Source organism: Mesorhizobium sp. M0983, from assembly GCF_040318975.1.
Lineage (GTDB): Bacteria > Pseudomonadota > Alphaproteobacteria > Rhizobiales > Rhizobiaceae > Mesorhizobium.
On sequence record NZ_JAMYNH010000001.1, the window covers coordinates 218,361 to 444,560 of the forward strand.

The 226,200-nt window shown below is 63.2% G+C and carries 209 protein-coding genes, 2 tRNA genes, 1 other RNA gene, 7 pseudogenes and 2 riboswitches (2 of these 221 running past the window's edge); of the genes and pseudogenes, 140 read left to right on the forward strand and 79 right to left on the reverse strand.

Features of this window, described 5'->3' with window-relative positions; genetic code table 11:
• On the reverse strand, positions 1-418 hold the 5' portion of the coding sequence (locus NKH71_RS01235; protein ID WP_023721179.1) for an SCO family protein. Its footprint begins 161 nt before the window's first position; only the first 418 of its 579 coding nucleotides appear in the window; the start codon lies at positions 416-418; its stop codon lies beyond the left edge, outside the window.
• Between the two features lie 207 nt (positions 419-625).
• Here NKH71_RS01235 and NKH71_RS01240 point away from each other — a divergent pair, with 207 nt between their 5' ends.
• From NKH71_RS01240 to NKH71_RS01250, 3 genes are all read left to right on the forward strand, one after another.
• The gene (locus NKH71_RS01240) at positions 626-1,114 is read left to right on the forward strand and encodes a CreA family protein (protein ID WP_023721178.1); all 489 of its coding nucleotides are present in this window, start codon (positions 626-628) and stop codon (positions 1,112-1,114) included.
• A gap of 96 nt (positions 1,115-1,210) precedes the next feature.
• A complete protein-coding gene (locus NKH71_RS01245) occupies positions 1,211-1,852 on the forward strand; it encodes a DapH/DapD/GlmU-related protein (RefSeq protein ID WP_023721177.1) in 642 nt (213 codons plus the stop codon).
• A gap of 87 nt (positions 1,853-1,939) precedes the next feature.
• Positions 1,940-2,371: a low affinity iron permease family protein gene (locus NKH71_RS01250; protein ID WP_031194582.1), complete on the forward strand. Its 432-nt coding sequence runs from the start codon at positions 1,940-1,942 to the stop codon at positions 2,369-2,371.
• Positions 2,372-2,411: 40 nt separating this feature from the next.
• Here the strand turns inward: NKH71_RS01250 and NKH71_RS01255 are convergent, their stop codons facing one another.
• Positions 2,412-3,275 (reverse strand): SDR family NAD(P)-dependent oxidoreductase, encoded by an 864-nt coding sequence (locus NKH71_RS01255; RefSeq protein ID WP_352481527.1) that lies wholly within the window; start codon positions 3,273-3,275, stop codon positions 2,412-2,414.
• 129 nt (positions 3,276-3,404) lie between these two features.
• On the opposite strand from NKH71_RS01255, the gene NKH71_RS01260 reads away from it, so the two are divergent.
• Complete coding sequence (locus tag NKH71_RS01260; protein ID WP_023721174.1) at positions 3,405-3,686, forward strand: hypothetical protein; 282 nt, start codon at positions 3,405-3,407, stop codon at positions 3,684-3,686.
• Between the two features lie 122 nt (positions 3,687-3,808).
• Here the strand turns inward: NKH71_RS01260 and NKH71_RS01265 are convergent, their stop codons facing one another.
• Positions 3,809-4,384: a TMEM175 family protein gene (locus NKH71_RS01265; RefSeq protein ID WP_023721173.1), complete on the reverse strand. Its 576-nt coding sequence runs from the start codon at positions 4,382-4,384 to the stop codon at positions 3,809-3,811.
• Between the two features lie 175 nt (positions 4,385-4,559).
• Here NKH71_RS01265 and NKH71_RS01270 point away from each other — a divergent pair, with 175 nt between their 5' ends.
• Complete coding sequence (locus NKH71_RS01270) at positions 4,560-5,747, forward strand: MFS transporter (protein WP_031194580.1); 1,188 nt, start codon at positions 4,560-4,562, stop codon at positions 5,745-5,747.
• A 9-nt stretch (positions 5,748-5,756) separates the two neighbouring features.
• Here the strand turns inward: NKH71_RS01270 and NKH71_RS01275 are convergent, their stop codons facing one another.
• Complete coding sequence (locus NKH71_RS01275) at positions 5,757-7,229, reverse strand: MATE family efflux transporter (protein ID WP_352639763.1); 1,473 nt, start codon at positions 7,227-7,229, stop codon at positions 5,757-5,759.
• A 199-nt stretch (positions 7,230-7,428) separates the two neighbouring features.
• On the opposite strand from NKH71_RS01275, the pseudogene NKH71_RS01280 reads away from it, so the two are divergent.
• A pseudogene (locus NKH71_RS01280) lies at positions 7,429-8,216 on the forward strand (L,D-transpeptidase).
• Between the two features lie 147 nt (positions 8,217-8,363).
• On the opposite strand, the pseudogene NKH71_RS01285 reads toward NKH71_RS01280, so the two are convergent.
• A pseudogene (locus tag NKH71_RS01285) lies at positions 8,364-9,841 on the reverse strand (esterase-like activity of phytase family protein).
• A 246-nt stretch (positions 9,842-10,087) separates the two neighbouring features.
• On the opposite strand from NKH71_RS01285, the gene NKH71_RS01290 reads away from it, so the two are divergent.
• The 6 genes from NKH71_RS01290 to NKH71_RS01315 are packed head-to-tail and all read left to right on the forward strand — an operon-like array spanning position 10,088 to position 16,575.
• Positions 10,088-11,077, forward strand: coding sequence for a TIM barrel protein (locus tag NKH71_RS01290; RefSeq protein ID WP_352788528.1), 990 nt, complete (start codon positions 10,088-10,090; stop codon positions 11,075-11,077).
• A 41-nt stretch (positions 11,078-11,118) separates the two neighbouring features.
• Entirely contained in the window at positions 11,119-12,177 is a 1,059-nt protein-coding gene (locus NKH71_RS01295; protein WP_352495132.1) for a sugar ABC transporter substrate-binding protein, read from the forward strand.
• 57 nt (positions 12,178-12,234) lie between these two features.
• On the forward strand, positions 12,235-13,761 hold the full coding sequence (locus NKH71_RS01300; RefSeq protein ID WP_352894173.1) for a sugar ABC transporter ATP-binding protein: 1,527 nt from the start codon (positions 12,235-12,237) through the stop codon (positions 13,759-13,761).
• Positions 13,762-13,777: 16 nt separating this feature from the next.
• Complete coding sequence (locus tag NKH71_RS01305; RefSeq protein ID WP_352788524.1) at positions 13,778-14,755, forward strand: ABC transporter permease; 978 nt, start codon at positions 13,778-13,780, stop codon at positions 14,753-14,755.
• A complete protein-coding gene (locus NKH71_RS01310) occupies positions 14,752-15,627 on the forward strand; it encodes a MurR/RpiR family transcriptional regulator (protein WP_023721163.1) in 876 nt (291 codons plus the stop codon). Before NKH71_RS01305 ends, NKH71_RS01310 begins: the two co-directional genes overlap by 4 nt.
• Before the next feature lie 30 nt (positions 15,628-15,657).
• On the forward strand, positions 15,658-16,575 hold the full coding sequence (locus NKH71_RS01315) for a ribokinase (RefSeq protein WP_352788522.1): 918 nt from the start codon (positions 15,658-15,660) through the stop codon (positions 16,573-16,575).
• Positions 16,576-16,584: 9 nt separating this feature from the next.
• Here the strand turns inward: NKH71_RS01315 and NKH71_RS01320 are convergent, their stop codons facing one another.
• Positions 16,585-17,610 (reverse strand): LacI family DNA-binding transcriptional regulator, encoded by a 1,026-nt coding sequence (locus tag NKH71_RS01320; RefSeq protein ID WP_352589918.1) that lies wholly within the window; start codon positions 17,608-17,610, stop codon positions 16,585-16,587.
• Between the two features lie 196 nt (positions 17,611-17,806).
• Between NKH71_RS01320 and NKH71_RS01325 the strand changes: the two genes are divergently transcribed.
• From NKH71_RS01325 to NKH71_RS01345, 5 genes are all read left to right on the forward strand, one after another.
• On the forward strand, positions 17,807-18,841 hold the full coding sequence (locus NKH71_RS01325) for a Gfo/Idh/MocA family protein (RefSeq protein ID WP_352495136.1): 1,035 nt from the start codon (positions 17,807-17,809) through the stop codon (positions 18,839-18,841).
• Entirely contained in the window at positions 18,841-19,746 is a 906-nt protein-coding gene (locus tag NKH71_RS01330; protein WP_502898982.1) for a sugar phosphate isomerase/epimerase family protein, read from the forward strand. Before NKH71_RS01325 ends, NKH71_RS01330 begins: the two co-directional genes overlap by 1 nt.
• 104 nt (positions 19,747-19,850) lie before the next feature.
• Complete coding sequence (locus NKH71_RS01335; RefSeq protein WP_352482909.1) at positions 19,851-20,858, forward strand: substrate-binding domain-containing protein; 1,008 nt, start codon at positions 19,851-19,853, stop codon at positions 20,856-20,858.
• Positions 20,859-20,923: 65 nt separating this feature from the next.
• The gene (locus tag NKH71_RS01340) at positions 20,924-21,715 is read left to right on the forward strand and encodes an ATP-binding cassette domain-containing protein (protein WP_352482911.1); all 792 of its coding nucleotides are present in this window, start codon (positions 20,924-20,926) and stop codon (positions 21,713-21,715) included.
• Complete coding sequence (locus tag NKH71_RS01345; protein WP_352482912.1) at positions 21,712-22,755, forward strand: ABC transporter permease; 1,044 nt, start codon at positions 21,712-21,714, stop codon at positions 22,753-22,755. Before NKH71_RS01340 ends, NKH71_RS01345 begins: the two co-directional genes overlap by 4 nt.
• A gap of 9 nt (positions 22,756-22,764) precedes the next feature.
• Here the strand turns inward: NKH71_RS01345 and NKH71_RS01350 are convergent, their stop codons facing one another.
• On the reverse strand, positions 22,765-25,572 hold the full coding sequence (locus NKH71_RS01350) for an ATP-dependent helicase (RefSeq protein WP_352894174.1): 2,808 nt from the start codon (positions 25,570-25,572) through the stop codon (positions 22,765-22,767).
• A 252-nt stretch (positions 25,573-25,824) separates the two neighbouring features.
• On the opposite strand from NKH71_RS01350, the gene NKH71_RS01355 reads away from it, so the two are divergent.
• The gene (locus NKH71_RS01355) at positions 25,825-28,137 is read left to right on the forward strand and encodes a glucose/quinate/shikimate family membrane-bound PQQ-dependent dehydrogenase (RefSeq protein WP_352788513.1); all 2,313 of its coding nucleotides are present in this window, start codon (positions 25,825-25,827) and stop codon (positions 28,135-28,137) included.
• Between the two features lie 217 nt (positions 28,138-28,354).
• A complete protein-coding gene (locus NKH71_RS01360) occupies positions 28,355-29,248 on the forward strand; it encodes a dienelactone hydrolase family protein (protein WP_352788511.1) in 894 nt (297 codons plus the stop codon).
• On the opposite strand, the gene NKH71_RS01365 is transcribed toward NKH71_RS01360, so the two are convergent.
• Entirely contained in the window at positions 29,249-30,157 is a 909-nt protein-coding gene (locus tag NKH71_RS01365; protein ID WP_352482917.1) for an EamA family transporter, read from the reverse strand.
• Between the two features lie 90 nt (positions 30,158-30,247).
• Here NKH71_RS01365 and NKH71_RS01370 point away from each other — a divergent pair, with 90 nt between their 5' ends.
• The gene (locus NKH71_RS01370) at positions 30,248-30,727 is read left to right on the forward strand and encodes an Lrp/AsnC family transcriptional regulator (protein ID WP_352483074.1); all 480 of its coding nucleotides are present in this window, start codon (positions 30,248-30,250) and stop codon (positions 30,725-30,727) included.
• An 8-nt stretch (positions 30,728-30,735) separates the two neighbouring features.
• Here NKH71_RS01370 and NKH71_RS01375 read toward each other — a convergent pair whose 3' ends face one another.
• Both NKH71_RS01375 and NKH71_RS01380 read right to left on the reverse strand, forming a co-directional pair.
• Positions 30,736-31,185, reverse strand: coding sequence for an RrF2 family transcriptional regulator (locus NKH71_RS01375; RefSeq protein ID WP_006202816.1), 450 nt, complete (start codon positions 31,183-31,185; stop codon positions 30,736-30,738).
• 250 nt (positions 31,186-31,435) lie between these two features.
• On the reverse strand, positions 31,436-32,422 hold the full coding sequence (locus tag NKH71_RS01380) for a sulfate ABC transporter substrate-binding protein (RefSeq protein ID WP_352482918.1): 987 nt from the start codon (positions 32,420-32,422) through the stop codon (positions 31,436-31,438).
• Positions 32,423-32,702: 280 nt separating this feature from the next.
• On the opposite strand from NKH71_RS01380, the gene NKH71_RS01385 reads away from it, so the two are divergent.
• Both NKH71_RS01385 and NKH71_RS01390 read left to right on the forward strand, forming a co-directional pair.
• On the forward strand, positions 32,703-32,975 hold the full coding sequence (locus NKH71_RS01385; RefSeq protein ID WP_352482919.1) for an antitoxin: 273 nt from the start codon (positions 32,703-32,705) through the stop codon (positions 32,973-32,975).
• The gene (locus tag NKH71_RS01390; RefSeq protein WP_502896288.1) at positions 32,975-33,373 is read left to right on the forward strand and encodes a type II toxin-antitoxin system VapC family toxin; all 399 of its coding nucleotides are present in this window, start codon (positions 32,975-32,977) and stop codon (positions 33,371-33,373) included. Before NKH71_RS01385 ends, NKH71_RS01390 begins: the two co-directional genes overlap by 1 nt.
• Positions 33,374-33,387: 14 nt before the next feature.
• Here NKH71_RS01390 and NKH71_RS01395 read toward each other — a convergent pair whose 3' ends face one another.
• From NKH71_RS01395 to NKH71_RS01425, 7 genes are all read right to left on the reverse strand, one after another.
• A complete protein-coding gene (locus NKH71_RS01395) occupies positions 33,388-34,428 on the reverse strand; it encodes a sulfate/molybdate ABC transporter ATP-binding protein (protein WP_352482922.1) in 1,041 nt (346 codons plus the stop codon).
• A gap of 72 nt (positions 34,429-34,500) precedes the next feature.
• Entirely contained in the window at positions 34,501-35,385 is an 885-nt protein-coding gene (cysW, locus tag NKH71_RS01400; RefSeq protein ID WP_023720881.1) for a sulfate ABC transporter permease subunit CysW, read from the reverse strand.
• Positions 35,378-36,229: a sulfate ABC transporter permease subunit CysT gene (gene cysT / locus NKH71_RS01405; protein WP_023720880.1), complete on the reverse strand. Its 852-nt coding sequence runs from the start codon at positions 36,227-36,229 to the stop codon at positions 35,378-35,380. Before cysT ends, cysW begins: the two co-directional genes overlap by 8 nt.
• Before the next feature lie 18 nt (positions 36,230-36,247).
• A complete protein-coding gene (locus NKH71_RS01410) occupies positions 36,248-37,276 on the reverse strand; it encodes a sulfate ABC transporter substrate-binding protein (protein ID WP_352788508.1) in 1,029 nt (342 codons plus the stop codon).
• Between the two features lie 219 nt (positions 37,277-37,495).
• Positions 37,496-38,182 (reverse strand): M15 family metallopeptidase, encoded by a 687-nt coding sequence (locus NKH71_RS01415; protein ID WP_352788506.1) that lies wholly within the window; start codon positions 38,180-38,182, stop codon positions 37,496-37,498.
• A gap of 54 nt (positions 38,183-38,236) precedes the next feature.
• Entirely contained in the window at positions 38,237-40,333 is a 2,097-nt protein-coding gene (pbpC, locus tag NKH71_RS01420; RefSeq protein ID WP_352788504.1) for a penicillin-binding protein 1C, read from the reverse strand.
• Between the two features lie 163 nt (positions 40,334-40,496).
• A complete protein-coding gene (locus NKH71_RS01425) occupies positions 40,497-45,977 on the reverse strand; it encodes an alpha-2-macroglobulin family protein (RefSeq protein ID WP_352788501.1) in 5,481 nt (1,826 codons plus the stop codon).
• Positions 45,978-46,250: 273 nt separating this feature from the next.
• On the opposite strand from NKH71_RS01425, the gene NKH71_RS01430 reads away from it, so the two are divergent.
• From NKH71_RS01430 to NKH71_RS01455, 6 genes are all read left to right on the forward strand, one after another.
• A complete protein-coding gene (locus tag NKH71_RS01430) occupies positions 46,251-48,179 on the forward strand; it encodes an autotransporter assembly complex protein TamA (protein ID WP_023720875.1) in 1,929 nt (642 codons plus the stop codon).
• Entirely contained in the window at positions 48,179-54,229 is a 6,051-nt protein-coding gene (locus NKH71_RS01435) for a translocation/assembly module TamB domain-containing protein (RefSeq protein ID WP_352894180.1), read from the forward strand. Before NKH71_RS01430 ends, NKH71_RS01435 begins: the two co-directional genes overlap by 1 nt.
• Before the next feature lie 260 nt (positions 54,230-54,489).
• A complete protein-coding gene (locus NKH71_RS01440) occupies positions 54,490-56,142 on the forward strand; it encodes an ABC transporter substrate-binding protein (protein ID WP_352495141.1) in 1,653 nt (550 codons plus the stop codon).
• A gap of 221 nt (positions 56,143-56,363) precedes the next feature.
• Complete coding sequence (locus NKH71_RS01445; protein WP_023720873.1) at positions 56,364-57,398, forward strand: ABC transporter permease; 1,035 nt, start codon at positions 56,364-56,366, stop codon at positions 57,396-57,398.
• Between the two features lie 12 nt (positions 57,399-57,410).
• Positions 57,411-58,568, forward strand: coding sequence for an ABC transporter permease (locus NKH71_RS01450; RefSeq protein ID WP_352482929.1), 1,158 nt, complete (start codon positions 57,411-57,413; stop codon positions 58,566-58,568).
• A 79-nt stretch (positions 58,569-58,647) separates the two neighbouring features.
• On the forward strand, positions 58,648-61,059 hold the full coding sequence (locus NKH71_RS01455; RefSeq protein WP_352788493.1) for a dipeptide ABC transporter ATP-binding protein: 2,412 nt from the start codon (positions 58,648-58,650) through the stop codon (positions 61,057-61,059).
• A 15-nt stretch (positions 61,060-61,074) separates the two neighbouring features.
• Here the strand turns inward: NKH71_RS01455 and NKH71_RS01460 are convergent, their stop codons facing one another.
• Entirely contained in the window at positions 61,075-61,665 is a 591-nt protein-coding gene (locus NKH71_RS01460) for a transglycosylase SLT domain-containing protein (RefSeq protein WP_352495143.1), read from the reverse strand.
• 218 nt (positions 61,666-61,883) lie between these two features.
• On the opposite strand from NKH71_RS01460, the gene NKH71_RS01465 reads away from it, so the two are divergent.
• Both NKH71_RS01465 and NKH71_RS01470 read left to right on the forward strand, forming a co-directional pair.
• A complete protein-coding gene (locus NKH71_RS01465; RefSeq protein WP_023720869.1) occupies positions 61,884-63,422 on the forward strand; it encodes a trimethylamine methyltransferase family protein in 1,539 nt (512 codons plus the stop codon).
• A gap of 79 nt (positions 63,423-63,501) precedes the next feature.
• The gene (locus tag NKH71_RS01470) at positions 63,502-65,943 is read left to right on the forward strand and encodes a GcvT family protein (protein WP_352894184.1); all 2,442 of its coding nucleotides are present in this window, start codon (positions 63,502-63,504) and stop codon (positions 65,941-65,943) included.
• 4 nt (positions 65,944-65,947) lie between these two features.
• Here NKH71_RS01470 and NKH71_RS01475 read toward each other — a convergent pair whose 3' ends face one another.
• Positions 65,948-66,340, reverse strand: coding sequence for a DoxX family protein (locus NKH71_RS01475; protein WP_023720867.1), 393 nt, complete (start codon positions 66,338-66,340; stop codon positions 65,948-65,950).
• A gap of 181 nt (positions 66,341-66,521) precedes the next feature.
• Between NKH71_RS01475 and NKH71_RS01480 the strand changes: the two genes are divergently transcribed.
• Positions 66,522-67,028, forward strand: coding sequence for a hypothetical protein (locus tag NKH71_RS01480; RefSeq protein ID WP_031194518.1), 507 nt, complete (start codon positions 66,522-66,524; stop codon positions 67,026-67,028).
• A 117-nt stretch (positions 67,029-67,145) separates the two neighbouring features.
• On the opposite strand, the gene NKH71_RS01485 is transcribed toward NKH71_RS01480, so the two are convergent.
• On the reverse strand, positions 67,146-67,922 hold the full coding sequence (locus tag NKH71_RS01485; protein WP_023720865.1) for a VOC family protein: 777 nt from the start codon (positions 67,920-67,922) through the stop codon (positions 67,146-67,148).
• Between the two features lie 412 nt (positions 67,923-68,334).
• On the opposite strand from NKH71_RS01485, the gene NKH71_RS01490 reads away from it, so the two are divergent.
• The 5 genes from NKH71_RS01490 (at position 68,335) to NKH71_RS01510 (ending at position 72,546) form a co-directional block, all read left to right on the forward strand.
• The gene (locus tag NKH71_RS01490; RefSeq protein ID WP_352894186.1) at positions 68,335-69,699 is read left to right on the forward strand and encodes an NAD(P)-dependent oxidoreductase; all 1,365 of its coding nucleotides are present in this window, start codon (positions 68,335-68,337) and stop codon (positions 69,697-69,699) included.
• A 2-nt stretch (positions 69,700-69,701) separates the two neighbouring features.
• A complete protein-coding gene (gene preA / locus NKH71_RS01495) occupies positions 69,702-71,015 on the forward strand; it encodes an NAD-dependent dihydropyrimidine dehydrogenase subunit PreA (protein ID WP_023720863.1) in 1,314 nt (437 codons plus the stop codon).
• 103 nt (positions 71,016-71,118) lie between these two features.
• On the forward strand, positions 71,119-71,637 hold the full coding sequence (locus NKH71_RS01500; RefSeq protein ID WP_023720862.1) for an RrF2 family transcriptional regulator: 519 nt from the start codon (positions 71,119-71,121) through the stop codon (positions 71,635-71,637).
• A 13-nt stretch (positions 71,638-71,650) separates the two neighbouring features.
• Positions 71,651-72,109, forward strand: coding sequence for a carboxymuconolactone decarboxylase family protein (locus NKH71_RS01505; protein WP_352547038.1), 459 nt, complete (start codon positions 71,651-71,653; stop codon positions 72,107-72,109).
• A 59-nt stretch (positions 72,110-72,168) separates the two neighbouring features.
• The gene (locus NKH71_RS01510; protein WP_023720860.1) at positions 72,169-72,546 is read left to right on the forward strand and encodes a DoxX family protein; all 378 of its coding nucleotides are present in this window, start codon (positions 72,169-72,171) and stop codon (positions 72,544-72,546) included.
• Between the two features lie 28 nt (positions 72,547-72,574).
• On the opposite strand, the gene NKH71_RS01515 is transcribed toward NKH71_RS01510, so the two are convergent.
• Entirely contained in the window at positions 72,575-73,297 is a 723-nt protein-coding gene (locus NKH71_RS01515) for an SDR family oxidoreductase (protein ID WP_023720859.1), read from the reverse strand.
• Positions 73,294-74,145, reverse strand: coding sequence for an SDR family NAD(P)-dependent oxidoreductase (locus NKH71_RS01520; RefSeq protein ID WP_352482942.1), 852 nt, complete (start codon positions 74,143-74,145; stop codon positions 73,294-73,296). The genes NKH71_RS01515 and NKH71_RS01520 overlap by 4 nt, the downstream gene beginning before the upstream one ends.
• Before the next feature lie 105 nt (positions 74,146-74,250).
• On the opposite strand from NKH71_RS01520, the gene NKH71_RS01525 reads away from it, so the two are divergent.
• Positions 74,251-75,123 carry a helix-turn-helix transcriptional regulator gene (locus NKH71_RS01525; protein WP_023720857.1) on the forward strand — a complete coding sequence of 291 codons (873 nt, stop codon included), beginning with the start codon at positions 74,251-74,253 and terminating at the stop codon, positions 75,121-75,123.
• A 10-nt stretch (positions 75,124-75,133) separates the two neighbouring features.
• Here the strand turns inward: NKH71_RS01525 and NKH71_RS01530 are convergent, their stop codons facing one another.
• The gene (locus NKH71_RS01530; protein ID WP_352639735.1) at positions 75,134-75,766 is read right to left on the reverse strand and encodes a TetR family transcriptional regulator C-terminal domain-containing protein; all 633 of its coding nucleotides are present in this window, start codon (positions 75,764-75,766) and stop codon (positions 75,134-75,136) included.
• Between the two features lie 252 nt (positions 75,767-76,018).
• On the opposite strand from NKH71_RS01530, the gene aptA reads away from it, so the two are divergent.
• The 4 genes from aptA to NKH71_RS01550 all read left to right on the forward strand — a co-directional run bounded on the left by aptA (position 76,019) and on the right by NKH71_RS01550 (position 80,550).
• Positions 76,019-77,347 carry an omega-aminotransferase AptA gene (gene aptA / locus NKH71_RS01535; RefSeq protein WP_023720855.1) on the forward strand — a complete coding sequence of 443 codons (1,329 nt, stop codon included), beginning with the start codon at positions 76,019-76,021 and terminating at the stop codon, positions 77,345-77,347.
• A gap of 68 nt (positions 77,348-77,415) precedes the next feature.
• A complete protein-coding gene (locus NKH71_RS01540; RefSeq protein WP_352639733.1) occupies positions 77,416-78,666 on the forward strand; it encodes a Zn-dependent hydrolase in 1,251 nt (416 codons plus the stop codon).
• Positions 78,667-78,730: 64 nt separating this feature from the next.
• Positions 78,731-80,182 carry a dihydropyrimidinase gene (gene hydA, locus NKH71_RS01545; RefSeq protein ID WP_023720852.1) on the forward strand — a complete coding sequence of 484 codons (1,452 nt, stop codon included), beginning with the start codon at positions 78,731-78,733 and terminating at the stop codon, positions 80,180-80,182.
• A 29-nt stretch (positions 80,183-80,211) separates the two neighbouring features.
• Positions 80,212-80,550 carry a hypothetical protein gene (locus tag NKH71_RS01550; protein WP_031194515.1) on the forward strand — a complete coding sequence of 113 codons (339 nt, stop codon included), beginning with the start codon at positions 80,212-80,214 and terminating at the stop codon, positions 80,548-80,550.
• A gap of 35 nt (positions 80,551-80,585) precedes the next feature.
• On the opposite strand, the gene NKH71_RS01555 is transcribed toward NKH71_RS01550, so the two are convergent.
• Entirely contained in the window at positions 80,586-80,990 is a 405-nt protein-coding gene (locus NKH71_RS01555) for a cupin domain-containing protein (protein WP_023720850.1), read from the reverse strand.
• 161 nt (positions 80,991-81,151) lie between these two features.
• Here NKH71_RS01555 and NKH71_RS01560 point away from each other — a divergent pair, with 161 nt between their 5' ends.
• The 6 genes from NKH71_RS01560 (at position 81,152) to NKH71_RS01585 (ending at position 86,083) form a co-directional block, all read left to right on the forward strand.
• A complete protein-coding gene (locus NKH71_RS01560; protein ID WP_023720849.1) occupies positions 81,152-81,943 on the forward strand; it encodes an ABC transporter ATP-binding protein in 792 nt (263 codons plus the stop codon).
• Positions 81,936-82,463, forward strand: a complete 528-nt coding sequence (locus tag NKH71_RS01565; RefSeq protein ID WP_023720848.1) for an endonuclease domain-containing protein — start codon at positions 81,936-81,938, stop codon at positions 82,461-82,463. The genes NKH71_RS01560 and NKH71_RS01565 overlap by 8 nt, the downstream gene beginning before the upstream one ends.
• Complete coding sequence (locus NKH71_RS01570; protein ID WP_352495156.1) at positions 82,464-83,342, forward strand: ABC transporter permease; 879 nt, start codon at positions 82,464-82,466, stop codon at positions 83,340-83,342.
• Entirely contained in the window at positions 83,339-84,475 is a 1,137-nt protein-coding gene (locus NKH71_RS01575) for an ABC transporter permease (RefSeq protein ID WP_031194513.1), read from the forward strand. Before NKH71_RS01570 ends, NKH71_RS01575 begins: the two co-directional genes overlap by 4 nt.
• Before the next feature lie 40 nt (positions 84,476-84,515).
• Positions 84,516-85,487 carry an ABC transporter substrate-binding protein gene (locus NKH71_RS01580; protein ID WP_023675876.1) on the forward strand — a complete coding sequence of 324 codons (972 nt, stop codon included), beginning with the start codon at positions 84,516-84,518 and terminating at the stop codon, positions 85,485-85,487.
• A 152-nt stretch (positions 85,488-85,639) separates the two neighbouring features.
• Entirely contained in the window at positions 85,640-86,083 is a 444-nt protein-coding gene (locus NKH71_RS01585; RefSeq protein WP_352495157.1) for a CHRD domain-containing protein, read from the forward strand.
• 40 nt (positions 86,084-86,123) lie between these two features.
• Here NKH71_RS01585 and NKH71_RS01590 read toward each other — a convergent pair whose 3' ends face one another.
• The 3 genes from NKH71_RS01590 to NKH71_RS01600 form a co-directional block, all read right to left on the reverse strand.
• Positions 86,124-87,773: a thiamine pyrophosphate-binding protein gene (locus tag NKH71_RS01590; RefSeq protein ID WP_023720843.1), complete on the reverse strand. Its 1,650-nt coding sequence runs from the start codon at positions 87,771-87,773 to the stop codon at positions 86,124-86,126.
• Positions 87,770-88,945: a CaiB/BaiF CoA transferase family protein gene (locus NKH71_RS01595; RefSeq protein ID WP_352495158.1), complete on the reverse strand. Its 1,176-nt coding sequence runs from the start codon at positions 88,943-88,945 to the stop codon at positions 87,770-87,772. Before NKH71_RS01595 ends, NKH71_RS01590 begins: the two co-directional genes overlap by 4 nt.
• Before the next feature lie 78 nt (positions 88,946-89,023).
• Entirely contained in the window at positions 89,024-89,959 is a 936-nt protein-coding gene (locus NKH71_RS01600; protein ID WP_352495159.1) for an alpha/beta fold hydrolase, read from the reverse strand.
• A 269-nt stretch (positions 89,960-90,228) separates the two neighbouring features.
• Here NKH71_RS01600 and NKH71_RS01605 point away from each other — a divergent pair, with 269 nt between their 5' ends.
• The 4 genes from NKH71_RS01605 to NKH71_RS01620 all read left to right on the forward strand — a co-directional run bounded on the left by NKH71_RS01605 (position 90,229) and on the right by NKH71_RS01620 (position 93,281).
• Positions 90,229-91,014, forward strand: a complete 786-nt coding sequence (locus NKH71_RS01605) for an alpha/beta fold hydrolase (protein ID WP_023720840.1) — start codon at positions 90,229-90,231, stop codon at positions 91,012-91,014.
• Positions 91,011-91,460, forward strand: a complete 450-nt coding sequence (locus tag NKH71_RS01610; protein ID WP_352482959.1) for a MarR family winged helix-turn-helix transcriptional regulator — start codon at positions 91,011-91,013, stop codon at positions 91,458-91,460. Before NKH71_RS01605 ends, NKH71_RS01610 begins: the two co-directional genes overlap by 4 nt.
• Before the next feature lie 118 nt (positions 91,461-91,578).
• Positions 91,579-92,592, forward strand: a complete 1,014-nt coding sequence (locus NKH71_RS01615; protein ID WP_352482960.1) for a ribonuclease T2 family protein — start codon at positions 91,579-91,581, stop codon at positions 92,590-92,592.
• Between the two features lie 74 nt (positions 92,593-92,666).
• On the forward strand, positions 92,667-93,281 hold the full coding sequence (locus NKH71_RS01620; protein ID WP_352482961.1) for a hypothetical protein: 615 nt from the start codon (positions 92,667-92,669) through the stop codon (positions 93,279-93,281).
• Between the two features lie 28 nt (positions 93,282-93,309).
• On the opposite strand, the gene NKH71_RS01625 is transcribed toward NKH71_RS01620, so the two are convergent.
• Positions 93,310-94,605, reverse strand: coding sequence for a GGDEF domain-containing protein (locus NKH71_RS01625; protein ID WP_352788478.1), 1,296 nt, complete (start codon positions 94,603-94,605; stop codon positions 93,310-93,312).
• 242 nt (positions 94,606-94,847) lie between these two features.
• Between NKH71_RS01625 and ettA the strand changes: the two genes are divergently transcribed.
• The 5 genes from ettA to NKH71_RS01650 all read left to right on the forward strand — a co-directional run bounded on the left by ettA (position 94,848) and on the right by NKH71_RS01650 (position 99,752).
• Positions 94,848-96,497: an energy-dependent translational throttle protein EttA gene (gene ettA, locus NKH71_RS01630; RefSeq protein ID WP_023720834.1), complete on the forward strand. Its 1,650-nt coding sequence runs from the start codon at positions 94,848-94,850 to the stop codon at positions 96,495-96,497.
• Positions 96,498-96,542: 45 nt separating this feature from the next.
• A complete protein-coding gene (gene tam, locus NKH71_RS01635) occupies positions 96,543-97,313 on the forward strand; it encodes a trans-aconitate 2-methyltransferase (RefSeq protein ID WP_352788476.1) in 771 nt (256 codons plus the stop codon).
• Positions 97,314-97,421: 108 nt separating this feature from the next.
• Complete coding sequence (locus NKH71_RS01640; RefSeq protein ID WP_352788474.1) at positions 97,422-97,757, forward strand: hypothetical protein; 336 nt, start codon at positions 97,422-97,424, stop codon at positions 97,755-97,757.
• A gap of 114 nt (positions 97,758-97,871) precedes the next feature.
• Positions 97,872-98,993 carry a beta-ketoacyl-ACP synthase III gene (locus NKH71_RS01645; RefSeq protein WP_352684681.1) on the forward strand — a complete coding sequence of 374 codons (1,122 nt, stop codon included), beginning with the start codon at positions 97,872-97,874 and terminating at the stop codon, positions 98,991-98,993.
• A 141-nt stretch (positions 98,994-99,134) separates the two neighbouring features.
• Positions 99,135-99,752 (forward strand): MOSC domain-containing protein, encoded by a 618-nt coding sequence (locus NKH71_RS01650; RefSeq protein WP_352495167.1) that lies wholly within the window; start codon positions 99,135-99,137, stop codon positions 99,750-99,752.
• Positions 99,753-99,978: 226 nt separating this feature from the next.
• On the opposite strand, the gene NKH71_RS01655 is transcribed toward NKH71_RS01650, so the two are convergent.
• Positions 99,979-100,176, reverse strand: coding sequence for a hypothetical protein (locus NKH71_RS01655; RefSeq protein ID WP_352788472.1), 198 nt, complete (start codon positions 100,174-100,176; stop codon positions 99,979-99,981).
• Between the two features lie 147 nt (positions 100,177-100,323).
• Positions 100,324-100,809, reverse strand: coding sequence for a thioesterase family protein (locus tag NKH71_RS01660; RefSeq protein WP_352894191.1), 486 nt, complete (start codon positions 100,807-100,809; stop codon positions 100,324-100,326).
• A gap of 119 nt (positions 100,810-100,928) precedes the next feature.
• On the opposite strand from NKH71_RS01660, the gene NKH71_RS01665 reads away from it, so the two are divergent.
• From NKH71_RS01665 to NKH71_RS01675, 3 genes and pseudogenes are all read left to right on the forward strand, one after another.
• A complete protein-coding gene (locus NKH71_RS01665) occupies positions 100,929-102,341 on the forward strand; it encodes an FAD-binding oxidoreductase (RefSeq protein WP_352788470.1) in 1,413 nt (470 codons plus the stop codon).
• A gap of 104 nt (positions 102,342-102,445) precedes the next feature.
• A pseudogene (locus tag NKH71_RS01670) lies at positions 102,446-102,969 on the forward strand (hypothetical protein).
• A 114-nt stretch (positions 102,970-103,083) separates the two neighbouring features.
• Positions 103,084-107,238, forward strand: coding sequence for an AsmA family protein (locus NKH71_RS01675; protein ID WP_352788467.1), 4,155 nt, complete (start codon positions 103,084-103,086; stop codon positions 107,236-107,238).
• Between the two features lie 11 nt (positions 107,239-107,249).
• On the opposite strand, the gene NKH71_RS01680 is transcribed toward NKH71_RS01675, so the two are convergent.
• Both NKH71_RS01680 and NKH71_RS01685 read right to left on the reverse strand, forming a co-directional pair.
• Positions 107,250-107,372 carry a hypothetical protein gene (locus NKH71_RS01680; protein ID WP_280940426.1) on the reverse strand — a complete coding sequence of 41 codons (123 nt, stop codon included), beginning with the start codon at positions 107,370-107,372 and terminating at the stop codon, positions 107,250-107,252.
• 12 nt (positions 107,373-107,384) lie between these two features.
• Positions 107,385-107,477, reverse strand: a pseudogene (locus tag NKH71_RS01685) (hypothetical protein); the annotation flags it as partial.
• Positions 107,478-107,527: 50 nt separating this feature from the next.
• Between NKH71_RS01685 and NKH71_RS01690 the strand changes: the two are divergent.
• Positions 107,528-107,650: a hypothetical protein gene (locus NKH71_RS01690; RefSeq protein ID WP_352894193.1), complete on the forward strand. Its 123-nt coding sequence runs from the start codon at positions 107,528-107,530 to the stop codon at positions 107,648-107,650.
• A 3-nt stretch (positions 107,651-107,653) separates the two neighbouring features.
• Here NKH71_RS01690 and NKH71_RS01695 read toward each other — a convergent pair whose 3' ends face one another.
• The 4 genes from NKH71_RS01695 to NKH71_RS01710 form a co-directional block, all read right to left on the reverse strand.
• Positions 107,654-107,875 carry a ribbon-helix-helix domain-containing protein gene (locus tag NKH71_RS01695; RefSeq protein WP_023720823.1) on the reverse strand — a complete coding sequence of 74 codons (222 nt, stop codon included), beginning with the start codon at positions 107,873-107,875 and terminating at the stop codon, positions 107,654-107,656.
• A gap of 20 nt (positions 107,876-107,895) precedes the next feature.
• A complete protein-coding gene (locus tag NKH71_RS01700; protein ID WP_352788464.1) occupies positions 107,896-108,099 on the reverse strand; it encodes a DUF4169 family protein in 204 nt (67 codons plus the stop codon).
• A gap of 18 nt (positions 108,100-108,117) precedes the next feature.
• A complete protein-coding gene (locus NKH71_RS01705) occupies positions 108,118-108,654 on the reverse strand; it encodes an SspB family protein (RefSeq protein ID WP_023676707.1) in 537 nt (178 codons plus the stop codon).
• A gap of 134 nt (positions 108,655-108,788) precedes the next feature.
• Complete coding sequence (locus tag NKH71_RS01710) at positions 108,789-109,472, reverse strand: TetR/AcrR family transcriptional regulator (protein WP_352495172.1); 684 nt, start codon at positions 109,470-109,472, stop codon at positions 108,789-108,791.
• 167 nt (positions 109,473-109,639) lie between these two features.
• Here NKH71_RS01710 and NKH71_RS01715 point away from each other — a divergent pair, with 167 nt between their 5' ends.
• Positions 109,640-110,845 (forward strand): multidrug effflux MFS transporter, encoded by a 1,206-nt coding sequence (locus tag NKH71_RS01715; protein WP_023676705.1) that lies wholly within the window; start codon positions 109,640-109,642, stop codon positions 110,843-110,845.
• Positions 110,846-110,946: 101 nt separating this feature from the next.
• Positions 110,947-111,768: pseudogene (locus tag NKH71_RS01720) on the forward strand (LysR family transcriptional regulator); the annotation flags it as partial.
• Positions 111,769-111,834: 66 nt separating this feature from the next.
• Here NKH71_RS01720 and NKH71_RS01725 read toward each other — a convergent pair.
• The gene (locus NKH71_RS01725) at positions 111,835-112,575 is read right to left on the reverse strand and encodes an SDR family oxidoreductase (protein WP_352482982.1); all 741 of its coding nucleotides are present in this window, start codon (positions 112,573-112,575) and stop codon (positions 111,835-111,837) included.
• Positions 112,576-112,585: 10 nt separating this feature from the next.
• The gene (locus tag NKH71_RS01730) at positions 112,586-112,792 is read right to left on the reverse strand and encodes a hypothetical protein (protein WP_352788462.1); all 207 of its coding nucleotides are present in this window, start codon (positions 112,790-112,792) and stop codon (positions 112,586-112,588) included.
• A gap of 188 nt (positions 112,793-112,980) precedes the next feature.
• On the opposite strand from NKH71_RS01730, the pseudogene NKH71_RS01735 reads away from it, so the two are divergent.
• Positions 112,981-114,766, forward strand: a pseudogene (locus NKH71_RS01735) (acetolactate synthase 3 large subunit).
• Positions 114,767-114,848: 82 nt separating this feature from the next.
• On the opposite strand, the gene ssrA reads toward NKH71_RS01735, so the two are convergent.
• Positions 114,849-115,204: a transfer-messenger RNA gene (ssrA, locus tag NKH71_RS01740) on the reverse strand.
• A 162-nt stretch (positions 115,205-115,366) separates the two neighbouring features.
• On the opposite strand from ssrA, the gene NKH71_RS01745 reads away from it, so the two are divergent.
• From NKH71_RS01745 to NKH71_RS01770, 6 genes are all read left to right on the forward strand, one after another.
• Complete coding sequence (locus NKH71_RS01745) at positions 115,367-115,678, forward strand: DUF2853 family protein (RefSeq protein WP_023676702.1); 312 nt, start codon at positions 115,367-115,369, stop codon at positions 115,676-115,678.
• A 113-nt stretch (positions 115,679-115,791) separates the two neighbouring features.
• Complete coding sequence (locus NKH71_RS01750; RefSeq protein ID WP_352482986.1) at positions 115,792-116,586, forward strand: thymidylate synthase; 795 nt, start codon at positions 115,792-115,794, stop codon at positions 116,584-116,586.
• A gap of 274 nt (positions 116,587-116,860) precedes the next feature.
• Complete coding sequence (modA, locus tag NKH71_RS01755) at positions 116,861-117,652, forward strand: molybdate ABC transporter substrate-binding protein (protein WP_031194508.1); 792 nt, start codon at positions 116,861-116,863, stop codon at positions 117,650-117,652.
• Between the two features lie 15 nt (positions 117,653-117,667).
• Positions 117,668-118,372, forward strand: a complete 705-nt coding sequence (gene modB / locus NKH71_RS01760) for a molybdate ABC transporter permease subunit (protein WP_352495174.1) — start codon at positions 117,668-117,670, stop codon at positions 118,370-118,372.
• The gene (gene modC / locus NKH71_RS01765; protein WP_352788459.1) at positions 118,369-119,493 is read left to right on the forward strand and encodes a molybdenum ABC transporter ATP-binding protein; all 1,125 of its coding nucleotides are present in this window, start codon (positions 118,369-118,371) and stop codon (positions 119,491-119,493) included. The genes modB and modC overlap by 4 nt, the downstream gene beginning before the upstream one ends.
• A gap of 70 nt (positions 119,494-119,563) precedes the next feature.
• Positions 119,564-119,905, forward strand: a complete 342-nt coding sequence (locus NKH71_RS01770; RefSeq protein WP_023676697.1) for a winged helix-turn-helix domain-containing protein — start codon at positions 119,564-119,566, stop codon at positions 119,903-119,905.
• A 33-nt stretch (positions 119,906-119,938) separates the two neighbouring features.
• Here the strand turns inward: NKH71_RS01770 and cobF are convergent, their stop codons facing one another.
• Positions 119,939-120,712 carry a precorrin-6A synthase (deacetylating) gene (cobF, locus tag NKH71_RS01775; protein WP_352639705.1) on the reverse strand — a complete coding sequence of 258 codons (774 nt, stop codon included), beginning with the start codon at positions 120,710-120,712 and terminating at the stop codon, positions 119,939-119,941.
• A gap of 141 nt (positions 120,713-120,853) precedes the next feature.
• On the opposite strand from cobF, the gene NKH71_RS01780 reads away from it, so the two are divergent.
• The 5 genes from NKH71_RS01780 to NKH71_RS01800 all read left to right on the forward strand — a co-directional run bounded on the left by NKH71_RS01780 (position 120,854) and on the right by NKH71_RS01800 (position 126,260).
• Complete coding sequence (locus NKH71_RS01780; protein WP_352788458.1) at positions 120,854-121,864, forward strand: DUF4424 domain-containing protein; 1,011 nt, start codon at positions 120,854-120,856, stop codon at positions 121,862-121,864.
• A complete protein-coding gene (locus NKH71_RS01785; protein WP_292664361.1) occupies positions 121,864-122,382 on the forward strand; it encodes a dihydrofolate reductase in 519 nt (172 codons plus the stop codon). The genes NKH71_RS01780 and NKH71_RS01785 overlap by 1 nt, the downstream gene beginning before the upstream one ends.
• 160 nt (positions 122,383-122,542) lie before the next feature.
• Positions 122,543-123,637 (forward strand): FtsH protease activity modulator HflK, encoded by a 1,095-nt coding sequence (gene hflK / locus NKH71_RS01790; protein WP_023720809.1) that lies wholly within the window; start codon positions 122,543-122,545, stop codon positions 123,635-123,637.
• On the forward strand, positions 123,637-124,599 hold the full coding sequence (gene hflC, locus NKH71_RS01795) for a protease modulator HflC (protein WP_023720808.1): 963 nt from the start codon (positions 123,637-123,639) through the stop codon (positions 124,597-124,599). Before hflK ends, hflC begins: the two co-directional genes overlap by 1 nt.
• 143 nt (positions 124,600-124,742) lie before the next feature.
• Entirely contained in the window at positions 124,743-126,260 is a 1,518-nt protein-coding gene (locus NKH71_RS01800; protein WP_023720807.1) for a DegQ family serine endoprotease, read from the forward strand.
• 42 nt (positions 126,261-126,302) lie between these two features.
• Here NKH71_RS01800 and NKH71_RS01805 read toward each other — a convergent pair.
• Positions 126,303-126,869: pseudogene (locus NKH71_RS01805) on the reverse strand (GNAT family N-acetyltransferase); the annotation flags it as partial.
• Complete coding sequence (gene serB, locus NKH71_RS01810) at positions 126,866-127,687, reverse strand: phosphoserine phosphatase SerB (RefSeq protein ID WP_352495198.1); 822 nt, start codon at positions 127,685-127,687, stop codon at positions 126,866-126,868. The gene serB and the pseudogene NKH71_RS01805, both read right to left, overlap by 4 nt.
• Positions 127,688-127,736: 49 nt before the next feature.
• Here serB and miaA point away from each other — a divergent pair, with 49 nt between their 5' ends.
• The 3 genes from miaA (at position 127,737) to NKH71_RS01825 (ending at position 130,123) form a co-directional block, all read left to right on the forward strand.
• Positions 127,737-128,708, forward strand: a complete 972-nt coding sequence (miaA, locus tag NKH71_RS01815) for a tRNA (adenosine(37)-N6)-dimethylallyltransferase MiaA (protein ID WP_352788455.1) — start codon at positions 127,737-127,739, stop codon at positions 128,706-128,708.
• A 104-nt stretch (positions 128,709-128,812) separates the two neighbouring features.
• Positions 128,813-129,607, forward strand: coding sequence for a GGDEF domain-containing protein (locus tag NKH71_RS01820; protein WP_023720804.1), 795 nt, complete (start codon positions 128,813-128,815; stop codon positions 129,605-129,607).
• Positions 129,608-129,736: 129 nt separating this feature from the next.
• Positions 129,737-130,123 carry an ester cyclase gene (locus NKH71_RS01825; protein ID WP_023720803.1) on the forward strand — a complete coding sequence of 129 codons (387 nt, stop codon included), beginning with the start codon at positions 129,737-129,739 and terminating at the stop codon, positions 130,121-130,123.
• A gap of 44 nt (positions 130,124-130,167) precedes the next feature.
• Here the strand turns inward: NKH71_RS01825 and NKH71_RS01830 are convergent, their stop codons facing one another.
• Positions 130,168-131,997 (reverse strand): ATP-binding protein, encoded by a 1,830-nt coding sequence (locus NKH71_RS01830; RefSeq protein WP_352788453.1) that lies wholly within the window; start codon positions 131,995-131,997, stop codon positions 130,168-130,170.
• Between the two features lie 151 nt (positions 131,998-132,148).
• Here NKH71_RS01830 and NKH71_RS01835 point away from each other — a divergent pair, with 151 nt between their 5' ends.
• The 12 genes from NKH71_RS01835 to NKH71_RS01890 all read left to right on the forward strand — a co-directional run bounded on the left by NKH71_RS01835 (position 132,149) and on the right by NKH71_RS01890 (position 144,461).
• Positions 132,149-132,715 (forward strand): helix-turn-helix domain-containing protein, encoded by a 567-nt coding sequence (locus NKH71_RS01835; RefSeq protein WP_352788450.1) that lies wholly within the window; start codon positions 132,149-132,151, stop codon positions 132,713-132,715.
• A gap of 4 nt (positions 132,716-132,719) precedes the next feature.
• Positions 132,720-133,028 carry a hypothetical protein gene (locus NKH71_RS01840; RefSeq protein ID WP_352547049.1) on the forward strand — a complete coding sequence of 103 codons (309 nt, stop codon included), beginning with the start codon at positions 132,720-132,722 and terminating at the stop codon, positions 133,026-133,028.
• A gap of 61 nt (positions 133,029-133,089) precedes the next feature.
• The gene (locus NKH71_RS01845; RefSeq protein ID WP_352788447.1) at positions 133,090-133,614 is read left to right on the forward strand and encodes a GNAT family N-acetyltransferase; all 525 of its coding nucleotides are present in this window, start codon (positions 133,090-133,092) and stop codon (positions 133,612-133,614) included.
• Between the two features lie 233 nt (positions 133,615-133,847).
• Positions 133,848-135,644, forward strand: a complete 1,797-nt coding sequence (locus tag NKH71_RS01850; RefSeq protein ID WP_352788446.1) for an acetolactate synthase 3 large subunit — start codon at positions 133,848-133,850, stop codon at positions 135,642-135,644.
• A 66-nt stretch (positions 135,645-135,710) separates the two neighbouring features.
• The gene (gene ilvN / locus NKH71_RS01855) at positions 135,711-136,283 is read left to right on the forward strand and encodes an acetolactate synthase small subunit (RefSeq protein ID WP_023676680.1); all 573 of its coding nucleotides are present in this window, start codon (positions 135,711-135,713) and stop codon (positions 136,281-136,283) included.
• A 60-nt stretch (positions 136,284-136,343) separates the two neighbouring features.
• Positions 136,344-136,940 carry a LysE family translocator gene (locus tag NKH71_RS01860; RefSeq protein ID WP_352788444.1) on the forward strand — a complete coding sequence of 199 codons (597 nt, stop codon included), beginning with the start codon at positions 136,344-136,346 and terminating at the stop codon, positions 136,938-136,940.
• A gap of 168 nt (positions 136,941-137,108) precedes the next feature.
• Entirely contained in the window at positions 137,109-138,362 is a 1,254-nt protein-coding gene (locus NKH71_RS01865; protein WP_352483005.1) for an efflux RND transporter periplasmic adaptor subunit, read from the forward strand.
• Positions 138,359-141,517, forward strand: a complete 3,159-nt coding sequence (locus NKH71_RS01870) for an efflux RND transporter permease subunit (protein ID WP_352894201.1) — start codon at positions 138,359-138,361, stop codon at positions 141,515-141,517. The genes NKH71_RS01865 and NKH71_RS01870 overlap by 4 nt, the downstream gene beginning before the upstream one ends.
• Positions 141,518-141,573: 56 nt before the next feature.
• Positions 141,574-142,179 carry a nitrile hydratase subunit alpha gene (gene nthA, locus NKH71_RS01875; protein WP_023720794.1) on the forward strand — a complete coding sequence of 202 codons (606 nt, stop codon included), beginning with the start codon at positions 141,574-141,576 and terminating at the stop codon, positions 142,177-142,179.
• Positions 142,176-142,835, forward strand: coding sequence for a nitrile hydratase subunit beta (gene nthB, locus NKH71_RS01880; protein WP_352483009.1), 660 nt, complete (start codon positions 142,176-142,178; stop codon positions 142,833-142,835). Before nthA ends, nthB begins: the two co-directional genes overlap by 4 nt.
• On the forward strand, positions 142,822-143,187 hold the full coding sequence (locus NKH71_RS01885; protein ID WP_352483010.1) for a nitrile hydratase accessory protein: 366 nt from the start codon (positions 142,822-142,824) through the stop codon (positions 143,185-143,187). The genes nthB and NKH71_RS01885 overlap by 14 nt, the downstream gene beginning before the upstream one ends.
• 146 nt (positions 143,188-143,333) lie before the next feature.
• A complete protein-coding gene (locus NKH71_RS01890) occupies positions 143,334-144,461 on the forward strand; it encodes an ATP-dependent DNA helicase (RefSeq protein ID WP_023720791.1) in 1,128 nt (375 codons plus the stop codon).
• A gap of 10 nt (positions 144,462-144,471) precedes the next feature.
• Here NKH71_RS01890 and NKH71_RS01895 read toward each other — a convergent pair whose 3' ends face one another.
• A complete protein-coding gene (locus NKH71_RS01895; protein ID WP_023720790.1) occupies positions 144,472-144,876 on the reverse strand; it encodes a SpoIIAA family protein in 405 nt (134 codons plus the stop codon).
• A gap of 114 nt (positions 144,877-144,990) precedes the next feature.
• Here NKH71_RS01895 and NKH71_RS01900 point away from each other — a divergent pair, with 114 nt between their 5' ends.
• The 3 genes from NKH71_RS01900 (at position 144,991) to NKH71_RS01910 (ending at position 149,819) form a co-directional block, all read left to right on the forward strand.
• Entirely contained in the window at positions 144,991-145,731 is a 741-nt protein-coding gene (locus tag NKH71_RS01900; RefSeq protein ID WP_023720789.1) for a pyridoxine 5'-phosphate synthase, read from the forward strand.
• Positions 145,732-145,827: 96 nt separating this feature from the next.
• On the forward strand, positions 145,828-147,741 hold the full coding sequence (locus NKH71_RS01905; RefSeq protein ID WP_352483011.1) for a potassium transporter Kup: 1,914 nt from the start codon (positions 145,828-145,830) through the stop codon (positions 147,739-147,741).
• Positions 147,742-147,899: 158 nt separating this feature from the next.
• Complete coding sequence (locus NKH71_RS01910) at positions 147,900-149,819, forward strand: potassium transporter Kup (RefSeq protein ID WP_352483013.1); 1,920 nt, start codon at positions 147,900-147,902, stop codon at positions 149,817-149,819.
• 41 nt (positions 149,820-149,860) lie between these two features.
• On the opposite strand, the gene NKH71_RS01915 is transcribed toward NKH71_RS01910, so the two are convergent.
• Positions 149,861-150,751 carry an SDR family oxidoreductase gene (locus NKH71_RS01915; protein ID WP_023720787.1) on the reverse strand — a complete coding sequence of 297 codons (891 nt, stop codon included), beginning with the start codon at positions 150,749-150,751 and terminating at the stop codon, positions 149,861-149,863.
• A gap of 136 nt (positions 150,752-150,887) precedes the next feature.
• Here NKH71_RS01915 and NKH71_RS01920 point away from each other — a divergent pair, with 136 nt between their 5' ends.
• A complete protein-coding gene (locus NKH71_RS01920) occupies positions 150,888-151,298 on the forward strand; it encodes a winged helix-turn-helix transcriptional regulator (protein ID WP_023720786.1) in 411 nt (136 codons plus the stop codon).
• A gap of 255 nt (positions 151,299-151,553) precedes the next feature.
• Here NKH71_RS01920 and NKH71_RS01925 read toward each other — a convergent pair whose 3' ends face one another.
• A complete protein-coding gene (locus tag NKH71_RS01925; RefSeq protein ID WP_036245317.1) occupies positions 151,554-152,279 on the reverse strand; it encodes a glutathione S-transferase family protein in 726 nt (241 codons plus the stop codon).
• 1 nt (position 152,280) lies between these two features.
• Positions 152,281-152,586 carry a Rieske (2Fe-2S) protein gene (locus NKH71_RS01930; RefSeq protein ID WP_023720784.1) on the reverse strand — a complete coding sequence of 102 codons (306 nt, stop codon included), beginning with the start codon at positions 152,584-152,586 and terminating at the stop codon, positions 152,281-152,283.
• A gap of 100 nt (positions 152,587-152,686) precedes the next feature.
• Here NKH71_RS01930 and NKH71_RS01935 point away from each other — a divergent pair, with 100 nt between their 5' ends.
• Positions 152,687-153,139, forward strand: coding sequence for a MarR family winged helix-turn-helix transcriptional regulator (locus tag NKH71_RS01935; protein ID WP_023720783.1), 453 nt, complete (start codon positions 152,687-152,689; stop codon positions 153,137-153,139).
• Positions 153,140-153,176: 37 nt separating this feature from the next.
• Here NKH71_RS01935 and NKH71_RS01940 read toward each other — a convergent pair whose 3' ends face one another.
• Positions 153,177-153,605: an anthrone oxygenase family protein gene (locus NKH71_RS01940; protein WP_023720782.1), complete on the reverse strand. Its 429-nt coding sequence runs from the start codon at positions 153,603-153,605 to the stop codon at positions 153,177-153,179.
• A 155-nt stretch (positions 153,606-153,760) separates the two neighbouring features.
• On the opposite strand from NKH71_RS01940, the gene NKH71_RS01945 reads away from it, so the two are divergent.
• From NKH71_RS01945 to NKH71_RS01965, 5 genes are all read left to right on the forward strand, one after another.
• On the forward strand, positions 153,761-154,414 hold the full coding sequence (locus NKH71_RS01945; RefSeq protein WP_023720781.1) for a TetR/AcrR family transcriptional regulator: 654 nt from the start codon (positions 153,761-153,763) through the stop codon (positions 154,412-154,414).
• 23 nt (positions 154,415-154,437) lie between these two features.
• Positions 154,438-155,457, forward strand: coding sequence for a ketol-acid reductoisomerase (gene ilvC / locus NKH71_RS01950; protein ID WP_352483016.1), 1,020 nt, complete (start codon positions 154,438-154,440; stop codon positions 155,455-155,457).
• 238 nt (positions 155,458-155,695) lie between these two features.
• On the forward strand, positions 155,696-156,673 hold the full coding sequence (locus tag NKH71_RS01955) for a DUF3592 domain-containing protein (protein WP_352483017.1): 978 nt from the start codon (positions 155,696-155,698) through the stop codon (positions 156,671-156,673).
• A 495-nt stretch (positions 156,674-157,168) separates the two neighbouring features.
• Positions 157,169-157,690: a hypothetical protein gene (locus NKH71_RS01960; RefSeq protein ID WP_352483018.1), complete on the forward strand. Its 522-nt coding sequence runs from the start codon at positions 157,169-157,171 to the stop codon at positions 157,688-157,690.
• Positions 157,683-158,306 (forward strand): hypothetical protein, encoded by a 624-nt coding sequence (locus tag NKH71_RS01965; RefSeq protein ID WP_352788440.1) that lies wholly within the window; start codon positions 157,683-157,685, stop codon positions 158,304-158,306. Before NKH71_RS01960 ends, NKH71_RS01965 begins: the two co-directional genes overlap by 8 nt.
• An 11-nt stretch (positions 158,307-158,317) precedes the next feature.
• Here the strand turns inward: NKH71_RS01965 and NKH71_RS01970 are convergent, their stop codons facing one another.
• Both NKH71_RS01970 and NKH71_RS01975 read right to left on the reverse strand, forming a co-directional pair.
• Entirely contained in the window at positions 158,318-158,602 is a 285-nt protein-coding gene (locus tag NKH71_RS01970) for a PilZ domain-containing protein (protein WP_352483022.1), read from the reverse strand.
• Positions 158,603-158,777: 175 nt separating this feature from the next.
• On the reverse strand, positions 158,778-159,365 hold the full coding sequence (locus NKH71_RS01975) for a BA14K family protein (protein ID WP_352483023.1): 588 nt from the start codon (positions 159,363-159,365) through the stop codon (positions 158,778-158,780).
• A 187-nt stretch (positions 159,366-159,552) separates the two neighbouring features.
• Here NKH71_RS01975 and NKH71_RS01980 point away from each other — a divergent pair, with 187 nt between their 5' ends.
• Together NKH71_RS01980 and NKH71_RS01985 are read left to right on the forward strand one after the other, a co-directional pair.
• Positions 159,553-160,665, forward strand: coding sequence for an endonuclease/exonuclease/phosphatase family protein (locus NKH71_RS01980; protein WP_023720773.1), 1,113 nt, complete (start codon positions 159,553-159,555; stop codon positions 160,663-160,665).
• Positions 160,666-160,672: 7 nt separating this feature from the next.
• Positions 160,673-161,401, forward strand: coding sequence for a hypothetical protein (locus NKH71_RS01985; protein WP_023720772.1), 729 nt, complete (start codon positions 160,673-160,675; stop codon positions 161,399-161,401).
• Here the strand turns inward: NKH71_RS01985 and NKH71_RS01990 are convergent.
• The 4 genes from NKH71_RS01990 to NKH71_RS02005 form a co-directional block, all read right to left on the reverse strand.
• On the reverse strand, positions 161,398-161,640 hold the full coding sequence (locus NKH71_RS01990; RefSeq protein WP_023720771.1) for a hypothetical protein: 243 nt from the start codon (positions 161,638-161,640) through the stop codon (positions 161,398-161,400). The genes NKH71_RS01985 and NKH71_RS01990 overlap by 4 nt on opposite strands.
• A gap of 113 nt (positions 161,641-161,753) precedes the next feature.
• A complete protein-coding gene (locus tag NKH71_RS01995; protein ID WP_352639668.1) occupies positions 161,754-162,971 on the reverse strand; it encodes an ABC transporter permease in 1,218 nt (405 codons plus the stop codon).
• Positions 162,972-162,973: 2 nt separating this feature from the next.
• Complete coding sequence (locus NKH71_RS02000) at positions 162,974-163,681, reverse strand: ABC transporter ATP-binding protein (protein ID WP_352495192.1); 708 nt, start codon at positions 163,679-163,681, stop codon at positions 162,974-162,976.
• A 2-nt stretch (positions 163,682-163,683) separates the two neighbouring features.
• On the reverse strand, positions 163,684-164,976 hold the full coding sequence (locus NKH71_RS02005) for an efflux RND transporter periplasmic adaptor subunit (RefSeq protein WP_352639666.1): 1,293 nt from the start codon (positions 164,974-164,976) through the stop codon (positions 163,684-163,686).
• A 111-nt stretch (positions 164,977-165,087) separates the two neighbouring features.
• Here NKH71_RS02005 and NKH71_RS02010 point away from each other — a divergent pair, with 111 nt between their 5' ends.
• Positions 165,088-165,993 (forward strand): PhzF family phenazine biosynthesis protein, encoded by a 906-nt coding sequence (locus tag NKH71_RS02010; RefSeq protein WP_352788435.1) that lies wholly within the window; start codon positions 165,088-165,090, stop codon positions 165,991-165,993.
• Positions 165,994-166,337: 344 nt separating this feature from the next.
• Positions 166,338-166,413: transfer RNA gene (locus NKH71_RS02015), tRNA-Lys, on the forward strand.
• A gap of 78 nt (positions 166,414-166,491) precedes the next feature.
• Here the strand turns inward: NKH71_RS02015 and NKH71_RS02020 are convergent.
• Genes NKH71_RS02020 through cbiE form a run of 8 tightly spaced genes read right to left on the reverse strand, consistent with a single transcriptional unit; the run spans position 166,492 to position 173,599 of the window.
• A complete protein-coding gene (locus NKH71_RS02020; protein WP_023720767.1) occupies positions 166,492-167,232 on the reverse strand; it encodes a hypothetical protein in 741 nt (246 codons plus the stop codon).
• Between the two features lie 26 nt (positions 167,233-167,258).
• A complete protein-coding gene (gene cobT / locus NKH71_RS02025) occupies positions 167,259-168,269 on the reverse strand; it encodes a nicotinate-nucleotide--dimethylbenzimidazole phosphoribosyltransferase (protein ID WP_352788433.1) in 1,011 nt (336 codons plus the stop codon).
• A 24-nt stretch (positions 168,270-168,293) separates the two neighbouring features.
• Positions 168,294-169,067 carry an adenosylcobinamide-GDP ribazoletransferase gene (locus NKH71_RS02030; RefSeq protein WP_352894207.1) on the reverse strand — a complete coding sequence of 258 codons (774 nt, stop codon included), beginning with the start codon at positions 169,065-169,067 and terminating at the stop codon, positions 168,294-168,296.
• A gap of 3 nt (positions 169,068-169,070) precedes the next feature.
• The gene (locus NKH71_RS02035; protein WP_352788431.1) at positions 169,071-170,420 is read right to left on the reverse strand and encodes a cobyrinic acid a,c-diamide synthase CobB; all 1,350 of its coding nucleotides are present in this window, start codon (positions 170,418-170,420) and stop codon (positions 169,071-169,073) included.
• Positions 170,417-171,223, reverse strand: coding sequence for a uroporphyrinogen-III C-methyltransferase (gene cobA / locus NKH71_RS02040; RefSeq protein ID WP_023720763.1), 807 nt, complete (start codon positions 171,221-171,223; stop codon positions 170,417-170,419). Before cobA ends, NKH71_RS02035 begins: the two co-directional genes overlap by 4 nt.
• Entirely contained in the window at positions 171,220-171,984 is a 765-nt protein-coding gene (cobM, locus tag NKH71_RS02045) for a precorrin-4 C(11)-methyltransferase (RefSeq protein WP_352496381.1), read from the reverse strand. Before cobM ends, cobA begins: the two co-directional genes overlap by 4 nt.
• Positions 171,981-172,361, reverse strand: a complete 381-nt coding sequence (locus NKH71_RS02050) for a cobalamin biosynthesis protein (protein WP_023720761.1) — start codon at positions 172,359-172,361, stop codon at positions 171,981-171,983. Before NKH71_RS02050 ends, cobM begins: the two co-directional genes overlap by 4 nt.
• Positions 172,358-173,599: a precorrin-6y C5,15-methyltransferase (decarboxylating) subunit CbiE gene (gene cbiE, locus NKH71_RS02055; protein ID WP_352483035.1), complete on the reverse strand. Its 1,242-nt coding sequence runs from the start codon at positions 173,597-173,599 to the stop codon at positions 172,358-172,360. The genes NKH71_RS02050 and cbiE overlap by 4 nt, the downstream gene beginning before the upstream one ends.
• Position 173,600: 1 nt before the next feature.
• Between cbiE and NKH71_RS02060 the strand changes: the two genes are divergently transcribed.
• Positions 173,601-174,383, forward strand: coding sequence for a cobalt-precorrin-6A reductase (locus NKH71_RS02060; protein ID WP_023720759.1), 783 nt, complete (start codon positions 173,601-173,603; stop codon positions 174,381-174,383).
• Here the strand turns inward: NKH71_RS02060 and NKH71_RS02065 are convergent.
• The 8 genes from NKH71_RS02065 to NKH71_RS02100 form a co-directional block, all read right to left on the reverse strand.
• Positions 174,347-175,111 carry a precorrin-3B C(17)-methyltransferase gene (locus NKH71_RS02065; RefSeq protein WP_352639635.1) on the reverse strand — a complete coding sequence of 255 codons (765 nt, stop codon included), beginning with the start codon at positions 175,109-175,111 and terminating at the stop codon, positions 174,347-174,349. The two genes, NKH71_RS02060 and NKH71_RS02065, sit on opposite strands and share 37 nt — an antisense overlap.
• A complete protein-coding gene (locus tag NKH71_RS02070) occupies positions 175,108-175,866 on the reverse strand; it encodes a precorrin-2 C(20)-methyltransferase (protein ID WP_352814660.1) in 759 nt (252 codons plus the stop codon). Before NKH71_RS02070 ends, NKH71_RS02065 begins: the two co-directional genes overlap by 4 nt.
• Entirely contained in the window at positions 175,863-176,516 is a 654-nt protein-coding gene (locus NKH71_RS02075; RefSeq protein WP_352483039.1) for a precorrin-8X methylmutase, read from the reverse strand. Before NKH71_RS02075 ends, NKH71_RS02070 begins: the two co-directional genes overlap by 4 nt.
• Positions 176,513-177,982, reverse strand: a complete 1,470-nt coding sequence (cobG, locus tag NKH71_RS02080; RefSeq protein WP_352791264.1) for a precorrin-3B synthase — start codon at positions 177,980-177,982, stop codon at positions 176,513-176,515. The genes NKH71_RS02075 and cobG overlap by 4 nt, the downstream gene beginning before the upstream one ends.
• A complete protein-coding gene (locus tag NKH71_RS02085; RefSeq protein ID WP_352590080.1) occupies positions 177,979-181,713 on the reverse strand; it encodes a cobaltochelatase subunit CobN in 3,735 nt (1,244 codons plus the stop codon). Before NKH71_RS02085 ends, cobG begins: the two co-directional genes overlap by 4 nt.
• An 18-nt stretch (positions 181,714-181,731) precedes the next feature.
• Positions 181,732-182,784 carry a cobalamin biosynthesis protein CobW gene (cobW, locus tag NKH71_RS02090; protein ID WP_023720753.1) on the reverse strand — a complete coding sequence of 351 codons (1,053 nt, stop codon included), beginning with the start codon at positions 182,782-182,784 and terminating at the stop codon, positions 181,732-181,734.
• Positions 182,781-183,215, reverse strand: coding sequence for a DUF1636 family protein (locus tag NKH71_RS02095; protein ID WP_023720752.1), 435 nt, complete (start codon positions 183,213-183,215; stop codon positions 182,781-182,783). Before NKH71_RS02095 ends, cobW begins: the two co-directional genes overlap by 4 nt.
• A gap of 38 nt (positions 183,216-183,253) precedes the next feature.
• Positions 183,254-183,457, reverse strand: a riboswitch (cobalamin riboswitch).
• Positions 183,458-183,486: 29 nt separating this feature from the next.
• Positions 183,487-184,686 carry a winged helix-turn-helix domain-containing protein gene (locus NKH71_RS02100; protein WP_352496385.1) on the reverse strand — a complete coding sequence of 400 codons (1,200 nt, stop codon included), beginning with the start codon at positions 184,684-184,686 and terminating at the stop codon, positions 183,487-183,489.
• Between the two features lie 336 nt (positions 184,687-185,022).
• Here NKH71_RS02100 and NKH71_RS02105 point away from each other — a divergent pair, with 336 nt between their 5' ends.
• From NKH71_RS02105 to NKH71_RS02215, 23 genes are all read left to right on the forward strand, one after another.
• Entirely contained in the window at positions 185,023-185,388 is a 366-nt protein-coding gene (locus tag NKH71_RS02105; RefSeq protein ID WP_023720750.1) for an NADH-quinone oxidoreductase subunit A, read from the forward strand.
• Positions 185,379-185,960, forward strand: a complete 582-nt coding sequence (locus NKH71_RS02110) for a NuoB/complex I 20 kDa subunit family protein (protein ID WP_023720749.1) — start codon at positions 185,379-185,381, stop codon at positions 185,958-185,960. The genes NKH71_RS02105 and NKH71_RS02110 overlap by 10 nt, the downstream gene beginning before the upstream one ends.
• Positions 185,961-185,965: 5 nt before the next feature.
• Positions 185,966-186,568 (forward strand): NADH-quinone oxidoreductase subunit C, encoded by a 603-nt coding sequence (locus NKH71_RS02115; RefSeq protein WP_023720748.1) that lies wholly within the window; start codon positions 185,966-185,968, stop codon positions 186,566-186,568.
• Positions 186,569-187,759 carry an NADH-quinone oxidoreductase subunit D gene (locus tag NKH71_RS02120; protein WP_023720747.1) on the forward strand — a complete coding sequence of 397 codons (1,191 nt, stop codon included), beginning with the start codon at positions 186,569-186,571 and terminating at the stop codon, positions 187,757-187,759.
• Positions 187,756-188,163, forward strand: a complete 408-nt coding sequence (locus NKH71_RS02125) for a hypothetical protein (RefSeq protein ID WP_352483044.1) — start codon at positions 187,756-187,758, stop codon at positions 188,161-188,163. The genes NKH71_RS02120 and NKH71_RS02125 overlap by 4 nt, the downstream gene beginning before the upstream one ends.
• 35 nt (positions 188,164-188,198) lie before the next feature.
• Positions 188,199-189,269 carry an NADH-quinone oxidoreductase subunit NuoE gene (nuoE, locus tag NKH71_RS02130; RefSeq protein WP_352496386.1) on the forward strand — a complete coding sequence of 357 codons (1,071 nt, stop codon included), beginning with the start codon at positions 188,199-188,201 and terminating at the stop codon, positions 189,267-189,269.
• Between the two features lie 10 nt (positions 189,270-189,279).
• Positions 189,280-190,584, forward strand: coding sequence for an NADH-quinone oxidoreductase subunit NuoF (nuoF, locus tag NKH71_RS02135; protein ID WP_352483047.1), 1,305 nt, complete (start codon positions 189,280-189,282; stop codon positions 190,582-190,584).
• Positions 190,585-190,662: 78 nt separating this feature from the next.
• Positions 190,663-191,358: a helix-hairpin-helix domain-containing protein gene (locus NKH71_RS02140; RefSeq protein WP_352894209.1), complete on the forward strand. Its 696-nt coding sequence runs from the start codon at positions 190,663-190,665 to the stop codon at positions 191,356-191,358.
• Between the two features lie 74 nt (positions 191,359-191,432).
• Complete coding sequence (nuoG, locus tag NKH71_RS02145) at positions 191,433-193,514, forward strand: NADH-quinone oxidoreductase subunit NuoG (protein WP_352483050.1); 2,082 nt, start codon at positions 191,433-191,435, stop codon at positions 193,512-193,514.
• A gap of 2 nt (positions 193,515-193,516) precedes the next feature.
• Positions 193,517-194,560, forward strand: coding sequence for an NADH-quinone oxidoreductase subunit NuoH (gene nuoH / locus NKH71_RS02150; protein WP_352894212.1), 1,044 nt, complete (start codon positions 193,517-193,519; stop codon positions 194,558-194,560).
• On the forward strand, positions 194,560-195,051 hold the full coding sequence (nuoI, locus tag NKH71_RS02155) for an NADH-quinone oxidoreductase subunit NuoI (protein ID WP_023676622.1): 492 nt from the start codon (positions 194,560-194,562) through the stop codon (positions 195,049-195,051). Before nuoH ends, nuoI begins: the two co-directional genes overlap by 1 nt.
• A gap of 118 nt (positions 195,052-195,169) precedes the next feature.
• Positions 195,170-195,790 carry an NADH-quinone oxidoreductase subunit J gene (locus NKH71_RS02160; protein ID WP_352466864.1) on the forward strand — a complete coding sequence of 207 codons (621 nt, stop codon included), beginning with the start codon at positions 195,170-195,172 and terminating at the stop codon, positions 195,788-195,790.
• Position 195,791: 1 nt separating this feature from the next.
• The gene (gene nuoK, locus NKH71_RS02165; RefSeq protein WP_023676620.1) at positions 195,792-196,100 is read left to right on the forward strand and encodes an NADH-quinone oxidoreductase subunit NuoK; all 309 of its coding nucleotides are present in this window, start codon (positions 195,792-195,794) and stop codon (positions 196,098-196,100) included.
• Between the two features lie 10 nt (positions 196,101-196,110).
• Positions 196,111-198,084, forward strand: a complete 1,974-nt coding sequence (gene nuoL, locus NKH71_RS02170; RefSeq protein WP_352894213.1) for an NADH-quinone oxidoreductase subunit L — start codon at positions 196,111-196,113, stop codon at positions 198,082-198,084.
• On the forward strand, positions 198,084-199,589 hold the full coding sequence (locus tag NKH71_RS02175; RefSeq protein WP_023720738.1) for an NADH-quinone oxidoreductase subunit M: 1,506 nt from the start codon (positions 198,084-198,086) through the stop codon (positions 199,587-199,589). The genes nuoL and NKH71_RS02175 overlap by 1 nt, the downstream gene beginning before the upstream one ends.
• 18 nt (positions 199,590-199,607) lie before the next feature.
• Positions 199,608-201,044 carry an NADH-quinone oxidoreductase subunit NuoN gene (gene nuoN, locus NKH71_RS02180; protein WP_352894214.1) on the forward strand — a complete coding sequence of 479 codons (1,437 nt, stop codon included), beginning with the start codon at positions 199,608-199,610 and terminating at the stop codon, positions 201,042-201,044.
• A gap of 4 nt (positions 201,045-201,048) precedes the next feature.
• The gene (locus NKH71_RS02185) at positions 201,049-201,870 is read left to right on the forward strand and encodes a biotin--[acetyl-CoA-carboxylase] ligase (protein ID WP_023720736.1); all 822 of its coding nucleotides are present in this window, start codon (positions 201,049-201,051) and stop codon (positions 201,868-201,870) included.
• Between the two features lie 84 nt (positions 201,871-201,954).
• Positions 201,955-203,625: a ribonuclease J gene (locus NKH71_RS02190; RefSeq protein ID WP_023720735.1), complete on the forward strand. Its 1,671-nt coding sequence runs from the start codon at positions 201,955-201,957 to the stop codon at positions 203,623-203,625.
• A 97-nt stretch (positions 203,626-203,722) separates the two neighbouring features.
• Complete coding sequence (mce, locus tag NKH71_RS02195; protein WP_352483057.1) at positions 203,723-204,127, forward strand: methylmalonyl-CoA epimerase; 405 nt, start codon at positions 203,723-203,725, stop codon at positions 204,125-204,127.
• A complete protein-coding gene (locus tag NKH71_RS02200; RefSeq protein WP_023720733.1) occupies positions 204,124-204,408 on the forward strand; it encodes a DUF1467 family protein in 285 nt (94 codons plus the stop codon). The genes mce and NKH71_RS02200 overlap by 4 nt, the downstream gene beginning before the upstream one ends.
• A gap of 561 nt (positions 204,409-204,969) precedes the next feature.
• Positions 204,970-206,298, forward strand: a complete 1,329-nt coding sequence (gene proS / locus NKH71_RS02205; protein WP_352483058.1) for a proline--tRNA ligase — start codon at positions 204,970-204,972, stop codon at positions 206,296-206,298.
• Positions 206,295-207,581: a lipoprotein-releasing ABC transporter permease subunit gene (locus NKH71_RS02210; protein ID WP_352483059.1), complete on the forward strand. Its 1,287-nt coding sequence runs from the start codon at positions 206,295-206,297 to the stop codon at positions 207,579-207,581. The genes proS and NKH71_RS02210 overlap by 4 nt, the downstream gene beginning before the upstream one ends.
• Positions 207,578-208,261 carry an ABC transporter ATP-binding protein gene (locus NKH71_RS02215; RefSeq protein WP_023720730.1) on the forward strand — a complete coding sequence of 228 codons (684 nt, stop codon included), beginning with the start codon at positions 207,578-207,580 and terminating at the stop codon, positions 208,259-208,261. The genes NKH71_RS02210 and NKH71_RS02215 overlap by 4 nt, the downstream gene beginning before the upstream one ends.
• Before the next feature lie 404 nt (positions 208,262-208,665).
• On the opposite strand, the gene lipB is transcribed toward NKH71_RS02215, so the two are convergent.
• A complete protein-coding gene (gene lipB / locus NKH71_RS02220) occupies positions 208,666-209,409 on the reverse strand; it encodes a lipoyl(octanoyl) transferase LipB (protein WP_352483062.1) in 744 nt (247 codons plus the stop codon).
• Between the two features lie 177 nt (positions 209,410-209,586).
• Between lipB and NKH71_RS02225 the strand changes: the two genes are divergently transcribed.
• A tRNA-Leu gene (locus NKH71_RS02225) sits at positions 209,587-209,671 on the forward strand.
• Positions 209,672-209,814: 143 nt separating this feature from the next.
• Here NKH71_RS02225 and NKH71_RS02230 read toward each other — a convergent pair.
• Entirely contained in the window at positions 209,815-210,636 is an 822-nt protein-coding gene (locus NKH71_RS02230; RefSeq protein ID WP_023720728.1) for a phosphatase PAP2 family protein, read from the reverse strand.
• 428 nt (positions 210,637-211,064) lie between these two features.
• Between NKH71_RS02230 and NKH71_RS02235 the strand changes: the two genes are divergently transcribed.
• Positions 211,065-211,382 (forward strand): ArsR/SmtB family transcription factor, encoded by a 318-nt coding sequence (locus NKH71_RS02235; RefSeq protein ID WP_023720727.1) that lies wholly within the window; start codon positions 211,065-211,067, stop codon positions 211,380-211,382.
• A complete protein-coding gene (locus NKH71_RS02240; RefSeq protein WP_031194498.1) occupies positions 211,379-211,861 on the forward strand; it encodes an SRPBCC family protein in 483 nt (160 codons plus the stop codon). Before NKH71_RS02235 ends, NKH71_RS02240 begins: the two co-directional genes overlap by 4 nt.
• 197 nt (positions 211,862-212,058) lie before the next feature.
• Here NKH71_RS02240 and NKH71_RS02245 read toward each other — a convergent pair whose 3' ends face one another.
• Positions 212,059-212,280 carry a hypothetical protein gene (locus NKH71_RS02245; protein WP_156948157.1) on the reverse strand — a complete coding sequence of 74 codons (222 nt, stop codon included), beginning with the start codon at positions 212,278-212,280 and terminating at the stop codon, positions 212,059-212,061.
• 277 nt (positions 212,281-212,557) lie between these two features.
• On the opposite strand from NKH71_RS02245, the gene mgtE reads away from it, so the two are divergent.
• Together mgtE and NKH71_RS02255 are read left to right on the forward strand one after the other, a co-directional pair.
• Positions 212,558-213,976, forward strand: coding sequence for a magnesium transporter (gene mgtE, locus NKH71_RS02250; RefSeq protein WP_023720724.1), 1,419 nt, complete (start codon positions 212,558-212,560; stop codon positions 213,974-213,976).
• A 139-nt stretch (positions 213,977-214,115) separates the two neighbouring features.
• Positions 214,116-214,502, forward strand: coding sequence for a MerR family transcriptional regulator (locus tag NKH71_RS02255; RefSeq protein WP_023676566.1), 387 nt, complete (start codon positions 214,116-214,118; stop codon positions 214,500-214,502).
• Positions 214,503-214,521: 19 nt separating this feature from the next.
• On the opposite strand, the gene NKH71_RS02260 is transcribed toward NKH71_RS02255, so the two are convergent.
• Positions 214,522-215,028: a methyltransferase family protein gene (locus NKH71_RS02260; protein WP_023720723.1), complete on the reverse strand. Its 507-nt coding sequence runs from the start codon at positions 215,026-215,028 to the stop codon at positions 214,522-214,524.
• 16 nt (positions 215,029-215,044) lie between these two features.
• Positions 215,045-216,043: a heparan-alpha-glucosaminide N-acetyltransferase gene (locus NKH71_RS02265; protein WP_352547084.1), complete on the reverse strand. Its 999-nt coding sequence runs from the start codon at positions 216,041-216,043 to the stop codon at positions 215,045-215,047.
• Between the two features lie 247 nt (positions 216,044-216,290).
• On the opposite strand from NKH71_RS02265, the gene NKH71_RS02270 reads away from it, so the two are divergent.
• Positions 216,291-217,490: an MFS transporter gene (locus NKH71_RS02270; RefSeq protein WP_023720721.1), complete on the forward strand. Its 1,200-nt coding sequence runs from the start codon at positions 216,291-216,293 to the stop codon at positions 217,488-217,490.
• On the opposite strand, the gene NKH71_RS02275 is transcribed toward NKH71_RS02270, so the two are convergent.
• Entirely contained in the window at positions 217,469-218,662 is a 1,194-nt protein-coding gene (locus NKH71_RS02275) for an aromatic ring-hydroxylating oxygenase subunit alpha (RefSeq protein ID WP_352894219.1), read from the reverse strand. The genes NKH71_RS02270 and NKH71_RS02275 overlap by 22 nt on opposite strands.
• A 139-nt stretch (positions 218,663-218,801) precedes the next feature.
• Positions 218,802-218,997, forward strand: a riboswitch (cobalamin riboswitch).
• Positions 218,998-219,033: 36 nt separating this feature from the next.
• On the opposite strand from NKH71_RS02275, the gene NKH71_RS02280 reads away from it, so the two are divergent.
• From NKH71_RS02280 to cobO, 4 genes are read left to right on the forward strand one after another with little or no spacing between them, the layout of a single operon-like run.
• Positions 219,034-219,213, forward strand: a complete 180-nt coding sequence (locus NKH71_RS02280; RefSeq protein ID WP_023720718.1) for a CbtB domain-containing protein — start codon at positions 219,034-219,036, stop codon at positions 219,211-219,213.
• A 15-nt stretch (positions 219,214-219,228) separates the two neighbouring features.
• On the forward strand, positions 219,229-220,005 hold the full coding sequence (locus NKH71_RS02285) for a CbtA family protein (RefSeq protein ID WP_352894221.1): 777 nt from the start codon (positions 219,229-219,231) through the stop codon (positions 220,003-220,005).
• Positions 219,998-220,519, forward strand: coding sequence for a bifunctional adenosylcobinamide kinase/adenosylcobinamide-phosphate guanylyltransferase (cobU, locus tag NKH71_RS02290; protein WP_352483069.1), 522 nt, complete (start codon positions 219,998-220,000; stop codon positions 220,517-220,519). The genes NKH71_RS02285 and cobU overlap by 8 nt, the downstream gene beginning before the upstream one ends.
• A gap of 1 nt (position 220,520) precedes the next feature.
• The gene (gene cobO / locus NKH71_RS02295; protein ID WP_352590121.1) at positions 220,521-221,144 is read left to right on the forward strand and encodes a cob(I)yrinic acid a,c-diamide adenosyltransferase; all 624 of its coding nucleotides are present in this window, start codon (positions 220,521-220,523) and stop codon (positions 221,142-221,144) included.
• Between the two features lie 440 nt (positions 221,145-221,584).
• Here cobO and cbiB read toward each other — a convergent pair whose 3' ends face one another.
• On the reverse strand, positions 221,585-222,556 hold the full coding sequence (gene cbiB, locus NKH71_RS02300) for an adenosylcobinamide-phosphate synthase CbiB (RefSeq protein ID WP_352590124.1): 972 nt from the start codon (positions 222,554-222,556) through the stop codon (positions 221,585-221,587).
• Here cbiB and cobD point away from each other — a divergent pair.
• On the forward strand, positions 222,555-223,613 hold the full coding sequence (gene cobD, locus NKH71_RS02305; RefSeq protein ID WP_352844392.1) for a threonine-phosphate decarboxylase CobD: 1,059 nt from the start codon (positions 222,555-222,557) through the stop codon (positions 223,611-223,613). The genes cbiB and cobD overlap by 2 nt on opposite strands.
• Positions 223,610-224,119 (forward strand): tyrosine phosphatase family protein, encoded by a 510-nt coding sequence (locus tag NKH71_RS02310; protein WP_023719902.1) that lies wholly within the window; start codon positions 223,610-223,612, stop codon positions 224,117-224,119. Before cobD ends, NKH71_RS02310 begins: the two co-directional genes overlap by 4 nt.
• On the opposite strand, the gene NKH71_RS02315 is transcribed toward NKH71_RS02310, so the two are convergent.
• Complete coding sequence (locus tag NKH71_RS02315) at positions 224,120-224,923, reverse strand: creatininase family protein (protein ID WP_023719903.1); 804 nt, start codon at positions 224,921-224,923, stop codon at positions 224,120-224,122.
• 108 nt (positions 224,924-225,031) lie between these two features.
• Positions 225,032-225,415 (reverse strand): RidA family protein, encoded by a 384-nt coding sequence (locus NKH71_RS02320; RefSeq protein ID WP_352640494.1) that lies wholly within the window; start codon positions 225,413-225,415, stop codon positions 225,032-225,034.
• A 276-nt stretch (positions 225,416-225,691) separates the two neighbouring features.
• Here NKH71_RS02320 and NKH71_RS02325 point away from each other — a divergent pair, with 276 nt between their 5' ends.
• Positions 225,692-226,200: the 5' portion of an ABC transporter substrate-binding protein gene (locus NKH71_RS02325; RefSeq protein ID WP_352791243.1), read on the forward strand. Its footprint extends 496 nt past the window's final position; 509 of the gene's 1,005 nt are visible here — the first part of the coding sequence; the start codon lies at positions 225,692-225,694; its stop codon lies off the right edge, out of view.

Consider the following 226,200-nt stretch of genomic DNA (forward strand, 5'->3'; position numbering starts at 1 on the left):
AGATACCGAAGGACTTGGCCATGGCGTGGACCTTGTCGGGATCGCCGGTGATGCCGAGGATGCGATCGGAGAAATTGCTGACATAGGTGTTCATGATTTCGGGCGTGTCGCGCTCCGGGTCGACCGTAACGAAATAGGCGCGCAGGTTCTTGCCGTCGTCGCCCATCGTCTTCAGCCAGCCGGCCAACTCGAAAAGCGTGGTCGGGCAGACTTCCGGACAATGCGTGAAGCCGAAGAAGACGACGCTGGGGTGGCCGCGAAAGGCGGCTTCGGTGACCGGCGCGCCCTTCTGGTCGACCAGCGTAAACGGCGCTCCGAACGGCTCGCCGCCATAATGTCCGCGGTACCAGTCGAAGGTGAGCCAGCCGATGCCTGCGGCCATCAAGAGCAGAATGCCGACCAGAATTGAACGCATCATCAGTGAAAGTCCGTCGTGATTTCCATCGGCCGCCATATTGGCGCCGTGAAGGCCCTGGCTTGGCGAACACTCTTAGCGGTTCGGTCGCGCCGACGCAAAGATGTCGCGTTGCCGCAACCGGCAATCCAGTGGGAAGGCGATCTGCTTGCAAAGCGCTGCCGTTCGTCCCACCTGAGGTCGGCAAAATTCGAACCGCAGGAGGCCTCTTTGCGAAAATTGATTGGCGGCGCGTTGGCCGCATGCCTGGTCATTGGTGCCGGCGCGGCCGTCGCCGAGGAAGTCGGCAAGGTCGGCGTCGATTGGCTCGGCAACGACATCATCGTCGAGGCGATCAAGGATCCGAAGGTCGAGGGCGTGACCTGCCACGTCTCCTATTTCGACCGTGGCATGATCGACCGCCTGCAGAAAGGCAACTGGTTCGAGGACCCGTCCGATTCTTCGATCTCCTGCCGCCAGACCGGGCCGATCACCATTGGCGATATCGACATGAGCGAGGCCGGCGAGGAGGTGTTCAAGCAAGGCATCAGCCTGATCTGGAAAAAGCAGGTGGTGAACCGGATCTACGACAAGGCCAACGAGACGCTGATCTACCTCTCGCATTCGCGCCAAGTGCAGGATGGCTCGGCAAAAATGTCGGTCACCACCGTGCCGCTCTACGGCCAGAACGTGGTGTGGACCAGCGGCAAGCCGAAATAGAGACTGAAGGTGCTACAGGGTCCTTGGCGCATCCAAACGGATGCGCGGCGCTGCACTCGGCTTGCGAGACTATGCGTGCCGGCGTAAAGCGCGCGCATGGACCGTCCCGAACACCTTGTCCTGAAAGATCCCGAGCCGCGCATCCATCCGACGGCGGAGCTGAAGGCTTGCAAGCTTGGACGCTATGCGTCGATCGGCGAGCGGGTCATCCTGCGCGAGGTGGTGGTCGGCGACTTCTCCTACTTCGAGCGCCACGCCGAGGCGATCTACACGACGATCGGCAAGTTCTGCTCGATCGCCGCCAACAGCCGCATCAATGCGCTGGAGCATCCGGTCGAGCGGCTGACGCAACACAAGATCAGCTACCGGCCCAACGAGTACTTCCGCTGGCTGGGTGTCGATCAGGCGTTCCGCGACCGGCGGCGGGCGAAAGCCGTCAGCATTGGCCATGATGTCTGGATCGGCCATGGCGCGGTGATCATGCCTGGCATAGTGATCGGCAATGGCGCGATCGTCGGTGCCAACGCGGTGGTGACGCGCGACGTGCCGGCCTATGCAATCGTCGCCGGCGTCCCGGCCAAGCCATTGTACCAGCGCTTCAGCGCGGAAACTGCGGCACGGATCGAACGTCTTGCCTGGTGGGACTGGCCGGTCGAGAAACTGGCCAGGGCAGTCCCCGACATGCAGGCCTTGCCTATCGAGGCTTTCCTCGACCGCTGGGAAAACGACGCCGCCTGATCGTTGCGAGCGCGGCGCGTGCGCTGTTTGACCGTGAATTCCTCCTCGCAGGGAACTCGAAGCAGTTGCCGATTGTTTCTCCCTGCCATGATCGAAAAGCTGTTCACCAGGATCGCCAACCATATCGCCCATCTTGCCGGTCTGCCGCCGACGTTTGCCGTCTGTTTCCTGATCATTGTGGTCTGGGCGGCAAGCGGTCCGGTCTTCGGCTTTTCCGACACGTGGCAGCTCGTCATCAATACCGGCACCACGATCGTCACCTTCCTGATGGTGTTTCTCATCCAGAACACCCAGAACCGCGACAGTGCAGCGATCCAGGCCAAGCTCGACGAGTTGATCCGCGTCAGCAAAGCCAAGAATACCTTTATCGGCATCGAGCACCTGACCGAATCCGAAGTCGAGGAAATCCGGGCCAAATGTGAACGCGCGGCGAAGCGGCACGACGAACAGGTTGCCGACATGGCCGCACCCAAAGCCGTGGCCAAGAAGCGCAACGCGAAGAAGCACGCTTCGGCGTGAGGGAGCCTGTTGTCCGGGTTCCTGCGCGACGTTCGCCGGATCATTTCATGAATGCTGCAAAGGCTTCCTTGTAGTCCGGGTGCCAGCGCGACAGGGCAGGGCGGTTCTCGATGATGTCGCCAATCGCCCAAGCCATGCGCTTTTCGTCCATGGACCGGGTCGCCTCGTTATCGGGACACAGGATGTAGAAATCGCCACGCAGCACCGAGGCCAGCATGAAGTCGATGACCTGCTCGCCGGTCCAGGCGCCGGCCGGCTTTTCGGTCGCACCTTCGGTCAGGCCGGTAAAGGTAAACCCGGGAATGAGCAAATGCGCCGCGACATTGGCGCCGGGCTCGTTGCGCAGCGCGTGTGCAAGGCCCTCGGTATAGGTCTTCACGCCAGCCTTGGAGACGTTGTAGGCGAGGTTGCCGGGCGGCGTGGTGATGCCTTGCTTGGAGCCGGTGTTGACGATCAGACCCGGCTTTCCCGCCGCCAGCATGCGCTGCGCAAAGGCCTCGACGCCATGGATGACACCCCAGAAATTGATGTCCAGCAACTGCTTCCAGGCCTCGCGGTTCTCCCAGGGCTTGCCGGGGTTGTTGCCGACGCCGGCATTGTTCATCAGCAGCGAGACGTCGCCGAAGGCGCCGAATGTCCGTTCGGCCAGTCGGTCGAGCTCGTCGGCTTTCGAGACGTCAGTTGCAACGGCAAGCACGGCGCTCTCGCCGGCGATGGCGGCGACGGCGTGTCGGGCCTCATCGAGGCGTGCGCCGCCGATGTCGGCCAGCACGATCTTCATGCCCATCGCCGCTAGTCGTTTGGCCGCGGCAAGGCCGATGCCGCTGGCCGCGCCGGTGATGACGGCGACATTACCGGAGGCAAGTGCGGGCAGGGCGGTCTGGATCTCGGCGTTGGTGGTCATGATTTTCTCCTGTTCTGGCCGCGGCGAACTTAGCGCGGAACGAGGCTCGCGCAAGCCGATGCCGGTATCTTCGGGTTGACCGCGTCGGCGGGCGCTGCGCATGCTGATATCGAAAAAGGAGACTGACGATTGACCGACTGGATCGAGATCCTGAAAGAACAGACCGCAACCGGCGACCAGATGAGCCGCGAAGTGCCGCAAATGCTTGCCAATCCCGACATCAGCGAAGCGCAAGTGAAAACGCTTTTTTCGGCGCTCGAAAAACAGGCGGAGTTCGTCGAAAAGCTGCGTATGGCGCTGGAAAAGTTCGGCCATGATTTTTCAGTGATCAAGGCGGCCGAGCGGCTGGAGGAGCGCTACGCCGACCTTGCCGCCTCGGTAGCGGAAAAGCTGAAGGAAATGCGAGGCTAGAGCCTGTTCCATCCCGATAAAATTCGGGATGGGCTCTATCTTCTCGTTGGACCATGATCTTTTCCGAAAACCGGCATCCACTTTTCGCTGACGCGGTCCTTCGGTTCGGGATCATGGTCTGTCTATTTCTCGATTAGCCGCTCGAAGCGCCTGTCCGGCACTAACCAGATCAGCGCTACCAGGACATAGATCGAGACACCGATCCAGTGATTGACGAAGGTCAGTGCGACGGCGGCGATATAGAGGGCCAGCGAGATCTTTCCCTTGAGGTCATTGCCCAATGCCCTGGCGAAAAGGGTTTCGCTGCTGTGCAGTCGATGCAGGGCCATGGTGAGGATGTTGAAGCCGATGGCGCAGAGCGCCAGGTCGACGCCATAGACGGCGACCGGCACGGGCGCGAAATGGTTCTCACCCATGAAGGCTGTCGTCGCCGGCATCAGCGATAGCCAGAACAGCAGGTTGAGGTTCGCCCACAGCACGCGGCCGTCAACCCGCTGCACGGTATGGAACATGTTGTGCAAATTGTTCCAGTAGATGCCGACATTGATAAAGGACAGCACATAGCTGAGGAATATCGGCCAGAGTGGTGCCAGCGCGGAAAAATCCTCGCCATGCGGCACCTTCAATTCCAGCACCATGATGGTGATGATGATGGCGACCACGCCATCGGTGAATGCCTCGACCCGTCCTTTGCCCATGAATCTCCCCTGACAATCCGCTGAGGTTAAAAGAGGATCTCGCTCAGCGCCATCGGCAAAGCTGCCAAACTTGTCAGGAGCAAGTCGGGAAGGGGGAACGGCTGACGCGAAAAAGGCGTTTGGTGTCAGATCCCGAACAGCAAAAGGTCGAAAAATGACAGCTCACGCTCAAGTCATGACGCGCGATCACGAACTCGGCGGCAGCGCCGCAGCGGCTGCCGTGGCTGCCATGATCGCGGCTCTTTTCGCCGGCAGCACGGCGCTGACGCCGCTTTACATCATCTACAAGCAGGTCTTCGGCTTCTCGCAGATCACTTTGACGCTGGTCTACGCCGTCTATGTCATCGGCAATCTGGCAGCGCTGCTGATGTTGGGCCGTGTGTCCGATGTTATCGGGCGCCGTCCGATGGCATTGGCCGGGATGGCGGTGGCCGTCGTCAGCGCGGTGTTTTTCCTGTTCGCAGAAAATGTCGCGTGGCTCGACATCGCCCGGATTTTGAGCGGATTGGGAATTGGCGTCGGCGCCGGGACTGGGACGGCCTGGCTCGCCGAATTGCTCTCGGCCAACGACAAGTCACAGGCGGCGACGATTGCCACCAGCACCAATTTTCTCGGCCTCGGCATTGGTGCGCTGGGGGCCGGGTTGCTCGCAGAATACGCACCTTGGCCGCTCAGGCTGATATTCGTCGTCCACCTGGCGATGCTAGCGATCGTAACCCTGCTGATCTGGCGTACGCAGGAAACCGTTTCGCGGCCGGGAAAACTGGCTGACGTCTCGATGCGGCCGCGGCTTTCCGTGCCTGATGACATCCGCGCAAATTTCGTTGCGCCGGCGGTGACCGGCTTTGGCGCGATGGCGCTCGTCGGCTTTTATGCGGCACTCGCGCCGAGCATCCTGGCGCAGCAACTGCAGGTAGCCAACCATGCGGTAGCCGGCGCTCTGTTCTTTGAATTGTCGATCGTGGCGGCCGTCACCATTGTGGCGACGACGCGTCTTTCGAGCCGGGCCGCGATGTTTGCGGCACTTGCGCTGATGATCCCCAGCGTCGCACTGATCGTTGCGGCGCAGGTCTTCGCCTCGATGGCCATCATGGTCGCCGCAAGTGCTCTGTGTGGCGTGTCGGCAGCGCTCGGCTATCGCGGCGGCTTGCAAGTGGTGAACGAGATCGCGCCGGCGGACCGGCGCGCCGAAGTGGTCTCGGCCTTCTTCATCTGCTGTTTTTGCGGCAACGCGCTGCCGGTCATCGGCATCGGCATCCTGTCGACCGTGGCAAGCGCGACCGTGGCGAGCCTGGCCTTTGCCGGCATGATTGTCGTCTTTTCCCTGGTGGCGCTCGGGTTTGGCGCGAAATACGCGCGCTGAGCCGGCCTTTCAGCCGTTCGGCGTCTCGGGCGAAAGATGCGCGCGCTGGCGCGGCACGCCGAGGCCGGTATCCGGCGGTTCGCCGGCAGCCGGCCGGCTCTCGATCATGTGCACGCTGCGCCAACGGCCGAAGCGATAATAGGCCGTGGCCAGCACGAGCGAGGTTATCGAGCCGGCCGGAAAGCTCCACCACAACGCTTCCTCACCGATCGCACTTCGAAAGAAATAGGCGAAGCTGGTGCGCACCAGAAGTACCGAGATCACCAGGATGATCAGCGGCGGCATCACCGCGCCCGTGGCACGCACAGTGGCGAAGAGCACGATGGTGATGCCGAACAGGATGAAGGACCAGGATGCGACCTTGTTGATGTGAGTGGCGATGTCGATCGCTGCACTGTCGCTGCTGAGGAAGAGGCTGAGCACCGCGCGATCGAATACGAACAGCAGCGCGACAAGCACGCCGGTAAGCACAAGGTTGAAGCCGACGCCGGACGCGGCGATGCGGCCGATCCGGTCCCAGCGCCCGGCGCCGACATTTTGCGCCGCCATGGACGAGACCGCGGCGCCGATGGCGAGCGCCGGCATCTGGATATAGGTCCAGAGCTGGGCGGCTATGCCGTAGGCAGCCGCGACCTGCGAGCCGTAGGCATTGACCATGCCCATCACAGTCAGCGCCGCGGACGAGACGACGATCATCTGCAGGCCCATCGGCACGCCCTTGAAGACGACAATGCGCAGCAGCGCCGGGTCCGGCCGCAGCAGAGCAAGATTGGCGCCGGCCAGCCGCAGCGGGTGCTTGCGCGCATAAAGCACGATCAGGATGGCAAGCACGCTTACCGTCTGGCCGATCAGCGTCGAGGTGGCCGAGCCGGCGATGCCGAGTTCGGGGAACGGGCCGATGCCGAGAATAAGCAACGGGTTCAAAATGACGTCGAGCACGACGGCCAGCGCCATGAATAGGAAAGGCGTGCGCGAATCGCCGGCGCCGCGCAGCACCGTCATGACGAAGGACAGCAGGTTCATCATCGGTACGGCGAGAAAAATGATACGCAGATAGGAGCGCGCCAGCGGCAACGCATCGGCCGGCGTGCCGAGCGCATTGAGGATTGTATCGACCCAGATCCAGCCGCAGACCGCGAACACCACCGAGACAAGGAAGAAGAAGGTGGCGCTGGTGCCGACGATGCGGCGGGCTTCGGGCAGATCGCGGGCGCCGACCGATTGCGCGACCAGGATGGTCGCCGCCATGCCGATGCCGAAGACGGTGCCGAGGATGAGAAACAGCACGAGGTTGGCATTGGACGTGGCGGTCAGCGCCGCTTCGCCGAGGAAACGACCGACCCAGACGGCATTGATTGAGCCGTTGAGCGACTGCAGAACATTGGAGCCGAGCACCGGCAGGGCGAACAGCAGCAATGTACGCGGGATAGGTCCACTGGTGAGGTCGCTGGTCCGCCGGCGTGCGGGCATCTTGTCGTCCATGGCAGGCAACTCGGCGAAGGCTTATCTTGAGTCCGGTCCGCAATGATTGCCGATTTAACGAGACAGGTCGACGCAGCGTTGCGAATTCCGCCTGGCGTGCCTTGATCCAATCATGTTCTCAAAGCTTCCGGAATCGTATATTGATCCTGCACGCGTGGGGCCGCATCTTTCCTGGATCTCATGGGCAAGCCGGGGGTTCATGTCCGATATTCCGCTGTTTTTTGAGCGCCTGAACCGGCGTGCGTTTCTTGGTGCATCCGCTTTGGGCGCGGCCTCCGTGGCTCTTTCGGGTGCACCACGACGGACGTAGCGGCGCCGCCAGTGACCGCGGCGCCAAGCGATCCGGCTTTCGGCGATGCCGCAAGTATGTATGCGGCGCGCGTCGACGAGGGCTATCAACTGCCGGCAATCCCGGTAGCCAAGGTCGATCCGAAATTCGTGCGCCAAATCGTGTCCGATCCGACCGGAGAAAAACCCGGCACGATCGTCGTCGATACCTCCGAGCACTTCCTCTATCTGGTGCGCGACGGCGGCAAGGCAATTCGCTATGGCGTCAGCCTCGGCAAGGCCGGTTTCGGATGGACCGGCAGCGCTGTGGTTCAGGCGAGGAAGAAGTGGCCGGTCTGGACGCCGCCGCCAGAGATGATCCAGCGCCGGCCGGAACTGGCGAAATACAAGGACGGCATGCCGCCCGGCCCGCACAGCCCGCTGGGCGCACGCGCGCTATATCTCTTCCGCGACGGCAAGGACACGATGTACCGGCTGCACGGCACGCCGGAGTGGGATTCCATCGGGAAGAACGCTTCCTCCGGCTGTGTGCGCTTCATGAATCAGGACATTATCGACCTCTACAGCCGCGTCGACGGCGTCGCGCCGGTCTTCGTGCGCCCGAACCTGTCGGCCGCCGGGAAGATCGCCGCCGTGTCGGACAGGACGGCCGAGCCGATCGATGCGGGCGTGCCAAAGGACGCGGAGATGTTGAGGTAAGTGCCTTCGACGGATCGTCAGTCTTAGGTTTTGCAAACCCACTAGAACACAATCCTTGTGCCGGCGAGCCGCAACTGAAGGGCCCGACCGTTCGATCGTGCCAGGCAGGCGGACGCGTTCGGCGCGTCCGCCTGCCTGGGGGTGTCGCTACTTCCCGGCGAGGCCTGGAAGCGTGACCTGATAGACCAGGAACATCGTGTCGACATCGGCGCCATCTTCGGCCTTGTAGGCCGCGCCGACCTGGAAGCCGTCCTGGGTGAGAAAGTCATTGTCGTTGGCGACGAACAGGAAATAGTCGTCGGGCCGTGTTGGATCGAGGACGCTCACCACCGACATCGCCTCCCACTTCTCCGAAAGGTTGTTGCGGTCATTGGGCGCGCCATTGTGCAGCCCGAAGCGGCCGAGCTCGGTCTTGTCGTTGATGTCGATGAACGGCGTCAGCTTGGCCGGCGTCACCGAGGGATCGAGCTCACCTTTGGGCGCAACCGGCTTGTCCTTGTCGAACTCGGTGCCGGCGATGTCGGTTGCCGCCGACACATCGACGACGCTGATCTCGCGATAGAGCGAGGTGTCGCCCTTCACCCCTGGCCGTTGCCGCTGTCGCGCGCCAGCATCAGGAAGGTCTTGTCCGACAGAGCCACGATTTCGCTCTGCGCGGCAATCTTGGTCTTGCCCTTGGCATCGGTGAACACCGGCAGCGGCACAACATATTCATGCGCAAGCTTGAGTTGGGCCGGATCCGAGGCATCGTAGACCAGCGCGCGCGTGTTCTGGCGCGTCGAAGCGGAATCGCCGCCATCCTGCCTGGGGGCCGATTGCAGCACCGCGATCAGGAACTTGCCGTCGGGCGTCAGTGCCATGCCTTCGAGGCCCTGGTTGTTCTGGCGGCCGGTTTCGGGATCCTTCGGATCTGGGTCTGCCGCGCCAGGTCCCGGATTGTTGGACGCGAAGTTCGGCGTTCCATGACGCATCGGGACAAGCGCCGCCGGTGGCTGCGTTGCCGACATCAGACGCCCATCGGCGGAGAAGTGGTAGATGTTCGGACCATATTCGTCCGAGATGAACATGGTGCCGTCGGGCAGCCGCACGATCGCCTCGTTATCGAGCGCGAGCTTGCCGTTGGCTTCGGGCAGGATCGGCATGTCGTCGGTCGCTGCGCGCACGCCGTTGAGCGGATCTAGGCCGGTTGCATCGATGCCCTTGTCGTCGGTCAAAAGCATGGTGTCGGCTAGCGTTGCCTTGAGGCCCGACTGTTCCTGGCCGGCGGCTGGCACTGCACCCGGCGCGATCGGGGCGAACTCGAGGGCGATCGTGTTGAGGCGCGGACGGTAATCGGTGGTGCCGACGACATTGTAGCCGCGGTCCGGCAGCAGCCATAGCGAGCCCTTGTAGCCATCGGCGCCATGCGTCCAGCCGGCAGCGTCAATCGCCATGCCCGAGCCGGAGCCAAATGTCTCGCCGAACCTGTCTTTCTGGCTGGCCGGGATGCGGCCGACGCCGACCAGGCCCTTGTTGACGAAGTTGGCGCCGCCGACGGTCGCGGCGTTTTCTGCCAAGGCCGGACTCAAGGCGGTGAACATCGCGAGCGCGACAGCGAGGGGCGCGGTTCGGTGCAGGTTTTTCATGGATATCCTCTTTGAGACAAAGCTGCCGGGATCTGAAAAGCGCCGCGTCGCATCGAGAATGCCGCGAAAGCCTTCGGAGAAGCGATCTAGGACGCGAACATGATACTTGCGTGACAGTGCTGCGCTTGCCTGGCCTCGTGTGGTCGCAACTGGCCTGTGCATGGCGAATCGTTGCTATCGAAAGAGCAATTAACAACTTTACAAATAACCATTCTTGGGTGAAGTTATGACAATGAAAGGTCACCGATGACAGTCTGTCGTTTCGCCACCCGCCTCAATTCCTTTGCCTCGCGGCCACAGGCCGAGTGGCCTGATCTTGTTGGTAAACCGTCCATGCTGCAAATGGCGGCGCGTGCGGCGAAGGTTGCGGAATTGACCGATCTCGACCTCAACTTCCCCGATCATGTCGATGAAAAACCTGCGGAAATGGCGCGCAAACTCAGCGATCTCGGGCTTTCCATCAATGGCTTCGCCATGCGCTACTACTCTAATCCGGCCTTCAAGCTCGGCGCCTTCACCAATCCGGATCCTTCCGTTCGCCGCGAGGCCATCGACCTGACCAAGGCCGGCATCGACGCCGCGCGCGAGGCCGGCGCCAGCCTGATGACATTGTGGCTCGGGCAGGATGGCTTCGACTACGCCTTCCAGGCTGACTACGCAACACTCTGGCAGCACGAAATCGATGGCATTCGTGAAGTAGCGGCGCATGATCCGGGCTGCCAGATCAGCCTTGAATACAAACCCAACGAGCCGCGCTCCTACAGCCTGATGCCCGATGCCGCGACGACCTTGCTGGCGATCCGCGAGATCGGCCTGCCCAATCTCGGCGTGACGCTCGATTTCGCCCATGTGCTCTATGCCGACGAGCAGCCGGCTTTCGCCGCCGCCCTCGTGGCACGGCACAGCAAGCTGCTCGGCGTGCACCTCAACGATGGCTACGCCAAGCGCGACGACGGCTTGATGGTCGGTGCCGTGCACACGCTGCAGACGATCGAGCTGCTCAGGCAGATCCGCCGCGACGGCTATGCCGGGGCCATCTACTTCGACACGTTCCCCGACATGACCGGGCTCGATCCCGTCCACGAATGCGAAGTCAACATCGCCACCGTCAAGCGCATGCTGCGCGTCGTCGAGCGGCTGGAAAAGGACAACCGCCTGTCAGCCGCCGTCGATCGTCAGGACGCGGTCGCGTCGCAGGCCATCATCCAGGAAGCCATGCTCGGGCCGGACAGCTGAGGCCGGCGCCATCACCGTTTTTCAACAAGGGAGGAAAGACCATGAAATGTCTGCTCGTCACCGCTACTGCTGCCCTGATGACGCTGTCCATCGGCTCGGTGTTTTCCGCGGATCTCGCGCCGCTCAATTCCGACACCGAGAAGGATCGCATCGACTGGTCGCAGCTCGAGGCCAAGTTCGGGGCTTTCCCCAAGCTGCCCGAGGGCACCAAAGCGGGTGCGGTCTCCAAGACGCTGACCAACGAATACTGGCGCTCGCTGGGTGAGGGCTACAAGTCGTTCGGCGACCGCATCGGCGTGCCCGTCGTCTACCAGGCGGCGCAGAGCGAGGGCGACCAACTCGGCCAGCTCACCATCGCCGAAGGCCTGGTCACGCAAGGCTACAACGTGCTGCTCGTCTCGCCGCAGACCGACTCCAATTTGCAGCCGATCATGGAACAGGCCAAGGCCGCCAACGTGCCGGTGGTCAACGTCAACGACGCGGTCATCCCGCAGGCCGAGTACTATGTCGGCAATGTCCAGCGCGACAATGGCGTGCGCGTCGCCAAATGGTTCATCAAAAACCGGCCGGATGGCGGCAAGGTTGCCATCGTCGAAGGCCAGGCCGGCGTCTACGCCGCCGTCCAGCGCACCGACGGCTTCAAGAGCACGATCACTGAAGCCGGCAAGTTCGAGGTCGTCGCCAGCGTGCCGGGCAACTGGGATCGCCAGACCTCCTACGACGCGGCCACCAATATCCTGCAGCAGCACCCCGACCTGATCGGCTTCTATGCCAACAATGACGGCATGGCGCTGGGCATCGTCGAAGCAGTCAAGGCGGCCGGTCTGCAGGACAAGGTGGCTGTCTTCGGCACCGACGGGATTTCCGACGCTTATGCCTCGATCCGAGCCGGCGAGCTGACCGGTACCGTCGACAGCTTTCCGGTGCTGACCGGCGAGGTGGCGCTGGAATCGGCGCTGCGGCTGGTGGCCGGGCAGAAGCTGCCGCGTGTCGTTGCCACGCCGCAGGCGCTGATCACCAAGGACAATGCCGACCGTTACTCGGGCGGCGGCGACGCCGTGCGCAAAGCGCTGCTCGAGGACGCGGCAGCGGGCCAATAGAGCAGGGGCGGCGGGTGCCGGCCTTGGGTCGGCACCCTTGCCTGGAGAACTGAAGCAATGTCAGCGCGGCTGCAATTCGAGGGCATTTCCAAGGTGTTTCCGGCCGTGCGGGCGCTGAGCGATGTGTCCTTTTCGGTCGGCGCCGGCGAAATCCATGGTCTGCTTGGCGAGAACGGCGCCGGCAAGTCGACCCTGCTGCGCATCCTGTCGGGCGTCTACCGGCCGACGGCGGGAAGCGTGCTCATCGACGGCAGGCCGGTGACGCTGAACAACCCGGTCCAGGCGCGGGCCGCGGGCGTCGCGATGATCCATCAGGAATTACAGCAGGTGCCACGTCTCAGCGTTGCCCAGAACATGTTCCTGGGCCATCCGCTGACGCGCGGCGGCGTCTTCGTCGCACGGCGCGAGCAGGAGCGCCGCGCTGCGGAAGCCCTGGCCGCCATCGACCCGACCATCGATCCGGCAGCCCCGCTTGGCTCGCTGAAGGTGGCGCAGCGGCAAATCGTCGAGATTGCCCGGGCGCTGCTCGACCGCGCCAGGATCGTGGCGATGGACGAGCCGACATCGAGCCTCACGCCGAGCGAGTTCGAACGGCTGGCCGAAGTGATTGCGGGCCTGGCGCGCGACGGTGTCACGGTCGTCTATGTCTCGCACAAGCTGGATGAGGTGTTCGGCATCTGCCAGCGCGCCACCATCATGCGCGACGGTGTCGTGGTCGAAACCGTTGATCTCGCGCAGGTGTCGGAAAAGGCCGTCGTTTCGATGATGGTCGGCCGCGAACTTGCGCAGGAACAGCACCGCTCGCATGCTTCCAGCGAGATCAGGCTGAGCGTGCGTGGCCTGGCCTCGGCGACCAAGGTCCATGACGTTTCGTTCGACCTGCATCGCGGCGAGGTGCTGGGCATTGCCGGCCTGGTCGGCTCGGGCCGCACCGAGCTGCTGCGATTGCTGGCCGGCACCGACCGGGCGTCATCAGGCACAATGGAGATCGACGGCAAGGCGATAAAACTTTCCAGTCCGCGCGGCGGCATCGCCGCCGGCATCGGCCTTGTGCCGGAGGAGCGCAAGCGCGAAGGCATCGTGCCGTTGCGGTCGATCTCCAGCAACATGGCGCTGGCGTCGATGGGCGTGTTCGCGCCGCGCGGCGTCATCGACCACCGCCGGCTGAAGCGCGTGGCAGCCGAGAAGATGAAACGCGTCAATCTCAGACCGTTCCTGCTCGACCGGCCGATCCGCCTATTCAGCGGCGGCAACCAGCAGAAGGCGATCATCGGCCGCTGGCTGGCGGCGGGAACGCGGATCCTTCTGTTCGACGAGCCGACGCGCGGCATCGATGTCGGCGCCAAGGCGGAGATCTACCACCTGATCGAGGAGCTCGCCGCCGAAGGCCATTCGGCAATCGTCGTTTCGTCCGAGTTGCCCGAGGTGATCCGGCTCGCCGACCGGGTGCTGGTCATGCGCGACGGCACGGTCGCCGCCGAACTGGGCCGCGCAAGTCTCAGCGAACAGGCGATCGCCGCGCACGCCATACCCCAAACGGAGATTGAGGCCGGCAAGGCGCAAGGCCGTCGGGCCGGTGCATAACGGACAGGACCAGCGGATGACCGATATAACCCAACACACAGCAGCGCGCCCAAGCGCAGATTTCCTGCACCGGTTTCCGGTGCGCGACGCTGGCACGCTGATCGGCCTGGTGGTGATCCTCGCTGTCTTCGGGGCGCTGGTCCCCGGCTTCTTTGCCGAGCGCAATTTGATCAACATCCTGCAGCAGTCGAGCATCAATGCCTGCCTGGCGTTGGGCATGACGCTGGTCATCATCTCGGGCGGCATCGATCTGTCCGTCGGGCCGACGGCAGCTCTTTCGGCAGTCATCTCGGCCTCGATGCTGGTTGCCGGCGTGCCGTTTCCGCTGGCCATCGCCGCCGGCTTCGCCATCGGCCTTGCCTGCGGCCTGCTCAACGGCGTGCTGGTCGCCTATGTCGGGCTGCAGCCCTTCATCGTCACGCTGGGAACGCTCAGCACCTACCGGGCGCTGGCGCTGATCTATACCGGCGGCAATCCGGTGCTCGGCCTGCCTGCCGGCTTCCGTGCCATCTTCAATGGCTCGCTGTTCGGATTGCCGTTGGCGGTCATTATCGTGGCCGTGGTCGCGCTGATTGCCTGGATCATCCTCAAGAAGACGCCGTTCGGCGAATATCTGCTCGCCGTCGGCGGCAATGAGGAAGCGGCCTATATAGCCGGCGTGCCGATCGCCCGCACCAAGATCGCCGCGTATATGATCTCGGGCCTGCTGGCGGCGCTTGCCGCACAGATCCTGATCGGCCGGTTGGGTGCGGCCGAACCCATTCTCGGCAATCTCTGGGAGCTCGACGCCATAGCAGCGGCGGCGATCGGCGGTGCCTCGCTGATGGGCGGCAAGGGCAGCGTCGTCGGCACAATCCTGGGTGCCGTCATCCTTGGCAGCATGCGCAATGGCCTGACGCTGATGAACGTGCAGTCCTTCTATCAGCTCCTGGCAACTGGCCTTATAATCCTCGCCGCGATGCTTATCGATCGCGTGACGAGGGGACGTGGATGACATTGACCGGGCTGGATCTGAAAGCAGTAGGGCCGCGCATCCGCATGATGATGCCGCATCTGACGCCGCTCGAGGCGAAGGTGGTGGAAACCGTCTTCGGCAGGCGCGGCTTCGACGAGACTATCCCGCTCAAGCAGATCGCAGAGGAGGCCGGCGTCTCAGAGGCGATGGTGGTCAAAATCGCGAAGAAGCTGGGTTTTTCCGGCTATCGCGATTTCCGCACGGCGGTCTATGAATACAGCCGCCTGCCGACCGCCGAGATGCATCAGGAGCTGTCGGTGGACGACAGCTCGGCCGAAATCGTGCAGAAGGTGTTCCGCACCTCCATCCAGGCGCTGGAGGAGACGCTCGCCATCCTCGACATGGACGATTTCGACCGCGCCGCCGATCTGCTTTACCGCGCCAGGAACCGCGATTTCTACGGCGTCGGCGGTTCGGCGCAGATCGCACGCGACGTCTCGCACAAATTCCTTCGGATCGGCATCCGCACCTCTGTCTACGACGATTCGCACATGATGCTGATGTCGGCCTCGTTGCTCGGCGCCGACGACATCGCCGTCGGCTTTTCGCATTCCGGCAACACCAGCGCCGTCATCGACGCTATACAGCTTGCGCGCAAAAGCGGCGCACGCACGCTGGCCATCACCAACTACGATAACTCGCCATTGGCAGCCGTCGCCGACATCGTGCTCTGCTCGACCGCGCAAGGCTCGCCGTTGATGGGTGAGAACGCCGCGGCGCGCATTGCCCAGCTCAACATCCTCGACGCGCTGTTCGTCGCGGTGGCGCAACGCGACTACCAGGCGGCGGAGCGCAATCTCGGCCGCACCATGTCCGCGGTGACGTCGAAACGGAAAGACAAGAACTCATGAAAGGCAGCGGCTCGTGAAAGTCAGGGGCACATGACGGCTTCCCCGCCGCTGGTCACCGTATTCGGCAGCCTGCATTACGACATCATGGTCGAAGCCCCCGATCGCCCACGCAAGGGCGAAACGGTGACCGGTCATGCCTGGCATCCAAAATGCGGTGGCAAGGGCGGCAACCAGGCGGTATCGGCAGCGCGGGCCGGCGTGCGTGCGGCAATGATCGGAGCTGTCGGCGATGACGATTTCGGCCGCACGCTTCTCGACAATCTCGATCGCTGGGGCGTTGACCGGCGCTCCGTGCGGGAGGCTTCCGGCGCCGGCTCGGGCATGAGCGTAGCGATTTTCGACGACAGCGGCGACTATGGCGCGGTGATCGTCTCGGGCAGCAACCTCACTCTCAGCGAAAAGGACATTGCGGAGGCGGCCGAGCTGATCGCGCAAACGGCGGTGCTGCTGCTGCAAAACGAGGTGCCGGAAGCCGCCAATATCGCCGCGGCGCGGGCGGTGAAGGCGCAAGGCGGCCGCGTCCTCCTCAACGCCGCACCCGCCCGGAAACTGTCCGCCGAGCTGATCGCGCTCACCGACATCGTCATCGTCAACGCCATCGAGGCGGAATTCCTGGCCGGTGTTCCGGTCGTCGACACACTCGAGGCTGCTGCGAAGGCGGCCGGTATGCTCGTCGGCTCCTACCCGGCTGCCATCGTCACCGCCGGCGGGGAGGGGGTCGCCTATCGCGACCGCGACGGCCAGGCGTTCGCCTTGCCTGCGATGCCGGTGAAGGTCATCAGCACCCACGGTGCCGGCGACGAATTCGTCGGCGCCTTCGCGGCGGGGCTTGCGCGTGGGCAGCCTGTCGAGGCGGCACTTGCCGCCGCCAATGCCGCAGCGGCCTTGCTGGTCGCAACGCCGGAGCGCGAGCGCGGCCGGCTTGATCAATCTGAGCCTGCTCAGTGACCGCCGCGCTCAATCGCTATCGCGCGCGATAAGCTCCAGCGGCCAGACTTCGCGGATGATGCGAGCGCCTTCGGTGCCGGCGAAGGCCGGAATCGATGCCAGCAGCATTTCGGCCAGCCGCTCGCCCATCGGCTCCAGCGCCGGGCGGAAGCCGGTCAGCGCCGGCGAAAAATAGCGGCAGAGCGGCGTGTCGACGATGACGATCACCGCGATGTCGTGGCCGGGCTTGATTCCCGCCTCGGCCAGAGCCTTGCAGCCGCCAAGCGCCATCGCGTCGTTGTTGAAGATGATGGCGCTCGGCGGGTCCTTGGAGCGCATGACCTTCGGTGTCACCGCGTAGCCGCCGGCCTCGTTGATGAAGCCGTCGGCGATCAACTCGGGGTCGAATTCGATGCCGTGCCGCCGCAACGCCTTGCGATAGCCGGCGAGGAACAGATAGCCGAAATTGAGGTCGAGCGACGGGCGGATGGCGGCGATGCGCCGGTGGCCGCGCGCGACGAGACGATCGACGGCGTCAGCTCCGGCTTTTTCGAAGTCGAGGTCGAGCGAGGGGTAGGCATCGCCGCCGGAACGGCTGCGGCCGAGCGTCGCGAACGGGAAACCGGCCTGGGTCAAATAGTCGATGCGCTCGTCTTCGCGCCGCGTCCAGGCCAGCACCACGGCATCGGCCCGGCGGGTCTCGACGACACGGCGCAGGCGCTCCTGCTGATAGTCGCCTGGCGCGCCCATCACCACGATCAGGTCGAGCCCGCTTTCGGCGAGCTTGGCCTGCAGCCCGGTCAGGAATGGAATGAAGAACGGCTCGCCATACTCCTGGTCGCCCGGATGCGGCTGCAGCATGAAGGCGATCGAATGGGTGGCGCCGCGCCGCAGGCTGCGGCCGGACTGGTTCGGTGAATAGTTCAGTTTCTTGGCCGCATCGAGCACGCGCTGGCGTGTGTCGGCATTGACGTCGGCGCGACCGTTGAGCGCGCGCGACACCGTGCCGATCGAAATGTTCAGGTGACGCGCAAGGTCGTGAATGCTGGACGCCAAAGGACAGTTCTCCCCCTTGCTTGGCTAGCACCGGCTGCTCTCCGGGCCAAGCCGACACCACGATTTTTCGCAACCGGCCAATTGACATTCTACGCCATCGGGTGTGTTCTCGTAAACGTTTACGGAAAAACATTCACGGCCCTGCCGTGAATGCCGTGAAGATCGGTCTGGAGGGGCCGAGAGGGAGGAACACTGGATGATCAATGTCGTCCTGGTCGGCTGCGGAGCGATGAGCAAGGCCTGGCTCGATGCGGCCAGGCAGATCGACGGGCTCGCCATTGTAGGCCTGGTTGATATCGACGCCGAAAGGGCGCGGGCGAGGGCGCGCGAATACGAGCTTTCCGGCGCTGTCATCGGAACCGACCTCGACGCCGTGCTCGACCAGACCAGGCCCGACGCGGTATTCGACGTGGTGGTTCCCGCCGCCCGCCGCGAGGTCGCGTTTTCCGCCTTTGCCCATCATTGCCACCTCTTGACCGAAAAGCCGCTGGCCGACAGCCCGGGCAATGCGCGTGCCATTGTCGAGGCCGCCCGCAGCGCCGGGCGCATCCATGCCGTCGTGCAGAACCGCCGCTATGTCGCCAATGTCAGGCGCATCCGGCGCTTTCTCGCTTCCGGCGTCATTGGTGCTGCGACCAGCATCCACGCCGATTTCTTCGTTGCGCCGCATTTCGGCGGTTTTCGCGAAGAGATGCGCCATGTGCTGCTGCTCGACATGGCGATCCACACATTCGACGCGGCCCGCTACATGGTGGCCGGCGAACCGACCGGTGTCTATTGCCAGGAGTGGGAGCCGGCCAATTCCTGGTATCGGCAAGGGTCGTCGGCAACCGCAAGCTTCGACCTCGGCGGCGGCAAGCTGTTCACCTATGCCGGCAGCTGGTGCGCGGCCGGCTTCCGTACCAGTTGGGACAGTACATGGCGTATTGTCGCCGAGCGCGGCAGCATTGTCTGGGACGGCGAGGACGGGCTGAAGGCGGAAATCGTGCAGCCGGTCCGTGAAGGCCTGTTCCACCGCACCGAACCGATAGCCGTGCCGCCGCTCGACCCGGCCGATCGCGTCGGCGGCCATCTCGGCATCATCCAGGATTTCGTCCGCGCCGTCGAAACCGGCACCGAGCCGGAGACGCGCGGCGCCGACAACATCAAGAGCCTGGCCATGGTTTTCGCTGCGATCGAGAGCGCCGAGACCGGGCGCCGGGTCGCCATCGCTGCACAGGAAGGATCATGATGCCAAACCCGCTGCTCGACATCAGGATCGGCACAATGGTGCGGGCCAATCTCGACGACCCGGCCGCCTATGTCAGGCAGATCCTGCCGCTCGGCTTCGAGAGCATCCAGCCGTTCTTCTGGCAGACGCTGGGCGGCAAGGACATTCCACGGCTGGCGGGCGAGATCCGCGAGGCGATCGGCGATGCCGATGTCGTCATCTCGTCGATCGGGGTGTTCGGCAATCCGCTGGAGAGCGGTGAAGTTGATCGCGGCGTGCTCCAGGCGTGGGAAACGATCATCGACAACGCGCATCTATTCGGCACCAACATGGTCAGCGGCTTCACCGGCCGCATTCGCGGCAAGCCGCTGCCAGACAGCCTGCCGCGTTTCCGCGAGGTATGGGGGAAGTTGGCAAAACGGGCTGCCGACAAGGGCGTGCGCATCGCCTTCGAGAACTGCGCCATGGACGGCAACTGGGCCAGCGGCGACTGGAACATCGCCCACAATCCAGACGCCTGGGAGCTGATGTTCAACGAACTGCCGGACGACAATCTCGGCCTGGAGTGGGAGCCCTGCCACCAGCTGGTCTACCTGATCGACCCGATCCCGCAGATCCGCAAATGGGCGCCGCGCATCTTCCACGTCCACGGCAAGGACGCGACGGTGCGCTGGGACGTGATCCGCGAACATGGCGTGTTCGGTCGCCTGCCGTTCGTGCAGATGCGCACGCCGGGGTTCGGCGACAGCGACTGGACGCGAGTGATCAGCGAGCTGCGGCTGGCCGGCTACAAAGGCGCCATCGACATCGAGGGCTGGCACGACCCGGTCTATCGCGGCGATCTCGAGATCACCGGCCAGGCGCGTGCGCTGGATTATCTCCAACAATGCCGGGGAGGCGCGAGCTACCTGCCGAACCCGGTGTGAGAACTCGGCCGGCGGGAGGTGCCGGCCAGCGAAAGATTGCGGCGCGTTGCCGAAGCGATCGTCAAAACCCCTCGGCTAGCGAGGGAACAAAGGGAGGAACGTGCATGAGCATTACGATGAGAAGGACAGTTCTGCGCTCGACCGTCGCGGCGGCCGCGATGGCGTTCGCCGCCGCACTCTCGACCTTGCCGGCGCAGGCGCTCGATGCCCAGTGGTGCAAGGATGTCCATATCCGTTTCTTCGCCGGCGGGGCGGAGGGCGATGCGTTCGGCACCATCGTCTATAATGGCGCCAAGCAGGCGGCCGCCGATCTCGGGCCCAAGGTCGACTATATCTTCTCTGGGTGGGACGTGGAGAAGATGGTCCAGCAATTGCGCGAGGCTGTTGCGGTCAAGCCCCAAGGCATCGCCATGATGGGCCACCCGGGCGACGCCGCCATCATGCCGCTGGCCGAACAGGCGCACAAGGACGGCATCAAGATGATGTACCAGAACGTGCCGGTGCCGACGGTCACGGCGGCGTTCGGCGGCGGCTATGTCGGCGCCCAGCAGGAGCAGCAGGGCCGGGCGCTCGGCGCCGAGGCGTTCAAGCTGGCCGGGCTGAAGGCCGGCGACAAGGCGATCATGATCGGCCCGTTCGAGAACGAGAGCCGCGGCGCGCGCGAACGCGGCACGGTCGCCGCACTGAAAGAGGCCGGCATCGACGTCGTTCAAATCAATTCTCAAACCGAGTGGGCAGCCGATCCCAATCTGGCCATTCCGGTGATCACGGCAGCACTGCTCAACAATCCCGACGTCAAGGCGGTCGGCTATCCCGGCGGGCAGCTGCTAGGCAATGTGCCGACTTACATGCAGGCGGCGGGCAGGAAGCCGGGCGACATCTTCAACTTCGGCTTCGACACCAGCCCGCAGATCGTCGAGGGCTTCAAGGGCGGCTGGGTGCAGCTGACGGCCGACCAGCAGCCGTTCATGCAAGGCTACCTACCAATCCTCAGCCTCTGCCAGCAGGTGGTGTTGGGTCTGGCGCCGATGAATGTCGACACCGGCGCCGGCTTCGTCACGCCGCAGAATTATGAGATCGTTTCCGAACTCGCCAAGCAGGCGTTGCGCTGATCGCCCGATCTGCCGGCCGGGTTGAATCCCGGCCGGCGACGACCGACAAACAAGCGAGGACCGCCATGGCCGAACGCCTCATCGAACTGCGTGAAATCAGCAAGTCCTACGGCCAGGTCTATGCGCTTGGCGGCGTCAATCTCAGCGTCGACCGCGGCGAGGTCGTCGGCCTGATCGGCGACAACGGCGCCGGCAAATCGACGCTGATCAAGATCCTTTCCGGCGTGGTCAAGCCGACCAGCGGCGAAATCCTCATTCGCGGCAAACCGGTGACCGGGTGGAGTGCTGCGCGCTCGCGCGACGCCGGCATCGAAACGGTGTTCCAGGACCGGGCGCTCGCCGTGCAGCAGACGATCGTGCGCAACATCTTCATGGGCCGCGAGCTCACCGGCTGGCTTGGATGGCTGAAGGTCAACAAGGAGATCGCCGAGGCGAGCCGGCTGATGCGCGAGATCGGCTTCACCTCGAAGGTGTTCACGCCGCAGTCGATCGTCGGCCAGCTGTCGGGCGGCGAACGCCAGGGCGTGGCGATCGCCCGCGCCATCTACAAGCAGGCCGACCTGATCATCCTCGACGAGCCGACGACGGCGCTGTCGCTGACCGAAACCGCGAAGGTTTTTCATTTCGTGCGCCAGGTGCGGGCGAGCGGCCGGTCGATCCTGTTCATCGGCCACAACATCCACCACGTCTTCGATATCGCCGACCGCTTCGTGGTGCTCGACCGCGGCAAGGTCGCGCTCAGCGCCGACCGCAGCGAGGTCAAGTCGGCCGAAGACCTCATCAATTTCATGGAAGACGTGGCACATCCCGGCGGATTGCCGGGACTTCGCGACGCCGGGGAGCAGATAGCGCGATGAGCAAGACCATGGATCCCGATCTGCAGACCCCTCTAGGCAGCAGCGATGCCGCCCGAAAGGCATGGAAACACCCGTCCGATAACTGGCTGCGCGGCTTTGTCCTCGACAACCGCGCCGCACTCGGCACGCTTGCCGTGTTCATCGTGATGATGGCGGTGTTCATGATCGCCAATCCGACGGTCTTCACCAGCTGGTATCTCTATAGTTCCGTGCTGACCACGCTGCCTGTGGCGCTGTTCGTGGTGGTGCCGCTCGTCTTCGTCGTCACCTGTGGCGAGATCGACCTGTCGTTTCCGGCGACGATGGGCTTCGCCTCGTGGGTCTTCGCGCTGGTCGTGCAGGCCGGCTACGACCCGTTCGTCGGCATCGCCGCCGCAATCGTCACCGGCATGCTGCTCGGCTTCCTGGTCGGCTCGCTGGTCGTCTATGGCGGGCTGTCGTCGCTGATCGCCACGCTCGGCATGAATTTCCTGCTGCGCGGCCTGATCCAGATCATCAACGAGGGCAGGTCGACCGCGCTGACCGGCCTTGCCGACAGCTGGGCCTACAAGATCTTCTCCAGCCAGCTTTACGGCATCCCGGTGCAGATATTCTGGGCCATCGCCTTCGTCGTGCTGTCGGCGCTGCTCTACAACCGCCATCGCTTCGGTGCCCAGGTCAAGGTGGTCGGCGACAATCCCGACAGCGCCCAGCAGATGGGCATCGATGTCAAGCGCGTCAGGGTGAAAGTGTTCGTCTTCGTCGGTATCGGCGCGGCGATCGCCGGCACGTTCTCGGTAATGATCAACTTCACCTGGTGGCCGACGGCGGGCGACGGATACCTGCTGCCGGTGCTGGCATCGGTGTTCGTCGGAGGCACGCCGACCTGGGGCGGCATCGGCACCGTCGTCGGCGGCGCGATCGGCGCGGTTACGGTGTCCTTCATCCAGACCGGCGTCGTCGCGGCGGGACTGAGCGGCTTCTACGTCCAGTTCTTCAACGGGCTGATCATCATCCTGTCGCTGCTCGGCCATAAGTGGAACCAAGCGCGGTATCGGTGACCGGCGGCCTCAAACCCCCGTGACAAACCCGTCCAGCACGCGTTTCTGGCCGGCCTTGTCGAAGTCGATGGTCAGCTTGTTGCCTTCGATGGCCGAGATGTTGCCGTTGCCGAATTTCTGGTGGAAGACGCGGTCGCCAACGCTGAAGGGGGAGGGCGTGTCGGCGACGGATTTGGCGACCAGCTCGCCGTCGATGGTGCGGCCCTTGATCGAGGTGCGGCCGGCACCGTAGCCCGAGTCGGTTTCGCCATAGCCGATGCGCTCGACCTGGTGGCCGGAGCGCGTGCCCCAATTGCGGTCGGTCGCTTCGGTGCGGTTGGCCTGAGCACGTTGCCAGCCCGGTGTCGCATAGGTGCTGGAGAAGGCGCCGGATTTCTCGGCGCCGTTGTTGCCACCGATGTTATCGAAGCGCGACGCCCCATAAGGATTCTGTCTTCCAGCCCCCTGGCCGCCACGACCGGGAGCGAACGAGCCGCCACCATAGGCATTGCCGTAGCCGCCATAGGAGTTGCCGCTCTCGGCGACCTCGACATGGGCTTCCGGCAGCTCGTCGAGGAAGCGCGACGGGATGGTCGATTGCCAGAGGCCGTGGATGCGGCGGTTGGAGACAAACCAGAGATGCAGGTTCTTCTTGGCGCGGGTCAGGCCGACATAGGCAAGGCGGCGCTCCTCCTCGAGCCCGGACCGGCCACCCTCGTCGAGGGAACGCTGGTGCGGGAACAGGCCTTCCTCCCAGCCGGGCAGGAACACGGTTTCGAATTCGAGGCCCTTGGCCGAATGCAGCGTCATGATGTTGACGGCGTCGAGCTCAGCGTTCTGCTCGGCGTCCATCACCAGCGCGACATGTTCGAGGAAGGAGCGCAGCGATTCATACTCCTCCATGGAGCGTATCAGCTCCTTTAGGTTCTCCAGCCGGCCGGGCGCTTCGACCGAGCGGTCGTTCTTCCACATGTCGGTGTAGCCGCTCTCCTCCAAAATGGTCTCGGCGAGTTCGGTGTGCGGGGTGGTTTCGAGAGCCTTTTGCCAGCGCTCGAAATTGGCTGATACCTCGCGAAGTGCGGCACGCGGCTTCGGCTTCAGCTCGTCGCTTTCGGCCAGTTTTGCCGCCGCCTCCAGCATCGGGATGCGCAGCGCGCGTGCGGTGTCGTGGACCTGGCGGATGGTGGCCTCGCCCAACCCGCGTTTCGGCACGTTGACGATGCGCTCGAAGGCGAGGTCGTCGGCGCCTTGTGCGACGACGCGGAAGAAGGCCAATGCGTCGCGAATCTCGAGCCGCTCATAGAAGCGCGGGCCGCCGATGACGCGGTAATTGAGCCCGAGCGTGACGAAGCGGTCCTCGAATTCGCGCATCTGGAAAGACGCGCGGACGAGAATCGCCATATCGTTCAAATTGTGCTTCTGGCGCTGGTAGGCCTCGATGGTCTCGCCGACGGCGCGGGCCTCCTCCTCGGAATCCCAGGCGGCGTGGACATGCACCTTCTCGTCGTCCTCGGCGATCTTCTCGGTAAACAGCGTCTTGCCGAAGCGGCCCTCATTGTGGGCGATGAGATGCGAGGCGGTGCCGAGGATGTGCGCGGTCGAGCGGTAGTTGCGCTCCAGCCGGATGATGGTGGCGCCGGGGAAATCCTTGTCGAAGCGCAGGATGTTGTCGACTTCGGCGCCGCGCCAGCCATAGATCGACTGGTCGTCGTCGCCGACGCAGCAGATGTTAACTTTGCTTTCGCTCACGGCCGCGCGCGAGCTTCGCTCGCTGGCCTCCGCGGGGGCGGCCTGGCCGGCCGACGCCCGGTCGGGCTTGCGGCCTTCGGCCGAAGAGCGCCCAATCTCCCCCCTCGTGGGGGAGATGTCGGCGGAGCCGACAGAGGGGGGCGCTGTCCCGCCAGCGTTTCCGCCAGGACCATTGGAAGCGTCGCGATCCTTCGCGCCCCCCTCTGTCCTGCCGGACATCTCCCCCGCGAGGGGGGAGATTGGCTTGCCTTGAGGCCGCTGGGCCAGCAGGCGCAGCCACATGTACTGTGCGGTGTTGGTGTCCTGGTACTCGTCGACGAGGATGTAGCGGAAGCGCTTGTGGTATTCCTTCAGCACGTCCGGATTGGCGCGGAAGATGCGGATCGGGTGACATAGGAGATCGCCGAAGTCACAGGCATTCAGCGTCTGCAGCCGCTCCTGATAGGCCTTGTAGAGTTCGCGGCCCTTGCCGTTGGCGAAGGCACGGGCATCGCCCTCGGGGATGTCGGCGGGACCGAGGCCCTTGTTCTTCCAGCCGTCGATCATCTGGGCGAACTGCTTGGCCGGCCAGCGCTTGTCGTCCAGCCCTTCCGCCTGGATGAGCTGTTTGATCAGCCGCACGACATCGTCGGTGTCGAGAATGGTGAAGTCGGATTTGAGCCTGGCCAGCTCGGCATGTCGGCGCAGCAGCTTCACGCCAATCGAGTGGAAGGTGCCGAGCCACGGCATGCCCTCGACATTGCCTTCGCCGATCAACAGGCCGATGCGCTGCTTCATCTCGCGCGCCGCCTTGTTGGTGAAGGTGACGGCGAGGATCTGCGAAGGGAAGGCCTTGCCGGTGGCAAGGATGTGGGCGATGCGGGTGGTCAAGACGCGCGTCTTGCCGGTGCCGGCGCCGGCCAGCACCAGCACCGGGCCTTCGGTGGTTTCCACCGCCAGCCGCTGCTCGGGGTTGAGGCCGTTGAGATAATCGGGCGCGTTGTTTTGATTGCTGCGGGCAGCGATGGCGCGCGCGGCGATGCCCGACGGGGCCACGGGCCGCGCGTTCGGTTCGTCAAAAAAGGGCATGTCTTCCGAAAAGCCGGACATCTCTCCCCGAATGTAGTGATTCGGCAGCGAAAGGCCAGAAGTGTCTCCGTTTTGTTCTCTGTCCAGTCGGTAGACTCACAATCTGAATGGGTCCGCTAACCAAAACGCCGAGCTTGCCGTGGGTCGACGCCGTAAAACGCCGAGCTTGCTTGACAGGGGAAGCGGGCCGGAGAAAGTTGCGTGGGGGCAGGCACGCAATGCGGGGTTGCCCATGGACGCGTCGCGGAGCGCACCAGTCGAAGGAGCACCGTCTTGGCTGTGGTCATCACCTCCCTGATCCTTTTCCTCATCGGCCTGGCGCTTGGCGGCGGCGGCATCTGGCTCGTGACGCTGGGCGGCAGCTGGTATTACGTCATCGCCGGCATAGCTTTCCTGATCGCTGCCTGGCTGCTCTACAGGCGCAGACCCACGGCGCTGTGGCTCTACGCGGCGATCGTGCTCGGCACGCTCGCCTGGGCTGTCTGGGAAACCGGCTTCGACTGGTGGGAGCTCGGCCCGCGCGGCGGCATCATCGTGCTTGTCGCGCTGTGGCTATTGACGCCATGGGCGCGGCGCGGGCTTACCGGTCCCGACGGACGAGCGCCGCTGATCCTCGCGGTGCTGGCATCGCTCGGCGTCGCCGGTTATTCGATGACGACGGACCCAAAGGATATTGCCGGCCAACTCAACACCGACAAGGTGACGCCGACGGCCGAACTCGGCGGCAATGTGCCGGCCGGCGAATGGCACTATTACGGTCGCACGCAATATGGCCAGCGCTATTCGCCGCTCGACCAGATCACCCCCGAAAACGTTGCCAATCTGCAGCCGGCCTGGACCTATCGCACCGGCGACGTGAAAGGGCCCGACGACATCGGCGAGACGACCTATCAGGTGACGCCGCTGAAAATCGCCGACACGCTCTACATCTGCACGCCGCATAATTTCGCCATCGCCATCGATGCCGCGAGCGGCAAGGAGAAATGGCGCTTCGATCCGCAGGTCAAGCTCAACAAGGACCGCCAGCACCAGACCTGCCGCGGCGTGGCTTACTATGCCGATGCCAAGATCGCCGCCGGCCAGCCCTGCGCCACGCGCATCTATCTGCCGACATCGGACGCCCGGCTGATCGCGCTCGACGCGGCGAATGGCCAGGTCTGTCCGACATTTGCCGAGGGCGGCACGCTGAACCTGCTCGCCAACATGCCATATCCGAAGCCGGGCTATTACTATTCGACTTCCGCGCCGCTGATCGTCGCCAACAAGATCATCGTCGGCGGCGCGGTCAACGACAATTATTCGACGCAGGAGCCGTCCGGGGTCATCCGTGCCTACGATGCCGACACCGGCGCGCTGTTATGGAATTGGGATTCCGGCAATCCGGACCAGACGACGCCGCTGCCGCCGGGCCAGACCTACACCAACAACTCGCCCAATATGTGGTCGACGGCGAGCGCCGACGAGAAGCTCGGCCTGCTCTATGTGCCGCTCGGCAACAAGACGCCGGACCAGCTCGGCGCCGGACGCAGCGCCAATGACGAGAAATTCTCTTCCTCGATCACCGCGCTCGATCTCAACACCGGACAATTGCGCTGGGTGCGGCAGACCGTGCATCACGATCTCTGGGACATGGACGTGCCGGCGCAGCCGACGCTGGTCGACATAACCACGGCCAGTGGTGTGGTGCCGGCGCTGGTCGGGCCGACCAAGCAGGGCGACCTCTATGTGCTCGACCGGCGCAGCGGCGAGCCGATCGTTCCGGTCAAGGAAGTGCCGGCGCCGGGCGGCGCGATCGAAGGCGACCATACCTCGCCGACGCAGCCGGTCTCGGACCTCAGCTTCAGTCCGAAGCCACTGACCGGCGCGGATATGTGGGGCATCACCATGTTCGACCAGCTGGCCTGCCGGATCGAGCTTCGGAAGCTGCGGTATGAGGGCCGCTATACGCCGCCGTCGCTGCAAGGCTCGCTGATCTATCCTGGCAATTTCGGCACCTTCAACTGGGGCGGCGTGGCAGTCGATCCGGTCCGGCAGGTGATGTTCGGCATGCCGACATACCTGGCGTTCATCTCCAAATTGGTGCCGCGCGCCGACGTGCCGCCGCCGGGCGATACCAAGGGCAGCGAACAAGGCCTGAACCGCAATGACGGTGCGCCTTACGCAGTGATATTGAAGCCATTCCTGTCGCCGCTCGGCATTCCCTGCCAGGCGCCTCCGTGGGGCTATGTGGCCGGCGCCGACCTTCGGACCGGCAAGATCGTCTACAAGCATCGCAACGGCACCGTCTACGACATGACGCCGCTGCCGCTGCCGTTCAAGGTCGGCGTGCCGGGCATTGGCGGGCCGATGATCACTGCCGGCGGCGTCGCCTTTCTCGGTGCGGCGGTCGACGACTATGTGCGCGCTTATGACCTGACGACCGGCAAACAGCTCTGGCAGGCGCGGCTGCCTGCCGGCGGGCAGTCGACACCGATGACCTACACGGTAGCCGACGGACGCCAGTTCGTCGTCATCGTTGCCGGCGGCCACGGCTCGGTCGGCACCAAGCCGGGCGATTATGTGATGGCCTATACGCTGCCGAAATAGAGAAGTTCCTCAGAGCCCGAGATGCCCTTTCAGGTCGGGTACCGATGCAAGTACCTCGTTGGTCAGCTGCGGGCCGGCGGCTGTCTCGGCCTGCTGGACCAACGCGGCATCAAGGCCATCGTGCAGAGACTTATGGCAGCCCTCACTCAGCCGTGACTGGACCAGCCAGGCTTCGACCCTATGTTGCTGCCGGGGGCCGAAGACCTAGGAGCGCGCCATGACAACACCTGCCGGCCCCGCCAAGCCTGTCATTACCCAGGCGATGATCGATGCCTATGATGAATACACGCATCTGACGCTCGACCGGCGGCGCTTCATGGAGCAGTTGACCAGGCTTGCCGGGTCGGGTGCGGCAGCGGCCGCGATCGCGCCGCTGCTGGCGGCGAATTCGGCCCAGGCGGCAATCGTCGCGGAAAACGATCCGCGCGTGAAAGGCGAGGACATCAGCTATCCAGGCAGCGGCGGCGAGATGAAGGGTTATCTGGTCAAGCCGGCGGGTCAGACCGGCAGGCTGGGCACGGTCATCGTCGTGCACGAAAACCGGGGGCTCAACCCGCATATTCGCGACGTGGCGCGGCGCGTGGCGCTGGAGGGGTTCGTGGCGCTTGCCCCGGACTTCATGACACCGCTCGGCGGCACGCCGGCCGATGAAAACAGGGCACGTGACCTGTTTTCCCAGCTCGATCCAGCACAGGTCGCCACCAATGCCGTCGCAACGGTCGCCTACCTCAAAGGCCACAAGGACGGCAACGGCAAGGTCGGCGCCGTCGGCTTCTGCTGGGGCGGCGGCACGGTGAACATGCTGGCCGTCAACGCGCCGGATCTTGCAGCCGCCGTTGCCTATTACGGCATGCAGCCGAAGGCCGAGGACGTGCCGAAGATCAAGGCGCCGCTCATGCTGCATTATGCCGGGCTCGACACCCGCACCAATGCCGGCATCGACGCCTTCAAGAAGGAACTCGACGCGGCCCATATCGAATATTCGGTCTATGTCTATGAAGGCGCCAACCATGCCTTCAACAACGACACATCGGCGGCCCGTTACGACAAGAAGGCGGCTGACCTCGCCTGGGGGCGGACGATCGCTTTCCTCAAGGAGAAGTTGGCCTGATCAGGCGGGCGCCAGCGCCGGTTTGTGAAGGGCGACGCCGGCCACCACCAGCGCGATGCCGAGGCAGTCAGTGAGGCTCGGCACCTGCCGCAGCACGATGACGCCGATAAACGTCGCGGTAACCGGAAGCAATGACAGCATCAGCGCGAAACTGGAGCGCGGCAGCCGCGACATGGCAAGCTGGTCGCAAATATAGGGAATGACCGACGAGCAGATGCCGACACCGACCGCCGCAAGCAGCAGCGGCGGCGTCGAGAACGCCGGCAGCGCATCGGCAAGACCGATCGGCAGAACGACGAGAAGGGCGACCGCCATGGCGGCACCCAGCCCGGCGATGCCATCGCCAGCGTCGGCGCGCGCGACGCGGTGGCCGAGCACGATATAGAAGACGAACAGCGCGCCATTGAGGAAGGCCCAGAACAGGCCGACAGGATCGCTCGACCATTTGACGTCGATGAGCAGCAAGGTGCCGGCGACGGCGATTGCAAGGGCGGCGAGATTGCGCGGGCTTCTGAGGCCGACAAGCGCGACGCCGATGGTGCCGACGAATTCGATCGCCGCTACCAGCGAGATCGGCAGCCGGTCGAGCGCCAGGTAAAACGAGCAATTCATCACCCCAAGGCAGACGCCGAAACCCACAAGCAACAACCGCGTCGAGCGATCGGCGCGGGCGAAGACCGCCCATGGTCGGGTCAGCGGGGCAAAGACCAGTGCCGCGGTGGCGATGCGCAGCCACGCCATGCCGAGCACGCCGACATGCGAGAAAAGCAGGACTGCGAAAGCGGGGCCGAGATAGTGGAACACGGCGCTGACGCCGAACCACAGATGGGGCGGCACCGAGCTTGCCAAGGTAAAAGCCGGGCCGGCGAGTGCCGGACTTGCTGCTGGGGCTTGCGTCCGATCTTCCATGGGGTCAGTATCGCAGGCGATTTTTGCCGTTGATATGGATGATGGCCGGGCATTGCGGCTATTCCCTTTTCGAAAGCAAGGAGTATTCCGCTGAAACGCCTTCGAAATGAAAATACCGATCTGGATCCGGCGGATCTAAAAATCCTGCGCCTGCTGGAGGAGGATGCGCGCACCAGTATTGCCGAACTGGCGCGCTCAGTCGGCCTGTCGGCGCCGAGCGTCGCCGAGCGCATCAAGCGGCTGCAGGAAAGCGGCGTGATCGAGGCCTATACGGTGCGGATTAATCCGGCCGCGCTCGGCATGAAGCTGTCGGCATGGCTGCGCATCAGGCCGGTGCCGGGGCAACTCGCCGTCGTGGCCGAAATCATCCGCGACCTGCCGGAAATCGCCCAATGCGACCGGGTCACCGGCGAAGACTGTTTCATCGCGCTGGCCCATGTCGGCTCGGTCGCCGAGCTCGAGCGGGTGATCGACCGGATCATTCCCCATGCGATGACCAATACGGCGATCATCCAGTCGACGCCGGTAGTGGCACGCTCGCCGCTAGGGGCGGTGAAGCGCCCGGCCTGATGCTAGATTTAAATCTGCGACGTCAGCTCGACCGGGAAATCGTCATTGTCGGCGTCGCGCATGGCGGCGAGGCTGCGGTTGTCCAGCACCTCTGCGATCGCCTGACGCACCTCCAGCATCATGTGCCGGACCTGGCAGGTCGCCTCGTCGCAATCCTCGCAGCGCTGGTATTGTGTGCGGCTGGCGCAAGGGATCGGCGCCAGCGGCCCGTCGAGGACACGCACGACATGGCCGATCTTGATTTCGGAAGCGGGACGGGCGAGGCGGTAACCGCCTTCCTTGCCCTTGCGGCTCTGGACGAAGCCGGCATTGCGCAACTCGCCCAGGATGGCATCCAGGAATTTCTTGGGGATGTTGTTGGCGACCGCAATGTCGTTGACGAATGCGAGCTGGCCGACCGGCAGGCCGGACAGATGCACGAGAGCCTTGAGGCCGTATTTGCCTTTTTTGGTAAGCATGCCCGAGTCAACCCATTAAGCCCCAACCACCCGCATCTGGCGGCTGTTTGTGTGCAAATAATGACGGTTTGGCCGTGCGATGCCGTTCGCGCAGACAGGCCGCCCGAAGACATATTGCGCGCAAACGCGTTGATTCTTCGTAACGTTTTGGAGGGCGGGCGTCCGGAACGGGCGGAGGCCACGTTTTCGGCGAGCAAATGAAGAAAGCCGGCAAACGCCCGCTTTCAATCAGTTCACGAGGTTGCAGACGTCAGCGGCTGCCGTAAGTCTGGTCGAGCAGGCCGCCAGCGGCGAAATGCTCGGCCTGGACCTTGGCCCAGCCGCCAAAGACATCCTGCACCGTCAATAGGCGGACATCGGGAAACTCAGCCTTGTACTTGGCGGCGACCGTCGCGTCGCGGGTCCGCAGGCCGTTGCGGGCGGCGATGTCCTGGCCCTCCAGCGTATAAAGGAAGTCGAGATAGGTCTTGGCGAGGTCGCGCGTGCCATGCTCGTCGGCGATCGTGTCGACGATCGCCACCGGAAACTCGGCCAAAAGGCTGACCGAGGGCGTCACCTGCTCGAATTTGTCCTCGCCATACTCCTTGCGGACGCCGCGCGTTTCCGACTCAAAGGTGATCAGCACGTCGCCGATCTCGCGCTGCACGAAAGTGGTGGTCGCGGCGCGTCCGCCGCTGTCGAAGATCGGTACGTTGTTGAACAGCTTGGTGACGAATTCCTTCACCTTGGCGTCGTCGCCCTTGAAGGCTTCCTTGGCGTAGGCGGTGGCCGCAAGGTAGGTGTACCGGGCATTGCCGGAGGTTTTCGGATTGGGGAAGATCACCTGGACGTCGTCGCGCACGAGATCGTTCCAATCCTTGATGTGCTTCGGATTGCCGGCGCGCACCAGGAAGGAGGGCAGCGAATAGAAGGGCGAGGCGTTGTCGGGAAAATCTTTCTGCCAATCCGCGGAGATGAGACCCTTCCTGACCAGGAAGTCGATGTCGAGGACCTGGTTGAAGGTGACCACATCGGCGCCGAGGCCCTCGGCGATGGCACGTGCCTGCGCAGACGTCCCGGCATGCGACTGATCGATGGTGACGCCTGGGTGGCCGGCGACGAACGCCTTGTTGACCTGCGCAAACAGCTCGCGGCCGACATCGTAAGAAGCGTTCAGCAATTTGTCGGCCGACCAGGCTTGGGAGGATGCGAGGAACAGGCCGGCCAATGTGGCGACGCCAAGCAAAAATCGCTTCATGAAAACAAGGCTCCAATGCGTGCGCTTATTGCCGGACCATAGCGGCAAGGCATTGTGCGCGACGAGGCAGGCAGAGCGGCCGCTCCACGTTGTCGATAGAAGAAATATTCCCGCTGTGGAGGATTTCTAGTTTTTTCTTTCAGGCAGAGTCTTCCGGGCAGCTTGGCAGCGGTGCCGATGCCGTCGGCGTGCACGATGGTTCCCGGCCGGCCAACGCGATGGCGATTGCATCGCCGCGCGGTCTGGCATATACAAATGGTATATACAAGGAGCTATCGTCATGCCTCAACGCCGCCATTCAACAACCCCGCCGAAAGAGGCGAAGCTGTTTCGTAACAATCGCAGTCAGGCGGTGCGCATTCCTGTCGAGTTCGAACTTCCCGGCGAAAAGGTCTTGATCAGTCGTGAAGGCGACCGCCTGATCATCGAGCCGGTTCGCAAACCCGGCCTCACGGCGCTGCTCGCGCAATGGGCGAAAGAGCCGCCCCCCGGTTCCGAGGAGGACTTTCCCGAAGTCGAGGATATGCCTGTCAAATCCGAGGATTTTTTTTGATGCGGTTCATGCTGGACACGAACATTATCAGCGACATGATCCGAAATCCGGCCGGGAAAGCCGCCGCCGCCGTCCTGCGCGTGGGAGACGCCGCCGTGTGTACCAGCATCGTGGTCGCCTCGGAACTGCGATATGGCTGCGCCAGGAAAGAGTCGGCCAAGTTGCTCAAGAAGGTCGAGGAATTGCTGGCTGAGATTCCTGTCTTGCCGCTCGATGTGCCGGTAGATGCCGAGTACGGCGCGATTCGCGCAGAGCTGGAAGGAAGGGGCCAGACCATCGGCCAAAACGACCTTTTTATTGCTGCCCACGCCTATGCACTGGGAACTACCCTGGTGATCGCCAACACCGGCGAGTTCAACCGGATCAAAGGCCTGAAGGTCGAGAACTGGCTGGTGTAGCGCCTAAAAGAGGATCAAGCAGCCGGAAAAAGCTTCCAGCGCCGCGGCCTGAAAGCCACCCGGCTTTTCTGCGCCGCCGGATGGTCGACTGGCAACTCGATCTCGACCCGCTGGCGTTCGCCGCCGATTTCGAGCTCGACCCGCCTGGTGCCGGCGACGCGGCGGCTGGCGACAACCGTGCCGGCGATGCAGCCGTTGCATTCTTCCACCAGATCGACGTCGTGCGGGCGGAAGAACAGCGTCGCTTCACCTTGCGGTGCGTGCGGCGCGGAAAGCCCGATCGGCCGGTCGGCGATCCAGACCTGGCCGTCCTCGACCTTGACCGGGATCGAGCTCGATTCGCCGATGAAGCCATAGACGAAGGGCGAGTTCGGCGTGTCGTAGATCTCGTCGGCGGTGCCAACCTGCTCGATGCGGCCCTGGCTCATCACCACGACGCGGTCGGCAAGCTCCAGCGCCTCTTCCTGGTCATGGGTGACGAAGACCGTGGTGTGGCCGGTGGCGTCGTGGATGTCGCGCAGCCAGCGGCGCAGTTCGCGGCGCACCTGGGCATCGAGCGCGCCGAACGGCTCGTCGAGCAAAAGCACGGCCGGTTCGATCGCCATCGCGCGGGCCAGCGCCACGCGCTGGCGCTGGCCGCCCGAAAGCTGCGCCGGATAGCGTTTTTCCAGACCGGAAAGCTGAACGAGGTTGAGGAGTTCCGAGGCGCGGCGGCGGATTTCCTTCGCCGACGGGCGTGACGGCCCGTGCCGGACCTTGAGTCCGAAGCCGATATTGTCGGCGACCGTCATATGGCGAAACAGCGCGTAATGCTGAAAGACGAAGCCGACATTGCGCTCCTGGATCGACTTTTGCGAGGCATCCTCTTCGCCGAAGAAGATCTTTCCGCGGGTCGGCCGCTCCAACCCGGCAATCAGCCTGAGCAGCGTCGTCTTGCCGGAACCGGATGGCCCCAGCAACGCGATCAACTCACCCGACTTGATGTCGAGCGAAACGTCGTGAAGGGCCGGAAACCGCTCAAACTCCTTGCGCACGTTGGCAACGCGAACTTCCATACAAATCCCTTTGTAGTTGATGCATGTCGTTATCCCAAAACCGGTTCCCACTTTTGGGCGACATGCATTTTGTCAGTGTCCGCGCGTCGCGGCGATCTCGGCGCCGTAGCGCATCTCGAGAAGTGTTTTCAAGACCAGTGTGACGAGCGCCAGGCCGGCAAGCAGCGAAGCGACGGCAAAGGCGGCGGCGGCATTGTACTCGTTATAAAGGATTTCGACATGCAGCGGCATGGTGTTGGTCAACCCGCGTATGTGGCCGGACACCACCGAGACCGCGCCGAACTCACCCATGGCGCGGGCATTGCACAACAGTACGCCGTAGAGCAATCCCCATTTGACGTTAGGCAACGTCACGTACCAGAACGCCTGCCAGCCATTGGCGCCGAGCGACAGGGCCGCCTCCTCGTCGCCATTGCCCTGCTCCTGCATCAGCGGGATCAATTCGCGGGCGACGAAGGGGAAGGTGACGAAGATGGTGGCCAGCACGATGCCCGGCACGGCAAACAGGATGACGATGCCATGCGCCTTGAGCCAAGCACCGAGCAGGCCTTGCGCGCCGAAGAGGAGTACATAGACCAGGCCGGAAATGACCGGGGAGACCGAAAACGGCAGGTCGATCAGCGTGGTCAGGAACGCCTTGCCCTTGAACTCGAACTTGGCAATCGCCCAGGCGGCGGAAATGCCGAAGACGACGTTGAGCGGCACCGAGATCGCCGCGACCAGAAGCGTCAGGCGGATCGCCGAGCGCGTATCCGGTTCCGACAGCGCCTGTGTGTAGGCCTCGATGCCTTTGGCGAAAGCTTCCTTGAAGACGATGATCAGCGGCAAGAGCAGGAAAATGCCGAGGAAGGCAAAGGTCACGATCATCAGCACGGTTCTCGCCGTGCGGCTTTCGGTCACCGCCGGCGACTGGCTTTCGTGGTGCGGCGCGTAGGATTTGATCTCCGGGTCAGCCATAGCGCTTGCGGCTCCACGTCTGCACCAGGTTGATGACCAGCAGCATCACGAAGGACAGCGCCAGCATGATCGCCGCGATCGCGGTCGCCGCAGCGTAATTATATTCCTCGAGCCTGATGACAATCAGAAGCGGTGCGATCTCGGATTTATAGGGCAGGTTGCCGGCGATGAAGATGACTGAGCCGTACTCGCCGACGCCGCGCGCGAAGGCCAGCGCGAAACCGGTGACGATGGCCGGCGCCAGTCCGGGAAGCAGGACGCGGCTGATGATCTGGAAGCGATTGGCGCCGAGCGTTGCGGCCACTTCCTCGACCTCCTTGTCGATCTCCTCCATGATCGGCTGCACGGTGCGCACGACGAAGGGCAGCCCGATGAAGATCAGCGCAATGACAATGCCGAGTGGCGTATAAGCGACTTTGATGCCGAGCGGCGTCAGCAGGCTGCCGATCCAGCCGTTCGGTGCGTAAAGCGTGGTCAGCGCGATGCCGGCAACCGCCGTCGGCAGCGCAAAGGGCAGGTCGACCATGGCATCGACGATGCGGCGGCCGGGAAAGCTGTAGCGCACCAGCACCCAGGCGACGATCGTGCCGAAGACGACGTTGACGGCGGCGGCAATGAAGGCGGTGCCGAAGCTGATTTCAAGCGCGTTGATGGTGCGGCGGTCGGTGACGATCGCCCAGAAGTCGGTCCAGCCGAGCGCCGCCGAGCGCCAGATCAACCCGGACAGGGGAATGAGGATGATGAGGGTGAGGTAGGCAAGCGAGAAGCCGAGCGTCAATCCGAAACCCGGAATGACGCTCGGCTGCCTGAACCGCCACCCCGCCTTGGCGGGTGCTGTGGTCATGTCGTCCTGATCTAAATGCTACTGGGCCGGCTTATAGATCTGGTCGAATATACCACCGTCGCCGAAATGATAAGGCTGTGCCTTCTTCCAGCCGCCAAAAAGTGGGTCGTCGATGGTGACCAGCTTGATCTCAGGCTGCTTGGCCAGGTCCTCCGCCGGCACCAGGTCGGGCTTCGAAGGGCGATAATGGTTCTTGGCGATGATCGTCTGGCCTTCCTTGGAATAGAGGTAGCTCAGATAGGCTTCGGCAACTTTGCGTGTGCCTTTGGCGTCGACATTGGCGTCGACCACTGCGACCGGCGGCTCGGCCAGGATCGAGGTCGGCGGGTAGACGATATCGAAATTGTCAGCGCCGAACTCGTCGAGCGCCAGATAGGCCTCGTTTTCCCAGGCGAGCAGCACGTCGCCTAGCCCTTTTTGCGCAAAGGTCACGGTGGCGCCGCGCGCACCGGTGTCGAGAACCGGGACATGCGCATAGAGATTGCCAACGAATCCCTTGGTCTTGGCCTCGTCGCCGCCATCCTTGGCGCTGGCATAGGCCCAGGCGGCAAGATAGTTCCAGCGCGCGCCGCCGGAGGTCTTCGGATTGGGCGTGATCACCTGGACGTCATCCTTGACCAGATCGCCCCAATCATGAATGCCCTTGGGGTTTCCCTTGCGGACGAGGAAGATGATGGTCGAGGTGTAAGGCGCCGAATTGTTTTCGAATTTCGTCCGCCAGTCGGGATTGATCTTCTTCGTTTTCGAGACAATGGCGTTGATATCGCCTTCGAGCGCCAGCGTCACCACGTCGGCGTCGAGCCCGTCGATCACGGCGCGCGCCTGGGCGCCGGATCCGCCATGCGACTGCTGGATGGTCACCGTCTCGCCTGTCTCGGTCTTCCAGTGGGCGACAAAGGCCTCATCGAATTGCTTGTAGAGCTCACGCGTCGGGTCATAGGACACGTTGAGAATGGTGGTGTCGGCAAACGCGAAACCGAGCGTGCCGAACTGGACCGATGTGGCGACCAGTGCGCCGAGCAGTTTCCTGAAATGAGGTTTGGTCATTTCCGCCTCCGTTGAACTCGCGCCAAATCTACCGAATTGATAGAATTTAGATGCATTCAATGTTGCCTTTTTTGGCCTATTGAAGCAATTTTTCGCCTACTTTCGGCGATGGGAGGAACTATTTTCCCTTGCACGGGACCTACGCTCCCGACGCGATTATCTAGAGACGGCTAGCTCTTCGGCAATGGCGGCGTCGCGTCCGAACGAGGTTTTGGCGGACTATTCGGCGGTGACGGGAAAGTTGAAGCGCTCTCTTGGAAACGGCTCGTTTTCCAGCGTGAAGTGCCACCATTCGCGTGCGTAATTCTTGAAGCCGCCGGCGCGCATCGCCTCGACAAGTTTTTTGCGGTTTGCCGCCGCTTCACTGGCGATCGGTCGGTGAGCCGTTTCGCTCGTCGGATCGAAACAGTCGAAACCGGTGCCGAAATCCAGCGTGTCGGCATCGGTCGCGCCGCAGGCCGGTTTCGGAGCGCTCTTGCGGTCCGCTCGCGTGATGGCGACATCGACCGTCGATCCGCGCGAATGGGTGGACAGTTCGCCGATATAGCCCTTGGCGATGAGATCCTTGCGCTTGACCTTTGGGTACCATTGCGGGTCCGGTGGTCCGCTCGTTTTTGTCCAGTCACCCATGTCGGAGACAGCACGCGCAGGGCGGTAGCAGTCGAACACGACCAGCGTCAGCCCTCCGGCAGCAATCGCTTTCTGCACTGCGGAAAGCGCTTGCGCCGCTTGGCTGGTGAGGACGCATACCGGCGCATCGTAACCGCTTACCTTGCGATGCAGGAAGTTTTCGAGGCCGGCATAGCGGATATCCTGCCGGATACTGGGATCGATGTCGGCCAGCCGAACAAAGCCGGCGGGGAGGGCGTCAGCAGAGGCCGAGGAAATACCGGCGGCCGAAAGCAAGGCGTAAAACCCAATCCGCTGAATCACCTGCCGGAAACTATTCAAGGGAAACTTTCACTCGACAAAAACCTTCACACTGGCCGCGCGCCCCGCCGCATCGATTACGGTCAGGGTGGAATAGCCGGCGCCGTCCGGCTGCCAGGTCGCGGTGCGCCGCCGGTCGATGCCGACCAGCGGCTTGCCGTTGGCCAGCCAGCGGAACGGTGCGCGGCCGCCTTGCAGCTTGAGCACCAGCGGCGAGGCGTCGGCCGAGGAAGTGCCGAGATCGACACGGGCGCCGTCAGGCGGAAAGACGATGGTTGGTGCAGGTTCGGTCGGCGTCGCCTGCACCAGCCCGTCGACGCCGGCGCCGAAGCGCGTCAGCGTCACCGGCAATTCTTCGCGCTTTGGCCGGCGGACGCCGGACGGTTGGCTTGGCAGCGGCACGGCGGCTAGGCTGGAACGGACAAAGCCTTCGAACAGAATGGGCGCGGCCGAGACATAGCCGGACAGACCGGGCACCGCGCCGGCATCGGGGCGGCCGACCCAGACGCCGAGCACATAACGGCCGTCGAAGCCGACCGACCAGGCGTCGCGATAGCCGTAGGAGGTGCCGGTCTTGTAGGCGATGCCGCGTTGGGCAGCACCCTGGGGCGGCTTGACGCCCGACAGGATGTCGGTGATCTGCCAATTCGCCTGACCATCGAGGATGGTGGTGGTCGAGCGTTCGGTGTTCGCCGGCTCGGTGCCGTCATGCAGCGTGTGTGCCTTGCCGCCATTGGCAAGGCCGGCATAGAGTTGGACGAGGTCGCGCAGCGTCACTCCGACGCCACCGAGGCCGATCGCCAGGCCAGGCGCTTCGTTGACGGGCAGGATCGGCATCACGCCTGCCTGGCGAAAGCGCGCCATCAGCCGGGCCGGGCCGACCGCGTCGAGCACGCGGATCGCCGGCACGTTGAGCGACAATTGCAGCGCCTGCCTGATGCTGACATCGCCCTGATAGCCCATGTCGAAGTTCTTCGGCCGGTAACCGGAGAAATCGGCCGGGCTGTCCTCGATCAGCATCTCCTGCGCCACCAGGCCTTGCTCGAAGGCGAGGCCGTAGATGAACGGCTTCAGCGTCGAGCCAGGCGAGCGAACGACCTTGGTCATGTCGATCCAGCCCGAACGGCTGGCATCGAAGAAATCGGCAGAGCCGACCTCGCCAAGAATATCGCCGGTGCGGGCATCGGCCAGCACCATGGCCACCGAGAGGCGAGGGCCGAGCTTGGCGGCGGCATCCTTGGCCACCTGCTCCAGCCCTTCCTGGACACTCTTGCGGATCGTCAGTTGCAGCTTCTGGCCGGGAATGGCCTTGGGCAGCATTGCATAGGCAGCATGAGCAGCGAGCGCCGGCAAGGTCCGCCGCAGCCCCGACACATCGTCGAGCGCGGCTCGCGCGGCCTCGCGTTCGCCGAGCAGGCCTGCCGACACCATGCGGGTCAGCACGCGGTCGCGGGCGGCATGAGCGACTTCGAGGTTGCGGTCAGGGCGTCGCTTTTCCGGCAATTGCGGCAAAGCGACGAGCAGGGCCGCCTCAGAGACCGTCAGCGGCTTCGGCTCCTTGCCGAAATAGGCGAGCGAAGCGGCGCGCACGCCTTCGAGATTGCCGCCATAGGGCGCCAGCGTCAGGTAGCGTTCGAGGATCTCGCGCTTGGACAGCCGCCGTTCTATCTGGACGGCGCGCAGCATCTGTTTGATCTTCGAGCCGAGGCTGCGGCTGTCGCGCGGTTCGATCAGCCGGGCGAGCTGCATCGAGAGCGTCGAACCACCGGAGACGATATGGCCGCTGGTCGCGAACTGGCCGGCCGCACGCGCCAGTGCCAGCACGTCGACGCCTTGATGATCCCAGAAGCGCTTGTCCTCATAGGTGACCAGCATGTCGACGAACTGGTTGTCAACCTGGTCCAGGTTGGTCGCAAGCCGCCAATAGCCGTCCGGCGTGGCGAAGGCCCGCAACAGCTGGCCGTCACGGTCCTGCACCTCGGTCGAGACCGTCAGCGCAGCCGGCAGCGGCGGCGGAAAAGCGCGGTCGAGCTGCCAGAGGGCGACAGCGGTGATTGCGGCGAAGGAAATGCCCGCAATGGCCGCTCGGCGGAGGAATCTTTTGGAGAGCACGGCGCCGCCCCTCATCCGCCTGCCGGCACCCTCTCCCCGTGGAGGACGGGGAGAAGGTGAATGGCCGCAACGCTGGCGACCCCCTGTCCTTCACGGGGAGAGGGTAAGGGTAAGGGTAAGGGGCGGCGCGGCGTCACGTCGTTAGCTACAGCCAACCAGTTTGCGTCCCTCTCCATCGTTACGGCGCCTTGACCTCCATCATGCCGGTGGCGGTGCGGGCCGAATATTGCGGCCGGTACATGTCTTCGATCGTTGCTGCCGGGTGGGCATAGGTGCCCGGCGTCACCGCGCGTACGACGTAGGCGAGCGTGATGTTGCGGTCGCCGTCGCCGTCGTTCGGATTGAAGGCCGCGACGAAACGGTCGTTGCGGAATTCGAGATGGGCAGCATCGGTCTGCGCCAGCCAGGAGAAGTTCGTCAATTGGGCGCTGGAGACCAGGCCCGGATTGTCGATCTCGAAGCCGGCCGGCAACAGGTCGGTGATCAGCAGCCGCGAAGGCCAGGTGTTCTGCTCGTAAACCTTGAGCACGACGACATAGCGTTCGTTCTGCTTGACCTCCGTCACGTTGGCCTCTGTGCCGTCGAGCTTGTAGTAGGTACGGCTGATGGTAAAGCCGTTGCCGCCGGCCGGCAGAGGCTGGATCGGCGAGGCCACGGTGGTGACGACCGCCTGCAGCGGATTTCTGCCGGTGTTGACGATGGTCAGCGGACTGTCGGCCAGTTCGCCACCGGCGATCTGGTCCGAATAGCCGCCGGCATGCGGTGCGCCGTTGACGGTCAGCGCGATCGAATCATTGCCGGCCTTCAGCGCGCGGGCCGCCAGCAGCATCCAGGACTCGTCCTGGGTGCTGGTCCACCTGGCGTCGGCGCGTTCCCTGGTCACCAGCTGGATCAGCGCCGGCACGATGGTCGGCACCGGCTTGCTTTCCGCGGCAAGCGCCAGGATCGCCGCACCGTCACGCAGCGGCGAGCCATAGTCGGACCGGTAATAGTCATATTCCGGCGTCGACTTGGCCAGTTGCAACGCGGCCTGGAAGGTTGCCTCCGAGCGCTGCGTGTCACCGTAGAGAGCGAGAGAGGCCGCCAGTTGGGCGACGGCCATCGGGCTGGTAAAGGCTTCGAGCTGGGTGTCGGCGTAATAACGCAGATCGCCGACCGAGGCCTTCTTGTTGCGGGCAAGCACATAGAGCGCATAAGCGATCTCACTGCCGCGATCCTGGACGTCCTGGTCGTAGCCGATCGCGTTCTGCAGATTGCTCAGCGCCTGGTTCATCGCCAGGGCCGGCACGTCGTATTTCTGCTCGCGCGCCCGGGTCAGGAAATCGGTGACATAGGCGTCGAGCCACAGATCGCCGGAACCCGGACCCCACAGGCCGAAGCTGCCGGCCGAGGCCTGGTAGCTCAGCACCTTGTAGATGGCGTCCTGGACGCGGCCATGCAGATCGGGGTCGCTGGCCATGCCGATGCCGGAAGCCATCTCGTTGACGTATAGAAGCGGCATGGCGCGGCTGGTGGTCTGCTCAGCGCAACCATAGGGATAGCGGTCGAGCGTCATCAGCAGCGACGGCACATCGAAGGCAGCTGACTGCGAAACGCCGACGCTCACCGAAGCGCCATCGAGCAGGCTTGCCGCCAACAGTTCCTTGTCGACGCGCAGCGCGCCGCCATTGCCCTTGAGGTCGACGACCATGCGGGTGGTCACCGGCAGTTGCGCCGGGCGCACCGGAACATAGAGCGTCTGCTCGACGGCGGTGCCATCGGCATGCGCAAGCTTGATGGTGATCGAGGCGTTGCCCGCGGTCTGCGCAATCAACGGCACGGTCAGCGTCTGCCGCTTGCCTTTGGCGAGCGTCAGCTTCTCAGGCAAGGCGGCACTGCCGGTAGACAGGTCGCCCGTCGTGTCGATGGTCAGCTTGTAGTCGCCAGCGGGGCCATCGGTGTCGGCGACGTCGAGCCGCATGACGGCGGAATCGTCGGGCGCCAGGAAGCGCGGCAGGCCGGCGGTGATCACCACCGGATCGCGCACGATGACGTCTGACTGGGCATGGCCGACCGCTTCCTTTGTCCAGGCGACGGCCATGACGCGCACGGTGCCGTTGAACTGCGGTATGTCGAAGTCGATCCGCGCCTTGCCGTCGGCGTCGAGCTGGACCGGGCCGGAGAAGAAGGCGACCAGCTTTTCGGTCGGCGGACTGCCTTGCGACTGCATGTTGGCGCCATCGCCGCCAGTGCGCAGCTTGCCGGTCGTGCCCAGCGAGCCGTCGATCAGCCGGCCATAGATGTCGCGAACCTCGAGACCGAGCATGCGCTGGCCGAAGAACCAGTTCTCCGGATCCGGTACCTTGTAGTTGGTCAGGTTGAGGATGCCGACGTCAACGGCCGCGACCATGACATAGGCGTTGGTGCCGGGCTGCACGCCGGCAACGGCGACCGGGATCGACAGCTGCTGGCGCGGCATGGTCTTGTCCGGCGGCGCCAAGCTGACGGCAAGCTTACGCGAGCCGGGATCGAGCTTCAGCCATTTGACGCCGATGGCGCGCGCCGGCATGCGCGTCTCTTGCGCATCGCCCGGCCTGAACAGCGTTGCCGTGACGTAGGCGCCGGCACCCCAATCGTCCCCGACCGTGATGTCGACAGTGCTGCCGCCGGCCGGCACGCTGGCCGTGACCGTCCTCAAGAGCTTGTCGGCGCCGATGGTGACGAGCAATTCGCCGGCAAAGTGCGGCGATACTTTGAGCTTGGCTACTTCGCCCGCCGCATAGGTTTCCTTGTCGAGGGCGATCTCGAGCCCGTCGGGCGTTTCGGTCGTGGTGGAACTGACATACCAGCCGGCGTCGAACTCGTAGCTGGTCGCCGGACCTTCCGGATCCGATGTCTCGATCTCGAGCCGGTAGCGGCCCCAGTCGACCGGCAGCGACATGGTAGCCTCGCCATCGGCGCTCAGGTCGACCCGGCCGTTGGCCACCGCCTTGGTGAAGATGACCGGCTCATAGTTCCAGGAATTGCTCGAGCGGTACCACTGGTAGCTGCGCTCGACCTTGACCAGCGACCACTGCGCGCCCTTCAGCGCTTCACGCTTGCCGTCTGGGTCGACGGCGATCAGGCTGAACTTGGCCGTGCCGCCTTGCGGCACCTCGTCGCCGTCGAAATCCGGGCGGATGCCGATCATGTGACCCTGCGGGCGGATGCCGATATTCAGCGAGCGCTCGATCGCACGGCCGCCGGTCTCGCGCATCCGGACCGTGACCTTGGCGTCGACCAGCTTGGTGGTGGATGGCAATTGATCGACGGAAACCGGGAAGGTCGCCTTGCCGTCGTCGCCGACCACCGGCAGGCCGGTGAAGGGCATCACCGTTGGTTCGGCCGACTGTTCGTCGGCCAGACCGAAGGAATAGCCTTTGAAGCGGTCCCAGTCGCGGCCAGTCGACAGCGTCAATTCGCCTTCGAGCGCGAGGCCCGCGGCCGGCGCGCCATAGAGAAAGCGGCCGTCGACGGTGATGTTGGCGGTCTCGCCCTGGGCGATCTCCTGCTTGTCGGCGGACAGGTCGAACTCGATGCGATCCGGGACGAAGTCCTCGACCAGGAACATCTGGCTGGCGACCGCCGCCTGCTTGGGATCGGTGTGGATCGCCACTGTCCAGGTGCCGCGCATGGCGTTGGGTTCCAGCGGCAGGTCGACGGCGTGGCCGCCGGCCGATGCTCCGTCGCTGACGATGCGGCGGTCCTCGACGCCGTCGGGCCGCGAGAAGATGAAGGTGAGCGGCAGGTTCTCGACCGCCTTGGCGGCACTGTCGCGGGCAAGAGCCGAGACATGGACGTCCTCGCCGGCGCGGTAGATGCCGCGCTCGGTCCAGGCATAGACGTCGAGCGCGCCCGGCGCCGCACGTCCGGCGACGCCGCGGTCGGACAGGTCGAACCCGGCGCGGCCCATATCGAGGAAGACGAAGTCGTCGTCGCCCTGCTTGGCCATCAGCACCGCCGGTGCCATGCCGCTGTCGCCGCGCGTCAGGCCGGGATTGAACACCGCCCGCCCTTCCGCGTCGGTGGTCGCGGTGCCAAGGATCTCGTTGTTCCTGGCCAGCAGCGTCAGCTCGGCGCGGGCAATCGGCTTGGCGGTTGCGAGCGAACGGGCAAAGACGTTCAGCCCATCCTGTCCGGTATAGGTCGACAGGCCGATGTCGGAGACGACGAACCATTGCGTGGCGTGCGAATCATAGTCGTCGCTGCGATCGTTGACGGCTTGTGCGGTCAGCACATAGACGCCGGGCTTGCGCTTCGGCAACGCCTCGTCGATGGGGAAGGAGGTGGTGACTTCCTTGTTGAGGTCGTTGGCGATGTCGAGCTGGCCTTGCCAGACCGGCTCGCCCATCTGTTCGGAGATGTTCGAAATGTCGTAGCCGTCAAGTTGGCGCAGGAACTGATACCCCGACAGAAGCTGGGCCAGCGAGCGGTCGCCGATGCGGAAGAGCTTCATTTCGGCGGCATTCATGTTGACGGTGACGACCGGTATGCCGCGGCGTGCGCCGGCGGGCAGCACGAAGCTGTCGCCGGTGAAGCGGGCCGAAGGCGCGCGGTCCTGCACGTAGATCGACAGTACCACCGGTGCCGCGGTGACCTCGCCAATGGCGGCCGGCAGGCCGGCGCGGAAGGTCACGTCATAATGCTGGCCGTGCTCGAGCCCTTCGACGCAGATCTGCTTGTCCTTGGCTTCGACGCCCTTGGGAGCGGCGTTGTCGACGGTGACGAACTGGGAATAATCGACGCCGGTCTTGACCAACTCCTCGGAGAACTGCGCGCAGATACGCGGCGCGCTGGTGTCGGCATCGACGGTATGATCGATGACGCGGAAGCCCTTGCGGGCCTTGAGATCCTGATAAGCGGCCCTGACCGCCGGCGAATTGACCAAAGCGAGGCTCGCCTCGTAGGCCTGCAGGGCCGGCCTGTAGAGGTCGCGGCGGTCAAGGCCGTCGCCGAGCAGCGCCAGCACGTCGGCGCGCGTCTTGGTGGTGCGCAGCAATTTGTAGGCGTTGAAGGCGGCGGAAGTGGCGTTCGCCGGTAGGGTCGACGGCTCCGAACTGTTGGCGGTCGGATGGACGGCAAGCGTTTCGCGCGCCAGCTCGAGCCAGAGCTGGCCATCGTCCGGCAGCACCGAAACCGCCGCTTCGTATTTGTGCATGGCCGAGCGATGATCGCCCGTCAGCGCCGACTGTTCGGCGGCGGCCCTCAGCGCCGTCAGCCCCTCTGTCGGCTTGGTGTAGGTCGGGCCGGTGAGCTTGTTGCGGTATTGCTGGGCCTGGTCGGCCATCCAGTTGGGGAAGAAGGCGAGTTCGGGTGGCGCGCCGATGTCGGGATCGCCATCGATGTTGACGACCTTGCCGGCGACGGCGCCGCCGAAGGGTTTCAACGAGTTGTAATCGGATTTAAGGAAGCACCATTTGGCCTTGAGGTTGTAGGTGAAGGCACGGCAGGCCGGGTCGCCGAGGCAGGTGGTCTTGCACTGATCGAGGCTGACATTCTGGTCGGATCTGAGATCGAAACCAAAATAGTCGGAATTATCCGATGTCACCACCCGCCGGGCTTCGGCCGCTTGCGCGACACCGCTCCAGGCGAAAAAGAGAAGGAAAAGAATCGATAGACCACGAGCCGCGCGCATTGCCATAAACCCCTCCAGACAAGTGCTTACGTCCAGAAATCTTCAAGCTTCAGTCGCGCTTGTCAACATCAGGACGCGGCAGGATCCGCCTGCCAACGGTTTGCTTTCCGGTCGGTGACCGGTAGTAGCTCCATAGGACAGGGGATCACGCTTTCTTGCGGCGACGCAGAAGGTGTGAGTTCCAAGCCCTGTCTATTTCAGCAATTGGATTGTGGCCCCTTTACGAGTGCTTCAGAACTTCATTCCAATTTTAGGTTTGCGAGCTAGGCTAGGAGCATAATGCCGGCGTATGAAAGGCAGATGTCGGGAGGAACCGCGCCACAGCGCGCGCTTTCGCGCGCCCTGCTTTTCGCTTTGTTGTGCTCGACGGCACTTGTTGCCGAAACCGGAAGTGCGGCAGCCTTCGAGATTTTCGGCATCAAGCTCTGGGGGTCGTCAAAGGACGAAGATGCCGACATCGTCGACCCACTGCGCTATGCCGTGACGATAGAAGCGCCCGACGCCGACGAGGATCTTGCCGAGAAGCTCGAAAACGCCTCGGCGCTGAAAGCCGACGAGGAACACCCGGTATCAGGTTCGCTGGGTCTTTTGGCCAAGGCGCGCAGCGACCGTGAGCAACTTGTCGCCGCGCTCTACGCGGACGCGCGCTACGAGGGTGTCGTCACCATCACTATTCAGGGCAAGCCGCTCGACGATCTACCGCCCGATGCCGAGTTTTCCGGCCCGCAGCCGATTCCGGTGGTGATAAGCATAGCAGCCGGACCCAAATTCACGCTTGGCAACATCAGGCTGAAAGGCGATGCAGCGGGGCTGGCAAGTGCCGACTTCGGTCTGATCGCCGGCGGTGACGCCAGTTCGGGCGCCGTGCTCAAGGCCGAGGCGGCGATCGTGCGGGCACTCAAGCAAGAAGGCAGGCCGCTGGCCAAGGTGACGGGCCGCGAGATCGTCGCCGAGCACGCCGGTTCGACGCTCGACGTGACGCTCACCGTCGCGGCCGGGCCGGTCGCCGGCTATGGCGACACCACTGTCGAGGGCACCGAAAAGGTCGACCGCGATTTCACCGAATATATGACCGGCCTGAAGCGCGGCCGCCAATATTCGCCCGATGAGATCGACGATGCGCGCGACCGGCTGCTCGGGCTCGAGGTCTTCAACAGCGTGACGGTGAAGGAAGCCGACGCGCTCGACGCCGACGGCAACATCCCGATCGGTGTCCAGGTAAGCGAACGCAAGCCGCGCTATTTCGGCATTGGCGGCAGTTTCTCAAACACCGAAGGGCTGGGCCTCGAAGGCTACTGGGGGCACCGCAATCTGTTTGGCCGCGCCGAAAAGCTGCGCATCGACGGCAAGATCAGCGGCATCGGCAGCAACGACTTGACCCAGCTCAATTATAATGCCGGCGTCATGTTCGAAAAGCCGGGCGTGGTCGGGCCGGCGTCGAAATTCATTGCCAGCGTCAATACCGTGCTGGAGCACCCCGACGCCTACGACCATTTCTCGATCAAGGGCAGCACCGGCCTGTCCTACGAACTCGACAAGAAGCAGACGGTTTCCGCGCAAGTCGCGCTCGACTATTCCAGGATCCACGACGCTTTCGGCAAGCACACCTATCTGATCGCCAGCATTCCGCTGCAATATGTCTACGATAATCGCGACAGCAAGCTCAATCCGACCAGGGGCTTCAGGGTGCTGGCCTATGCCGAGCCGAGCTACGACATTTTGAGCGGGGCTGCGTTCGTCAAGCTGAAGGGCGAGGGGTCGGCCTACCAGTCGCTCGATTCGGCCTCGAAATTCGTTTTCGCCGAACGTGTCGCCATCGGCTCGATCATCGGCGCCGGTCTTCAGGATGTTCCGGCCGACCGCCGCTTCTACTCCGGCGGCGGCGGCTCGGTGCGCGGTTATGCCTATCAGGGCATCGGCCCGAAGGACAGCAACGGAGAGCCGATCGGCGGGCTTTCCTTCTTCGAGACCTCGGTCGAGATGCGCATCGCTGTCACCGACAAGATCGGCGTCGTGCCGTTCGTCGATGCCGGCACGGTGTCCACCAGGCAGGTCCCCGATTTTTCGGACATGAAGGTCGGCGCGGGTGTAGGCTTGCGCTATCTGACGGCGTTCGGGCCGCTGCGCATCGACGCGGCAGTGCCGCTCAACCGCGGCCCCGACGATCCTCATTTCGGCATTTATGCCGGCATCGGCCAGGCATTCTGATGGCAATATTCAGGCGCATCCTCCGTATCCTTTTCTACACGCTGCTCATCGTGGTGGCAGCGGCGGTGGGGGCACTCGTCGTGCTGACCAAAACCGAGCGCGGCCGCGAAAACCTTGCCGGCATCATCTCGACCATGGCCTCGACCGGCGATCGCAAGGTCACTGTCGTCGGCATCGACGGTATCTGGTCGGGCGCGCTGAGGGTCGATCATCTCGTTCTGGAGGATCGCGAAGGCGCCTGGATGGTGGCGCGCAAGGTGGCTGTCGACTGGTCGCCGCTGGCACTCCTGTCGAAGAGCTTCAGCGCCGATCGTATTGGGGCCGAGCGTATCGAGTTGGCAAGGCTGCCGGTGGCCAGCACACAGCCGAGCCAAAGCGGGGCGACCACGCTGCCGGTTTCCATCGACGTCAAGCAGCTCGACCTTCCCGAAATCGCACTCGGGCAGGCTCTGGCCGGCAGCGGTGTCGCCGAGCTGGCAGCCAAGGGAGCGCTCAAGGCGGATGCCTCGCCGCTGGCTATCGAGACCAATCTCAACATCGTTCGCCACGACGGCAAGCAAGGCACAGTCGACGCCAAAGCCCATTTCGCGCCGGCCGACAACAAGCTCGACCTCGACCTCAAGGCATCCGAGCCGGCCGGCGGCATCATCGCCAACCTGCTCAAGCTGCCGGGCACGCCGCCAGTCGACATTGTCGTTTCCGGCACAGGACCGCTCGCCAACTGGAATGGTATTGGGACCTTCGTTGTCGACGGCCGGATCGTCACCCAACTGACCGGTCGCCATCAGCTCACCGACAAGGGTCATTATGTCGAGGCCAACGGCGATGGCGAATTCGAGCGCTTCCTGCCCGAAACCCTGAAACCGCTGTTTGCCGGCAAGACCAGCTTCGACCTCGCCGGCACAGCGACCGCGGCCGGCGGCGTCGATGTCGAGCGCGCCAATATCGACAGCGGCGCCGTGCACGCGACCGCCGCCGGCATTGTCGATCCGAAGGGCGTCAGCGATCTTTCTGTGAAACTCGCCGCGAAAGGACCGCCGATCGTGCTTAGCCTCGGCAGCGAGGCACAGCCGATAACCGTGGCGATCAAGGACGCCACGGCCCGCGCTTTCGGCGATGGCAAGGCGCCGATGGTGGATATCGGCGCGTCGCTGGTCTCCGTGGTGGCGGGCGGCACGCGGGTGGACGACCTGATCGGGCAAGTGCATTCTGATGGCTTCGACATCCAGAACCGTAGCGGGCCCGTCACCATCAAGCTGACGGCGGCCGGCCTGAACACCGACGTTGCGACATTGGCGCCGCTGATAACGGGAAGGGTCAGCGCCGGTCTCGCCGGCTCGGTCAGCAAGGAACAGGTCGTTGTCGACCAAGGCACGCTGCGCAGCGACGCGCTCAATGCGTCCGTGACGGCCACTGTGGCGCTGGCCGATCTGTCGATGACGCTCAAGATGAATGCCGACGCGGCTTCGGCGGCGCTGCCGCCGCAGATCAGCTCGGTTCTCGGCGAGCGTGTGCAGTTTTCCGCAACCGCGACACGCGACCCGGACGGTGCGTTCGCCGCCAACGCATTGCAGCTCACCTCCGGTGCGCTTAGTGCCAGCGGCACCGCCAGTGCGCAAGGCACCGATATCCGGGCCGATATCAAGGGCACGCTCGGCGACGTGTCGGTACTGTCGCCGCTGGTCGGCGCGAAGGTCGGCGGCGCCGTCGGTTTCGCGCTGACGGCAAGCGGCGCGCGCAGCGCACCGGATTTCTCGGTTTCGGCCAACAGCGACAGCCTGACGGCGTCCGGCCATGCGGTGAAGCAGATCAAGTTGAGCGCGAGCGGCAAGGCCGACATTGCCAGCCCTGCCGCCGATGTCTCGCTGACCGGCTCGGTCGACGACCAGCCGCTCGACCTCAAGGCATCGCTGGTCACCACCGACGGCAAGCGCTCCATCAATGGACTTGCCGTCTCACTGGCCGACAACAAGGTCTCCGGCGACCTCGGGCTCGACGACAACCTGCTGCCGCTCGGCACGTTGAACCTCGATGCCGCGGATATTGCTCCGCTGGCCAGACTTGCCGGCCAAACGGTAGCCGGCGACGTGCGTGGCACGATCCGTTTCGCGAATGACAATGGTGCGCCGACGGTCGCGATCGATGCGACGAGCGCCGCGATTTCGCGCGGCGAACTGGCGGCGAAGACAATCGCCGTCAACGCTCTGGTCGCCAATTATCTCAAAGCCCCGGCGATCTCCGGCAAGATCAAGGCCGACACGATCACCTCCGGAACCACGGTGATCAGCGGCATCGACGTCGACCTGAAGCGCGATGGCGACTGGACCGGCTTTAGCGGCGGCGCCACGGTCGCCGGCATTCCGGCCAGCGCGGCCGGGCGGGTCAGGGTTGCGAACGGCATCACCAGCATCGAGCTTGCCTCCGGCGAGGCGACCATCCGCGGCATCAAGGCAGCGGTCGCGCAGCCATCGGCGCTGACAATCGCCAATGGCATGGTGAGCATAGAGAAACTGGCGCTCGGTGTCGGCGGTGGTTCGGTTGCCGTGTCGGGTACGGCTGGCCAGACGCTCGATCTCGCTGCCACCTTGTCGGCGGTGCCGGCAGCACTTGCCAATGATTTTTCACCGGGCCTCGATGCCGCGGGCACGCTCAGCGGCACCGCGCAAGTCACGGGATCGTCGGCTGCCCCAGACATTCGCTTCAACGCCCGGCTCAGCGGCGGCGAAACCAGCCAGACCCGGCGGGCCGGGCTCGGGCCGCTCAATCTCGATGCGGCTGGCCGTTTCTCGTCGGCCAGCGGCGTCGCCATCGAGCATGCGACGCTTGCCGGCGAGAAAATCTCCGGCAAGGCAGCCGGCACCATCAATCCGAACGGTGCCAGCGATTTCTCGCTCGACCTCGCATCCACCGGCCCGAGCCTGCCGCTTTCGCTCGGCAGCAAGGAGAGCCCGATCAAGCTCGAGCTGCAGACGCTGTCGCTAAAGGCGGCCGGGCAGGGCACCCAGCCGAAGCTCGACATCTCCGCGACGCTGCCATCGGCCGCCACCAATCTAGCTAAGATCGAGGGCATCACGCTTGCGCTGCACTCCGACCGCTTCGACGTGAAAGCCCGGAGCGGGCCGATCTCCGGCTCGGTGACCGCCGAAAAAATCGGCCTCGACAATCCGACCGTCGCGCCGCTGATCGCCGGCAAGGTCACTGCCAAAGTCGCCGGCAGCCTTGCCGCCGACGCTGTCATCATCGATAGCGGCACCGTGACCAGCGACGCGTTGAACAGCGGCTTCAACGGGCGGGTCTCGCTGGCCGACGGCGCCATCGATCTAAATCTCAAGGCGGATGCCGCGTCGGCGGCGCTGCCGGTAGCGGCGCGTGGCATGCTCGCCGAGCGGACGCAACTCAGTGCCGCGCTGAAGCGGGACGCCAACGGCAATGTCACCGCCAACGCGATCAGGCTGTCATCAGGCGCGCTGACCGCAGACGGGCAGGCGAGCCTTGCCGATAACAAGCTGAGCGCCGACGTCAAAGGCGCGCTGGGCGACGTCTCGCTGCTATCCAAGGATGCCAAAGGCGCTATTTCTTTCGCGCTGAATGCGCAAGGCGCCAGCACCGCGCCGGATCTGTCGCTGACTGTCAACAGCGATAGGCTTTCGGTGGCGGCGCGTGAGATCACCGGACTGAAGCTCACCGCCACCGGCAAGGCTGATGCCGCCAACCCGGCGGCGAATGTACAACTCACCGGAAATGTCGCGGGCCAGTCGCTGCAGGGTAGTGCCGTGCTGGCGACATCGGACGGCAAACGCGCCATCAACGGGCTTTTGCTGTCGCTGGGCAAGAACCGTATTTCCGGCGACCTGGCGCTCGACGATGCCTTCGTGCCGGTCGGTACGGTAGCACTGGACCTGCCCGATATCGGTCCGCTTGCTGCCCTGGCACTGGAAAAGGCCGATGGCGATGTGCGCGGCACGATCGCCTTCTCCAGGGCTGGCGCCGTGCCGCAGGTCGCCATCAAGGCGACGACGGGCTCGATCTCGCGCGGCGATGTCTCGGCCAAGGCCGTGACCATCGATGCGCTGATCGCCAACTACCTGGCGGCACCGGTGATCTCCGGAAAAATCCGTGCCGACAGCGTCACTTCCGGCGGCACGGTTATCCGTGGTGTCGACGTCGATCTCAAGCGCGACGGCGAATGGACCGGTTTCTCCGGTGGCGCCACCGTGAAGGATATTCCGCTGAAGGCCGGCGGCCGGGTCAGGGCGGTCAAGGGCACGACGACGGTCGAACTTGCCTCCGGCGAGGCGACCATTCGCGGCATCAAGGCGGCTATCGCCCAGGCCTCGACCATCAACATCGCCAATGGAGTGATCAGCCTCGACAGGCTGGTGCTCAACCTCGGCGGCGGAACGGCGACGGTCACGGGCACGGCTGGGCAGGCGCTCGACCTCAACGCGACGCTGGCCCGCGTCCCGATCTCGATAGCCAACAGTTTTTCGCCTGGCCTCGATGCCGCCGGCTCCGTCTCGGGCACGGTGAAGGTGACGGGCGCGCCGGCCAATCCGGCCGTCGCCTTCAAGATCGACGCCGCAGGCGTTCAGACGTCGCAGACCCGCGGTGCAGGTTTCGGCGGCATGGGCGTTTCGTCTTCAGGTACGTATTCGGGCAACAGACTGACCTTCGACGCCAACATGAGCGATGCCGCCGGCCTTGGCCTCAAGGGCGGCGGCACGATGACGACATCAGGCGCGCCCACCCTTGATCTCAACTTTTCCGGCAAGGTGCCGTTCGCCTTCCTCACCAGGACACTCGCCGCGCAAGGCCTGTCCTTGAGCGGCACGGCCGACGTCGATGTGCAGGTGCGCGGCCCGGCGACGTCGCCGGTGATCTCAGGCACGGTCCGTACGTCAGGCGCCCGCCTGGTCGACGCGCGCTCGGGGCTTGCGATCAACGACATCACCGCCGATGTCGCTATCGGTGGTGGCGTGGCCAGGATCAACCGCCTGACCGGCACGCTGTCGACGCGTGGCAGCCTTTCGGCCAGCGGCACCGTCGGCATCGATCCGGCTAAGGGTTTCCCAGCCGACCTGTCGGTCAAACTGGTCGACGGCCGTTATACCGACGGCAAGGTGGTCACTGCTAACCTCGGCGGCGACCTGACCATCAAGGGACCGCTCACCTCCGGGCCGGTGATTTCCGGTACCGTCAACCTGGCCAAGACCGTCATCACCGTACCCGAAAAGCTGCCCGGCTCGCTGGCCGAGCTCAACGTCAAGCACAAGAATGCGCCGGCAGCCGTGCGTGCGCAGGACAAGGCGTTGCGCCCGGCCGCTGCAAGCAGCGGTGGCGGCGGCAGTGGCCTCAACCTCGACGTCACGATCAATGCGCCGAGCCAGATCTTCATCCAGGGCAGGGGCGTCGACGCCGAGCTCGGCGGTTCGCTGCGGCTGACCGGTCCGGCATCGTCACCCCAGGCGGTCGGCACCTTCACCTTGCGGCGCGGGCGGCTGACGATCCTTGCCAAGCGGCTGACCTTCACCGAAGGCACGGTCGGCTTCTCGGGCTCTCTGGTGCCCTACCTCAACCTTACGGCGCAATCCAAGACAACCAGCGCCACCGTGACCATCGTGGTGTCGGGCGAGGCGACCAACCCGAAATTCACCTTCTCCTCGGTACCCGCGCTGCCGGAGGACGAGGTGCTGGCGCAGCTGATCTTCGGCCGTTCGATGTCGAACCTGTCGCCGCTGCAGATCGCGCAGCTTGCCGAGGCTGCCGGACAACTGGCCGGCGTCGGCGGCTCGACCTCCCTGCTGCAGAACCTGCGCAGCGCGATCGGCGTCGACGATCTCGACGTAATCACCGACGAAGAGGGCGGCACCGCCGTCTCGGCGGGCAAGTATCTCAACGACCGCACTTACGTGACGATCCAGAAGGGCGATAGGCCCGGCTCGGGCAAGGCAACCGTCGATCTCGACGTCGGGCGCGGCGTCAAGCTGCGTGGTGAGGCAACCGACGCCGGCGAAGCCAAAGGCGGTGTTTTCTATGAACGGGAATATTGAAACGGCTGTTCGCGCAGAACAGTTGGTTGCCCGAAGAACGAGCGGCGCAGCAGCAAATGTCCCGGTTTAATTGTCCGTGGAGATTTCGCGCGAAATCCCTGGCGCAGTAGCAAATTTGCGCCAAGACTGTCGTTATCGCGCGAACCGCCCTGCTTTCAAAGTTGCACATTCCTTGGCATGTTCCCAATCCGTGCCGTCTTTGACATCATGGCGCGAATGCGGAATGTTAAAAGGCAGAAAGCCAACAATGGGAGTTAGTCATGACGATCTACAAGAGTAACGGCGACCGCGTTCCCGATCACATCCTGGCCATGGCCGAAGACGCCAAGGCAGGCAAGATGGATCGTCGCGAATTTCTGGCTCTCGCCAGCGTCTTCGGTGCGTCGACGGCGATGGCATATGGCATACTTGGCCTTGCAGACCCCACGCCGGCCAAGGCGGAAGAGGTCCAGGGCAAGAAAGGCGGCGTATTGAAGGTCGCGCAGTGGATCAAGGATCCGAAGGATCCGCGCAAGTCCGACTGGTCGGAAATCGCCAATGCCGAGCGTCAGGCGCTCGAGCCGCTGGTCAAATATACCACCGAATACACATTCCGCCCCTATCTGCTGGAGAGCTGGGACGTGAATGACGACGCTACCGAATACACGCTGCATGTGCGCAAAGGCGTCACCTGGAACAACGGCGATCCGTTCACCGCAGACGACGTCATCTTCAACCTCAAGCGTTGGGCCGACAAGAAGGCCGAAGGCAATTCTATGCCCGGTCGCCTCGGTTCGCTGGTCAAGGACGACAAGCTGGATGAGAGCGCGGTAACCAAGGTCGACGACCACACGATCAAGCTGACGCTCAGCAAGCCCGATATCGCCCTCATTCCCAACGTGTGCGACTATCCCGGCCTCATCGTCCACAAGACGTTCGACGAAAAAGGCGGCGACTTCAAGTCCTGCCCGATCGGCACTGGGCCGTTCGAGCTGGTCTCTTACGATGTCGGCCAGAAAGTGGTCTACAAGCGTCGTGAAGACAACAAGTGGTGGGATGGCGAGGTCTTCCTCGACGGCATCGAGTTCATCGACTACGGCACCGATCCGGCGGCGATGGTCAGCGCTTTCGAAGCTGGCGAAGTGCACACCAATTTCGAAACCTCGGCCGACTATGTGTCGATCCTCGACGGCATGGACCTGGCGAAGTCCGAGGTCGTCACCGCCTCGACGATCGTCTGCCGCACCAATGTGACCAACAAGCCTTACGGCGACCAGAAGGTTCGCAACGCCCTGCAGCTCGCGGTCGACAACGCTGTCGTCCTCCAGCTCGGCTACGGCAATGCCGGCACGGTTGCCGAGAACCACCATGTCGCCCCGATCCATCCGGAATACTACGAATTGCCGAAGGTTGCTCGCGACCCGGCCAAGGCAAAGGCGCTGATGGCGGAAGCCGGCCAAGCCGATTTCGAGCACGAGCTGATCACGGTCGACGAAGACTGGCACAAGAACACCGGCGATGCGATCGCCGCGCAGATGCGCGACGCCGGCATCAAGGTAAAGCGTACGGTGCTGCCGGGTTCGACCTTCTGGAACGACTGGACGAAGTATCCGCTGTCGATGACCAACTGGAACATGCGGCCGCTCGGCGTCCAGGTTCTGGCGATCGGCTATCGTACAGGTGAAGCCTGGAACGAGACGGCTTGGTCGAATCCCGAGTGGGATGCCAAGCTCAACGCTGCGCTGGCAGTTGCCGACGCCGCCAAGCGCAAGGAAATGATGAAGGATATCGAGCAGATCCTGCAGGATTCCGGCATTATCATCCAGCCTTATTGGCGCAAGCTCTACAGCCATTCGGTCAAGGCGGTGCAGAACTACAAGATGCACCCGACCTTCGAGCGCGACTACGGTAAGGTCTGGCTCGACCAGGCCTGACCGGACGATCCGGAAAGGGGCGTCTGGCCCCTTTCTCTCGCTCGTTGCATGGTCCTTGGACCGGAAGTCGGCGCAGCAAAAAGTTGCGGACTCTTCGGCCGGGGTCTGCAATAAAAAGGGTATTGCATCTGGGACTGGTCTGAAGGCTTGTTCTGCCGCTGGCGGCAGGGCACGGCTTGCAAACCGGTTCCACCCCCCAACCCGACCGGCAGGGGACCGCCATGCTTTCTTTCGTTATCAGGCGTCTCGGCACCATGGCATTGACGATGCTGTGCCTGACGATGATCGTCTTCTTCCTGGTCAATCTCGGGCCCAATCTGAAGAAGCTCGCGATCAGCCAAACCGAAATGCACACATCGGCCGAGCAGCTCGAGGCTTGGCTGGTCAATCATGGCTATCGGCAGAATTTCTTTGTCCGCTACGGACAATGGCTGGGCGTCGTGCCCAAGCAGCCGGTGACCGACCCGGCGACAGGCAAGCCAGCGCAGCGTTTCTCCTTCTGCAACGATCCGGTCGTGCCGACATTTTCCGGCATCCTGCAAGGCGATTTCGGCTGCTCGACCAAATTCAAGACGACGGTCGCCTCGAAACTCTTTCCGGCGCTCAGCGCCACCGGCATCCTGATGCTCTGCGTGCTTGCGGTTATGGTGCCGGTCTCGCTCCTGATCGGCATTCTTGCCGGCATGCGCGAGGGCTCACGCACCGACCGCACATTGTCGGTGGCGTCGATCGCCTCGACGGCGACGCCCGAATATGTTTCGGGCGTCATCTTCACCGTCATCTTCGCCTCCTGGCTCGGCGTGCTGAACGGCTCGGCGGCCTCGGCCAGCCAGGGCATCACCTTCTACAATTTCACCTTGCCGGTGATGACGCTGGCGATCTACGGCATCGGCTACATCGCCCGCATGACCCGCGCCTCGATGGTCGAGGTGATGACGCAGCAATATATCCGAACCGCCCGGCTGAAGGGCCTCTCCTTCGGCAGCGTGGTGGTAAAGCACGCTCTGCGCAACGCGCTGATCGCACCGTTCACGGTCATCATGCTGCAGTTCCCCTGGCTGCTCACCGGCGTCGTCATCGTCGAGGTGATGTTCCGCTACCAGGGGTTCGGCTACACGCTGGTCGAGGCGGCCGGCAACAACGACATCGATCTTCTGCTCGGCTGCTCGCTGGTCTCGGTGTTTATCGTCCTGATCACACAGCTCATCTCCGATGTCGGCTACGCGTTCCTCAATCCGCGCATCAGAGTTCAATAGGAGACCGGGCGGATGCAGGTCGAATATCTCAGCGCCTTCAACGTCGTACTCGGCGTGCTTACCCGCTTCTGGCCGGTCTGGATCGCTCTCGCCCTGGTGATGGGGGCGAGCTTCGGCTACAAGAAGAAGCTTGGCCTTTACGGCCAGCTTTTCGACAGCGGCGTCGGCATCGTCGGCGTCGGCATCTGCCTGTTCTGGCTGTTCACGGCGATCTTCGCATCGACCGTCGCGCCCTTCGATCCGCTCGCCCAGGTGCCGATCATGAAGGACGCGCTGCCGGGCGCGATCGAGCCGGCGTCGAAGCTTGTATACTATTTCGGCGGCGACAAGCTCGCCCGCGACGTGTTCTCCCGCATGGTCTATGGCAGCCAGATCGTGCTGATCATCGCGCCGGCGGCAACCGGCTTTGCACTGATGGTCGGCATCACGCTCGGCCTGCCGGCTGGCTATTACGGCGGCAGGATCGATACGGTGCTCTCCTTCCTCGCCAATTTGGTGCTGGCCTTCCCGGTGATCCTGCTGTTCTACCTCCTGGTGACGCCAGGCATCATGGACACGCCGATCCCCTACGCGATGGCCGGGCTGTTCTTCCTGTTCCCGATCATCTTCTTCAGCGTGCTGTTCTGGACGCGCTACAAGAACCGGCCCGACCGCCTCTATATCCTGCTTGGCCTGACGTTGGTCGTTGGCGGCTGGATCTATGCCGGCCTTGTCTTCGACGCCGATCCGTTCAAGATCATCCACATCGATCCCAACCAGCTCAACATCTTCGTGGCAGTGGTGTTCGCCTCCAGCCCGGGCGTGTTCCGCATCGTGCGCGGCCTGGTCATGGATATCAAAACGCGCGACTATGTTGCGGCGGCGCAGACGCGCGGTGAATCGCCCTGGTACATCATGCTGTGGGAGATATTGCCCAATGCGCGCGGGCCGCTGATCGTCGACGCCTGCCTGCGCATCGGCTACACTACGATCCTGCTCGGCACGCTCGGCTATTTCGGGCTGGGGCTGGCGCCGGAAAGCCCGGACTGGGGCACGGCGATCAAGGATGCCAGCCGGCTGCTGCGCTCTTTCATCCACCCGGCGCTGCCGCCGACGATCGCATTGATGTCGTTCGTGCTCGGCCTCAACCTCCTGGCGGATTCGTTGCGCGAACAGTCGATGAAGGATTGATGCCGGGAAAGATTGAACCGGGAAAGATCGATGCCGGGTTCGGCCCGACATGCCTGCAGAACAAGGATTGGAGCGACCCATGAATGAGGCAGTTCGAAATCCCGCCAAGCCGACCAATGGGCCGATCATCGAGATCGAGAACCTGTCGATCTCCTTCTTCACCCGCAAGGGAGAGATCCCGGCCGTCATGGATTTTTCCTGCACGGTCATGCCCGGCGAGGCGATGGGCATCGTCGGCGAATCCGGCTGCGGCAAGTCGACCGTGTCGCTCGGCATCATGCGCGACCTCTCGAACATCGGAAAGATCGTCGGCGGAAAGATCAAGTTCCAAGGCAAGGACATGGGAGAACTGTCCGACGAGGAACTGCGCGCCATCCGCGGCAACAAGATCGCCATGATCTACCAGGAGCCGATGGCCAGTCTCAATCCGGCGATGAAGGTCGGCCAGCAGCTGATGGAAGTGCCACTGATCCACGACAAGATATCGAAGGATGAAGCCTATAAACGCGCGTTGGAAATGGTGCGCGCGGTGAAGCTGCCGGATCCCGAGCGCATGATGCGTTCCTACCCACACCAGCTTTCCGGCGGCCAGCAGCAGCGCATCGTCATTGCCATGGCGCTGCTGTCGAAGCCTGCGCTGCTTCTGCTCGACGAGCCGACGACAGCGCTCGACGTGACGGTTGAGGCCGGTATCGTCGATCTGGTCAAGGGGCTGGGCGAGAAGTTCGGGACCTCGATGATCTTCGTGTCGCACAATCTCGGCCTGATCCTGGAGACCTGCGACCGCATCACGGTGATGTATTCGGGCGAAGCGGTGGAGACGGGCAAGATCAAGGACGTCTTCGACCGGATGCGCCATCCCTACACGCAAGGCCTGTTCCGCTCGATCCCGTTGCCGGGCGCCGACAAGAATTCGCGGCCTCTGATATCCATTCCGGGGCAGTTGCCGCTGCCGCACGAGCGGCCGAAGGGCTGCAATTTCGGCCCGCGCTGCCACCATTTCGTCGAGGGCGTCTGCAACGCCGCCGAAATTCCGATGATCGCGGTCGAAGGCCATGACGGGCATTTCTCGCGCTGCGTACGCTTCAACGAGATCGACTGGGAGGCGCTGCCGCCTGGCGCCAAGAAAGTCAACGAGCGCGTGGTGCCCGGTGCGCCGGTGCTCCAGATCGAAGACCTCAGGAAGTACTACAAAGTCGGCGGCAGCGAAGTGTTCGGCTCGAGCGAAGGACGTGTCGTCAAGGCCAACGAGACGATCTCTTTCATGGCGCGCGAATCCGAGACCGTCGCTATCGTTGGCGAATCCGGCTGCGGAAAATCGACCCTGGCCAAGGTGTTGCTCGGCCTCGAAACGGCAAGCTCCGGCCGCGTGAAGCTGGGCAACAAGGAAATCCAGTCGACCGGGATCGAGAAGCGCAGCGTCGACACCGTGTCGTCGATCCAGATGGTGTTCCAAAATCCGTTCGACACACTCAATCCCAGCCATTCGGTCGGTTCGCAGATCATCCGTACGCTGGAAAAGTTCAATGTCGGCGACACGGTGGCCGACCGCCGCAAGCGGATGCTGGAACTGCTCGATCTGGTGAAGCTGCCAAGGGCATTCGAGACGCGCAAGCCGCGCCAGCTTTCAGGTGGCCAGAAACAGCGCATCGGCGTGGCGCGGGCCTTTGCCGGCGACGCCAAGGTGGTGGTGGCCGACGAGCCGGTCTCGGCGCTGGATGTGTCCGTCCAGGCGGCGGTGACCGAACTCTTGATGGACATCCAGCGCAAGAACAAGACCACGATGCTGTTCATCAGCCACGATCTGTCGGTGGTGCGCTACATCGCCGACCGCGTCGTCGTCATGTATCTCGGCTATATCGTCGAGCAAGGCACGACCGACCAGATATTTTCGCCGCCCTATCACCCCTATACCGAGGCGCTGCTGTCGGCGATCCCGATTGCCGATACCAGCGTGGTGAAAAGGCATATCGTGCTCGAAGGCGACATTCCGTCGGCGATGAACCCGCCCTCGGGCTGCCCGTTCCAGACGCGCTGCGGCTACAAGAAACTTGTGCCGGACAATCTTTGCGAAACTACGGTGCCGCCGGTCAAAAATCTCGGCGACGGTCATATGAGCCTGTGCTGGCTGGCCGACGACGTGCTGGCAAAAATGGAGCCGGTGATTAAATTCGACAAGGAACACGCGGCGAATGAGGGCGTGCCGGATGATGCAAACCACGGTGTTGGCCCGGGCTTTGCTGGAGATCCGCCCAAGCGCCCGCATGGCAAGACTGGCAGCGTTGAAGCCGATGCCGAGGGTCAGGCAGCGGAGAATGCCGAAGCGGTCGCCAAAGCCCGCCGTCACGAGGTTCGCGACGAGGTTTCAGAGACCGGCGGCATCTCAAGCTCTGCCGATAGCGCGGTGGCACCAATCACGCCGCCGACAGTCGGCGACGGCCGCCAAGCTGAGAACGCCACGCGCAAGCCGCGCAAACCCAAGGGCGGCTGAAATACCGTTGATATGCTAGGGCGCGCATTGCCGTAGCTGCGCGGCGTAGTCCTGCGCCATCTGTTCGGTGGCGTGCGCATAGCGCTGCACGTCGGCGCCGCCGCGATTGCCGCGCTTATAGGCATTCCAGCCAAGATAGTAGGCGAGATACAGATTGTAGGTGTCGTTGCGGGCGACGCCGAGCGTGTCGGCGGTCTTGGAATGATACCAGCCGACAAAATCGACGGCATCGGCAAACCTGGTGCGGCGCGCCGCCCAACTGCCGGTCTCGTTCTGGTATTGCGCCCAGGTGCCGTCGAGCGCCTGCGAGAAGCCGGTGGCACTGGAGATATGTTTCCAGGGAATGAAGCCCAGCAGCTTGGTGCGCGGCGGCCTGGCGTTGCTCTTGAAGCCGGATTCCTTGCGCACCGTCGCCATCAGCACGGGGACCGGCACCCCATATTTCTGCTCGGCGCGCTGTGCCGCCGCCTGCCAGTTGTCGAACCAGCCATCGTTCTGGTCGAAAACGGCGCAGACATCGTTGATGTGGTTCGGCGGCGTCGCGCATGCCGAAAGCGTCAGCGGCACGGCAATCGCTACAATTTTACTAAAACTCGACCTACGCATTGGAAGAGCATTAGGCCGAAAACATAAAAGGAATCTTGCGGCGTTCCTTAACGGCTCGTCGGCCGCTTTGGCAGGCGCTGAGGAAGTATGAAGATTCCGACGTTTGTTGTCGCTTTTACCGATATGCAATTCCCGGAATGGCGCCTTGGCTAAAATCACGCCCGCAGGTGGCGGATTCTTGACAGCTCGATCCTCGTGCCGGCGCTTTGATGCGCCGCATGAGCGAACCAAGACGCAAGCGCGGCGCCGAGCGAACGAGCAACAGGGGACCGACCGCCATCCCGCAACTGCCGCTCAGGCGGGTGACAAACCCTTATCCGCCGATGGCGATGCTCTCGGCCGACCAGATCGAGGCGATCCATGAAGCCTCTATGCATATCCTGGAGAATTTCGGCATCGAGGTGATGAGCCCGCGGGCGCTGTCGCTGTTCGAGAAGGCCGGGGCCAAGGTCGATCATGCCTCGATGAACGTCCGCATCGATCGCGGCATGATCGAGGAAGCGCTGAAGACGACACAGTCCAGCTACACTCTGACGCCGCGCAATCCCGCCCATGCCGTCCACCTCGGCGGCAATACCATCAACTTCACGCTCGTCGCCGGGCCGCCCAATGTGCACGACATGGAGCGCGGCCGCCGTGCCGGCAATTTGCGCGATTATTCCGATCTCGTCCGCCTGGCGCAGCATTTCAACTGCATCCACATGCTCGGCAACCAGGTCTGCGCGCCGGTGGAATTGCCGGCGAATTCCCGTCATCTCGACACCTATTTCGCCAATCTGACGCTGACGGACAAAAGCTTTCACGTCTCGGCCATCGGCCGTGGCAGGGCGCTCGACGGCATCAAGATGACGGCAATCGCGCGCGGACTGACGCTTGACGAGATGCGCGACGATCCCGGGGTCACCACGATCATTTCGGTCAACTCGCCGCGCCGCTTCGACGAGATGATGGCCGAGGGGCTGATGACGATGGCCGAGTTCGGCCAGTCGGTGGCGGTGACGCCGTTCACGCTGATGGGAGCGATGAGCCCGGTGACGCTTGCCGGCGCGCTCGCCCAGCAGAATGCCGAGGCGCTGTTTGGCGTTGTGCTGACGCAGCTCGTCCGTCGCGGCGCGCCGGTGATGTATGGCGCCTTCACCTCCAATGTCGATATGAAATCGGGCGCGCCGGCCTTCGGCACGCCTGAAAATACCAAGGCGAACATCGCGTCCGGACAGTTGGCGCGGCGTTACAAGCTGCCTTATCGCACGACACCGGGCTCAGCCTCCAATGCCGCCGACGCGCAAGGCGCCTATGAGACGCTGATGGCGCTGTGGGGCGCGGTGCTAGGCCACGGCAACCTCGTCTATCACGCCGCCGGCTGGCAGGAGGGCGGACTAACTGCATCGTTCGAAAAGTTCATCATCGACGTCGAGATGATCCAGCACATGATGGAGTTTTTGCGCCCGATCGAAGTCAACGAGGCCGAGCTTGCCGTCGAGGCTCTGGGTGCGGTTCCGACCGGCGGCCACTTCTTCGGCGAGCCACACACGCTGGAGCGCTACGCCACGGCCTTCTACCAGCCGATACTGTCCAACTGGCAGAACTACGAGGCCTGGCAGGAGGCCGGTGGGCTCGACGCCACGTCGCGTGCGACCAGGCTGTGGAAGAAGGCGCTGGAGGACTACGCCGAGCCGGTGATGGAAATCTCCAGGCGCGAGGCGCTGGAGGCGTACCTAGCCAAGCGCAAGGAAGCGATCGGGCAGAGCGAGCCTTAAGCACCACTCTTCTCGGATTCATCTTCTTCTCTTCCAGAATCATGAAACCCATCCAACTCTTTGAAATGACGAGAATCCCATGAAATCACATGCAAAGGTCGTGGTTATTGGCGGTGGCGTCGTCGGGTGCTCCGTGCTGTTCCATCTGGCCCGGCACGGCTGGACCGACATCGTGCTCCTGGAGCGCGATGAATTGACCTCCGGCTCGACCTGGCACGCGGCCGGCGGCATGCACACGATCAACGGCGATCCCAATGTCGCCAAGCTGCAGAAATACACGATCTCGCTTTACAAGGAGATTGAGGAACTGTCCGGCCAGGCGACCGGCGTGCATCTGACCGGCGGTGTGCTGCTGGCGGCGACCGAGGCGCGGCTCGACTGGCTGCGCGGCGTTGTCGCCAAGGGCCGCTATCTCGGCATCGAGCTCGAGGAGATATCGCCGGCCGAAGCCGCCGAACTGATGCCTCTGCTCGATCCCAAGCAGTTCGTCGGTGCCGTCCGCAACAACGAGGATGGCCATCTCGATCCATCCGGCGTTACCCACGCCTACGCCAAGGCCGCGAGGAAGCTTGGGGCCGAGGTTGAGCGCTTCACCAAGGTCGAGGACATCGTGCGGCGCGCCGACGGGCTGTGGCGCGTCATTACCAACAAGGGCGAGGTGGTGGCCGAGCATGTCGTCAACGCCGGCGGCCTGTGGGCGCGCGAGGTCGGCCGCATGGTCGGGCTGGAGCTGCCGGTGCTGGCGATGGAGCACATGTACCTGATCACCGAGGACATGCCGGAAGTCGCCGCCTGGAACCAGAAGACCGGCACGGAAATCATCCATGCAGTCGACTTTGATGGCGAGCTCTATCTGCGTCAGGAGCGCGGCGGCATGCTGATGGGTACTTACGAAAAGGCCAACAAGCCATGGTCCGAGTTCCAGACGCCGTGGAACTTCGGCCACGAGTTGCTCGAGCCCGACATCGACCGCATCGCGCCATCGCTGGAGGTCGGCTTCCGGCATTTCCCGGCCTTCCAGAACACCGGTATCAAGCAGATCATCAACGGGCCCTTCACCTTCGCGCCGGACGGCAATCCGCTGGTCGGGCCGGTGCGCGGCCTGCCGGGGTTCTGGGTGGCCTGTGGTGTCATGGCCGGGTTCTCACAGGGGGGCGGCGTCGGGCTGGCGCTGTCGAACTGGATGATCGAGGGCGATCCCGGCGCCGACATCTGGGCGATGGATGTGTCGCGCTACGGTGACTGGGCCACGATGGCCTATACCAACGCCAAGGTGCGCGAAAACTATTCGCGGCGGTTTTCGATCCGCTTCCCCAACGAGGAACTGCCCGCTGGACGGCCGCTCAAGACCACACCGGTCTATGATCTCCTGTCGGCCAAAGGCGCGCAATGGGGCGTCGCCTATGGGCTGGAAGTGCCGCTATGGTATGCGCCGGAAGGCGTGAGGGACGAGTTCTCGTGGCGGCGCTCGAGCGATTTCGAGCATGTCGCAAATGAGGTCAAGACCGTTCGAGAAGGCGTTGGCCTGTCGGAGATTTCGAGCTTCGCCAAATACAAGGTGACGGGCGAGGGCGCTGCAGCCTGGCTCGACCGCCTGCTTGCCTGCAAGCTGCCAAGGCCCGGCCGCATGACGCTGGCGCCGATGCTGAAGGAAGACGGCAGGCTGATTGGCGATTTCACGCTAGCCAATCTCAGCAGCCCAAATTCGGAAAGGGACGGCTGGTTCCTGGCCGGCTCCGGCGTCGCCGAGCAGTACCATATGCGCTGGTTCGAAGCGCATCTGCCGAAGGACGGCTCGGTCAGTATCGAAGCGCTGGGAGCAAAACTCACCGGCTTATCGATCGCCGGGCCGAGCACGCGGAACCTTCTTGAAAAGGTCACACGATCTGATGTGTCGAATACGGCCTTTCCGTTCATGGCCATCAGCAAGATGGACATCGGCATGGCGCCGTGTCTGGTCGGGCGTGTCAGCTACACCGGCGATCTCGGCTACGAGATCTGGGTGGCGCCGGAATATCAGTGCGCCGCCTATCAGGCGCTGATGGCGGCGGGCGAAGAATTCGGCATCGGCCTGTTCGGCTCGCGAGCGCTCAACGCATTGCGGCTGGAAAAGAATTACGGCTCATGGGCGCGCGAATACCGGCCGATCTATGGGCCGCTGGAGGCCGGCCTCGATCGCTTCGTCGCCTATGCCAAGGAGGCCGATTTCATCGGCAAGCAGGCGGCGCTGGCAGAGCGCAAGCAAGGCGGCAGACTGCGGCTGCGGGCCTTTGTCGTCGATGCTGTCGATGCCGACGTCATCGGCGACGAACCAATCTGGCATGGCGGCGCCGTGCGCGGCTGGGTCACGTCGGGCGGCTATGCGCATCATTCGAAAAAATCCGTCGCTATCGGCTATGTGCCGAAAGAGATTGCCGACGAAGTCGACGGTTTTGAGATCGAGCTTCTGGGCAAACGCCATGTTGCGCGCATGCAGCCGGTCCCACTGTTCGACGCGAACTTCGAGCGGATGCGTGGGTGAGGTTTCAGGCGCTGCGGCGGTTATCCAGCGCCAATGCGCCGGCGCCGGCGAATACCAGATAGAGGAAGATGAAGCAGAACGATATTGCCGCATCGCCACCATTGTTGACCGGGAAGAAGTCGCGCGGCATGTGCGCCATGAAATAGGCGATCGCCATCTCACCGCTGAGAAGGAATGCCACCGGCCTAGTGAAAAGCCCCAATACCAGCAGGATGCCACCGGCGAATTCCAGGATGGCCGCGGTCAGCGATAGCCCGCTCAGGGCGCCGGCATGGTCGCCGACGGGGAAATTGAACAGCTTTTGCGTACCATGTTCGATGAATTGCAGTGCCGTCACGAAGCGCAATGCGGCCAGAGCCTGCAGCTGATATCTGACAAGACCGTCGAAAAGCTTCATCTAAGACTCCATTTTACCCCCGAACCGGCCATAGATCATCGCCCGACAGGGGACCATTCACTTCGCATGGCCCGCCAGCCACAATCAGTGATTGGAAATGTTCCTCGTTCTTTTAATATTTTTCTCTCCAGGGTTGTATTTTAAATGCTATAGTTGTAGTGATATCCAGACACTCCAAACCATGTGGGTTCCGTTTGCCATGAGAAAAGTCGTCGTCAGCCTATTCGCCATCCTTGCAGGCACCAGCGTCGCCACGGCCGACGATGCCGGCTGTGCTGCCTTCAAATGGCCGGTGACGCGCGAGGAGGCCCTGTTTGCGGCGGCGCCCGCCGCGCAGTCCGGCGCTGACCTTTCGGTCGGCGAGGCTGCAGATGTGGCGTTGGCGCCGGTCGGCACGATCAGCTTCACCGTTCCGCCGGAACGCGCGCCGGCAGCCGGTACATTCGGCGCGATGGCGAGCGTGGCCGTGCCCCCGGAGGGAGAGCTCCAGATCAGCCTGTCTGATGAGGCTTGGATCGATGTCGTTCAGGACGGTAAAGCCGTGAAGTCGGCGGCTTTCAGTGGTATAAAAACCTGTCCGGGGATCCGCAAGAGCGTGCGCTTCAAGCTAGCCGCCGGCCCGGCGACCATCCAGCTCAGCGGCGCCAAGAAGCCCGATCTCAAAGTTTCCGTGCTGACGCCGGAATAGTTCTCAAAGAGCGTAAGGTTGGAGGGACAGCGCCCCTCTCTGTCCTGCCGGACATCTCCCCCACGAGGGGGGAGATCGGTTTTTGCTGCCGGTTTCGCCAATCGCGACGCGACGTTGCTACCGCACCGGTGCCATTAGCGCGAAATGGGCGCCTTGCGGGTCTGTGCACTGCACGATCCAGCTGCCGCCGGGGACCTCCATCGGACCCATCAGGATCTTGCCGCCATTGTCGGTGACGCGCTTGGCTGCCGCGTCGATGCCGGGCACGTTGAAATAGAACTGCCAGACCGGCATCGGGATCTGCTCGGGCTTGTTCATTATGCCGCCAACGGGCTCGCCGCCGAAGGCGAAAAGCTGGTAGACGCCCATCGGACCCATATCCATGGCGTCGCCCTTCTCCCAGCCGAACTGACTGGAATAGAAATCGGACGCCGCCTTCCAGTCTGATGTGTAGAGCTCATGCCAGCCGATGTTGCCGGGTGTCGCCAATGGTAGCGGCGGCTGGTCGGGACCGCTGGGCTGCAGGAAGTTGAACATCGCGCCTTGCGGATCGGCAACGACGGCGAAGCGGCCAACGCCCGGAATGTCGTCTGGCTCGCGGTGAACCGCGCCACCAGCCTTCTTGAGGGAGGCCGTTGCGGCATCGACATCCCTGGTGAGGATATAACCGATCCAGGCCGGCGGCATTCCCATCTTGCGCGCGTCATCGGGCAGCGTCATCAGCCCGCCGACGCCGCGCTCGCCGACATTCATGACGATATAGCGCGGCATGCCCGGCGCCCCGTCGAAAGGCTGCCCCCGCCAGCCTACCACGGCGGTGTAGAACGCCTCGGCGGCGTCGAGATCGGTGGTCATCAGCTCGTACCAGAAGAAGGGCATGGGGGACTGTGGCATTGTCCTGCTCCTTGCGGTTTTTCGATCATGCGCGATCCATTCTAGGACGATCTTCACGACGAAAATCCGACAGCCAACCAAAAAAGATGACGGCAAACCGGAAATGTTACCGGGTTGCGCGCCCTGTGGTTTTCGACTTTGCTTGCAGTCAACGAGGGGTTGTTGATCCATGCGCCGGATGTCGCTCACTTCCGAACTTGTCGCGCTGTGCGACGAGATCAGGTTGATCCACGGCAACGCTCCTGAATGCGGTTCCGTACCTGCTTCGTGACGTATATGGCCGTTTGGAAAAACATGATTATTACAGTCATGTTTGTTGAAGCTTTTCAGTCGCTTGCGCCGAAAATTGACCAATTGATAAAAAAATAAAACGTGCTAGCCTTCCCCAAAACAAGAACATGGGGAACTGACGATGGCAGAAGGCCAGTTCAAGCAAGGCATTGCCGGCGGGCGGCTTTCGCCGGAACAATACGCCGATAATTTCGCCGACCTGCATCCGCCGCTCGATCACCACGAGGCGCTGGTCGAGTCCGACCGCTGCTACTTCTGCTATGACGCGCCGTGCATGAATGCATGCCCGACCTCGATCGACATCCCGCTGTTCATCCGCCAGATTTCGACGGGCAATCCGATCGGCTCAGCCAAGACGATTTTCGACCAGAACATCTTGGGCGGCATGTGTGCCCGCGTCTGCCCGACCGAGACGCTGTGCGAAGAGGTCTGCGTGCGCGAAGTGGCCGAAGGCAAGCCGGTGCAGATTGGTCGCCTGCAGCGCTACGCCACCGATGTCGCCATGGCCGAAAACAAGCAGTTCTACAAGCGCCCCGAACCGACCGGCAAGACCGTCGCCGTGGTCGGCGCCGGTCCGGCCGGGCTAGCGGCCGCGCATCGGCTCGCCCGCTACGGCCACGACGTGACCATCCTGGAAGCCCGCCCGAAGGCCGGCGGCCTTAATGAATACGGTATCGCGGCCTATAAGAGCGTCGACAATTTCGCCCAAGCCGAGGTGGACTATGTCACGTCGATCGGCGGCATCGACATCCAGAACGGCAAGGCGCTCGGCCGTGATTACCAGCTGTCGGACCTGACCCGGAATTACGACGCGGTGTTCCTCGGCATGGGGCTTGCCGGCGTCAATGCCTTGCGAGCGGATGGCGAGGAGGCGCCGGGTGTCACCAATGCCGTGGAATTCATCTCGGAGCTTCGCCAGGCCAGCGATCTGGCCAGCCTGCCGGTCGGCCGGCGTGTTGTCGTCATCGGCGGCGGCATGACGGCGATAGACGCGGCGGTGCAATCGAAGCTGCTCGGGGCCGAAGAGGTGACGATCTGCTACCGGCGCGGCCCGGAGCACATGAACGCCTCCGAATTCGAGCAGGACCTGGCCGCTGCCAACGGCGTCATCATCCGGCACTGGCTGCAGCCGAAGCGGGTCATTGCCGATGGCGGCAAGGTGTCGGCGATCGAGCTCGAATACACCGCGATGGACGGCGACCGGCTCGTCGGCACCGGCGAGCGGCTGACACTGACCGCCGACCAGGTGTTCAAGGCGATCGGCCAGAGTTTTGTCCCGGCTGCGCTCAACGGCAGCGGGGCTTTGCTTGACCTGGAAGCCGGCCGCATCAAGGTCGACGCCGAAGGCCGCACCTCGCTGCCAAACGTCTGGGCCGGCGGCGACTGCATCTTTGGCGGCGACGACCTGACCGTCTCGGCCGTCGCGCAAGGCCGCGACGCGGCGGAAAGCATTCATCGGGCACTGACCTCGAACGGGAGGGCATGAGCATGGCAGACATCCGCAACAATTTCGTCGGCATCAAATCGCCGAACCCGTTCTGGCTGGCCTCGGCGCCGCCGACCGACAAGGCCTATAACGTCATCCGCGCCTTCAAGGCCGGCTGGGGCGGTGTCGTCTGGAAGACGCTCGGCGAAGAGGGTCCGCCGGTCGTCAACGTCAACGGGCCACGCTATGGCGCGATCTGGGGCGCTGATCGTCGCCTGCTTGGCCTGAACAATATCGAGTTGATCACCGATCGCGACCTGCAGGTCAATTTGCGCGAGATCAAGCAGGTCAAGATGGACTGGCCCGACCGGGCGATCGTCGTCTCGCTGATGGTGCCGTGCGAGGAGCATGCCTGGAAGGCGATCCTGCCGGTGGTCGAGGAGACCGGCGCCGATGGTATCGAGCTCAATTTCGGCTGCCCGCACGGCATGTCGGAACGCGGCATGGGTGCGGCGGTCGGTCAGGTGCCGGAATACATCGAAATGGTGGTGCGCTGGTGCAAGGCCAACACCCGCATGCCGGTCATCACCAAGCTGACGCCCAACATCACCGACATACGCAAGCCGGCACGCGCTGCGCTGTCCGGCGGCACCGATGCGGTGTCGCTGATCAACACCATCAATTCGATCACCGGCGTCAATCTCGACAATTTCGCACCGGAGCCGACCATCGACGGCAAGGGTTCGCATGGCGGCTATTGCGGTCCGGCGGTGAAGCCGATCGCGATGAACATGGTGGCCGAGATCGCGCGCGACCCGGAAACGCATGGCCTGCCGATCTCCGGTATCGGCGGCATCACCACCTGGCGCGACGCCGCCGAGTTCATGGCGCTCGGCGCCGGCAATGTGCAGGTGTGCACGGCGGCAATGACCTATGGCTTCAAGATCGTGCAGGAGATGATCGCCGGCCTGGAAAACTGGATGGACGAGAAGGGCCATGCCTCGCTCGACGACATCGTCGGCCGCGCCACGCCCAACGTCACCGACTGGCAGTATCTCAACCTCAACTATATCGCCAAGGCGCATATCGACCAGGACGCCTGTATCAAATGCGGCCGCTGCCACATCGCCTGCGAGGACACCTCGCACCAGGCGATCACCAGCATGGTGGACGGCGTCAGGCATTTCGAGGTGATCGAGGCCGAATGCGTCGGCTGCAATCTCTGCGTCAATGTCTGCCCGGTCGAGAACTGCATCACCATGGAGCCGCTGGCGGTCGGCGTGATGGACCAGCGCACCGGCAAGCCGGTGTCACCGATCTACGCCAACTGGACGACGCATCCGAACAACCCGATGGCCAAGGTGGCGGCGGAATAGCATTGCGAAAAAAAAGCGGCGTTCACGGGCGCCGCTTTTTTAATTTCCCTATTGCGGATAAAGATTATCCACGATAATCTATATCCATGACTAGGAGAGCGAAATGAAGCTGGGTGAGGGCGTCGAAGCGGCCATCCACTGCGCCGCGATGCTTGCTGGCGTTGATGGCGCCGCGACCATGCCGGGTGCTGCCATGGCGGAAGCGTTCGGGCTGTCGCCGAGCTATCTCCTCAAGCATCTCAACATGCTGACGGTGTCGGGCATTCTGGAATCGGTTCCGGGGCCGTCCGGCGGCTACCGGCTGGCGCGGCCGGCGGAACGCATTACGCTGCTCGATATCGTGTTGGCCGTCGAAGGGCGAGAACCGGCCTTTCGCTGCGCCGAAATCCGCCAGCGCGGCCCCGCCAGGCTCGATGCCTCGGTTTATGTCAAACCCTGCGGCATCAAGGTGGCGATGCTGAAGGCCGAGCGTGCCTACCGCGCAGCGCTCGCCGACGCCCGGTTGTCCGACATCGTTGCAGAATACACGGCCGATGCCGATCCCCGTTCGGTCGCCGCCAACTGCGCCTTCGTCGAGCGCCATCAGCGTCCGCAGAAATCAAGTTCAACCAAGCAAGCATGAAAGGCTAAAAACGATGAAAGAGAGGCTGCAATTTTTCGGCGCGGCGCCGGAGATCATGAAGGCGGTGTCGGCGCTCAACAAGGCAGTCGACGAATGCGGGCTCGAAAAAAGCCTGTTGCATCTGATCAAGCTCAGGGCGTCGCAGATCAACGGCTGCTCGTATTGCGTCGAGATGCACAGCCGCGAGGCGCGCCACGACGGCGAGAGCGAGCAGCGGCTCTATCTCGTCTCCGCCTGGAAGGAATCGCCGCTATTTTCAGAGCGCGAACGCGCAGCCTTTGCCTGGACCGACGCGCTGACCAGGATCGCCGACAACGGTGTTTCGGACGAACTCTACGCAAGGACGCTCGAGCATTTTTCGGAGCAGGAGTTGGTCAAGCTGTCGGTTGCACTCGGCATGATCAACACCTGGAACCGACTTTGCGTTCCGTTCCATGCAATCCATCCGATGCCGGCGGTCATGGCCGCTTGAGCATGGACCAGGCGCGCGGCCTGCGTCGTGCGCCTCTTTTCTGCCCAAGGACCAACAGCATGTTTTCAAGCTTTGATAGTGAGATTCTATTCGCGGCCCGCCTGCTGCTCGGCGGCGCCTTTGTCTTTGCCGGCCTGCGCAACATCCAGAACGCGGCGTTCCTGACCCAATTGATGACGACGCGCGGCGTGCCGCAGGCGCGGCTGGTGCTCTGGCTGGGGATCGTCCTGCAGACCGTCACCGGAGCACTGGTGATCGCGGGCATCTGGACCGCTGCCGCCGCTCTGTGCCTGGTGTTGTTCCTTGTCGTTGCTACGCCGATGTTCCATAATTTCTGGGATCATCAGGGTCCCGAGCGCGCGTCCCGCATCAATGGCTTTGTCGGCAACGTCGCGCTGACCGGAGGATTTCTGGCGCTGATCGCGCAGTCGCTTTGAAAGCGATTGCCGCGTAGATGTAGCCGCGTTACGCCGCATACCGCAAGCCGCCGTCGCAGGTCAGGATCTGGCCGGTGACGAAGCTGTTCGAAACCAGGAACGCGATCGCCTCAGCAACGTCCTCGGCGCGGCCGATGCGGCCGACCGGCGTCTTGCCTGCATAATCGGCAAATACCGCATGGCGCTGTTCATCAGGCAAAAAATCCCACCAGGGCGTGTCAATGACGCCCGGCGCCACGACATTGACGCGTAACGGCTTCAGCTCCATTGCCAGGATCGGCACCACGGTCAGCAGCATGCCGTTGACGGCGGCGATGCCGGCGACACCCGGCGCCGACAATTGCGCCGACACCGCCGAGATGAAAGTCACCGAGCCGCCCTTGTTCAGCGTCGGCAAGGCGGCCTGCAGGCAGGAGAGCTGCGGCCGGACCTTCTCGTCGACGCCGCCGCCGATGTCGGTCAGGTCAAGCGTTTCGAACGGGCCGAGCCCCTTGCCGCCGCTGGCGGCCAGCACCAGGTGATCGAAAGGGCCGAGATCGCTGAAAAACCGGCGAACCTCGTCCGGCTTCGCGGCATCGAAGGCAGCTTTTCCGACCGCGCCGCCAAGGCTTTGCCCTGCGTTGTCGAGCCTTTCCCGGTTGCGCCCGGTGATCGTCACCTTCATGCCCGGACCAAGCAGCTTTTTCGCGGTGGCGAGGCCGATGCCGGAGGAGCCGCCGACGACCACAGTGTGCTGCGCTTTCTCGATCATGAATTTTCTCTCTTCGATGTTGCGGAAGCCGGTGCGAGCCCGACAAGACCGAGGCTCAATTCCCGCAATCGACGTCGTGCCTTAGCGTCATAGGCTTGCGCATCGGCGCGGGATTCCCTCTGGCCGTCGAAATAGAGGCCGCTCCGCCCTTCGAGCGCCGGCGATGTGGCGAGATTGATGATGGCTTCGGCGCCGGTTTGGACCGAGCTCCAGGGTGTGACGCCCGCCTGCCGCACCATCGTGGTGTTCATGTAGCTTGCCGGATGCAGGCTGTTGACCGTGACGCCGGTGCCGTTCAGCTGCTCCGCCAGATCGATGGTGAACATGATCTGCGCCAGCTTGCTCTGGCAGTAGGCACGGATGCCGTCATAGGAGCGGGTCAGCATGACATCGTCGAAATCGATCGCCTGCTGGCCTGCCGAGGCGACGTTGACGATGCGCGCCGGCGCGCTGGCCTTGAGCAGCGGCAGCAGCTCCGTGGTGAGCAGGAAGCCGGCGAGATAGTTGACGGCAAAGCGCAGTTCGTAGCTGTCGGCGCTGACCTGTCGTTTGGCGTTGGGGCCGGCGGTGCCGACGCCGGCATTGTTGATGAGGACATCGAGTCGGCCCGTGCGGGCGCGAACAGCCTCGGCGAGGCGGCGGACCTCGGCCAGGGAGGAGAGATCGGCCACGAGCAACTCGGCTTTGCCGCCGGCGGCTTCGATCTCGGCCACGATCGCCTTGCCCCTGGTCGCGTCGCGGCCATGCACCAGGATGCGGGCGCCGCCGGCGCCGAGCCTTTGCGCGACGACACGGCCGACGCCGTCGGTCGACCCGGTGATGAGGATTGTCTTGTCTTTCAGTTCCATGTTCAGAGCCTCCATCTCATCGCTTTGAGCGGAAAGATGGGGCACCAGCCACTTGCCAAACAGTTCAAACTTTATCCTGGTATCGGTACTGCTATAATAGCGGCCATGGATTCCACCGCGCATTCCGCCGAAGACAGCCGCCGCCGCGAGCTCGGCGCCTTCCTGCGTTCGCGGCGCGAAAGGCTGACGCCTTCGGCCACCGGCATCTCGACCGGCTTACGCCGGCGCACGCCCGGGCTGCGGCGCGAGGAGGTGGCGATGATCGCCGGCGTCGGCACGACCTGGTACACCTGGCTGGAGCAGGGCCGCGACGTTCGGCCGTCGGTGGAAGTGCTGACCGCACTCAGCCAGGCGCTGCGCCTGGACGCGGCTGAGCAACGGCATCTGTTTATTCTCGCCGGCCGGCCGCAGCCGGAGCGTCGCGTCGACGCGCCGGAAAAGATCGACGGCCCCTTGCTGCACATGCTGCAGAGCCTGGTCCTGCAGCCGGCCTATGTCGTCGGGCGGCGCTGGGATGTGCTGGCCTGGAACCCGGCGGCGGCAGCCGTGTTCGGCGATTATGGCCTGCTGGAGGGCGATGCCCGCAACATCGTCCATATGGTTTTCACCAGCCCGCAGCATCGGCGCCTGCTCGTCGACTGGGAGGAACTGGCGCGCGCCGTGCTGGCGTCATTCCGGGCGGAAAGCGCGAAGTATGTCGGCGATCCGGATTTCGAGCGGTTGATTGCGCTGATGACGCGTTCAAGCCCGGAGTTCCGCGCCTGGTGGCCGCTGCGCGATGTGGCCCGCAACCTATCGGGTGTGAAGCATGTCAGGCATCCGATAGCGGGCGCCATGGCGTTCGAACATATGAGCCTGTCGATCGACGACGGCTCGGACATGAAGCTGATCGTCTACACGCCGCTCGCCGAGCAGAACTCGATCGCCAAGCTGCAGAAGCTGCTCGATGCGCTGCCGGCCGCGCGGCGCAGCGCGTGAACCATCAAGGCTAGTCTTTCGGCTTCAGCCCGTCGATGAACAGTTGCTCGAGAAACCTTGCGGCATCCTCGAAGCGGCCGTCGCCGCCGCGGTCGGGGCCGAGCACGGCGCGGACCTGGACGTCGAAATCGGCATAATGCTGCGTCGTCGCCCAGATCGAGAAGATCAGGTGCCAGGGGTCGGTGCGGGCAATCTTGCCGGCGCGCATCCAGCCCTTGATGACGTTGGCTTTCTCGTCGACCAGCGTCTTCAACTCACCTTCCAGCATCGGCATGATGCGCGGCGCGCCCTGCAGGATCTCATTAGCGAATAGCCGGCTCTCGCGCGGGAAATCGCGCGCCATTTCGAGCTTGCGCCTGATGTAGTTGCGCAGTTCAGTCAGCGGATCGCCAATGTCGTCGAGTTCGCGCAGCGGCGCCAGCCAGGTGTCGAGAAGCCGTTGCATCAGCGTCTCGTGGATGTCCTCCTTGCGGCGGAAATAATAGAGCAGGTTCGGCTTCGACATGCCGGCGGCTTCGGCGATCTGGTCGATGGTCGAACCGCGAAAACCGTTGGTGGAGAAGACTTCGAGCGCCGCCTCCAGAATGAGCTCGCGCTTTTCCAGCTGGATGCGGGTGCGGCGTGGAGCGGAGCTTTCGACCACCCCCGTCACCTCGAACAACCTTCGCTGTGAGGAGCGTCTGGACCAATTCTCTGGACCAGTTTTTCCCCGCCCTGTGGAGCGCACTTCGAAAGCCGCATTTCCGCTAGTAATCCCTTGACCGCTGATAAGGCGGTGCTAACGTTTGTCCAACCGGTCAAAAATTTGCGTAGCACGAAAACGCAGCAAAGACCAAGTGTTGGAAAGACCAAGCGTTAGCCGCACCGAAACAGGTTACAAGGGGAAGTCTTGGTCATGTCCAACCGGCTGAAAGTCACGCCGAACGATCTCAGCGCATTCTGGATGCCGTTCACGGCAAACCGGCAGTTCAAGCAGGCGCCGCGCATGATGGTGTCGGCCAAGGACATGCATTACACGACCAGCGACGGGCGCAAGGTTCTCGACGGCACCGCCGGCCTGTGGTGCGTCAATGCCGGCCACTGCCGCCCGAAGATCACCGAGGCGATCCAGAGCCAAGCGGCAGAGCTCGACTATGCGCCGGCCTTCCAGATGGGCCACCCGATCGTGTTCGAGCTGGCCAATCGCCTGGTCGACATCGCCCCGAAGGGCATGGACCATGTGTTCTTCACCAATTCCGGCTCGGAATCAGTCGAGACGGCGCTGAAGATGGCGATCGCCTATCACCGCGTAAAAGGCGAGGGCTCGCGCACCCGGCTGATCGGCCGCGAGCGCGGCTATCACGGCGTCAATTTCGGCGGCATCTCGGTCGGCGGCATCGTCACCAACCGCAAGATGTTTGGCACGCTGCTCGGCGGCGTAGATCACATGCCACACACGCATTTGCCGGAAAGGAACTCCTTCACGAAAGGCGTGCCCGAGCATGGCGCGGAACTGGCCAACGAGCTGGAACGCATCGTCGCCTTGCACGACGCGTCGACCATCGCCGCAGTCATCGTCGAACCGGTTGCCGGTTCCACCGGCGTCATCCTGCCGCCGAAGGGCTATCTGCAGAAGCTGCGCGAGATCTGCACCAAGCACGGCATCTTGCTGATCTTCGACGAGGTCATCACCGGTTTTGGCCGCCTCGGCACGCCGTTTGCCGCCGACTATTTCGGTGTCACCCCGGATATCATGACGACGGCCAAGGGCGTCTCCAATGGCGTCATCCCGATGGGCGCGGTGTTCGTCAAGAAGGAAATCCACGACGCCTTCATGACCGGGCCCGAGCATATGATTGAGTTCTTCCACGGCTACACCTATTCGGGCAATCCGATCGCCTGCGCGGCGGCGCTGGGCACACTCGACACCTACAAGGAAGAGGGGCTGCTGACGCGCGGCGAGGAACTGGCGCCGTACTGGGAGGACGCGCTGCACTCGCTGAAGGGCGAACCGAACGTCATCGACATCCGCAACATCGGCCTGATCGGCGCGATCGAGCTGGCGCCGATCGCAGGCCAGCCGACGAAGCGCGCCTTCTCGGCTTTCGTCAAGGCGTTCGAGCGCGGTGCGCTGATCCGCACCACCGGCGACATCATCGCTCTGTCGCCACCGCTCATCATTACCAAGGGCCAGATCAACGAATTGATCGACCATGTGCGCGAAGTGCTGAGGGCGGTGGACTAGATGCTCCCCAACATGTAGGGCGACGACGGGAACCGTCGTCCTAATGTGAGTAAATGAGAGGAACTTGAATGGCCGCCCCCGGCGAGAATCTGCGAATCAATTCAGACCGTTTGTGGGATTCGATAATGGAGATGGCGAAGATCGGCCCCGGCATTGCCGGCGGCAATAATCGCCAGACCGTTACCGACGAGGATGGCGAAGGGCGGCATCTGTTCAAGCGCTGGTGCGATGAGGCGGGGCTCGAAATGGGCGTCGACGAGATGGGCACGATGTTTGCCCGTCGCGAAGGCACCGACCCCAGCCTGCCGCCGGTGTATGTCGGCAGCCATCTCGATACGCAGCCGACCGGCGGCAAGTATGACGGCGTGCTCGGCGTGCTCGGCGGCCTGGAGGTTGTGCGCTCGCTCGACGATCTCGGCATCAAGACCAAGCACCCGATCGTCGTCACCAACTGGACCAACGAGGAAGGCGCGCGCTTTGCGCCGGCGATGATGGCGTCCGGGGTATTCGCCGGCGTGCTCGATCAGGCCGAAATCTATTCGCATGTCGACAAGGACGGCAAGAAATTCGGCGAGGAGCTCGAACGGATCGGCTGGAAGGGCACCGAGAAAGTCGGTGAGCGCAAGATCCACGCCTTCTTCGAATTGCATATCGAGCAGGGCCCGATCCTCGAGGACGAGGGCATCGACATTGGCGTCGTCACCCATGGCCAGGGACTGAAATGGCTGCAGGTGACGCTGACCGGCAGGGAGGCGCATACCGGCTCGACGCCGATGCCGAAGCGGCGCAATGCCGGGCTCGGCATGGCGCGGGTGATCGAGTTGGTGCACGAGATCGCCATGGACTACCAGCCGGACGCCGTTGGCGCGGTCGGCCATATGGAGGTCTATCCGAACTCGCGCAACATCATCGCCGGTCGCACCGTCTTCACCATCGACATCCGCTCACCGGAAAAGGAAGTGCTGGACGCCATGGACGGCCGCATCCGGGAAGGCATCGACACGATCTGCGAGGCGCTCGACATTAAATATCAAATCGAGCAGGTCGGCCATTTCGATCCGGTCACTTTCGACGCGGGCTGCGTCAAGGCGGTGCGGGATGCGGCGGAGCGCCTGGGATATACGCATCGCAACATCGTCTCCGGCGCCGGCCACGACGCCTGCTGGATCAACCGCGTCGCACCGACGGCGATGGTGATGTGTCCCTGCGTCGACGGGCTCAGCCACAACGAGGCCGAGGAGATCACCAAGGAATGGGCAACGGCCGGCGCCGACGTGCTGTTCCACGCGGTGGTCGATACGGCGGTGATTGTCGAATGATGGGATAGCTGCCACCTCGCAACGCCGCTCGCAAGAAGCGCGAAAAGAATAAGGGAACAAGAAAATGTCCAAAGTCATCAAGAATGGCACCATCGTCACCGCGGACCGGACATGGAAGGCCGATGTGCTGTTCAGGCACGGCAAGATCGTCGGCATCGGGCCGGATCTGCATGGCGACCATGAGTTCGACGCCAGCGGCTGCTATGTCATGCCGGGCGGCATCGACCCGCATACCCACCTCGAAATGCCGTTCATGGGCACCTATTCGGCCGATGATTTCGAGAGCGGCACCCGCGCCGCGCTCGCCGGCGGCACGACGATGGTCGTCGATTTCTGCCTGCCCGCGCCGCAGCAGTCGCTGCTCGAGGCCTTGCAGATGTGGGACAACAAGACTTCGAAGGCTTCCTGCGATTATTCCTTCCACATGGCGATCACCTGGTGGGGCAAGCAGGTGTTCGACGAGATGGCCACCGTCGTTGACAGGGGCATCACCTCGTTCAAGCATTTCATGGCCTACAAGGGTGCGCTGATGGTCGATGACGACGAGCTGTATTCGTCGTTCCAGCGCTGTGCCGATCTTGGCGCGCTGCCGCTGGTCCATGCCGAGAATGGCGACGTGGTGGCGGCACTGTCGCAGAAGCTGCTGGCGGCGGGCAATAGTGGTCCGGAGGGACACGCCTATTCGCGCCCGCCGGAAGTCGAAGGCGAGGCGACCAATCGTGCCATCATGATCGCCGACATGGCCGGCGTGCCGCTCTATGTCGTGCATGTCTCCTGCGAGCAGGCCCACGAGGCCATCCGCCGGGCGCGCCAGAAAGGCATGCGGGTATTCGGCGAGCCGCTGGTCCAGCACCTGACGCTGGACGAGAGCGAATATTTCAACAAGGACTGGGACCATGCGGCGCGGCGCGTTATGAGCCCGCCCTTCCGCAACAAATGGCATCAGGATTCGCTGTGGGCCGGCCTGCAGGCTGGGTCACTGCAAGTGGTGGCGACCGACCATTGTGCCTTCACCACCAAGCAGAAGCGCAACGGCGTCGGCGACTTCACCAAGATCCCGAATGGCACGGGCGGGCTCGAGGATCGTTTGCCGGTGCTGTGGACGACCGGCGTCAACACCGGCCGGCTGACGATGAACGAGTTCGTCGCGGTGACCTCGACCAACATCGCCAAGATCCTCAACATGTACCCGAAGAAGGGCGCCATCGTCGAAGGCGCGGACGCCGACATCCTTGTCTGGGACCCGAAGCGCAAGAAGAAAATCACGGCCAAGAAGCAGCAGTCGGTCATCGACTACAACGTCTTCGAAGGTTTCGAGGTGACCGGCCTGCCACGCTACGTCTTCTCGCGCGGCGAACTGTCGATCGAGGAAAACGAGGTTAAGGCAAAGCCCGGCCATGGCGAGTTCGTCGCTCGCGAGCCGAACGCGGCGGTCAACCGGGCACTGTCGACCTGGAAGGAAATTTCCGCGCCGCGCAAGGTGGAGCGTACAGGCATCCCGGCGACGGGCGTTTGAGCTTGGCGAGCCACGGAGCGATCATCTCAATGGCCGCGGTGATCCTTGCCTCCGGGCCGGCGGCGGACGTCCTTGCCGGCTCCTTTGGCAATGAGGTCGGTTGCGCTGGTGTACGGCTCGGTTATCAGGACCGCGACGATTATGTCGTGCTGACCGCCGAGGGCGTCGAAACCTATGGCAGCGGCTGCGAGTTCGCACAGCCATTGACGACGACGCCTGGCACCCAGTTGTTGAGCTCCACCTGTTTCGCCGAGGGCGAGGAGGGGACGACCACAGATGTCGTCAAGGTCATCAACAAAGGAGGGGACGGTTTCTTCGTGACCATTCCCGGCCTTGAGGAGATAGGGCCGCTGAAATCATGTTCGTGACGGTGCCGATGACGGCCGCCGCCTCGACCCAGTCCTCAGGCGACCAACCCGTCCAGTTCCGGCAGCAGGACGACGCTTTCCTGTTCGTTGGGATCGGTGCGGGCAATAACCGCCGAGGCGGGGCTGTCGCTCAGATTGGCCGGCAGATGCGGCACACCGGGGGGAATATAGAAAAGATCGCCGGCCTTGACCACGATATGCTGTTCGAGCCGGTCGCCATACCAGGTATGGACTTCGCCGGAGAGCACATAGATCGCGGTTTCATGGTTTTCGTGCATATGCGCCTTGGCGCGGGCGCCCGGAGGCATGGTCAGCAGATGCATGCAGATACCGGAGGAGCCGACTGTTTCGGCGGCGATACCGGCGAAATAGCTCAGGCCCTGCTTGCCTTCATAAGAGCTTTCAGGGCGGATAAGATGGCACGTCGGTTTGGGCGACATCGGGGCAACTCCGGGCGTCTATCTGATGGGACAAGGGCACGTAGAACTGGGGCGCGTAGAACTGGCGCGAGTAGGACTGGGCGAGTGGAAAGCAACATCGGGGTAAAATCAATCGGATTCCGGCCGGTGGCGCAGTGGCCGGAAGCGACAGGCTACGGCCGATGACGGGAGCATCGCCAGCCGTTGTTTCGGCAAGCAAGCTTGGCCTGACCTTCCAGACCAATGACGGTCCGGTGCAGGCGCTGTCGAATGTCGACCTGACCATCGGCAAGGGCGAATTCGTGTCCTTCATCGGGCCCTCCGGCTGCGGCAAGACGACCTTGCTGCGCGTCATCGCCGATCTGGAGAAGCCGACATCGGGAGCCATTTCCGTCAACGGCATGACGCCCGAGCAGGCGCGCCAGCGCCGCGCCTATGGCTATGTCTTCCAGGCGGCCGCACTTTATCCGTGGCGCACGATCGAGCGCAATGTGGCGCTGCCGCTGGAGATCATGGGCCTGTCCAGGGCGGAGCAGGCGGCGCGCATCAAGCGAACCCTCGACCTCGTCAACCTCAGCGGCTTCGAGAAGAAATACCCCTGGCAGCTTTCGGGCGGCATGCAGCAGCGCGCCTCGATCGCACGGGCGCTCGCCTTCGATGCCGACCTTTTGTTGATGGACGAACCGTTCGGCGCGCTGGACGAGATCGTGCGCGACCACCTCAACGAACAACTGCTGGAGCTTTGGGAGCGGACCAACAAGACCATCTGCTTCGTCACCCATTCGATCCCCGAGGCGGTCTATCTGTCGACGCGCATCATCGTCATGTCGCCGCGCCCGGGGCGTGTCAGCGATGTCATAGAATCGACGCTGCCGAAGAAGCGGCCGCTCGATATCCGCGAGACGCCGGAGTTCCTGGCCATCGCGGCACGGGTGCGCGACGGGCTGAGGGCAGGGCACAGCTATGATGATTGAGCGGGATGAGGGTCCTCCTCTCCCCGACGGGGAGAGGGTGGCCGGAGCGAAGCGGAGGTCGGGTGAGGGGGCGGCGCCAACAGATCCAACTAAAAGAAATGTTGGGGCAACCGCTCGTGCCCGAAAGCTCCGGTTTGACGAGACCGAGGCTGAGTACCGGCTTTGGGGGGAACTGAGAGGACGTCATCTCAACGGCTACAAATTTGTGAGGCAGGTGCCGCTTGGCCTTTTCATCGCGGACTTCGTTTGTCGCGAGAAGGGTCTGATTGTTGAAGTCGACGGCAGTCAGCATGCGGATTCTCCAACCGATACGGCGAGAACTGCTTGGCTGAATGGCTATGGCTATTCCGTTCTTCGGTTCTGGAACCATGAAGTTCTGGCCGAACGTCGAGCGGTCCTTGATACGATATTGGCTTGCCTCGACGGAAAGATTTCTACCCCCTCACCCGGCCTCCGCTTCGCTCCGGCCACCCTCTCCCCGTTGGGGAGAGGAGGGCGCCAAGCGCCCGAGGATCGCTAGATGGACTCGTTTCGCGACAAGATCGTTCCCGTGACCTCGATCCTCCTGGGCGTGGTCGTCGTCTGGTACGTCATGGCCGTTGTCCTCAACGCGCCGTTCCAGCGCGATCTCGACCGCCGCGCCAATTTGACACCGGGCATTGTGGAATTCATCGGCAAGACGCTGGCACAACCGAAGCCGACGCTACCGGCGCCACACCAGGTGGCGGTGAATTTTTTCGAAAACACCTTTTTGCGCAGCATCACCTCGAACCGCAGCCTTGTCTACAATGCCTGGGTGACGCTGTCGTCGACGCTGCTCGGCTTTGCCTTCGGCACGGCGCTCGGCATCGTCATCGCCGTCGGCATCGTGCATGTGGCGACGCTCGACCGCAGCATGATGCCGTGGATCATCGCCTCGCAGACCATTCCGATCCTGGCGGTGGCGCCGATGATCATTGTCGTGCTGGCGGCGGTCGGCATCACCGGGCTGATCCCGAAAGCGCTGATCTCGACCTATCTGTCGTTCTTCCCGGTGGCGGTTGGCATGGTGAAGGGGCTGCGCTCGCCCGAGCTCACCCATCTCGACCTGATGCATACCTATAATGCCAGTCCCTCGCAGACCTTCTGGAAATTGCGGGTGCCGGCCTCGGTGCCGTTCCTGTTCACCTCGATGAAGGTGGCGGTGGCCGCCAGCCTCGTCGGCGCCATTGTCGGCGAGCTGCCGACCGGCGCCATCGCCGGCATCGGGGCCAAATTGCTCGCCGGCGCCTACTACAGCCAGACGATCGACATCTGGTCGGCGCTGGTCGCCGGCTCGGTGGTGGCGGCGCTGCTGGTTATGCTGGTCGGCATTGCTGGGCGCCTTGTTGACCGCGCCATGGGCGGGAGGCCGGCATGAGCTCGCTCCTGAGCCTTTCCTCAATCACCCCCCGATCCTGGCAAGGATATGCCGCGCTTATCCTGCTTGTCGGCGCGCTGCTTCTTTGGCCGCTCGTCAGTGCTACGCCCGGTTACGGCATGGCGACTACGGTTTTGATTTTCATTTTGCTGCTCATGGCAATCGAGGCCGACAACTTTCCACCGATGATCGGGGTGGTGTTGCTGTTCCTTGGCGCGCACGGCGCGGCGTGGATGTTGCTCGCCGGCATAACCGGCAATGAGGGCAGCGCTCGTGGCTCCTTCTATCTGCTGCTCGTCGCGGCGTGGTTTTTGGCCTGGCGCTGCGTAACGGTCTTGTCGTCGGTTCGCCCGACGTCGCGCTGGGCGTCAACCGCCTTGCGCCTGATCATTCCAGCCATCTTCGGCGCTTGGATCCTGATCATCTGGGAGGCGGTGACGCGTGGCGCCGGCATTCCCTTCATCCTGTTGCCGCCGCCAAGCGCCATCGGTGCACGCATCGTCGGCTCGCTGCCGGTGCTGGGGGCCGATGTCAGGCAGACCATCTTCAAGGCGGTGATCTTCGGCTATGTCGTGGGCAGCAGCGCCGGCTTCCTCGTTGCCATCGCCGCCGACCGTGTGCCGTTCCTGCGGCGCGGGCTTTTGCCGATCGGCAATATGGTGTCGGCGCTGCCGATCATCGGCGTCGCGCCGATCATGGTCATGTGGTTCGGCTTCGACTGGCAATCCAAGGCAGCCGTGGTCATAATCATGACCTTCTTCCCGATGCTGGTGAACACCGTCGCCGGGCTTACCGCCTCCGGCCATATGGAGCGCGACCTGATGCGCACCTATGCCTCGAGCTACTGGCAGACGCTGTTCAAGCTGCGGCTGCCGGCGGCGGCACCGTTCATCTTCAATGCGTTGAAGATCAATTCGACGCTGGCGCTGATCGGCGCCATCGTCGCCGAGTTCTTCGGCACGCCGGTGGTCGGCATGGGATTCCGCATTTCGACGGAAGTCGGGCGGATGAACATCGACATGGTGTGGGCCGAAATCGCAGTTGCAGCACTTGCGGGTTCGGTCTTTTATGGCGTGGTCGCTCTTTTCGAGAGAGCAATCACGTTTTGGCATCCCTCTGTCCGTGGTGGATAGGGGCGGTGGGTTTAGGGCGCTAACTTCAGAGGGTAAAAACATGAAAAGACTTGTTGTTTCGATGCTGGCCGGCGCGATGTCGCTTGCCGCGTTTCAGGCGATGGCCGCGGATAAGGTGACGCTGCAGCTGAAATGGGTCACGCAGGCACAGTTCGCCGGCTATTATGTCGCCAAGGCCAAGGGCTTCTATGACGCCGAAGGCCTCGACGTCGACATCAAGCCCGGCGGCCCGGACATCGCACCCGAGCAGGTCATTGCCGGCGGCGGCGCCGACGTCATCGTCGATTGGATGGGCGGCGCGCTGGCTGCACGCGAAAAGGGCGTGCCGCTGGTCAACATCGCCCAGCCGTTCAAGAAGGCCGGCATGGAGCTGGTCTGCCCGAAGGACGGCCCGATCAAGACGGAAGCCGACTTCAAGGGCCACACGCTCGGCGTCTGGTTCTTCGGCAACGAGTATCCGTTCTATGCCTGGATGAACAAGCTTGGCCTCAAGACCGACGGCGGGCCGGACGGCGTCACCGTGCTCAAGCAGAGCTTTGACGTGCAGCCGCTGATCCAGAAGCAGGCGGATTGCATTTCGGTCATGACCTATAACGAATACTGGCAGCTCATCGACGCCGGCTACAAGCCGGAAGAGCTGACTGTCTTCAACTATTCCGCCATGGGCAACGATCTGCTCGAAGACGGGCTCTATGCATTGGAGGACAAGCTCAAGGATCCGGCCTTCGAGGACAAGATGGTGCGTTTCGTGCGCGCTTCGATGAAGGGTTGGAAATACGCCGTCGACAATTCCGACGAGGCGGCCGGCATCGTCATGGACAATGGCGGCCAGGACGAGAACCACCAGAAGCGGATGATGGGCGAAGTCGCCAAGCTGATCGACAATGCCGATGGCAAGCTCGATCCGGCGACGTACGAGCGCACCGCGAAGGCGCTGCTCGACCAGAAGATCATCAGCAAGGAGCCTACCGGCGCCTACACGACCGCGATCACCGACAAGGCCATCAAATAGGGGCTGTCAAACCGGCTCCGTTGGAAACCGAAAGGGGCGGGCGACCGCCCCTTTTTAGTGGGATGTAAAATGAACGTTACCGGTGGAAACATCCGCTCGCAAAATCGTTGTGCCGGTGCATCCGCCTCAAGGGTGTCACAACGGAGGTTTCCATGCGCATCCAGTCCTTCACGCCGATGCTTTCGGCGCTGGCCATTTCTGCAGCCATCTTCTCTGCTTCACCGGCCCTGGCCGAAACTATAAAGATGACGGCGACGCTCGATGGTGCTCAGCAGAACCCGCCCGTCACCACGAAGGGCAAGGGCACCGCCACGCTCAGATTCAACACCGCCACCAAGAAACTCAGCTGGACGGTGAGATATTCCGGCCTCAGCGGGCCGGCGAAGGCCGCACACATTCACGGCCCGGCGGCAGAGGGTCAAAACGCCGATCCAGTGGTGCCGTTCGAAGGCAAGCTGAAGAGCCCGATCAAGGGTTCGGCGACATTGACCGATGCCCAGGCCACCGATCTTGAGGCGGGCAAATATTACGTCAACATCCACACCGCGGCCCACGCCGACGGCGAGATCCGCGGCCAGATCGAAAAGGTCAAATAGGCACATCAAGACGACAAAAACAGGGCAACCACCCTGTTTGTCAGGCCTTGTCGCGAATCTGGGTCATCGTGCGGGTCGGCGTGATGGCTTCGGGGTCGAGCCTGATCTCGACGATCGACGGCTTGCCGCTAGCACGGGCGCGCTCGAAGGCCGCCGCGAAGTCGGCGGTCTTTTCCACCGTCTCGCCATGGCCGCCATAGGCACGGGCCAAAGCAGCAAAGTCGGGGTTTTTCAGATCGGTGGCGACGACACGGCCGGGATATTCGCGCTCCTGATGCATGCGGATGGTGCCATAAATGCCGTTGTTGACTACGATGACGATGATCGGCAATCCGTATTGTACGGCGGTGGCGAATTCCTGCCCGTTCATCAGGAAACAGCCGTCGCCGGCGAAGGCGATCACGTCGCGGTCGGGGAAAAGCTGTTTGGCGGCGACCGCCGCCGGCGTGCCGTAGCCCATCGAGCCGGATGTGGGTGCTGCCTGCGTGCCGAAACGCCGGAAGCGATGGTAGCGATGCACCCAGGTGGCGTAGTTGCCGGCGCCATTGGTGAGGATGGCGTCGTCCGGCAGCATCGTTTCGAGATAATTCATGATCGGCCCCATCTGCACGGCGCCGGGGCCGCTCTCCGGAGGCGTCGACCAGTCGAGATAGGCGGTGTGCAGCTTCGCTGCCTCCGCCGCCCACACCGGCGTTGCGGCCGGCTTGCGTTTGGCAAAGGCTTCGACGAAAGCGGCAGGCGAGGTATTGATCGCCAGCGCCGGCCGGTAGACGCGGCCGAGCTCGCCGGCGTCGGCATGGATATGGACCAGCGTCTGGTCGGGGTAGGGGCTCTTCAGCAGCGTGTAGTCGGATGACGGCATCTCGCCCATGCGGCCGCCGATCAGCAGCACAAGGTCGGCCTGCTTGATGGCGGTTGCCACTTTGGGATTGATGCCGATGCCGACATCGCCGGCATAGTTCGCGTGGAGATGGTCGAACAGCATCTGGCGGCGGAAGGAGCAGCCGACCGGCAGCGACCAGGCTTCGGCTATCGTCCGCATCCGTGCAACGGCCTGCGCATCCCAGCGCGTACCGCCAAGGATGACGAACGGCCGCTTTGCCTTGTTGAGCAGCTCGTCCAGCGCGTCGAGCTCGGCTTCGCCAGGCCGCGTCTCGACAGGGGTGTAATGCCGGGCTTCCGGTGCCTCGGCAAGGCTGGTCAGCATGTCCTCGGGCAGCGAGATGACGACCGGGCCCGGGCGGCCGGACGTCGCCACTGCAAATGCCCGTGTGACGAATTCGGGGATGCGCGCGGCGTCGTCGATCTCGACCACCCATTTGGCGATATCGCCGAAGAACCTGACATAGTCGACCTCCTGGAAGGCCTCGCGCCCCTTGGCGTGGCTGGCGACCTGGCCGATGAACAGGATGAGGGGGACCGAATCCTGCATGGCGATGTGGATGCCGGCCGAGGCATTGGTGGCGCCTGGGCCGCGGGTGACGAAGCAGATGCCGGGCCTGCCGGTCAGGCGGCCATGGCAGTCGGCCATCATTGCGGCACCGCCCTCCTGGCGGCAGACGATGGTGCGGATTGGCGAATCATGCAGCGCGTCGAGCACCGCCAGATAGGATTCGCCGGGCACGCAATAGATACGGTCCGTTCCGTTGGCTTCGAGCGCATCGACGATGAGTTGTCCGCCAGTCTTCATTTTCCTGACCTCTCCAGTTCGGCAAGGATTTCTTCGGTGTGTTCGCCGAGACGCGGCGACGGCCGTTCATAGACCAGCGGCGTGCCGGACATGACCATCGGCGCGCGCACCGAGGGCAAGAGATTGCCATGGCCGTCATCGAGGTCGAGCCGCATGCCGCGCGCGATGGTCTGCGGGTCGGCAAACATCTGGCCGATATTGTTGATCGGGCTGGCCGGCACGCCGGCTGTCTCCAGCTTGGCCAGCAGCGGGTCGCGATCGAAGACCTTCAGCGCCTCGACCATGTGCTCGCGCAGCTTTGCCCGGTTGGCGACGCGGGCGGGATTGGTGGCGAAGTCAGGGTTCGAAGCCAGCTCATCGAGGCCGACGGCAGCGCAAAACTTTGCGAATTGGCCGTCATTGCCGACCGCCAGGATGATGTGGCCATCTTTCACCGGCACCACCTCGTAGGGCGCGATGTTCATATGCGCATTGCCCATCTGCACCGGCGATTGTCCGGAGACGAGATAGTTGAGGTTCTGGTTGCCGAGCGTTGAGATCTGGGTGTCGTAGAGCGCCATGTCGATATGCTGGCCTTCGCCGGTCTTCTCGGCGTGGCGAAGTGCCGCCTGGATGGCAACGACCGAATAAAGCCCGGTGAAGACATCTGAAATAGCCACGCCCGCCTTCTGCGGTTCGCGGCCGGCTTCGCCGGTGATCGACATCATGCCGGCCATGCCCTGGATGATGAAATCATAACCGGCGCGCGGCGCATACGGTCCCGACTGGCCAAAACCGGTGATCGAGCAATAGATCAGCCGTGGGTTGATTTTCCTCAGGCTGTCATAGTCGAGGCCGTATTTCTTAAGCCCGCCGACCTTGAAGTTTTCGATCAGCACATCCGATGTCGCGACCAGCCGGCGCACCGTCTCGGCGCCCTCGGGCGTCGAGAAATCGATGGCGATGGAGCGCTTGCCGCGGTTGCAGGAATGGTAATAAGCGGCCGAAAGGTTCTCGCCGTCATGGCCGATGACGAAGGGCGGTCCCCATTTGCGGGTGTCGTCGCCGCCGTCCGGGCTCTCGACCTTGATCACGTCGGCGCCGAGGTCGGCAAGCAACTGCCCGGCCCATGGCCCGGCAAGGATGCGTGCGAGTTCGATGACGCGGATGCCTTTGAGCGGAGGCTCAGTCATGGATCACCTGGTTGATCGAAAGCGCAGCCTCTATCAACCCCGCGCGCCGCTGTCACGGCCCTTGCGATGGGCCAACCGTTACGGCACCCTCAGCACGCGGTCGGCCCAGGCGGCAAAATCCTCCATTATGATGTCTCGGTTGATCTCGTTCAGGCTTTCGTGGCGGGTTTCGGCGTAAACCTTTGAAACGAGATTCGAAAAACCCATCATGTGCATCCGGACGGCAAGATGGCTGACCGCCTTGCCGCCGTCCGAGGCCGGATCCTGCTCGCCTCCGACCAGATTGACGAACAGGTCGCGCCGCACGCCGGAAAAATTGCGGTCGCGGCCGCAATGCAGCGTCATCTTGACGATGTCCTGCCACATCGACACCGATGCGTCCCAGCCGCAGAGCGGGTCGGCGATGTATTTCTCGACTTCGGCGGCATCGCGCGACAGCCAGTCGAAGGGCGTCCGGCGATCGGGCACTGCCTTGCCCCAAGCCCGGAACGTCAGCCGGGGCAGCATGCGCGACGGCACGTCTGAGCCAAGCCGGAACTTTTCCCAGGCAAGCATGCCCAGCGCGATTTGGCCGAGCAGTCCGGCAGAGAAATTGCCGTTCCAGATCGCGGCGGCATGGATGCGCGCCGAGTTGCGGAGGACAAAGTTCAGCGCGACCGACGCGCCCAAGGAGTGACCGAAGGCGATGACCGGCAGGCCGGGCTGTTCCCTGGCGATCAGATCATGGACGGCAGCGACATCGGCGATGACCTTGGCACTTCCATCCGCATCGGCGAACCTGCCAGGTGGCGCGTCGGGCGCCTTGGTGACGCCGTGGCCACGGTGGTCGTGCGCGTAGACCTGGTAGCCGCGCGCGCCGAGGAAATCGGCGAAGCGGGCATAGCGCGCCGCGTGCTCGGCCAACCCGTGATTGATCTGGACAATGGCGCGCGGCTGGCCTGTGGCGTGTTTCACATAAAGGTTGAGCTCGGCGCCGGTCGGCGATGCCAGCATCCTCTGCTTGTCAAATGGCATGTCTCGCTCCCCTCGGCGACTGTTGGGCGACGCAGCGATCGACGTCAAGAGACGTAGGGTACCCATTCGACGCTAGTTGACAGTATGCTGTCAATATGATTACATGACAGCTTACTGTCAATTGGTCAGTAGCAGATTGGGGGTATAACTATGAAAACCACCGGGGCCATTTCGCGGCGTGCAATCTTGCTGGCGGGCTTCGCCTTCACGACGGCCACCCTGTTGCCAGGGATTGCTGCGGTTCAGTCAGGAAACCAGGGAGATGACCCATGATGACGTCCACCGTTCCAGGCCCGCAAGGCCAGCTTGCCACTTATAGGATCAACGCCGGCAATGGCCTGCCGATCCTGTTCCTGCATGGAGATTGCAGCCGCGCTTCCCACTGGGACCGGGTGATGCAGCTCTCCGTCGAAGGCCGCGAGGCGGTAGCCTTCGATTTTCGCGGCCATGGCGCCTCCGCGCCGGCGCAGGACGGTGACTATGGCTATGACGGCCGTGCAATGGATGTCGGTGCCGTGGCCGACGCGTTTGGCCTGAAGCGGTTTCTCATTGTCGCGCACAGCGGCGGCGGTGGTGTGGCGCTCGCTTATGCCGCCAGCCATGCCGACCGGGTCGCAGGTGTCTTGCTCGTCGACCCGGCGACCAATCCTCGTGCGCTGCCGCAGGCGATTCGCGACGGCTTTGTCCGCGATCTGGCCGGTCCGCAAGGCCGCGATGTCCTGAACGCCTATTACACGTCGATTGCCGGCCCTAACGCGGCTGTTCGCCAGCGTGTTCTGGCCGATGTGGCAGTGGTCGATCCGGCGGCGAGGGCAGGTGTCGGCAAGGCACTGGCCGAATGGAACCCGGAGCCGGCACTCAATGCGTATCGCGGGCCTATGTTCGTATTGGCTACCGAGGCCAGTGACACTCCAGCCGCGCTCTACCGGCTGCGCACGGACATTCCGCGCCAGATCGTGGCGGGCAGCGGCCATTGGGTGATGCTTGACAAGCCCGAGGTCGTAGCCGAAGCCGTCAATAATTTCGTCGCGACCATCGAGGCCGGCCAGAAATGACGACCAGGACCGAAGCGGCAAATGTGTTCACGGAACTCGTGCTTGCCGTGTTCAGGATGAACGGCAGTTTTCTGGATGCGGCCGACCGGCTGGCCGCTCCAACCGGGCTGACGGCAGCGCGCTGGCAGGTTTTGGGTGCGGTTTTGAAGGAGCCGAAATCCGTGGCCGACGTCGCCCGCGACATGGGTCTCGCCCGTCAGAGCGTACAGCGGCTGGCCGACATACTGGCTGCGGAGGGGCTTGCCGCCTATGCCGACAACCCAGCGCATCGCCGCGCCAAGCTGTTGTCGATAACCGATGCCGGCCGGGCAGCGGTCAAGAATATCGGCACACGCCAGCATGTTTGGGCGAACCGCGTTTCGGAGGGTATGGACGCCGACGCGCTAAAAGCCTCGCTTGATCTGCTGCGCACCTTGACAGAACGCGTGGAGGCGGGCGGATCCTGATCGACCACACGGGAACCGTCTCAATGCGCTGGCGATTGTTTTTACGGCCGACGAAAGAAATCGTAATTCTGACATGTCGCAAGTTCTAGCTTGCGGCGTGAATACGAGGAGTGCCGGAATGCGGATTTGGGCGATATGGGGGGCGGTGTTTCTTGCGTTTGCTGGCGCAAGCGCGGCGCGGGCCGATGTGAAGATGACCGGCTCTTTCGTCGCCGATGCCGCCTGTCCGGCAACGCAGGCGATCAAGAGCGGCAAGAATCCCCGCAACGTCTCGACCGCGGCTGGCCAGAGTTACGATCTGCTGGCCGGCAACAAGGACGCGCCCACGCACTATCTCATCCGCGTTCCGGGCGCCGATCCGGAGCGCCGCTGGGTTAAGATCAGCTGCGGTCACGTTTCGGGCGGCAGCGCGTCGACGATACCGGCTGCACCGGCGCCTGCCGAGCCGAACAAGCCATCGGCGTCCGGAAAGCCGGAATATGTCTTCGCGCTGAGCTGGCAGCCGGCTTTCTGTGAGACCAAATCCAGCAAGACCGAATGCCGGGCGCAGACCGCCGCCGGTTTCGACGCGACCCACTTCACCTTGCATGGGCTGTGGCCGCAACCGAATGGAAATTTCTATTGCCAGGTCGCGGCAAGCGACAAGGCGAACGACGATCCGGCACATTGGCGGGATTTGCCGCCGGTCACGCTGGACCCGAATACGCGATCGGAACTCGACCAGGTGATGCCGGGCACCGCATCCGCCCTCGAAAGGCATGAATGGATCAAGCACGGCACCTGCTACGGCAAGAGCCAGCAGGAGTATTTCTCCGACGCTTTGAACCTGATGCAAGCGGTGAACGCGTCGCCGGTGCGCGATCTCTTCACCAGGAACGTCGGCAAGCAGCTGACATCCGATCAGATCCGCAGCACCTTCGACAGCGCCTTCGGCAAAGGCGCGGGCGACCGGGTCCGCGTATCCTGCGTGGTCGATCCCTCGAGCGGCAGGCGGCTGATCGACGAGCTGACGCTCGGCCTGGCCGGCCCGATCGCTTCGAACTCTTCGCTCGGTGCGCTGCTGCTTGCCTCGGCACCGACAGCCAAGGTGGGTTGTCCGAAGGGTACCGTCGACGCCGTCGGGTTCCAGTAGACAGGCCGAACGCGACTGTCGCCTTGCGCCGGGGGTGGTATGGTCTTGAAGGCACACATTCGTAGGGGGTGGCGATGAGTGGCATGACGAACGGGGCGCTGGCGCGGCTGGCGTTCTGGGCCAGGGGCATGACGGCGATCCGAGACGGCCATATGGAATGGCCGGGCTTTTCCTACACCGAAGTGGAGTGGGCGCGCATGACCACGCTGGCCAAACCGATCGGCGGCGGCACCTACCAATTGTTCACGCTGGTCAACGCGGCGATCTTCATCGCCATCGCCGCGCTCGGGATATTCTGTGTCTTCCTGCCGCTGGCGACGCTGCTGTTCCCGGTACCACCCGAAACCAGTGCGCTCAAGTTTTCGCTGCTCCTGGCGGCATGCGCCTTGCTGATCATCGGCATCGGCTTGCCGATTTCGCTGCGTCTCTCGACCGCGCTGGTCGCGCCGAAGGCAATGCGGGCCGCGCTTGTCGCCGTGCCCGGCGACCAGATGCTTGCGGCAAAAGTGTCATGGCAGATCAACCGGATCACGCTCGTGCTTTGCGGCCTGCTGGTGCCGGGCATTCTTCTGTTCATCGCCTACGACATCGATGCCGGCCCGGTCATCGCGGCAATGAAATGGCTGGCGATCGGGTTGATGGCGGTTTCGGTTGCGATCGGCGCATGGCAGCGGCGCAAACAATCCTGATTGCGCCAATCCGAGACCAGAGTGAGAGTTACGCGCCGGCGCTGCGCTCCGGCCTGTTCCATGTGTTGCGCCCGTCTGCTTCGTTGCCACCCGGTTCGCCGACAACGCGATCGCGTCCGGTCGATTTGGCCTTGTAGAGACGCTGGTGGGCCAGCGCAAAGAGATCGGCAAGGCAACGCGTCGTCTCGCTGACCGTCGAGATGCCGGCGCTGACGGTGATGTCGAACCGGCTGGTGCTCGCAGACGTCTTGACCGCTTGCCTGACGGTTTCGCCCAGCAGTCTGGCGAGCGGCTGTGGACGCCAGCAGAGGATGGCGAATTCCTCACCGCCGATCCTGAACAATTGATCTTCGGTCCCGACAAGTTCGCCAAGCAAAATCGCCAGGGCTTTCAGCACCTTGTCTCCCTCGGCGTGGCCGAAGCGGTCATTGATCGATTTGAAGTGGTCGACATCGATGATCAGCAGGCTGAGCGGCCTGGCAGTCCGCAGGCTGGCGGCGACGGCGGCCTCGCCATCGCTGTCGAAGCGACCCCTGTGCAGTAGGCCGGTGAGGCCGTCGCGACCGACGTGCTCGATCAGCGCCTCATAGCGCTCGCGATAGGTCAGCGTGTCGAAAATGTCGGAAAGCCCGCGCGGCGCCGGCACCTGCCGCGCCTCGAACCATCTGATGTAGGCGACCAGCATGGTGCTGTAGACCAAGGCCGCTGCCACCTTGGCGAACCAGCCGCCGAAGAACACCGCGACCGGCGCCCCGGTGACGAAATGCAGCGCCGTGAAAAAGCCTGCCTGGTCGAAGGTGAGCACGCACGCGACGGAGACCAGGATGCGCGTGAAAAGCGCTTTGCGCAGATATTTGCCGAGCTTTTCATAGAGCAGGATGATCAGGATGGCGTCGACGAACAGCAGCGTCGTGCCCCACACCATCAGCCAGCCCATCTCGTCGATGAAGCCGATGTCCGGAAGCTTGCCGTCGGGCAGCGGTGCGATGTCGTGCAGGCGCAGGATCAGCACGAGCCCGATCATCAGGGCATTGCCGAGCAGCAGGCCGTAGATGGGCTGGCGGACGGTTGCCGCGTCCTCCTTGATGTAGAGCAGGAGCAGCATGACCAGCTTGCCGGAAAACAGCACAGCCGAACCCGGCGACACCATGCCGAACGGCAGCGCGACGTAGAAGACGCTGGCGAGGTAGGTTTCCAGGAAATGCATAACGCCAAGGGCGCAGACAAAGACGCCGAGGCCGATGCGGCCTCTGAACCGGAAAAGCGTGACCATGATGCCGAAATAGAGAACCGCTTCGGCAAAAAGCAGGAAACTGTTCAGCACGGCCCGATCTCTCTCCCCGAAATCGCGGCTGCCAGCGATTTCCCATCCAAACACTGTTTTGACGCGGAATGGTTAACCGGAGCTTTCGCCCGGGCGCCGGCACGAAATGAAGCGGCTAAGCGTTCGCGGTGCGACCAATTCCGCCTGGGACCAAAACTGTTTGCCGTTCGGGGCCGCATCGCTTACATAGCCTCCAACTTCCATTCAATCCGACATCAGTCGACTTTTCAGGGAAAGCGCGCGTGGCACGCCAGTTCATCTATCACATGGCCGGCCTCAACAAGGCCTACGGCACCAAGAAGGTGCTCGAGAACATCCATCTGTCCTTCTACCCGGACGCCAAGATCGGCATCCTCGGCCCCAACGGCGCCGGCAAGTCGACGATTCTCAAGATCATGGCCGGCATCGACAAGGAGTGGAGCGGCGAGGCCTGGCTGGCCGAAGGCGCGACCGTCGGTTACCTGGCGCAGGAGCCGGCGCTCGATCCGAACAAGAATGTGTTCGAAAACGTCATGGAAGGCGTTGCCGCCAAGACCGCGATCATCGAGCGCTACAACGAATTGATGATGAACTATTCCGACGAGACGGCGGACGAGTCGGCCAAGCTGCAAGACGAGATGGACCGGCTCAATCTGTGGGATCTCGAGCAGCAGGTCGAGATGGCGATGGAGGCACTCGGCTGCCCGCCCAAGGAGGCCGATGTCACCAAGCTGTCGGGCGGCGAACGCCGTCGCGTCGCGCTCTGCCAGCTCTTGCTGCGCCAGCCCGACCTTCTGCTGCTCGACGAGCCGACCAACCATCTCGACGCCGAGACGACGGCGTGGCTGGAAAAGCATCTGCGCGCCTATCCGGGCGCGGTGATGATCATCACCCACGACCGCTACTTCCTCGACAATGTCACCGGCTGGATCCTCGAGCTCGATCGCGGCCGCGGTATCCCGTACGAAGGCAACTACACCAAATATCTCGAAGCCAAGGCCAAGCGGCTCAAGCAGGAAGGCCGCGAGGACGATGCGCGCCAGCGGGCGATCGGCCGCGAGCGCGAGTGGATCCAGTCCAGCCCGAAAGCCCGGCAGACCAAGTCGAAGGCCCGTATCCAGGCGTTCCAGGATCTGCTGGATGCGGCCGACAAGCGGCGTCCGAGCGATACGCAGATCGTCATTCCGCATGGCGAGCGGCTCGGCAATGTGGTGATCGAGGTCGAGGACCTGTCGAAGGGCTTTGGCGACACGCTTTTGATTGACGATCTCGAATTCAAGCTGCCGCCCGGCGGCATCGTCGGCGTCATCGGCCCGAACGGCGCCGGCAAGACGACGCTTTTCCGCATGATCACCGGCCAGGAAAAGCCCGATGCCGGCACCATCCGCGTCGGCGAGACGGTCAAGCTCGGTTATGTCGACCAGAGCCGCGACGCACTCGACCCGACCAAGACGGTCTGGGAAGAGATCTCGGGTGGCGCCGAAGTGGTCAAGCTCGGCAAGTTCGAAGCCAACACCCGCGCCTATTGCGCGTCGTTCAATTTCCGCGGCGGCGATCAGCAGCAGAAGGTCGGCAACCTGTCCGGCGGCCAGCGCAACCGCGTGCATCTGGCCAAGATGCTGAAGACCGGCGGCAATGTGCTGCTGCTCGACGAACCGACCAACGATCTCGATACCGAAACACTTGCGGCACTTGAAGACGCGCTCGAGAGCTTCGCCGGCTGCGCCGTCATCATCTCGCACGATCGCATGTTCCTCGATCGCCTGGCGACGCACATCCTCGCCTTCGAGGGCGACAGCCACGTCGAATGGTTCGAAGGCAATTTCGAGGATTACGAGCAGGACAAGATCCGCCGCCTCGGCCCGGACGCGGTCAATCCGCACCGCATGACGTATAAGCGGCTGACGCGGTAAGACATTTACAGGGCGGCGAATTCTCAAATGATCTGAGGAACCAAGATGGCCGACTGGTCCGCCGCCCTCTACCTGAAATTCGAGGACGAGCGCACCCGCCCCGCGCGCGATCTCGTTGCGCAGGTGCCGGTGCCGGAACCACGCCGGGTGGTCGACATTGGCTGCGGGCCGGGCAATTCGACCGAATTGCTGGTCGAGCGCTGGCCGCAGGCGCAGATCAGCGGCTTCGATACCTCCCTCGACATGATCGAGAAGGCGAAGGCGCGCCTGCCCGGCGTCACCTTTGCCTTGGCGGATGCGGCGGCGTGGCAGCCGAACGAACCGGTCGACGTGATCTTTGCCAATGCGGTGTTTCAATGGCTGCCGGAGCATCCGGCGGTCTTCCAGCGGCTGATAGGATTTTTGGCGCCCGGCGGCGCGCTTGCCGTGCAGATGCCGGACAATATGGCCGAGCCTTCGCACCGGCTGATGCGGGAGACCGCGGCCGAGATGCCGTTTGCCGAAAAGCTCGAGCGCGCGGCCCGCGCGCCGCTGCCGCCGGTCGCGTTCTATTACGACCTTTTGTCGCCATTCTCGGATCGGCTCGATATCTGGCACACGATCTACAACCATCCGCTGGCCGATGCCGAGGCGATCGTCGAATGGGTGAAGTCGACGGGGCTGAAGCCGTTCCTCGATCCGCTCGACGAGAACGAGCGGCAGCTTTTCCTGAAGCGCTATACGGCCAGGATCAGCGAAGCCTATCCGAAAACGGCAAGCGGCAAGGTATTGCTGCGCTTTCCCCGTCTCTTCATCGTGGCGCGGCGTTCCGCTTAGAAACTCTTAGCTACACCCAAAAACAGTGCATGGCGGATGCTTGACCGGCTTTCGCCGTCATGCGCATCTCGCTGGGGCACGGCCCTTCATGGGCCATGGGGGTGGATGATGACACTGAAAAAGCTCGTTTTCGGCGGCAGCGTTTGCGCGGCCGCTGTGCTTGCCTTGTCTCTATCGGCGGAGGCCAAGCGAGCGCGCTGCTTCACCAGCGACGACGGCTATTTCTCGTGCAGCTATCGGGCGCTGGACGATGCCGGCAGCTTTCGCATCTCGGCGCCGGGTTATCCGACCTACGTCCTGGAAATCGACGGACCGGGTTTTGCCTATGGCTATGTCAATCTCGGCCGCCGCAACGTGCCGCTGCCCGGGCAATTCGTGCGCAGCCGCGATGACGGTGCCTGCTGGAACAACCCGCAGACCAATACCAAGCTCTGCGCCTGGTAAAGACCCGTCCCAGGGACTTGATTTAAGCCGGCATAAACTGGCTAGGTGCAAAAAGAGGTTGCGCCGAGCTTTTTGCGGCGAAGCCGCAACGCCTGCGCACGGGACGAACTGGAAATGCATCGCGTCATCATCAGCGGCATCGGCGTTGAAATCCCCGAAGCTTCGATCACCAATGAGGAGCTCGTCGCCACCTTCAACGCCTGGGTGGACATGGAGAACATCCGCCGCGAGGTCTCGGGCGAGCCGCTGCTACAGAAATCGGACAGTGCCTTCATCGTCCATGCCTCGGGCGTCCAGACCCGCCATGTCATCGAACGGGAAGGCATCCTCGACCCGACCCGCATGGCGCCGCGCTTCCCGGCGCGGCCCGACGATGCGCTGTCGCTGGAGGCCGAGTTCGGCATCGCTTCGGCCAGCAAGGCGCTCGATCATGCCGGGCTGAAGCCTGGCGACATCGACCTGGTGATCTGCTCGGCCTCGCACCATCAGCGGCCCTATCCGGCGATCGCCATCGAAATGCAGCAGGCGCTGGGCACGAAAGGCGCCGGCTTCGACATGGGGCTCGGCTGCTCGTCGGCGGCGGCCGCATTGCACATCGCCGTCAATCTGGTGCGGGCGGGGGCGCACAAACGCGTGTTGGTGACGACGCCGGAGATCATCACCGGGCATCTCAATTTTCGCGACCGGCAGACGCATTTCATCTTCGGCGACGCTTCCGTGTCGATGATCGTCGAAGGGCTTGCCCAAGGCGAGAAGCGGCCGGGGCGCTTCGAGGTGCTCGACACGCGCGCCTGGACGCAGATGTCGAACAGCATCCGCACCAATCTCGGTTATTATACCCGCGCTGCCCAGGACGATCCGTACATGATCGATCTGGAAGGCAATCTGATCAAGCAGATCGGCAACAAGGTGTTCAAGGAAGTCACCGTCGCCGGCCACAAGTTCATCGTCGAATTCCTGGCCGAACACGGGCTGACGCCGCAAGCGATCCGGCGCTTCTGGCTGCATCAGGCCAATGCACGGATGAACGCCATGATCCTGAAACTGTCGTTCGGCCATGACGTCGACCATGACCGCGCGCCGATGGTGCTGGAGCGCCTCGGCAACACCGCCGCCGCCGGTGCCATCATCGCCCTGTCGGAGAACCATGCCGACATGAAGGCCGGCGACTACGGCCTGCTCTGCGCCTTCGGCGCCGGCTACTCGATCGGCGGCGCGCTATTGCGCATGCTTTGACCATTTCGGCGCGAACGGAACCAGCATCGGAACGCGCCGAGCAGAGTCGCATCAGTCCGCTTGATCGGAGCATCAGCGCTTTCGACTGGACCCGATGAGCTGACCGCGGCTAATTGCGCGTATCACGCGAGGAACGAACCCATGCTGGATCTTTTTCCCGAAGCCGAAACTCCGGTCGAGATCGTCCCGGCGCGAAAGCTCACCGCCAGGGTGGCCTCGCTCTATCTCGCACCATTCGATCATTTCGAGACACGGGCGGTGGATAAGTTGCAGCTTGGCTTCGACGGCATTGAAGGCGATTTCCACGCCGGCACGACGCGGCGCTCCGGCGGACGGGAACCCTGGTATCCGCGCGGCACCGAAATGCGCAACGAACGGCAATTGTCGATCGTCGCGGCGGACGAACTGGCAATCGTTGCCGAACGGATGGGCATCGCCGAGATCAAGCCGGAATGGATCGGCGCCAATCTCCTGATCGAAGGCCTGCCGCACCTCTCGATGCTGCCGTCCGGCGCGCTGCTGTTCTTCAAAGGCGGCGCGACTGTCAAGATCGACGCGCAGAACGGGCCTTGCCGCATCGCCGGGCGATCGGTCGCCGAAAATGCCGGGATGGCCGATCACGAGGCCGGCGCGCTGCTGTTCGCGAAAGCGGCGAAGCGTTTGCGCGGCCTCGTCGCCTGGGTCGAGAAGCCCGGCACGATCACGGCCGGCGAGGAGATTTCGGTGCGCGTGCCAGAACAGTGGATTTACCGGGCCTGAAGACTAAAATCTTAGAGGATCAGGGATTGTCTGTTTGTAGTTGGCTGCTGAAACAGCTTCCAATCCATCGCCTTGTTTGGCCGTTTTCTTTGTTCGCCGCAATTTCTTCACCGCAATTCTTGCAACGATAGATGCCGGAATTCGGTGGCTTGCTGCCTGGCGACCATTCGTTGTCGTAAGCAACGCTGTATTCTTGTGCCGCAAGCTCGGTGTTATCATAACAGTTTCAGGCGTGGCCGCGTTTCATCCGCGCCTGCTTAAGGATGGCGCGCCAGCGGATCATGGCGAAGGGGATCGGCTCGTTGTTGTTGGCGATGTGGGAGATCTCGTTGTTGAGGTTCTTCAGCGAGCGCCAGAAATCATAGTCGGTGATGCGTGGGTCAGCCGCCAGCCTGTCCGCCTCGACCTTGATGTCGGTTTTCATGCACGTTCCCCGAACCGCTGCTGCTCCGCCGCCCGTATCGCAACTCGATGCGGATGGTTTTCCAACGCCGCGCTGAGTCGTTCAACGTCTCAATTCGGCTTGTTCACGTTAAAACCTCGGTAAGGTTAACGGCGGTTGGGTTGCGGTTCAAGCCGGCTTACGACGAATAACGATCGAGCGGCCGGCGCGCTCCGGCATCGGCAGGGCGGCATGGGCGGCGCGCATCGCTTCCACCCTGGCAAGGACGTCGGCGGGGAAGGGCGCCACCTTCGGGCCAGCCATGTCGACATGCAGCGACAGCGTTTCGGACGTGGCGGCAAGCCAGCCGTCGACATGGCGGATTTCCTGATAGGCCCTCAGCCGCTTGTCGTCATGGTCGAGGAGCTGGAACGAGACCGTGACCTTGTGGTCGAGATGCAGCTCCTGGACGTAGCAGACATGGACTTCCGCGGTGTAGATGGTCAGCCGCCGTTCCCTCACATAGTCCATCCCCATTCCCATCATCTCGAAGGCTTCGTCGGAGCAACGGTCGAACAGCACGTTGTAATAGGCCATGTTCAGATGGCCGTTGTAGTCGATCCAGGCCTTCTCGATGTCCATGGCGCGAGAGACGAAAGGGGCGGGGATGGGCATCGGAAACTTCCTTCTCGTCATGCCGGGATGAGCGTGGACTGGACAGAGCGTGGTCGGTGAGACTACGCATCCCTAGATGCAGAACAAGGGTGGACGCTGGTCCATTCGCGGAGGAATCGATGGCTCTAAGCGACCTCAACCCGGTCGAACGCAACGAGGAAGGCATTGCCGCCGTGCTCGGCATCCTCAAGCAGCGGCTCGGCGAGCGCTTCCAGACCGGCCAGGCGATCCGCGCCCAGCACGCGCACACCACGACCTATATCCCGACGCAGGCGCCGGACGGTGTCGCCTTTGCCGAGACGACGGAGGAGGTGCAGGAGATCGTGCGTGCGTGCGCTGCACATCGCGTGCCGGTGATCGCCTTTGGCGTCGGCTCTTCGCTGGAAGGCCATACCAATGCGCCGGGCGGCGGCATCTCGCTCGATACGTCACGCATGAACCGTATCGTTGCAGTTAATCCGCAGGACCTCGATTGCACCGTCGAGCCCGGCGTGACGCGCGAGGACCTCAACCGGCATCTGCGCGACACCGGCCTGTTCTTTCCGATCGACCCGGGCGCCAACGCTTCGCTCGGCGGCATGGCGGCGACACGGGCGTCGGGCACCAACGCCGTGCGCTACGGCACGATGCGCGACAACGTCCTGTCACTGACGGCGGTGATGGCCGACGGCGAAGCGGTTACGACCGGAAAGCGCGCCAAGAAAAGCTCGGCCGGCTATGATCTGACGCGGCTGCTGATCGGCTCGGAAGGTACGCTTGGCATCATCACCCAGCTGACCTTGAAGCTGCAGGGCATTCCGCAGGCGATTTCGGGCGGCGTCTGCCCGTTTCCCAGCGTCGAGGCGGCCTGCAACGCGGTGATCGCGACCATCCAGATGGGCATTCCGGTGGCGCGCATCGAATTGGTCAATGCGCTGCAGATGCGAGCGATGAAGACCTATTCGAAGCTCGACTATCCGGAGAGCCCCTGCCTGTTCGTCGAGTTCCACGGCAGCGATGCCAGCGTCGCCGAACAGGCCGAGACTTTCGGCATGATCGCCGAGGAAAATGGCGGCGGCCCGTTCCTGTGGACCAGCGTCGCCGAAGAGCGGACAAAATTGTGGAAAGCCAGGCACGATGCCTACTGGTCGTCGCTGACGCTGCGGCCGGGCGCCAAGGGCCTGTCGACCGATGTCTGCGTGCCGATCTCGCGCTTTGCCGAATGTGTCACCGAGACCGAGGCGGATATCGCCGAGATGGGCCTGATCGCACCGATCGTCGGCCATGCCGGCGACGGCAATTTCCATGTATTGGTGCTGATGGACGTGGACGACCCGAAGGAGATCGCATTGGCGGAAAAATTCGTGGCGCGGCTCAATATGCGCGCCATCGCCATGGACGGCACCTGCACCGGCGAGCATGGCATAGGGCAAGGCAAGATCGGCTTCCTGCGGCATGAGCTCGGTCATGGCGTCGACATCATGCGCACGATCAAGCAGGCGCTCGACCCGCTGAATATAATGAACCCCGGCAAGATATTGCCGGCCGAATAGTGGAAGAAGATCCAGATGGTCCCTGGCTTGACCGCACCACCATTTGGATCGAGACTCCAAGCACCTGAGAGGCAGGCAGGCGTCAAAGACGGAGGAATGGTGTCATGGCGATTTCACGCAAGGAAGAGGCTCGGGCGCTGAGCGCCGACGAACATGCTCTCGTCGAGAAGTCGCACCATCCAGCAGTGCAGCATCTTGCCGACGCCCCGAACTCGCCAGCCTGGTCAAGCTCCTAAGGGAGCGGCGCGACAAGGCCCAGACCGAGGCGCATCGCCGCCGCCGCGAAATGCGCGGCAAGGGTGCGCCAAAGGGCGCCGGCGCCTCGAAGGCCGATGAAGGTTCGCAGTTGAAGCTGGCGGTTCTGGCGATGACCATGCGGCGGCTCAATGGCGAGGCCGAACGCCGCCGCCAGTTGGCAGCGCGTGTTTCGCTGGTCGAGAATGCACGCAAGGCGCTGTCCATGAAGCAGGGCGCTGCGGCAGACGGTCCCGAGTTCAACACGCGCACCGCGCACAAAGGCATGCGCGCGATCGTGAGCCGGCGGCCCGAGAATCTGATCCGGCCGATGGAACTCGGCCGGCAGCGGCAGGCGGCAAAGGTGGCGCAGGCAAAGCGCGACGCGCGCTGAGTTTTCTTGGCCGCCTTCGTTTGCCCTGGACGCTGTCTGGCGGGAATTGCCTCTTTATCGACACGCTGATGCGGGTAGAGTGCGGCTGATTTTCAATCAACTGCTTCGGAGTTCATGCTCGCACGCCTGTTCGTGATCTTCGGTGGGCTTCTCGTGCTGGTGCTGTGTGCGGCGCTGGTGGTGCCGTACTTTGTCGACTGGACGGGTTATCGCGCCGATTTCGAACGCGAGGCGAGCGCCGTTCTTGGCCGCAAGGTGACCGTGCGAGGCGATGCAACGGCAAGGCTGCTGCCGTTTCCCTCGGTGACCTTTTCCAACGTCGCCGTCGCCGGTGGCCCCAACGGCCAGCCGGCGATGACCGTCGAAACCTTTTCGATGGATGCAGAACTCGCGCCATTCCTGCGCGGCGAGGTGCTGATCTTCGACATGCGCCTGGTGCGGCCGAAGGCGACGATCGACATCGCCGCCAACGGCACGGTCGACTGGACGATACGGCCGTCCTCGCCGTTCGATCCCGGCCAGATCTCCATCGAGAAGCTGACGGTGACGGAAGGACAGATCGCGCTCAGCCACGCTGCCGGCGGCCGTAGCCATCTTATTTCCGAGATCAACTCGACGATCTCGGCCAAGTCGCTGGGCGGCCCCTGGCGGATGGACGGCTCCCTGTTGCTGGACGGGTTGCGGACCACGATCGCCGCTTCCACCGGCAAGGCCGAACCGGACGGGCAAATGCGGCTCAGGCTCAAAGCCGGTCCGGATGACTATCCGCTGGTCATCGAGACCGACGGCAATGTGGGCCTCGTCGAGGGCGCCGCGGTCTATTCGGGCCAGTTCAAGATATCGGGCGCAGACCAGACTGTAGCGCAGTTGCGCGGCACCGACGGCGAGGCAGTGAAAGTCAGCGCCGGCAAGCCGGATCCGGGGTTCAGGCTGAACGGCAAGTTTTCGCTCGACCACCAGGAGCTCGGCGTCGACGAGTTCCGCTTCGAGACCGGACCGCTCGGCAATCCTTACACCGCCGACGGCAAGGCTGCGGTCGACCTTGGGCTGAAGCCGCATTTCTCGATCGAGGCCAATGGCGCACAGGTGCAGTTCGACGAGGCCGTGGGGGCGGCGGCCGGTGCCGGATTGACGCTGTCCGAGCGGGTGGCGGCGCTGGAGCAGGCGCTGCTCGATCTGCCGAAGCCGACCATACCGGGCACGGTCGAGGTGAGACTGCCGGCGGTGGTGGCAGGCGACACGACGGTTCGCGACGTGCATCTATCCGCCGAACCGGCCGAGGGCGGCTGGGCGGTGAAATCGCTGGCCGCCACGCTGCCCGGCCGCGCCAAGCTGGAAGCCAATGGCATGGTCAGCGTCGAGGATCATTTTGGATTCACCGGATCGCTGCTTCTGGCTGTGGCGCAGCCCTCCGGCTTTGCCGCCTGGCTGTCGAAGGACGTCGACGAGGCGATCCGCCGCTTGCCGGCCGCCGGCTTCAAGGCAAAAGTAGATTTGAGTGAAAAGCACCAGGCCTTCAGCGATCTCGAACTCATCCTCGGCAAGGCGAAGTTCTCCGGCCGCATCGATTCCACCCAGCCCGAAGACACAAGGCCATCGGTGCTGATGCAACTGGAAGGTGGCGAACTCGACGTCGATGGACTCGCCGCCTTCGCCTCGATCTTCGTCAGCGACAAGGGAGCCAACCGCTTTTCCGACCGCGACCTCGATTTCCAGATCAAGGCCGGGCCGGTCAGCGCAGGTGGGTTGACCGCCGATAGCGTCGACACCGCGCTTAGATTGCGCGACGGGCTGCTTGAGATCGACCGCCTGTCGGTCGGCGGACTTGCCGGCGCCTCTATCAGCGCCACCGGCCGGATCAAGGACTTCCCGGCGAGCCCGACCGGGAAGCTCGACGCTTCGGTGGTCGCCGTCGACCTCAAGCCGCTGATCGACGTCGCCGTCCGGCATTATCCGGACAATGCGGTGCTGAACGGGTTGGCGGCGCGGGCCGCTGCCTATCCGGAGCTGTTCCAGGATGCGCGTATCGACGCCGTCACGAGTGCCGCAGACAATGGCGACGGTACGACTGGACTGGCAATGAGCGCACAGGGCAGGGCCGGTGGTTCGGCCTTTTCGGCGTCGCTGTCCGGCAAAGGGGCGCTCGACCGGCCCCTCGAAGCGCCGGTGACGTTGACCTTCAATGCCCGGAACGCCGACGCCACCGCACTTCTGGCGCTTTACGGGTTGCCGGCGCTGCCACTCGGCATGCTCGGCGAGGCGACCACCGACGTCTCGGCCAAAGGCACACTTGGCGGCGGCCTGGCGACACGCTTCAGCCTGGCCGGCAACGACTTCAAAGCTGGTTTCGACGGGACAGTTGCCGACACGCCTCAGGGCGCGGCCGCCAAGGGCAAGGTCAGCCTGGAAACGGCCGACATCGAGCCATGGCTGATGACGACCGGCGTCGGCCTGCCTGGCATGGGGACCGGCATGTCGACGTCGCTTGCTGCCGATGCCGACTACGGCAATGGTCTTTTGGTGCTGAGCGGCCTCAACGGCGCCGTCAACGAAGCGGCGGTTTCCGGTGACGTAAATATCGACGTCAAGGAGGGGCTGCCGCATCTTGCCGGCGCGCTGTCGCTGGACGAGCTGGACCTCGATCCGATGGCGATGATGCTGTTCGGCGACCAGGCCTTCCTCGTCAATGACGGGGCCTGGCCGACGGCACCGTTCAGCCAGAAATCCAGTTTGCCATTTACCGCCGATCTCGATCTGACGGCGGCGTCGCTTGCCGCCGGCCCGCTTGCCACCGCCTATGACGCTGCGCTTTCGCTGCAGCTCGACCAGGAGGGCATTCGTGTTTCCGACCTCAAGGCAAAATTCCTCGGCGGCGAGTTGAGTGGCCTGTTCGAGCTCAAGAACAATGACGGCACCGGGCTTTTCTCCGGTCAGATGAAACTCGCCGGCTCCGATCTGGCAGCCGTGCTGCCGGAGGCCGGTTTCAGCGGAAGCGGCGATTTCTCGACGGCGCTTTCGACCAGCGGCAAATCGGTCGACGCGATGGTCGCGGCGCTGTCCGGTTCCGGCACGGCGACGCTGAAGGGCATGACTATTGCCGGCTTCAATCCCGATGCCTTTGGCGCATTCATCGCCAAGGCCGACGCGATAGGGCGCGATATCGACGCGTCGAAGACTGCCGGCTTCGTGCCGCAGATCGCCGCGGCGGGAAGTTTTCCGGCGCAGGACACCGATATTGCCTTCACCATCGCCGGCGGCACGCTGAGGGCGCCACCGGTCAAATTCGAAAGCCCGGGCGCGACGCTGTCCGCCGACATCACCGCCGATCTGAATACCAGCACCGTCGATGCCAAGGGCGAGATCGCCTACCGACCCGGCGACGAGGCGCTGGTCGGCTCCGAACCAATTTTGAATTTCAGCGTCGACGGTCCGTTCGGCGCCATCAAACGGCAGTTCGACAGCGAGCCACTGGCACAGTTCCTGACCCAGCGTGCGCTGGAAAAGGAGCAGCAGCGGGTCGAAGCCATGCAAGCCGCGCTGCTCGAGAAACAAAGGCTGCGGCGTGAGGTGCGCTACTACGCTGCCCTGCAAACCGAGCGTGAAAGAGCGGCGGAGGAACTGCGCAGGCAACAGGAAGCAGCGCGGCTGAAGGCCGAGGCCGACGCCAAGGCAAAGGCCGAAGCTGAGGCGCAGGCCCAAGCCGAAGCGGAGGCGAGGGCGCAGGCTGAAGCCAAGGCGAAGGCTGAAGCGGACGCTAAGGCACAGGCCGAAGCCGAGGCTCAGGCCCAAGCCGAAGCGGAGGCGAGGGCGCAGGCTGAAGCCAAGGCGAAGGCTGAAGCTGGCGCCAAGGCAAAGGCCGAAGCTGAGGCGCAGGCCCAAGCCGAAGCGGAGGCCAGGGCGCAGGCTGTAGCCAAGGCGAAAGCGGATGCAGCGGCGAAGGCCGAAGCCGAGGCCAGGGCGAAAGCCGAGGCGGCTGCAAAGGCCAAAGCGGATGCCGAAGCCAAAGCCGAGGCGGCGCAACAGGCTGCCGAGGAAGCAGCGCAGGCCGAAGAACAGCAACGCCAGAGGGCGGAAGAGGCGTTGCGGATCGCCTCGGAAGAGAAGGCAAAGCTCGACGCCGAACGCAAGGCCGCGGCGGAGCAAGCGCAGAAAGCAGAACGTGCGCCACCGGCCGCAAATAACGTGCCACCCTCAGTGCCGCCCCCGCCAAAGCTCAAGTTCGATCCCTCGTCGATCGACGATCTGCTAAAATCGCTGAATGGCGGGTGACGGCGCATCCCTTATGCGCCGCGTCCAGCAAGCAAGCGCTTCAGCATCGGCTCGATCCGCCCGAGTTCGTCGAGATGAGCGGCTGACAGATCGGCGAGACTGTCGTCGGCGCGGTCGGTCAGCCGCAGCAGCACGCGGCGGTGGTCCTCCTCGTCGTGGTCCCTCGCGACGAGCCCGGCTTCGCAAAGACGGTTGCCTATCCGGATGAGTATCTCGAGGCCCCTCCGAAAGCTGCTGATGGCGAACGTGTCCCATTTTGCCCGTCGTCACGCGAGAAAATGCGCGGCTGGTGGGCTATGTCGGCTGGAAGGACCTGATGCGTGTCAGATCGAAGAAGCAGGCCGAAGAACGCGACCGCTCGGCTTTGCTGGGCTTCCGTATCCGGCGCAGGAAACAAGATAGCGTTGCCTGAAGGCTACAACTTGCGGCGCTTGGCCCAGTCCAGCACATAGAGCCTGAGCGCCGAGGAGAGGTTCGCATCGCGCGGGCGGCTCTCGTCGATTTCGGCGACAAGCGCGGCGAGCGTCAATTTTCGCGCGGCCGCGATGGCGACCAGGTCGTCGTAAAAAGGCTTTTCGAGCGAATAGCTGGTGCGGTGGCCGCGAATGGTGACCGAGCGCTTTTCGACCGGGCTCACGCGACGATCCTATTCACACTTCAAGCATCGGATTTGTCCGAATCGCCGGATTTTTCGCGGCGATGGCCGGCGACGAATTTGTCGGCCTTCTCGGCGATCAAGCGGTCGCGATCCTGGCTGGTTTTGGAACGGCCATGCAGCGCCCGGTTCTGTTCGGCCAGGCGCTCCTTCTCGGCTCGCGCCTTCTGCTTGCGTGCCTGACGGAGATTGACGATCTCGGCCATGTCACGCCGCCCGTCGGGTCACTTCTTGCGGAAGGCGTCGAGCGACACCACGTCGGCCCCCTTGGCGCCGGCGTCGGCCGCGGCAGGCTTCTTTTCCGCCTCAGCGGTTTTCTTCTTCGTCTCAGGCTTTTTCTCGGCGACGATGGCCAGCGGCTCGGGAGCAGGCTTGGCCTTTGTCTCCTGTTCAGCCGGGGTATCCGTCTTGACGTCGAATTCGAGCTCGAAGTTGACGGACGGATCGTAAAAGCCGCGTACGGCCGAGAACGGGATTTCCAGTTTCTCCGGCACGTCGGAAAACGACAGCCCGACCTCGAAGCCGGTGTCGCTCACCTTCAGGTCCCAATATTGGAACTGAATAACGATGGTCATCTGTTCGGGATAGCGTTCGCGCAGCCGCGAAGATACGCGCACGCCCGGCGCGCCGGTGAGAAATGTGATGAAGAAGTGATGGTTGCCTGGGAGACCGGTGCGCGCGACCTCGGCCAGGACCTTGCGCATGACGCCGCGCAACGCCTCCTGGGCCAAAATGTCGTAGCGGATGTGGTCGTCGGCCATGTGGCTGTCGGCTTCCGTTGAATCGTCCTGATAGCTGTAATCAAGCTTGAGCGCGGCGTAAACCGGATATAGATCGCCTGCGTGCGGAAGCGAAGCCCATTGGCGACGATTTGATCGTCAAACGGCTTTGACCGTCAAGCGCTGGCGAGCGCGCCCTGCTTACGAGCCACAGGCTGCCGCTTGCCGAAGGCGCGCAGGAAGGTGCGCACGCCATTTGTCGCTGACTGCACCACCTCGTCCTCGGTTGGTGCGCCGCCGAGCATGAACGTCGTCTGCAACTCGGCATTGGCAAGCGCCATGAACTGGCGCGCTGCGACATCGGGATCGTCGATATCAAGGAAGCCGGCATGAGCGAGGCGGGCGAAACGGGCGGCGATCGCCGGCCATGTCCTGCCCGGTCCTTCTTCGCGCCATTCGGCGAACAACTCGGGATAGCGCCCGCCCTCGGTCTGGATCAGCTTGCGCAGGAATTTGCCGTCGCGGTTGCAGATGCAGTTGTGATTCATCCGCACAGCAAAGGCGATGAGGTCGGCTTCGAGATCCTTCGGCTGATCGGGAAAAGTGGAAATCGTGGCAAAGATGCCGGCGTTGCAACGTTCGGTGAGGTCGCGGACGATGGCAACGAAGAGTTTTTCCTTGTCGCCGTGATGATTGTAGATGGTCTGGCGGGAGACGCCGGCCTCGGCGGCAATCATGTCGATATTGGCACCGGCGAAGCTTTCGCGGCAGAAGACCGAGGTGGCGGCATCGACAATCGACATCCGCTTGGCCTCATGGCCCCGTGGCGGGAAAATGTCAGGAGAAACGTTGGCCTTCATGCAAAACTATATAGAGGTGGTTGACGAATTAGACAAGCCTGTCTAAATTTGTGGACTGCACGAAGGGAGTTTCGTTCCGCAGAAGAGTCGGAACTCCATGGGATGGAACGTCCTAGGGTTACGCGCCGGTCCTCGGCGGCAACCAGAATTCGAAAGAGCCTGCTATCATGAACGCCAAATTCCTCCGCATTGCGGTCGTGCTCGGCCTATTGTCCGCGATCGGCCCGTTTGCCATCGACATGTATCTTCCGGCCCTGCCGTCAATAGGCGAGGATCTGCATGCCGGCACTGCCGCGGTGCAGATGAGCCTGCTGATCTTCTTTCTTTCCATGGGCTTCGGCCAGATCGTCGTCGGACCGATCTCCGACATGGTCGGCCGCAAGCTGCCGCTCTACGGCGGCCTGGCGCTGTTCATGGTCGGCGGCGTCGGCTCGGCGCTGGCTCCCTCGATCGAATGGCTGATCGCCTTCCGTTTCCTGCAAGGGCTCGGCGCCAGCGCCGGCATGGCCGTGCCGCGCGCGATCGTTCGCGACCTGCATACCGGCACCGAGGCCGCCAAGTTGATGTCGCTGCTGATGCTGGTGTTTTCGGTGTCGCCGATCCTGGCGCCGCTGACCGGTAGCCAGATCATCGAGAACTTCGGCTGGCGCGCCGTGTTCTGGACGGTGACGGGCGCGGCCGTGCTCGCCACCATCCTGCTGGCGACCTCTCTCAAGGAGACGCGGCCGGTCGAAGAGCGCGCCGGTTCGTCCTTCGGGACGGCACTTTCCGGCTACCGCTTCCTGATGGGCGACCGCAACTTCCTTGGCCTGACGGCCATCGCCGGCTTCGGCATTGCGAGCTTCTTTGTCTATCTGTCGAGCTCGTCCTTCATCCTGATCGACCATTATGGCCTGTCCCCTTCGGTTTACAGCGTGTTCTTCTCGATCAATGCGGTTGCCTTCATCGGCATGTCGCAGCTGACCGGGTTGCTATCGGAGCGGTTCGGGCTGCAGCGCGTGGTGCGCGTCGCCGTGACCGGCTATGCGACGACGATGGTGGTGCTGTTTGCGGTGATGGCATCGGGTGTCGACCGGCTCGACGTAATGGCGGCGCTGCTGTTCATCGGCTACGGTTTCCTCGGCCTGGTTATCCCGACGACGTCGGTGCTGGCCATGGAAGAGCATGGTGAGATCGCCGGCACGGCGTCGGCGCTGATGGGCACGCTGCACTTCGCCATCGGCGCGGTCGCCATGGGTGTCGCCGGCGTGTTCTTTGACGGCACGCCGCTGCCAATGGTGGCGGGCATCACGCTGTGCGCGGCGATCTCCTTCACACTGGCCAAGATAACGCTCGGCCGCAGCCGGGACGTTGCGGAAGCGCCGGCGGAGTAAGCTTCACCTATCGAGACAAAAAGGCCGGGCGATGTTCCCGGCCTTTTCACGTTTGCGGTCCCGGTTCAAAGCAGCCTTTGCCTATATGACGGGTTCAAGACATGCAGCTTAGACATCTCAAGACCTTCGTGGCGGTCGCCACCACCTTGAACATCACGCGCGCCTCCGAGCGGGTTCATCTTGCCCAATCGAGCGTGACCGAACAGATCCAGGCGCTGGAAGCCGATCTGGGCACGTCGCTGTTCGACAGGTCACGGCGTGGCTTGAAGCTGACGGCGGCAGGACAGCGCCTGCTGGACTACGCAAACGATCTCCTCGACCTTGCGGACGAAGCCCGTTCCGCTGTCGCCGACGCGAGCGGTACGGTTGCCGGTCGCCTGACGGTCGGCGGCCTGGAGACGCTTTGCGTTACGCGCTTGCCAGCCTTGCTGAGCGAATTCCACCGGCGCTATCCAGACGTGGAACTGAACCTCCAGGCGGGCGATAGCAGCCGGTTGCGTGCCGGCGTGGCCAGCGGGGCGCTGGACGTGTCTTTGCATTTCGGGGCCGCCCCGGCGGCGGCGCCGGAGCTGCGAAGCGAGCAGGTGGCAGAAGAAGAGCTCGTCATCATAATGCCGGCAAATCACCGGTTGGCCGGATATTCTGCCATAACGCCCGACGATCTGGCTGACGAGGCCTTCCTCGTCACCCAGCCCGGTTGCGTCTACAGGCGGATGTTCGACGAAACGTTTGCCGCAACGTTGCCTGACCGTCCAAAACTGGTCGGCGAGTTCGCCAGCATGGGCGCGATACGGGGCCTTGTTGCAGCCGGTCTTGGATGCGCGCTGGTCCCGCGTCTCGTGGGTTCTGCGGCTGACGCCAATATCGTCGTGCTGCCTTGGGTCGGAAGCAGCCCGGTGACGCCGGTCACCATGGTATGGCGCCACCGGCGCATTCAAGCGCCGGTCTTGCAACTGTTCCTCGCAATGGTTCGCGAGGTCTGGCCATCACTAGACCAATCGCTGGCCACCATCGACATGAAGCACGGTTCCGGTGATGAAGCCGTTATGCATCAGGGACGTGATAGCTTGGGCAACGTCGGCTGCCCGGCCGATCCGGCCGACGAGCAGACGCTTTGCCATGGCGTCCAGCGCAGCCGTCTTTCCGCTGCCGACGACGGCATCCCAAATCGGCGTGTCGACCCAGCCCGGCGAGACGACATTGACGCGGATCGGCGCCAGTTCGACGGCAAGCGCGTAGGCGAGTGAGCCAAGGGCCCCATTAACGGCTGCCACCACCGAGCCTTTCGCCGCCGGACGATAGGCGGCGATGCCCGAGGTCAGCGTGATCGACCCCCTGGGCGTCAGATGAGGCGCGCCGTGTTTGGCGAGAAGAAGCGGCGCGACGACTTTGGAATCCATCACTTTCCGCGCTATCGAGACGTCCATCTCGGGAAGCAACACATAGACGCCGATGATGTCTGCGGCGGTCGAGACGATGTGGTCGAGCGTACCGACGTCCTCGAACAGGCGCTGGACCTCGTCCTCGCTTGTGACGTCGGCTGCGATCGTCCTCAGCCTTTCCGGGTGAGGCAAGTGCTGCCGTGCGGCCGACAACCGGTCCTCGGAGCGGCCGACGATCGTAACCTCGGCGCCGGCAGCAAGCTGCTGTTCGGCAAGCGACAGTCCCATGCCGGAACTGCCGCCAACGATCAGGATGCGTTCGGGTGTTGGTGTGGTTTCCTGGTTCATCTTTTCTCCATCAGGTAGCTCGCGGGGCGTGACCGACACGCGGCGAGAAACTGAAGCCTTGTTCGACAAAGGCAGGGGAGAAGGGAAACGGGAAGATACGAATGCTGCCATCGGAAATTCCGATGAAGGGAAGCCCTTGGGTTTTCGCCTTGGCCTGAGACGCCTTAGCCTGAGACGTTGACGATGCGCGATTTTCTGTGTTAGCAGCGATGATCATGAAGATCGCTATGGTTCTTGCAGTGGTAGGAAAGCGCATGGGCAGGATGGTGTAACCATCCGGCGACAGCCACCCGTGCGCGACAAACAGGCTCCTGACGGGGCCTTTTTTTATGCCCGAAATTCTTCTTACGCCCGATTTCGGCGATGCCCCGTCAACCCATCCTCATCACGCTACGGGACAGAACCATGACAAGCGATAATTCCATTCAGGATACGAGCAACCGCATGACAGGAGCGGAGATCGTTCTCCGCGCACTCAAAGACAATGGTGTGGAGCATATTTTCGGCTATCCCGGCGCGGCTATTTTGCCGATCTATGACGAGATATTCCAGCAGGACGATCTCAAGCATATCCTTGTGCGCCACGAACAGGGCGCCGGCCATGCCGCCGAGGGTTATGCCCGGTCCACGGGCAAGGTCGGCGTGATGCTGGTCACGTCAGGCCCAGGCACGACGAATGCCGTGACGCCCCTGCAGGACGCACTGATGGATTCAGTGCCGATCGTCTGTCTGTCCGGACAAGTGCCGACAACATTGATCGGCTCCGATGCCTTTCAGGAATGTGACACGATCGGCATCACGCGATCCTGCACCAAGCACAACTCTTTGGTCAAAGACGTCGATGACTTAGCGTCAGCGATCCATAGGGCGTTCCACATCGCCCAGTCGGGGCGACCGGGGCCTGTTCTCGTCGACATGCCAAAGGACGTTCTGTTTGCGTCCGGCATGTACACGCCGCGTTCGGACGTTGCTGCGCTGAAAAATTATCAACCGAAGCTGCAGGGCGACATCAACAAGATCGGCCAGGCGATAGCGCTGATGGCCAATGCCAGCCGTCCCGTTATTTATGCCGGCGGCGGCATCGTCAATTCCGGCCCGAAAGCATCGACATTGCTCCGGGAGCTGGTTCAACTGAGCGACTTTCCGGTCACCTCGACGCTTATGGGCCTTGGAGCTTACCCCGCCTCCGGCAAGAACTGGCTCAAGATGGTCGGTCTGCATGGTTCCTATGGCGATGCACGATTGCGACGTCATGATCTGTATCGGCGCGCGCTTCGATGACCGCGTGACCTCGCGTGTGGATGCTTTTTCGCCCAACTCCAGGAAGATACATATCGATATAGATCCGTCCTCGATCAACAAGAACGTCCACGCCGATATCGGCATACAAGGCGATGTCGGCAATGTTCTGGGTGACATGGTTCGTCTATGGCGCGCATTATCTCAGAAACCGGATGGAAGCCGCCTTCAGGACTGGTGGAGAAAGATCGCCGCCTGGCGCGCATGCAATTCGTTCTCCTATGAGATGAACAACGACGTGATCATGCCGCAATATGCGGTGCAGCGCCTTTACGAGCTGACGAAGGATCGCGACACATACATCACCACTGAAGTCGGCCAGCATCAGATGTGGGCGGCCCAATTCTACGGCTTCGAAAAGCCGAACCGCTGGATGAGTTCGGGCGGCCTGGGGACGATGGGTTACGGCCTGCCGGCGGCGCTCGGCGTGCAGATCGCTCATCCGGACAGCCTCGTCATCGATATCGCCGGCGACGCGTCGGTTCAGATGACCATGAAAGAGCTGTCGACGGCAGTCCAGTACGACGCGCCGATCAAGATATTCATCCTGAACAACGGATATATGGGCATGGTTCGCCAGTGGCAGCAAATCCTTCATGGCAACCGCCTCGCGCATTCCTATTCCGAGGCCTTGCCCGATTTTGTCAAATTGGCCGAGGCGTTCGGAGCGGTCGGCCTGCGCTGTGACAAACCAGCCGACCTTGACGATGCGATACAGGAAATGATCGACGTGGACCGGCCGGTGCTCCTCGACTGTCGTGTTGCCAAGCTCGCCAATTGTTTTCCGATGATCCGGACGGGCAGAGGGCACAATGAGATGCTGTTGCCCGATGAGGCTACTGGTGAAACATTCGCCGGTGCGATCGACGCGGTCAGCCAGGGGCTGGTATAAACGCCGCGGCGTCTTGAGCGTATCAGGGCGCATAAAAAGCCCAGCCGGCGAGGCCTGCAGCTGCACATATCAAAAAAGAAGAAATGGAGGTTTCTGTTGCCAGGTACCTCCGAACCCCGCCTAGAAGTGCGAACCACTAGGGCTTGAATTGAAGCTATCGCACCGCTTACGCGGCGAGACGTGCTTCCGCATAGTTGTCGTTGGCAACTATAAGTTTAGCCCGATAACGGTGGTACAATGCCGGGCAAAAGTACGATCTTTACACCTTCGTCGATCCTATTTCGCCCCCAGCAAAAGCCGCTCTTGAGCAGCGGTTTTTGGTGGAGGCGCCGGGTACCGCCCCCGGGTCCGAACGGCTTATTTCATCGCCTGTTTATCACCATAGTCGGTCGAGCCGACGAGGCGAATATAGGGACTGGCGGTGGAAAATGAAAGGCCGGAATGCCACTTTCGTCCGTGTCAAAGTGGATCATCAAGGGGTTGACTTGCAGCCGGTCTCAACCGAAGCTTTGTGGCGGTGAGGAGACCCAGCGCACAGTTGCGGCAGCGCGCCACAATCCTCATCGACCGGATCCCGTGGCGCCGACGAGGGGAAATTCGATGGCCGATTATCTCGCAGACGTAAAAAAATATGATGCGGCGGCGGATGCCGACGCGGTCGCCAAGATCGTCAAGCATCTGGGCATCGCGCTCAGGAACCGCGATTCCTCGCTGGTGTCCTGCACCGACCCGGAGGAACTGAAGCGCGTCAGGAACAGCTGGGTCGCTGGCAAGCTCGGTGTCACCGACGGCGCCAAGGCGGATGCGGCTATCGAAAAGACCTGCAAGGCGATGGCGGCCGACAACAGCAAGAGCCGGGTGACGTTCTATTATCTTGTCGCCAAGGATCTGGGCATGCTCGGCTCGCTCTGAACAAACTCGCCGCTGATGCTGGCGAGGCTTCTGCTGGAATTGTCTCGCTTTGCTGTGTTCGGCCGACGGTCATTCGGCTATGATGGCTGACAACCCGAATCGGACCGGAGCCGATGCGCCAGTATCTCGACCTTCTGAAGCATGTGCTGGAAAACGGCGCAGATCGCGGCGACCGTACCGGCACCGGAACACGCTCGATATTCGGCTACCAGATGCGCTTCGACCTGGCCCGCGGCTTTCCGGTCACCACCACCAAGAAGCTGCACCTCAAGTCGATCATCCATGAGCTTTTGTGGTTCCTGGCCGGCGACACCAACATCAAATATCTCAACGATCACGGCGTCTCGATCTGGGATGAGTGGGCCGACGAGAATGGCGATCTCGGCCCGGTCTATGGCAAGCAATGGCGTTCGTGGCCGGACGGCCATGGCGGCGCCATCGACCAGATTGCGAATCTTCTGAAGGAGATACGCAAAAATCCTAACTCGCGGCGGCTGATCGTTTCGGCGTGGAACCCTGCCGAGGTAGAGGCCATGGCGTTGCCGCCCTGCCACTGCCTATTCCAGTTCTATGTTTCGGAAGGCAAGCTTTCCTGCCAGCTCTATCAGCGCTCCGCCGACATCTTTCTCGGTGTGCCCTTCAACATCGCTTCCTATGCGTTGCTGACGCTGATGGTGGCGCAGGTGACCGGATTGAAACCCGGCGATTTCATCCACACGCTCGGCGACGCGCATCTTTACTCGAACCATTTCGAGCAGGCGCGCGAACAATTGCGGCGTACGCCCAAGGCGTTGCCGACGCTATGGATCAATCCCGAGGTGAAGGATCTCTTTGCCTTCGGCTTCGAGGATTTCCGGCTCGACAACTATTTCGCCGACGCGACGATCAAGGCGCCGATCGCGGTTTAGCACCCTACCTGACTGTGCATATCGAAATTGCCTACTGCGGCTACGCCCTCGGACGTTGTCAGCATCCATCTTGATCGACCGACGTCTGTGGTGCGCGCAACAGATTCCATGCGATATTTTCTTCGACCTCGATACCGCTGTATCTAAAGGAGGTTATCGCAGGCGGAGAAAACCGCAGCTCAGAATGCCGTCGCCTGGTAAAGAGCCTTTCCTTGTTATGTTCACATGGATATATCGATGGACGGCTTCGGGCGATCCGAGACGAGGAGAGTTCATGCTGGCGCGCAAAGGTTCGACGACGATTGCCATCGCGGGTCTCGCTGCCATGCTGATGGCCGCGGTGCCGGCGGCCCATGCCGATGACAAGGTGGTCGTGTTTGCCGCGGCGAGCCTGAAGGACGGGCTCGATGCCGTCAACAAGGCCTGCGAGGCCAGTGTCGGCGAGGCGGCAACCATTTCCTACGCGGCGAGCTCGGCGCTGGCCAAGCAGATTGAAAGCGGCGCGCCGGCGGACGTGTTCATCTCGGCCGATCTCGACTGGATGAAATATCTTTCCGACAAGGAGCTGACCAAGCCCGACACCGAAGTGAAATTGCTCGGCAACCAGATCGTGCTGATCGCGCCGCAGGATTCCAAGGTTGAAACCAGGATTGAAAAGGGTTTCGATCTTGCCGGGCTCGTGGGTGACGGCAAACTTGCCATGGGCGATTTCAAGGCGGTGCCGGCAGGCAAATACGGCAAGGCGGCGCTCGAATCGCTCGGTGTCTGGTCTTCCGTCGAAGGCAACGTGGCGCAGGCCGAGAATGTGCGCGCCGCCCTAAAGCTGGTGTCGACCGGCGAGGCAGCACTCGGCATCGTCTATGCCACCGACGCGCATGCCGAGCCTGGCGTGAAGGTGGTCGGCACTTTCCCCGACAATACACATCCGCCGATCATCTATCCGGTTGCCCAGCTTGCGGATTCGAAGGGCAAGGATACCCCGGCATTCCTGAAATGCCTGCAATCCGCCAAGGCTGGCGAACTCTTCAAGGCGCAAGGTTTTACCGTGCTTGCGCCGAGCAACTGACGAACGGCCCTGAGCATGAGCTGGCTGCTGGATCTCGCTCCCGACGAATGGAATGCGGTCCGACTGTCCATCAAGGTGGCGACCGTGGCGATGATTGCCAGCCTGCCGCCGGGCGTAGCGATCGCTCTTGTGCTCGCCCGCGGCCAGTTCTGGGGCAAGACGCTGCTCAACGGGCTGGTGCATCTGCCGCTGATCCTCCCGCCGGTGGTGACCGGCTATTTGCTGCTTTTGACTTTCGGCAAGCGCGGTCCGGCCGGAGCTTTCCTGGCCGAACATTTCGGCATCGTTTTTTCCTTTCGCTGGACCGGCGCCGCGCTCGCCTGCGGCGTGATGGGTTTTCCGCTGATGGTGCGGGCGATCCGGCTGTCGATCGAAGCGGTCGACCGCAAAATCGAGGCGGCCGCCGGCACGCTCGGCGCCAATCCATTATGGGTGTTCGGCACGATCACGCTGCCGCTGATCCTGCCCGGCCTGATCGCCGGTGCGATCCTCTCCTTCGCCAAGGCGATGGGCGAATTCGGCGCGACGATCACCTTCGTCTCCAACATTCCGAACGAGACGCAGACGCTGCCGTCGGCGATCTACACTTTCACGCAGGTTCCCGGCGGCGACGCCGGCGCGCTCAGGCTGACGCTGATCTCGATCGTCATCTCGATGGCGGCACTGGTCGCCTCGGAAGTGCTGGCGCGACGCGTCGGCCGGCGGATGGACATCGAATGACGGTTCAGGTCGACATCAGCCACCGGCTTGGCGATTTCGCCGTCAATGCCCGCTTCGAAAGCGCCGGGCGGCTGACTGCGCTGTTCGGGCCTTCCGGCTCCGGAAAGACGACGCTGATCAACCTGATTGCCGGGCTGATCCGCCCCGACAAAGGCCGTATCGCGGCCGACGGCCGTGTGCTGGTCGATAGCGATGCCGGCTTGTTCATGCCGAAGCACAAGCGGCGGATCGGCATGGTGTTCCAGGACGCGCGGCTGTTTCCGCATATGAGCGTGGCGAGCAATCTGCGCTATGGCCGCTGGTTCACGCCGGCTGCTGAGCGCTACGCGGATATCAATGGCGTGGTCGAACTGCTCGGGATCGGCCATTTGCTCGACCGGCGGCCGGCAAAACTCTCCGGTGGCGAGAAGCAGCGCGTGGCAATCGGCAGGGCGCTGCTTGCCAGTCCGAAATTGCTGCTGATGGACGAGCCGCTGGCGTCGCTCGACGAGGCGCGCAAGGCCGAGATCTTGCCTTATATCGAGCGGCTGCGCGACGAGACGAAAATCCCGATCGTCTATGTCAGCCACTCGATCGCCGAAGTGGCGCGGTTGGCGAGCGACGTCGTGGTACTGATGCAGGGCAAGGTCGCTGCTTCCGGTCCAACCGGAGTGATCATGCAGCGTCTGGATCTATTGCCGGCCGAAGAGCGCGGCGAGGGCGGTGCCGTGCTGGATACCGCGGTTCTGCGCCACGACGAGGCGTTTGGCATGACCGTGCTTGGCTCGGCGGCGGGCGAGATCCGTGTGCCGCTTCTGGCAACGCCGGTCGGTGCGCCGGTGCGCGTCCGCATCCGCGCCCGCGACGTGATGATCGCCACCGAGCAGCCGGTTGGCCTCAGCGCGCTCAACATATTCCCGGGCGCGATCATGGCGATAAAGCCGGGCGAAGGGCCTACGGTCGAGATCGGCATCGACTGCAATGGCGCAACCGTGCTTGCCCGCATCACTGAACAGTCGCGGCAGACGCTAGGGCTCCAGCTTGGTCGAAAGGTCTTCGCGGTGGTCAAGACGGTGAGCTTCGACCGGGCAAATACCGGCGCCGGCCTCCCCGCCGGAGGCGGATGGGTGAACGGCCGATGATTCGCTATATCGTGTTGGAATAGCGGTATCGCTGGAGAACTTGTAGAATGGCGTGACCGCGGAGGAGCAAATGCCGTCGCTGAGCTTGCGGATAAATCTCGATCCAGATGGCCGCATCGGGCCGGGCAAGATCGAGCTTCTGGAACAGATCGCTGCCTTCGGCTCGATTTCGGCCGCGGCGCGCGGCATGGAGATGTCCTACAAGCACGCTTGGGATCTGGTCGAGGACATGAACCGCGTGTTCGGCAAGCCGCTGGTTGCGGCACAGACGGGCGGCAAGAAAGGCGGTGGCGCCCAATTGACGTCGGTCGGGCTTGCGGTGGTCAGCCGCTTCCGCGCCATCGAGCGGGCTGCGTCTTCAGCAGCGGCGGCGCATATGGAGGCGCTGCAGGCCGAGATCGATGCTGCGTGAACTCGGCGGAATTCATGCCGCGCTCAATCCCTGTCACTCCTCAGGCTCGCCCGGCTTGCGCAGCAGATAGGTGTCCATGATCCAGCCTTTTTTCCGGCGTGCCGCCTCACGGATGCTGACGATCTCGTCGCCGACGTCGCCAATCCGGCCCGAGACGACGATCTCGTCGGGTGTGCCGAGATAGGCGCCCCAGTGGACACTAACGTCCTTGTCGGCCAGCGTGTTGAAGGCGCATTTGCCGTCCAGCATGACGATGGTGCTGCCGGCGTTTTCGGGCAGACCTTCCTCGACGAGCCGGCGGCCGGTGGTGATCAAAATGGCGTCGCCGATGCGGTTCAATGCCATTTTGTGACTGGCTGCGAGTGCCTGGATGGCGGTAATGCCAGGGATGACCTCCAGTTCGAACGCGACATTGCCTCTGAGGCGCACGCGCTCCAGGATACGCAGCGCGCTGTCGTAGAGCGAAGGATCGCCCCAGATCAGGAAGGCGCCGCAGCCATCTTCGGGGAGTTCGCCGCGAATCAGGCCTTCATAGATCGCGGCGATCGCCTCGTGCCAGTCGTCGACGGTCGAGCGGTAGGAAGGCGCCGGCTCGGCGCGCACCGGCACATCGAATTCAACGCGGCGCGAGTTCGGATTGATGACGAAGCGGTCGCAGATCTGGCGGCGCAATTCGGCGAGATCGTTCTTCTTCGCGCCCTTGTCGGGGATGAACAGCACGTCGGCCCGATTGAGGCCGTTGATGGCCTGGACCGTCATGTGCTCCGGATTGCCGGCGCCGATGCCGATGACAAGAAGCTTGCGCATGAGCGAACTCCTGCCCGATCGAGACCGGCGTGTCTAGACCGACACGACAAGCCGGCACGCGCCGGCGCGTTTGCCGAAAGGCTTTGAAACGCCACATTGAACGGCTAGAGTCATGTTGGCATTTTCGCCGGGGGAGTTTCCATGTTCCGTTACGTCCTGACCGCAGCCTTGGCGCTCTCGGCTACGCCCGCACTCGCCAATGATTCGGTCGCCGAACTCGGCACCGGTGGGCTGATCCTGTCGCGCAGCGATGCGGTGGCGATGGAAAGCGAGGATCTCTACATCTCGCCGGAAAAGGTGACGGTCGATTACGTCTTCCGCAACAACACCGACAAGGATGTCGATGCGATCGTCGCCTTTCCGATGCCCGACATCGAAGGCGACCCCGAAGAAATACCGGCGATTCCCGAGGCGCAGAGCGACAATTTCCTCGGCTTCGAAGTGACGATCGACGGGGTGCCGGCAAAGCCGCAGCTCGAGCAGAAGGTGTTCGCGCTCGCCATCGACATTGGCGCCGACCTGGAGGCGCAGGGCGTGCCTTTCTATCCATTCGGCGATGCGGCCAAGGCAGCGCTGGCAAAGCTGCCGCAAGCGGTCACCGACGACTGGGTCAACCGCGGCATCATCATCGAAGACACTGCCGATGACGGTTCGGGCATGAAGACCGTCTATACGCCGTTCTGGCAATTGCGCTCGACCTATTGGTGGCGCTCGACCTTTCCGGCCAACAAGGCGGTGCATGTCTCGCATCGCTACAAGCCGAGCGTCGGCGGCACCTCCTCGGTCAGCTTCTTCTATGACGGCCAATTCCAGGGTCAGTATGCCGCCTACAAGACCCGCTACTGCATGGATGGCACGTTCGAGAATGCCGTGCGCAAGGCAGCCAAGGACGATCCCGACGGCTACCCCAAATATTTCGAGAACCGCATCGCCTATATCCTGACCACGGGCGGCAACTGGGCGTCGGGAAACATCGGCACGTTCAAGCTGACCGTCGACAAGGGCGATCCGAAGAACCTGGTCTCGTTTTGCGGCGAAAACGTCAGGAAGATCGGACCGACGACGTTCGAGATGAAGGCGCAGAACTTCTACCCCGAGCACGACATTGACATATTGCTGCTGGAGCCATCCGATGGCGGGAACGGCGGCTGATGGACCTCGCGATCTACGTCGCCATCGCCGAGAACGGCGTGATCGGGCGCGAGGGTGGGTTGCCGTGGCGGCTTTCCACCGATCTCAAGCGGTTCAAGGCCGATACGATGGGCAAGCCTATCATCATGGGCCGCAAGACCTATGAAGGCATCGGCCGGCCGTTGCCGGGCAGGCTCAACATCGTGGTGACGCGGGACAGGGCATGGCGCGCCGAGGGCGTAGAAGTCGCGCACTCGATCGAGGACGCAATCGCGCTGGCGACGGTGCGCGGGCGCTGCATGGCAGGCGCCGACGAGATCTGCGTCATCGGCGGCGGCGAGATCTATGCTCAGGCGCTGCCGCTGGCCGATCGGCTGCACGTCACCCATGTGCTGGCCGCGGTCGACGGCGACGCCCATTTCCCGCCGATCGACCCGGCACTATGGCGGATAGTCCACTCACAGGAGGTTGAGGCCGGTGAGAAGGACAGCCATGCGACACGCTATTCGGTTTACGAGCGGCGCCGCGATGTGAATTGAAGACGACAAAGCGTCGCGACAGGTCTAAATGGACCCAAAGGCGGACTGTGACGGCAGCCGATCGCGTTGAAAGCGTGCCGTTGCATCCCTATAGAAGAATAATATTGGATTTTGCGCCGGTGAGCCGGCGCTTGAGGGAATTCCAAGCGAAAGGACATTCATGCCCTGGAACGACAAGAGCGGCGGCGGCGGCCCGTGGGGCGGCGGCAACAATCAGGGACCTTGGGGACAGGGACCCAAGGGACCCAGCGGCCCGCAGGGCTCGCCTCCTGATCTCGAGGATATCATCCGGCGTGGGCAGGACAGGTTGCGGCGCGCACTGCCGGGCGGCGGTGGCGCGAGCCCGGCGGTGTTCGGGCTGATTGCTGCGGCGCTGGTGGTGCTGTGGGCGTTCAAGGCGGTCTACACCGTGCAGCCCGACGAAGTTGCGGTGGAGCTCAGGTTCGGCAAGCCGAAGGCGGAACTCTCGCAGCCTGGCCTGCATTTCCATTGGTGGCCCATTGAAACGGTCGAGACCGCCAACATCGCCGAGCAGCTTGTCAGCATCGGTGGCGGCAGCACCAGCGGCAATGGTCTGATGCTTTCCGGCGATCAGAACATCGTCAACGTGCAATTCTCTGTGGCCTATCAGGTTTCCGACCCGAAGGCCTATCTGTTCGACGTGTCCGACCCCGGCGGCATGCTGCAGCAGGTCGCCGAAAGCGCGATGCGTGAAGCGGTCGGCCGGCGCCCGGCGCAGGACATTTTCCGCGACGACCGGCAAGGAATTGCGGCGTCGGTGCGTGAGATCATCCAGACGACGCTGGACGGCTACAAGGCCGGCCTCAACGTCAACGCCATTTCGATCGAGGATGCCGCGCCGCCGCGCGAGGTGGCGGACGCGTTCGACGAGGTGCAGCGGGCCGAACAGGACGAGGACAAGTTCGTCGAGCAGGCCAATCAGTATTCCAACCAGAAGCTCGGCCAGGCGCGCGGCGCTGCCGCGCAGATCCGCGAAGACGCGGCCGCCTACAAGAACCGGGTCGTGCAGGAGGCCGAAGGCGAGGCGCAGCGCTTCATCTCGGTCTATGACGAATATGCAAAGGCGCCGGAGGTGACGCGCAAGCGGCTTTACCTGGAAACAATGGAGAGGGTGCTGAAGGATTCGAGCAAGGTCATCGTCGAGCAAGGCAATGGGCAAGGGGTCGTTCCCTACCTGCCGCTGCCCGCATTGCAGCAGAAGGCGCCGGCACCGGCCGCCGGAGGAAACCAGTGATGGCCAACCGTCTTCCCGTCATTGCGGTCATCGCCGCGGTCATCCTGTTCCTGCTCTATTCGTCTGTCTTCGTCGTCAATGCGCGCCAGCAGGCGCTGGTGCTCAGGTTCGGCGAAATCGTCGACGTCAAGAACCAGCCAGGCATCTATTTCAAGGCGCCGTTCTCCTTCTTCGATGCCGACACCGTGCAGCTGATCGAAAACAGGGTCCTGCGCTTCGACCTCGATAACATCCGCGTCCAGGTTTCGGGCGGCAAGTTCTATGAGGTCGATGCCTTTATCGCCTATCGTATCTCGGATCCGCGCGTGTTTCGCGCCGCGGTCTCCGGCCAGATCGAACTGGCCGAGGCCCGGCTGAGGACGCGTCTCGACGCCGCCTTGCGCCGCGTCTACGGCCTGCGCGACTTCGAGGCGGCACTCTCGGAAGAGCGCGCCGTGATGATGCGCGAGGTACGCGATCAACTGAGGCCCGACGCCACCTCGCTTGGCCTGCAGATCGAGGATGTCCGCATCCGCCGCACCGATCTCACGGCTGAGGTCTCGCAGCAGACCTTCGACCGCATGAAGGCCGAACGTCTCGCCGAAGCCGAGCGGCTGAGGGCGCGAGGCAATGAGGCAGCGCAGCGGATCAGGGCCCGCGCCGACCGTGAAGTGGTGGAAATCGTCGCCGAAGCGCAAAAAGAGTCTGAAATCCTGCGTGGTGAAGGTGAAGCCCAGCGCAGCGCGACGTTTGCCGGGGCCTATCAGCGCGATCCGGCCTTCTTCGATTTCTATCGATCGATGAATGCCTATGGCACGGCGCTGAACAGCACCGGAACGACGATGGTGCTGTCGCCGAATTCCGAGTTCTTCCGCTTTTTCCGCGACCCGAACAGCAAGGAAACGCTCGCGGCACCGGCGGCACCACCGCCAGCGCCGCCCGCTCCCGCCGCGCCAGCGGCACAGCCAGGCACCGGCCAGTAGGGCCGGTGCAGGGGAAGCCGGCGTAATGGAGGATTTATCCTCTGGCGGTAGCCGTAGCCGCAAACGTGCCTTATTTCTTGCCAACATGACGCGACGCGGCGTTTTTGCCGAAGCGCTTTTTTAGAACACCCGGAGGCCTTTCGATGACATCCACCACCCTTCTGCGTGCAGCGAGGCGGACGTTCATCGCCGGGGCCGCTGCGCTTCTGGTCGGCGCCGTTGCCGTTCCGTCGTTCGTGACGCCGACAGTGGCAGCCGACGGGCCACCCTCGGTTGCCGATCTCGCCGCCGGCCTGCTCGGCGCGGTGGTCAACATCTCGACTTCGCAGACGGTGAAGGGCACGGAGGGTCCGGGCGCCGTGCCGATGCCGCAGCTTCCAGAAGGCTCACCCTTCCAGGACTTCTTCGACGATTTCTTCAAGAACCGCGGCGGCGACAAGGGCGGCGGCGGGCAAAAGGTGCAGTCGCTGGGCTCCGGCTTCGTGGTCGACGCCGAGCAGGGCATCGTGGTGACCAACAACCACGTCATTGCCGATGCCGACGACATCGAGGTGAATTTCTCCGACGGGGTGACGCTCAAGGCGACGCTGGTCGGCACCGACACCAAGACCGACGTCGCGGTGCTGAAGGTCGATCCGAAAGGGCACAAGCTGACAGCGGTGAAGTTCGGCGATTCCAATACGATGCGTGTCGGCGACTGGGTGATGGCGATCGGCAATCCGTTCGGTCTCGGCGGCACGGTGACGGTCGGCATCGTCTCGGCGCGCAATCGCGACATCAATTCCGGCCCGTATGACGACTTCATCCAGACCGATGCCGCGATCAACCGCGGCAATTCCGGCGGACCGCTGTTCAACAGCAGCGGCGAGGTCATCGGCATCAACACGGCAATCATCTCGCCGTCGGGAGGCTCGATCGGCATCGGCTTCTCCATTCCGTCGCAGCTCGCCTCGGGCGTCGTCGACCAGCTTCGCCAGTTCGGCGAGACGCGGCGCGGCTGGCTCGGTGTGCGCATCCAGCCGGTGACCGACGACATTGCCGAAAGCCTGGGCATGGCGACCGCCAAGGGCGCGCTGGTCGCCGGCGTCATCAAGGGCGGACCGGTCGACAACGGCACCATCCAGGCCGGCGACGTCATCATCAAGTTCGACGGCAAGGACATCCATGAAATGCGCGACCTGCCGCGCGTCGTGGCGGAAAGCCCGGTCGGCAAGGCGGTCGACGTGATCATCGTGCGCAAGGGGGTCGAGCAGACCGTGAAGGTGACGCTCGGCCGACTCGAGGACGGCGAAAAGCTTGCCAGCGGCGGTGAAAACGGCAACACCGACCAGGACGATGCCGACAAGGCGCCTGCCGTTTCGACGGCTGCCGTGCTTGGCATGACGATCGGCGAGCTCAACGACGAGACGCGCACGAAATTCGGCATCGCCGCCGACGTCTCCGGCGTCGTCGTGACCGACGTCACCAAGGATTCAGCCGCTGCCGAACGCGGCATCCAGCCGGGCGAGGTGATCACCGAGATCGCGCAGGAATCGGTCGCCACGCCCAAGGACGTCATGGACCGGATCGGCGCGCTGAAGGAGCAAGGGCGCAAGAACGCGCTTTTGATGCTGGCGTCGAAGACCGGCGAGCTGAGGTTTGTGACAATCCGGATGGATTGAGTCCGGAAGAGCCTGTAACACTCTGATCTTGAAAAGAAAAAGGGCGGCTAGCGTTCTTGCTTGCCAGTCTGTGCGTGACAGCCTGTAGAAGACATGTCGCCTGAGTGCGGTGTGGCTGTCCGGAACGCCGGGATGGTCGAAATCGGAGGCCGGGTCGGCGATCATGTTCAGGCGCTCCATGACGGCAGTGGACCGGCTGTGATCCTTGACTGCGAAGGACACGATTTCGTCGAGGCCAAGTCTTTCAAAGCCATAGGTGAGCCAGGCATCGGCTGCTTCGGTGACATAGCCGCGGCCCCAGAATTCGGGTGCCAGCCGCCAGCCGATCTCGATCGTGCCGGGCGGCAAGAATGGCAAATGATCGGTTCGGGTTATGCCGACGAAGCCGATGCATTCACCTGTGGCTGTGATCTCAGCGGCCGCGAAGCCGAAGCCGTTGCGATCGATAGCGGCGCGCAACTCCTCCATCTTGGCATCCGACTGGGCACGGTCGCGCCGAAACGGAAAGAATTCCATGACGCGCTCGTCGGAATTGATGCGATGGAAGAGCTCGCGGTCACGATCTTCCCAGTTGCGCAGGATCAGGCGTTCGGTGCGGATCGGCGTCACTCGACAAATTCCTCCCGGCGATAACCCTGCAGATAAAGCAAGGCGGTGAGGTCGCCGTGGTCGATGCGGATCTTTGCCTCGGCTGCCACGGCCGGCTTGGCGTGCAAGGCGACGCCGATGCCGGCAAGACGGATCATGTCGAGATCGTTGGCGCCGTCACCCACGGCAATGGCATCGGCAGGCGTCAGGCCGAGGCGGGCGGAAATCTCGATAAGGGCTTCGGCCTTGGCGGCGCGGCCGAGGATCGGCTCGGCGACCAAGCCGGTGAAGCGGCGATCCTGCTCGATCAGCCGATTGGCGCGATTTTCGTGAAAACCGAGCAATGCTGCGATGCGGGTGGTGAAGATGTCGAAACCACCGGAAATCAGCGCCGTCCACGCGCCGTTGGCCGCCATTGTCTGGACGAGCGTGCGACCGCCGGAGGCAAGCGTCAGGCGATTGTCGATGATGCGGTCGATGATTGCGGCATCGAGACCCTTAAGCAGCGCCACGCGCTCGCGCAAGGCCGGCTCGAATGCGATCTCACCGTTCATCGATCGCGCCGTGATGGCGGCGACGCGATCCTTGACGCCGATCTCGTCGGCAAGCTCGTCGATGCATTCCTGCTCGATCATCGTCGAATCCATGTCGGCGATCAGGACCTTCTTGCGCCTGTTCTCAGCCGGTTGGACGGCCACGTCGATGGGTTCGGAAGCAAGCGCGGCATGCAGGCGGGCCGTTATTTCGGAAGCTTCGGCGGTCTCCGGCAAATCGAGCTCGCAGGCGATGCCTTCGGCCAGCCAGCGAACAGCGCTTGCGCCGACAGACCCAGACGCCATATTCGCTAGCGTCGGCGTCAATGCGCGGCCGGCGGGATGGGATAGAAGCGTGGCGATCAGCATCGAAAATTCCAGCGGACAGGCGGGCGAAGGCCGCGTGAAGAACGCGATCCTGATAGCCGGGCCGACCGCCAGCGGCAAGTCGGCGCTCGCACTCGACCTCGCCGAGCGCAATGGCGGTGTCATCGTCAGCACCGATTCCATGCAAGGCTATTCGGTGCTCGACGTGCTGACGGCGCGGCCGGGTGCTGCCGAACTCGCCCGCGTCCCTCACTTTCTTTATGGACACGTCGATCCGTCCACCGCCTATTCCACCGGCGCCTGGCTGCGTGATGTCATGAAGCTGATCGACGACGGCACGCTTTCGGCGCGGCAAGTGATTTTCGTCGGCGGTACCGGGCTTTATTTCCGGGCGCTCACGGAAGGTATTTCGGAGATGCCCGACATTCCGCAGTCGATCCGCGAGCGCTGGCGCTACGAGCTGCAAGAACAGGGCGCTGTGAGATTGCACCGCATCCTGTTGCGCGAGGATTCTGCGGCCGGCATGATGCTGAGGCCGACGGATGGCCAGCGCATCGTGCGGGCGCTGGAGGTGCTCGACGCGTCGGGCCGCTCCATCCTGGACTGGCAGGCCGCGCGTGGCCAGCCGTTGATCGACAGGAGCAGCGCGCGCTTTTTCGTCATCGAGCCGGAGCGGGCGGCGCTGGTGGAGCGGATCGATGCCCGCTTCGACCGCATGCTGGACAAAGGGGCATTGGACGAGGTGAAGCAGCTTTCGGCGCTCGGCCTCGATCCCGACCTGCCGGCGATGAAGGCGATCGGTGTTCGCGAGCTTCAGGCCGCGCTGGCCGGCGCCATCAGTTTTCCCGAGGCTATCGAGCGTGCGAAGATCGCGACGCGGCAATATGCAAAGCGGCAGGCGACCTGGTTCAGGCACCAATTGGGTCCGGAATGGCACAGGTTGCGTCCCGGTGAGGGGATCAACTGGGTGATCTCACCCCCTCCTTCGAGCGCAACCTGAAAAGTCGACATCGAAGGGACATTTCGCGTTGAAGTTGTCCAGGTTAACTGTCCGTAAGCTCCCGCATGCCATAAGATCGATAGGAACTTTTCAACGGGGAGCAGATGCATTTCCACAAGGCGGAATCAGCGTTTTTCGTCTTTATTTTTGTGATCCTGGCCGCCGGCCTGGTGACGCTTTACGCCTATGGACTCCTGCAAACCCTGGCGGCCGACATTAGCAATACGCCTTCGGAACTCGATGAAATCGTCTATCTCAACAAGCTGCTGTTTGCGATCGGCGTGCTGCTGGCGACTGCGCTGTTCTTCGGCATTTTCTTCATCTATCCGCTGATCCGAAAGCAGGCGACGGAAGAAGGCAAGCTGCGCGCGATGACAGTTTCACTCAGTGCGCGCTCGGAGACGCTGGAGCATGCGGCGCTGACCGACAGCCTCACCGGCATGCAGAATCGGCGCTATTTCGACGATGCGCTGAAAGAATATCTCGAGGAGTTTCGCCGCATCGAAAAACCAGTCGGGCTGATGATCCTCGATCTCGACCACTTCAAGCAGGTCAACGACAGCCACGGCCACGATGTCGGCGACGAGGTGTTGCGGGCCGTCGCCAACTGTCTCAAGGACATGACACGCTATCACGACGTGGTGGCGCGCCTGGGCGGCGAGGAGTTCGCGGTGGTCACGCCCAATATGGACGCCGAGCTGCTATCCAAATTCGCCGAGCGCATCCGCAAGGCGATCGCCAGCATGTCGGTGCTGACAGGCAATGTCCGACTGAAAATCACCACCAGCGTCGGGCTTGCCGTCTGGGACCGCAAGGAAACCGCCGAGGAGTTCTATCGCCGCGCCGACCGCCAACTCTATGAGGCAAAGAGGCAAGGCCGCAACCGCGTCTGCGCCTGAATCCCGTCATTAAATTCGTGATGCTGGCCGTCTAGTGCCGTTTTCTGTGCTTCCGGTGCTCGCAGACCGACGTCGCCAAATAAGCTGAGACGGCGCCTTGCAAGGCTTGTGGGAGATAGAGGTGTTGCCGTGATCAAATCCGACCTCTCCGATCTTTACCGAGGCTATATTGCATGTCTGAACAAGCAGGATTGGCCAAATCTGGGGCAGTTTGTTCATGATGAAGCGATCCACAACGGTCGGCCGCTCGGATTATCCGGGTACCTCGAAATGTTGGAGAGAGACTTCGATGAAATTCCGGACCTTTACTTCGACATTCGGCTATTGGTTGCCGATCCGCCTTATATAGCGAGCCGGCTAAGCTTCAACTGCACCCCAAGGGGAACGTTCCTTGGGCTCGATGTAAGCGGGAAGAGAATTTGGTTTACCGAGAACGTATTCTATGAGTTTCAGAGAGGGAAAATTCGCCAGGTATGGTCCGTTATAGACAAGGCAGCCATCGAAGTTCAGCTTTGATGGTTGCCGACGCACCGATGAGGTCTGCCTAAACGTCGCTCGGCTCAATCGTTCTGGGGACGCAGGCCGAAGGTCGCCGGCTTGAGGCCGTAGCGCAAGTCGAAATCCTCGTCCCGCTGGGTACGTACGGCCGGCGGTTTGCGATAGTCGGAATCGCCGGCCTGCCGGCCCGGATCAATGACTTCCGCGAACGGCATTGCCTGTTGTGGTCTAGGCACGTTGCGCAGCCGTTCGACGATCGCAACGAGGTCGACATCGTTGCCGGTTTCGGAGGGCAAGGCGTCCTCGCGCTTGGCCGTGCCGGGGATCAAATCCTCGGAGAGTTTTTCGAACTTCATCCGCATCGTCGTCGCCACGCCTTCTCCGAAGGCGATGGCCTCGCGCTGGCCCATGGAGGAGAGGAACGCCAGCGTCGAAGCCGAGGAATCGGCGATCGCCGAGCGGATGATCGCCTGGTCCTGCTCATTGGCGAGCCGCATGGCGAAGAACGTCGAGCACTGCGACAGGATGGTCGGATCAAGCTCGCCCGGGCGCTGGGTGACGACACCGAGATAACAGCCATATTTGCGGCCTTCCTTGGCGATGCGCGACAGCGCGTGCCGGGTCGGCGCGAAACCGAGGCGGGGATCGGCCGGCATATAGCGATGCGCTTCCTCGCACAGGAAGAGCAGCCGCAAGCGGCCTTCGCTCCACAACGCCAGGTCGAACGCCAGCCGCGCCAGCACCGAGCATACGGAATTGACCACCTCGGACGGCATACCGGCCATTTCGAAGCAGGTCACCGGGCGGCCGTGATGCGGCACGCGGAAAATGTTGCCGATCGTCTCGTGAATGGTGTCCTCGATCAGGCGCGAGTTGAACATGAAACGGTAGCGCGGATCGGATGCCGCCGATTCGATACGTGTCTTCAGTGACCTGAGGGTTGGACGATCGTTCTTGCTTTCCAGCAATCCCATGCGTTCGTCGACCAGCTTGATGAGGTCGGCAATGCGATAGGGTACCGGCGCGTCGGCGGTCAGCGCGTCGGTGCTGCGCCGCAGGTAGTTGCCGGTGTTCGGATTGCGATAGAGGTTCTTGGCCGCGGGAATGAGATCGCGCAAGGCGTCGACCTCTTCCGGCACCGTCTCGCGGCCGCGAAACAGCACCTCGGCGAATTCCTCGAGTTTGAACATCCAGAAGGGCAGGTCGAGCGTCGTCGAATCGACCCTGAAGCAATATTCGGGCAAGGACGCGGCGAACTCGTTGTGTGGATCGAGGATCAGCACGCGCAGGTCGGGCCGGGCGGCAATCGACTTGCGCAAGAGCAGCGAGACGGCGGTCGATTTGCCGACCCCGGTGGTGCCGACAATGGCGAAATGGCGCGCCAGCGTATCGTCGATGGCAATATTGGCGTCGATAGCCTCGTCCTGCGACAGCGTACCGATGGTGATCGAGTGACGCCCGGCGAGATCGTAGACGGCCTGCAGGTCGCGGCTGCGGATACGATGGGCAATGGCGCCGATATGCGGATAGGTCGTGATGCCGCGGTCGAACACCGGCTTGGCGCCGGGTTCGGCGCCGTCGCGCACCTCGCCAATCAATTCGATGCTGACCTCGATCGGATTCTGGCCCTCGCTGCTCCAGGCACGATCCGACTTGCCGATTTCGTAGACCAGTCCGACGGTTCGTGATGTACCGAGATTGATCGAGATCATCTTGCCGACGCTCCATAGGCCGGTGACCGTGCCTTCGATATCGTCGGCATAGGCGCTGATGGTGGCGCGCGCGCCATCGCATTGCACGACATTGCCCAGAATCCGCTTGTCGTTCTGCTCCGCCCTGCGGCGCTCCAGCAAAGTCGGTTCTCCAATGGAGGTTTCGCGTTCGACGAGCATGGACAGGCCGATCCCCTTTTCCCAAACAATGAGCCTAGGCGGATGGGGTTAAGGTGGGGTGAGGCCGGATGGTTTAGCGGACGTTAAGGGGTTTGCGAAAACTGGACGAAACGGCCGTTGCCCGAGCGCGGGATTTCGCTATAGTGGATGAATGGATAATATAGCGAACGATATCTCATCGACTATCGGCAGAAGGATACACGCCGAAAGGGTGGCTCGCAGCTGGTCCCTGGCGGATTTGGCGGAGCAGTCCGATGTCTCGAAAGCCATGCTGAGCACGATCGAGCGCGGCATGACGAGCCCGACGGCGGCACTCCTCGTGCGCATTGCGGCCGCGTTCGGCATGACGCTTTCCACTTTGATCGCAAGGGCGGAGTTGCAAGGCGGTGGCCTGCTTCGCGAACGTGACCAGCCGGTCTGGCGCGATCCGGCTACGGGTTATGTGCGGCGGCACCTTTCGCCGGTTTCGGACATGCCGCTCGAACTGATCCGGGTCAAACTGCCGGCGGGCGCCAAGGTGAGCTTCCCGGCGGCCTCCTATGCCTTCATCAGACAACAGATCTGGCTGATCTCCGGGCAGCTGGAATTCGTCGAGGGCGACATCGTTCACAGGCTCGAGCCCGGCGACTGCCTGGCGCTCGGCGCGCCATCCGATTGCGTCTTCCACGCTCCGGGGCCGGACGCCGCCGACTATCTGGTTGCGTTGGCCAGGAGCTGAGACGATGGCGCGCCGTCCGAAACGTTCCGACAATGGCGGTCCGCCGCTCGACGACTACGACGGTCCGCCTTGGGGCAAGGGAGACCCCTATATCTTTCTTGCCTGGCGGACCGCCCATGCCCAGGCATGGAAAGTGCCGAGCCGCGAGATCATGCTGATGCGGCTGGACAAGGCCGAGCGGCTAGGCCTGACCTATGAGGAATACACGCTCGAACTGCTGGAACGCGGGCGACATCTGCAAGAGGAAGACGCCGAGCGCATCGGAGAAATCCGCCGAGCCAGGAAGCGGAAGCGGACCAGTCATTTCGGCTGACGGTGCAGGCCATGCTGCCGCTCGATGCACTGCCGTTCCCGTTGCACACAGAGGAGACCACATGGATTCAATAGAAATCAACCTGCTCAGCAATACTGCCGGAACGAAAAAAATGCTGGTCGATTTGCTGATCGGCACGGTTGCCGCCGGCGGCTCGGTCAGCTTCATGCGTCCCTTGGCGCCGGAGATGGCTGCAGCCTTCTGGAACAAGTCGCTTCAGGCGGTCGCCAGAGGCGAAAGGGCGGTGCTCGGGGCCTGGAACGGCGAGGCTCTGATCGGCACCGTCACCGTGCTGCTCGACTGCCCTCCCAACCAGCCGCACCGGGCCGAGATCGCCAAGCTGATGACCCGCCTCAATTATCGCGGCAAGGGCGTCGCAACCCGCCTGATGGAGGCGGCGGAAGCCGTTGCCATGGAGAAAGGCCGCACGCTGTTGGTGCTGGACACGGCAAAAGAGGAGGGGGCTTCCGGCCTCTATGAAAAGCTCGGCTTCACGCTGGGCGGCGAAATACCAGATTATGCGCTGAAGCCGCATGGCGGGCTGACGGGCACCCTCATCTACTGGAAGCGCATTGGTACAGTCTGATATCTGGCCCGCGCACATTCGCCGTTGACAGCACCATCAAACCAATTCTATTGTCTGCGACCATGAAAACGGCACTCATTCTCGTAGGAAAGCGCGTGGGCAAGGCGGTGTAACCGCCAGGCGGTGACCTCCCATGCGCAAGACACAGGCTCCCTCGGGGGCCTTTTTTATTGCCCGAAACACGACTAAACGACCAGCAATCGCCCGATGGCGAACAGTACGGGACCAGACCGATGAGCAGTGGACAGAATGAGCGGCGCGAAACGCCAAGAACCGAGATGACTGGCGCCGAAATGGTGGTGCAGGCGCTGAAGGACAATGGCGTCAAGCATGTTTTCGGCTATCCGGGAGGCGCGGTTCTGCCAATCTACGATGAAATCTTCCAGCAGGACGAGGTCGAGCACATCCTCGTTCGCCACGAACAGGGCGCTGGCCACGCGGCGGAAGGCTATGCGCGCTCGACCGGCAAGGCCGGCGTCATGCTGGTGACCTCCGGGCCGGGCGCCACCAATGCGGTGACGCCATTGCAGGACGCGCTGATGGATTCGATCCCGCTGGTCTGCCTGACGGGCCAGGTACCGACGTCGCTGATCGGCTCGGATGCGTTCCAGGAGTGCGACACGGTCGGCATCACGCGGCCCTGCACCAAGCACAACTGGCTGGTGAAGGACGTCAACCAGCTCGCGGCAACGATCCACGAGGCCTTCCATGTGGCAACGACAGGGCGCCCCGGCCCGGTCGTCGTCGACATCCCGAAGGACGTTCAGTTCGCCAAGGGCATCTATATTCCGCCGCAGACGGCGCCGCGCACCAGCTACCAGCCGAAGGTCCAGGGCGACCTGGAGAAGATCAAGGCGGCGGTCGAGCTGATGGCCGGCGCCAGGAAGCCGATCATCTATTCGGGCGGCGGCGTCATCAATTCCGGCCCGGAGGCGAGCCATCTGCTGCGCGAGCTGGTCGACCTGACCGGCTTCCCGATCACCTCGACGCTGATGGGCCTTGGCGCCTATCCGGCGTCGGGCAAGAACTGGATGGGCATGCTCGGCATGCACGGCACCTACGAAGCGAACATGGCGATGCACGATTGCGACGTCATGCTCTGCATCGGCGCGCGCTTCGACGACCGCATCACCGGGCGGCTGACAGCGTTTTCGCCGAATTCGAAGAAGATCCACATCGACATCGACCCGTCTTCGATCAACAAGAACGTCCATACCGACGTGCCGATCATCGGCGATGTCGGCCGTGTGCTGGAGGATCTTGTGCGACTGTGGCGGGCAACCGCCAAGGCCGACAAGAAGGCGCTTCACCCGTGGTGGGAGCAGATCGCCAAATGGCGCGCGCGCGATTCACTCGCCTACAAGATGAACCATGAGGTGATCATGCCGCAATATGCCGTCCAGCGGCTTTATGCGCTGACCAAAGACCTCGACACCTACATCACCACCGAGGTCGGCCAGCACCAGATGTGGGCGGCGCAGCACTATCATTTCGAGAAGCCGAACCGCTGGATGACCTCCGGCGGGCTGGGCACGATGGGCTACGGCCTGCCGGCCGCGCTCGGCGTGCAGATCGCGCACCCGGATGCGCTGGTCATCGATATCGCCGGCGACGCCTCGGTGCAGATGACGATGCAGGAGATGAGCGCGGCGGTGCAGCACGAGGCGCCGATCAAGATCTTCATCCTCAACAACCAGTATATGGGCATGGTGCGGCAATGGCAGCAGCTGCTGCACGGCAACCGGCTGTCGCATTCCTATACCGAGGCGATGCCGGATTTCGTCAAGCTCGCCGAAGCCTATGGCGGCCACGGTATTCGCTGCGACAAGCCGGACGAGCTCGATGACGCCATCAAGGAGATGATCGCGGTCAAGAAGCCCGTCCTGTTCGATTGCCGCGTGGCGACGCTCGCCAACTGCTTCCCGATGATCCCGTCCGGCAAGGCGCATAACGAGATGCTGTTGCCTGACGAGGCGACCGACGAAGCTGTCGCCAACGCGATCGACGCCAAGGGCAGGGAACTGGTGTAGCCTGGTTCGAGAAAGCTGTGCGAAAACAGCAGATTAGCGTAAAAGTTTGAAATCGAGATTCATGTCATGAACGCACAGTTGCAACCGACCGGCTCCGCCTATTTCATCGCCAAGGAGACGGAAAAACCAGAGAACCACACGCTTTCGGTCCTGGTCGACAACGAGCCGGGCGTGCTTGCCCGGGTCATCGGCCTGTTCTCCGGACGTGGCTACAACATCGAGAGCCTGACGGTCTCGGAAACCGAGCACGAAAAGCACCTGTCGCGCATCACCATCGTGACGCGCGGCACGCCGCACGTGCTGGAGCAGATCAAGCACCAGCTTGAGCGCATCGTACCGGTGCACCGCGTCGTCGATCTCACCGTGCGGTCGCAGGAATTCGGACAGGAGCGGCCATTGGAGCGGGAACTCGCGCTCGTCAAGGTCGCCGGCACCGGCGAAGCCCGCGTCGAGGCGCTCAGGCTCGCCGATGCGTTCCGCGCCAGCGTCATCGATGCCAACACCGAGCATTTCATCTTCGAGATTACCGGCAAGGGCTCCAAGCTTGATCAGTTCATCGCCATCATGAAGCCGCTCGGCCTGGTCGAAATCTGCCGTACCGGAGTGGCGGCGATGAACCGCGGCCCGCAAGGGATGTAGTCATCCAGCTTGGCTCTATCTCGTCGCTTTGCCACCGATCGCATTGAATAGGGGAACGGCATGACATTCGACGCATTCTTCGCCTTGCTGGTCTATGCCTTCGTGACCTCGATCACGCCGGGTCCGAACAATTTCATGCTTTTGGCCTCGGGTGTGAACTTCGGCTTGGTCAAGACCGTGCCACACATGCTCGGCATCGGCTTCGGCTTCCTCGTGCTGTTGCTTGCCGTAGGCTTCGGGCTTGGCGCCGTGTTGACGGCCTTTCCGGTGCTGCATACCGGGTTGAAGATCGCCGGCGGCCTCTACCTGCTTTATCTCGCCTGGAAGATCGCCATGTCGCGCTCGCTCGGCGGCGAAGGCGAGGCGAAGAGCCAGCCGATGCGCTTCATCGAGGCTGCGGCTTTCCAGTGGGTCAATCCTAAGGCCTGGGTGATGGCGATCACGGCCATGGCCGTCTATACCAATCCGGAACGCCCGTTTGTGTCTGTGGTGCTGATCGCGGCCGCTTTCGCCGTCGTCATGCTGCCGAGCATTTCGACTTGGGCCGGTTTCGGCATGGCGCTGCGCGGTTTTCTGGCTGATGCGGTGCGGCTCAAATGGTTCAACATCGCCATGGGCGTGATGCTTGCGGCGACGCTGTGGCCGATGCTGCGTTAGCTGCCGTTTTATTGTGCACTGCACATTAAATCTTCGTAATGACGGCTTTTGGCCCTTTTTCGCCTTCGGCATTCTCTATTATCTGGCAAAAGCGCGGCAAGAGGCTGCGAGTTGAGCTAGACTGCGGCCACCGGATAGCGGCGTGTCGGATCGAGAGGCCTTTTGTCGATGCGCGGAAAGATCGTATTTGCGGTGATTGCTGCAGCCTGCGTTGCCGCGGCGGCGTGGCTTTATCATTCGCCCACCGCAATGAGCGGTCTTCAGCAGATGCTGTCGGCGAAGCAGACGACGGCGGCGGCGGACAAGCCCGCTGCAGCGGCAAATGCCGCGCGTTCGACTTCGGTGGTTGCCGCCACCGCCTCGACGGCCGATTTCCCGGTCCGGCGCTATGCCATCGGCTTTGTGTCCTCTCCCGCCGTGGTCAGCATCAACGCACGGGTCTCGAGCCAGATCGTCGCAATCGCGGTCAAGGACGGACAGATGGTGAAGGCCGGCGACCTTCTGTTCTCGCTGGACGATCGCTCATTGAAGGCCCAATTGGCACGCGATCAGGCGACGCTCGCAAAAGACCAGGCGCTGCTTGCCAGCGCCACGGCCGATCTTCAGCGCGCCAAAAATCTCGTCGCCAGGCAGGCCGGAACACAGCAGACCTATGATCAGGCTGTCGCGGCGCAGAAATCCGCCGCGGCCACCGTCGACGCCGATAAGGCGACGATCGATGCGGACGAGGTCCAGCTTGGCTTTGCCACGATCAAAGCGCCGATCTCCGGCAGGCTTGGCGCGGTCAGCGTCGCGGTCGGCGACCTCGTCACCACCAGCAACGGCAGCAGCACGTCGACGCCGCTGGTGACGATCACGCAGGTCGACCCGCTGCAGGTGAACTTCAATCTTCCGGAAAGCGATCTTGCCTTACTGCACAAGGCGCTGGCGGCGCCGCAGCAAGGCGCGGTGACGCTGACCAAGGACGGCGACCCGAAGCCGATCGGCAAGGGAACGCTGGATTTCGTCGATTCCAGCGTGGACACGGCATCCGGCACCATCGCAACGCGGGCCAGCGTGCCCAACGCCGATCTTTCGCTGTGGCCAGGCCAATATGTAAATGTTGTGCTCGATGCCGGCATCATGCCGCAAATGACGTCCGTTCCGACGGTCGCCGTCCAGCCCAGCCAGAAGGGGCCGTTCGTCTATGTGATCAAGCCGGACAACACCGTTGAAATGCGGCCCGTGCAGGTCGCGCTGACAGAAGGCGCCAACACCGCGATCAGCCAAGGATTGGAAAGCGGCGAGCGTGTCGTCGTCGAAGGCCAGACCAAGCTGAAAAACGGCGCGGCGGTCCGCGAAGGCAAGGCCTCGACCGGTACCGACGACCAGGCGACTCCGAAGGTCGCGGAGGCCGACAGGACGGGCGGAACACAGCCATGATTTCCGAATTCTGCATCCGCAGGCCCGTCGCCACGCTGCTCATGTCGTTCGCCTTGGTTCTGGGCGGGCTATTTGCTTACAAATTCCTGCCGGTCGCGGCGCTGCCAAGCGCGGAATTTCCGGTTGTCAACGTCTCGGCCTCGCTGCCTGGGGCCTCGCCGGAAACCATGGCGACCTCGGTGGCAACGCCGCTGATCAAGCAGTTTGCCACTATCGCCGGCATCGATTCGATCTCGACGACCAATTCGCTCGGCACGACCTCGATCGCCATTCAGTTCGTGCTCAACCGCGACATCGATGCAGCCGCCGCCGATGTGCAGGCGGCGATCGCACGCACGCAACGACAATTGCCGCCGGAGATGACCAGCCCGCCGAGCTATCGCAAGGTCAATCCAGCCGACGCGCCGATCCTGCTGATGTCGCTGGTCAGCGACACCATTCCGCTGACCGATCTCGATGCCTTTGCCGAGAATGTGATTTCGCCGTCGCTGTCGACGATCGACGGCGTTGCGCAGGTTTCGATCTACGGCCAACAGAAATATGCCGTCCGCGTCCAGATCGATCCGACGGCGCTCGCCGCACGCGGCATCTCGATCGACCAGCTGCAGACGGCCATTGCCTCGGCCAACAGCAACACGCCGCTCGGTGTGCTCAAGAACAACAAACAGCAGCTGACCATCACGGCGAACACGCAGCTGACCAACGCGGCGGGATTCTCCAACATCATCATCGCCACCAAGAACGGCCATCCGGTGCGGCTCGGCGAGGTGACCCGCGTCATCGATTCGGTCGAGACCACGACGACGGCAAGCTGGTATGACGGCACCCGCGCCATCATCATGGCGGTGCAGCGTCAGCCGGATGCCAATACCGTCGATGTCGTCGACCGCGTCAAGGCGATGCTGCCTTCCTTCGAGGGTCAGATGCCGGCAGCTGCGAGCATCCAGTTGCTCAACGATCGCTCGACATCGATCCGCGAGGCGGTCGACGACGTGCAGTTCACGCTCCTGCTCACTATCGCGCTGGTGGTGATGGTGATCTTCCTGTTCCTGCGCCGGGTGACGGCGACGGTGATCCCGGCCGTGGCGGTGCCGATTTCGCTCATCGCCACTCTGGGCGTGATGTACCTGTTCGGCTTTTCCATCGACAACATCTCGCTGATGGGACTGACGCTGGCGGTCGGCCTTGTCGTCGACGACGCCATTGTCATGCTGGAAAATATCTTCCGGCATATGGAGGAGGATGGGCTCTCGGCAATGGAGGCGTCGCTCAAGGGCGCCCGCGAAATCGGCTTCACCATCATCTCGATCTCGATCTCGCTGGTCGCCGTGTTCATTCCCGTGCTTTTGATGGGCGGCGTGATCGGGCGCATCTTCAACGAGTTCGCGGTGGTGGTGACGGTCGCCATCCTGGCATCGATGTTCGTCTCGCTGACGCTGACGCCGATGCTGTGCTCGCGGCTATTGTCGTTATCGAAAGCCGAGCAGAAAGCAGCGCACGGTGAAGGCCATAGACAAAACGTCTTCATGCGGGGCTATGACCGGCTGCTGACATTCTGCCTGCGCCACAATTTCCTGGTTTTCCTTGTCTTCCTGGTAACCGCCGGGCTGTCGGTGTGGCTGATCCAGATATCGCCGAAGGGCTTCTTCCCGCAGGAGGATATCGGCCAGGTCTCGGTGACGACCATCGCGCGCCAGGACATTTCGTTCGACGCCATGGTGAAGCTGCAGGGGCAAGTGGCTGATGTCTTCACCCATTCGCCCTATGTCGCGCATGTCGGCTGGTCGGCGGGCAGCGGAAACAATGCGCTCAACCAGGGCCAGCTCTTTGTGCAGCTGAAGGACAAGGACCAGCGCCCCAACATCGACAAGGTGCTTTCGGATCTGCGGCGCCAGCTTGCCAATGTGCCCGGCATCGAAACCTACATGCAGCCGGTGCAGAACCTGCGGCTCGGCGCGCGTTCTTCGGCGAGTGCCTACCAGCTTGCCGTGCAGGGCCTCGATACCGGCCTGACGAACGTCTGGGCGCAAAGGCTGACGGACGCAATGGCCGCCGATCATGCCGCCTTCACCGACGTGACCAATGACCTGCAGAACAACGCGCTACAGGCGACGCTGGTGATCGACCGCGACAAGGCGGCGAACCTCGGCGTCGATACCGACACGCTGCGCTCCAGTCTCTATGGCGGTTTCGGCACCCAGCAGGTGTCGACCATCTTCGGCTCGGCCGACAGCTACGACGTGATCATGGAGCTCGACCCGAAGATCGAGTGGTCGCCCGAGCGGATGCTGGCCATCAAGGTGAGAACGGCGAGCGGCAGCCTGGTGCCGCTCGGTGCGTTCGCTCGCGTCGATCGGACCGCCGGTGCTTTGACCGTCAACCAGCTCGGCCAGCTTCCGGCTGTGACCATCTCCTACAATCTGCCGCAGGGCGTGGCCCTCGGCGACAGCGTGAGCCACATCAACGCGCTGAAGGACAAGATCGGCATGCCGCCGACGATCTCGACCGCCTTCTCGGGCACGGCGAAGACGTTCCAGGATTCGCTTTCCAACCAGGGGCTGCTGATCGGCGGCGCGATCCTGACCATCTATATCGTGCTCGGCATGCTCTATGAGAGCTTCATCCATCCGCTCACCATCCTGACCGGGCTTCCATCGGCGGTGCTCGGCGCGCTGGTGGCGTTGCGGCTGGCGGGGATGGATCTGTCGGTGATCGCGGTGATCGGCATCCTGATGCTGATCGGCATCGTCAAGAAGAACGGCATCATGATGATCGACGTGGCGCTGGAACTCAGGCGCGAGGGGATGTCGCCTGTCGAATCCATCCACAAGGCCTGCCTGAAGCGCTTCCGGCCGATCATGATGACTACGCTTGCCGCGCTGATGGGTACCATCCCGATCGCGCTCGGCACCGGCGCCAGCGCGGAATTGCGCCAGCCTCTCGGCGTGGCGGTGGTCGGCGGCCTTGTCGCCTCGCAGGCACTGACGCTGTTCGTCACGCCCGTCATCTACGTCTACATGGAGCATTTTTCCGGCTGGCTCGTCAGCGTATGGGCGGGGCACCGGGGCGAGCCGAGCCCGGTCGAGGCGGTCGACCAGCCGTCACTGTTCGACGACGAGGAAGAACCGGTGCCGCAGAAGGCGGCAGCCGAATAGCACTGGCCCAAGCCGTGGTGCTTGCGGCCGGAGGTCCGCGATCGTAATTTGATGCCATGCTGCACAATCACGACCACGACAACGAGCTTGATGCTTTTGCGGCGCGTGTGCGCGCACTGGAGACGATTCTCACCCGCAAGGGGCTGATCGATCCAGCGGCGATCGACGTCATCGTCGATACCTACGAAACCAAGGTCGGGCCGCGCAACGGCGCAAAGGTGGTGGCGAAGGCCTGGGTTGATCCCGGGTTTGCCGCATGGCTGAAGCGTGATGCGACGGCGGCCATCGAATCGCTCGGCCACACCGGCCGGCAAGGCGAACACATGCAGGCGGTGTTCAACACGGCCGACACGCACAACCTCGTCGTCTGCACGCTATGCTCCTGCTATCCATGGTCGGTGCTCGGCCTGCCGCCGGTCTGGTACAAGGCGCCGCCCTACCGTTCGCGCGCGGTGATCGATCCGCGCGGCGTGCTCGACGAATTCGGGCTGACCTTGCCGGCGACGACGGCAATCCGGGTGTGGGATTCGACCGCCGAGCTGCGCTATCTGGTGGTGCCGATGCGGCCCAGGGACACAGAGGGCTGGGATGAGGCGCGGCTCGCCGATCTGGTGACGCGCGATGCCATGATCGGCACGGCGCTGGCGCGGGAACCGGCATGAACGGGCCGCAGGATCTCGGCGGCCAGATGGGTTTCGGGCCGGTCGCGCCTGAACAGGACGAACCCTATTTCCATGCCGATTGGGAAAGGCGGGCGCTGGGCGTGACGTTGTGCGCCGGCGCCATGGGCGCCTGGAACATCGACGAGAGCCGGCACGCGCGGGAATCGCTGCACCCGGCCGACTACTATGCGTCGAGTTATTACGAAATCTGGATCAAGGCGCTGGAGGTATTACTCAAACGCCATGGTTTCGTCAGCGACCGCGATCTGGCCAGGGGCGATGCGGTCGACCCGGTAGCGACACCCAAGCGGGTCCTGAAGGCGCAAGACGTTTCGGCGGTGCTGGCCAAGGGCGGGCCTTGCGACCGGCCGGTCGCCGTCCCGCCGCGATTCAAGGCAGGCGACCTCGTGCGAACCAAGAACTTTCATCCGACCGGCCACACCAGGCTGCCGCGTTACGCGCGTGGCAAGCGAGGCGTCATCGAGGCCATGCGTGACGGCTTCGTTTTTCCCGACACCAATGCGCACGGCCAGGGCGAAAACCCGCAATGGGTCTATACGGTGGCCTTCACCGGCAGCGAAATCTGGGGCGAGGGCGCCGACCCGACACTTGTCGTGTCGATCGATGCCTGGGAGAGCTATCTTGAAGCGGCGTGAGACGGGCTCAGTCGCCATCGCGCTGCCCGCCGGTGTCGAGGCGCCAGTCTTCGCCCAGCCGTGGCAAGCAGAGGCCTTCGCCATGACGGTGGCGCTACACGACAACGGGCTGTTTTCGTGGAGCGAATGGGCGGACGCCTTGTCGGCCGAGGTGAAGCGGCCGGGCGCCGCGCGCGACGGTCATGACTATTACAAGCACTGGCTGGCCGCGCTAGAAAAGCTGCTTTCGGCCAAAGGCGTTGCCGGTAGGAGCGACGTCGACAGCCTTGCTGCTGCCTGGGAACGGGCCGCGCATGCTACGCCGCATGGCAAGCCGATCCTGCTGGAGAACGATCCACAGCGGGCTGGGTAAGCTGTCGTCGCCCGGCGTTGTTCTCTTTACGTTCCTCTTCGTCGCTGATAGCCTGGCCCTGTCGCAGCAGCGTAATTGCAGGCGATGAAGTTGATGGTGACGGCAGTCACCTTGTCTTTCCCTCGCGAATCCGGTCTGTCGCGCTGATGGAATTCTCCCCTCAACAAGACGAGGCGCTGAAGGCGGTGGCCGGCTGGTTGAAAGCCGGCAAGCCGCAGCTGTTCCGGCTGTTCGGCTATGCCGGCACCGGCAAGACGACGCTGGCGCGCTATTTCGCCGAGCATGTCGACGGCCAGGTGCAGTTCGCCGCCTTTACCGGCAAGGCGGCGCAGGTGCTGCGTTCCAAGGGCGCGGTCAATGCCCGCACAATCCATTCGCTGATCTACCGGCCGAAAGGCGAGGAATCGGTAGCGGACGAGGTGACCGGCAAAACCTCGATGTCGCCGACCTTTTCGCTCAACCGGCAGAGCCCGATCTCGCGGGCCAAGCTCGTCGTCATCGACGAATGCTCGATGGTCGACGAGCAGCTTGGCCGTGACCTGATGAGCTTCGGCACGCCGATCCTGGTGCTTGGCGATCCCGGCCAGTTGCCGCCGATCTCCGGCGGCGGCTTCTTCACCGACCATGAGCCGGACATTCTGCTCACCGAAATCCATCGCCAGGCGCGCGACAACCCGATCATCCGGCTTGCGCTCGATGTGCGCGAGGGCCGCGAGTTCATGCGCGGCGACTATGGCGCGGCGCAAGTGATCGGCAAGGAAGACGTCACCCAGGAATTGGTGCTGAAGGCGGACCAGGTGCTGGTCGGCACCAACCGCACGCGCCGTCGCTATAATCAGCGGCTGCGCGAGCTGAAGGGGTTCAACGCCGATTATCCGCAAGCCGGCGACAAGCTGGTCTGCCTGCGCAACGATCCAGCCAAGGGGTTGCTCAACGGCTCGCTGTGGAAGGTGATGACCTCGTCGCGCGAGACGGTCAAGCCCGGCATCAATCTGCTGGTCTCGCCGGAGGAAGACGATCCGGATCGCGGCGTCGCCAAGATCAAACTGCTCAAGGCGGCGTTCGAAGATCCGGACGCCGACATTCCCTGGCAGCAGAAGAAGCGCTTCGACGATTTCGATTATGGCTACGCGCTGACCGTGCACAAGGCGCAGGGGTCGCAGTGGAACGAGATCGTGCTTTTCGACGAAAGCTGGGCATTCAAGGAAACCCGGCAGCGTTGGCTCTACACCGCCATCACGCGCGCGGCCGAACGGCTGACGATCGTCCGATAGGGCGGCCGTATCAGCGCTGGGCGATCGGTCTGGCGCCAAGCCATTCCCAGGCGGCGGTTTCGTCCTTAGCCTCGAAATGCCGGAGTTCGATAGGCAAAGAGGCTGGCAAGAAGGCTCTTGCCTCCGCTATCCAGTTCGGCTCACCGACCGCCGCGCAGCGGCCGATATGCTCCACCGCGTGAGCTATGCCCTGTTCGATCGTCTCGTCCGATACGTCGGTCCAGTCGACACCCTCATGATCGATCAGGCGCACCAGCACGTCGATTTTCGTGTGCAGCGCGTAGGCTGCCTCCAGCAATCCGAACAGGTTTTCGGCATCAGCCGCTGCGACATGGCCGACGACATCGATGGCGAAGAGGTCTTCGCGATCGGTATCGATGCGGCGGATCGCCGGCACGGCATCGAGAAAATTCAACAGGAAACTCCTTGCGCTCGATTTTCTTCGTTCCCCTGGAACACCTGAAACCCTCTGTCTGTTCCCCTTAAAGGCGCTATAGATGCGCGCCGAGATCAGCCTGGAACCGTGCAAATGCCTGCAAAGCTTTCCGTCAACCTCAATGCCATCGCCATGCTGCGCAACCGGCGCGACCTGCCGTGGCCAAGCGTGACGGGGCTCGGACGCATCGCCCTTGCCGCCGGTGCGCATGGGCTGACGGTGCACCCGCGACCCGACGAGCGGCACACCAGGCATTCCGATCTGCCTGAGATCAGGGCGCTGATCGACGACGAGTTCCCGAGTGCGGAATTCAACATCGAGGGCTATCCGACCGAGGAGTTCCTGGCGCTTGTGGAAAAGCATCAGCCGGAACAGGTGACGCTGGTGCCCGACGACCCGGTGCAGGCGACTTCCGACCATGGCTGGAACTTCGCCGCCGGGGCTGCGTTCCTGACACCGGTCGTCAAGCGCCTGAAGAAGGGAGGCTTTCGCGTATCGCTCTTTTCCGATCCGGATCCCGATGGCGTGAAAGCCGCTCGCGACACCGGCGCCGACCGGATCGAACTCTACACGGGTCCATATGGCAGCTATCATTCCGATTCGGCAAAAGCGGCGAAGGAATTGGAGAAATTGGGAAAGACGGCGGATGCCGCACTTGCTGCAGGGCTCCAGGTCAATGCCGGGCACGACCTTGTGGTGAGCAATTTGCCGGCACTGGCCAGGCGCATCCCGGCATTGGCCGAAGTGTCGATCGGACATGGGTTGACAGCCGATGCGTTGGAGTATGGCATGGCCGCAACGGTCAGGCGGTTTCTGAAGGCTTGTGGCTGGTAGAGAGAGGCGAGCCGATAGGCCGTGCGTTCCCGGCATGGCAGCGCGTCCTTTCCACCCCGCAGCATAGAGCACCGCACGTCTATGGGAGTGTCGTCCATGGCCCTTGCTCACGCCGGTAGCGAGGCAGAACCCATCGAGCAATCCAGCCACTCCACCGTCGAGCAGCACAGCACCAAGGTGCTGATGCTGGGCGCGCTGGGCGTGGTTTACGGCGATATCGGCACCAGCCCAATCTATGCATTTCGGGAAGCGCTGCACGCATCGTCGGGACCGGTAGCGCGCAACGACGTCCTTGGCGTGCTGTCGCTTATCGTCTGGGCGCTGACGATCATCGTCACGATAAAGTACGTCGCTTTCGTTCTCAGAGCCGACAACAAGGGCGAGGGCGGCACGCTGTCGCTGATGTCGCTTGCGCGCAGCGCTTATCCCAATGGAGCCAAGCTCATCCTGGGGATCGGGCTGTGCGGCGCGGCGCTGTTTTTCGGCGACGCCATTATAACGCCGGCCATCTCCGTGCTTTCGGCGGTCGAAGGCCTGGAAGTGGTGACCCCGACGCTGGAAACCTATGTGGTTCCGATCACGCTGGTCATCCTGGCAATGCTTTTTGCCGTGCAACGCTTTGGCACCGGCAGGGTGGCGGCCGTGTTCGGACCGGTGACGGCAGTGTGGTTCCTGGCGATCGGCGCCGCCGGGGTGTACCATCTGCTGGACGACCCGTCGGTCCTGCTGGCGATCAATCCCTATTACGCGGTCGCTTATCTGGCCAATACGCCCACCGGTGCCTTCGTCACGGTCGGGGCGGTGTTCCTGGCGGTCACCGGGGCCGAAGCCCTCTATGTCGACCTCGGTCATTTCGGGCGCAGGCCGATCGTGCTGGCATGGTTTTCCGTGGTGTTCCCTTGTCTGCTCCTCAACTATTTCGGACAAGGCGCGTTCGTTCTGGCCAACGGCGGCAAACCCACCAATCCATTCTTCCAGATGCTGCCTGATTGGGCGCTGATGCCCATGGTTGGTCTGGCCACGGCAGCGACCGTGATCGCCAGTCAGGCGGTGATCTCCGGCGCTTTCTCGCTGACCCGCCAGGCGGTGCAGCTCAATCTGCTTCCGCGCATCGAGGTGCAGCATACGTCCGAAATGCAATCCGGCCAGATCTACATGCCGCGCGTCAATCTGGTGGTTGCGCTGGGCGTGATGTTGCTGGTGGTCGGCTTTGGCGGTTCGAGTTCGCTGGCTTCCGCCTATGGCATTTCGGTGACTGGCGAAATGCTGATGACAACCATCCTGCTGTTTGTCGTGATGCGGTTCCGGTGGAAATGGCAGCTTGCACTGGCGGCGGCGCTCACACTGCTGTTTGGCACGATCGATACCGGATTTTTCCTCGCAAACATCGTCAAGATCCTCGAAGGCGGGTGGGTCTCGATAACAGTCGCTTGCGCCATGGGGCTGATCATGTCCACGTGGATCCGCGGCACCCGCTATTTGTTCGAAAAGACCCGCCGGAACGAGATTCCGCTCGATTTCCTTGCCGGCAATCTGCTGAAGAAGAAGCCGCATCTGGTGTCGGGCACCGCAGTGTTCCTGACCAGCGATCCGCTGAGCGCGCCGACCGCGCTGATGCACAGCCTCAAGCACTACAAGGTGCTGCACGAGCAGAATGTCATCCTTTCGGTGGTGACGGCACCGCAGCCGGTTGTGCCCGACAGCGAGCGCGTCAAGATGGAGACGGTCAACGAACTGTTCATGCGGGTGACGCTGACCTTCGGCTATATGGAGCAGCCCAACATCCCGCGTGCGCTGGCGATCTGCCGCAAGCAGGGCTGGAAGTTCGACATCATGACGACATCCTTCTTCCTGTCGCGGCGCTCGCTCAAGGCCTCGCCCAATTCCGGCATGCCGGTCTGGCAGGACAAGCTGTTCATCGGGCTGGCGCGCACGGCGGCCGATGCGACGGAATATTTCCAGATCCCGACCGGACGCGTGGTCGAGATCGGGACGCAGGTGGCTATTTAAAAACGTGTCCGTTGCGACATTCCAGGTAGTCTGCCGATGGGACTGAGTCTGCCAAGTCGTGGACGACTCGCAATATCGGGACGGAGCCATTACGTGACGGCACTTGATATTGCAGCGCAGCAAGCGTAGAGCACCGCCCGCTTATCGGAGTGTCGTCCATGGCCCTTGCCAATGCTGGTAACGAGGCAGAACCTGTCGAACAATCAAGCCATTCTGAGGTCGAGCAGCACAGCACCAAGGTGCTGATGCTGGGCGCACTCGGTGTGGTTTACGGCGATATAGGCACCAGCCCGATCTATGCATTCCGAGAGGCGTTGCATGCATCAGCCGGCGGCAACGTCGCCAACCGTGGCGACATCCTGGGCGTACTCTCGCTGATCATCTGGTCGCTGACGATCACCGTCACCATCAAATACATCATGTTCGTGCTTCGTGCCGACAATCGCGGCGAGGGCGGGGTGCTGTCGCTGATGGCGCTGGCGCGCAACAGTTTCCCGACGCGCTCGGCGGTGATCCTCGGCATCGGCATTGTCGGCGCGGCGCTTTTTTTCGGCGACGCAGTCATTACGCCGGCGATCTCGGTACTATCGGCGGTCGAAGGCATGAATGTCGTCACGCCGACATTCCAGCCCTATGTGGTGCCGCTGACGCTGGCCATCCTGGCGATCGTGTTTGCGGTACAGCGGTTCGGCACCGGCGGCGTAGGATTGGTGTTCGGGCCAGTCACGGCGCTGTGGTTCCTGGCCATCGGCCTTTCCGGCATTAACCACATCATCGCCGATCCGGAAATCCTGCTGGCGATCAGCCCGCATTACATCGTGTCGTTCCTGGTCAACTCGCCCGACGTCGCCTTCGTCACTGTTGGTGCGGTCTTCCTCGCCGTCACCGGCGCTGAGGCGCTCTATGCCGATCTCGGCCATTTCGGCCGCAAGCCGATCGTGCTCGCCTGGCTGGCAATTGTGTTCCCTTGTCTGTTGCTCAACTATGTCGGGCAAGGTGCCTTCGTGCTCGCAAATGGCGGTGTTGTCGGCCATCCCTTCTTTGAGATGAACCAGGGCTGGACGCTTATTCCGATGGTCGTGCTGGCGACGGCGGCGACCGTCATCGCCAGCCAGGCGGTGATCTCCGGCGCTTTCTCGCTGACCAGGCAGGCGGTGCAGCTCAACATGCTGCCGCGTTTCGTCATCCAGCACACGTCGGAAAAACAGTCGGGCCAGATCTATCTGCCGCGCATCAACCTGATGCTGGCGCTGGTGGTGATGTTGCTGGTGGTCGGCTTCGGCGAATCCAGCCGCCTGGCCTCGGCCTACGGTATTTCGGTGACCGGCAACATGCTGGTGACGAACATACTGCTTTTTGTTGTAATGACGCGCATCTGGAAATGGCCGCTCGGCGTCGCGGTCGCCTTGATGGCGGTGTTCGCCTTCGTCGATACCGGCTTCTTTGCAGCCAACATAGTCAAGGTGTTTGAAGGGGGCTGGTCCTCGCTTGCCATTGCCGCAGTTATTGTGCTGACCATGTGGACCTGGATCCGCGGCACCCGCTATTTGTTCGAAAAGACCCGCCGGAACGAGATCCCGCTGGATTTCCTCGCCGGCAATCTGCTGAAGAAGAAGCCGCATCTGGTGTCGGGCACCGCAGTGTTCCTGACCAGCGATCCGCTGAGTGCGCCGACGGCGCTGATGCACAGCCTCAAGCACTACAAGGTGCTGCACGAACAGAACGTCATCCTTTCGGTGGTGACGGCGCCGCAGCCTGTCGTGCCCGACAGCGAGCGCGTCAAGATGGAGACGGTCAACGAGCTGTTCATGCGGGTGACGCTGACCTTCGGCTACATGGAGCAGCCCAATATCCCGCGCGCGCTGGCGATCTGCCGCAAGCAGGGCTGGAAGTTCGACATCATGACGACATCCTTCTTCCTGTCGCGGCGCTCGCTCAAGGCATCGCCCAATTCCGGCATGCCGGTCTGGCAGGACAAGCTGTTCATCGGGCTGGCGCGCTCGGCGGCCGATGCGACGGAATATTTCCAGATCCCGACCGGACGCGTCGTCGAGATCGGGACGCAGGTGGCTATCTAAACAAACGGCCGTGCCCCTTGAGGGCACGGCCATTGTGAGGCTCAGCTCACCAGAGCCGCCTTGTTTGCTTCAAGAAATTGCTTCAGCGGCTGCGGCTTCCTGCCGGACAGCGTCTCGACCGCGTCGGTCACCATGCTGATGCGACCGGAGCGGGTGTTGGTATCGAAGGAAACGATAACGGGGGCGAAAGCCTCGGGAACGCCGGCTGCCTTCAATCCCTCGGTCAGCGCTTCATCCGAAAGCTGGACAACTTCGATCGGCTTGCCGGTGATCTCGGTGACGAGGGCTGCAATTTCGGCCATCGTGTGGGCCTTGGGGCCGGTCAGCGTGTATGTCGTGCTTTCGGTTGCGCTCGAAGCGAGGCCGGCGGCAATCGCGGCAGCCATATCGTCGCGCGCGCCGTGGGCAATGCGGCCGTCTCCAGCGGACGTGTACCACTGCCCAGAGGCGATGGCGTGCGGCAGCGCCAGGAACAGGTTCTCCTGATACCAGCCGTTGCGGAAGATGGTGGAGGGGATACCGCTCGCCTTGATCGCCTGCTCGGTGCCGTGGTGATCGGGCGCAAACAGCACCGGCGATCCTGGCTCCGGATTGGGCATCGATGTGTAGAGCAGATGCGAAACACCCGCGCTTTTTGCGGCGGCGACCGCGGTCTCATGTTGCTTCAGGCGCTTGCCCGGAATGGCGAGCTCGTTTGTCGAAATGATCAGAACCCTGTCGGCGCCGGTAAATGCACTGGCCAACGATGCGGTGTCGTCGAAGTCGACCGTCCTGATGGTGACGCCTCGGGCTGCCAGATCGGCCAGATTTTCCGGATTGCGGGTAGCGGCGATGATGCGCTGAGGGGAGACCTTGAGCGTGTCAAGCAGATGATTGATGACGCCGCGGCCAAGCTGGCCGGAGGCGCCGGTGACGAGAAGGGTGTCGGTCATGAAAGGTCCTGACGTTGCGCCGGAGCGGCGGGTGCATATGTTAGTCTCAAAAAGAGACCAGCACTAAAATAGGAATTGACCCATCCTCGTAAAGAAGGCAGTTTTGCGGGAGGTAGGCACAGCCAGGGAACCAGCCATGGACGGCAAGATCGTCAATCTGAGATCGAAGCTCGAGATCTACAAAGCAGGCAGCGGTGGCGGAAACCTTGCGGATTGCCCGGTTCGCGACGTGATCCAGGGCATAAGCAACAAATGGAGTTCGCTGCTGATGGAGGCCTTGGCCGAGAAGCCGTACCGCTTTGGCGAGTTGCGGCGCCTCGTGCCCGATATTTCACAGCGCATGCTCACCCAGACGCTGCACGATCTGCAGCGCGACGGCTATGTGCATCGCGAGGTTTTTCCGACCAAACCGCCGAGCGTTGAATACAGCCTCACCGATCTCGGGCGCTCGATGTTTGGACCCTTGCACCAGCTGATCCAATGGGCCGAGCTCAATCACGGCGCTGTACGCGAGGCGCGGAAGGTTTTCGATGCTGCCGAAGGCTGAGTCTCAAGGCCGAGACAGCGGCTTGATTTAGCGACAACGCTGAAGGATTGTCCGGCCTGGGTCGGGTCGGGCAAATGGGCAATTCTCTGGACATCGCGATTGCCGGCGCGGCGATCAGTTACGCGCTCATCGGAACGGACGTATCGATACTGCGCTGGAGGCTTGCGTCCGCGACAGGCTGGTGGCCAGTGGCAAGCATTCCGCCGGAAACGAATATCCTTGCCTCGATGATTACAGGCACTGTGATCAATCCATTCAAGCCGATCGGGCTTGCGGAAGCCCGGTGGCCGGATCGTTTCGGCGGATGATTTCCGAAAGGTGCGAGCCCTTCGCCTGTAGGAATGTATGGAGGCGTTGCGGATAATCGGGAGCGACCGCGTCCTTCACGGATGGGCGTTTGCGCAACGCCTCGCGCCACACCTGGACATGCGGCTTTCCGTCCAGGATGCCGAAATCGCCGATCCGGTCGAAGACGTCGAAATAACGGAAAATCGGCCCGTAGACCGCGTCGACCAGTGAAAAGCGCTCACCGGCGAACCACGGCCCAACCGCGCCATTCGCCAGTTCCACTTCCAGGCGATCGAACACCGCCGATAGCGCCTCGCTTTCGGCGAGCAACGCGGCTTCCGTAGGCGCTGAATAGAAGCGGCCGATGGCATTGAGGATTGCCGAGCCAAACTCGATCCAGGCGCGATGTCGGGCACGGGCATAGGGATCGGTGGGATGCAGCGGATTGGGCTGGGTTTCCTCGAGGAATTCGAGGATGACGAGCGATTCGAAGATCACCGTTTCCTGGCCGTCATGCTCAACGCGAAGCAGCGGCACCTTGCCGAGCGGCGATATCGCCTTGAACCAGGCAGGCTTGTTGGCGAGATCGACGGCGATGCGCTCGAACGGCACGCCCTTTTCGCGAAGCGAAATCGCCGCGCGCTGCACATAGGGACAAAGATGGTGGCTGACGAGGATGAGCTTGTCGGTCATCTCACTCTCCCCAGACATAGTTCAAGGCGCCGTTCTCGACGCGGGTGGAGAGGAACATCAGGCGGGAGCCCTTCGGCGCTGGGCCTTCGAGGCGATCACCGTTCGCCATGTCGAACGAGGCGCCGTGCCATTGGCAGACGAGCTTGCCGTCCTTGCAGTCGAGCGGGCCACCGAAGTGCAGGCAGACGTTGGCGGCGGCGCGGATACGCTCGCCGCTGCCGTAGACATGGACCTCGCGGCCGAAAAACGGAGCGATCAGGCTGCCTGTTTCCGGAATGTCGGCGATCCTGCAGATTTCATGCTTCATCGGAATTGCCTCTCATGATTGATGCGATTGCATCTATATAGATGCATTTGCATCGATCGTCAAGCTTGATGCAGTTGCATCTATCGCCTACGATGTAATCATGACCGGGATTCCTTCACCTCCAGCAATCAAAGCCTGGGCCCGCCTGATGCGGGTTTCGCGCCAGTTGTTGGAACGAGCCGAGGACGCGCTGAAGGACAGTGGCCTGCCGCCGCTTGCCTGGTACGACGTGCTGCATGAGCTTGCCGAGGCGGGCGAGGGCGGATTGCGGCCGTTCCAACTCACCGAGCGCACCCTGTTTGCGCAATACAACATCTCGCGGCTGCTGGCGCGGCTCGAAGCCGACGGGCAGGTCGAGAAGCTTCCAGTTGCCGATGACGGCCGCGGGCAAACCATCCGCATCACCGGCAAGGGGCGCGAGACGCGCCGCCGCATGTGGGTCGTCTACGGCCGCTCGATATCGGAGTTGGTCGGCTCCCAGCTTTCCAACGATGATCTGGACACGCTGTCGGCTCTGCTTGGGCGCCTGCGAGATCCGCCCGCCCTGGCGTGACACGCCTTCGTGCCGAAGATGGCGCGGATCTGCGAGGTCAGGCACTGCCCCAAAGGAATGCCAATGTCGCCAGAACCCCAAGCCCGACGCGGACCAGATGCAGATTGCCCCATTTGACGATCATTGTCCGAGCCTCAGGATTGACGGTGTTAGCGTCCATCACCTCCAGCAGCCGATTTGCCGGCATCATCACCAGCAGCGTCCATGGCCAAGGCAGGATGATCAGCACGGCGCCGGCCAGATAAGCGAGATTGCCGGTCTGCCACCACGCGACGAGGCCCAGAATACAGGCGATGACGGCGATCGAGGCCTGCATGGCGGCGCCGCGCTTGTAGGAAGGCTGCCATTCCTGCAGCAATGCTTTGTCATCGAGGCGAAGCCGCGCCGGCTGTTCGGCGACGCTGACGTAGATAGCCGCGCCTGCAAACACAGCGGCAACGGTCAAGGCAAGCAATCCGGCGAGCATGATCCGTGTCTCCCGTAATGCCCCGCATGGAGCAAGCTACAGAAATAAGGCTTGCGCCGGGTCGGGCAATACGCCATAAAGCCGAACCGTAACGTACGGTACGCGGTCGAGTTCGTATCTGAACTGCGGGTGAGTTCGCCTCCTGAGGAAAGACTGTGTTGCACGCTGTGACCGACATCGACACCAGCGAGACGCTGACGGAGCGGCAGAAGGCCGTGCTCGACGCCGCCCTTCGCCTGCTGGTCGAAGAGGGCGATCAGTTGACCATGACCGCCGTGGCGCGGCGGGCGAGCTGCTCGAAGGAGACGCTCTACAAATGGTTCGGCGATCGCGACGGGCTGTTGACGGCAACGGTGCAATGGCAGGCGTCCAAGGTGCGGGTAGTGCCGGTCGACCGCAAGGGACTCGATCTTGCCTCGCTGACGGCGAGCCTCGAACGCTTCGCTTCGGACTGGCTCAGGGTAATTTCGAGCGACACCTCGATCGCGCTGAACCGGGTGGCGGTCGGCCATGCTAGTTCGGGGAAGGACGATCTCGGCGCCATCGTGCTGGAGAACGGCCGCTTCGCGCTGGCCAGGCGGCTGAAGCCGGTGCTGGAGGCAGGCAAGGAAGCTGGTTTCCTCGAGTTTTCCGACGCTGAGATGGCTTTCCGCACCTTTTTCGGGCTGGTCGCCCGCGACGTGCAGATCCGCCTGCTGCTCGGCGACCGGCTGGAATTGACTGATGCGGCGATCGGCGGCGATGCCGTCCGGGCGACGCAGCAGTTTCTCGCTCTTTACGGGGCAAAAACCGGGCCGCAGGGCCTCTGAATTCAAAACGGGAAGGAAGAAAAATGCGTGTCTATTACGATCGCGACGCCGATCTCAACCTGATCAAAGGCAAGAAGGTTGCCATCATCGGCTATGGCAGCCAGGGCAGGGCGCATGCGCTCAACCTCAAGGATTCCGGCGTCAAGGATATCGCCATTGGCCTCAAGGCCGGCTCGGCGACCGCGAAGAAGGTCGAGGCCGACGGGCTCAAGGTGATGAGTGTGGCCGATGCCGCCAAATGGGCCGACCTGATGATGATGGCGACGCCCGACGAGCTGCAGGCCGACATCTACAGATCAGAGATCGCGCCGAACATCCGCGACGGCGCGGCGATCGCCTTCGCCCACGGCCTCAACGTGCATTTTGGCCTGATCGAGCCAAAAGCCTCGGTCGACGTCGTCATGATCGCGCCAAAGGGCCCGGGCCACACGGTGCGCGGCGAATACCAGAAGGGCGGCGGCGTGCCGTGCCTGGTCGCGGTCAACCAGGACGCTTCGGGCAATGCGCTCGATTTGGCGCTCTCCTACGCCTGCGGCGTCGGCGGTGGCCGTTCGGGCATCATCGAGACCAATTTCCGCGAGGAGTGCGAGACCGACCTGTTCGGCGAGCAGGTGGTGTTGTGCGGCGGTCTGGTCGAGTTGATCCGCGCCGGTTTCGAGACACTGGTGGAAGCGGGCTATGCGCCGGAAATGGCCTATTTCGAGTGCCTGCACGAGGTCAAGCTAATCGTCGACCTGATCTATGAAGGCGGCATCGCCAACATGAACTATTCGATCTCGAACACCGCCGAATGGGGCGAATACGTCTCGGGTCCGCGCATCATCACCGCCGAGACCAAGGCCGAGATGAAGCGCGTGCTCAAGGACATCCAGACTGGCAAGTTCACCTCGGAATGGATGCAGGAATACCGCGCCGGCATGTCGCGCTTCAAGGGCATCCGCCGCAACAACGACAGCCACCAGATCGAGGAAGTCGGCGCCAAGCTGCGCGCGATGATGCCGTGGATTTCCAAGAACAAGCTGGTCGACAAGGCCAAGAACTGAAGGAAATCCACGTTCGTTTCGTTACGCGTCCTCGGGCTTCGCCCTGCGGGCGCGTGGGAATTTCCAAGAACAAGCTGGTCGACAAGGCCAAGAACTGATCGCAATTTCATTGTCGATCAAGAAAGCCGGCGGAGCGATCCGCCGGCCTTTTTGCGTTGATTTCTCAGCAGGCGCGCTATTCCCGCTGTCGTGGTATGCGTGTGCAGGGCATGGCACAAAATGGCCAAGGGGGTGAGCGTTGGAACTCAAATTTCTGTTGGTCGGGTTTGCCGGCGCGGTTGCCGGCATGCTGTCCCTCGTCACCTTGCTGAAGTGGTGGGAGGTGAGGGCGGTCAGCCGCTGGTCTCCGACGCAGGGAAAGATCATCTCGTCGCGGGTCGAGGCTCGCGAGGTGACCAGTTCGGGATCCGGTTCGGACAGCAGAGGGTCGACCGAGATGCGCAACTTCCCGGCGATCACCTTCGAATACAAGGTGAACGGCAAGAAGTTTCGCAGTTCGCACTACAGCGTGCAGGAGAACCTTGGAAACTTTGCGGTGGCGGAAACCCTTGCGAAATTTCCAAACGGGGCCGGCGTAACCGTCTTCTACAATCCGGCCGATCCAGCCAAGGCCGTGATCGAACGCACCATGCCCGACGGTTCCTTCAAATTCATGGTCCAGCTTTCGGCCGGGTTGGTGGTCGGCGCGCTGGTATTGGTCTTCTCCGTTGGCGGCGTCCTGGAAGCGATCCGGCCGTTTTTGCCCAAGCCGCAGAACCTCGGCGCCGCGGCCCTGCTGCTTTTCATGGGATTGTTTGTCCTGCGCATGGGCTTTGCCCAGAAGTCACTTGCGGAACAGGCGGCCAAGTGGCCCATCACGGCAGGACGCATCGACGCCTCGGGCCTGCAGAAAGTCGAGACCCGCGACAGGTCCGGAGGCGGCTATCGGCCTTGGCACACAGTTTTCAAATCCCGCATCGTCTACAGCTATAGCGTTGCCGGCCAGCGCTACGCCGCCGATCGCATCGCTTTCGGCGCAAACGTGACGGCGTCGCTGCCGAGCCTCGTCAGCGGTCAATCGCAGCGCTACCTCGAGGGCGACAAGGTCGAGGTCTACTACGATCCCGCCAATCCGGCTGCAGCCGTTCTCGAATGCAGGGTGCGTGGGCTTTGGCTACTGTGGATCTGCGCCGCTGGCTTCCTTGGTGGAGCCGCGCTTCTGGTAGGCGTAATCTGAAGCTGCTGTTCTAGATGCTGCATATCCAGCGGAAGAAGGCACCTGTCGTCAGCATCTGACAAGAACTCCGCTGTCGAAGCCAGGCCAGGTCAATCTCACCGTCGTGCCATTGCCAACGATATGGACGAGACGCGAGAACGGCTCTTCGATCGTGGGATCAGAACCGTAGCATTGGCTGGCCCGCGCCACCCAGCCCGTGGATATCTTGCGAAACGTTGCGTGTTCGCAGCCGAAAGCAGGAACCGACAGTGCCTCAGGGTACAATGTGTAAACAGTCTGGCGTTGAACATCCGCGACGGCGGTACAGTTCGATCTGTCCCGGGACCATGTGCCCACATAGGGTTCCGTGGCAAAGGCGCTGCCGCACGAAAATGTTAAGATCGAAATGAGCATCAAGAGATTTCGCATCATCGATTTCTTTCTTTCGACCGGGCCTCGGGCCATGCTAAAGCATCGATGCTTAAACTTCACAATGCTGCTGCTCCAGGGACTCAAATGATCATCCGCAAAGCAGCAGCTATTTTTCTGAGCATGCTGAGCCTGTTGCAAGCAGCGAACGCGACAGAATGTTCGCTCAGCCACGCGACCTATCGCGAGCCGCGTTCGGGAGCGACGATACAGTTCCGGCCCATCGACCGCGAACCGGCCGCGCTGACGACAGAGGTCTTTTCGCTGATCGTGCCCAATACCCCCATTCGCCTGCCATCGGACATCACCTGGACCAATGGCAAGTACTCGTTTCCTGTGGGGACGATTCGGCACACCTGCAACGACGACGATCGTGAGGCGGGTCTCGAGGACGGCACCGGGCTGTGCAGAGTGTGGGATGGGCAGGTCTATGCGTTCAACGCAGGCGGTGCCGAGCAGTTGAGCTCCCTCGAAGCCTCGCCGGCACCAACAGGGTTGCTGCCGCCTGACTTTGGCGCGATTTTTACCGAATGGCCCGATTTCGCCAAAGCCAACCCCGATGGTTCAGCCTGGGATGCCTTTACCTTGCCGGGTTGCAGCGATGAATAGCAAGAGACTGCCGGCCTGCATCTGCGCCCTGCCGGTCCTTCTGGCCATGGCCATCGGGGCGCGTGCCGACCAAAGCAAGCCGTCGCGTCCGCCTGTCGACAAATGCACCTGGGAACGGCTGGCGGACAGAGATGTCGGGCTGGCTGCCTGGGTACAGCGCTGCGATTTCGGATTCCGCCAGATCCATTTCGAGCTTGGCGGCAATGCTCTTGCCATCAAATACAGCGATGGCGGGCCGGCCGATCCCGTCGTCGAAGTCTTCGATATGCTGCCGGGCGAGGCCGCTGGCGCCGCGTTGCAGCGAATATACTCGCAGAAGACCGAGAAGGCTGTCAGCACACGTTGCGTGCTCATGCCTTACACCGAAGGGGTCACGCCCACGGGCACCCTGCGGTATGTCTTCAGTCCCGATGCCGTTTATCTCAGTGAATTGAAAGCCGTTGCAGACCCTGACGAGGTCGGCGAACCGCCATGCGGCGAATGGGGCGAAGCCCCGGACGGCATTCAGTATTTCGAGGTACAATCACCCGAGCTGCGAAAGCTTCTGTTCATTCGCGTTGGCCAGGAGGAGCCGCTGTTTGACGAGCAGACACTGCAAGTCCTGCCACCCGGATAGGGCCGGGAACCTCAACCGTAGTGCCAGCTGGGCTTTGGTTCGGTGCCGGTGAACATCACCCCAATTCGGTCCTCGCGGCGCCAGCGGACCTCCGCCTTGTAGGCAATGCCGTCGGTTGGAACGTAGAGCAGGAACTCATCGGGCACGCGCGCGTCGATCGAGACCTTCAATTCGGCACCGCCGGCATGCATGTTGCGCAGCGTGCATGTGACCTCGGAGTTGGTCATGCCGGTCAGGATCGCCGCGCCCTTCAAGACGCGCTGCCGGCGTTTGTCCCTCTGTTCGTCCTCGGCCATCGTACGCAATCCAGCGATCTTTCGCGTCTCGGGCGTTCTGATCGGGAGGATTATTAGACCTGGCTGATAAAAATAGCGTTATCGCTGGTGGAGGCTGGACGATTTTCGCGATTCCTGGCTGAAAGAAAAAGGCGCCGCGAAGCACGGCGCCGAATGATGCTTGTTGTCGGCCTGCTCAGCTATAGGGCGAATAGCATTGCTGGCGCGGGCCGTTGTAGGGCTGGAACGTGTTGTCCCAGGCGCGGTACGACCGGTAGCGATTGTAACACCATTGGACATGCGCGCTGGACAGCCGCTGTGTCCGGTAATAGCGCCGCGGTGGCGGCGCGTCGTAGTAGTTGTAGTTGTTGTACAGGCTGCCAAGGCCGAGCCCCAGGCCCAAGCCAAGAATCGCGGCGCCCGCACCACCATCATCATAGTAGCCGCCACGGTAATGGCGGCGATGATGGCGCCTACGCCAGCTGTCGTCCCAGCCGCCATTGTCCCAGTGTCTCGAAAAATGACGGCCGCGGAAATTGTTGGACCGCCATCTCCAATCATTGTCGCCGTGCCATTGCCGAAAGCCGCGATGGCGCCAACGCCAGATCTGCCTGTCGTTGCCGCCTGCCCAATCTTCACGAATTTGCACGATGTCGGCGGCATTGCCCGCCACCGGCAGCAGGGGTTTGGGCATCGGCCCGGCAAGCGAGGGGGCCGAGAGGCCGGCTATCAGACCGAGGGCCATCAGCCCGGATCTGACGGAAGATAAAAAGAGCGGTTTCATCGCACTCTCCTAAGATTCAGGCCCCACGCCCAGAATACCCAGGGAAGAGCCCATTCATGGAACTTTCCATCTGAACGGAGGATGAACAAAAAAGGTTCCATCAACCATGACGAGCGCGCGGTCAATCGGGGCCGCCTGGGTTCTACGCCCTTGTTTTCGAGCGCGCTTGCGGGCAAAGGTCAAAGCCATGTCGCTGCGCCTTGCCACATTCAACGTCGAAAACCTGATGAACAGGTTTGATTATTCCGGATACCGCAATCAGCTCAACGAAGATCGCACGCTGGCGCTTTTCGACATCCAGAGCGAGGCCGAATACAAGATGCTCGAGCAGGCGCGGGCGATCGCGCAGTCTGACGACACGCGGCAGTTGACGGCACTGGCGATCGCGGCCACCCGCGCCGACATCATCTGCATGCAGGAGGTCGACAATATCGAGGCGCTGAGGGCCTTCGAATATGGCTATCTGTTCAAGATGGTGGGGCAAGGCTACCGGCAGAAATACACCACCGCCGGCAATGATTCGCGCGGCATTGACGTCGCCGTGATGATGCGCAACGAGACCGCGCAGGGCCAGCCGATCGAATTCGTGCGTATGACCAGCTACGCCTATGTCACGTTCGAGCAATTCGGGCTGCACACGGCGGAATTGGCAGCGCTTGGACATCAGGCCAATGAACGCATCTTCCGGCGCGACTGCCTGGAAATCGATCTGACGGTGGCTGGCGCGCCGTTGACACTCTATCTCGTGCATTTCAAGTCGATGGGCTCTCCCCGCAACGGCCTCGACGGCCGTGAAGCAACAATGCCGCTGCGCATCGCCGAGGCGCAAGCGGTGCGGCGGATCATTGAGGAGCGCTTCGGCAAGGACCATGCCGCCGACAAACGCTGGGCAATCTGCGGCGACATGAACGACTACCGGCAGCGCGTGAAGATTACCGGCGATGCCGTCGACGGCTATCGCTTCGAGGTCATCGACGAGACCCGGTCCTGCATCGACGTGCTCACTGCCGGCGGTTTTTGCGAAAACGCGGTCGAGCGGCGGCCGGAAATGGATCGCTGGACTTTCTATCACACGCGCGGACCGGAAGAGCGGCATCTCTGCCAACTCGACTACATCCTTTTGTCGAGGGCGCTAGCCAGGCAGAACGCCACCGCCGTTCCCGATATCATCCGCAACGGCCAGCCCTGGCGGACCATATTTCCGGCAGGCCAGGAGGTCGAGCGCTTTCCACGCGCCGGGTGGGACCGGCCTAAGGCATCCGACCATTGCCCGGTAGCAATTGCCCTCGACATGGCGTGAGACACGCGTGAGTTTCGACCTGCCGCGCAACGTCATCCTGCCGGTCGATGCCATCGACGTCAGGCTCGATCCCGGCCCACATCCGTTCGAGCGCGATAATGCCGAGGCGATCGCCGCAAACTGGCGGCGTGAGACCGCAGCCAAGCCGGCGCTTTTTGACGGCACCGTGGTGCTGCTTTCCGCTCTCAGCTATCGCGACAATCGCCTCGTCGGCCGCTGCCATGCGGTGCGTTATTCGACCTTCATGCTTTGGCGCAGCAATAGGCAGGTGCCTGGCGCCGAACATGCCTACGCGCACGCCATGCTGGTCGCCGGCGACAACGCGTTGGTGGCGATCCGCATGGCGCCGCATACGGTCAATGCCGGGCGCGTCTACTTCGCCGCCGGTTCGTTCGAGCCAACCGATTTCCACGACGGCCTTGTCGACGTCGACTTCAACATGATCCGCGAGGTGCGGGAAGAGACCGGCCTCGACCTATCAGGCGCGGCACGCGGCAGGCACCATTACGCCCTGTCGACGGCAAGCGGCACGGTGATCTTTCGCCGCTACCGCGAGACGGCCTCCGCCGACGACCTGGCACAGCGGATCAGCGCTTTCGTCGCCGCCGAGTCAGAGCCTGAAATCGAAGGCCCCGTCATCATCCGCAATGCCGCCGATCTGCCGGACGGGCTGATGCCGCATATGAGACCGCTGATCGAATGGCACTTTGCGAGCGAGCAAGGCTTCCGACTCTAACGTCGTAGCCTGCCTTCAATAGCCTTGCGGTCGTTGCGGGCGGCGACAAAATACAACAGCACGCCGAGACCCAGGAGCGCCCCCATCGCCGTTCCCATCGTCTGCCCAATTACCTGCTGGAAGTCAGCGGTGACGCGATCGGGATTCTCCATCCCATAAAGGATCAAATTCCACCAAAGCCCTGCCAAGGCGGCTTCGACGATCACAATCGCCAGAGCCAGTCGCGCTTTCTTGCTCATCCATTGTTCCCCCTTAGTCCCCAACAGCATTGTTATCATTGCAGAATGTGCTGCGACAAGGGCAGGTTGCATAAAAAATCGGCAGCGTCTGGAGGCGACACTTGCTGCAACGCCTACTCATGTCTCAGCGCGTCGATCGGGTTAAGCCGCGCGCCGCGCAGCGCCGGGAAGAAGCCGAACACCATTCCGATCAGCGCGGAGAAGCCGACCGCAAGCAGGATGACCGCCGGGCTTGGCGCAAACGGGATCGTCAGCGTCAGCGAGGCAAGGCCGGCAAGCGCCAGGCCGATCAGGATGCCGATGATGCCGCCAAGCAGCGACAGCACGGTTGCCTCGACCAGGAACTGGATGAGGATATGCTTTTCGTGGGCGCCGATGGCGAGCCTGATGCCGATCTCGCGCGTGCGCTCGGTTACCGACACCAGCATGATGTTCATGATGCCGATGCCGCCGACGAGCAGGCTGACGCCGGCGACGGCGCCGAGCATGCCAGTCATGGTGGTGGTCGCGCTGGCCATGGCATCGGCGATCTGGGTCATGTCGCGGATCGAGAAATCATCGTCACGGTCGGGCGTGATGCGGCGTGTGTCGCGCAAGATGTCCTCGACGCGCTGCTGCAGCACCGTGGTCAGCGTACGGTCGTCGGCGGCGACATAGATCGAGTCGATGTCGCGATTACCGGCAATGCGACGCTGATAGGCGGCAAGCGGCATCAGCACGACATTGTCCTGGTCCTGGCCGAAGCCGGTATAGCCCTTCGGTTCGAGCAGGCCGATGATCTTGCAGGAGGTGCGGTTGACGCGGATGATCTCGCCTTCGGGATCGCCGGCGCCGAAGAACTGCTGGCGCACCGTCTCGCCGACGAGGCAGACGCCGGTGCCGGAGCGGGTTTCCGAATCGCTGAAGGGGCGGCCCGAGACCAGCTTCCAGTCGCGGGCATCGAGATAGGCGCTGTCGGTGCCGGTGACGCCCGAGGTCAGGCTTTCGGTGCCGAAAATGACGCGCACCTGCTTTTGCGACGCCGGCGAGATGGCGCGCGCGCCGTCCAGGTGCGCGACAAGCGCGACGAAGTCCTTGTCGGCAAGAGGCCGGACCACCTGGTCGAGCCCTCCCGGGCCGCCGGGTCCGGCCGGCCGGCCGGAACGAATGACGAGCAGGTTGCTGCCGAGCTTGGAAATGTCGGACTTGACCTTCTCGGTGGTGCCCGAGCCGATGGTCAGCATGGCGATAACGGCGGCGACGCCGATGACGATGCCGAGCAGTGTCAGGAACGAGCGCAGCACGTTGCGGCGGATGGAGCGGAGCGAGAGGCGAACGGTTTCCCAGATCATGGCTAGGCCATCTCGAGATTGGCTGTGTCCGAGGCGACATGGCCATCGAGGAAACGGATCGTGCGCTGCGCACAGCCGGCAACATCGGCTTCGTGCGTGACCATCGCGATGGTCAGACCGAGCTCGGTATTCAACTGCGTCAGGAGCTCCATGATCTCGTGCGTGCGGGCGGTGTCGAGATTGCCGGTCGGTTCGTCGGCGACGAGCAGCGTCGGCCTGGTGACGATGGCGCGCGCGATCGCCACGCGCTGCTGCTGGCCGCCGGACAGCTCGGCCGGCGTATGATGCTCGCGGCCGATAAGGCCGACCTCGGCAAGTGCCTGCATGGCCAGGCCGCGGCGCTCGCGGGCACCGACGCCGCGATAGATCAGCGGCAGTTCGACATTCTCGGCCGCCGTGGTGCGCGGCAACAGATTATAGCCCTGGAAAACGAAGCCGACATAAAGATTGCGCAGCTGAGCACGGCGGTTGCGGTCGAGACGGCCGGCGTCGATGCCTTCGAAGCTGTAGGTCCCGGCCGTCGGCGTGTCGAGGCAGCCAATGATGTTCATGGCCGTCGATTTGCCCGAGCCGGACGGGCCCATGATGGCGACGAATTCGCCGCGCCTGATGGCGAGGTCGACGCCGGCCAGCGCATGCACCCGGGCTTCGCCCTGGCCATAGCTTTTGCAGACCTTGTCGAAGCCGATGAGGGTCGCGCCGGATGCCACGATCAGCTCCTCTGCTGCGAGGCGGTAATGACTTGCGCGCCTTCCTCGAGGCCGGAAACGATCTCGGTCAGTTCGCCATCTGTCGAGCCGACCTTGACGTTGACCGGATGCGGCCGCCCATTCTCCAGCACGTAGAGCGTGCGCGAGCCGTCGGTGGGCTTCGTCGCCGCCTGGCGCTGGCGGTTGCCTCCGGGGCGTCCCATGCGGCCAGTGAACAGGTCGGTGAGGCTCCAACCGCGCTCCGCCGTCTGCGCCGGCCGGTAGCGGAAGGCGATGGACGGCACGGTTAGCACGTTTTTGGCCTGCTTGGTGACGACCGAGACGGTGGCGGTCATGCCGGGCCGCAACAGAAGCTCGCTGTTGTCGACATCCAGCCTTGCATCGTAAGTGACGACGCCGTCGGTAGTGACCGAGGCATAGGAAATGTCGCGGATTTCGGCGTCGAATGGCCGTTCAGGGAACGCATCGACGGTGAAGCGCGCATGCTGGCCGGGTTTGACGGCGCCGATGTCGGCCTCGTCGACCGCAGCCTTCAGCTCCATGTTCTTCAGATCCGCTGCGATGACGAACAGCACCGGCGCCTGCAGCGACGAGGCGACCGTCTGGCCGGGGTCGACCGAGCGCGTCAATATGATGCCGTCGATGGGAGCGTAGATGGTGCTCTTGGCAAGATCCGTCTGCTGCGCCTTGAGATCGGCATTGGCCATGGCGAGGTTGGCTCTGGCGATATCGAGCGCCGCCTTCGAGCGGTCGCGCGTGGCGGTTGCCGCTTCAAGCGACTGGTCCGTCGCCATGCCGCGCTTGGTCAATTGCGCCGCGCGCACCAGGCCCTTTTCGTTTTCGGCCAGGGTCACGGTGGCGTCCTCGACGCTCGCCGCCGCCGCCTTGGCGGAGGCCTGGGCGCGCTCGATCTGGACCTCCAGCTTGGCAGTGTCGAGCGCGGCCAGCACATCGCCCTTCTTCACCAGCTGGTTCTCGTTGACCGAGACCGAGCGGACGACGCCGGAGAGTTCGCTGGAAATATCGACCTGGGTGAGGGGCTGCAGCGTGCCAGTAGCCGAAACCGCGACGGTAAGATCGGCCATGGCAGCCAGTGTCGTGGTATACTCGATCTTGGCGGGCGAGCCCGCGTACCACTCATAGCCGGCAAAAGCCGCGGCGACGGCAAGCAGTGCGAACACTGCGTAAAGCCAACCGCGACGGCGTTTTGTCTTCAGGCCCTGGTGGTCAAGCCCGAGCGCCGTCTCGATGGCGGAAGTGGAATCCGTCTTTGGCAGATTGACAATCTGGTCCACGCCGGACCCCTATGTTCAGTGATGTCCCATCAGTGCACAAATCAGGCCTAATGGTTCAAAATTCAAATTAAATTTCGCTCATGTTGGGAATGAGGCAGAGGACTTACTGAAATGCAGAAGCGGAATTACTTGCTTTACGACGTATTCACCACCACCCGGCTGGCCGGCAATCCGCTGGCCGTGGTACTCGACTGCGACGGGCTGGACGTTGCGGCGATGCAGGCGGTGGCGCGCGAGTTCAACCTGTCCGAAACCGTCTTCGTGCTGCCGCCCGACAACCCGAAGCACCGGGCCCGCATCCGAATCTTCACGCCTGACTATGAAATGCCGTTCGCCGGCCACCCAACTGTCGGCTCGGCGATAGCGCTCGCCGAAATGGCGGGAGAGGCCGCCGGCATCTTCGTGCTCGAGGAGAATATCGGCCCGGTGCGCTGCGCTGTCAGCAAGCACGATGGTTCGACCTTCGCCGAGTTCGACCTGGCAAAACTGCCGGCGCAGCTGGAATTGTCGGCCGATCCCGAGGCGATCGGTGCGGCCCTTGGCCTTGGGCCGCACGAGATCGGCTTCGAGAACCACCGCGTTTCATTTTGGTCGGCTGGAGTGCCTTACGTGACCATCCCCGTCGCCAATCTAGAGGCGGCTGCCCGGATCAGGCTGGACAACCAGGCGTGGACGGAACTGGCGCCGCGCAAGAGCGAATGGGCCTTCGCCAGCCCCTATGTGTATTGCCGCGAGACGGTGCACCACGACAGCGCCTTCCATGTCCGCATGGTCGTACCCGGCAACCCTTCCTACGAAGACCCGGCGACCGGCTCGGCGGCCGCCGCCTTCGCCGGCGCGATCATGCATTTCGACCGGCCGACGGATGGTGCGTCGCAGCTGTGGATCGAGCAAGGGCTGGAGATGGGCCGGCCGTCGCGCATTCGCCTCGAACTGAATGTCGAAGGCGGCAAACTGGCAGCCGCCCGCATCGGCGGCCATGCGGTCAAGGTGGCGGAAGGCAAGCTGTTTGTCTGATCCTACCTTACGCTTCGTCTTCCTAGGGCGGAGCAGGAGCGAAGCGACTCGCGAAGACTCTGGGATCCATGCCGTGACCGGACGGCAACGCACCGACGGTGCAAGCTGGACTTCAACAAGCCGCCGTCTTTCTGCTCATTTGCGGACGGATGCTAATCCGCGTCGCTGCGTTCTTCGACGACTGTCACGGCACGGGTCCCAGGGTCTGCGCTCCGCTTCGCGTTCGCTCCGCCCAGGGATGACGAGACCCCCGGTGCGATTTGTCGGGAAATGAATCCGGCAGGGCTGGACATGGCGGATGTCGGCGGCTATATGCCCGCCAACGCCGGTTTTGCCGGCCGAGTGGGTGCGTAGCTCAGTTGGTAGAGCAGCTGACTCTTAATCAGCGGGTCCACAGTTCAATCCTGTGCGCACCCACCAAATTTTTCAGAAAATTGGTGGAAAGACCTAGAAAGCGGGATGTTTCGCCGCTGTCGGGTGGCCGCATTTATGCAACCGCTATTGGATAGTTGGCCGCAGACAGCTGAGGATCGCCCGCACTATGGCCAAGACGCCGTCGACGGCATCGAAGTTTGTCCTGCTTTTACCGACGGTCCATTTAAGGTCGGGTGCTTCGGGCAAACGGAGGTCCTGACAGACAAACCAGCCTGAAAGCATAAAGAGGTCTAGATGTCTCGGATCGCCTTCCGAATAGTAAGGAAATTGGAAGAACAATCTTACGGGGCCACCGTATGCTAGCTTGAAAGTCATCGAGAATCTAATATCATGACCAAATTTGTCTTCGAAGATTCCGCTAAAACTAAGGTCTCGGGCATCGTATTGATGCCATTGCGTCGATAGCCCCAAAGAACTCCAAGCCTTAAGGGTATGGGCTTTCAGCTCCTTGCGATTAGGGAATTTTGCCTCTTCAGGGTTATAGGGAGTAGGCGGATCGACATAGTCCGTCTCGGTTCTCCACTCCTCCGCAGCGCTGCGAAGATCTTCGAAAATCTGAACGATTTTCGGATTTGTCTGCTCGCCGGAAAAAATTGAAATTCGCCATTGAGAAATCATCTCGCACAGTTCTTCGACCGTATGGCCGGATCGCTCTGCCCAATCCGCCGTGGCCAGTATCCACGGCGAATTGTATTTCAACCCAGCAAAAGCTCCGCTCTTGCTGTCGAAATCTTCGATAATCCGAGCAAGAATATCGCGAAGCCCCTGTTTGGGGTTTCCGAAATGTTGCGAGGGTTCGTTCATCGACGCAGCCCAAACTTTGCGAGCGTTTACGTCTCCGAAACACCAGCCTCAGCAAAGCTTGCCATGCGGGCGTGGCATTCGAGCGCTGAACGAACAATGTTGACGGCGAGGCAGGCGCCGGAGCCTTCGCCGAGCCGCATGCCGAGATCAAGCAGCGGCGGCAGGCCGAGCGCTTCGAGCAGGCGGCGATGGCCGGATTCGGCGGAGACGTGGGCAGCGAGTGTGTGGGCGAGGCCTGCCGGGTGCAGTTTCGCCAGGGGTGCGGCGGCGGCGGTGCAGACGAAGCCGTCGAGCAGCACCGGCACACCAAGACGGCGAGCGGCGAGCGTTGCGCCGAAGATGGCGGCGAGTTCGCGCCCGCCAAGCGTGGCTGCGATCTGCAGGGGATCAGTGAGAGCCTCGGCGTGGCGCTTGAGGCCGGCCTCGATGGCGACGATCTTGCGCACAAGGCCGGCATCATCGACGCCGGTGCCGCGCCCGGTCCATCTTTCCGCGCCGCCGCCGAACAGCGCGGTTGAGATGGCCGCCGCCGGGGTGGTGTTGCCGATGCCCATTTCACCGAAGCAGACGAGGTCGAGATCCTTGCTGACCGCGTCGTAGCCCGCGGAGACAGCGGCGAGGAAGGCCTCGTCATTCATTGCGGGTCCTTGGGTGAAATCGCCGGTCGGACGGTCGAGGTCGAGCGGGATAACATCGAGATCGGCGCCGGCGATGCGGGCAAGCTGGTTGATGGCGGCGCCGCCGCCGGCGAAATTCGCCACCATCTGCACGGTGACTTCCGACGGGAAGGCCGACACGCCTTGCGTGGTGACGCCGTGGTTGCCGGCGAAGACGAAGACCTTGACGCGGTCGAGCTTTGGCATGTCGCGGCCCTGCCAGCGCGCCAGCCAGGCGGCTATCGTCTCCAGTCGGCCGAGGCTGCCTTGCGGCTTGGTCAGCGTGTCCTGACGGCGGGCGACGGCATTGGCCGCGGTGTCGCTGCCGTTGGGCAGGTCAAGGCAGGCGGCGCGCAGTTCATCGAGCGATTTGAAAGGCATGGGGACAAAATCTCCGAAACAGAGTCAGGAAAGGGAAACGGAAGCGACGATCAGGATTGCGATCTCGCCGAGCTGCTGGAGGGCACCGACAGTGTCGCCGGTCTGGCCGCCGATCTGGCTGATGCACAGCGCGCGGAAGGCGGCAAACAAAAGCGCAAGCAGGATGAGCGCGAAGATAGCAGCGCCGAACCCAAGCGCCAGCAGCGCGACCGCACCGAGTACGGCACCGATGCCAGCGGTCTCAGTCGTAACCAAGCCTGCTTCGGCCGAGAGGCCGTCGCTGCGAGCCGGCGGCAAAAGGTGCATGAAGGCGCCGAGCAGGCCGCGCGAGGCGGCATGCGCGGCAATGAGAGCCCAGAAGACAGGGGCCGGGCCGGCGGATCCAGAGAGCACGCTCCAGCGGATCAGCAGCGAGATGCTGAGTGCGCAGGCGCCGTAGGCACCGATGCGGCTGTCGCGCATGATCTCCAGTTTCCTGTCGCGCGTCTTGCCGCCGCCAAAGCCGTCGGCGACATCCGAAAGCCCGTCTTCATGCAGGCAGCCGGTGGCGAGCAGGATCGCGGCAAGGGTCAACGCTGCAGCAGGGCTCTCGGCTAGGCCTAGCCTCGTGCCGACGGCGTAGACCAGGGCACCGGCCAGAGCGACGGCGAGACCGGCAACGGGTGCAGCCCAGATCGCAGCGGCAAGGCTGCGGCCACGGAAGTCGGCTCTCGGCAGCGGCAGCCGGGTAAAGAAGACGAGGCAAAGCGCGATGTCGTCGAGCAGCTGCCGTTGCGAGGGGATCTGGAGTTTGAGCATGATCTATTCCGAAAACCGGCTACCACTTTTCGGGATCATGCTCTCGCCCCTCGCAATGGCGTGGAAGAAGGTGCCGCTGACATTGCCGCGCTGGTAGCCCGACGCACCAAGCGGATTGCCTTGTCCGTCGGCAAGGTCGGCCAACGGTTCGTCATTGCCGGTCGCAACCATCTGCGCGTAGTGGAATTCATGGCCGCGGATCAGCGTGCCGTGGCTGCCGAGCGGGCACCCGGAACGCAGCCGCGCCTCGCGGTAGCCGAGATTCATCTTGCGCTTGGCGAAGCTGGTCGAATGACCGAGCAGGCCAAGCATTCGATGCGTCTCGCCCGACGCGTCCTCGAGCGCCTCGCCGAGCACCATGAAGCCGCCGCACTCACCATGCACCGGCCGCGTAGCGGCGAACCGCGCCATGCCGGCTCTGAAATTCGCCGCGGCGGCGAGGCGACCGGCGTGAAGCTCGGGATAGCCGCCGGGCAGCCAACAGACATCGCAATTGTCGCCTGGTGCTTCGTCGGCGAGTGGCGAGAAGGGAATAATCTCGGCGCCGGCCTTGCGCCAATGCATGGCGACATGCGGATAGAGGAAGCTGAAGGCGGCGTCCTCGGCAAGTGCAATGCGCTGGCCGGGGGGCGGCAGCGCGTCGCCGAAATTGCCCGGCGCGGGCGTGAATGGCGCCGCCAGCGCCATGATGGCGTCGAGGTCGAGCGAGCGCTCGACCATGTCGGCCAGCCGGTCGAGGTGCGCCATCAGATTCTCATATTCGCCGGCCTGGACGAGGCCGAGATGGCGCTCGGGCAGGTTGAGCGAGGGATCGCGCAAGATAGCGCCGACGACAGGCAGCCCGAGTGCCTCGATGGCATCGCCGCATAGCCGGCGGTGGCGCTCGCTGCCGAGCCGGTTGAGCACGACCCCCGCCATGCGCACATCCGGATCGTAGGTGGCAAAACCCTTGGCGACGGCCGCTGCCGTGGTCGACTGGCCGGAAACGTCGAGCACCAGCAGCACCGGCAGGCCGTAGAGCCGGGCAAGGTCGGCAGCCGAGCCGGACCGTCCTGGAGCAGCCGGAATCCCGTCGAACAGGCCCATGGCGCTTTCGAGAAAGATAAATTCGGCATCCTCGTTCGCTTCACCAGCCAGCGCGTTGAGCAGGGCAGGCGGCATTGCCCAACTGTCGAGATTGACGCCGGACAGGCCGGTGGCTGCGGCGTGGAAGCCGGGATCGATATAGTCCGGGCCGGATTTGGCGCCGCGCACCTTCAGGCCGCGCCGGGCGAGCGCGCGCAGAATGCCGATGGTGACGCTGGTTTTGCCCGAGCCCGAGCGCGGCGCGCCGATGATGATAGCGCGGGTCATGACTCACCCGCCAATGCCGCGCGCATCGCGACGATGCCGCCAACGACGATCAGCGCCGGCGAGGTCAGACCGGCGGCCGCTGCCTCTTCCGCAATGGTGGCGAGCGTGGCGACGACGATCCGTTCCTGCGGTGTCGTCGCAGCGACAATTACCGCGGCGGGCGTCGAAGGCGCCAGCGCGCCCTCAAGCAGCGAGGCGGCGATCAGCGGCAGATTGGCCATGCCCATATAGATGACCACCGGCTGGCCGGTACGGGCGATGGCCGCCCAGTCGAGATCGTCATCGGTGCCGGCGGCGTGACCGGTCGCCAGGATCAGCGCCTTGTTGATGCCGCGCATGGTGCCGGGAATGCCGGTGGCGGCCAGCGCGCTGAGGCCGGACGTCAGGCCAGGCAGGATGTGGAACGGGATGGTTTCCCCGGCCAGCGCCAGCGCCTCTTCGCCGCCACGCCCGAAAATATAGGGGTCGCCGCCCTTCAGCCTGACGACGCGCCGGCCCTCGCGCGCCAGCCGGACCAGCAGAGCGGTGATGTCGTCCTGCTTCATCGATGGTTTGCCACCGCGCTTGCCGGCATAGAACAGTTCCGCGCCCTCGGCGACGGCGACGACTTCGGGCGAGACCAGCGCGTCATAAACCAGCGCGTCGCACTGTCCGAGGGCGGCCAGCACTTCCAGCGTCAGGCAGCCGGGATCGCCAGGGCCGGCGCCGGCCAGCCAGACATGTCCGGGCTCCAGCTGGCGCGGCTTGAAGTTCAGCCGGGTGAGCGCCTGCTCGACAGTAGTGTTTCTATTGCTGCCGCTCACGATCCGTCTCGTCCGCGAAAACGCCGCTGGTAGTGGGCGTCGTAAAGTGAACTTTCACTAAAATCTTCCGCCGCCAGCGAGCGGCCGACGAAGATGATCGCCGTGCGTTCCATTGGATCCGCGCCTAGCTGCGCCTCAATGGTCGCCAGCGTGCCGGTCAACACCCGCTCGTCCGGCCAGGAGGCGCGGAAGACGACCGCGACTGGGCAGTCGGCGCCGTAGTAGGGCGTCAGCTCGGCGACGACGCGGTCGACAGCGTGGATGGCGAGGTGGATGGCGAGCGTGGCGCCGGTGCGGCCGAAGCCGGCCAGTGTTTCTCCGGGCGGCATTTTCGAGGCGCGGCCGGAGATGCGGGTCAGCACCAGGCTTTGCGCGACTTCCGGAATGGTCAGCTCGCGGCGCAGCGCGGCGGCCGCGGCGGCAAAAGACGGCACGCCCGGCGTCAGCGTGTAAGGGATGCCGTGCTTTTCCAGCCGGCGGATCTGCTCGGCAACGGCGCTCCACACGGAAAGGTCGCCTGAATGGAGGCGGGTGACATCATGGCCGGCCGCGTGGGCTGCCAGATATTCGGCCTCGATCTCGTCGAGTGACATCGGCGCGGTGTCGATCAACATCGTTCCGGGCGCGCAGTGCTGCAACAGCTCCGGCGCGACGATCGATCCGGCATAGAGGCAGACGGGACAACTGCCGAGCAGACGGCTCCCGCGCAAGGTGATCAGATCGGCGGCACCCGGGCCGGCGCCGATGAAATGGACGGTCATACCGCATCTCCGCTGATGGCGATGGCGCAGGTGACAGCACCGAGCACGGTGCGTGGTCCGAGCAGTTTTGCGCCTTTGCCGGCGGCGGCAAGCGCGGAGGCTTCGGAAACCGACGGCGTGCCGGCGTGCTCCTGTGATAGGTTGGAGTGGCTGGTTGTAGATGCAGCTTTGAGTTCGTCCTGCTCGACAACGATCACCGGAAGGCGGAGTTCGCGTCCGGCGGCGAAGATTGCCGCTTCATCCTGCTTGAGAGACGCGGTCGCGAGCGCCGAAAGCGCGGGCAGGGCAAGCCCGTGCGCCTCCAGCGCGGTTTCTACCGCAGCAAGCACGTCGCGTGCGCTGACGCCTTTGCGGCTGCCGATGCCCGCGACCATCATGGCTTCACCCAGCTCCATTGGGTGACCGGCATAGCCGGCCGCCAAGCCTGCATCGAACCGACCGGCGAAGCACGGGATATGGCGATGCGGGTGAGCTCGCCGCCGAGCGCAGCGTGACGGGAAAGCAGCAGTGCCTCCATCTCCAGCGTCACCGCGTTGGCGACGAGGCGGCCGCCGGCGGGTAAGGCATCGATGGCTCTTTCCAGCACGCCGGCATCGCTGCCGCCGCCGCCGATGAAGATCGCCGCCGGCGTTTCCAGTCCGGCAAGAGCTTGCGGTGCCGAACCTTCAACGACGGCGAGACCGGGAACGCCGCAGGCCGCGGCGTTGTGTCGGATGCGCGCGGCGCGGGCCGGATCGGCTTCGACGGCGATGGCGCGCATGGAGGGATGCGCGAGCATCCATTCGACGCCGATGGAGCCGGAGCCGGCGCCAATGTCCCACAGCAGTTCGCCGCGCCTTGGCGCGAGAGCGGACAGGGTGACGGCGCGCACTTCGCGCTTGGTGATCTGGCCGTCGTGCTCGAACAAATGATCGGCAAGGCCCGATGTCAGTGGCAGGACGCGTGCTTGCGGGGTCGAATCAACTTCGATTGCGAGCACGTTGAGTGGGTTGATCTTTTCGAGGTCGAAAGCGCCGGCGTTCGCCGAGCGCAGCCTTTCGTTCTGCCCACCCAGCGCCTCCAGAACCGTCAACCGCGAGGCGCCGAAGCCGAGTTCGGTCATGAGACGGGCAATCGCTTCCGGTGCATCGCTATCCGAGGTCAGCGCCAGAATGCGGGTGCAAGGATGCAGCAACGGCCGGATCAGGTCGAGCGGGCGGCCATGCAGCGAAATGGTCTCGACGTCCTGTAGCGCCCAGCCCAAGCGTGAGGCGGCCAGCGAGAAGGCCGAGGGCGCGGGGATCACCCGCATATCCTCCGCCGCGACCTTGCGGGCGAGGGTGACGCCGACACCGTGGTAGAAGGGATCGCCGGAGGCCAGCACGCAGACGCGTCTGCCGGAGAGCGCCAGCACGTCGCGCATTTCGGCATCGAAAGGCGTCGGCCAGGCGCGCGCTTCACCTTTGGCGAGCGATGCGACGAGGGCCAGGTGGCGCTTGCCGCCGAAAACGAATTCGGCACCCGCGATCAACTGCTTGGCCTCGTCGCCGAGACCCGCTACACCGTCCTCGCCGATGCCGATGATCGTGAGCCATTTTGGAGTGAGCACGGCGGCGCGCGGACCTTCAGCAGGCATGATGACCCACCGCATTCTGATCCTCGGCGGAACCACCGAAGCCCGGCAGGTGGCCGGAATACTCTCGGTGCGCTCCGATCTCGCGATTACGCTGTCGCTGGCCGGCCGCACTGAAAACCCGGCCGCGCAAGGCGTGCCGGTGCGGGTTGGCGGCTTTGGTGGCGTCGACGGGCTGGCGTTGTATCTCCACGAGACGGACGTCGACCTGCTGATCGACGCCACGCATCCCTATGCGGCGCAGATCTCCGCCAATGCGGCGGAAGCAGCGCGCCGATCCGGCGTGCCGATCGTTGCGCTCAAGCGCCCAGGCTGGGAGCCTGCCGAAGGTGACCAGTGGACGCTGGTCGACGGTGTTACCAGCTCGGTGACGGCGCTGGGATCGGCGCAGCGCCGCGTGTTCCTGGCGCTCGGACGGCAGGAGATCACTGCCTTCGAGGCTGCACCCCAGCACCACTATCTCATCCGTAGCGTCGATCCGGTCGAACCAAGACTTACTGTGCCCGACGCGACCTATCTCTTGGCGCGCGGGCCGTTCCAGGAGCCGGACGAACACTCGCTGCTTCAAGAGCACCGCATCGATGTCGTCGTTTCCAAAAACAGCGGCGGCGAAGCGACCTACGGCAAGATCGCCGCAGCGCGGGCGCTCGGCATCGAGGTGGTCATGATCCGCAGGCCGGCGTTGCCGGACGTCACGTCGGCTGAGACGGTCGAATCTCTTGCCGCGATGGTCGATCATTTTCTGGTCGGTCATGTTCTTGGGCCCGCTGCCGACCGTGGCGTATAGACCAGCGCTGGCTTTTCACCGCGCTTGATGATCCGGGTTTCCGGCGAGCCGATGATGATGCAGGTGGCCATATCGGCCTTTTGCGCGTCGGCTTCCGCCAGCAAGAAAACTTCGATGCGCTCGTCGGGACGGCCGGCGGCGCGACCGAAGATCACCGGCGTGGTGCCGGGCAGGATCGCGGCAAGGCACTCGAAGGCGCGGCCAAGCTGCCAGGGGCGTGCCTTGCTGATCGGATTGTAGAGTGCGATGACGAAGCCGGCGCCCGCTGCCGCCAGCAGGCGCAGCTCGATCAAATCCCACGGCTTCAGATTGTCTGACAGCGAGATGGCGCAGAAATCATGGCCGAGCGGCGCGCCGATGCGGGCGGCGACGGCGAGCATGGCGGTGATGCCAGGCACGATGGCGATGTCGACCGCGCGCCACTCGACCGGCCCCGCCTCGATCGCCTCGCAGACGGCCGCCGCCATGGCGAAGACGCCGGGATCGCCGCCCGATACGACCGCGACATCGTGGCCTTCCGCAGCCTTCAGCAGCGCGTCCCTGGAGCGCGCTAGCTCCTCGCGATTGTCGGAAGCGACGCGAATCTGGTCGGGACGCAGATCAAGCCGGTCAAGATAAGGCTTGTAGCCGTAGAAGAATTTCGCCTCGGCGACGGCCCGGCTCGCTTCCGGCGTCACCTGGTCGGCGTTGCCAGGCCCCAGGCCGATGACGGTTAGGCGGCCGCTCATGCTTCGGCTCCCAATGCGCTTGGCCGCCCCGACCAGCCGGCGACCAGCACGATGGCGAAATAAGGCGCCTGGTCGTCCTTTTTGTCGGCGAGCCGCATCGAGACGCCGCCCGGCATGGTGCCGCGCTCGACATAGATGGCCCGTGCCAGCTTGTCGGTCGCCTCCAGCGCACGCCTGATCTTGGGCAAGTTGCGGCCGACCTTCATGATTACGGCGGCATCGGTGTCGGCGAGGCGGCGCGTCAGCTCGAATTCGCTCATCGTGCCCGGCAACACAGTCAGCACGTCGTCGCCCTGGACGATCGGTAGGCCGGTCGCCGACCAGCAGCCGGACATGGCGGTGACGCCGGGAATGACTTCGGTCGGAAAGCGATGCGCCAGCCTGACATGCAGATGCATGTAGGAGCCGTAGAAAAGCGGGTCGCCTTCCGAGAGCACCGCAACCATCCTGCCGGCGCTGAGGTGCTCGGCAACCTTTTCGGCCGACTGCTCGTAGAAATCGGTGATCTGCGAGCGGTAGTCGCCGTGGTCCTTGTCGATCTCGGTGGTCACCGGATAGAGCAGCGGCAACTCTATCAAATCAGCGCGAAAATGGGCTCCGACGATGGCGCGCGCGTTGCTGTTGTTGCCGCGCTTGGCGAAATGCGCAACGACATCGGCCTCCGCCAGCGCGCGCACTGCCTTCAGCGTCAAAAGTTCTGGGTCGCCAGGACCGGTGCCAACGCCGACCAGCCGACCTCTTACGATCGCATTCATAGGCCCGGCCTCGCCAAAGCGTTGAGCGCGGCGGCGGTCATGGCGCTGCCGCCCAGCCGGCCGCGCACGATGGCGAAGGGCACGCCATAGGAATTTTCGGCCAGCGCATCCTTCGATTCGGCGGCACCGACAAACCCGACCGGCATACCGATGATCGCCGCCGGCTTCGGCGCACCATCGCGCAGCTTTTCCAGCAGATAAAACAGGGCGGTCGGCGCATTGCCGATCGCGACAACCGAACCCGCCATGCGCTCGCCCCACAGGTCGATCGCCGCGGCCGAGCGGGTGTTGCCGATTTTTCTCGCGATGTCGGCGGTCCGCGGATCGCGCAGCGTGCAGGTCACTTCGTTGCCGGCCGGCAGCCGCGCGCGCGTGACGCCATGCGAGACCATCTGTGCGTCGCAGAAAATCGGCGCGCCGGCGCTCAACGCTGTGCGCGCGGCGGCGACGAAATCGCTGGAGAAAACGAAATGCCGCGCAGCCTCGACCTGGCCGCAGGCATGGATCATGCGGATGGCGACATCGGCCTCGGCTTCGGAAAAGCGCGACAGGTCGGCCTCGGCGCGGATGATGGCGAAGGAGCGCTCATAGATCGCCGTGCCATCATGAATATAGTCGTAGGTGATGGGGTTCTGGGCGGGCATGCTCATTCCTGTCGGTAAGCTTTGACGACGCCGGCCGTGCCAAGCCTTGCCAGACAGGCGGCGGCAGTCTCGCCTCGAAGTCGTTTTCTGCGGATTGCCGCTGCAATGCCGCCGATGCCGTGCGCAGCGTCGTCCCCCGGCCTGTATCCGGCGGGCAATGCCTTAGCCGTCCCGTCCACGACAAGTCCGGCTCCGTTTTCGCCGCCGACCAATGTCAGCGCCGCCGGACCGGCATGGGCGCAGCCCTTGGCGCAGCCGGAGATGTGCAGCGTCAAGGAAGAATCGAAGATGTCGCGGTTTTCGAGGGCGATGATCTCGGCGATTTCGCGCGTCGCGATGCGGCCGGAGGCACAGGCGGGAGCACCCGGGCAAGCGGCGATTTTCGTGCGCGGGTCGGCGGCGTCGGTGACGAAGCCGAGGGTTGCGGCGGCTTGGTGGAGCGGCGGGCAGGCCGCTGGCGCGAGGCCGAGGAAAACCAGCGCGCGGCCCGGCGCCAGGCGGATTTCGGTGGCGCCAAGGGCCAGCGCGCTCTGCGCGAGAGCGATGATCTGGTTCGCCGGCATGCTGCCGAAGGGTAGGCCGATGCCGAGGGCGGTTCCGGCTGCAGCCAAGTCGAAAACTCCGATGGGCCGGCGATCCTTCGCGCCCCCCTCTGTCCTGCCGGACATCTCCCCCACTTGGGGGGAGATCGGCAGCTTCGCCGGTGGCTCACTCTTAGCATGCTTATCGATTGGCGAAAGCTGAGATGAGGGCGCAATCTCCCCCCAAGTGGGGGAGATGTCCGGCAGGACAGAGGGGGGCGCGAAGGATCGCCAATTTGCCAGAGATCTCAGCTGTCTTTCTGTCAAATCCCGCGCATGGGCATCGCGCCCCTTTTCGGCAACCATCCTTAGGATCGCAACGGCGATGTCGCAGGCCGCATCTTCCTCGGCCATGACGAGTAGCGTCGCAGTCTGACCGCCGCCGGCGATAGCCACCTGCCATTGCGTCCCCGCATCGGTCCGCACCGCAGCCAGCCTGGCATCGGCCGTCACTGCATCCAAGGTCAGCTGTCCGCCACCGTCGACAATCACCGAGACCTTCGGGCCAAGACGCTGCGTGACGCCGGCGTCCTCGATTGCCGCCCGAATCCGCTCCGCTAGCGGGCGCGGATCGGCGATTTCCTGCGGGTCGAGCCCGGCCAGCGGACCAGTCTCGACCGGCACGCCGGTGCGAACGGCAACACCCAGCGCATCGACCTCCATCGCCAGCAGCCGGGCGCTTTCGGGCGTCAGGCCGCGTATCTGCAAGCTGCCGCGGGCGGTCACTTCCATAATGCCGTTGCCGTGGCGCAGGGCGGATTCGCAGAGTCCGATCAACGACTTCGGCAACAGTCCTCCAGCGACCGGATTGAGCCGCACCAGCAGCCCGTCGCCGGTTTGCATCGGTGCCGACAAAGCAGGGCAGGCGCTGCGTCGGGAGAAAGCGTTCATGCCGCCACCCCAAGCGCCTGGGCTTCGGCAATCAGTGCGGCGAGATCGTCATCGATCGAATTGCGCAGCGGATGCCACAGACCGCGCCGTCGTGCCGACATGAAACGTTCGGCCATGACCTTCGCCGCCGACGGGTTCTCGCGCAGGATGAAGGCGCGGACAACGGGGTCGCCGAGATAGGCGTCGTGCACGGCCTCGATCAGCGCGCCAGATATGGCATGAGTGGTCTCGGCAAAGCCGACAAGCCGGTCGACCGTCTCGGCGAATTCCGAGGCGCCGCGCGGCCCGTGGCGCATCTGGCCGGCAATGAAGCGCGGATTGACGGCGCGTGCCCGTACGACGCGGGATACGGCGTCCCCAACCGAGCGTGGCTTGGGCTTTTGCGGATCCGTGGTGTCGAGCACGATCACGTCAGCGTTTTTGCCGAGCGCGGCAAGCGCTGCCGAAAAGCCGCCGATAAAGGCGACGTCGGCCGAGCCTTCGAGGATGTCGCGGCCGGGATCGTCGCCGGTATGAACCAGAAGGTCGGCCTCAGCGATGCGGCCCTCAAAAGCGCCGGGCGCCGAAATGCCTTCGCCCTCGGCGCCGCCATAGGCATGCGAGGTGGCGGCGAGATAGGCGCGGCCGATCTCTTCGCGCGCGGCCCAGTCGCCGCTTGATAGCAAGTCCTCGATGCCGGCGCCGTAAGTGCCGGGCGAGGTGCCGAATATGCGCGGGCTGATCTTGCCGTCTGCACGGGTTCTCGCCGCCAGCGGGTTTTCCGAATCGTCCTCGTCGCGGGTCGCGACGGCGTTGGCGGCGGCATCGATCAGCGCGATCTGGGTTGGGAACATGTCGCGGAACAGGCCGGATATGCGCCAGGTGACGTCGACGCGCGGGCGGCCGAGCGTTGCCGGCGGCAGCACCTCGATGCCGGTGATGCGGCCGGTGGCGGAATCCCATTGCGGCCGGCAGCCCATCAGCGCCAGGCCTTGCGCGATCTCCTCACCGCCGGTGCGCAGCGAGGCCGAGCCCCAGAGGTCGATGACCAGCGAGCGCGGCCAGTCGCCATGCGATTGCATGTAGCTGCGGACGACTTCTTCCGCTGCCACCTTGCCCAGATCATAGGCGGTCGGCGTCGGCATGGTGCGTGGGTCGGCGGTAAACAAATTGCGGCCGGTGGGCAGCACATCGCGCCGGCCACGCGCCGGTGCACCGGCCGGACCGGCGGCGACATGGCGGCCGTCGAGGGCCGCGATGAGTGCTACTTTCTCGGCTGCCGCACTCTGCTCGCGCAAAGGATCGGTTTCGCCCTCAGGCGAGCGACCGTAGATATGCAGGCCGTCCTTGATGGCGAAATCCTTGAGATCGCAGAGCCAGGCGTCGATGCGGCGCAAGGCTTCGTCGGCTGCGTCGGTCCTGGCGACGCCGGCCTCTGAGGCGAGGCCGGTCTTTTCCGCAGTCTCGACGATCAGCTTCGCCAGGCGGTCGCGGCGGCGGCGGTCGAGCCCGTCGGCCTGGGCATATTCGTCAACCAGTCGCTCGAGTTTATGCTGCTCTTCGTCCAGCCCGGCGCCGGTCAGCGGCGGCGGCAGATGGCCAAGCGTGACGGCGGCAATGCGTCGCTTGGCTTGTGCTGCCTCGCCGGGGTTGGAGACGATGAAAGGATAAATGACGGGCAGGGGGCCGGTGACGATTTCGGGAAAGCAGTTTTCGCTGAGCGCCACGGTCTTGCCGGGCAGCCACTCCAGCGTGCCGTGGGCGCCGACATGGATAATTGCATGGATGCCGAGCGACTTACGCAGCCACAAGCCAAAGGCGATCAGTGCATGGCGCGGCGGCAGTGTCGGGTCGTGATAGTCGGCGCGGCGGTCGGCTGAGCGCCCGCGATCAGGGGCGAGGGCTACGGTGATATTGCCGAAGGTGGCGGCGCGGAAGGGGAATTTTGCGGTGGTGGGCGCTTGGACACCCCCCTCTGCCCTGCCGGACATCTCCCCTTCAAGGGGGGAGATTGGCAGTTCGGCTGCCGGCTCTCCCTTAACGCCCTTGGTAGTTGGCGAAAGCAGAGACAACAGCGCAATCTCCCCCCTCGAAGGGGAGATGTCCGGCAGCACAGAGGGGGGTGCCTCGCGCGAACCTGTCTCATCATCCGTATTCCCCCATGCGGCTTCCACCGCAGCGATGGCCGCCGGCGGCAATTCCTTCGAGAAGGTCAGATAATCCTGCAAAGCCAGTCCCTGGTCGGCTGGCTCCAGCACCTCCAGCAACTGACGCGGCGTTTGCGGAATCCCTTCAACGGCGTAGCCCTGTTCGCTCAGGTCGTGCAGCATCGCCAGCACGCTGGACGGCACGTCGAGACCGACGGCATAGCCGGTGCGGCCGGGCGCGCTCGGATAGTCGGGGATCAGGATGGCGAGCTTGCGCTCCGCACGCGGCGTCCGCTGCAGACGCACGAAGGCCTCGATACGGTTCGCGACCTGCGCCACGCGGTCAGGCTCTGGCCGGTTGGCGAAGGCGCGGAAGGCCAATGCCGGATCGATCTCGCTTTCGCTCTTGAAGGAAATGGCGCCGGCCAGGATGCGGCCGTCGAGCTCGGGCAGGACGACATGCATGGCAAGGTCGGCGGGCGCCAGGCCGCGCTGGTTGTTCTGCCAGATGTCGCGGCGGGTGGTCGCGACGACGACCTGGAACACCGGCACTCCGGCGCGGTCGAACAGCGTCTCGACGCCGGGTTCGGCGCCCGAGGCGAAAGCTGTGGCGGTGATGATGGCGGCAGGGTTCAGCGCGGCAAACGCGGTTTCGACAAAGGCGAGCGATGCCGCGTCCTTGAGGCTGGAGACGAAGATGGGGACCGGCGCTATGCCACGCTGCCCGAGCGCCTCGACAAGCGCATCGATGGGCGCGACATCGGCGGCGAGCAGCATCGAGCGGTAGAACAGGATGGGGATGATGGGGGCGGGTTCGGCGGACGGTAGGTTTAGGCTGCGTTCCGTCGCGCCCCCCTCTGTCCTGCCGGACATCTCCTCCACAAGGGGGGAGATCGCCTGGTCATCGTCGCCTTCGTCAATGTTCGATGTTGCAGAAGTCGCGAGACGGTCAGTGACAGCCGATCTCCCCCCTTGTGGGGGAGATGTCCGGCAGGACAGAGGGGGGCGCGAAGGAATGCCGACGCTTGATAAGTCCATTCTTTCTATAACGCCGCGTCCCGGCTCATAAAATCCCGCCTTTGGCACGCTGACAGGTTCAGCGACCGCCGCACCCGATCCGGCGAGACTTGCCAACCTCTGCACCAGCGCCGTCATATTCGCCGGGCCACCTTCGCGGAAATAGTCGAGCAGACCATCAAGTTCCTGGCGCGGCAGCGTCGAGCCTTCGATCAGCCGCAAATCCTCGTCGTGGCTCTCGCCCGGTAGGAGCGCCAGCTTAATACCGCGATTTCGCGCGACAACGGCAAGCTGGTCGCAGCCGTAGCGCCACCAGTCGTAACCGCCGAGGATGCGGACCAGGACGACCTTGGCGTGGCGGGCGACGCTGTCGATCCAGAGGTCGACGGACATCGGGTGGCGCAGGTCGCGCAAGGCGGCGAGCCGCATCGACGGCAGGCGGTCCGCATCTGCCTTCCACGCCGCCGCCAGCCCGGCGAGGTCGCTGTCGGTGAAGGACAGCGCCACGACATCCGCAGGCGTTTGCCTGAGATCGACAGGCTCGGCGAGATCGTCGAGCGAGGCGGATGTGGTGGTGAGGATGTGCATCGCGGCTCGTACCTGGGATCAGCCGGCGAGGATACGCTCGATCGCCGGGCGGTTCAGCCCTTTCAGGCCGATGACGACGAGGCGCGAGCGGCGATCGTCTTCAGCGGTCCAGGCGCGGTCGTAATAGTGGTTGACGCGCGGACCGACGGCCTGCAGCAAGAGCCGCATCGGCTTGCCGCCGACGTCGACGAAACCCTTGACGCGCAATACGTTTTCTTCCTCCGCCGCCGTGGCGACGCGTTGTGCCAGCTCGTCCGGGTCGGACACCGACGCAATGTCGATGACGAACGAGTCAAAGTCGTCATGTTCGTGGTCGAGCTCGTCGTCGTGATGGGTCTTGCGGTTCTCGATGTCGTCCTCGACGGCGAGACCAAGGCCGAGCAGCACCGACGGATCGACCTTGCCTTGCGAGGTCGGCACGATCTTCACCGCCCGCGCAACATGCTTGCCGATGACGGCATTGGCGCGCGCCGCGCCGGCTGCGTCCAGCAGGTCGCTCTTCGACAGGATGATCAGGTCGGCACAAGCGAGCTGGTCTTCGAACACCTCCTCGACAGGATCGTCATGGTCGAGCGTCTCGTCCTGCGCGCGCTGCGCCTGCAGGGCGTCCATGTCGTTGGCAACGCGGCCATCAGCCAGCGCCGGCCCGTCGACGACGGCGATGACGCCATCGACCGTGACGCGGCTTTTCACCGACGGCCACTGGAAGGCCTGGACCAGCGGCTTGGGCAGGGCCAGCCCGGACGTCTCGATCAGGATGTGGTCGACCTTCGGCGTCAGCGACAGGATCTGGTCGAGCGCGGGGACAAAGTCGTCGGCGACAGTGCAGCAGATGCAGCCATTGGCCAGCTCGACGATGTTTTCCTCGGGGCAAGTGTCGATGCCGCAGCCCTTCAGGATCTCGCCGTCGATGCCGATATCGCCGAACTCGTTGACGATGATGGCCAGGCGCTTGCCTTTGGCGTTTTCGAGCAAATGGCGGATCAGCGTCGTCTTGCCGGCGCCGAGAAAGCCGGTGACGACGGTGCAGGGGACGCGCGAAACGTTGGCGGCCGAATCTGGGGAAGTCATATCAAGTCCTTCAAAAGGTCGAGGGGAGGGATGCGGGCAACCAAGCCGCGCTTCAGGCAATCGGGACGGCCGCGCCACGGAATGAGGCCGTCCGTCGAAGTAGCGAACAGCTTTGCCCCCGTCACCAGATCGGTGCCGCTGGTCGTGGTCAGGTCGCCGAAGACATAGCTCCAGCAGCCGTCGCGCAGCATCGCGGCGCTGAGCCGGCGCTTGCAATTGCCGAGGCATTCGACGGTGCGGATTTTAATGTTTTCGCTGGAAGCGGCGCGGCGCGTGTGCTCGGCGAGCAGTTCGCCGGCGCGGGGATAAGCGTCCGAACCGGTCTCGTCACGGCAGGACGAGCAGACGATGACGGTAACGCCGGCCGGGGAATCACCATGGCCGGACAATAAATCCGCTGTCTCAGCCGGAAAACTGCTGTCGCGTTCCAAATCAGGCTCCTTGCCCGGAAAACCCGCCAGGCGATCGGATTCTTATGTCCTAGACGGCAGGTCTCCTGGCTCGCGGGTCATCGCCTGGGTGCCGCCTTCCCGGGAATATCCCAGTGGTTTTCGGCCTTGGCTCGTCGCTTACAGTTGCGGGGACAGCCGCGGATTTGAAATCGAGATTTCGCACCGCATTCCCTCTTGGCCCTTGCCGTTGCGGGCAGGGGACCGTCTGGAACGGATTTAGGCTTGTGAAGGCAGTCGTGTCAACGCACGTCTATGACGCGGCGATATCTGCGAGCGGCTGGCCGAGGTCGCCGGCAGCCGTCACCTCGATGCGCTCGAGCCCGAGCCAACCCTGCATCTGCTTCAATTCCTCGAAAAGGGCGGCGGCAGTTTGCGGCGGGGCGCCGGGCTCCGAATAGGCGGCATGGACGCGCAATACGCCGGCCGGGCGGTCGGCCCTGAGGTCGACGCGCCCGACGATGCTGTCGCCGAGCAGGAACGGCAGCACATAATAGCCATACTGGCGCTTTTCGGCCGGCGTGTAGATCTCGATGCGGTAGTGGAAGTCGAACAACCGCTCGGTGCGCGACCGCTCGAAGACGACGGGATCGAACGGCGCAAGCAAGGCGCGCGCCTCGATCCTGCGCGGCAAACGGCCGTCCTTGTGGAGATAGGCTGTTTTGCTCCAGCCTTCGACGCTCACCGGCAACAGGTCGCCAGCCTCGACCAGTTCCTCGATGCGGCCCTTGATGTCGGCGGGCGAGAGGCGGAAATAGTCGCGCAGATCGCCCGCCGTGGCGACGCCATGGGCGCGGGCGGAGATGCGCAGCAGTTCGCGGTGGGCGTCCGCGGGGGACGGAACTGGCAAAGCGAGTACCGTTGGCGGCAGCACGCGCTCCGGCAGATCGTAGAACCGCTCGAAACCACGCCGGTGCGCCGTGGTGATGCGGCCCGCCCAGAACAGCCATTCGAAGGCATGCTTGGCATGGCTCCAGCCCCACCAGCCGCCCGAGCCCTTCTGGCCTTCGAAAGCCGACGCCGCGATCGGGCCTCGTTCAGCGACCTCGCGATAGATGTCCTCAATGTAGGCGGCGTGCTCGCGGCCCCATTTTGCCAGTCCGCTGTACATTTCCTCGCCGCGCTCGGCCCGCCGCATGCGCCAGCGCATCAGCGGATAGGTCTCGACGGGCAGGAACGAGGCTTCATGCGCCCAATATTCGAAGACCATGCGCTTGCGTGTCACCGCGGCGTCGTCGAGCAGCGCCAGCTTGTAGGGGCCAAGCCGCGAATAGAGCGGCATATAATGGGCGCGAACCACGGCGCTGACGGAATCGATCTGCAGCAGGCCGGTACGTGCAAGCACCCGGGCCAGATGCCGGCGGTCAGGCGTGCCGCTGGGGCGCGGGTCATTGAATCCCTGTGCCGCAAGCGCAATGCGACGGGCCAGGGCAAGCGAGATTTTTTCCTTCATGAAGGCGGTATCCGGACGATGTTAGACAGAAAAAATGACCTGCGATTCCGCCCCATGCTAGCAAGGTTTTGGCGGCATCTATGTCAGGAGAGAAAAGTGGAGTGAAAAGTGAAGGAAATCAAACAGGAGCGGATCGGACCAGTTTTCCCGGATATGCCGTCCAGCACCGCGATTTGAACAAGGTTTGACTTGCTTCGCCGAAAGCGCTGCGCTAACCCTCGCCGCGTTGCAGCATAGAGCCCCCTTAAAACGGTTCAGTGGTTAATCTGTCACGCTTCCGCAAGTGGGTCCGGTGCTGTAATCAGAGTGGATTGGCCGCCAACGGAAAACTGCAGCATGAACGCACTTTTAGGTTCGTACCTGCCCATCGTCCTGTTCATCGGCGTGGCGCTGGTCGTCGGCCTGGCGCTGCTCGCCGCACCGTTCCTGGTGGCTTACCGCAACCCCGATCCGGAAAAGCTTTCCGCCTATGAGTGCGGCTTCAACTCGTTCGACGACGCCCGCATGAAGTTCGACATCCGCTTCTACCTGGTGTCGATCCTGTTCATCATCTTCGATCTGGAGGTGGCCTTCCTGTTTCCTTGGGCAGTGTCGTTCAGTCAGATCGGCATGCTCGGTTTCTGGTCGATGATGGTGTTTTTGGCGGTGCTGACCATCGGCTTTGCCTATGAATGGAAAAAAGGAGCGCTGGAATGGGATTGAACGACAGTTCCGGCACGCTCGTCGCGCCGAAGCCCAAGGGCCTCATCGACCCCAACACCGGCAGACCGGTGGGGGAGGATGATCCGTTCTTCCTGGAGATCAACAACGAACTCGCCGACAAGGGTTTTCTCGTCACTTCGACCGAGGCGCTGATCACCTGGGCGCGCAGCGGCTCGTTGATGTTCATGACCTTTGGCCTCGCCTGCTGCGCCGTCGAGATGATCCACACCTCGATGCCACGCTACGACAGCGAGCGTTTCGGTGTCGCGCCGCGCGCGTCTCCGCGCCAGTCCGACATCATGATCGTCGCCGGCACGCTGACCAACAAGATGGCGCCGGCGCTGCGCAAGGTCTACGACCAGATGCCGGAGCCGCGCTACGTCATCTCGATGGGCTCCTGTGCCAATGGCGGCGGCTATTATCATTATTCCTATTCGGTGGTGCGCGGCTGCGACCGCATCGTGCCGGTCGACATCTACGTGCCCGGCTGCCCACCGAGCGCTGAAGCGCTGCTCTACGGCATCCTTCTGCTGCAGAAGAAGATCCGCCGCACCGGCACGATCGAACGGTGAGCGGCATGACCCAGGCGTTGAATGACCTCTCGACCTATCTTGGCGAGAAGCTGACCGGCCGGATCGGCGAAGCGGTGCTCGCCTATGGCGAACTCACTATCTCGGTCGAGCCGCGCGACCTGATCGAGGTGGTGACCTTCCTGCGCGACGACCCGAAATGCCAGTTCATTTCGATCATCGACGTTTGCGGCGCAGATTATCCGTCGCGGGCAAAGCGCTTCGACGTGGTCTATCACCTGCTGTCGCCGAGGCAGAATATCCGCATCCGCATCAAGGTCCAGGCCGACGAAGAGACGCTGGTGCCGTCGATCACCGGCATATATCCCGGCGCGGACTGGTTCGAGCGCGAGACCTACGACCTCTATGGCGTGCTGTTTTCGGGCCATCCCGATCTGCGCCGGATCCTGACCGACTACGGCTTCGAGGGCCATCCGCTGCGCAAGGACTTTCCGCTGACCGGCTTCGTCGAGGTGCGCTACGACGACGAAGCCAAGCGCGTCATCTACGAGCCGGTCGAGCTCAAGCAGGAATTCCGCAATTTCGATTTTCTGTCTCCGTGGGAAGGTACGGATTACGTGCTTCCGGGAGATGAGAAGGCAAAGCAGTAAATGGCTGAAACCTCCGTTCGCAACTTCAATATCAATTTCGGCCCGCAACACCCTGCTGCGCATGGCGTTTTGCGCCTTGTGCTGGAGCTTGACGGAGAAGTCGTCGATCGCGTCGATCCGCATATCGGGCTTTTGCATCGCGGCACGGAAAAGCTGATCGAGCACAAGACTTATCTGCAGGCCGTGCCCTATCTCGACCGGCTCGACTATTGCGCGCCGATGAACCAGGAGCATGCCTTTGCGCTCGCCGCCGAGCGGCTGCTCGGTATCGAGGTGCCGAAGCGCGGGCAGCTTATTCGAGTTCTCTACTCCGAGATCGGCCGCATTATGTCGCACATCCTCAATGTGACGACGCAGGCGATGGATGTCGGCGCGCTGACGCCGCCGCTCTGGGGTTTTGTCGAGCGCGAAAAGCTGATGGTGTTCTATGAGCGCGCCTCGGGCTCGCGCATGCACGCGGCCTATTTCCGGCCGGGCGGCGTCCACCAGGACCTGCCGCAGAAGCTGATCGAGGACATCGGCAAGTGGATCGACCCGTTCCTGAAGTCGGTCGACGACCTCGACGCGCTTTTGACCGGCAACCGCATCTTCAAGCAGCGCAATGTCGACATCGCTACCGTCTCCCTGGCCGACGCTTGGGCCTGGGGCTTTTCCGGCGTCATGGTGCGCGGCTCGGGTGCGCCGTGGGATCTGCGCAAATCGCAGCCCTACGAATGCTATGCCGAGCTGGACTTCGACATTCCGATCGGCAAGAACGGCGACTGCTTCGACCGTTATCTGGTGCGTATGGAAGAGATGCGGCAGTCGGCGAAAATCATGCGCCAGTGCGTCGACCTGTTGCTCGGTAAGGAGGGCAGCGGGCCGGTGTCTAACCTCGACGGCAAGGTGGTGCCGCCGAAGCGCGCGGCGATGAAGCGCTCGATGGAAGCGCTGATCCATCACTTCAAGCTCTACACCGAAGGCTACCGCGTTCCGGCCGGCGAGGTCTATGCCGCGGTCGAGGCGCCGAAGGGCGAGTTCGGTGTCTATCTCGTCTCCGACGGCACCAACAAGCCCTACCGCTGCAAGCTGCGCGCCCCCGGCTTTGCGCATCTGCAAGCGATGGACTTTTTGTGCCGCGGCCACATGTTGGCCGACGTCACCGCCGTTCTCGGCTCCCTCGACATCGTGTTTGGTGAGGTCGATCGGTGAATCGCATTCTGAGCCTCATGTTAATCGTCATTGCTGTCGCAATGCACCCTGCATATGCAATCGAGTGCGGAGCGTCTATCGATGCTTCCGATCTTGTGAAGCAGCACTTCAAGCTGAGCTACGTCACGCTTGGCATGCAAGAAAGTGCGACAGCAGAATCCGCCGATGTCGATGCTTTCTATTTCAAGAGAGATACATGCGAGTGTAGCGTCGCAGCGCCGGATGGCGCGAGTTTCTCTAAGGCGGAGGTATCGGCAGCCGCTTCCGGCAAAACAGGGTTCGCGCGGCTTGTTGCTCGCTTGGCTGGTAAATCCGGCGTTTGCCCGCCTGTCATGACAAATTCGCCGACTTTCCAATGTTTCGACGGTACGGCGAAACTTTGTAAGGAGGCCGCAGCAAGATGACGAACCTATACGTCTTTGGTGAGGTCGATCGCTAAATGTCAGTCCGCCGTCTCGCAGAAGCCAGCCTCCAGCCAGCCTCCTTCGCCTTCAACCGGGCGAATGCGGCAGCGGCGAAGCAGTGGATCAAGCAATATCCGAAGGGGCGCGAGCAATCCGCGATCATCCCCTTGCTGATGCTGGCGCAGGAGCAGGAAGGCTGGGTGACCAAGGCGGCGATCGAGACGATCTCCGACATGCTCGGCATGCCCTATATTCGCGGGCTAGAAGTCGCCACCTTCTATACGCAATACCAGCTCAATCCGGTCGGCACCCGCGCGCATGTCCAGGTCTGCGGCACCACGCCCTGCATGCTGCGCGGCTCGGAATCGCTGATGGATGTGTGCCGCTCGAAGATCCATCACGACCAGTTCCACACCAACGACAAGGGCACGCTGTCGTGGGAGGAGGTCGAATGCCTCGGCGCCTGCGTCAACGCACCGATGGTTATGGTCTTCAAGGACACATACGAGGATTTGACACCGGAGCGGCTTGCCGAGATCATCGACCTCTATGACGCCGGCAAGGGTGCTTCGGTGACGCCAGGACCGCAAAACGGCCGCGTCACCTCAGAGCCGGCCAGTGGCCTGACGACCCTCAAGAGTGAAAAGGCGATCCTGAAGGCGACCCGCGACCGGGAAACCAGGGCGGCGACCAAGGCCGCCAAGGAAGCGGCGCCGGCGGCTGCCGCCGCAGCACCCGCGGCGCCGGCCCCGCCAGCCGCTTCTGCCGCGCCGGCGCCGGTTGCGCCCTCGAATGCCAGCAAGCCGAAGACCGACGCTGTCGAGACCAGTCCGGCGCTGAAATCGCCATCGGCGACAAAAGTCGCGCCCGCGGCGGAAAAGGCGGCGAGCGTTGCAGCGCCGCTGCATTCGGCCGCCAATGCCAACAAGGCCGAGCCGCAGGTCGAGGACGTCTCGAAACAGCGCAAAGGCCCCAAGAACAAGGCCGAGCCGGCGTCTGCTTTCAAAGCGCCGGAGGCCAAGGTTAAACCGGCGAAGACTGCCGCCAAGGCGGCCACGCCGTCGCCCGGAAACAAAAGCCGGCCGACCGGCAAGAAGCCGGTCTGAGGAACGAGCAATGCTTCAGGACAGAGACCGCATCTTCAACAATATCTACGGCCGCTTCGACAAGTCGCTGGCCGGCGCCATGGCGCGCGGTGCCTGGGACAACACGCCCGGCATCATCGCCAAGGGGCGCGAGTGGATCGTCAATGAGATGAAGGCCAGCGGCCTGCGCGGACGTGGCGGCGCGGGCTTCCCGACCGGGCTGAAATGGTCGTTCATGCCCAAGCAAAGCGACGGCCGGCCGAGCTATCTCGTCGTCAATGCCGACGAGTCCGAGCCCGGCACCTGCAAGGACCGCGACATACTGCGCCACGACCCGCACACGCTGGTCGAAGGCTGCCTGCTTGCGGGCTTCGCCATGGGCGCGGTCGCCGCCTACATCTATGTGCGCGGCGAGTTCATCCGCGAGCGCGAGGCGCTGCAACGCGCCATCGACGAGGCCTATGCGGCCAAGCTGATCGGCAAGAACAACACCTCCGGCTATGATTTCGACATCTACATGCATCATGGCGCCGGCGCCTATATCTGCGGCGAGGAAACGGCGCTGCTCGAAAGCCTCGAGGGCAAGAAGGGCCAGCCACGGCTTAAGCCGCCATTTCCGGCCAATGTCGGCCTCTATGGCTGCCCGACGACGGTCAACAATGTCGAGTCCATCGCTGTCGCGCCGACCATCCTGCGCCGCGGTGCCGCCTGGTTCTCGTCCTTCGGCCGGCCCAACAATGTCGGCACCAAGCTGTTCTGCATCTCCGGCCACGTCAACAATCCGTGCACCGTCGAAGAGGCGATGTCGATCCCGTTCCGCGAGCTGATCGAGACGCATTGCGGCGGCATTCGTGGCGGCTGGGATAATCTGCTGGCGGTCATTCCGGGCGGAGCGTCGGTGCCGCTGGTGCCGGCCGAGCAGATCATCGACGCGCCGATGGATTTCGACGCGCTGCGCGACCTGAAATCGGGCCTCGGCACGGCAGCTGTCATCGTCATGGACAAATCGACCGATATCGTGAAAGCGATCGCGCGGCTTTCCTATTTCTACAAGCACGAAAGCTGCGGCCAGTGCACGCCCTGCCGTGAGGGCACCGGCTGGATGTGGCGGGTGATGGAACGGCTGGTGCGCGGCGAGGCGCAGAAGCGCGAGATCGACATGCTGCTCGATGTGACCAAGCAGGTCGAGGGCCACACGATCTGTGCGCTTGGCGACGCGGCGGCATGGCCGATCCAGGGCCTGATGCGACATTTCCGCGGCGAGGTGGAGCGGCGCATCGACGAGTTTTCGCGCAACGCACACCGCGCCGAACCGGTGCTGGCGGCGGCAGAATAGAAGAATTCAAAAATGCGGGCGAATGTCCGAGACGAGGAAACGAGCGCGGGGCAGACGGAAACGACCAGGAGACCACCTATGTCGCTGTTTTCGACACCCGACGATTTTACGCCCGATATGGACCCGTTGTTGAAGATGAACCAGGATCTGACCAGGATGATGCCGAAGGAGATGGCCAATGCCGTCAATCTCCTGGCGCATCCTGTCGCGAGTGCGGCGGCGATGGCGGCACTCGGCATCGGTCTTGCCAACCACGTCTTTGGCATCTGGATGGGCGTGCTTTCGGGCGCGGCCGAAACTTCGCAGCGGCTTTGGCAGCCGGTCGCCGAGGATTTCGAAGCCAGGACGGAACGCTTTTCCGCGACCGGCAAAAGCTCCTCGACAAAGGCGCGCGCAGCGACCAAAACCCTGATTGCCGAGGCGCAGTCCTTCGCCAATGACGTGACCGACATTGCGACGAGCACCGCGGCGCGGAGCTTGGCGAATGCGAGCACCGTTGCAGCGGATGCCTCGGCCGGGCTGATGCCGGAAGATTTCAAGCAGCCCAAAGCGATGGACCGGCCAGCTGAGCCGGCCGACCTCAAGGCGATATCGGGCATCGGGCCGAAACTGGAAAAGGTGCTGAACGGCCTTGGCATCTGGACATACGCCCAGATCGCCGCGTGGACGCCGCAAGAGATCGCCTGGGTCGAAGATTACCTGTCGTTGAAGGGCCGCATCGGCCGTGACGGCTGGATCGGTCAGGCGGCCGCGTTGGCCGGGGTCAAAAAGTGAATTCAATATCGTGCGCGGTCTCGGCTGCGTCCGGAAGGAAAGATTGCGGAACGTCCGCAGGGGTTTGAGGCGAAATGGCAAAGCTCAAGGTCGACGGGAAAGAGATCACTGTACCCGACCATTACACGCTGCTGCAGGCGGCCGAGGACGCCGGCGCGGAAGTTCCGCGCTTTTGCTTCCACGAGCGGCTGTCGATCGCCGGCAATTGCCGCATGTGCCTGATCGAGGTCAAGGGCGGGCCGCCCAAGCCGCAGGCGTCTTGCGCCATGGGCGTGCGCGACCTGCGCCCCGGCCCGAACGGCGAGCCGCCGGAAATCTTCACCAACACGCCGATGGTCAAGAAGGCGCGCGAAGGCGTGATGGAATTCCTGCTGATCAACCATCCGCTGGATTGCCCGATCTGCGATCAGGGCGGCGAGTGCGACCTGCAGGACCAGGCGATGGCGTTCGGCGTCGATTCCTCGCGCTACCACGAGAACAAGCGGGCGGTCGAAGACAAGTATATCGGGCCGCTGGTCAAGACGATCATGAACCGCTGCATCCATTGCACGCGCTGCGTCCGCTTCACCACCGAGATTGCCGGCATATCGGAACTCGGTCTGATCGGCCGCGGCGAGGATGCCGAGATCACCACCTATCTCGAAAGCGCGATGACTTCGGAACTGCAGGGCAATGTCATCGACCTTTGCCCGGTCGGTGCGCTGACTTCCAAACCCTACGCCTTCCAGGCACGGCCGTGGGAACTGACCAAGACCGAATCCATCGACGTCATGGACGCCGTCGGCTCGGCGATCCGCGTCGATAGCCGAGGCCGCGAAGTGATGCGCATCCTGCCGCGTACCAACGAGGCGGTGAACGAGGAATGGATTTCCGACAAGACCCGCTTCATTTGGGACGGCTTGCGCACGCAGCGCCTCGACCGGCCCTATGTGCGCAAGGACGGCAGACTGGCCCCCGCAAGCTGGGCCGAGGCTTTTGCCGCGATCAAGGAAGCGGTGTCGAATGCCGCACCTGAAAAGATCGGTGCCATTGCCGGCGATCTTGCCGCCGTCGAGGAGATCTACGCGCTGAAGCTTCTGATGGCTTCGCTTGGCTCGAAGAACACCGACTGCCGCCAGGACGGTGCCGCACTCGATCCGTCGCTCGGCCGGGCGAGCTATGTCTTCAACCCGACCATCGAAGGCATCGAACAGGCCGATGCGGTGCTGATCATCGGCGCCAATCCGCGCTTCGAGGCGTCCTTGCTCAACGCCCGCATCCGCAAGCGCTGGCGGGCCGGCAATCTGCCGGTCGGCGTCATCGGCGATGTCGGCGATACGCGCTATGATTACGAGCAACTCGGCGCCGGGCCGGAATCGCTGAAGGATCTTGCCGATGGCAACGGCAAATTCTTTCAACTGCTGAAGAAGGCGACGCATCCGCTGATCATCGTCGGCCAGGGTGCGCTGGCGCGTCCGGACGGCGCGGCCGTGCTCGGCCAGGCGGCGAAGCTCGCCGTCGCCGTCAACGCCGCAAGGGCCGACTGGAACGGCTTTGCCGTACTGCACACCGCGGCGGCGCGGGTCGGCGGCCTCGATGTCGGCTTTGTGCCGGGCGAGGGCGGCAGGAACGTCGCCGGCATGCTGGGCGAGACCGATGTGCTGTTCCTGCTCGGCGCCGACGAAATCGACATGGCCAAGACCGGCGGCGCTTTCGTCGTCTATATCGGCACGCATGGCGACAAGGGCGCGCATCGCGCCAACGTCATCCTGCCGGGTGCCGCCTATACCGAGAAGTCGGGCACCTTCGTCAACACCGAAGGCCGCGTGCAGCAGACCAACCGGGCCGGCTTCGCGCCCGGCGAGGCGCGCGAGGACTGGGCGATCCTTCGGGCACTGTCGGATGTGCTCGGCAAGAAGCTGCCGTTCGATTCGCTGCCGCAATTGCGCGCTAGGCTCTATGCGGAATACCCGCATCTTGCCCGCATCGACCATGTCGCGGCCGGCGACCCGGCCGACATCGCCAGGGTGGCCAAGCTCGGCGGGCGGCTGAACAAGGGCACCTTCACCTCGCCGGTCAAGGATTTCTACCTGACCAACCCGATCGCGCGGGCTTCCGCGGTGATGGCCGAGTGCTCGGCTTTGGCGAAGAACGGCTTCAGGCAGGCGGCGGAGTAGACATGGACACCTTCTTCTCCTTCTACGTGCTGCCGGCGCTGCTGATCCTTTTGAAGTCGGTCGTGCTGATCGTCGTTCTGTTGATCTTCGTCGCCTATGTGCTTTACGCCGACCGCAAGATCTGGGCGGCGGTGCAATTGCGCCGCGGACCGAACGTCGTCGGCCCATGGGGCACGCTGCAGGCCTTCGCTGACCTTTTGAAATTCGTCTTCAAGGAGCCGGTGATTCCGTCCGGCGCCAACAAGGGCGTTTTCCTGCTGGCGCCGCTGGTGTCGGCGGTGCTTGCGATCTCAGCCTGGGCGGTGATCCCGGTCAATGAGGGCTGGGCCATCGCCAACGTCAATGTCGGCATCCTCTACGTCTTCGCCATCTCCTCGCTCGAGGTCTATGGCGTGATCATGGGCGGCTGGGCGTCCAATTCGAAATACCCGTTCCTCGGTGCGCTGCGCTCGGCGGCGCAGATGGTGTCCTACGAAGTCTCCATCGGTTTCGTCATCGTCACCGTGCTGCTTTGCGTCGGCTCGCTCAACCTGACCGATATCGTTTTGTCGCAGCAGGATGGGCTGGGCACGCGGATCGGCCTGCCCAATACCTTCCTCGACTGGCATTGGCTGTCGCTGTTTCCGATGTTCATCGTCTTCTTCATCTCGGCGCTGGCGGAAACCAACCGTCCGCCCTTCGACCTCGTGGAAGCCGAATCGGAACTCGTCGCCGGCCATATGGTCGAATATTCCTCGACGCCGTTCCTGTTGTTCTTCCTGGGCGAATATGTCGCCGTCGTCCTGATGTGCGCACTGGCCACCACCCTGTTCCTTGGCGGCTGGCTGCCGCCCTTCAATTTCGCGCCGTTCACCTGGGTGCCGGGGCTGATCTGGTTCGTGCTCAAGGTCTGCCTGGTGTTCTTCATGTTCTCGATGGTGAAGGCGTTCGTGCCGCGCTATCGCTACGACCAGCTGATGCGGCTCGGCTGGAAGGTCTTCCTGCCGATCTCGCTGTTCATGGTGGTCGCCACCGCCGCCTTCCTCAAGATCACGGGGTTTGCCTGATGTCAGCATTGTCCCAGGCCGCCAAGTCACTGCTATTGCAGGATTTCGTCAGTGCTTTCTTCCTGTCGATGCGCCAGTTCTTCGCGCCGAAGGAGACGATCAATTATCCGCATGAGAAGGGGCCGGTCAGCCCGCGCTTCCGTGGCGAACATGCGCTGCGCCGCTATCCGAACGGCGAGGAACGCTGCATCGCCTGCAAATTGTGCGAGGCGATCTGCCCGGCGCAGGCCATTACCATCGAAGCCGGCCCGCGCCGCAATGACGGCACGCGGCGCACCGTGCGCTACGACATCGACATGGTGAAATGCATTTATTGCGGCTTCTGCCAGGAAGCCTGCCCGGTCGATGCCATCGTCGAGGGGCCGAATTTCGAATTCGCGACGGAGACGCGCGAGGAGCTTTATTACGACAAGGATCGGCTTCTGGCCAATGGCGACCGCTGGGAGCGCGAACTGGCGCGCAACATCTCGCTGGATGCGCCTTACCGCTGATATTTGACGCATGGACGGGGCGAGGGGCCTCGTTTAAGGAACACGCAACTTGCCGGCCGGAGGCGGTGGCAAAAAACAGGACGAACGTCCTGTTCGGACAGGAAACCCGGGGGAACCCATGCTGAGTGGACTAGAGGCGGCCTTTTTCTACCTCTTCGCCTTTGTCGCGGTGGCGTCGGCGTTCATGGTCGTTTCGGCGCGCAATCCCGTGCATTCGGTGCTGTTCCTGATCCTGACCTTCTTCAACGCCGCCGGCCTGTTCATGCTGACCGGCGCCGAGTTCCTGGCGATGATCCTGCTCGTCGTCTATGTCGGCGCGGTCATGGTGCTGTTCCTGTTCGTCGTCATGATGCTCGACGTCGATTTCGCTGAAATGAAGGAAGGCGCCCTGCAATATGCACCGATCGGCGCGCTGGTCGGGCTGATCCTGGCGGCGGAGCTGATCGTCGTGCTCGGCGGCTATACATTCGCGCCGAAACTGGCGGCGACGGTCGCCAAGCCCATTCCGGACCTGGCCGCGCGCTCCAATACGGCAGCGCTCGGCGACATCCTCTATACGGATTACCTCTATTACTTCCAGGTGGCGGGGCTGGTGCTGCTGGTCGCCATGATCGGCGCCATCGTGCTGACACTGCGCCACAAGCCGGGCGTCAAGCGGCAGTCGATCGCCGCCCAGGTCGGCCGCACGGCGGCAACCGGAGTGGAAATTCGCAAGGTCAAGACGGGCGAAGGAGTCTGAGATGGTCGTCGGCATCGCGCACTACCTGACCGTATCGGCGATCCTGTTCACGCTTGGCGTGTTCGGCATCTTCCTGAACCGTAGGAACGTCATCGTCATCCTGATGTCGATCGAGTTGATCCTGCTTGCGGTCAACATCAATTTCGTCGCCTTTTCGGCGGCGCTGGGCGACCTGGTCGGCCAGGTGTTCGCACTGTTCGTGCTGACCGTTGCGGCGGCCGAAGCAGCGATCGGCCTTGCCATTCTCGTCGTCTTCTTCCGCAACCGCGGCTCGATCGCGGTCGAAGACGTGAACATGATGAAGGGTTGACGGAACCACCATGTATCAGGCCATCGTCTTCCTTCCGCTGCTCGGCTTCCTGATCGTCGGCCTGTTCGGCACCTCGCTCGGCGCCAAGGCTTCCGAATACATCACCTCAGGCTTCCTGGTGATCGCGGCTGTGCTGTCGTGGGTTGCCTTCTTCTCGGTCGGCTTCGGCGGCGGCGAGGTGTTCACCCTGCCGGTGATGCGCTGGATCCAGTCGGGCGGCCTCGAAGCGTCGTGGGCGCTGCGGATCGACACGCTGACCGTAGTGATGCTGGTCGTCGTCAATACGGTGTCGGCGCTGGTCCATATCTACTCGATCGGCTACATGCATCACGACCCGGACCGGCCCCGCTTCTTCGCCTATCTGTCGCTGTTCACCTTCGCCATGCTGATGCTGGTGACGGCCGACAACCTCGTGCAGATGTTCTTCGGCTGGGAAGGTGTCGGTCTGGCCTCCTATCTGCTGATCGGCTTCTGGTACAAGAAGCCGTCGGCCAATGCGGCTGCGATCAAGGCCTTCGTCGTCAACCGCGTCGGCGATTTCGGCTTCGCGCTTGGCATATTCGGCGTGTTCGTGCTTTTCGGCTCGGTCAATCTCGGCACTATCTTCGCCAATGCGGCGACCTTCATTCCGGCCGAAGGCGCGCAGCAGGGTCCGGCCGTACTGACCTTCCTCGGCTATGCGCTTGACAAGCAGGCTGCGATGACGGTCGTCTGCCTGCTCCTGTTCATGGGCGCAATGGGCAAGTCGGCGCAGGTGCCGCTGCACACCTGGCTGCCTGATGCTATGGAAGGCCCGACGCCGGTCTCGGCACTGATCCATGCCGCCACCATGGTGACGGCAGGCGTGTTCATGCTGGCGCGGCTGTCGCCACTGTTCGAGCTGTCGCATTCGGCGCTGACCGTGGTCACCTTCATCGGCGCCTTCACCGCCTTCTTCGCGGCGACAGTCGGTCTCGTCCAGAACGATATCAAGCGCGTCATCGCCTATTCGACGTGCTCACAGCTCGGCTACATGTTCGTGGCGCTCGGCGTCGGCGCCTATGGCGCGGCGATCTTCCATCTGTTCACGCACGCCTTCTTCAAGGCGCTACTGTTCCTCGGCTCGGGTTCGGTCATCCACGCCGTCTCCGACGAGCAGGACATGCGCAAGATGGGCGGCCTGAGGACGCTCATCCCGACGACCTACTGGATGATGGTGATCGGCACGTTGGCGCTGACCGGCGTCGGCATCCCGGTGACGATCATCGGCACGGCCGGTTTCTTCTCCAAGGACGCCATCATCGAAGCCGCTTTTGCCAGCCACAATGCGGTCGCCGGGTTTGCCTTCATATTGCTGGTCATTGCCGCCTGCTTCACCTCCTTCTATTCCTGGCGGCTGATCTTCATGACCTTCCATGGCGAGCCGCGGGCCAGCCATGAGGTGATGCACCATGTCCATGAATCGCCGCCGGTCATGCTGGTGCCGCTGTTCATTCTGGCGGCAGGCGCCCTGTTCGCCGGCGTGATCTTCCACGGCGCCTTCATCGGCGAGGGCTATGCCGAATTCTGGAAGGCGTCTCTGTTCACGCTGCCTGACAACCACATCCTGCACGAGATCCACGAACTGCCGCTTTGGGTCGAGCTCGCGCCGTTCATCGCCATGCTGATCGGCTTTGCGATAGCCTGGCAATTCTACATTCGCGCGCCGGAAATGCCTCGGAGCGTCGCGGCCAACCATCGCCTGCTCTACGCCTTCCTGCTCAACAAATGGTATTTCGACGAGCTCTACGACTTCCTGTTCGTGCGGCCGGCAAAGCGCCTCGGCAGCTTCCTGTGGAAGACCGGCGACGGCACTATCATCGACGGGCTCGGGCCGGACGGCATCTCGGCGCGCGTCGTCGACGTCACCAACCGCGTCGTCAAGCTGCAGACCGGCTATCTCTATCACTATGCCTTCGCCATGCTGATCGGCGTTGCCGCACTCGTCACCTGGATGATGCTCTGATGACCGCCTGGCCGATCCTATCGCTGGTCACCTTCCTGCCGCTGGTTGGTGTGTTGCTCATCCTTTTCGTGCGTGACGACAGCGACAATGCGCGCCGCAACATCCGCGCCATTGCGCTGTTCACGACCGCCTTCACCTTCGTGGTTTCGCTGTTCATCTGGACCGGCTTCGACAATTCGCAGCCCGGCTTCCAGTTCGTCGAGAAGTTTGCCTGGCTGGATTCCGGCATCTCCTACCATATGGGCGTAGATGGCATCTCCATGCTGTTCGTCATCCTGACCACCTTCCTGATGCCGCTCTGCATCCTCGCTTCGTGGGAATCGATCGAGAAGCGCGTCAAGGCTTACATGATCGCCTTCCTGTTGCTCGAGACGCTGATGATCGGCGTGTTCTGCGCGCTCGACATCGTCTTGTTCTACGTCTTCTTCGAAGCCGGCCTGATCCCGATGTTCATCATCATCGGCGTGTGGGGCGGCAAGCGGCGCGTCTATGCCTCGTTCAAGTTCTTCCTCTATACGCTGGCCGGCTCGGTGCTGATGCTGCTCGCCATCATGGCGATGTTCTTCCAGTCCGGCACCACCGACATCCCGACGCTTCTGACCCACAACTTCCCGGCCAATATGCAGACCTGGCTATGGCTTGCCTTCTTCGCTTCCTTTGCGGTGAAGATGCCGATGTGGCCGGTGCATACCTGGCTGCCGGACGCCCATGTCGAAGCGCCGACGGCCGGCTCGGTGATCCTGGCCGCCATCCTGCTCAAGATGGGCGGCTACGGCTTCCTGCGTTTTTCGCTGCCGATGTTTCCGATCGCCTCCGAAATGTTCGCGCCGCTGATCTTCACGCTCTCCGTGGTCGCCATCATCTACACCTCGCTGGTGGCGCTGATGCAGGAGGACATGAAGAAGCTGATCGCCTATTCGTCGGTCGCTCACATGGGCTTCGTCACCATGGGCATCTTCGCGATGAACCAGGAAGGCGTGCAGGGCTCGATCTTCCAGATGCTGTCGCACGGCCTGGTCTCAGGCGCGCTGTTCCTCTGCGTCGGCGTCGTCTACGACCGCATGCACACGCGTGACATCGACGCCTATGGCGGGTTGGTCAACAACATGCCGAAATATGCAACCGTGTTCATGATCTTCACCATGGCCAATGTCGGTCTGCCCGGCACCAGCGGCTTCGTCGGCGAGTTCCTGACCATGCTCGGCGTGTTCCGGGTCAACACCTGGGTGGCGTTCTTCGCCGCCACCGGCGTCATCCTGTCGGCGGCCTATGCGCTCTGGCTCTACCGCAAGGTGATCTTCGGCGCACTGACCAAGGAAAGCCTGAAAGGACTGCTCGACCTGTCGACACGCGAGAAGGTGATCATCTATCCGCTGGTCGCGCTGGTCATTTTCTTCGGCGTCTATCCGGCGCCGATCTTCGACGCGACGGCCGAATCGGTCAAGGCGCTCGTTACCAATGTCACTGCATCCATCGGCGCCGCGCAGACCGCGGCGGCGAACTGACTAGGGGTTTTGCGAACCATGACGCCGGACCTTCTCTCCAGCCTGTCGCTCTCGACGCCAGAGCTGATCCTCGCCATCGGCGCCTTGGCGCTGTTGATGCTCGGCGCCTATTCGCGCGCCAACACCACCGTCACAGTGAGCGGCCTTGCCGTCGCCGTGCTGGTGATCGCTGGCGCCTGGCTGATCTTTTCCCCGGGGCAGGGCAACGCCTATGGCGAAGCCTTCATCCAGGATCCGTTCGCCCGCTTCATGAAGGTGTTGGCGCTAATCGGCTCGGCGGTGACGCTGGTCATGTCGGTCCGCTTTGCCCAGGCGGAGCATTTCGACAAGTTCGAATATCCGGTGCTGATCCTGCTCTGCACGCTCGGCATGATGCTGATGATCTCGGCCAACGGCATGATCGGGCTCTATCTCGGCCTCGAGCTGCAGTCGCTGGCGATCTACGTGCTGGCGGCGATCAACCGCGACAGTCTGCGTTCGACCGAGGCCGGCCTGAAGTATTTCGTCCTTGGCGCGCTGTCTTCGGGCATGCTGCTTTACGGCATCTCGCTGGTCTACGGCTACACCGGCAATACCGGCTTCCAGGAGATCGCCGCGGCGCTGAGCGGCGGCGAGCGCCAGCTCGGCCTCGTCTTCGGCCTGGTTTTCGTGCTGGCCGGCCTTGCCTTCAAGATCTCGGCGGTGCCGTTCCATATGTGGACGCCCGACGTCTATGAAGGTGCGCCGACGCCGGTGACGGCTTTTCTGGCGGCGGCACCCAAAATGGCGGCGATGGCGCTGATGGTGCGCGTCACCATGAGCGCCTTCAAGCCGATCGCCGCCGACTGGCAGCAGATCATCGTCTTCATCTCGATCGCGTCGATGGCGCTCGGCGCCTTTGCGGCGATCGGCCAGACCAACATCAAGCGGCTGATGGCCTATTCCTCCATCGGCCATATGGGCTATGCGCTGGTCGGCCTTGCCGCCAACAGCCAGGACGGCGTGCGCGGCGTCGCCATCTACATGCTGATCTACCTGGTGATGACGCTCGGCACCTTCGCCTTCATCCTCGCCATGCGGCGCAAGGAGGGCAATGTCGAGCAGATCAGCGATCTCGCCGGCCTGTCGGCGACCAACCCGATCATGGCGACGATCCTCACCATCCTGATGTTCTCGCTGGCCGGTATCCCGCCGCTCGCCGGCTTCTGGGGAAAATGGTACGTGTTCCTTGCCGCCATCAATGCCAATCTCTACGCGCTGGCGATCATCGGCGTGCTGGCCTCGGTGGTGGGCGCCTATTATTATCTGCGCATCATCAAGATCATGTGGTTCGACGAACCGGTCGGCGGCTTCGTTCCGATGGCGACCGAACTGCGCGTCGTGCTCGGCGTCTGCGGCGCCTTCGTGCTGTTCTATGTGCTGATCGGCGGCCCGATCGGAACCTATGCCGCTGCCGCAGCCAAGACCTTCTTCTGACGGAATGACATTCAGGCTGGCTCCAACCGCGGCTTCGGAAGGGTTCCGGCTCGAGGCGCACGACACGGTCGGCTCCACCAATGCGCTGGCGCTGGAGCACGCGCGGGCCGGCGATCCGGGCAAGCTCTGGGTCGTCTCAAAAAAGCAGGAAGCCGGGCGTGGCCGCCGTGGCCGCGCCTGGGCGACGCCCGAAGGCAATCTGGCAGCGACGCTGCTGGTGATCACCAACACCGAGCTTCGGCTTGCCGCGACGCTCGGCTTCGTTGCCGGACTGGCGCTGGCCGACGCGCTCGACGCTGTCGTGCCGAAGGGCAGGATCGCGATCGGCCTCGATGGTGCGAGCCAAGGCAAGAACCGTTTCGAGCTGAAATGGCCGAACGATGTGCTTGCCTCGGGCGCCAAGCTCGCCGGCATCCTACTGGAATCGGCGATGCTGGAGGGGGGCCGTTCCGCAGTGGCTGTCGGCATCGGCGTCAATGTGGTGGCTTATCCCAGGGATTTGCCCTATCCAGCGACGTCGCTCAACGCGCTGGGGTCTGCTTGCGATGCCGAGACGCTGTTTCTGGCGCTGTCGGATGCATGGAGCGAGAATGCCCGGCTGTGGAACGAAGGGCGTGGGCTTGCCGCCGTCAGGCAGCGGTGGCTGGCGCGTGCGGCGGGGCTTGGCGGGCAGGTTGCTGTCAGAATTGACGGTAATGTGGTGCGCGGCACCTTCGAGACCATTGACGAGGACTGCCGTTTCGTGATCCGCGACGATGAAGGTTCGGTTCTGACGATCGCCGCCGGCGACGTGCATTTCGGCGCGGTTGCCTCGGCCGGCGGTTGACTGGCCAATACGTTTGACTGGCCTGTATTTGACCAGCTTGAATTTGACCGGCCCAAGAGTTTGACGGGCAAGGAAGGAAAGATCATGGCGAAAGCGGAAAACGCCGAACTTGTCTTCGTGCCGCTCGGCGGTGTCGGTGAGATCGGCATGAACTTCGCCCTCTACGGCTATGGCCCGGCCAATGCGCGCGAATGGATCGTCGTCGATGTCGGCGTCACCTTTCCCGATGCAACCCTGCCCGGCGTCGACCTGGTGCTGCCCGACACGCGCTTCATCGAGGAGAATGTCGCCAATCTGCGCGGGATCGTCATCACCCATGCGCATGAGGACCACTACGGTGCGCTGCACGACATCTGGCCGAAGCTCAAGGCGCCGGTGTGGATGACGCCGTTCAGCGCCGGCCTGCTGGAAGCCAAGCGGCAGGGCGAGCAAGGGGCGCCGAAAATTCCGGTGACGATCTACCGGGCCGGCGAGAAATTCACCGTCGGTCCGTTCGAGATCGAGGCCATCCCCGTCGCGCACTCCATTCCCGAGCCGATGTCGCTGGCGATCACCACTCCGGCCGGCGTCGTCATCCATACCGGCGACTGGAAGATCGATCCGGCGCCGACGGTGGGGCCGATGACCGACGAGTCACGCTTCCGCGCCTATGGCGACAAGGGCGTGCTGGCGCTGATCTGCGATTCCACCAATGCGTTGCGGGAAGGGGAATCGCCGTCCGAAGTGGCGGTGGGCGAGGGCATCAAGAGCGTCATCCAGAACGCCAAGGGCCGTGTCGCCGTCACCAGCTTCTCCTCCAATGTCGGGCGCATCGTCTCCATCGCCAAGGCAGCGCGGGATGCCGGCCGCCAGTGCCTGGTGCTTGGCCGCTCGATGAAGCGCGTCATCGATGTGGCTGATGAACTCGGCTATATGGACGGCTTGCCGGAATTCATCGCCGAGGAAGATTACGGCTTCATCCCGCGCGAAAACCTCGTCATCATCTGTACCGGCAGCCAGGGCGAGCCGCTTGCCGCACTCGCCAAGCTGTCGCGCGACGAGATGAAGTCGGTGGCGCTGACTGCCGGCGACACGGTGGTGTTTTCCTCGCGCACCATTCCCGGCAATGAGAAGGCGATCCTCGAGATCAAGAACCGCCTGATCGATCTCGGCATCAAGATCATTGAGGACGGCGATGCGCTGGTGCATGTCTCCGGTCATCCGCGCCGCAGCGAATTGCGCAAGATGTATGAATGGGTGCGGCCGCAGATCGGCGTTCCCGTGCATGGCGAGGCGGCGCATCTGGTGGCGCAGGGCTCGCTGATGTCGACGTCCGGCATCGGCCAGGTGGCGCAGGTGCGCGATGGCGACATGCTCAGGCTCTATCCGGGTGCGGCTGCGATCATCGACCAGGTGCCGTTCGGCCGCATCTACAAGGACGGAAGGCTGGTCGGCACCGACCAGGCGATGGGCATTCGCGACCGGCGCAAGCTGTCCTTCGCCGGCCACGTCGCCGTCAATGTCGTGCTCGACGACAAATACGAACTCGCCGGCGATCCCGATCTCGTCGCCATCGGCGTCGCCGAGGCCGATGGCAGCGGCGAGAGCCTGGAAGACCTGATGATCGATGCGGCAATCGGCGCCGTGGACTCCATCCCCCGCCAGCGCCGAAAAGACCTCGACCTGGTCCAGGAGGCGGTGCGGCGCGCGGTGCGCGGCGCGGCCAACGAAGCCTGGGGCAAGAAGCCGCTGGTGACGGTGTTCGTCACGCGGTAAGGGAATAGGGGAGTAGGGCAGTACGGCAGTAGGGGAGAAAGTAGTTTTCCCTACTCTCATACTGCCCTATTGCCTTACTGCCCTAAGGACGCAGTCAATGCTCGGACGCCTCAACCATGTCGCGCTTGCCGTGCCGGATCTGGCTGCGGCGGCGGCGGCCTATCGGGATACGCTTGGCGCCCGCGTGACCGCGCCGCAGGCGCTGCCGGAGCATGGCGTGACGGTGGTGTTCGTCGACGTCGGCAATACCAGGATCGAGTTGCTGGAGCCGCTCGGCGAAGGCTCGCCGATCGCGGCATTCCTCGAGAAGAATCCGTCCGGCGGCATGCACCATGTCTGCTACGAGGTTGACGACATTGTTGCGGCGCGCGACCGTCTCAAGGCCAGCGGCGCGCGCGTGCTGGGCGATGGCAATCCGAAGACCGGCGCGCATGGCAAACCTGTATTGTTTCTGCACCCCAAGGACTTTTTCGGCACGCTGGTCGAACTGGAGCAAGCATGAGCTGGGTCTCTTTCATCGCCCTGTTCTTCGCCACATGGTGGGTGGTGTTGTTCGCCGTCCTGCCGTTCAGCATGCGGACGCAGGACGAGGACCAGGATGTGACGCTGGGTACGGTTCCGAGCGCGCCGCGCGGACCGCATATGGTGCGCGCCGCACTGCGCACGACGATCGCCACACTGGTCCTGATGGGCATCTTCTACGGCATCACGAGAGGGCTTGGTCTCGGCATCGACGACATCCCGCACATCGTGCCGGATTTCAACCAGAGCCCAGCGCATTAGCCGGCTACCCAATGTCCTGCTATCCAAGACCTATGCCGACGCCCTGAAATCAAGCTCAGCCAGCAAGGTCAACCCAAGTAAAGGCCGTGGGCCGGATTTGGGCTGACGCAACGTCATGTAGTTTGGCAATCTGTCTTGCTAACCAAATGATTGCACAAAAAAAATGCAAGGCGCGAGGCCTTGCAATTTAAACGCGTCCGATCTGTTTCCGGTGTCCGGCGGCAGCGAGTTACCGCGCCTAGATCGCATCCTCCCAAGACTTTGACCGCGTAGGAGGGCAGATTTTTCTCCGCCCTCTCGGTTATCGGGGCACACTAGCCTAAGGCGGGTGAAAATGTCACGAAGAATTTTGCCCGGAAACAGGCAATCTCGTGCTGCAGTGCACAATAGTACGGCAGGCGTTGCTTGCGAAACGCCCAGCAAGCCGTGTGCGGCAATTGCGGCGTCTGTGCAGCGCCTGGGCCGGGTTTCCATTCCGCCATGAAATGGCTATGAAGCCGGGGCAAGCAAGCCTGCGCTGCGCCGATTCCGGCGCCGCCATCCTCTCTCACGGACCAGTTCATGCGTTTGTCGCGCTATTTCCTGCCCATCCTCAAAGAAAATCCGCGCGAGGCCGAGATCGTCTCGCATCGGCTGATGCTGCGCGCCGGCATGATCCGCCAGCAGGGGCAAGGCAGCTTCTCCTGGCTGCCGCTCGGCAAGCGGGTACTGGACAAGGTCTGCCGGATCATTCGCGAGGAGCAGAATCGCGCCGGCGCGCTCGAAATCCTGATGCCGACCATCCAATCGGCCGAGCTGTGGCGCGAAAGCGGCCGCTACGAAGACTACGGCAAGGAGATGCTGCGCATCAAGGACCGGCAAGATCGCGACATGCTCTACGGCCCGACCAACGAGGAGATGGTCACCGAGATCTTCCGCTCCTACGTCAAGTCCTACAAGGACCTGCCGCTCAACCTCTATCATATCCAGTGGAAGTTTCGCGACGAGGTGCGCCCGCGCTTTGGCGTCATGCGTTCGCGCGAATTCCTAATGAAGGACGCCTATTCCTTCGACCTCGATTATGAAGGCGCCAAGGCCGCTTATAACCGTATGTTCGTGTCCTATCTCAGGACGTTCACGCGCATGGGGCTGCAGGCGATCCCGATGCGCGCCGACACCGGGCCGATCGGCGGCGACCTCAGCCATGAGTTCATCATCCTGGCCGACACCGGCGAGAGCCAGGTGTTTTGCCATCGCGACTATCTCTCGCTTGATGTACCAGGGGCGAATACCGACTTTTCGAATGACGCCGAGATTGCCGAGATCGTCAAGACATGGACGACGCCCTATGCCGCCACCGACGAAATGCATGACGAGGCGGCATGGGAAAAGCTCTCCGAAGCCGACAAGGTCTCGGCGCGCGGCATCGAGGTTGGCCATATCTTCCATTTCGGCGACAAATATTCCAAGCCGATGGGCGCCAAGGTGACCGGGCCGGACGGCAAGGATCATTTCGTCTCTGGCGGTTCCTACGGCATCGGTCCGTCGCGGCTGGTCGCGGCGATTATCGAGGCCAGCCATGACGATAACGGCATCATCTGGCCGGAAGCGGTGGCGCCGTTCGACATCGGCCTGATCAACATGAAGGCTGGCGATGCCGAATGCGACCGCGTCTGCGGTGAGATGCATGCCGCCTTTGCCGCCGCCGGCAAGGAGGTGCTCTACGATGACACCGACCAGCGGCCGGGAGGCAAGTTCGCTACCGCCGACCTGATCGGACTTCCGTGGCAGGTGATCGTGGGGCCGCGCGGCGTCGCAGCCGGCGAGGTCGAGATCAAGAACCGCAGGACCGGCGAGCGCGAGACGCTGCCGATCGGCGACGTGAAAAAGCGTTTCGGTGCCGCCGCATGAACGAAGCGGCAGCAGCCAAACCTTCGGGGGCAGGACCCTTTTCCGGCTTTGAGCGTATGGTTGCGTGGCGCTATCTGCGCTCGCGCCGCAAGGAGACGGTGATCTCGGTCATCGCCTCGATCTCCTTCCTCGGCATCATGCTGGGCGTTGCCACGCTGATCGTCGTCATGGCGGTCATGAACGGCTTTCGCGCCGAACTGCTGACGCGCATCCTCGGCGTCAACGGGCACCTGATCGTGCAGCCGCTCGACATGCCGCTGGAGGACTATGCCCAGGTTGCCGGCCGCATCAACGGCGTGCCCGGCGTCAAATACGCCATTCCGCTGATCGACGGGCAGGTGCTGGCGCAAGGCAATGTCGGCGGCGGCACCGGCGCGCTGGTGCGCGGCATACGCGGCGAGGACCTCGGCAAGATCACCATCGTCGCCAACAACATCAAGGAGGGCTCGATCGTCGGCTTCGACACCGGCGAGGGCGTCGCCATCGGCAGCCGCATGGCCGAGAATCTCGGCCTTGTGCTTGGCGATACGATCACGCTGATCTCGCCCGAGGGCGACGTCACGCCGCTCGGCACGACGCCGCGCATGAAGGGCTATCCGGTCACCGCGATCTTCGAGGTCGGCATGTCGGAATATGACAGCTCCATCGTTTACATGCCGTTCTCGGAAGCGCAGCTTTATTTCAACATGGACGGCCGGGCGCAGACGATCGAGATCTACACCGACAATCCCGACAATATCGACGCGCTGAAGCCGAAGGTCGAAGAGGCGGCGCAGCGGCCGATCAGCCTTGTCGATTGGCGGCAACGCAACAAGACGTTCTTCGACGCGCTGCAGGTCGAGCGCAACGTCATGTTCATGATCCTGACGCTGATCGTGCTGGTGGCGGCGCTCAACATCATTTCGGGCCTGATCATGCTGGTGAAGGACAAGGGCCACGACATCGCCATCCTGCGCACCATGGGAGCGACGCGCGGCGCGATCCTGCGCATCTTCCTGATGACAGGCGCTGCGATCGGCGTTGTCGGCACCATCGCCGGCGTGCTGCTCGGTATCTTGATCTGCCTCAACGTCGAGCGCATCCGCCAGTTCTTCTCCTGGCTGGCCGACGAGCGGCTGTTCAATCCCGAGCTTTATTTCCTAAGCCAGCTGCCGGCCCGCATGGATGCCAGCGAGACGATCTCGGTCGTTCTCATGGCTTTGGCGCTGTCGTTCCTGGCGACACTGTTTCCGGCGTGGCGGGCGGCCAGGCTCGATCCGGTCGAAGCGCTGAGGTACGAATGATGGCCGAGGCCATTATCGAGCTGAAGAGCGTCGAACGGCACTATGTGCAGGGGCCGCGCAAGCTGACCATCCTGAACGGCGCCGATTTTTCGCTTAAGCGTGGCGAGATGGTGGCGCTGGTGGCGCCGTCGGGCACCGGCAAGTCGACGCTGCTCCACACCGCCGGGCTGCTGGAGCGGCCGGACGCCGGCGACGTGATCCTGGCGGGGCGCGCCTGCGGCCGGCTTTCCGACGATGAGCGCACGGCGATCCGCCGCAACGATGTCGGCTTCGTCTACCAGTTCCATCATTTGCTGCCTGAATTCTCGGCGCTGGAAAACATCATGATGCCGCAGCTGATAAAAGGGCTGGCGCGCAAGGAGGCGGCCGAGCGGGCGGCGCAATTGCTCGACTACATGCAGATCGGCAAGCGGGCGCAGCATCGCCCTTCCGAGCTCTCCGGCGGCGAGCAGCAGCGCGTCGCCATTGCGCGCGCCGTCGCCAACGCACCGCTGGTGCTTTTGGCCGACGAGCCGACCGGCAACCTCGACCCGGTGACTGCTTCCTATGTGTTCGAGGCGCTGGCAGCGCTGGTCCGGCAATCCGGCCTGGCGGCGCTGATCGCCACCCATAATCACGAGCTTGCCTCGCGCATGGATCGCCGCGTGACGCTTGCCGACGGCAAGGTCGTCCCGCTTTAGGGTGTGCTAAGACCGAGGTGATGCCGGCCTGCGAACTGGCGTGCGCCGTCCGCTATTTTTCGTGCGCGCTCTCGGCCCGAAACCGTCGGCAATCTGCCTCTCAACCCTTTCTTAACCCTGCCGAAATTGACCGCACGCAATTCCGGCCATGCCGGGATTGCGATCGTTGACATTCGAACAAAATTAGAACAAAATACGAACATACTAACAACGTGAGAGAGTTATGACCGATCTTGTTCAGGATGTCGTTTCGCTGGTGTGCATGAGCACGTTCCTCATTTCCATGGCAATCTGGATCGGCGCGATGTGAGGATGCGCTGAAAGACATGGCTCGAACGCTGACGACCCGTTCTTCGCGGAGGCGAGGGGCGCAGCGTAGGACTACGGTCTTCAGTGAGGTTCTGTCAGCCGACTTTGCGGGCCGCCTCGACCTGCAAAGGCGCTGCCGGGCCGAAGACATCTTCGAAGGCTGATTTCAGCGCCAGGTCGAGATCGGCCATTGTTACGGGAAGGCCGAGATCGATGAGGCTGGTGACGCCGTGATCCTGGACGCCGCACGGCACGATGCCGCTGAAATGGCCGAGATCCGGCTCGACATTGATGGCAATGCCGTGAAAGCTCACCCAGCGCCTCAGCCTGATGCCGATGGCAGCGATCTTGTCCTCGGCGACCGAGCCGTCGGGCAAAGCGGGGCGATCCGGCCGCACCACCCAGACGCCGACGCGGTCCTCGCGGCGTTCGCCGCGTACGTTGAAGGCGGCCAGCGTGCCGATGATCCATTGTTCGAGTGCCGCGACGAAGGCGCGGACATCCTCGCGCCGCCGCTTGAGGTCGAGCATGACATAGGCGACGCGCTGGCCCGGCCCATGATAGGTGTATTCGCCGCCGCGCCCGGCGGCAAAGACCGGGAAGCGGTCCGGCTCGATCAGGTCCTCGAAACGGGCGCTGGTGCCGGCGGTATAGAGCGGCGGATGCTCGACCAGCCAGACCATCTCGCCAGCCGCGCCGCTGCGGATTGCTTCGGCGCGCGCCTCCATCACGGCGAGCGCATCGGGATAGGCGGTGAGCCCGGGCTCAATGCGCCATTCGACCGGCGCCGAGCCGGGCGAGGGCAGGAACGACGTGGCGATCTGGCTGCGTTCTGTCATGATATCTCGTCTCGCCCCTCATATGGCGGCAATCGGTACAAACGTCCAGTTCCGGGCACGTTCGGCGCTTTGCAGAGTTAAGCCGATATCCGGCCGATTATTGCTGGCCGCGCACTTGTTTCACCGGAAACGATTTGCTACACGCCGCGGGCCGGTTCGTTCTGGCTCCTACCACGTGCGGTCGTGGCGGAATTGGTAGACGCGCAGCGTTGAGGTCGCTGTGGGGCAACCCGTGGAAGTTCGAGTCTTCTCGACCGCACCATTAAATTCGAAAGCGCCCCGTTGAGTTCGAGCACGGCAAAGAGCGTCTTTGTCAGGCGCGAGGCTTTTTTGCCTGCGATCGCGAGTTTGGCCGATGCGAAAACGCCATCGGCGCGTAGCCATATATGCGGTTTGCGTGGATAATTATTCGCGCACCAGGCGTCCGGTTGCCCACCAGATCACAGATACAGCAGCGATCGATACGTAGCCGTCCAGGGCATAGTGCCATCCAGTGTACACCGATCCGTACAGGATCAGGGCTGCAAACGCCCAACCCAGAGCGCCCAGCCAGAGATTGATCGAGGACAGCAAATAGGCGTTCAGTGCGGCAAAGGCGACATGCATGCTTGGCATGGCCGAGATGCCGCCGCCAAGGCTTGGCCGGCCACTCCGGTAAGCCATCAGGAGATATGCTGCGGGTTCCCGCACCATGTAATTATGGTCCAGTCTGTCCAAGGCGGCATTCAATCCGTGGAAGCGATCCACGCCAACAAACTGGTGGTAGTAAACCGGCCCGACCGATGCCAGCGCCAAAGCCAAGACAGTTCCGAGGATGCACAACGTCAGCGCTGCCGCGCTGAGATAGCGGATGCGCGCAATCTCGTCCGACCAGAGCGCCACGAAAAGGATGGTGCCGAACCACTGGTAGAACCAAATGACTTCATAGCTGTTGAAGACGACGAGCGACCACCCGTTGCTGTCGAGCTTATGGGCGATCTCCCACGGCGGCATCCCGTGCAACCATTCATCAGCGTCGGCTAACCAGTGGTCGGCATAGTATGGGACGACGGACGGGATGGCGATCTTGTAGGTGGAGAACGCGGTCAAGCTGGCAAAGAAGAACAGCAGCACCAACAGACAGCCGCGCCAGCGCCCTTGAACCAAATCCAGGGCGTAGCGAACCGGTTGCCGTCGGCCATGGATGAGCGCGGCACAACAGACGCCACCGATAAACAAGACCGGCATGCCAATAAGAAACTTGTGAGAATAGATTAGGGCTGATGTACGGAATACTTCTGGATATAGTGCAGATGCACCTAACACGTACATTGCCATAAACAAGGAGAGGCGCAATTGCCATATGGCTGAGGGCCTGTGGCGAGAGGCTTCCGTAGTTAGGGCCAAGCCAATTTACCCGTTCTTAATGTTTCGCCGGAGAGACATATACACCGATAAGGTAAAAACCTTGCCGTCAGGTTTACTTTTCCCCGGTGGTCGACACCTGCCGGCTCGCATGCGGTGGATTGATTCCCTGAGCAATCTTGCATCCGCATTGCTGTCCATGCCCCGCGCGAAGGAATTGCCCGGAGCCTCGGGGTCGAAAGGCCGGTGCTTAAACACGGGCCCGCCACTCCCTCGGTTGACCTATCATAAGTTTTAGATTATCATAAGTCATGGTTTATGATTACGCAGGAATGGTGGCCTTGGCCGATCCGACACGCCGCAAGGTGTTCGAGCTCATCGCCGATCGGCCGCGCTCGGTCATCGATCTGACGCGGGTGCTTCCGGTCTCGCAGCCGGCGGTATCGCAGCACCTCAAAGTGCTGAAGGAAGCCCGACTGGTCCGTGCCGAGCCCAAGGGCGCCAGCAATATCTATCATCTCGACCCGCATGGGCTCGGCGAGATGCGCGCCTGGCTCGATCGCATGTGGGGCGATGCGCTCGACGCCTTCAAACGGGAAGTCGACAACAGCAAGGAGAAGAGGAAATGACGACTATGATCAAGCCCGCACCGGTCAGGAAGTCGGTGACCGTGGAGGTGCCGCTCGACAAGGCATTCGATGTGTTCACGACAGGGTTCGGACGGTGGTGGCCGGCTTCGCACTCAATCGGCAAATCCGCCCTGACGACTGCGGTGATCGAACCGAAAGCCGGCGGCCGCTGGTACGAGATCGGCGAGGATGGGTCAGAATGCGATTGGGGCGAGGTTCTCGCCTGGGATCCGCCGTCGAGGCTGACGCTCGCCTGGCGTATCGGGGCCGACTGGCGCTACGATCCGGCATTGCTGACCGAGGTCGACATCCGCTTTGTCGCGCTCGGCGAGAATTCGACGCGGGTGGAACTCGAGCACCGGCTTCTGGAGAACATGGGCGAGACCGCAGAAGCAGCGCGCCAGGCCTTCGAATCGGAGCGTGGCTGGAGCGGTGTCCTTGGCGCCTACGCGGCTGAGGCCAAACGCTACGCTGCCTGATCGGCAGGCCTCTAAGCCCGATATCCAGCGAGGCCGTCGCACCGTTGGCCTCGCCTCATTCCCGGTGCAGCATATGCCGTTCTGCCCGACCACCGGGACTGTTGTTGTTGGGCGACCGATTCCCCGACCGGGGCACACCACACCTGGCGTTGTCGCGGACTGCCCGGCGGTTGGTCGGCGGCGATGGCAGAGCTGGATTACCGGTGCTTCTCGACGAAAGCCTTGCAGGCGGGTGACAACTGCTCGATCATGCTCTGAAGGTCGCATTTGCCGATCGGTGTCATTGGGCAAAGCCGTTTGTAGTCAGGCTTGCATTCCTTGCCCTGAAAAGATTTGAAGGCCTTTGCATCGGCGGTAATCGGGTTCAAAAGTATTCCCGAACAAACCAACGCAAGACTGGTAAACAGATACTTCCCCATAAACACCCTCCCTTTATTACCGGTAATTATAGAGATGCTAAATTAGAATCCTCTAATTATCAATCTTGAATTATCAATCTTGGGCAACCGGCAGCTCGCAAGGTCGCCTGATATCCGTCGGTTGCGCACAGAGAGGCCGATGCTCAAGCCAAATCGCGCCGCCGCTCCATCCTTGTGTTTGACCATGATCTTTTCGGAAAACCGGTTTCCACTTTTCAGGATCATGGTCTAGACCTGACAGGCACCTTATCCGGAAATCCGATGGCGGGAGGCGCTGGTGGAAGGCCAGGACGAACACATGACCGGCGCCAGGGCCGCTGAGGAGCGCCGCGCCGACATCTATGACGAGGACGGCGTCATCCTGTCGTCGTTTCTCACCCAGATCGGTGCCGCGATCGCCGATCGCGATACGCTGACGCTGAAGCGCGAAGTCGACGATCTGCACCAGTCGGAACTCGGCCACCTGCTCGAGGCGCTGCACCCGGAACAGCGCCGCGCCCTGGTCGAATTGCTGGGCAAGGATTTCGATTTTTCCGCGCTGACCGAGGTCGACGAGGCGATCAGGCGCGACATCGTCGACAATCTGCCCAATGCGCAGATCGCCCAGGCCGTGCAGGAGCTCGATTCCGACGATGCCGTCTACATCCTCGAGGACCTCGACCAGGAGGACCAGGACGAGATCCTGTCGCAACTGCCGTTCACCGAGCGGATCAGGCTGCGGCGCTCGCTCGACTATCCCGAAGAGACCGCCGGCCGCCGCATGCAGACGGAGTTCGTCGCGGTGCCGCCATTCTGGACGATCGGCCAGACCATCGACTACATGCGCGAGGACAACAACCTTCCCGACCGTTTCAGCCAGATCTTCGTCATCGATCCGAGCTTCAAGCTGCTCGGCGCCATCGACCTCGACCAGATCCTGCGCACCAAGCGCTCGGTCAAGGTCGAAGAGGTCATGCATGAGACCAGGCATGCCATCCCGGCCACCATGGACCAGGAGGAGGCGGCACGCGAATTCGAACAATACGATCTTCTGTCCGCTGCCGTCGTCGACGAGAACGAGCGGCTGGTCGGCGTGCTGACCATCGACGACGTCGTCGACGTCATCCAGCAGGAGGCCGAGGAAGATCTGCTGCGCATGGGCGGCGTCGGCGACGAAGAACTCTCGGACAGCATCCTTTCGACTTCGCGCTCGCGTGTGCCGTGGCTGCTGGTCAACCTTTTGACGGCCTTCCTCGCGGCTTCGGTGATCGGCCTGTTCGACCGCACCATCGAGCATATCGTGGCGTTGGCGGTGCTGATGCCTATCGTCGCCGGCATGGGCGGCAATGCCGGCTCGCAGACCATGACCGTCACGGTGCGGGCGCTGGCGACGAGGGACCTCGACATCTACAATGCCGGCCGCATCATCCGCCGCGAAATCGGGGTGGGCTTCATCAACGGCATCATCTTCGCCATTCTGATCGGCATCGTCGCGGCTGCCTGGTTCCACGATCGCAATCTCGGCGGCATCATCGCGGCGGCGATGATCATCAACATGTTCGTCGCGGCTCTGGCGGGCATCCTGATCCCGCTGCTGCTCGACCGCTTCAAGATCGACCCGGCTGTGGCTTCGGCGGTTTTCGTCACTACGGTCACCGATGTCGTCGGTTTCTTTGCCTTTCTCGGGCTTGCCACATGGTGGTTCGGCGTAGGCTGAACGGCACCTCAATTGACTTTTACGTAAATGCCATGCGAGGCTTTGAAAGGTGCCTTGTCCGCCGATTCTGGTACGCGCCTGGGCGCCGGCGGCGCCGGCCAGTTGGAACTCGCGGCGTGGCCGGGGCATTGGAGTGACGATGCGGGAATATTATTCGATCACGGAGCTGACCCGCGAATTCGACGTGTCGACGCGGACGTTACGCTTCTACGAGGACGAAGGGCTGGTGCAGCCGGTAAGGCGCGGCCGCACCCGGCTGTTCCGTCCGTCGGACCGGCATCTCATCCGGCAGATCATGCGCGGCAAGAGGCTCGGCTTCTCGATCAACGAGATCCGCGAAATCATCCAGATGTACAGGGAGCCGCCCGGCGAGGTTGGGCAACTCAAGCTGATGATCAAGCGCATCGAGGAAAAGCGCGAGGATCTTCGCCAGAAACGCCGCGACCTCGAGGAGACCCTGGCCGAGCTCGACCAGGCCGAGGAGTCCTGCGTCGAGCGGCTGGTTGAACTCGGCGTCACCACGTAAGCGCGGTGTCAGCCTCGGCTCAAATCCAGCGCCGCACCCTTTTGGCGTAGTCCCGGTACTTCTTGCCGAATTTGGCCGTCAGCACCTTCTCCTCGCTCTCGATCGTCAGCTTCTGCGTCAGGAACGCCGCGATGACCGCCAGCGGCAGGAACCAGGCGATCCCCGAGACAAAGGCGAGGCTGACCAGCAGCAATGTGTTGGCGAGGTAGATCGGATTGCGGCTGACGGCGAAGGGTCCGGTGGTCACCAGATGGTCCGGCACGCCGTTCGGGTTGAGCGTCGTCTTGGCGCGGATCATGGTGCGGATTGCCGTGAACCAGAGCGCGGCGACCGCCAACAGCCCCACAAGCCCGGCGGCGAACAGGATGTCGCCGAGAAGATCGCCGATCCACGGCAGTGGATAGAGAAACCCTAGCGCGACGCTGACGATGATGGCGGCGATATAGATCAGCGGCGGCCATGGGATGTGCCCCAGCTTCGGCTGCCCAGGATTTTGCTGCACGGGTTTCGGGTGACTGTCGCTCATTGCTGTCCTCCCTCGATTAGCGCGTTCTCGGTTCCGCCGCCTCGGTTTGGGCGGTACAGGTGCCGGCGAGCTCGCCAATATGCGCCTTCCACTCCGGGGACTGGTCGTTGCTGTAGAGCCGGTCAAGCGAGGCTTCGCCCTGGAGAGTGTCCAGCATGCAGGCACAATAGCTGGAGCAGAACTCGGTGTCGCGCGCCTGCTCGCAGGATATTTGGCAGGATTTCAGAAAGTTCACCTCCCTGCTTTCGACCCGCGCCGGCATGAATTGCGAAAACAGCCAGACCGAGCCGATCAGCAGCGGCTGATGGATCAGATAAAAGGCAAGGCTGTGCCGGCCGATGAAGACCAGCGGGTTTGCCCAGCGGCCTGGCGTCATGGCCGACAGCCGGGTCAGCACGCCGGAGGTGGCGGCGAGTTTGGTAACCGCGATGCCGGCAAGCACGGCGCCGAACCAGGGCAGCAGCGGAACATAGTCGTTGGAGTGCGGATTGGTCGCCGATAGACCGACCCACCACAAAGCCGGATGATCGAAGGCCTCGGATCTGAGGTAGAAGGGCGCCGCGATGACAAACGCCGCGACAAGCAGCGTCAGCAGCGCCGGCAGCCGCAGGAACGCCAGGCCGAGCAGGCTGGCGAGCGCGATCTCGTGCAATATGCCGAAAAAAATGAAGCCGTCGGGCGTGGCGATTCGGGTGACCAGCGATATTGCGAGAGCCGCCCCGGCAACCATGGCGAAGCGCTTCCAGAAGCCTGTCCAGCGGATTTTCTTGCCATGGGCGAGATAGAGGCTGACGCCGACCAGGAACAGGAAGCTCGAGGCGATGCAGCGCGCGTAGATTTTCCACCAGCCGAAGGCGGTGAGGCCGGGATCGGTGTAGCCGAAAAATTCGAGATCCCAGGTGAAATGATAGCTCGCCATGGCAAGCAAAGCGATGCCGCGTGCGATGTCGATGGCGGCGATGCGCTTCGCCTTCGGTAGATCCTGAACGGCGGTGGTCGGCGTGGCGATGCTCATCGGTCTCGCTGTCTTGGTTCAGCCCCGGCAAGACGACTATCACGGTTGCCACCGTCAAAAGAAGCAGTCCTCGCGTCGCGTTGGCGCGGGTCAGCATTAGAACTCGCTTTAGGCCAGAGCCGGAAAGCCTTTGGCCGGCTTCGCTTTTTGCCGTGAAGGCGTCGGTTTCCTGTTACCCGGCCAGGAATCGCCGCGGCAGATTTGTGCTCCAAACCCTGCTTTGGGCGATTCTGCTTCGGGGAAAGCAATGGCTACCCATGTGCGCCATCCTATCTGGCTTGCGGCCTTGCGGCCGGCGGATGCACGCACCTTCGCCTCGCTTTATGCGGTCGAATCGTTCGCGCGCGCCACCGTCTCCAGCGTCATCCCGATCCAGGCCTATGAGATCCTGCACAACGAGCAGATCGTCTCGATCCTCTACACGGTCGTGGCAATGCTCGGCCTCTCGGCGACGCTGTTCATGCCGATGTTGATCCGGCGCTTTGCCCGGCGCTGGGTCTATACCGCCGGTGCCTGCCTGCTGGCCGTCGGCTCGCTGTTCTTCGTCACTCATACGCTTGCTGGCCAAACGGTCGGCATGCTCTGCCGCGTCATCGGCGCCAGCGCGCTGGCGATCACGCTCAACCTCTACATCATGGACCACATCCGCAAGACCGATTTCATGCAGGCCGAGTCGCTGCGCATGGCGTGGTCGATGCTTGCCTGGACCGCCGGGCCGACGCTCGGCATTTTCCTCTACACGCGTTTCGGCATCTATGCCGCGCATAGCGCGGTGGCCGTCTTCGCCATGGCCCTGCTGGCGCTGTTCTGGACCTACCGGCTTGGCGACAACCCGTCGATCCGCCCGGGCAAGACGCGGCCGGTCAATCCGCTGGCCAATATCGGCCGCTTCGTCGCGCAGCCAAGGCTGAGGCTGGCCTGGCTGATCGCCTTCGGCCGTTCCTGCTTCTGGACGACGTTCTTTGTCTATGGGCCGCTGTTCATGGTGATCACCGGCGAGGGCGAGCTCGCCGGTGGCCTCTTGGTTTCGGCCGGCAATGCGCTTTTGTTCATGGCCATCTTCTGGGGCAGGGCGGGAAAGCGTTTCGGCGGCCGGCGCACCATGACGTTTGCCTATTTCGCCATGTCGGCGACGCTGCTGGCGGCCGGCGCCGTCGGCGAGGCCGCGCCGCTCGTCACCGGCGCGTTGCTGCTTTGCGGTGCCTTCTTCACCATCGCGCTCGATGCGCTGGGCTCGACCGCGTTCATGCGCTCGGTGCGCTCGTATGAGCGGGCGCAGATGGCGGCGGTCTACCGCACCTATCTCGACTTTTCCGAGCTGACGCCGCCGCTGGTCTATTCAGTGGTGCTGGCGTTCTTCGGCCTGGGCGCGGTTTTCGCGACGCTCGGCCTGCTGGCGGCGGTCTGCGGCTTCGTCACTTGGCGCTATCTGCCCAAATCGCTTTGATGTTCAAGCGCCGCATGCCGCTCGCGCACCCAGTTGTGGAAGCGGTGCAAATCATATTCCTCGGGCATCAGCACGCCGGCCTTATGGCGCATCGAGCGCAGGCCCTTCTGGTTGACCTCGCAGATATCAGCGTCTTCCTCCAGCACCTGGGTACCGAAGGCGACGATGTTGTCGATATCCGCAGCCGGATCGACGAGCGCTTCGGGCGAAAAAAGCCATTCGGCGGTGAGTTCGGTCTGCTCCGGCCCAAGCGGCACCAGCCGCACGGTCCTGACATAGTCGACATGGCCGACGACGAACATCGACGGCAAGTTGGTGGCATAGGTCTGCCCGGCAGCACGCTCGGCCGGCGTCAGGCTCGAAAAGACCGAGCCGTGGACGCGCCCGTCGCGCGACCAGGTTTCGGCCCCGGCCCGCAAGCCGCCGGCAAATTCCGGCGCGTCATTGTCGGCGTGGCGCGCCCATTCGGGGTCGTCGTGCCGGCCCATCAGGCCGCGGCCATAGATCGGCACCAGCCGCGACAGGTCCTTGTGGACGCCAGGGCAGTGCAGGCACTCGTTGAAGTTCTCCCAAAATATCTTCCAGTTGCAGTTCATAACCTTGCGCAGCACATGGCCGCTCAGCAGCGTTTCCAGCGGCCAGTTGGCGAGGTTGCCGGATGCCGGATCGAAGGATGTTTCAGCCGAACCGGCAGCGTCTTGCGCGAGGTTGACGAAAACGAAACCGCGCCACACCGAAAGCGCGACGCGGTAGAGCGGATGATCGGCCTTGTCGAAACCGTCCGGCAGCGATTTCGACGGCACGCGCACCAGATCGCCGCGCAGCGAATAGGACCAGGCGTGGTAGGGGCAGGTGATGAGCCGCGCCCTCAGCCGTCCTTCGCTCTGCTGGCAAAGCTGCGAGCCGCGATGCCGGCAGGTGTTGTGAAAGGCGCGCAATTCGCCGGTCTCGTCGCGCAGCACGACGATCTCCTGCGTGCCTATGCGAAACGTCCTGAATGCCAGCGGCTGGGCAAGGTCGGCCTCGCGGCAGACCAGCAGCCAGTTGCGATACCAGATGGCCTCGAGATCGCGCTGATAGCCTGCGATGTCCCAATAGGCCGATGACGGCAGCGTCGGCTCGGCCCGCGTCAGGTCGTTATAGGGACCGCGCTCATTCGGGCTGGGTTGCATGCCGGCTTCCTCCCATCCGCCAGCCGACACCCGGCTGTGAGAATTGTCAATTGCGGCGCCGGCCGGCGAGCTTGGCGAGGCGGCGCATTCGCCACACGATCCGGCGGAATTTGGTTTGCCGGGCGCGGCGATTCTGCCTATAGTCGCTGATGTCGTCGGTTCCGTTTGGAACCAAGAGGGAATGCGGTGCGGGCGAAATTCTTGCCCAATGCCGTGGCTGCCCCCGCAACTGTGTGCGGTAGTCCTCTCCATATGCCACTGAAGATTTTCTTCGGGAAGGTGGGGAAGGGCGCTGATCCGCGAGCCAGGAGACCTGCCGGCGACAGGAAACTGACTTCTATGCCCTCGGGTGGAGGGCGAAAGGACAAGACATGAATACCGCTTCCGTCTCGCTCGGCGCTTCCGTCTCCTCGCAGTCGCGTTTCATGCAGCTGGCGCTTGCTGCATTCCTCGGCATTTTCGTCATGGGCTTTGTCGGCTTCTCGCACATCGATGCGGTCCACAATGCCGCCCACGACTATCGCCATTCGATGGGCTTTCCCTGCCACTGACAAGGGGCTGACATCATGACACTGGTTCGCAACGTCGTGTTCATCGCGGCGATCGCAGGGCTCGTGGCCGGCGTCGTTCTCGCCTGCATGCAGGTCTATGCCACGGTGCCGCTGATCCTGAAGGCGGAAGTCTACGAACAGGCCGGCGGCGGCCATGACCATGCCGCCGCACCTGCGGCACCGGCCGCCACGGGCACGATGGCTATGAGCAGCGCCGCGCCGGCACCGGCTGAAGCAATGGCTCCGGCTGAGGACGAAGGCTGGGCGCCGGCCGACGGTTTCGAACGCTTTGCCTTCAGCGTCGTTGCCAATATCGTCACCGGTATCGGCTTCGCGTTGGTCCTGGTTGCGGTTTCGGAGTTCGCCGGCGGCATCGGCAATTGGCGCCAGGGCCTGTTCTGGGGGCTTGCCGGCTTTGCCGTGTTCACGCTGGCGCCGGGCCTCGGCCTGCCGCCGGAATTGCCGGCAATGCCGGCGGCCGACCTTGTCCAACGCCAGATCTGGTGGTGGGCAACGGTGGTGGCGACCGCCGCCGGTCTCGGCCTGCTCGCCTTCCGCAGATCGCTGCCGCTGGCGGTCCTTGCCGTGGCGTTGATCGTGGCGCCGCATATTGTCGGCGCGCCGCAGCCCGGCAGCTTCGAGACGACAATCCCGGAAGGCCTGCATCATCAGTTCGTGGTGGCGGTGACGCTGACCAATCTGGTGTTCTGGCTGGTGCTCGGCGCGGTCGTCGGCGTGGTGCGCGGCCGCTTCACCGGCACGGCGACCAGCCTGCGCGACAGCTTTGCCTGACCGCGCTGCCGGGGCGCTGACCCTGATCATCGGCGGTGCGCGCTCCGGCAAGAGCGTGCATGCCGAGAGGCTGGTGAGTGCCTGTCCGGCGCCATGGAGCTATATCGCGACGGCGCAAGCCTATGACGAGGAGATGCGCGAACGGATCGCGCTGCACCGCTCGCGCCGCAGCGCCGGCTGGACGACCATCGAGGCGCCGCTCGACCTTGCCGGCGCGATCGAGGCACTGCCTGACGGCCAGCCGGTGCTGATCGATTGCCTGACGCTGTGGCTGACCAACCATATGCTGGCCGAACATGATGTCGAGGCCGAATGCCGAAGGCTGGCAGATGTGCTGTCGCGGCCGCGTGGACCCTGGTTCGTGGTGTCCAACGAGGTCGGCCAGGGCATCGTGCCGGAGAATGCGCTGGCAAGACGGTTTCGCGACGCGGCCGGCCGGTTGAACCAGGACGTTGCCGCCGTCGCTGACACCGTGCTTTTGATGGTGGCGGGGCTGCCGCTCAGGGTGAAATGACATGGCTGATACCGACCACATCGATCCCAAGGACGAGAAACGCCACCGCGCGAAGATGGCCAAGCGCAAGGCGGTGCAGGACGCCGAGGTTGCAGCCAAGACGGTCGAGAAAGGGCTGTTGATCGTCAACACCGGTCCGGGCAAGGGCAAGACCACGGCCGCCTTCGGGCTGGCGCTCAGAATGCTCGGCTACGGCAAGCGCGTCGGCGTCGTCCAGTTCATCAAAGGCAAATGGCACACCGGCGAGAAGGATGCTTTTGCCTGCTTCGGCGACCGCGTCGTCTGGCACGCCATGGGCGAGGGCTTTACCTGGGAAACGCAGGACCTGAAGCGCGACATCGCGGCCGCTGAGGCCGCCTGGGCCAAGGCGCTCGAGCTGATGGCCGAGCCGTCGATCAGCCTGGTGGTGCTCGACGAACTCAACATCGCGTTGCGCTACGATTATCTCGACCTCGAAAAGGTGGTCGCAGCGCTGAAGGCGCGTCGCGAGGGCCTGCATGTCGTCGTCACCGGCCGCAATGCCAAGCCGGTATTGGTCGAGGCAGCCGATCTGGTCACCGAGATGGGCGTGACCAAGCACCACTTCTCCGCCGGCGTGAAGGCGCAGCAAGGGATAGAGTTCTGAGGGGTTTGGCGATCGGGGAAGGGCGTTTCGGAGCAGGCGGCGCCGGCGAAGCTGCCGATCTCCCCCCTTGTGGGGGAGATGCCCGGCAGGGGCAAAGGGGGGCACTGTCCCTCGGCCTGTCAGTCGGAGACAACTACGTCGTCAGACCGTCATTAGCAGGTGAACGGTCAAGAGGCTGGCGATCCTTCGCGCCCCCCTCTGTCCTGCCGGACATCTCCCCCGCGAGGGGGGAGATTGGATGGCGCTTCGGATTTCGCCAACCTCGAACGTCAAAGGCAGGGAATGAGAAGCGCAAAGCTGGGGCGATTATTCTTTGGGCACAGCAATTTTGTTCTTGCTTTGTGCCGGCAGCTATGGTACTAATCTCGCTATGGTGCTAACTGGCTCCAACGACCCGCCGCTTGGCGGGTTTTTTGTTTCCGCTCGATCTCGGGCGCAGGTCACGCCAAGATAACAACCACTGCGACCACCCCGAACAGCGCGATCAGCAGTAAGTCGGCGACCCGGTAAAGTTTCAGCGCCCGTCGGATGTCGGTGCTCTCGATATCGTCGCGGCGGCCGCCTTCGCCCATCAACGCGTCTTCGACCATGACGCCGTCATAGGAACGGGGGCCGGCGAGCGCCAGGCCGAGCGCACCGGCCATCGCTGCTTCCGGCCAGCCGGCATTGGGCGAGCGGTGTTTTTTCGCATCGCGCCGCACAGCATGCCAGGCGGCTTTGGCATCGGCGCCCTTGACCAGGAAAGCGGCAAGCACGATCAGCAGCGCCGTCAGCCGTGATGCCGGCAGGTTGATCCAATCGTCGAAGCGCGCCGCCGCCCAGCCGAAGGCCTCGTGGCGCGGGGTGCGGTGGCCGATCATCGAATCGGCGGTGTTGGCGGCCTTGTAGGCGACGCCGCCGGCGAGCCCGCCAACGCCGATCCAGAACGCCGGCGCGACGACGCCGTCGGAGAAGTTCTCGGCCAGGCTTTCGATCGCGGCGCGGCAGACAGCGGCCCTGTCGAGCTTTTCCGGGTCGCGGCCGACGATCCGCGAGACGGCAATGCGGCCCATGTCCAGTCCGCCGCTGTCGAGGGCGTCGGCCACCGCTTCGACATGCTCGGCCAGGCTCTTCTGCGACAGCAGCGACGTCGCCAGGATTGCGATGACCAACAAGCCGAGGGGAATGCTCCAAAGCATGGCTTCGATCCAGAAGGCGAGGGCGGCCGGCACCAGCACGATGACCAGCAGCGCGAGCACGCCCCAGCGGCGACGGTGGGCGTCGGAATCAGTGGCGCGGTTGAGCCTGCCGTCGAGAAAGGATATCAGCCTGCCGAACCAGGTGACGGGATGGCCAATGGCATCGAAGAGCTGGGCCGGGTAGCCGAGTACAAGTTCGATGGCCAGCGACAGGAAAGTGATCAGGATCGACATGAAGTCTCTTGATGGAGTGACGGCGGCAGTGGACCACGGCGGAAGCCTTGGCCGGGCGAGGGCGCTTTTCCCTCACGCGCCGCTGCCTTTCGTCGACCTCTCGACCGGGATCAATCCGCACTCCTACCCGCTTTTCGATTTGCCCGCCACCGCCCTGTCGCGATTGCCGGAAGCAGCGCGTGCCCGCGAATTGGCCGAAGTCGCGGCAAGCGCCTATGGCGCTCCATCGGCGGCGAATGTCGCAGCGGCGCCCGGCACGCAGATCCTGTTGCCGCGCGTCGCTTCGCTGGTCAGCCCGGGCAGGGCGCTGGTGCTCGGGCCGACTTATGCCGAGCATCGGCGGGCAGCGGCGATCGCCGGCCATGCGGCGGCTGAAGTCGATGATTTCGAAGCCTTGGCGGCGGCCGACCTTGCCGTCGTCGTCAATCCCAACAACCCGGACGGGCGCGTCGTCGAGCGCGAAAGATTGCTTCGACTTGCCGCAAAATTGCGCGCCAGAGGCGGGCTGCTGGTCGTCGACGAGGCCTTCATGGATGTCGGCCCACGCAGCGAAAGTCTCGCTGGCGACGTCGACCAGGGCGGCATCGTCGTGCTGCGCTCGTTCGGCAAGTTCTTCGGCCTGGCCGGCCTGCGGCTTGGCTTTGCATTGACCGACGCGCTGACGGTCGAGCGGCTGCAGGCGCAATTCGGGCCATGGGCGATTTCCGGGCCGGCGCTCGAATATGGCATAAGGGCGCTTGCCGATACCGGCTGGCAGGCCGGGATGCGGCGCCGATTGGCCGAGGATGCCGCACGGCTCGATGCGCTGTTCGGCCGGTTCGGCGTGCCTGTCGCCGCTGGCACCGCGCTGTTCCGCTATATCAGGCTGGCGAACGCCGCCCGCCTGTTTTCGGTGCTCGGCCAGCGCGGCATCCTGCTTCGGCATTTCGCCGACCGGCCGGATGTGTTGCGCGCCGGCCTACCGGGAGCCGACGAAGAATGGCGGCGGCTCGAATCAGCGCTTGCCGGCTGGGCCTCGCGGCGCGACGATGATGCCAAGGGAGAAACGATCCAATGATCCATGTCTGCTCGCTGTCCAAAGTCGAGGAAACGGTGACGAAGACCGGGGCCGGGCGGCTGCTTTCGCTGCTCGCTGCCGGCACGGAGGTGATGCGGCCGGCCTCGATCACCAGGGAAAACCATCTGCACCTGGTCATGCACGACATTGCGGTAGCGCAGGAGGGCATGACCATGCCGGGCGAGGAGCATGTCTTGAACCTGCTCGATTTCGCCCGCCAATGGGATCGCTCGCGGCCGCTGGTGGTGCATTGCTATGCCGGCATCAGCCGGTCGACCGCCTCGGCCTACATTATCGCGGCAGCGCTGGCGCCGAAGCGCGATGAAGCCGAACTGGCCAAGACGCTGCGCGCGCTGTCGCCCACGGCGACACCCAATCCGCGGCTGATCGCAATTGCCGACGCACTGCTCGAGCGCGACGGCCGCATGAGCCGCGCCATCGAGGCGATCGGGCGCGGCGCCGAAGCGTTTGAGGGCACGCCGTTTGCGCTGAGGATCGAGGGCTAGTTACGCCAGCCAATCCGCCAGCTTTGCCTTGCGCACGTCCTTCAGCAAGCTGATGAAGCCGTCGGCTTGATGCTCGGCGGTGAGCCGGCCTTTTTCGGCGGTTGCAATGCTGGCGTCGCCGACCACGCCATTCGGGTTGAGGTCGCTGGCGATCCAGGCGAAGGCGTGTGTTCCGGTGTGGCGCAGCAGCGAAAATTCCTTTTCGGCGCGGGCGACCTTGGACACGAAATTATCGGCCTTGGCCATGTCGACGAGGTCGGGCCGGAAGTGCAGCATCAGCGAGGTCTCGACGTCGCCGCCATGAATGCCGTGGCGGTCTTCGAGGTCGGTGTACATGCCGGCCGGCCGGCCAAACCGTTGCCAGCTGGTCTTTACCGCCAGCATCTTTGCCCGCACGCGCAATTCGCGGGTGACGATGCCCATGATCTCCTCATTGCCGCCATGCGAGTTGACGACAATCAGTTTTCGGACGCCGGCGCGTGCGACCGACAGGCCAAGTTCGGTCCACGCCTCGACCAGGGTCGTCGCCGGCAGAGTGAGGGTGCCGGGCGCATGCAAATGCTCGTTCGACTTGCCCACCGCCTGAACCGGCAGGATGCGGATGTCGAGATCGCCGGGCAGGCGCGCGATCACCGTTTCCAGCATGCCGTTCATGATCGAGGTGTCGGTCGAAACCGGCAGATGGGGCCCGTGCTGCTCGATCGCCGCCAGCGGCAGAACGGCAATGGTCGCCTCAGGATCGACGGTCGCGTATTCGGTGGTCCGGTAGTCACCCCACCATACGCGTTTTTTTGTTCCGGCCATTTTTTACCTCGAAGAGACTGGATGCGCGCTTGATGAGGGGCGGCACCAACCTTTGTCGTGTAACTTGAGATCATCGGCCTGTCGATTCCAGCCGCTGGCCAGCGCTCCTCAACCCGCCGCGATGACCTCGATCTCGACCTTAAACTCCGGCCGGGCAAAGCCGGACACGATCATCAGCGTCGAGGCCGGCGCCGGACTGGCGAACAGCCGGTCGCGAACCTCCATATAGGGCCGCAGGAAGGCGCGGTCGGTGACGTAGGCGTTGATGCGGACGATGTCGGACAGGCCGAGCCCGGCCTCGCCGAGAATCGCCGCTATGTTCTGGAAACAGAGCTCGGCCTGTGCGCCGGCCTCCTCGGGGATCTGGTCGTCCGCTGTGATCGCGACCTGGCCCGAACACAGCACCAGCCGCTTGCCGGGCGGCAGCTCGACGCCATGGCTGTAGCGGGCGAAGGGCGGCTTGATCGACTTCGGCGTGAGAAATTTGAACATGGCAATCTCCGTTCACGGCAGCGTAAAGCTGGATGTAGGCGGGCATCAAGATGGCGGTGCATGTCACGAGGGCGATTGTGGACAGGCGATCAAAAAGTAGGCACGATGCCTTCCGTACAGCATGACCCGTCCGGCCTTCGCGCCGCCATTGCACAGGCGGGCATTGCACAAGCGGGCGGTCCCGACGCAACGCGCCGGTGGCATGTGTCTTGCTTCTTGAAACAATGGTGTCGAGCCCGGCGCGTGATGCGCCGGAGCGAACAAAGGGTGGTGTGGATGTACGGAAGACTCAAGATTTCGGCGGGCGTGATCGGGCTGCTTGGCGCAGGTACGCTTGCCGCGGCAGCGAACGAAAAAGTCACCTTCGGCACCAACTGGCTGGCCGAGCCGGAACATGGCGGTTACTACCAAGCCGTGGTGGATGGTACCTATGCCGCATGCGGCATCGACGTGACGATCATGCAGGGCGGCCCACAGGTCAGCGGCCGGCCGCTGCTGCTCGCAGGTAAGATCGATTTCTACATGGGCGGCAATCTGCTGTCGGCCTTCGATGCCGTGCAGCAAGGCATACCGATGCGCGTCGTGGCCGCCGACTTCCAGAAGGACCCGCAGGTCATCATGTCCCATCCCGGCCAGGGGCTGGACAAATGGGAAGACCTGAAGAACGCCGACCAGTACATCCTCGGCGACGAAGGTGCGCAGACCTTCTTCCAGTGGATGGTCACCGACCTCGGCTTCGATGCCGCAAAACGCGTGCCCTACACTTTCAACCCGGCTCCGTTCAT

Excerpts from the sequence above, each read along its gene's own strand:
- NKH71_RS02030 (WP_352894207.1), bottom strand. The coding sequence starts at position 169,067 with ATGCTCAAACTCCAGATCCCCTCGCAACGGCAGCTGCTCGACGACATC.
- lipB (WP_352483062.1), bottom strand. The coding sequence starts at position 209,409 with ATGACAGAACGCAGCCAGATCGCCACGTCGTTCCTGCCCTCGCCCGGC.
- NKH71_RS02175 (WP_023720738.1), top strand. The coding sequence starts at position 198,084 with ATGACCGCCTGGCCGATCCTATCGCTGGTCACCTTCCTGCCGCTGGTT.
- NKH71_RS01480 (WP_031194518.1), top strand. The coding sequence starts at position 66,522 with ATGTGGGTTCCGTTTGCCATGAGAAAAGTCGTCGTCAGCCTATTCGCC.
- NKH71_RS01770 (WP_023676697.1), top strand. The coding sequence starts at position 119,564 with ATGCCGTCGCTGAGCTTGCGGATAAATCTCGATCCAGATGGCCGCATC.
- NKH71_RS01850 (WP_352788446.1), top strand. The coding sequence starts at position 133,848 with ATGAGCAGTGGACAGAATGAGCGGCGCGAAACGCCAAGAACCGAGATG.
- NKH71_RS02310 (WP_023719902.1), top strand. The coding sequence starts at position 223,610 with ATGATCCATGTCTGCTCGCTGTCCAAAGTCGAGGAAACGGTGACGAAG.
- NKH71_RS02240 (WP_031194498.1), top strand. The coding sequence starts at position 211,379 with ATGACGACTATGATCAAGCCCGCACCGGTCAGGAAGTCGGTGACCGTG.
- NKH71_RS01345 (WP_352482912.1), top strand. The coding sequence starts at position 21,712 with ATGAGCAAGACCATGGATCCCGATCTGCAGACCCCTCTAGGCAGCAGC.
- ilvN (WP_023676680.1), top strand. The coding sequence starts at position 135,711 with ATGAACGCACAGTTGCAACCGACCGGCTCCGCCTATTTCATCGCCAAG.
- NKH71_RS02270 (WP_023720721.1), top strand. The coding sequence starts at position 216,291 with ATGGCTACCCATGTGCGCCATCCTATCTGGCTTGCGGCCTTGCGGCCG.
- nuoN (WP_352894214.1), top strand. The coding sequence starts at position 199,608 with ATGACGCCGGACCTTCTCTCCAGCCTGTCGCTCTCGACGCCAGAGCTG.
- NKH71_RS01595 (WP_352495158.1), bottom strand. The coding sequence starts at position 88,945 with ATGACTGAGCCTCCGCTCAAAGGCATCCGCGTCATCGAACTCGCACGC.
- NKH71_RS01960 (WP_352483018.1), top strand. The coding sequence starts at position 157,169 with ATGATCATCCGCAAAGCAGCAGCTATTTTTCTGAGCATGCTGAGCCTG.
- NKH71_RS02110 (WP_023720749.1), top strand. The coding sequence starts at position 185,379 with ATGGGATTGAACGACAGTTCCGGCACGCTCGTCGCGCCGAAGCCCAAG.
- NKH71_RS01610 (WP_352482959.1), top strand. The coding sequence starts at position 91,011 with ATGACGACCAGGACCGAAGCGGCAAATGTGTTCACGGAACTCGTGCTT.
- NKH71_RS01425 (WP_352788501.1), bottom strand. The coding sequence starts at position 45,977 with ATGGCAATGCGCGCGGCTCGTGGTCTATCGATTCTTTTCCTTCTCTTT.
- NKH71_RS02285 (WP_352894221.1), top strand. The coding sequence starts at position 219,229 with ATGACACTGGTTCGCAACGTCGTGTTCATCGCGGCGATCGCAGGGCTC.
- NKH71_RS01820 (WP_023720804.1), top strand. The coding sequence starts at position 128,813 with ATGCATTTCCACAAGGCGGAATCAGCGTTTTTCGTCTTTATTTTTGTG.
- NKH71_RS01365 (WP_352482917.1), bottom strand. The coding sequence starts at position 30,157 with ATGGAAGATCGGACGCAAGCCCCAGCAGCAAGTCCGGCACTCGCCGGC.
- nuoL (WP_352894213.1), top strand. The coding sequence starts at position 196,111 with ATGTATCAGGCCATCGTCTTCCTTCCGCTGCTCGGCTTCCTGATCGTC.
- NKH71_RS01340 (WP_352482911.1), top strand. The coding sequence starts at position 20,924 with ATGGCCGAACGCCTCATCGAACTGCGTGAAATCAGCAAGTCCTACGGC.
- NKH71_RS01440 (WP_352495141.1), top strand. The coding sequence starts at position 54,490 with ATGACGATCTACAAGAGTAACGGCGACCGCGTTCCCGATCACATCCTG.
- hflC (WP_023720808.1), top strand. The coding sequence starts at position 123,637 with ATGGCCAACCGTCTTCCCGTCATTGCGGTCATCGCCGCGGTCATCCTG.
- NKH71_RS01750 (WP_352482986.1), top strand. The coding sequence starts at position 115,792 with ATGCGCCAGTATCTCGACCTTCTGAAGCATGTGCTGGAAAACGGCGCA.
- NKH71_RS01605 (WP_023720840.1), top strand. The coding sequence starts at position 90,229 with ATGATGACGTCCACCGTTCCAGGCCCGCAAGGCCAGCTTGCCACTTAT.
- cbiE (WP_352483035.1), bottom strand. The coding sequence starts at position 173,599 with ATGCCTGCTGAAGGTCCGCGCGCCGCCGTGCTCACTCCAAAATGGCTC.
- cobT (WP_352788433.1), bottom strand. The coding sequence starts at position 168,269 with ATGCCTTTCAAATCGCTCGATGAACTGCGCGCCGCCTGCCTTGACCTG.
- NKH71_RS01575 (WP_031194513.1), top strand. The coding sequence starts at position 83,339 with ATGAGCTCGCTCCTGAGCCTTTCCTCAATCACCCCCCGATCCTGGCAA.
- cobO (WP_352590121.1), top strand. The coding sequence starts at position 220,521 with ATGGCTGATACCGACCACATCGATCCCAAGGACGAGAAACGCCACCGC.
- hydA (WP_023720852.1), top strand. The coding sequence starts at position 78,731 with ATGTCCAAAGTCATCAAGAATGGCACCATCGTCACCGCGGACCGGACA.
- NKH71_RS01780 (WP_352788458.1), top strand. The coding sequence starts at position 120,854 with ATGTTCCGTTACGTCCTGACCGCAGCCTTGGCGCTCTCGGCTACGCCC.
- NKH71_RS01705 (WP_023676707.1), bottom strand. The coding sequence starts at position 108,654 with ATGGCCGACGACCACATCCGCTACGACATTTTGGCCCAGGAGGCGTTG.
- pbpC (WP_352788504.1), bottom strand. The coding sequence starts at position 40,333 with ATGAGGGGCGGCGCCGTGCTCTCCAAAAGATTCCTCCGCCGAGCGGCC.
- NKH71_RS01890 (WP_023720791.1), top strand. The coding sequence starts at position 143,334 with ATGGAATTCTCCCCTCAACAAGACGAGGCGCTGAAGGCGGTGGCCGGC.
- NKH71_RS01565 (WP_023720848.1), top strand. The coding sequence starts at position 81,936 with ATGATTGAGCGGGATGAGGGTCCTCCTCTCCCCGACGGGGAGAGGGTG.
- NKH71_RS01930 (WP_023720784.1), bottom strand. The coding sequence starts at position 152,586 with ATGAAGCATGAAATCTGCAGGATCGCCGACATTCCGGAAACAGGCAGC.
- preA (WP_023720863.1), top strand. The coding sequence starts at position 69,702 with ATGGCAGACATCCGCAACAATTTCGTCGGCATCAAATCGCCGAACCCG.
- NKH71_RS01390 (WP_502896288.1), top strand. The coding sequence starts at position 32,975 with ATGCGGTTCATGCTGGACACGAACATTATCAGCGACATGATCCGAAAT.
- NKH71_RS02185 (WP_023720736.1), top strand. The coding sequence starts at position 201,049 with ATGACATTCAGGCTGGCTCCAACCGCGGCTTCGGAAGGGTTCCGGCTC.
- NKH71_RS01665 (WP_352788470.1), top strand. The coding sequence starts at position 100,929 with ATGGCTCTAAGCGACCTCAACCCGGTCGAACGCAACGAGGAAGGCATT.
- mce (WP_352483057.1), top strand. The coding sequence starts at position 203,723 with ATGCTCGGACGCCTCAACCATGTCGCGCTTGCCGTGCCGGATCTGGCT.
- aptA (WP_023720855.1), top strand. The coding sequence starts at position 76,019 with ATGTCCAACCGGCTGAAAGTCACGCCGAACGATCTCAGCGCATTCTGG.
- NKH71_RS01990 (WP_023720771.1), bottom strand. The coding sequence starts at position 161,640 with ATGAGCAAGAAAGCGCGACTGGCTCTGGCGATTGTGATCGTCGAAGCC.
- NKH71_RS01800 (WP_023720807.1), top strand. The coding sequence starts at position 124,743 with ATGACATCCACCACCCTTCTGCGTGCAGCGAGGCGGACGTTCATCGCC.
- NKH71_RS01410 (WP_352788508.1), bottom strand. The coding sequence starts at position 37,276 with ATGACCAAACCTCATTTCAGGAAACTGCTCGGCGCACTGGTCGCCACA.
- cobW (WP_023720753.1), bottom strand. The coding sequence starts at position 182,784 with ATGACTTCCCCAGATTCGGCCGCCAACGTTTCGCGCGTCCCCTGCACC.
- NKH71_RS02100 (WP_352496385.1), bottom strand. The coding sequence starts at position 184,686 with ATGAAGGAAAAAATCTCGCTTGCCCTGGCCCGTCGCATTGCGCTTGCG.
- NKH71_RS01525 (WP_023720857.1), top strand. The coding sequence starts at position 74,251 with ATGGATTCCACCGCGCATTCCGCCGAAGACAGCCGCCGCCGCGAGCTC.
- NKH71_RS01305 (WP_352788524.1), top strand. The coding sequence starts at position 13,778 with ATGACCGATATAACCCAACACACAGCAGCGCGCCCAAGCGCAGATTTC.
- nuoH (WP_352894212.1), top strand. The coding sequence starts at position 193,517 with ATGGACACCTTCTTCTCCTTCTACGTGCTGCCGGCGCTGCTGATCCTT.
- NKH71_RS02315 (WP_023719903.1), bottom strand. The coding sequence starts at position 224,923 with ATGGCCGGAACAAAAAAACGCGTATGGTGGGGTGACTACCGGACCACC.
- NKH71_RS01270 (WP_031194580.1), top strand. The coding sequence starts at position 4,560 with ATGACGCGCGATCACGAACTCGGCGGCAGCGCCGCAGCGGCTGCCGTG.
- cobM (WP_352496381.1), bottom strand. The coding sequence starts at position 171,984 with ATGACCGTCCATTTCATCGGCGCCGGCCCGGGTGCCGCCGATCTGATC.
- NKH71_RS02085 (WP_352590080.1), bottom strand. The coding sequence starts at position 181,713 with ATGCACATCCTCACCACCACATCCGCCTCGCTCGACGATCTCGCCGAG.
- NKH71_RS01840 (WP_352547049.1), top strand. The coding sequence starts at position 132,720 with ATGGCGCGCCGTCCGAAACGTTCCGACAATGGCGGTCCGCCGCTCGAC.
- NKH71_RS01490 (WP_352894186.1), top strand. The coding sequence starts at position 68,335 with ATGGCAGAAGGCCAGTTCAAGCAAGGCATTGCCGGCGGGCGGCTTTCG.
- NKH71_RS01315 (WP_352788522.1), top strand. The coding sequence starts at position 15,658 with ATGACGGCTTCCCCGCCGCTGGTCACCGTATTCGGCAGCCTGCATTAC.
- NKH71_RS01915 (WP_023720787.1), bottom strand. The coding sequence starts at position 150,751 with ATGACCGACACCCTTCTCGTCACCGGCGCCTCCGGCCAGCTTGGCCGC.
- NKH71_RS01970 (WP_352483022.1), bottom strand. The coding sequence starts at position 158,602 with ATGGCCGAGGACGAACAGAGGGACAAACGCCGGCAGCGCGTCTTGAAG.
- NKH71_RS02010 (WP_352788435.1), top strand. The coding sequence starts at position 165,088 with ATGCAGAAGCGGAATTACTTGCTTTACGACGTATTCACCACCACCCGG.
- NKH71_RS01785 (WP_292664361.1), top strand. The coding sequence starts at position 121,864 with ATGGACCTCGCGATCTACGTCGCCATCGCCGAGAACGGCGTGATCGGG.
- NKH71_RS01980 (WP_023720773.1), top strand. The coding sequence starts at position 159,553 with ATGTCGCTGCGCCTTGCCACATTCAACGTCGAAAACCTGATGAACAGG.
- NKH71_RS01675 (WP_352788467.1), top strand. The coding sequence starts at position 103,084 with ATGCTCGCACGCCTGTTCGTGATCTTCGGTGGGCTTCTCGTGCTGGTG.
- NKH71_RS01640 (WP_352788474.1), top strand. The coding sequence starts at position 97,422 with ATGACACTGAAAAAGCTCGTTTTCGGCGGCAGCGTTTGCGCGGCCGCT.
- NKH71_RS01650 (WP_352495167.1), top strand. The coding sequence starts at position 99,135 with ATGCTGGATCTTTTTCCCGAAGCCGAAACTCCGGTCGAGATCGTCCCG.
- NKH71_RS01450 (WP_352482929.1), top strand. The coding sequence starts at position 57,411 with ATGCAGGTCGAATATCTCAGCGCCTTCAACGTCGTACTCGGCGTGCTT.
- NKH71_RS01290 (WP_352788528.1), top strand. The coding sequence starts at position 10,088 with ATGACAGTCTGTCGTTTCGCCACCCGCCTCAATTCCTTTGCCTCGCGG.
- NKH71_RS01500 (WP_023720862.1), top strand. The coding sequence starts at position 71,119 with ATGAAGCTGGGTGAGGGCGTCGAAGCGGCCATCCACTGCGCCGCGATG.
- nuoI (WP_023676622.1), top strand. The coding sequence starts at position 194,560 with ATGTCAGCATTGTCCCAGGCCGCCAAGTCACTGCTATTGCAGGATTTC.
- NKH71_RS01935 (WP_023720783.1), top strand. The coding sequence starts at position 152,687 with ATGACCGGGATTCCTTCACCTCCAGCAATCAAAGCCTGGGCCCGCCTG.
- NKH71_RS01730 (WP_352788462.1), bottom strand. The coding sequence starts at position 112,792 with ATGATCATCGCTGCTAACACAGAAAATCGCGCATCGTCAACGTCTCAG.
- NKH71_RS02060 (WP_023720759.1), top strand. The coding sequence starts at position 173,601 with ATGACCCACCGCATTCTGATCCTCGGCGGAACCACCGAAGCCCGGCAG.
- NKH71_RS02210 (WP_352483059.1), top strand. The coding sequence starts at position 206,295 with ATGAACGAAGCGGCAGCAGCCAAACCTTCGGGGGCAGGACCCTTTTCC.
- modA (WP_031194508.1), top strand. The coding sequence starts at position 116,861 with ATGCTGGCGCGCAAAGGTTCGACGACGATTGCCATCGCGGGTCTCGCT.
- NKH71_RS02140 (WP_352894209.1), top strand. The coding sequence starts at position 190,663 with ATGTCGCTGTTTTCGACACCCGACGATTTTACGCCCGATATGGACCCG.
- NKH71_RS01715 (WP_023676705.1), top strand. The coding sequence starts at position 109,640 with ATGAACGCCAAATTCCTCCGCATTGCGGTCGTGCTCGGCCTATTGTCC.
- NKH71_RS01615 (WP_352482960.1), top strand. The coding sequence starts at position 91,579 with ATGCGGATTTGGGCGATATGGGGGGCGGTGTTTCTTGCGTTTGCTGGC.
- hflK (WP_023720809.1), top strand. The coding sequence starts at position 122,543 with ATGCCCTGGAACGACAAGAGCGGCGGCGGCGGCCCGTGGGGCGGCGGC.
- NKH71_RS01460 (WP_352495143.1), bottom strand. The coding sequence starts at position 61,665 with ATGCGTAGGTCGAGTTTTAGTAAAATTGTAGCGATTGCCGTGCCGCTG.
- NKH71_RS01520 (WP_352482942.1), bottom strand. The coding sequence starts at position 74,145 with ATGGAACTGAAAGACAAGACAATCCTCATCACCGGGTCGACCGACGGC.
- NKH71_RS02075 (WP_352483039.1), bottom strand. The coding sequence starts at position 176,516 with ATGAGCATGCCCGCCCAGAACCCCATCACCTACGACTATATTCATGAT.
- NKH71_RS01585 (WP_352495157.1), top strand. The coding sequence starts at position 85,640 with ATGCGCATCCAGTCCTTCACGCCGATGCTTTCGGCGCTGGCCATTTCT.
- NKH71_RS01550 (WP_031194515.1), top strand. The coding sequence starts at position 80,212 with ATGGCCGCGGTGATCCTTGCCTCCGGGCCGGCGGCGGACGTCCTTGCC.
- cobG (WP_352791264.1), bottom strand. The coding sequence starts at position 177,982 with ATGAACGCTTTCTCCCGACGCAGCGCCTGCCCTGCTTTGTCGGCACCG.
- NKH71_RS01555 (WP_023720850.1), bottom strand. The coding sequence starts at position 80,990 with ATGTCGCCCAAACCGACGTGCCATCTTATCCGCCCTGAAAGCTCTTAT.
- NKH71_RS01380 (WP_352482918.1), bottom strand. The coding sequence starts at position 32,422 with ATGAAGCGATTTTTGCTTGGCGTCGCCACATTGGCCGGCCTGTTCCTC.
- nuoG (WP_352483050.1), top strand. The coding sequence starts at position 191,433 with ATGGCAAAGCTCAAGGTCGACGGGAAAGAGATCACTGTACCCGACCAT.
- NKH71_RS01975 (WP_352483023.1), bottom strand. The coding sequence starts at position 159,365 with ATGAAACCGCTCTTTTTATCTTCCGTCAGATCCGGGCTGATGGCCCTC.
- cysT (WP_023720880.1), bottom strand. The coding sequence starts at position 36,229 with ATGACCACAGCACCCGCCAAGGCGGGGTGGCGGTTCAGGCAGCCGAGC.
- NKH71_RS02215 (WP_023720730.1), top strand. The coding sequence starts at position 207,578 with ATGATGGCCGAGGCCATTATCGAGCTGAAGAGCGTCGAACGGCACTAT.
- NKH71_RS01245 (WP_023721177.1), top strand. The coding sequence starts at position 1,211 with ATGGACCGTCCCGAACACCTTGTCCTGAAAGATCCCGAGCCGCGCATC.
- NKH71_RS02115 (WP_023720748.1), top strand. The coding sequence starts at position 185,966 with ATGACCCAGGCGTTGAATGACCTCTCGACCTATCTTGGCGAGAAGCTG.
- NKH71_RS01375 (WP_006202816.1), bottom strand. The coding sequence starts at position 31,185 with ATGCTTACCAAAAAAGGCAAATACGGCCTCAAGGCTCTCGTGCATCTG.
- modC (WP_352788459.1), top strand. The coding sequence starts at position 118,369 with ATGACGGTTCAGGTCGACATCAGCCACCGGCTTGGCGATTTCGCCGTC.
- NKH71_RS01725 (WP_352482982.1), bottom strand. The coding sequence starts at position 112,575 with ATGAACCAGGAAACCACACCAACACCCGAACGCATCCTGATCGTTGGC.
- NKH71_RS01330 (WP_502898982.1), top strand. The coding sequence starts at position 18,841 with ATGCCAAACCCGCTGCTCGACATCAGGATCGGCACAATGGTGCGGGCC.
- NKH71_RS02265 (WP_352547084.1), bottom strand. The coding sequence starts at position 216,043 with ATGAGCATCGCCACGCCGACCACCGCCGTTCAGGATCTACCGAAGGCG.
- NKH71_RS01655 (WP_352788472.1), bottom strand. The coding sequence starts at position 100,176 with ATGAAAACCGACATCAAGGTCGAGGCGGACAGGCTGGCGGCTGACCCA.
- NKH71_RS01925 (WP_036245317.1), bottom strand. The coding sequence starts at position 152,279 with ATGACCGACAAGCTCATCCTCGTCAGCCACCATCTTTGTCCCTATGTG.
- NKH71_RS02120 (WP_023720747.1), top strand. The coding sequence starts at position 186,569 with ATGGCTGAAACCTCCGTTCGCAACTTCAATATCAATTTCGGCCCGCAA.
- NKH71_RS01910 (WP_352483013.1), top strand. The coding sequence starts at position 147,900 with ATGGCCCTTGCCAATGCTGGTAACGAGGCAGAACCTGTCGAACAATCA.
- NKH71_RS01710 (WP_352495172.1), bottom strand. The coding sequence starts at position 109,472 with ATGAAGGCCAACGTTTCTCCTGACATTTTCCCGCCACGGGGCCATGAG.
- NKH71_RS01465 (WP_023720869.1), top strand. The coding sequence starts at position 61,884 with ATGAGCGAACCAAGACGCAAGCGCGGCGCCGAGCGAACGAGCAACAGG.
- NKH71_RS02190 (WP_023720735.1), top strand. The coding sequence starts at position 201,955 with ATGGCGAAAGCGGAAAACGCCGAACTTGTCTTCGTGCCGCTCGGCGGT.
- NKH71_RS01505 (WP_352547038.1), top strand. The coding sequence starts at position 71,651 with ATGAAAGAGAGGCTGCAATTTTTCGGCGCGGCGCCGGAGATCATGAAG.
- NKH71_RS02230 (WP_023720728.1), bottom strand. The coding sequence starts at position 210,636 with ATGCCGGTCTTGTTTATCGGTGGCGTCTGTTGTGCCGCGCTCATCCAT.
- NKH71_RS01835 (WP_352788450.1), top strand. The coding sequence starts at position 132,149 with ATGGATAATATAGCGAACGATATCTCATCGACTATCGGCAGAAGGATA.
- NKH71_RS02105 (WP_023720750.1), top strand. The coding sequence starts at position 185,023 with ATGAACGCACTTTTAGGTTCGTACCTGCCCATCGTCCTGTTCATCGGC.
- NKH71_RS01645 (WP_352684681.1), top strand. The coding sequence starts at position 97,872 with ATGCATCGCGTCATCATCAGCGGCATCGGCGTTGAAATCCCCGAAGCT.
- NKH71_RS02050 (WP_023720761.1), bottom strand. The coding sequence starts at position 172,361 with ATGATGGTCGCGGGCATCGGCAGCCGCAAAGGCGTCAGCGCACGCGAC.
- NKH71_RS01255 (WP_352481527.1), bottom strand. The coding sequence starts at position 3,275 with ATGACCACCAACGCCGAGATCCAGACCGCCCTGCCCGCACTTGCCTCC.
- NKH71_RS02260 (WP_023720723.1), bottom strand. The coding sequence starts at position 215,028 with ATGAGCGACAGTCACCCGAAACCCGTGCAGCAAAATCCTGGGCAGCCG.
- NKH71_RS01570 (WP_352495156.1), top strand. The coding sequence starts at position 82,464 with ATGGACTCGTTTCGCGACAAGATCGTTCCCGTGACCTCGATCCTCCTG.
- NKH71_RS01395 (WP_352482922.1), bottom strand. The coding sequence starts at position 34,428 with ATGGAAGTTCGCGTTGCCAACGTGCGCAAGGAGTTTGAGCGGTTTCCG.
- cobF (WP_352639705.1), bottom strand. The coding sequence starts at position 120,712 with ATGCGCAAGCTTCTTGTCATCGGCATCGGCGCCGGCAATCCGGAGCAC.
- NKH71_RS02280 (WP_023720718.1), top strand. The coding sequence starts at position 219,034 with ATGAATACCGCTTCCGTCTCGCTCGGCGCTTCCGTCTCCTCGCAGTCG.
- NKH71_RS01900 (WP_023720789.1), top strand. The coding sequence starts at position 144,991 with ATGCCTGCAAAGCTTTCCGTCAACCTCAATGCCATCGCCATGCTGCGC.
- nthB (WP_352483009.1), top strand. The coding sequence starts at position 142,176 with ATGAACGGGCCGCAGGATCTCGGCGGCCAGATGGGTTTCGGGCCGGTC.
- NKH71_RS01455 (WP_352788493.1), top strand. The coding sequence starts at position 58,648 with ATGAATGAGGCAGTTCGAAATCCCGCCAAGCCGACCAATGGGCCGATC.
- NKH71_RS01335 (WP_352482909.1), top strand. The coding sequence starts at position 19,851 with ATGAGCATTACGATGAGAAGGACAGTTCTGCGCTCGACCGTCGCGGCG.
- NKH71_RS01385 (WP_352482919.1), top strand. The coding sequence starts at position 32,703 with ATGCCTCAACGCCGCCATTCAACAACCCCGCCGAAAGAGGCGAAGCTG.
- NKH71_RS01580 (WP_023675876.1), top strand. The coding sequence starts at position 84,516 with ATGAAAAGACTTGTTGTTTCGATGCTGGCCGGCGCGATGTCGCTTGCC.
- NKH71_RS01515 (WP_023720859.1), bottom strand. The coding sequence starts at position 73,297 with ATGATCGAGAAAGCGCAGCACACTGTGGTCGTCGGCGGCTCCTCCGGC.
- NKH71_RS01600 (WP_352495159.1), bottom strand. The coding sequence starts at position 89,959 with ATGCCATTTGACAAGCAGAGGATGCTGGCATCGCCGACCGGCGCCGAG.
- NKH71_RS02200 (WP_023720733.1), top strand. The coding sequence starts at position 204,124 with ATGAGCTGGGTCTCTTTCATCGCCCTGTTCTTCGCCACATGGTGGGTG.
- NKH71_RS02035 (WP_352788431.1), bottom strand. The coding sequence starts at position 170,420 with ATGACCCGCGCTATCATCATCGGCGCGCCGCGCTCGGGCTCGGGCAAA.
- NKH71_RS01325 (WP_352495136.1), top strand. The coding sequence starts at position 17,807 with ATGATCAATGTCGTCCTGGTCGGCTGCGGAGCGATGAGCAAGGCCTGG.
- NKH71_RS01510 (WP_023720860.1), top strand. The coding sequence starts at position 72,169 with ATGTTTTCAAGCTTTGATAGTGAGATTCTATTCGCGGCCCGCCTGCTG.
- NKH71_RS01350 (WP_352894174.1), bottom strand. The coding sequence starts at position 25,572 with ATGTCCGGCTTTTCGGAAGACATGCCCTTTTTTGACGAACCGAACGCG.
- NKH71_RS01745 (WP_023676702.1), top strand. The coding sequence starts at position 115,367 with ATGGCCGATTATCTCGCAGACGTAAAAAAATATGATGCGGCGGCGGAT.
- NKH71_RS01560 (WP_023720849.1), top strand. The coding sequence starts at position 81,152 with ATGACGGGAGCATCGCCAGCCGTTGTTTCGGCAAGCAAGCTTGGCCTG.
- NKH71_RS01940 (WP_023720782.1), bottom strand. The coding sequence starts at position 153,605 with ATGCTCGCCGGATTGCTTGCCTTGACCGTTGCCGCTGTGTTTGCAGGC.
- cysW (WP_023720881.1), bottom strand. The coding sequence starts at position 35,385 with ATGGCTGACCCGGAGATCAAATCCTACGCGCCGCACCACGAAAGCCAG.
- serB (WP_352495198.1), bottom strand. The coding sequence starts at position 127,687 with ATGGCGTCTGGGTCTGTCGGCGCAAGCGCTGTTCGCTGGCTGGCCGAA.
- NKH71_RS01310 (WP_023721163.1), top strand. The coding sequence starts at position 14,752 with ATGACATTGACCGGGCTGGATCTGAAAGCAGTAGGGCCGCGCATCCGC.
- NKH71_RS02245 (WP_156948157.1), bottom strand. The coding sequence starts at position 212,280 with ATGGGGAAGTATCTGTTTACCAGTCTTGCGTTGGTTTGTTCGGGAATA.
- NKH71_RS01700 (WP_352788464.1), bottom strand. The coding sequence starts at position 108,099 with ATGGCCGAGATCGTCAATCTCCGTCAGGCACGCAAGCAGAAGGCGCGA.
- nthA (WP_023720794.1), top strand. The coding sequence starts at position 141,574 with ATGCTGCACAATCACGACCACGACAACGAGCTTGATGCTTTTGCGGCG.
- NKH71_RS01265 (WP_023721173.1), bottom strand. The coding sequence starts at position 4,384 with ATGGGCAAAGGACGGGTCGAGGCATTCACCGATGGCGTGGTCGCCATC.
- NKH71_RS02320 (WP_352640494.1), bottom strand. The coding sequence starts at position 225,415 with ATGTTCAAATTTCTCACGCCGAAGTCGATCAAGCCGCCCTTCGCCCGC.
- nuoF (WP_352483047.1), top strand. The coding sequence starts at position 189,280 with ATGCTTCAGGACAGAGACCGCATCTTCAACAATATCTACGGCCGCTTC.
- cobD (WP_352844392.1), top strand. The coding sequence starts at position 222,555 with ATGAAGTCTCTTGATGGAGTGACGGCGGCAGTGGACCACGGCGGAAGC.
- NKH71_RS01830 (WP_352788453.1), bottom strand. The coding sequence starts at position 131,997 with ATGCTCGTCGAACGCGAAACCTCCATTGGAGAACCGACTTTGCTGGAG.
- NKH71_RS01660 (WP_352894191.1), bottom strand. The coding sequence starts at position 100,809 with ATGCCCATCCCCGCCCCTTTCGTCTCTCGCGCCATGGACATCGAGAAG.
- NKH71_RS02020 (WP_023720767.1), bottom strand. The coding sequence starts at position 167,232 with ATGAACGAACCCTCGCAACATTTCGGAAACCCCAAACAGGGGCTTCGC.
- tam (WP_352788476.1), top strand. The coding sequence starts at position 96,543 with ATGGCCGACTGGTCCGCCGCCCTCTACCTGAAATTCGAGGACGAGCGC.
- NKH71_RS02255 (WP_023676566.1), top strand. The coding sequence starts at position 214,116 with ATGCGGGAATATTATTCGATCACGGAGCTGACCCGCGAATTCGACGTG.
- NKH71_RS01430 (WP_023720875.1), top strand. The coding sequence starts at position 46,251 with ATGCCGGCGTATGAAAGGCAGATGTCGGGAGGAACCGCGCCACAGCGC.
- NKH71_RS02235 (WP_023720727.1), top strand. The coding sequence starts at position 211,065 with ATGGTTTATGATTACGCAGGAATGGTGGCCTTGGCCGATCCGACACGC.
- NKH71_RS01995 (WP_352639668.1), bottom strand. The coding sequence starts at position 162,971 with ATGATCTGGGAAACCGTTCGCCTCTCGCTCCGCTCCATCCGCCGCAAC.
- NKH71_RS01275 (WP_352639763.1), bottom strand. The coding sequence starts at position 7,229 with ATGGACGACAAGATGCCCGCACGCCGGCGGACCAGCGACCTCACCAGT.
- NKH71_RS01445 (WP_023720873.1), top strand. The coding sequence starts at position 56,364 with ATGCTTTCTTTCGTTATCAGGCGTCTCGGCACCATGGCATTGACGATG.
- NKH71_RS01470 (WP_352894184.1), top strand. The coding sequence starts at position 63,502 with ATGAAATCACATGCAAAGGTCGTGGTTATTGGCGGTGGCGTCGTCGGG.
- NKH71_RS01295 (WP_352495132.1), top strand. The coding sequence starts at position 11,119 with ATGAAATGTCTGCTCGTCACCGCTACTGCTGCCCTGATGACGCTGTCC.
- NKH71_RS01475 (WP_023720867.1), bottom strand. The coding sequence starts at position 66,340 with ATGAAGCTTTTCGACGGTCTTGTCAGATATCAGCTGCAGGCTCTGGCC.
- NKH71_RS02275 (WP_352894219.1), bottom strand. The coding sequence starts at position 218,662 with ATGCAACCCAGCCCGAATGAGCGCGGTCCCTATAACGACCTGACGCGG.
- NKH71_RS01300 (WP_352894173.1), top strand. The coding sequence starts at position 12,235 with ATGTCAGCGCGGCTGCAATTCGAGGGCATTTCCAAGGTGTTTCCGGCC.
- NKH71_RS01845 (WP_352788447.1), top strand. The coding sequence starts at position 133,090 with ATGGATTCAATAGAAATCAACCTGCTCAGCAATACTGCCGGAACGAAA.
- NKH71_RS01435 (WP_352894180.1), top strand. The coding sequence starts at position 48,179 with ATGGCAATATTCAGGCGCATCCTCCGTATCCTTTTCTACACGCTGCTC.
- NKH71_RS01860 (WP_352788444.1), top strand. The coding sequence starts at position 136,344 with ATGACATTCGACGCATTCTTCGCCTTGCTGGTCTATGCCTTCGTGACC.
- NKH71_RS01865 (WP_352483005.1), top strand. The coding sequence starts at position 137,109 with ATGCGCGGAAAGATCGTATTTGCGGTGATTGCTGCAGCCTGCGTTGCC.
- NKH71_RS02160 (WP_352466864.1), top strand. The coding sequence starts at position 195,170 with ATGCTGAGTGGACTAGAGGCGGCCTTTTTCTACCTCTTCGCCTTTGTC.
- cbiB (WP_352590124.1), bottom strand. The coding sequence starts at position 222,556 with ATGTCGATCCTGATCACTTTCCTGTCGCTGGCCATCGAACTTGTACTC.
- NKH71_RS01620 (WP_352482961.1), top strand. The coding sequence starts at position 92,667 with ATGAGTGGCATGACGAACGGGGCGCTGGCGCGGCTGGCGTTCTGGGCC.
- NKH71_RS01485 (WP_023720865.1), bottom strand. The coding sequence starts at position 67,922 with ATGCCACAGTCCCCCATGCCCTTCTTCTGGTACGAGCTGATGACCACC.
- proS (WP_352483058.1), top strand. The coding sequence starts at position 204,970 with ATGCGTTTGTCGCGCTATTTCCTGCCCATCCTCAAAGAAAATCCGCGC.
- NKH71_RS01360 (WP_352788511.1), top strand. The coding sequence starts at position 28,355 with ATGACAACACCTGCCGGCCCCGCCAAGCCTGTCATTACCCAGGCGATG.
- NKH71_RS01590 (WP_023720843.1), bottom strand. The coding sequence starts at position 87,773 with ATGAAGACTGGCGGACAACTCATCGTCGATGCGCTCGAAGCCAACGGA.
- NKH71_RS01965 (WP_352788440.1), top strand. The coding sequence starts at position 157,683 with ATGAATAGCAAGAGACTGCCGGCCTGCATCTGCGCCCTGCCGGTCCTT.
- NKH71_RS02065 (WP_352639635.1), bottom strand. The coding sequence starts at position 175,111 with ATGAGCGGCCGCCTAACCGTCATCGGCCTGGGGCCTGGCAACGCCGAC.
- NKH71_RS01540 (WP_352639733.1), top strand. The coding sequence starts at position 77,416 with ATGGCCGCCCCCGGCGAGAATCTGCGAATCAATTCAGACCGTTTGTGG.
- ilvC (WP_352483016.1), top strand. The coding sequence starts at position 154,438 with ATGCGTGTCTATTACGATCGCGACGCCGATCTCAACCTGATCAAAGGC.
- NKH71_RS01905 (WP_352483011.1), top strand. The coding sequence starts at position 145,828 with ATGGCCCTTGCTCACGCCGGTAGCGAGGCAGAACCCATCGAGCAATCC.
- NKH71_RS02070 (WP_352814660.1), bottom strand. The coding sequence starts at position 175,866 with ATGAATGCGATCGTAAGAGGTCGGCTGGTCGGCGTTGGCACCGGTCCT.
- NKH71_RS01870 (WP_352894201.1), top strand. The coding sequence starts at position 138,359 with ATGATTTCCGAATTCTGCATCCGCAGGCCCGTCGCCACGCTGCTCATG.
- NKH71_RS01920 (WP_023720786.1), top strand. The coding sequence starts at position 150,888 with ATGGACGGCAAGATCGTCAATCTGAGATCGAAGCTCGAGATCTACAAA.
- modB (WP_352495174.1), top strand. The coding sequence starts at position 117,668 with ATGAGCTGGCTGCTGGATCTCGCTCCCGACGAATGGAATGCGGTCCGA.
- nuoK (WP_023676620.1), top strand. The coding sequence starts at position 195,792 with ATGGTCGTCGGCATCGCGCACTACCTGACCGTATCGGCGATCCTGTTC.
- nuoE (WP_352496386.1), top strand. The coding sequence starts at position 188,199 with ATGTCAGTCCGCCGTCTCGCAGAAGCCAGCCTCCAGCCAGCCTCCTTC.
- NKH71_RS01250 (WP_031194582.1), top strand. The coding sequence starts at position 1,940 with ATGATCGAAAAGCTGTTCACCAGGATCGCCAACCATATCGCCCATCTT.